The sequence below is a fragment of the Gracilibacillus sp. JCM 18860 genome, from assembly GCF_055395245.1.
The window spans coordinates 2,339,909-2,570,594 of the sequence record NZ_AP043868.1 but is presented as its reverse complement, the minus strand read 5'-3'; the positions used below and the strand labels follow the sequence as shown (position 1 = coordinate 2,570,594).

General features: G+C 37.4%; 226 protein-coding genes, 1 pseudogene and 2 riboswitches (2 of these 229 cut by a window edge). Of the genes and pseudogenes, 134 read left to right on the top strand and 93 right to left on the bottom strand.

Annotated features, from left to right (window positions below; translation table 11 throughout):
• Nucleotides 1–489: the 3' portion of a hypothetical protein gene (locus ACZ5R4_RS12965; RefSeq protein WP_054860789.1), read on the top strand. Its footprint begins 87 nt before the window's first position; only the last 489 of its 576 coding nucleotides appear in the window; the start codon falls outside the window, past its left edge; the stop codon is at nt 487–489.
• A gap of 44 nt (nt 490–533) precedes the next feature.
• On the opposite strand, the gene ACZ5R4_RS12960 is transcribed toward ACZ5R4_RS12965, so the two are convergent.
• The 8 genes from ACZ5R4_RS12960 to ACZ5R4_RS12925 form a co-directional block, all read right to left on the bottom strand.
• Nucleotides 534–776, bottom strand: coding sequence for a hypothetical protein (locus tag ACZ5R4_RS12960; protein ID WP_464367466.1), 243 nt, complete (start codon nt 774–776; stop codon nt 534–536).
• A 76-nt stretch (nt 777–852) separates the two neighbouring features.
• Complete coding sequence (locus ACZ5R4_RS12955; RefSeq protein ID WP_054860788.1) at nt 853–1,236, bottom strand: VOC family protein; 384 nt, start codon at nt 1,234–1,236, stop codon at nt 853–855.
• Between the two features lie 36 nt (nt 1,237–1,272).
• Nucleotides 1,273–1,551, bottom strand: coding sequence for an ArsR/SmtB family transcription factor (locus ACZ5R4_RS12950; protein ID WP_054789369.1), 279 nt, complete (start codon nt 1,549–1,551; stop codon nt 1,273–1,275).
• Nucleotides 1,552–1,824: 273 nt separating this feature from the next.
• Nucleotides 1,825–2,853, bottom strand: coding sequence for an SDR family oxidoreductase (locus tag ACZ5R4_RS12945; RefSeq protein WP_464367465.1), 1,029 nt, complete (start codon nt 2,851–2,853; stop codon nt 1,825–1,827).
• 123 nt (nt 2,854–2,976) lie between these two features.
• Nucleotides 2,977–3,786, bottom strand: coding sequence for a DUF899 family protein (locus tag ACZ5R4_RS12940; protein ID WP_054860786.1), 810 nt, complete (start codon nt 3,784–3,786; stop codon nt 2,977–2,979).
• 77 nt (nt 3,787–3,863) lie between these two features.
• Entirely contained in the window at nt 3,864–4,679 is an 816-nt protein-coding gene (locus ACZ5R4_RS12935; RefSeq protein ID WP_464367464.1) for a polysaccharide deacetylase family protein, read from the bottom strand.
• 153 nt (nt 4,680–4,832) lie between these two features.
• Entirely contained in the window at nt 4,833–5,564 is a 732-nt protein-coding gene (locus ACZ5R4_RS12930) for an N-acetylmuramoyl-L-alanine amidase family protein (protein WP_109983472.1), read from the bottom strand.
• 415 nt (nt 5,565–5,979) lie between these two features.
• Complete coding sequence (locus tag ACZ5R4_RS12925) at nt 5,980–6,819, bottom strand: helix-turn-helix transcriptional regulator (RefSeq protein WP_464367463.1); 840 nt, start codon at nt 6,817–6,819, stop codon at nt 5,980–5,982.
• Nucleotides 6,820–7,053: 234 nt separating this feature from the next.
• Here ACZ5R4_RS12925 and ACZ5R4_RS12920 point away from each other — a divergent pair, with 234 nt between their 5' ends.
• Entirely contained in the window at nt 7,054–7,860 is an 807-nt protein-coding gene (locus tag ACZ5R4_RS12920; RefSeq protein ID WP_464367462.1) for an SDR family NAD(P)-dependent oxidoreductase, read from the top strand.
• A gap of 255 nt (nt 7,861–8,115) precedes the next feature.
• Here ACZ5R4_RS12920 and ACZ5R4_RS12915 read toward each other — a convergent pair whose 3' ends face one another.
• From ACZ5R4_RS12915 to vanR, 5 genes are all read right to left on the bottom strand, one after another.
• The gene (locus ACZ5R4_RS12915) at nt 8,116–9,978 is read right to left on the bottom strand and encodes a sensor histidine kinase (protein WP_464367461.1); all 1,863 of its coding nucleotides are present in this window, start codon (nt 9,976–9,978) and stop codon (nt 8,116–8,118) included.
• On the bottom strand, nt 9,975–10,661 hold the full coding sequence (locus ACZ5R4_RS12910; RefSeq protein WP_054860783.1) for a response regulator: 687 nt from the start codon (nt 10,659–10,661) through the stop codon (nt 9,975–9,977). The genes ACZ5R4_RS12915 and ACZ5R4_RS12910 overlap by 4 nt, the downstream gene beginning before the upstream one ends.
• A gap of 161 nt (nt 10,662–10,822) precedes the next feature.
• The gene (locus tag ACZ5R4_RS12905; RefSeq protein WP_464368492.1) at nt 10,823–11,710 is read right to left on the bottom strand and encodes a lysostaphin resistance A-like protein; all 888 of its coding nucleotides are present in this window, start codon (nt 11,708–11,710) and stop codon (nt 10,823–10,825) included.
• A 566-nt stretch (nt 11,711–12,276) separates the two neighbouring features.
• Nucleotides 12,277–13,380 (bottom strand): sensor histidine kinase, encoded by a 1,104-nt coding sequence (locus tag ACZ5R4_RS12900; protein WP_464367460.1) that lies wholly within the window; start codon nt 13,378–13,380, stop codon nt 12,277–12,279.
• On the bottom strand, nt 13,373–14,080 hold the full coding sequence (gene vanR / locus ACZ5R4_RS12895) for a VanR-ABDEGLN family response regulator transcription factor (RefSeq protein ID WP_464367459.1): 708 nt from the start codon (nt 14,078–14,080) through the stop codon (nt 13,373–13,375). Before vanR ends, ACZ5R4_RS12900 begins: the two co-directional genes overlap by 8 nt.
• Nucleotides 14,081–14,587: 507 nt before the next feature.
• Here vanR and ACZ5R4_RS12890 point away from each other — a divergent pair.
• Both ACZ5R4_RS12890 and ACZ5R4_RS12885 read left to right on the top strand, forming a co-directional pair.
• On the top strand, nt 14,588–15,508 hold the full coding sequence (locus ACZ5R4_RS12890) for a D-alanyl-D-alanine carboxypeptidase family protein (RefSeq protein ID WP_464367458.1): 921 nt from the start codon (nt 14,588–14,590) through the stop codon (nt 15,506–15,508).
• A 21-nt stretch (nt 15,509–15,529) separates the two neighbouring features.
• Complete coding sequence (locus ACZ5R4_RS12885; RefSeq protein WP_464367457.1) at nt 15,530–17,320, top strand: hypothetical protein; 1,791 nt, start codon at nt 15,530–15,532, stop codon at nt 17,318–17,320.
• A 53-nt stretch (nt 17,321–17,373) separates the two neighbouring features.
• Here the strand turns inward: ACZ5R4_RS12885 and ACZ5R4_RS12880 are convergent, their stop codons facing one another.
• A complete protein-coding gene (locus ACZ5R4_RS12880) occupies nt 17,374–18,282 on the bottom strand; it encodes a site-specific integrase (protein ID WP_054860779.1) in 909 nt (302 codons plus the stop codon).
• Nucleotides 18,283–18,819: 537 nt separating this feature from the next.
• Between ACZ5R4_RS12880 and ACZ5R4_RS12875 the strand changes: the two genes are divergently transcribed.
• The 7 genes from ACZ5R4_RS12875 to ACZ5R4_RS12845 all read left to right on the top strand — a co-directional run bounded on the left by ACZ5R4_RS12875 (nt 18,820) and on the right by ACZ5R4_RS12845 (nt 22,915).
• Nucleotides 18,820–19,461 carry a sigma-70 family RNA polymerase sigma factor gene (locus ACZ5R4_RS12875; RefSeq protein WP_464367456.1) on the top strand — a complete coding sequence of 214 codons (642 nt, stop codon included), beginning with the start codon at nt 18,820–18,822 and terminating at the stop codon, nt 19,459–19,461.
• Nucleotides 19,451–19,609 carry a YvrJ family protein gene (locus ACZ5R4_RS12870; RefSeq protein ID WP_464367455.1) on the top strand — a complete coding sequence of 53 codons (159 nt, stop codon included), beginning with the start codon at nt 19,451–19,453 and terminating at the stop codon, nt 19,607–19,609. The genes ACZ5R4_RS12875 and ACZ5R4_RS12870 overlap by 11 nt, the downstream gene beginning before the upstream one ends.
• A 1-nt stretch (nt 19,610) precedes the next feature.
• Nucleotides 19,611–19,862 (top strand): helix-turn-helix domain-containing protein, encoded by a 252-nt coding sequence (locus tag ACZ5R4_RS12865; RefSeq protein ID WP_347835844.1) that lies wholly within the window; start codon nt 19,611–19,613, stop codon nt 19,860–19,862.
• A gap of 247 nt (nt 19,863–20,109) precedes the next feature.
• On the top strand, nt 20,110–20,547 hold the full coding sequence (locus tag ACZ5R4_RS12860; RefSeq protein WP_054860777.1) for a hypothetical protein: 438 nt from the start codon (nt 20,110–20,112) through the stop codon (nt 20,545–20,547).
• A 229-nt stretch (nt 20,548–20,776) separates the two neighbouring features.
• A complete protein-coding gene (locus ACZ5R4_RS12855) occupies nt 20,777–21,007 on the top strand; it encodes a hypothetical protein (protein WP_464367454.1) in 231 nt (76 codons plus the stop codon).
• An 83-nt stretch (nt 21,008–21,090) separates the two neighbouring features.
• Nucleotides 21,091–21,876 (top strand): N-acetylmuramoyl-L-alanine amidase, encoded by a 786-nt coding sequence (locus ACZ5R4_RS12850; RefSeq protein WP_464367453.1) that lies wholly within the window; start codon nt 21,091–21,093, stop codon nt 21,874–21,876.
• A 481-nt stretch (nt 21,877–22,357) separates the two neighbouring features.
• Nucleotides 22,358–22,915: a hypothetical protein gene (locus tag ACZ5R4_RS12845; protein ID WP_054860774.1), complete on the top strand. Its 558-nt coding sequence runs from the start codon at nt 22,358–22,360 to the stop codon at nt 22,913–22,915.
• 54 nt (nt 22,916–22,969) lie between these two features.
• Here the strand turns inward: ACZ5R4_RS12845 and ACZ5R4_RS12840 are convergent, their stop codons facing one another.
• Nucleotides 22,970–25,282: a glycoside hydrolase domain-containing protein gene (locus ACZ5R4_RS12840; RefSeq protein ID WP_464367452.1), complete on the bottom strand. Its 2,313-nt coding sequence runs from the start codon at nt 25,280–25,282 to the stop codon at nt 22,970–22,972.
• Nucleotides 25,283–25,618: 336 nt separating this feature from the next.
• On the opposite strand from ACZ5R4_RS12840, the gene ACZ5R4_RS12835 reads away from it, so the two are divergent.
• The 4 genes from ACZ5R4_RS12835 (at nt 25,619) to ACZ5R4_RS12820 (ending at nt 27,639) form a co-directional block, all read left to right on the top strand.
• Complete coding sequence (locus tag ACZ5R4_RS12835) at nt 25,619–26,167, top strand: hypothetical protein (RefSeq protein ID WP_464367451.1); 549 nt, start codon at nt 25,619–25,621, stop codon at nt 26,165–26,167.
• A 121-nt stretch (nt 26,168–26,288) separates the two neighbouring features.
• Nucleotides 26,289–26,732 carry a hypothetical protein gene (locus ACZ5R4_RS12830; RefSeq protein ID WP_054860771.1) on the top strand — a complete coding sequence of 148 codons (444 nt, stop codon included), beginning with the start codon at nt 26,289–26,291 and terminating at the stop codon, nt 26,730–26,732.
• A gap of 224 nt (nt 26,733–26,956) precedes the next feature.
• Nucleotides 26,957–27,079, top strand: coding sequence for a hypothetical protein (locus tag ACZ5R4_RS12825; protein WP_464367450.1), 123 nt, complete (start codon nt 26,957–26,959; stop codon nt 27,077–27,079).
• A gap of 257 nt (nt 27,080–27,336) precedes the next feature.
• Complete coding sequence (locus ACZ5R4_RS12820; protein ID WP_464367449.1) at nt 27,337–27,639, top strand: hypothetical protein; 303 nt, start codon at nt 27,337–27,339, stop codon at nt 27,637–27,639.
• 459 nt (nt 27,640–28,098) lie between these two features.
• Here ACZ5R4_RS12820 and ACZ5R4_RS12815 read toward each other — a convergent pair whose 3' ends face one another.
• From ACZ5R4_RS12815 to ACZ5R4_RS12790, 6 genes are all read right to left on the bottom strand, one after another.
• The gene (locus tag ACZ5R4_RS12815) at nt 28,099–29,166 is read right to left on the bottom strand and encodes a hypothetical protein (protein WP_464367448.1); all 1,068 of its coding nucleotides are present in this window, start codon (nt 29,164–29,166) and stop codon (nt 28,099–28,101) included.
• Nucleotides 29,167–29,227: 61 nt separating this feature from the next.
• Nucleotides 29,228–29,401 carry a hypothetical protein gene (locus ACZ5R4_RS12810; protein WP_347835836.1) on the bottom strand — a complete coding sequence of 58 codons (174 nt, stop codon included), beginning with the start codon at nt 29,399–29,401 and terminating at the stop codon, nt 29,228–29,230.
• Nucleotides 29,402–29,690: 289 nt separating this feature from the next.
• Nucleotides 29,691–29,981 (bottom strand): hypothetical protein, encoded by a 291-nt coding sequence (locus ACZ5R4_RS12805; RefSeq protein ID WP_464367447.1) that lies wholly within the window; start codon nt 29,979–29,981, stop codon nt 29,691–29,693.
• A 25-nt stretch (nt 29,982–30,006) separates the two neighbouring features.
• Entirely contained in the window at nt 30,007–30,402 is a 396-nt protein-coding gene (locus ACZ5R4_RS12800) for a hypothetical protein (protein WP_464367446.1), read from the bottom strand.
• Nucleotides 30,403–30,406: 4 nt separating this feature from the next.
• Nucleotides 30,407–30,628: a helix-turn-helix domain-containing protein gene (locus ACZ5R4_RS12795; RefSeq protein WP_054860765.1), complete on the bottom strand. Its 222-nt coding sequence runs from the start codon at nt 30,626–30,628 to the stop codon at nt 30,407–30,409.
• A 377-nt stretch (nt 30,629–31,005) separates the two neighbouring features.
• Nucleotides 31,006–31,248, bottom strand: coding sequence for an integrase core domain-containing protein (locus ACZ5R4_RS12790; RefSeq protein WP_277680218.1), 243 nt, complete (start codon nt 31,246–31,248; stop codon nt 31,006–31,008).
• A 583-nt stretch (nt 31,249–31,831) separates the two neighbouring features.
• On the opposite strand from ACZ5R4_RS12790, the gene bla reads away from it, so the two are divergent.
• Together bla and ACZ5R4_RS12780 are read left to right on the top strand one after the other, a co-directional pair.
• Entirely contained in the window at nt 31,832–32,761 is a 930-nt protein-coding gene (bla, locus tag ACZ5R4_RS12785; protein ID WP_464367445.1) for a class A beta-lactamase, read from the top strand.
• A gap of 283 nt (nt 32,762–33,044) precedes the next feature.
• Nucleotides 33,045–33,500: a helix-turn-helix domain-containing protein gene (locus ACZ5R4_RS12780; RefSeq protein WP_464367444.1), complete on the top strand. Its 456-nt coding sequence runs from the start codon at nt 33,045–33,047 to the stop codon at nt 33,498–33,500.
• A gap of 30 nt (nt 33,501–33,530) precedes the next feature.
• On the opposite strand, the gene ACZ5R4_RS12775 is transcribed toward ACZ5R4_RS12780, so the two are convergent.
• From ACZ5R4_RS12775 to ACZ5R4_RS12755, 5 genes are all read right to left on the bottom strand, one after another.
• A complete protein-coding gene (locus ACZ5R4_RS12775; protein ID WP_054860764.1) occupies nt 33,531–33,917 on the bottom strand; it encodes a GntR family transcriptional regulator in 387 nt (128 codons plus the stop codon).
• Nucleotides 33,917–34,570, bottom strand: a complete 654-nt coding sequence (locus ACZ5R4_RS12770; protein WP_464367443.1) for an ABC-2 transporter permease — start codon at nt 34,568–34,570, stop codon at nt 33,917–33,919. The genes ACZ5R4_RS12775 and ACZ5R4_RS12770 overlap by 1 nt, the downstream gene beginning before the upstream one ends.
• Nucleotides 34,563–35,417, bottom strand: coding sequence for an ABC transporter ATP-binding protein (locus ACZ5R4_RS12765; protein ID WP_464367442.1), 855 nt, complete (start codon nt 35,415–35,417; stop codon nt 34,563–34,565). The genes ACZ5R4_RS12770 and ACZ5R4_RS12765 overlap by 8 nt, the downstream gene beginning before the upstream one ends.
• Before the next feature lie 145 nt (nt 35,418–35,562).
• On the bottom strand, nt 35,563–36,348 hold the full coding sequence (locus tag ACZ5R4_RS12760) for a MerR family transcriptional regulator (protein WP_464367441.1): 786 nt from the start codon (nt 36,346–36,348) through the stop codon (nt 35,563–35,565).
• A gap of 116 nt (nt 36,349–36,464) precedes the next feature.
• Nucleotides 36,465–36,941 (bottom strand): DinB family protein, encoded by a 477-nt coding sequence (locus tag ACZ5R4_RS12755; RefSeq protein ID WP_464367440.1) that lies wholly within the window; start codon nt 36,939–36,941, stop codon nt 36,465–36,467.
• Nucleotides 36,942–37,157: 216 nt separating this feature from the next.
• On the opposite strand from ACZ5R4_RS12755, the gene ACZ5R4_RS12750 reads away from it, so the two are divergent.
• Nucleotides 37,158–37,808 carry a hypothetical protein gene (locus ACZ5R4_RS12750; protein ID WP_464367439.1) on the top strand — a complete coding sequence of 217 codons (651 nt, stop codon included), beginning with the start codon at nt 37,158–37,160 and terminating at the stop codon, nt 37,806–37,808.
• 115 nt (nt 37,809–37,923) lie between these two features.
• Here ACZ5R4_RS12750 and ACZ5R4_RS12745 read toward each other — a convergent pair whose 3' ends face one another.
• From ACZ5R4_RS12745 to ACZ5R4_RS12735, 3 genes are all read right to left on the bottom strand, one after another.
• On the bottom strand, nt 37,924–38,712 hold the full coding sequence (locus ACZ5R4_RS12745; protein WP_464367438.1) for an alpha/beta fold hydrolase: 789 nt from the start codon (nt 38,710–38,712) through the stop codon (nt 37,924–37,926).
• A 62-nt stretch (nt 38,713–38,774) separates the two neighbouring features.
• Nucleotides 38,775–39,233, bottom strand: coding sequence for an SRPBCC family protein (locus ACZ5R4_RS12740; RefSeq protein WP_464367437.1), 459 nt, complete (start codon nt 39,231–39,233; stop codon nt 38,775–38,777).
• Nucleotides 39,226–39,582 (bottom strand): ArsR/SmtB family transcription factor, encoded by a 357-nt coding sequence (locus ACZ5R4_RS12735; protein WP_347835822.1) that lies wholly within the window; start codon nt 39,580–39,582, stop codon nt 39,226–39,228. The genes ACZ5R4_RS12740 and ACZ5R4_RS12735 overlap by 8 nt, the downstream gene beginning before the upstream one ends.
• A gap of 268 nt (nt 39,583–39,850) precedes the next feature.
• On the opposite strand from ACZ5R4_RS12735, the gene ACZ5R4_RS12730 reads away from it, so the two are divergent.
• Both ACZ5R4_RS12730 and ACZ5R4_RS12725 read left to right on the top strand, forming a co-directional pair.
• Nucleotides 39,851–46,921: a SpaA isopeptide-forming pilin-related protein gene (locus ACZ5R4_RS12730; RefSeq protein WP_464367436.1), complete on the top strand. Its 7,071-nt coding sequence runs from the start codon at nt 39,851–39,853 to the stop codon at nt 46,919–46,921.
• A gap of 256 nt (nt 46,922–47,177) precedes the next feature.
• Nucleotides 47,178–47,774, top strand: a complete 597-nt coding sequence (locus ACZ5R4_RS12725; protein ID WP_464367435.1) for a hypothetical protein — start codon at nt 47,178–47,180, stop codon at nt 47,772–47,774.
• Between the two features lie 74 nt (nt 47,775–47,848).
• On the opposite strand, the gene ACZ5R4_RS12720 is transcribed toward ACZ5R4_RS12725, so the two are convergent.
• The 4 genes from ACZ5R4_RS12720 to ACZ5R4_RS12705 all read right to left on the bottom strand — a co-directional run bounded on the left by ACZ5R4_RS12720 (nt 47,849) and on the right by ACZ5R4_RS12705 (nt 50,892).
• Entirely contained in the window at nt 47,849–48,568 is a 720-nt protein-coding gene (locus ACZ5R4_RS12720) for a tubby C-terminal domain-like protein (RefSeq protein WP_464367434.1), read from the bottom strand.
• Nucleotides 48,569–48,665: 97 nt separating this feature from the next.
• Nucleotides 48,666–49,445 carry an AraC family ligand binding domain-containing protein gene (locus tag ACZ5R4_RS12715; RefSeq protein ID WP_464367433.1) on the bottom strand — a complete coding sequence of 260 codons (780 nt, stop codon included), beginning with the start codon at nt 49,443–49,445 and terminating at the stop codon, nt 48,666–48,668.
• A gap of 11 nt (nt 49,446–49,456) precedes the next feature.
• Complete coding sequence (locus tag ACZ5R4_RS12710) at nt 49,457–50,032, bottom strand: LysE family translocator (protein ID WP_277680094.1); 576 nt, start codon at nt 50,030–50,032, stop codon at nt 49,457–49,459.
• 77 nt (nt 50,033–50,109) lie between these two features.
• A complete protein-coding gene (locus ACZ5R4_RS12705) occupies nt 50,110–50,892 on the bottom strand; it encodes a PhzF family phenazine biosynthesis protein (protein ID WP_464367432.1) in 783 nt (260 codons plus the stop codon).
• 106 nt (nt 50,893–50,998) lie between these two features.
• Here ACZ5R4_RS12705 and pdxR (ACZ5R4_RS12700) point away from each other — a divergent pair, with 106 nt between their 5' ends.
• Nucleotides 50,999–52,477: a MocR-like pyridoxine biosynthesis transcription factor PdxR gene (pdxR, locus tag ACZ5R4_RS12700; protein ID WP_464367431.1), complete on the top strand. Its 1,479-nt coding sequence runs from the start codon at nt 50,999–51,001 to the stop codon at nt 52,475–52,477.
• Nucleotides 52,478–52,522: 45 nt separating this feature from the next.
• On the opposite strand, the gene ACZ5R4_RS12695 is transcribed toward pdxR (ACZ5R4_RS12700), so the two are convergent.
• The 3 genes from ACZ5R4_RS12695 to ACZ5R4_RS12685 all read right to left on the bottom strand — a co-directional run bounded on the left by ACZ5R4_RS12695 (nt 52,523) and on the right by ACZ5R4_RS12685 (nt 54,827).
• The gene (locus ACZ5R4_RS12695) at nt 52,523–53,362 is read right to left on the bottom strand and encodes a Cof-type HAD-IIB family hydrolase (protein WP_464367430.1); all 840 of its coding nucleotides are present in this window, start codon (nt 53,360–53,362) and stop codon (nt 52,523–52,525) included.
• Between the two features lie 87 nt (nt 53,363–53,449).
• Nucleotides 53,450–54,442 (bottom strand): L-glyceraldehyde 3-phosphate reductase, encoded by a 993-nt coding sequence (gene mgrA, locus ACZ5R4_RS12690; protein WP_277680090.1) that lies wholly within the window; start codon nt 54,440–54,442, stop codon nt 53,450–53,452.
• Between the two features lie 25 nt (nt 54,443–54,467).
• Nucleotides 54,468–54,827: a Lin0512 family protein gene (locus tag ACZ5R4_RS12685; RefSeq protein WP_054861303.1), complete on the bottom strand. Its 360-nt coding sequence runs from the start codon at nt 54,825–54,827 to the stop codon at nt 54,468–54,470.
• 163 nt (nt 54,828–54,990) lie between these two features.
• On the opposite strand from ACZ5R4_RS12685, the gene rlmH reads away from it, so the two are divergent.
• On the top strand, nt 54,991–55,470 hold the full coding sequence (gene rlmH / locus ACZ5R4_RS12680) for a 23S rRNA (pseudouridine(1915)-N(3))-methyltransferase RlmH (protein WP_464367429.1): 480 nt from the start codon (nt 54,991–54,993) through the stop codon (nt 55,468–55,470).
• Between the two features lie 1,509 nt (nt 55,471–56,979).
• Nucleotides 56,980–57,219 (top strand): DNA adenine methylase, encoded by a 240-nt coding sequence (locus ACZ5R4_RS12675; RefSeq protein ID WP_054861304.1) that lies wholly within the window; start codon nt 56,980–56,982, stop codon nt 57,217–57,219.
• 585 nt (nt 57,220–57,804) lie between these two features.
• Here the strand turns inward: ACZ5R4_RS12675 and ACZ5R4_RS12670 are convergent.
• Nucleotides 57,805–59,493, bottom strand: a complete 1,689-nt coding sequence (locus ACZ5R4_RS12670; RefSeq protein WP_464367428.1) for a DUF262 domain-containing protein — start codon at nt 59,491–59,493, stop codon at nt 57,805–57,807.
• A gap of 331 nt (nt 59,494–59,824) precedes the next feature.
• On the opposite strand from ACZ5R4_RS12670, the gene ACZ5R4_RS12665 reads away from it, so the two are divergent.
• Nucleotides 59,825–61,753 (top strand): Dam family site-specific DNA-(adenine-N6)-methyltransferase, encoded by a 1,929-nt coding sequence (locus ACZ5R4_RS12665; protein WP_464367427.1) that lies wholly within the window; start codon nt 59,825–59,827, stop codon nt 61,751–61,753.
• Between the two features lie 17 nt (nt 61,754–61,770).
• Entirely contained in the window at nt 61,771–63,435 is a 1,665-nt protein-coding gene (locus ACZ5R4_RS12660) for an AlwI family type II restriction endonuclease (RefSeq protein ID WP_464367426.1), read from the top strand.
• 137 nt (nt 63,436–63,572) lie between these two features.
• Here ACZ5R4_RS12660 and ACZ5R4_RS12655 read toward each other — a convergent pair whose 3' ends face one another.
• Nucleotides 63,573–63,767, bottom strand: coding sequence for a helix-turn-helix domain-containing protein (locus tag ACZ5R4_RS12655; protein WP_347836451.1), 195 nt, complete (start codon nt 63,765–63,767; stop codon nt 63,573–63,575).
• A gap of 457 nt (nt 63,768–64,224) precedes the next feature.
• Here ACZ5R4_RS12655 and ACZ5R4_RS12650 point away from each other — a divergent pair, with 457 nt between their 5' ends.
• The 6 genes from ACZ5R4_RS12650 (at nt 64,225) to ACZ5R4_RS12625 (ending at nt 68,365) form a co-directional block, all read left to right on the top strand.
• Nucleotides 64,225–65,169: a GIY-YIG nuclease family protein gene (locus ACZ5R4_RS12650; protein ID WP_464367425.1), complete on the top strand. Its 945-nt coding sequence runs from the start codon at nt 64,225–64,227 to the stop codon at nt 65,167–65,169.
• A gap of 672 nt (nt 65,170–65,841) precedes the next feature.
• On the top strand, nt 65,842–66,792 hold the full coding sequence (locus ACZ5R4_RS12645) for a reverse transcriptase domain-containing protein (protein ID WP_347836455.1): 951 nt from the start codon (nt 65,842–65,844) through the stop codon (nt 66,790–66,792).
• A gap of 245 nt (nt 66,793–67,037) precedes the next feature.
• Nucleotides 67,038–67,355, top strand: a complete 318-nt coding sequence (locus ACZ5R4_RS12640) for a hypothetical protein (RefSeq protein WP_464367424.1) — start codon at nt 67,038–67,040, stop codon at nt 67,353–67,355.
• A gap of 38 nt (nt 67,356–67,393) precedes the next feature.
• Nucleotides 67,394–67,645, top strand: a complete 252-nt coding sequence (locus ACZ5R4_RS12635; protein ID WP_054861310.1) for a hypothetical protein — start codon at nt 67,394–67,396, stop codon at nt 67,643–67,645.
• 20 nt (nt 67,646–67,665) lie between these two features.
• Nucleotides 67,666–67,872, top strand: a complete 207-nt coding sequence (locus ACZ5R4_RS12630) for an HD domain-containing protein (RefSeq protein WP_054861311.1) — start codon at nt 67,666–67,668, stop codon at nt 67,870–67,872.
• Between the two features lie 358 nt (nt 67,873–68,230).
• Nucleotides 68,231–68,365, top strand: a complete 135-nt coding sequence (locus ACZ5R4_RS12625) for a hypothetical protein (protein WP_464367423.1) — start codon at nt 68,231–68,233, stop codon at nt 68,363–68,365.
• A gap of 678 nt (nt 68,366–69,043) precedes the next feature.
• On the opposite strand, the gene ACZ5R4_RS12620 is transcribed toward ACZ5R4_RS12625, so the two are convergent.
• Entirely contained in the window at nt 69,044–69,493 is a 450-nt protein-coding gene (locus ACZ5R4_RS12620) for a competence protein ComK (protein WP_464367422.1), read from the bottom strand.
• A complete protein-coding gene (locus tag ACZ5R4_RS12615) occupies nt 69,483–69,773 on the bottom strand; it encodes a helix-turn-helix transcriptional regulator (RefSeq protein WP_464367421.1) in 291 nt (96 codons plus the stop codon). Before ACZ5R4_RS12615 ends, ACZ5R4_RS12620 begins: the two co-directional genes overlap by 11 nt.
• A 422-nt stretch (nt 69,774–70,195) precedes the next feature.
• Here ACZ5R4_RS12615 and ACZ5R4_RS12610 point away from each other — a divergent pair, with 422 nt between their 5' ends.
• The 6 genes from ACZ5R4_RS12610 to ACZ5R4_RS12585 all read left to right on the top strand — a co-directional run bounded on the left by ACZ5R4_RS12610 (nt 70,196) and on the right by ACZ5R4_RS12585 (nt 78,219).
• Entirely contained in the window at nt 70,196–71,632 is a 1,437-nt protein-coding gene (locus ACZ5R4_RS12610) for an ABC transporter substrate-binding protein (RefSeq protein ID WP_464367420.1), read from the top strand.
• 71 nt (nt 71,633–71,703) lie between these two features.
• Nucleotides 71,704–72,645, top strand: a complete 942-nt coding sequence (locus ACZ5R4_RS12605; protein ID WP_464367419.1) for a carbohydrate ABC transporter permease — start codon at nt 71,704–71,706, stop codon at nt 72,643–72,645.
• A complete protein-coding gene (locus ACZ5R4_RS12600) occupies nt 72,642–73,457 on the top strand; it encodes an ABC transporter permease subunit (RefSeq protein WP_054861316.1) in 816 nt (271 codons plus the stop codon). The genes ACZ5R4_RS12605 and ACZ5R4_RS12600 overlap by 4 nt, the downstream gene beginning before the upstream one ends.
• 31 nt (nt 73,458–73,488) lie before the next feature.
• A complete protein-coding gene (locus tag ACZ5R4_RS12595) occupies nt 73,489–74,496 on the top strand; it encodes a zinc-dependent alcohol dehydrogenase family protein (RefSeq protein ID WP_464367418.1) in 1,008 nt (335 codons plus the stop codon).
• A 169-nt stretch (nt 74,497–74,665) separates the two neighbouring features.
• A complete protein-coding gene (locus ACZ5R4_RS12590) occupies nt 74,666–76,807 on the top strand; it encodes a BglG family transcription antiterminator (RefSeq protein WP_464367417.1) in 2,142 nt (713 codons plus the stop codon).
• Entirely contained in the window at nt 76,804–78,219 is a 1,416-nt protein-coding gene (locus ACZ5R4_RS12585; RefSeq protein WP_464367416.1) for a PTS transporter subunit EIIC, read from the top strand. Before ACZ5R4_RS12590 ends, ACZ5R4_RS12585 begins: the two co-directional genes overlap by 4 nt.
• A 126-nt stretch (nt 78,220–78,345) precedes the next feature.
• Here the strand turns inward: ACZ5R4_RS12585 and ACZ5R4_RS12580 are convergent, their stop codons facing one another.
• Complete coding sequence (locus ACZ5R4_RS12580) at nt 78,346–79,791, bottom strand: aminotransferase-like domain-containing protein (RefSeq protein WP_464367415.1); 1,446 nt, start codon at nt 79,789–79,791, stop codon at nt 78,346–78,348.
• 131 nt (nt 79,792–79,922) lie between these two features.
• Between ACZ5R4_RS12580 and ACZ5R4_RS12575 the strand changes: the two genes are divergently transcribed.
• The 3 genes from ACZ5R4_RS12575 (at nt 79,923) to ACZ5R4_RS12565 (ending at nt 82,557) form a co-directional block, all read left to right on the top strand.
• Nucleotides 79,923–80,543: a LysE/ArgO family amino acid transporter gene (locus ACZ5R4_RS12575; protein WP_464368491.1), complete on the top strand. Its 621-nt coding sequence runs from the start codon at nt 79,923–79,925 to the stop codon at nt 80,541–80,543.
• 333 nt (nt 80,544–80,876) lie between these two features.
• On the top strand, nt 80,877–82,325 hold the full coding sequence (locus ACZ5R4_RS12570; RefSeq protein ID WP_464367414.1) for a carbon starvation CstA family protein: 1,449 nt from the start codon (nt 80,877–80,879) through the stop codon (nt 82,323–82,325).
• A gap of 109 nt (nt 82,326–82,434) precedes the next feature.
• A complete protein-coding gene (locus ACZ5R4_RS12565) occupies nt 82,435–82,557 on the top strand; it encodes a hypothetical protein (protein ID WP_464367413.1) in 123 nt (40 codons plus the stop codon).
• A 252-nt stretch (nt 82,558–82,809) separates the two neighbouring features.
• Here the strand turns inward: ACZ5R4_RS12565 and ACZ5R4_RS12560 are convergent, their stop codons facing one another.
• On the bottom strand, nt 82,810–84,006 hold the full coding sequence (locus tag ACZ5R4_RS12560) for an MFS transporter (protein WP_464367412.1): 1,197 nt from the start codon (nt 84,004–84,006) through the stop codon (nt 82,810–82,812).
• Between the two features lie 65 nt (nt 84,007–84,071).
• A riboswitch (purine riboswitch) is annotated at nt 84,072–84,170 on the bottom strand.
• Between the two features lie 276 nt (nt 84,171–84,446).
• Here ACZ5R4_RS12560 and iolG point away from each other — a divergent pair.
• The 17 genes from iolG (at nt 84,447) to ACZ5R4_RS12475 (ending at nt 103,197) form a co-directional block, all read left to right on the top strand.
• Complete coding sequence (gene iolG, locus ACZ5R4_RS12555) at nt 84,447–85,457, top strand: inositol 2-dehydrogenase (protein WP_464367411.1); 1,011 nt, start codon at nt 84,447–84,449, stop codon at nt 85,455–85,457.
• A gap of 15 nt (nt 85,458–85,472) precedes the next feature.
• Nucleotides 85,473–86,270 (top strand): 5-deoxy-glucuronate isomerase, encoded by a 798-nt coding sequence (iolB, locus tag ACZ5R4_RS12550; protein WP_464367410.1) that lies wholly within the window; start codon nt 85,473–85,475, stop codon nt 86,268–86,270.
• A 36-nt stretch (nt 86,271–86,306) separates the two neighbouring features.
• A complete protein-coding gene (iolC, locus tag ACZ5R4_RS12545; protein WP_054788776.1) occupies nt 86,307–87,299 on the top strand; it encodes a 5-dehydro-2-deoxygluconokinase in 993 nt (330 codons plus the stop codon).
• 13 nt (nt 87,300–87,312) lie between these two features.
• Nucleotides 87,313–88,152: a class II fructose-bisphosphate aldolase gene (locus tag ACZ5R4_RS12540; protein WP_464367409.1), complete on the top strand. Its 840-nt coding sequence runs from the start codon at nt 87,313–87,315 to the stop codon at nt 88,150–88,152.
• 21 nt (nt 88,153–88,173) lie between these two features.
• Complete coding sequence (locus tag ACZ5R4_RS12535) at nt 88,174–89,619, top strand: CoA-acylating methylmalonate-semialdehyde dehydrogenase (protein ID WP_464367408.1); 1,446 nt, start codon at nt 88,174–88,176, stop codon at nt 89,617–89,619.
• A gap of 36 nt (nt 89,620–89,655) precedes the next feature.
• Nucleotides 89,656–91,578, top strand: coding sequence for a 3D-(3,5/4)-trihydroxycyclohexane-1,2-dione acylhydrolase (decyclizing) (iolD, locus tag ACZ5R4_RS12530; RefSeq protein ID WP_464367407.1), 1,923 nt, complete (start codon nt 89,656–89,658; stop codon nt 91,576–91,578).
• An 11-nt stretch (nt 91,579–91,589) separates the two neighbouring features.
• Nucleotides 91,590–92,486, top strand: a complete 897-nt coding sequence (iolE, locus tag ACZ5R4_RS12525) for a myo-inosose-2 dehydratase (RefSeq protein ID WP_109983308.1) — start codon at nt 91,590–91,592, stop codon at nt 92,484–92,486.
• Nucleotides 92,487–92,596: 110 nt separating this feature from the next.
• Nucleotides 92,597–93,604, top strand: a complete 1,008-nt coding sequence (locus ACZ5R4_RS12520) for a LacI family DNA-binding transcriptional regulator (RefSeq protein ID WP_054861327.1) — start codon at nt 92,597–92,599, stop codon at nt 93,602–93,604.
• Nucleotides 93,605–93,889: 285 nt separating this feature from the next.
• Entirely contained in the window at nt 93,890–95,140 is a 1,251-nt protein-coding gene (locus ACZ5R4_RS12515; RefSeq protein ID WP_109983307.1) for an ABC transporter substrate-binding protein, read from the top strand.
• A 67-nt stretch (nt 95,141–95,207) separates the two neighbouring features.
• Nucleotides 95,208–96,077: a carbohydrate ABC transporter permease gene (locus ACZ5R4_RS12510; RefSeq protein ID WP_109983306.1), complete on the top strand. Its 870-nt coding sequence runs from the start codon at nt 95,208–95,210 to the stop codon at nt 96,075–96,077.
• A complete protein-coding gene (locus ACZ5R4_RS12505; protein WP_054861329.1) occupies nt 96,070–96,903 on the top strand; it encodes an ABC transporter permease subunit in 834 nt (277 codons plus the stop codon). Before ACZ5R4_RS12510 ends, ACZ5R4_RS12505 begins: the two co-directional genes overlap by 8 nt.
• Nucleotides 96,904–96,931: 28 nt before the next feature.
• A complete protein-coding gene (locus ACZ5R4_RS12500; RefSeq protein ID WP_464367406.1) occupies nt 96,932–98,644 on the top strand; it encodes a hypothetical protein in 1,713 nt (570 codons plus the stop codon).
• A gap of 635 nt (nt 98,645–99,279) precedes the next feature.
• On the top strand, nt 99,280–100,701 hold the full coding sequence (locus ACZ5R4_RS12495) for a sensor histidine kinase (protein WP_464367405.1): 1,422 nt from the start codon (nt 99,280–99,282) through the stop codon (nt 100,699–100,701).
• Nucleotides 100,694–101,383, top strand: coding sequence for a response regulator transcription factor (locus ACZ5R4_RS12490; protein ID WP_464367404.1), 690 nt, complete (start codon nt 100,694–100,696; stop codon nt 101,381–101,383). Before ACZ5R4_RS12495 ends, ACZ5R4_RS12490 begins: the two co-directional genes overlap by 8 nt.
• Before the next feature lie 144 nt (nt 101,384–101,527).
• Nucleotides 101,528–102,037, top strand: a complete 510-nt coding sequence (locus ACZ5R4_RS12485) for a hypothetical protein (RefSeq protein WP_464367403.1) — start codon at nt 101,528–101,530, stop codon at nt 102,035–102,037.
• Nucleotides 102,038–102,149: 112 nt separating this feature from the next.
• Nucleotides 102,150–102,374, top strand: a complete 225-nt coding sequence (locus ACZ5R4_RS12480) for an SHOCT domain-containing protein (protein ID WP_054861333.1) — start codon at nt 102,150–102,152, stop codon at nt 102,372–102,374.
• Nucleotides 102,375–102,528: 154 nt separating this feature from the next.
• Nucleotides 102,529–103,197, top strand: a complete 669-nt coding sequence (locus tag ACZ5R4_RS12475; protein ID WP_464367402.1) for a DUF2306 domain-containing protein — start codon at nt 102,529–102,531, stop codon at nt 103,195–103,197.
• Nucleotides 103,198–103,314: 117 nt separating this feature from the next.
• Here ACZ5R4_RS12475 and ACZ5R4_RS12470 read toward each other — a convergent pair whose 3' ends face one another.
• Both ACZ5R4_RS12470 and ACZ5R4_RS12465 read right to left on the bottom strand, forming a co-directional pair.
• Entirely contained in the window at nt 103,315–104,340 is a 1,026-nt protein-coding gene (locus ACZ5R4_RS12470; RefSeq protein WP_464367401.1) for a sensor histidine kinase, read from the bottom strand.
• On the bottom strand, nt 104,337–105,008 hold the full coding sequence (locus tag ACZ5R4_RS12465; RefSeq protein WP_277679045.1) for a response regulator transcription factor: 672 nt from the start codon (nt 105,006–105,008) through the stop codon (nt 104,337–104,339). The genes ACZ5R4_RS12470 and ACZ5R4_RS12465 overlap by 4 nt, the downstream gene beginning before the upstream one ends.
• Before the next feature lie 176 nt (nt 105,009–105,184).
• Between ACZ5R4_RS12465 and ACZ5R4_RS12460 the strand changes: the two genes are divergently transcribed.
• Both ACZ5R4_RS12460 and ACZ5R4_RS12455 read left to right on the top strand, forming a co-directional pair.
• A complete protein-coding gene (locus ACZ5R4_RS12460; protein ID WP_054788780.1) occupies nt 105,185–105,952 on the top strand; it encodes an ATP-binding cassette domain-containing protein in 768 nt (255 codons plus the stop codon).
• Nucleotides 105,939–107,864, top strand: a complete 1,926-nt coding sequence (locus ACZ5R4_RS12455; protein WP_464367400.1) for an ABC transporter permease — start codon at nt 105,939–105,941, stop codon at nt 107,862–107,864. Before ACZ5R4_RS12460 ends, ACZ5R4_RS12455 begins: the two co-directional genes overlap by 14 nt.
• 313 nt (nt 107,865–108,177) lie before the next feature.
• Here ACZ5R4_RS12455 and ACZ5R4_RS12450 read toward each other — a convergent pair whose 3' ends face one another.
• Nucleotides 108,178–109,353: an MFS transporter gene (locus tag ACZ5R4_RS12450; RefSeq protein ID WP_464367399.1), complete on the bottom strand. Its 1,176-nt coding sequence runs from the start codon at nt 109,351–109,353 to the stop codon at nt 108,178–108,180.
• A 126-nt stretch (nt 109,354–109,479) separates the two neighbouring features.
• On the opposite strand from ACZ5R4_RS12450, the gene ACZ5R4_RS12445 reads away from it, so the two are divergent.
• Nucleotides 109,480–110,352: a LysR substrate-binding domain-containing protein gene (locus tag ACZ5R4_RS12445; protein ID WP_054859974.1), complete on the top strand. Its 873-nt coding sequence runs from the start codon at nt 109,480–109,482 to the stop codon at nt 110,350–110,352.
• Nucleotides 110,353–111,405: 1,053 nt separating this feature from the next.
• On the opposite strand, the pseudogene ACZ5R4_RS12440 reads toward ACZ5R4_RS12445, so the two are convergent.
• Nucleotides 111,406–111,774, bottom strand: a pseudogene (locus ACZ5R4_RS12440) (recombinase family protein).
• 389 nt (nt 111,775–112,163) lie between these two features.
• Here ACZ5R4_RS12440 and ACZ5R4_RS12435 point away from each other — a divergent pair.
• The 4 genes from ACZ5R4_RS12435 to ACZ5R4_RS12420 all read left to right on the top strand — a co-directional run bounded on the left by ACZ5R4_RS12435 (nt 112,164) and on the right by ACZ5R4_RS12420 (nt 115,243).
• Nucleotides 112,164–112,880 (top strand): phospholipase D-like domain-containing protein, encoded by a 717-nt coding sequence (locus tag ACZ5R4_RS12435; RefSeq protein WP_347834790.1) that lies wholly within the window; start codon nt 112,164–112,166, stop codon nt 112,878–112,880.
• A gap of 117 nt (nt 112,881–112,997) precedes the next feature.
• Complete coding sequence (locus tag ACZ5R4_RS12430; protein ID WP_464367398.1) at nt 112,998–113,447, top strand: GNAT family N-acetyltransferase; 450 nt, start codon at nt 112,998–113,000, stop codon at nt 113,445–113,447.
• A 212-nt stretch (nt 113,448–113,659) separates the two neighbouring features.
• A complete protein-coding gene (locus tag ACZ5R4_RS12425; RefSeq protein ID WP_464367397.1) occupies nt 113,660–114,256 on the top strand; it encodes a histidine phosphatase family protein in 597 nt (198 codons plus the stop codon).
• 279 nt (nt 114,257–114,535) lie between these two features.
• The gene (locus tag ACZ5R4_RS12420) at nt 114,536–115,243 is read left to right on the top strand and encodes a DNA alkylation repair protein (protein WP_464367396.1); all 708 of its coding nucleotides are present in this window, start codon (nt 114,536–114,538) and stop codon (nt 115,241–115,243) included.
• A gap of 288 nt (nt 115,244–115,531) precedes the next feature.
• Here ACZ5R4_RS12420 and ACZ5R4_RS12415 read toward each other — a convergent pair whose 3' ends face one another.
• The 5 genes from ACZ5R4_RS12415 to ACZ5R4_RS12395 all read right to left on the bottom strand — a co-directional run bounded on the left by ACZ5R4_RS12415 (nt 115,532) and on the right by ACZ5R4_RS12395 (nt 121,578).
• The gene (locus ACZ5R4_RS12415) at nt 115,532–117,094 is read right to left on the bottom strand and encodes a carboxylesterase family protein (protein WP_464367395.1); all 1,563 of its coding nucleotides are present in this window, start codon (nt 117,092–117,094) and stop codon (nt 115,532–115,534) included.
• 595 nt (nt 117,095–117,689) lie between these two features.
• On the bottom strand, nt 117,690–118,946 hold the full coding sequence (gene codA, locus ACZ5R4_RS12410; protein WP_054859979.1) for a cytosine deaminase: 1,257 nt from the start codon (nt 118,944–118,946) through the stop codon (nt 117,690–117,692).
• A 3-nt stretch (nt 118,947–118,949) separates the two neighbouring features.
• Nucleotides 118,950–120,203, bottom strand: a complete 1,254-nt coding sequence (gene codB, locus ACZ5R4_RS12405) for a cytosine permease (protein WP_464367394.1) — start codon at nt 120,201–120,203, stop codon at nt 118,950–118,952.
• Between the two features lie 408 nt (nt 120,204–120,611).
• Entirely contained in the window at nt 120,612–121,076 is a 465-nt protein-coding gene (locus ACZ5R4_RS12400; RefSeq protein ID WP_109983299.1) for a phage tail protein, read from the bottom strand.
• A gap of 22 nt (nt 121,077–121,098) precedes the next feature.
• Complete coding sequence (locus tag ACZ5R4_RS12395; protein ID WP_054859980.1) at nt 121,099–121,578, bottom strand: GyrI-like domain-containing protein; 480 nt, start codon at nt 121,576–121,578, stop codon at nt 121,099–121,101.
• Nucleotides 121,579–121,686: 108 nt separating this feature from the next.
• Between ACZ5R4_RS12395 and ACZ5R4_RS12390 the strand changes: the two genes are divergently transcribed.
• Together ACZ5R4_RS12390 and ACZ5R4_RS12385 are read left to right on the top strand one after the other, a co-directional pair.
• On the top strand, nt 121,687–122,652 hold the full coding sequence (locus ACZ5R4_RS12390; RefSeq protein ID WP_464367393.1) for a helix-turn-helix transcriptional regulator: 966 nt from the start codon (nt 121,687–121,689) through the stop codon (nt 122,650–122,652).
• A 30-nt stretch (nt 122,653–122,682) separates the two neighbouring features.
• Nucleotides 122,683–122,832 carry a hypothetical protein gene (locus ACZ5R4_RS12385; RefSeq protein WP_464367392.1) on the top strand — a complete coding sequence of 50 codons (150 nt, stop codon included), beginning with the start codon at nt 122,683–122,685 and terminating at the stop codon, nt 122,830–122,832.
• 274 nt (nt 122,833–123,106) lie between these two features.
• Here ACZ5R4_RS12385 and ACZ5R4_RS12380 read toward each other — a convergent pair whose 3' ends face one another.
• Nucleotides 123,107–124,030 carry a DMT family transporter gene (locus ACZ5R4_RS12380; protein WP_277680111.1) on the bottom strand — a complete coding sequence of 308 codons (924 nt, stop codon included), beginning with the start codon at nt 124,028–124,030 and terminating at the stop codon, nt 123,107–123,109.
• Nucleotides 124,031–124,171: 141 nt separating this feature from the next.
• On the opposite strand from ACZ5R4_RS12380, the gene pdxR (ACZ5R4_RS12375) reads away from it, so the two are divergent.
• Nucleotides 124,172–125,587, top strand: a complete 1,416-nt coding sequence (pdxR, locus tag ACZ5R4_RS12375; RefSeq protein ID WP_109983294.1) for a MocR-like pyridoxine biosynthesis transcription factor PdxR — start codon at nt 124,172–124,174, stop codon at nt 125,585–125,587.
• An 85-nt stretch (nt 125,588–125,672) separates the two neighbouring features.
• On the opposite strand, the gene ACZ5R4_RS12370 is transcribed toward pdxR (ACZ5R4_RS12375), so the two are convergent.
• Complete coding sequence (locus ACZ5R4_RS12370; protein WP_054789292.1) at nt 125,673–126,272, bottom strand: hypothetical protein; 600 nt, start codon at nt 126,270–126,272, stop codon at nt 125,673–125,675.
• A 20-nt stretch (nt 126,273–126,292) separates the two neighbouring features.
• Nucleotides 126,293–126,889: a TetR/AcrR family transcriptional regulator gene (locus tag ACZ5R4_RS12365; RefSeq protein ID WP_109983293.1), complete on the bottom strand. Its 597-nt coding sequence runs from the start codon at nt 126,887–126,889 to the stop codon at nt 126,293–126,295.
• A 172-nt stretch (nt 126,890–127,061) separates the two neighbouring features.
• Between ACZ5R4_RS12365 and ACZ5R4_RS12360 the strand changes: the two genes are divergently transcribed.
• On the top strand, nt 127,062–127,631 hold the full coding sequence (locus ACZ5R4_RS12360; RefSeq protein ID WP_054859985.1) for a hypothetical protein: 570 nt from the start codon (nt 127,062–127,064) through the stop codon (nt 127,629–127,631).
• 237 nt (nt 127,632–127,868) lie between these two features.
• Nucleotides 127,869–128,852: a DUF3231 family protein gene (locus tag ACZ5R4_RS12355; protein ID WP_109983292.1), complete on the top strand. Its 984-nt coding sequence runs from the start codon at nt 127,869–127,871 to the stop codon at nt 128,850–128,852.
• 60 nt (nt 128,853–128,912) lie between these two features.
• On the opposite strand, the gene ACZ5R4_RS12350 is transcribed toward ACZ5R4_RS12355, so the two are convergent.
• Nucleotides 128,913–129,764, bottom strand: a complete 852-nt coding sequence (locus tag ACZ5R4_RS12350) for an aldo/keto reductase (RefSeq protein WP_464367391.1) — start codon at nt 129,762–129,764, stop codon at nt 128,913–128,915.
• A 170-nt stretch (nt 129,765–129,934) separates the two neighbouring features.
• Between ACZ5R4_RS12350 and ACZ5R4_RS12345 the strand changes: the two genes are divergently transcribed.
• Complete coding sequence (locus ACZ5R4_RS12345; protein WP_054859986.1) at nt 129,935–130,348, top strand: MerR family transcriptional regulator; 414 nt, start codon at nt 129,935–129,937, stop codon at nt 130,346–130,348.
• A 160-nt stretch (nt 130,349–130,508) separates the two neighbouring features.
• Here ACZ5R4_RS12345 and ACZ5R4_RS12340 read toward each other — a convergent pair whose 3' ends face one another.
• Nucleotides 130,509–132,134 carry a type 2 periplasmic-binding domain-containing protein gene (locus ACZ5R4_RS12340; RefSeq protein ID WP_464367390.1) on the bottom strand — a complete coding sequence of 542 codons (1,626 nt, stop codon included), beginning with the start codon at nt 132,132–132,134 and terminating at the stop codon, nt 130,509–130,511.
• A 67-nt stretch (nt 132,135–132,201) separates the two neighbouring features.
• Entirely contained in the window at nt 132,202–132,396 is a 195-nt protein-coding gene (locus ACZ5R4_RS12335; protein ID WP_054859987.1) for a hypothetical protein, read from the bottom strand.
• Nucleotides 132,397–132,964: 568 nt separating this feature from the next.
• Between ACZ5R4_RS12335 and ACZ5R4_RS12330 the strand changes: the two genes are divergently transcribed.
• Nucleotides 132,965–133,528 (top strand): dihydrofolate reductase family protein, encoded by a 564-nt coding sequence (locus tag ACZ5R4_RS12330; RefSeq protein WP_464367389.1) that lies wholly within the window; start codon nt 132,965–132,967, stop codon nt 133,526–133,528.
• 344 nt (nt 133,529–133,872) lie between these two features.
• Here the strand turns inward: ACZ5R4_RS12330 and ACZ5R4_RS12325 are convergent, their stop codons facing one another.
• A complete protein-coding gene (locus ACZ5R4_RS12325; protein ID WP_464367388.1) occupies nt 133,873–134,754 on the bottom strand; it encodes an AraC family transcriptional regulator in 882 nt (293 codons plus the stop codon).
• A 178-nt stretch (nt 134,755–134,932) separates the two neighbouring features.
• Here ACZ5R4_RS12325 and ACZ5R4_RS12320 point away from each other — a divergent pair, with 178 nt between their 5' ends.
• The 3 genes from ACZ5R4_RS12320 to ACZ5R4_RS12310 all read left to right on the top strand — a co-directional run bounded on the left by ACZ5R4_RS12320 (nt 134,933) and on the right by ACZ5R4_RS12310 (nt 137,767).
• Nucleotides 134,933–135,208: an Atu4866 domain-containing protein gene (locus tag ACZ5R4_RS12320; protein WP_277679949.1), complete on the top strand. Its 276-nt coding sequence runs from the start codon at nt 134,933–134,935 to the stop codon at nt 135,206–135,208.
• On the top strand, nt 135,208–135,939 hold the full coding sequence (locus tag ACZ5R4_RS12315) for an SDR family oxidoreductase (protein WP_464367387.1): 732 nt from the start codon (nt 135,208–135,210) through the stop codon (nt 135,937–135,939). Before ACZ5R4_RS12320 ends, ACZ5R4_RS12315 begins: the two co-directional genes overlap by 1 nt.
• A gap of 310 nt (nt 135,940–136,249) precedes the next feature.
• Nucleotides 136,250–137,767 (top strand): bifunctional metallophosphatase/5'-nucleotidase, encoded by a 1,518-nt coding sequence (locus ACZ5R4_RS12310; protein ID WP_464367386.1) that lies wholly within the window; start codon nt 136,250–136,252, stop codon nt 137,765–137,767.
• A 180-nt stretch (nt 137,768–137,947) separates the two neighbouring features.
• On the opposite strand, the gene ACZ5R4_RS12305 is transcribed toward ACZ5R4_RS12310, so the two are convergent.
• Nucleotides 137,948–139,108 carry an MFS transporter gene (locus ACZ5R4_RS12305; RefSeq protein ID WP_109983286.1) on the bottom strand — a complete coding sequence of 387 codons (1,161 nt, stop codon included), beginning with the start codon at nt 139,106–139,108 and terminating at the stop codon, nt 137,948–137,950.
• Between the two features lie 82 nt (nt 139,109–139,190).
• On the opposite strand from ACZ5R4_RS12305, the gene yeiL reads away from it, so the two are divergent.
• From yeiL to ACZ5R4_RS12275, 6 genes are all read left to right on the top strand, one after another.
• Complete coding sequence (gene yeiL / locus ACZ5R4_RS12300) at nt 139,191–139,859, top strand: transcriptional regulator YeiL (RefSeq protein ID WP_464367385.1); 669 nt, start codon at nt 139,191–139,193, stop codon at nt 139,857–139,859.
• Nucleotides 139,860–140,119: 260 nt separating this feature from the next.
• A complete protein-coding gene (locus tag ACZ5R4_RS12295; protein ID WP_464367384.1) occupies nt 140,120–142,171 on the top strand; it encodes a choice-of-anchor J domain-containing protein in 2,052 nt (683 codons plus the stop codon).
• Nucleotides 142,172–142,650: 479 nt separating this feature from the next.
• Complete coding sequence (locus ACZ5R4_RS12290; RefSeq protein ID WP_054859995.1) at nt 142,651–143,388, top strand: MerR family transcriptional regulator; 738 nt, start codon at nt 142,651–142,653, stop codon at nt 143,386–143,388.
• Nucleotides 143,385–144,320, top strand: coding sequence for an ABC transporter ATP-binding protein (locus ACZ5R4_RS12285; RefSeq protein WP_464367383.1), 936 nt, complete (start codon nt 143,385–143,387; stop codon nt 144,318–144,320). The genes ACZ5R4_RS12290 and ACZ5R4_RS12285 overlap by 4 nt, the downstream gene beginning before the upstream one ends.
• Entirely contained in the window at nt 144,320–145,051 is a 732-nt protein-coding gene (locus tag ACZ5R4_RS12280; protein ID WP_109983282.1) for an ABC transporter permease, read from the top strand. Before ACZ5R4_RS12285 ends, ACZ5R4_RS12280 begins: the two co-directional genes overlap by 1 nt.
• Nucleotides 145,052–145,578: 527 nt before the next feature.
• Complete coding sequence (locus ACZ5R4_RS12275; RefSeq protein WP_054859996.1) at nt 145,579–146,586, top strand: DUF3231 family protein; 1,008 nt, start codon at nt 145,579–145,581, stop codon at nt 146,584–146,586.
• Between the two features lie 296 nt (nt 146,587–146,882).
• On the opposite strand, the gene ACZ5R4_RS12270 is transcribed toward ACZ5R4_RS12275, so the two are convergent.
• Nucleotides 146,883–147,599 carry an AraC family transcriptional regulator gene (locus ACZ5R4_RS12270; protein ID WP_245902247.1) on the bottom strand — a complete coding sequence of 239 codons (717 nt, stop codon included), beginning with the start codon at nt 147,597–147,599 and terminating at the stop codon, nt 146,883–146,885.
• Nucleotides 147,600–147,836: 237 nt separating this feature from the next.
• Between ACZ5R4_RS12270 and ACZ5R4_RS12265 the strand changes: the two genes are divergently transcribed.
• The 4 genes from ACZ5R4_RS12265 to ACZ5R4_RS12250 all read left to right on the top strand — a co-directional run bounded on the left by ACZ5R4_RS12265 (nt 147,837) and on the right by ACZ5R4_RS12250 (nt 152,021).
• Nucleotides 147,837–149,378, top strand: coding sequence for an MGH1-like glycoside hydrolase domain-containing protein (locus ACZ5R4_RS12265; protein ID WP_464367382.1), 1,542 nt, complete (start codon nt 147,837–147,839; stop codon nt 149,376–149,378).
• 379 nt (nt 149,379–149,757) lie between these two features.
• Nucleotides 149,758–150,558, top strand: a complete 801-nt coding sequence (locus ACZ5R4_RS12260) for a basic amino acid ABC transporter substrate-binding protein (RefSeq protein ID WP_109983279.1) — start codon at nt 149,758–149,760, stop codon at nt 150,556–150,558.
• Between the two features lie 81 nt (nt 150,559–150,639).
• Entirely contained in the window at nt 150,640–151,296 is a 657-nt protein-coding gene (locus tag ACZ5R4_RS12255) for an amino acid ABC transporter permease (protein WP_054789022.1), read from the top strand.
• Nucleotides 151,297–151,298: 2 nt separating this feature from the next.
• Nucleotides 151,299–152,021, top strand: coding sequence for an amino acid ABC transporter ATP-binding protein (locus ACZ5R4_RS12250; RefSeq protein ID WP_109983466.1), 723 nt, complete (start codon nt 151,299–151,301; stop codon nt 152,019–152,021).
• 47 nt (nt 152,022–152,068) lie between these two features.
• Here the strand turns inward: ACZ5R4_RS12250 and ACZ5R4_RS12245 are convergent, their stop codons facing one another.
• The 3 genes from ACZ5R4_RS12245 to ACZ5R4_RS12235 form a co-directional block, all read right to left on the bottom strand.
• Complete coding sequence (locus tag ACZ5R4_RS12245; RefSeq protein ID WP_109983278.1) at nt 152,069–153,538, bottom strand: glycoside hydrolase family 1 protein; 1,470 nt, start codon at nt 153,536–153,538, stop codon at nt 152,069–152,071.
• Nucleotides 153,539–153,596: 58 nt separating this feature from the next.
• Entirely contained in the window at nt 153,597–155,516 is a 1,920-nt protein-coding gene (locus ACZ5R4_RS12240; protein WP_464367381.1) for a beta-glucoside-specific PTS transporter subunit IIABC, read from the bottom strand.
• A gap of 147 nt (nt 155,517–155,663) precedes the next feature.
• Nucleotides 155,664–156,518 (bottom strand): PRD domain-containing protein, encoded by an 855-nt coding sequence (locus tag ACZ5R4_RS12235; RefSeq protein WP_109983276.1) that lies wholly within the window; start codon nt 156,516–156,518, stop codon nt 155,664–155,666.
• Nucleotides 156,519–156,797: 279 nt separating this feature from the next.
• Between ACZ5R4_RS12235 and ACZ5R4_RS12230 the strand changes: the two genes are divergently transcribed.
• The 3 genes from ACZ5R4_RS12230 to ACZ5R4_RS12220 all read left to right on the top strand — a co-directional run bounded on the left by ACZ5R4_RS12230 (nt 156,798) and on the right by ACZ5R4_RS12220 (nt 159,741).
• On the top strand, nt 156,798–157,283 hold the full coding sequence (locus ACZ5R4_RS12230) for a DUF2798 domain-containing protein (RefSeq protein ID WP_109983275.1): 486 nt from the start codon (nt 156,798–156,800) through the stop codon (nt 157,281–157,283).
• Between the two features lie 181 nt (nt 157,284–157,464).
• On the top strand, nt 157,465–158,877 hold the full coding sequence (locus ACZ5R4_RS12225; protein WP_109983274.1) for a Glu/Leu/Phe/Val family dehydrogenase: 1,413 nt from the start codon (nt 157,465–157,467) through the stop codon (nt 158,875–158,877).
• A 342-nt stretch (nt 158,878–159,219) separates the two neighbouring features.
• Entirely contained in the window at nt 159,220–159,741 is a 522-nt protein-coding gene (locus tag ACZ5R4_RS12220) for a tetratricopeptide repeat protein (protein WP_054860004.1), read from the top strand.
• Between the two features lie 135 nt (nt 159,742–159,876).
• Here the strand turns inward: ACZ5R4_RS12220 and ACZ5R4_RS12215 are convergent, their stop codons facing one another.
• Genes ACZ5R4_RS12215 through ACZ5R4_RS12200 form a run of 4 tightly spaced genes read right to left on the bottom strand, consistent with a single transcriptional unit; the run spans nt 159,877 to nt 162,272 of the window.
• The gene (locus tag ACZ5R4_RS12215; RefSeq protein WP_054860005.1) at nt 159,877–160,119 is read right to left on the bottom strand and encodes a hypothetical protein; all 243 of its coding nucleotides are present in this window, start codon (nt 160,117–160,119) and stop codon (nt 159,877–159,879) included.
• A 45-nt stretch (nt 160,120–160,164) separates the two neighbouring features.
• The gene (locus ACZ5R4_RS12210) at nt 160,165–160,839 is read right to left on the bottom strand and encodes a hypothetical protein (protein WP_464367380.1); all 675 of its coding nucleotides are present in this window, start codon (nt 160,837–160,839) and stop codon (nt 160,165–160,167) included.
• Between the two features lie 32 nt (nt 160,840–160,871).
• Entirely contained in the window at nt 160,872–161,357 is a 486-nt protein-coding gene (locus tag ACZ5R4_RS12205; protein WP_464367379.1) for a hypothetical protein, read from the bottom strand.
• A 6-nt stretch (nt 161,358–161,363) separates the two neighbouring features.
• Nucleotides 161,364–162,272 (bottom strand): DUF4915 domain-containing protein, encoded by a 909-nt coding sequence (locus tag ACZ5R4_RS12200; RefSeq protein ID WP_109983272.1) that lies wholly within the window; start codon nt 162,270–162,272, stop codon nt 161,364–161,366.
• 306 nt (nt 162,273–162,578) lie between these two features.
• Between ACZ5R4_RS12200 and ACZ5R4_RS12195 the strand changes: the two genes are divergently transcribed.
• The 4 genes from ACZ5R4_RS12195 to ACZ5R4_RS12180 are packed head-to-tail and all read left to right on the top strand — an operon-like array spanning nt 162,579 to nt 166,676.
• A complete protein-coding gene (locus tag ACZ5R4_RS12195) occupies nt 162,579–163,925 on the top strand; it encodes a phenylacetate--CoA ligase family protein (RefSeq protein WP_464367378.1) in 1,347 nt (448 codons plus the stop codon).
• A gap of 30 nt (nt 163,926–163,955) precedes the next feature.
• Nucleotides 163,956–165,185 (top strand): phenylacetate--CoA ligase family protein, encoded by a 1,230-nt coding sequence (locus ACZ5R4_RS12190; protein ID WP_277678851.1) that lies wholly within the window; start codon nt 163,956–163,958, stop codon nt 165,183–165,185.
• Between the two features lie 38 nt (nt 165,186–165,223).
• Nucleotides 165,224–166,045 (top strand): bifunctional 3-deoxy-7-phosphoheptulonate synthase/chorismate mutase, encoded by an 822-nt coding sequence (locus tag ACZ5R4_RS12185; protein ID WP_464367377.1) that lies wholly within the window; start codon nt 165,224–165,226, stop codon nt 166,043–166,045.
• The gene (locus ACZ5R4_RS12180; protein WP_464367376.1) at nt 165,993–166,676 is read left to right on the top strand and encodes a 4-hydroxybenzoate synthetase; all 684 of its coding nucleotides are present in this window, start codon (nt 165,993–165,995) and stop codon (nt 166,674–166,676) included. Before ACZ5R4_RS12185 ends, ACZ5R4_RS12180 begins: the two co-directional genes overlap by 53 nt.
• Nucleotides 166,677–166,751: 75 nt before the next feature.
• Here the strand turns inward: ACZ5R4_RS12180 and ACZ5R4_RS12175 are convergent, their stop codons facing one another.
• Nucleotides 166,752–167,036 (bottom strand): hypothetical protein, encoded by a 285-nt coding sequence (locus ACZ5R4_RS12175; RefSeq protein WP_054860011.1) that lies wholly within the window; start codon nt 167,034–167,036, stop codon nt 166,752–166,754.
• 23 nt (nt 167,037–167,059) lie between these two features.
• The gene (locus ACZ5R4_RS12170) at nt 167,060–167,260 is read right to left on the bottom strand and encodes a hypothetical protein (RefSeq protein ID WP_109983268.1); all 201 of its coding nucleotides are present in this window, start codon (nt 167,258–167,260) and stop codon (nt 167,060–167,062) included.
• Nucleotides 167,261–167,447: 187 nt separating this feature from the next.
• Between ACZ5R4_RS12170 and ACZ5R4_RS12165 the strand changes: the two genes are divergently transcribed.
• Together ACZ5R4_RS12165 and ACZ5R4_RS12160 are read left to right on the top strand one after the other, a co-directional pair.
• Entirely contained in the window at nt 167,448–168,104 is a 657-nt protein-coding gene (locus ACZ5R4_RS12165) for a hypothetical protein (protein WP_054860012.1), read from the top strand.
• A gap of 21 nt (nt 168,105–168,125) precedes the next feature.
• Nucleotides 168,126–168,935, top strand: coding sequence for a CPBP family intramembrane glutamic endopeptidase (locus ACZ5R4_RS12160; RefSeq protein ID WP_277678850.1), 810 nt, complete (start codon nt 168,126–168,128; stop codon nt 168,933–168,935).
• A 45-nt stretch (nt 168,936–168,980) separates the two neighbouring features.
• Here the strand turns inward: ACZ5R4_RS12160 and ACZ5R4_RS12155 are convergent, their stop codons facing one another.
• The 3 genes from ACZ5R4_RS12155 to ACZ5R4_RS12145 all read right to left on the bottom strand — a co-directional run bounded on the left by ACZ5R4_RS12155 (nt 168,981) and on the right by ACZ5R4_RS12145 (nt 171,905).
• Entirely contained in the window at nt 168,981–169,391 is a 411-nt protein-coding gene (locus tag ACZ5R4_RS12155; protein ID WP_464367375.1) for a VOC family protein, read from the bottom strand.
• A gap of 426 nt (nt 169,392–169,817) precedes the next feature.
• A complete protein-coding gene (locus ACZ5R4_RS12150) occupies nt 169,818–170,831 on the bottom strand; it encodes a DUF3231 family protein (protein WP_464367374.1) in 1,014 nt (337 codons plus the stop codon).
• Between the two features lie 63 nt (nt 170,832–170,894).
• Nucleotides 170,895–171,905 (bottom strand): DUF3231 family protein, encoded by a 1,011-nt coding sequence (locus ACZ5R4_RS12145; RefSeq protein WP_464367373.1) that lies wholly within the window; start codon nt 171,903–171,905, stop codon nt 170,895–170,897.
• Nucleotides 171,906–172,373: 468 nt separating this feature from the next.
• On the opposite strand from ACZ5R4_RS12145, the gene ACZ5R4_RS12140 reads away from it, so the two are divergent.
• Nucleotides 172,374–172,973 carry a TetR family transcriptional regulator gene (locus ACZ5R4_RS12140; protein ID WP_054860018.1) on the top strand — a complete coding sequence of 200 codons (600 nt, stop codon included), beginning with the start codon at nt 172,374–172,376 and terminating at the stop codon, nt 172,971–172,973.
• Between the two features lie 22 nt (nt 172,974–172,995).
• Here ACZ5R4_RS12140 and ACZ5R4_RS12135 read toward each other — a convergent pair whose 3' ends face one another.
• From ACZ5R4_RS12135 to ACZ5R4_RS12115, 5 genes are all read right to left on the bottom strand, one after another.
• The gene (locus tag ACZ5R4_RS12135) at nt 172,996–173,355 is read right to left on the bottom strand and encodes an MmcQ/YjbR family DNA-binding protein (RefSeq protein ID WP_109983261.1); all 360 of its coding nucleotides are present in this window, start codon (nt 173,353–173,355) and stop codon (nt 172,996–172,998) included.
• A 14-nt stretch (nt 173,356–173,369) separates the two neighbouring features.
• Complete coding sequence (locus tag ACZ5R4_RS12130) at nt 173,370–174,218, bottom strand: helix-turn-helix domain-containing protein (protein WP_464367372.1); 849 nt, start codon at nt 174,216–174,218, stop codon at nt 173,370–173,372.
• 70 nt (nt 174,219–174,288) lie between these two features.
• Nucleotides 174,289–174,651, bottom strand: coding sequence for a DoxX family protein (locus ACZ5R4_RS12125; protein ID WP_054860021.1), 363 nt, complete (start codon nt 174,649–174,651; stop codon nt 174,289–174,291).
• A gap of 63 nt (nt 174,652–174,714) precedes the next feature.
• Complete coding sequence (locus ACZ5R4_RS12120; protein WP_054860022.1) at nt 174,715–174,996, bottom strand: hypothetical protein; 282 nt, start codon at nt 174,994–174,996, stop codon at nt 174,715–174,717.
• The gene (locus ACZ5R4_RS12115; protein ID WP_464367371.1) at nt 174,996–175,661 is read right to left on the bottom strand and encodes a hypothetical protein; all 666 of its coding nucleotides are present in this window, start codon (nt 175,659–175,661) and stop codon (nt 174,996–174,998) included. The genes ACZ5R4_RS12120 and ACZ5R4_RS12115 overlap by 1 nt, the downstream gene beginning before the upstream one ends.
• A 241-nt stretch (nt 175,662–175,902) precedes the next feature.
• On the opposite strand from ACZ5R4_RS12115, the gene ACZ5R4_RS12110 reads away from it, so the two are divergent.
• The 6 genes from ACZ5R4_RS12110 (at nt 175,903) to ACZ5R4_RS12085 (ending at nt 179,695) form a co-directional block, all read left to right on the top strand.
• Nucleotides 175,903–176,616: a class I SAM-dependent methyltransferase gene (locus ACZ5R4_RS12110; protein ID WP_109983258.1), complete on the top strand. Its 714-nt coding sequence runs from the start codon at nt 175,903–175,905 to the stop codon at nt 176,614–176,616.
• 31 nt (nt 176,617–176,647) lie between these two features.
• Nucleotides 176,648–177,013 (top strand): nuclear transport factor 2 family protein, encoded by a 366-nt coding sequence (locus ACZ5R4_RS12105; protein ID WP_464367370.1) that lies wholly within the window; start codon nt 176,648–176,650, stop codon nt 177,011–177,013.
• Nucleotides 177,014–177,056: 43 nt separating this feature from the next.
• The gene (locus ACZ5R4_RS12100; protein WP_464367369.1) at nt 177,057–177,560 is read left to right on the top strand and encodes an N-acetyltransferase family protein; all 504 of its coding nucleotides are present in this window, start codon (nt 177,057–177,059) and stop codon (nt 177,558–177,560) included.
• Between the two features lie 126 nt (nt 177,561–177,686).
• Nucleotides 177,687–178,091, top strand: coding sequence for a hypothetical protein (locus tag ACZ5R4_RS12095; RefSeq protein WP_347834858.1), 405 nt, complete (start codon nt 177,687–177,689; stop codon nt 178,089–178,091).
• A gap of 375 nt (nt 178,092–178,466) precedes the next feature.
• The gene (locus tag ACZ5R4_RS12090; protein WP_464367368.1) at nt 178,467–179,222 is read left to right on the top strand and encodes a class I SAM-dependent methyltransferase; all 756 of its coding nucleotides are present in this window, start codon (nt 178,467–178,469) and stop codon (nt 179,220–179,222) included.
• 80 nt (nt 179,223–179,302) lie between these two features.
• On the top strand, nt 179,303–179,695 hold the full coding sequence (locus ACZ5R4_RS12085) for a VOC family protein (protein ID WP_464367367.1): 393 nt from the start codon (nt 179,303–179,305) through the stop codon (nt 179,693–179,695).
• 233 nt (nt 179,696–179,928) lie between these two features.
• Here ACZ5R4_RS12085 and ACZ5R4_RS12080 read toward each other — a convergent pair whose 3' ends face one another.
• Nucleotides 179,929–180,585 (bottom strand): pyridoxine/pyridoxamine 5'-phosphate oxidase, encoded by a 657-nt coding sequence (locus ACZ5R4_RS12080; protein ID WP_464367366.1) that lies wholly within the window; start codon nt 180,583–180,585, stop codon nt 179,929–179,931.
• Nucleotides 180,586–180,719: 134 nt separating this feature from the next.
• Between ACZ5R4_RS12080 and ACZ5R4_RS12075 the strand changes: the two genes are divergently transcribed.
• The 4 genes from ACZ5R4_RS12075 (at nt 180,720) to ACZ5R4_RS12060 (ending at nt 183,808) form a co-directional block, all read left to right on the top strand.
• Nucleotides 180,720–181,595, top strand: a complete 876-nt coding sequence (locus ACZ5R4_RS12075) for a LysR family transcriptional regulator (protein WP_464367365.1) — start codon at nt 180,720–180,722, stop codon at nt 181,593–181,595.
• Between the two features lie 302 nt (nt 181,596–181,897).
• Nucleotides 181,898–182,377 (top strand): GyrI-like domain-containing protein, encoded by a 480-nt coding sequence (locus ACZ5R4_RS12070; RefSeq protein ID WP_464367364.1) that lies wholly within the window; start codon nt 181,898–181,900, stop codon nt 182,375–182,377.
• Nucleotides 182,378–182,746: 369 nt separating this feature from the next.
• Nucleotides 182,747–183,175, top strand: a complete 429-nt coding sequence (locus ACZ5R4_RS12065) for an NUDIX hydrolase (protein WP_464367363.1) — start codon at nt 182,747–182,749, stop codon at nt 183,173–183,175.
• Between the two features lie 93 nt (nt 183,176–183,268).
• Complete coding sequence (locus ACZ5R4_RS12060; RefSeq protein ID WP_109983249.1) at nt 183,269–183,808, top strand: GNAT family N-acetyltransferase; 540 nt, start codon at nt 183,269–183,271, stop codon at nt 183,806–183,808.
• A 638-nt stretch (nt 183,809–184,446) separates the two neighbouring features.
• Here the strand turns inward: ACZ5R4_RS12060 and ACZ5R4_RS12055 are convergent.
• The 4 genes from ACZ5R4_RS12055 to ACZ5R4_RS12040 all read right to left on the bottom strand — a co-directional run bounded on the left by ACZ5R4_RS12055 (nt 184,447) and on the right by ACZ5R4_RS12040 (nt 188,069).
• Nucleotides 184,447–184,848, bottom strand: a complete 402-nt coding sequence (locus ACZ5R4_RS12055) for a MarR family transcriptional regulator (RefSeq protein WP_054860032.1) — start codon at nt 184,846–184,848, stop codon at nt 184,447–184,449.
• Between the two features lie 68 nt (nt 184,849–184,916).
• On the bottom strand, nt 184,917–185,684 hold the full coding sequence (locus ACZ5R4_RS12050) for a YibE/F family protein (protein ID WP_464367362.1): 768 nt from the start codon (nt 185,682–185,684) through the stop codon (nt 184,917–184,919).
• Nucleotides 185,681–186,772 carry a YibE/F family protein gene (locus tag ACZ5R4_RS12045; protein ID WP_464367361.1) on the bottom strand — a complete coding sequence of 364 codons (1,092 nt, stop codon included), beginning with the start codon at nt 186,770–186,772 and terminating at the stop codon, nt 185,681–185,683. Before ACZ5R4_RS12045 ends, ACZ5R4_RS12050 begins: the two co-directional genes overlap by 4 nt.
• Nucleotides 186,773–186,878: 106 nt before the next feature.
• Nucleotides 186,879–188,069 carry a coenzyme F420-0:L-glutamate ligase gene (locus ACZ5R4_RS12040; RefSeq protein WP_054788150.1) on the bottom strand — a complete coding sequence of 397 codons (1,191 nt, stop codon included), beginning with the start codon at nt 188,067–188,069 and terminating at the stop codon, nt 186,879–186,881.
• Nucleotides 188,070–188,188: 119 nt separating this feature from the next.
• Here ACZ5R4_RS12040 and ACZ5R4_RS12035 point away from each other — a divergent pair, with 119 nt between their 5' ends.
• Entirely contained in the window at nt 188,189–189,070 is an 882-nt protein-coding gene (locus tag ACZ5R4_RS12035) for a LysR family transcriptional regulator (protein WP_464367360.1), read from the top strand.
• Between the two features lie 259 nt (nt 189,071–189,329).
• Here the strand turns inward: ACZ5R4_RS12035 and ACZ5R4_RS12030 are convergent, their stop codons facing one another.
• Nucleotides 189,330–189,926 (bottom strand): esterase/lipase family protein, encoded by a 597-nt coding sequence (locus tag ACZ5R4_RS12030; protein ID WP_277679400.1) that lies wholly within the window; start codon nt 189,924–189,926, stop codon nt 189,330–189,332.
• 303 nt (nt 189,927–190,229) lie between these two features.
• Between ACZ5R4_RS12030 and ACZ5R4_RS12025 the strand changes: the two genes are divergently transcribed.
• From ACZ5R4_RS12025 to ACZ5R4_RS12015, 3 genes are all read left to right on the top strand, one after another.
• The gene (locus ACZ5R4_RS12025) at nt 190,230–190,811 is read left to right on the top strand and encodes a biotin transporter BioY (RefSeq protein WP_054788149.1); all 582 of its coding nucleotides are present in this window, start codon (nt 190,230–190,232) and stop codon (nt 190,809–190,811) included.
• A 93-nt stretch (nt 190,812–190,904) separates the two neighbouring features.
• Nucleotides 190,905–192,386: an AMP-binding protein gene (locus ACZ5R4_RS12020; RefSeq protein ID WP_464367359.1), complete on the top strand. Its 1,482-nt coding sequence runs from the start codon at nt 190,905–190,907 to the stop codon at nt 192,384–192,386.
• Complete coding sequence (locus tag ACZ5R4_RS12015) at nt 192,364–193,458, top strand: acetyl-CoA C-acyltransferase (protein WP_277679402.1); 1,095 nt, start codon at nt 192,364–192,366, stop codon at nt 193,456–193,458. The genes ACZ5R4_RS12020 and ACZ5R4_RS12015 overlap by 23 nt, the downstream gene beginning before the upstream one ends.
• A 4-nt stretch (nt 193,459–193,462) precedes the next feature.
• On the opposite strand, the gene ACZ5R4_RS12010 is transcribed toward ACZ5R4_RS12015, so the two are convergent.
• Nucleotides 193,463–194,245: an alpha/beta fold hydrolase gene (locus ACZ5R4_RS12010; protein ID WP_464367358.1), complete on the bottom strand. Its 783-nt coding sequence runs from the start codon at nt 194,243–194,245 to the stop codon at nt 193,463–193,465.
• A gap of 181 nt (nt 194,246–194,426) precedes the next feature.
• Between ACZ5R4_RS12010 and ACZ5R4_RS12005 the strand changes: the two genes are divergently transcribed.
• The 4 genes from ACZ5R4_RS12005 (at nt 194,427) to queE (ending at nt 198,234) form a co-directional block, all read left to right on the top strand.
• On the top strand, nt 194,427–195,767 hold the full coding sequence (locus tag ACZ5R4_RS12005; protein WP_464367357.1) for an MATE family efflux transporter: 1,341 nt from the start codon (nt 194,427–194,429) through the stop codon (nt 195,765–195,767).
• A 24-nt stretch (nt 195,768–195,791) separates the two neighbouring features.
• Nucleotides 195,792–196,613: a MerR family transcriptional regulator gene (locus ACZ5R4_RS12000; protein ID WP_109983239.1), complete on the top strand. Its 822-nt coding sequence runs from the start codon at nt 195,792–195,794 to the stop codon at nt 196,611–196,613.
• A 411-nt stretch (nt 196,614–197,024) separates the two neighbouring features.
• Nucleotides 197,025–197,510: a 6-carboxytetrahydropterin synthase QueD gene (gene queD / locus ACZ5R4_RS11995; protein ID WP_054860038.1), complete on the top strand. Its 486-nt coding sequence runs from the start codon at nt 197,025–197,027 to the stop codon at nt 197,508–197,510.
• A complete protein-coding gene (queE, locus tag ACZ5R4_RS11990; RefSeq protein ID WP_109983238.1) occupies nt 197,503–198,234 on the top strand; it encodes a 7-carboxy-7-deazaguanine synthase QueE in 732 nt (243 codons plus the stop codon). Before queD ends, queE begins: the two co-directional genes overlap by 8 nt.
• Before the next feature lie 16 nt (nt 198,235–198,250).
• On the opposite strand, the gene ACZ5R4_RS11985 is transcribed toward queE, so the two are convergent.
• Complete coding sequence (locus tag ACZ5R4_RS11985; protein ID WP_054860040.1) at nt 198,251–198,811, bottom strand: hypothetical protein; 561 nt, start codon at nt 198,809–198,811, stop codon at nt 198,251–198,253.
• A 152-nt stretch (nt 198,812–198,963) separates the two neighbouring features.
• Between ACZ5R4_RS11985 and ACZ5R4_RS11980 the strand changes: the two genes are divergently transcribed.
• The 9 genes from ACZ5R4_RS11980 to ACZ5R4_RS11940 all read left to right on the top strand — a co-directional run bounded on the left by ACZ5R4_RS11980 (nt 198,964) and on the right by ACZ5R4_RS11940 (nt 210,422).
• Complete coding sequence (locus ACZ5R4_RS11980) at nt 198,964–199,422, top strand: MarR family winged helix-turn-helix transcriptional regulator (RefSeq protein ID WP_109983237.1); 459 nt, start codon at nt 198,964–198,966, stop codon at nt 199,420–199,422.
• A 123-nt stretch (nt 199,423–199,545) separates the two neighbouring features.
• Nucleotides 199,546–199,962 (top strand): Rrf2 family transcriptional regulator, encoded by a 417-nt coding sequence (locus ACZ5R4_RS11975; RefSeq protein ID WP_109983236.1) that lies wholly within the window; start codon nt 199,546–199,548, stop codon nt 199,960–199,962.
• 146 nt (nt 199,963–200,108) lie between these two features.
• Complete coding sequence (locus tag ACZ5R4_RS11970; RefSeq protein ID WP_277679408.1) at nt 200,109–201,008, top strand: NAD(P)/FAD-dependent oxidoreductase; 900 nt, start codon at nt 200,109–200,111, stop codon at nt 201,006–201,008.
• Between the two features lie 20 nt (nt 201,009–201,028).
• Nucleotides 201,029–201,592, top strand: a complete 564-nt coding sequence (locus ACZ5R4_RS11965) for a class I SAM-dependent methyltransferase (RefSeq protein ID WP_054860042.1) — start codon at nt 201,029–201,031, stop codon at nt 201,590–201,592.
• A 278-nt stretch (nt 201,593–201,870) separates the two neighbouring features.
• Nucleotides 201,871–202,815 (top strand): L-lactate dehydrogenase, encoded by a 945-nt coding sequence (locus ACZ5R4_RS11960; RefSeq protein ID WP_464367356.1) that lies wholly within the window; start codon nt 201,871–201,873, stop codon nt 202,813–202,815.
• 23 nt (nt 202,816–202,838) lie between these two features.
• The gene (locus ACZ5R4_RS11955; protein ID WP_464367355.1) at nt 202,839–204,065 is read left to right on the top strand and encodes an MFS transporter; all 1,227 of its coding nucleotides are present in this window, start codon (nt 202,839–202,841) and stop codon (nt 204,063–204,065) included.
• A 303-nt stretch (nt 204,066–204,368) separates the two neighbouring features.
• The gene (locus ACZ5R4_RS11950; RefSeq protein WP_464367354.1) at nt 204,369–207,551 is read left to right on the top strand and encodes a pectinesterase family protein; all 3,183 of its coding nucleotides are present in this window, start codon (nt 204,369–204,371) and stop codon (nt 207,549–207,551) included.
• Nucleotides 207,552–207,867: 316 nt separating this feature from the next.
• Nucleotides 207,868–209,799: a fructose-1,6-bisphosphatase gene (locus ACZ5R4_RS11945; protein ID WP_109983231.1), complete on the top strand. Its 1,932-nt coding sequence runs from the start codon at nt 207,868–207,870 to the stop codon at nt 209,797–209,799.
• 77 nt (nt 209,800–209,876) lie between these two features.
• Nucleotides 209,877–210,422 carry a DUF488 domain-containing protein gene (locus ACZ5R4_RS11940; RefSeq protein ID WP_464367353.1) on the top strand — a complete coding sequence of 182 codons (546 nt, stop codon included), beginning with the start codon at nt 209,877–209,879 and terminating at the stop codon, nt 210,420–210,422.
• 40 nt (nt 210,423–210,462) lie between these two features.
• On the opposite strand, the gene ACZ5R4_RS11935 is transcribed toward ACZ5R4_RS11940, so the two are convergent.
• Nucleotides 210,463–211,044: a thioredoxin family protein gene (locus ACZ5R4_RS11935; protein WP_464367352.1), complete on the bottom strand. Its 582-nt coding sequence runs from the start codon at nt 211,042–211,044 to the stop codon at nt 210,463–210,465.
• 198 nt (nt 211,045–211,242) lie between these two features.
• Here ACZ5R4_RS11935 and ACZ5R4_RS11930 point away from each other — a divergent pair, with 198 nt between their 5' ends.
• Complete coding sequence (locus ACZ5R4_RS11930; protein ID WP_464367351.1) at nt 211,243–212,187, top strand: NADP-dependent oxidoreductase; 945 nt, start codon at nt 211,243–211,245, stop codon at nt 212,185–212,187.
• 74 nt (nt 212,188–212,261) lie between these two features.
• On the opposite strand, the gene ACZ5R4_RS11925 is transcribed toward ACZ5R4_RS11930, so the two are convergent.
• Genes ACZ5R4_RS11925 through ACZ5R4_RS11910 form a run of 4 tightly spaced genes read right to left on the bottom strand, consistent with a single transcriptional unit; the run spans nt 212,262 to nt 214,537 of the window.
• Nucleotides 212,262–212,879, bottom strand: a complete 618-nt coding sequence (locus tag ACZ5R4_RS11925) for a DUF2306 domain-containing protein (RefSeq protein ID WP_464367350.1) — start codon at nt 212,877–212,879, stop codon at nt 212,262–212,264.
• Nucleotides 212,880–212,901: 22 nt separating this feature from the next.
• Nucleotides 212,902–213,336: a hypothetical protein gene (locus ACZ5R4_RS11920; RefSeq protein ID WP_054860049.1), complete on the bottom strand. Its 435-nt coding sequence runs from the start codon at nt 213,334–213,336 to the stop codon at nt 212,902–212,904.
• A gap of 13 nt (nt 213,337–213,349) precedes the next feature.
• A complete protein-coding gene (locus tag ACZ5R4_RS11915) occupies nt 213,350–214,330 on the bottom strand; it encodes a DJ-1/PfpI family protein (protein WP_464367349.1) in 981 nt (326 codons plus the stop codon).
• Between the two features lie 18 nt (nt 214,331–214,348).
• The gene (locus tag ACZ5R4_RS11910) at nt 214,349–214,537 is read right to left on the bottom strand and encodes an SHOCT domain-containing protein (RefSeq protein WP_464367348.1); all 189 of its coding nucleotides are present in this window, start codon (nt 214,535–214,537) and stop codon (nt 214,349–214,351) included.
• 177 nt (nt 214,538–214,714) lie between these two features.
• On the opposite strand from ACZ5R4_RS11910, the gene ACZ5R4_RS11905 reads away from it, so the two are divergent.
• The 6 genes from ACZ5R4_RS11905 to ACZ5R4_RS11880 all read left to right on the top strand — a co-directional run bounded on the left by ACZ5R4_RS11905 (nt 214,715) and on the right by ACZ5R4_RS11880 (nt 221,769).
• Nucleotides 214,715–215,401: a response regulator transcription factor gene (locus tag ACZ5R4_RS11905; RefSeq protein ID WP_109983461.1), complete on the top strand. Its 687-nt coding sequence runs from the start codon at nt 214,715–214,717 to the stop codon at nt 215,399–215,401.
• A gap of 1 nt (nt 215,402) precedes the next feature.
• Complete coding sequence (locus tag ACZ5R4_RS11900; protein ID WP_464367347.1) at nt 215,403–216,719, top strand: sensor histidine kinase; 1,317 nt, start codon at nt 215,403–215,405, stop codon at nt 216,717–216,719.
• Nucleotides 216,720–217,153: 434 nt separating this feature from the next.
• A complete protein-coding gene (locus tag ACZ5R4_RS11895) occupies nt 217,154–218,314 on the top strand; it encodes a ParM/StbA family protein (RefSeq protein WP_109983225.1) in 1,161 nt (386 codons plus the stop codon).
• A 9-nt stretch (nt 218,315–218,323) separates the two neighbouring features.
• Nucleotides 218,324–218,908, top strand: a complete 585-nt coding sequence (locus ACZ5R4_RS11890; protein WP_054788137.1) for a hypothetical protein — start codon at nt 218,324–218,326, stop codon at nt 218,906–218,908.
• A 222-nt stretch (nt 218,909–219,130) separates the two neighbouring features.
• Complete coding sequence (locus tag ACZ5R4_RS11885) at nt 219,131–220,309, top strand: glycerate kinase family protein (RefSeq protein ID WP_277679327.1); 1,179 nt, start codon at nt 219,131–219,133, stop codon at nt 220,307–220,309.
• A complete protein-coding gene (locus ACZ5R4_RS11880; protein WP_464367346.1) occupies nt 220,306–221,769 on the top strand; it encodes an SLC13 family permease in 1,464 nt (487 codons plus the stop codon). The genes ACZ5R4_RS11885 and ACZ5R4_RS11880 overlap by 4 nt, the downstream gene beginning before the upstream one ends.
• 62 nt (nt 221,770–221,831) lie before the next feature.
• On the opposite strand, the gene ACZ5R4_RS11875 is transcribed toward ACZ5R4_RS11880, so the two are convergent.
• Both ACZ5R4_RS11875 and ACZ5R4_RS11870 read right to left on the bottom strand, forming a co-directional pair.
• Nucleotides 221,832–223,082: an oligosaccharide MFS transporter gene (locus ACZ5R4_RS11875; RefSeq protein ID WP_109983222.1), complete on the bottom strand. Its 1,251-nt coding sequence runs from the start codon at nt 223,080–223,082 to the stop codon at nt 221,832–221,834.
• A 16-nt stretch (nt 223,083–223,098) separates the two neighbouring features.
• On the bottom strand, nt 223,099–224,085 hold the full coding sequence (locus ACZ5R4_RS11870) for a glycoside hydrolase family 43 protein (RefSeq protein WP_277679325.1): 987 nt from the start codon (nt 224,083–224,085) through the stop codon (nt 223,099–223,101).
• Between the two features lie 414 nt (nt 224,086–224,499).
• Here ACZ5R4_RS11870 and ACZ5R4_RS11865 point away from each other — a divergent pair, with 414 nt between their 5' ends.
• From ACZ5R4_RS11865 to ACZ5R4_RS11840, 6 genes are all read left to right on the top strand, one after another.
• Complete coding sequence (locus ACZ5R4_RS11865; RefSeq protein WP_464367345.1) at nt 224,500–225,249, top strand: SDR family NAD(P)-dependent oxidoreductase; 750 nt, start codon at nt 224,500–224,502, stop codon at nt 225,247–225,249.
• A gap of 16 nt (nt 225,250–225,265) precedes the next feature.
• The gene (locus ACZ5R4_RS11860; protein WP_464367344.1) at nt 225,266–226,000 is read left to right on the top strand and encodes an SDR family NAD(P)-dependent oxidoreductase; all 735 of its coding nucleotides are present in this window, start codon (nt 225,266–225,268) and stop codon (nt 225,998–226,000) included.
• Nucleotides 226,001–226,122: 122 nt separating this feature from the next.
• Nucleotides 226,123–226,169, top strand: a riboswitch (PreQ1 riboswitch).
• 253 nt (nt 226,170–226,422) lie between these two features.
• On the top strand, nt 226,423–226,923 hold the full coding sequence (gene queF, locus ACZ5R4_RS11855) for a preQ(1) synthase (protein ID WP_109983218.1): 501 nt from the start codon (nt 226,423–226,425) through the stop codon (nt 226,921–226,923).
• Nucleotides 226,924–226,935: 12 nt separating this feature from the next.
• Nucleotides 226,936–227,601, top strand: coding sequence for a 7-cyano-7-deazaguanine synthase QueC (gene queC, locus ACZ5R4_RS11850; RefSeq protein WP_109983217.1), 666 nt, complete (start codon nt 226,936–226,938; stop codon nt 227,599–227,601).
• A gap of 1 nt (nt 227,602) precedes the next feature.
• On the top strand, nt 227,603–228,145 hold the full coding sequence (locus ACZ5R4_RS11845; protein WP_054788132.1) for a VUT family protein: 543 nt from the start codon (nt 227,603–227,605) through the stop codon (nt 228,143–228,145).
• A gap of 88 nt (nt 228,146–228,233) precedes the next feature.
• Complete coding sequence (locus ACZ5R4_RS11840; protein WP_109983215.1) at nt 228,234–228,746, top strand: acyl-CoA thioesterase; 513 nt, start codon at nt 228,234–228,236, stop codon at nt 228,744–228,746.
• A gap of 197 nt (nt 228,747–228,943) precedes the next feature.
• Here the strand turns inward: ACZ5R4_RS11840 and ACZ5R4_RS11835 are convergent, their stop codons facing one another.
• On the bottom strand, nt 228,944–230,686 hold the 3' end of the coding sequence (locus tag ACZ5R4_RS11835) for an endo-1,4-beta-xylanase (protein ID WP_464367343.1). Its footprint extends 1,890 nt past the window's final position; 1,743 of the gene's 3,633 nt are visible here — the last part of the coding sequence; its start codon lies beyond the right edge, outside the window; its stop codon occupies nt 228,944–228,946.

Below are 230,686 nucleotides of genomic sequence, written 5' to 3'. Positions count from 1 at the left end.
AATCATGTTTCCATTGCCTTTGATGATCAATTAGAGGAAATCTATAGCTTTGGTCGCAAAAAGCCAACCAATCCTTTTATTGGAGGATTTATTCGAGAAAGGTTGAAGGAAGGGCTATTTAAACGAGCGAAATGTGTAATCTATAGCTGTCGTGTTTCTGAGCAGGAATATAAGCAGATGCGCGCCAAAGTGAAAAAGATCGAACGTGAGAAAGAAAAGTATCGATACAATTTGATCGGTCTACTTGCGATCATTCTCCACTTTGATCTAAATCGAAAAAATGCTTTCTTTTGCTCCCAATTTGTCGCAACGATATTGAATGAGAAGAAAGGGCTACTAATGAAACCACCAAGCTTAACAACACCGAGGGATTTAATGAACATAGACGAATTCAATTTTGTTTATCAAGGGATGCTTCACACATATCCAGTCCCGGAGGAATTAGTGACCATGCATTTAGAGAGAATTTCGGAGAGATTGGTGGGATAGCGATCAAAATGCTTGGATCATCCAAGCATTTTGATTATGAATCCTTATTTAGCATTTGGAATGATATGTTTATTAAAAAATATAGCTAATCCCAGCATAAAGCTAATAAGTCCAAAACCAAAAGTGAAATTTGTGATACTCCAAATATACGGTGGTGTTAAATCTTTAACCGTTTGTATTTGGTGTACATTACCATCAATTGATAAAAAAATAAGAACCTTTTCAAGTCCACTTAACCCCATAAGTAAAATCCCTGAAAAAATAAAAACTATGCCAAGGTTCTTCATTGTTTCCTCCCTATTTAATTTGTAATAACCCCATCCTAACAATAGGACAGGGTATACTTAAAGCGCTTATCTTAAGTTACTTCTGTATTAGTTGAATAAGATTGCCACAGGTATCATCCAATACAGCTATGATCATCTCACCCATTTTGGTTGGTTCCATAGTAAACTTAACGTTTATTTCCTTTAAACGCTCATACTCTTTGTAAATATCTGCAACACCAAACATGGTTGCAGGGATGCCGTCCTCAAATATCCTCTTTTGATACTCTTTTGCTGCAGGGTGATCATTAGGCTCGAGTAAAACCTCTGGACCGTTTTGATCATCTGGAGACACTACCGTCATCCACCTATATTCTCCGGCAGGCTCGTCTTCTTTTTTTACAAATCCTAATTTTTCCGTATAAAACGCCAATGCCTTGTACTGATCATTTACGAATAAACTTGTTACAATGATTTTCATCCTATTGTTACCTCCTATAAAATTAGATCGTTGGGATTAATCTATCCATCCTTTAAGCAAATATTTAAGTGGTTCGTTGTTGAATAGAAGTACTCGATATTTCCCCTTTCTTTTTGATTTTATGAGTCCAGCACCTTCCAATACAGATAGGTGTTTAGCTATCGCCTGTCGTGAAATGGAAAGGTCGTGCTTCATAATGAGACGTGCGGTAAGTTCATACAACGTAAGTTCGTTTCGTTCAGATAGTTCGTCTAATATAAGACGTCGGGTCGAATCACCAAGTGCTTTGAATATAGCGTCCTTATTCCCTTTCATAAAACGATTATATGCAACCATGTAGTTGCTTGTAAAGTAACAAAACTGAAAAGTTGCCTATAATTCGAATCTAAAGACGAAGAGTAAGCAATGATGATATTAAGCGTGAAACGCAAGGTCAAGAGGAATTGTCAGGTGTTTACAAGAGGTTTCGGAAAGGTTGGTGGGATAACGAATAACGTAACAAAATAACCCTTCTTATGCGTAACAGCAATGAAGGGTTATTTCGTTTATATAGCCTTAACATCTTAAAGTTATATTTTCATTTTTCTCTTATCGAAGCCAAGCCTCTAGTAGCTCCTGCTCCTTTTCTAGAGATATTCCCCCTTTCTGTACAGTATACTTACTTTCCTTTATCCATTGATACACATCATGAATGGTTTCTTCAAGAGGTCGGAAGGAAAGACCTGCATTAACCGCTTTTTCTATATTGATCAAAAAAGTACCTTTCCACGGTTCTTTCTCGCCCTCTAAAGGAAAGTGTTCAGGAGCCCATAAAGGCATTTCCGTCCATGGTTGAACTTGATGGTCTAATAAAAACGATTCATCTGCCCAGATAAATTCGGTCTCGTTGTTTGTAACCATTTTACAGGTATTCAATAGCTCTTTTATAGTCAACTCATTCCTCGGGCCAGTGACATTAAACGTACCTGCTTTTCTGTTTTCCGCCATATCGAACACCCATGTGGCTAAATCTTTTACGTCTATCAATTGCACCGGTCGATCTGAACGCCCTGGCACTAATACTCGACCCCCATGCGCTACACGCTGAATCCAGTAGGGAAGACGATCCGTATAGTCATACGGCCCAACTAGTAAGCCTGCTCTTATTTGCAAAACACGTCCTGGCCATTGCTTCTCTGCTTCTTTTTCACAAAGTACCTTCAGCGCACCGTAGTACTCGTAAGGAGAGATTTTGCCATTCTCAATTTCTTTCATTTTATCAGTGGTCGGCATTTTGGATGTTAAAGGGTACGCTTCTGTAATATGGGGTGGGATCCAGTCTTTATAAGCTGAGATGCTCGAAATATAGGTATATTGCTCGATGGAATCTCCAAGTACAGAAGCGATGTTTTTAATTTGATGAGGGGCAAATCCGCATGTGTCCATGACAACATCCCATTTCCGCTTCTTAAGAACGGATACATCACTGTCTCTATTACCGATTAGCTGCTCGACCTCAGGAAACGCTTCTTTATGGTTTCCACGATTAAATAAGGTAATTTCATGCCCTCTTTTTAATGCTTCCTCGACTAATGCTTTACCTAAAAAACGAGTACCCCCTAATATAAGAATCTTCATAGCTCTCCTCCATTCCAGTTAAACTACTATTCATCTTATAAAACGTTTTTTCTTCGTGAATAGTTACGGGAAGTAGGGAAAAATTTTTAAGAGAGATTGCTTTTGGTTGTTGAACTATACAGTTTAAAGATTGTCCTTTTTCGAATGGCAACAAGAATTCGTCTCAACAGTGTCTTCATATTCATCATGTCGTCGTAGCCATGTCTTGCCATTGCCGTCACTACGTCCTGGTGGCAGCTCCCAGTCCTCCTGTCTACCTAACGCTGTCAGGTCAAGGTAGTTGAACATGCCAATCAGTATATCTGTCCCACGGGCGTAGGTCGTATAGGTGTGGAAAATTCTATCGCCATCGCGTAGAAAGGAACTAACTCCCGGCACTTCCATTGACTGCCCTGAATCCACAGGTACCCCTTGCTGAACAAGCTCGTTCTTGTCCAGATAGTTATATTCTATTGGAGCGACGGATTCATCCAGTGTCACGTGAAAATCATAGTTAAAGTTGCTATCATAGGATGAGTACCAAGGGATGTTCCAGCCCATGCGTTCCTTGTAGCGTTGCAGCTTGGGAAGTGGGGCACGGGAGATGAGTGCTAGTGATGTGTTACGTGCATAAAGGTGGGCGAGATGACCGATGTTGTCGGCAGCCAACGAGCAAGCCGGACAGCCCGCTTCCCACTCAGGATCGAACATGAAGTGATGCACGATAAGCTGAGGGCGTCTTTCAAATAGATCAAGCAAACGGGCCTTGCCATTTGGCCCATCCAAGACATAGTCCTTATCCAACTCTACCATTGGGAGGCGACGACGTTCAGCACTTAGTGCATCACGCGCCTTCGTGAATTCCTTCTCTTTAGCGAGCAATTCCTTACGCGCCTCCAGCCATTCGTCACGTGATACGATATTTGGTAGCTGCAGATGATTTTGCGTTTTCATCTTATCTACTCCCTTCTTGTTTTATTCACCATACCACAAATGACGGTTTTAGACTTCTCTTCGATTGCTTATTTTTCTCACTTTTGTGTAGATAGTCGGTGACAACGTTGATAACAATTAAAGTTATATGGTTGTATATCTTCTTCGATTTTTCTAGCCTGAAATCCATGTTCTGATAGATAGGTTAATAGAATAGACAAATGGTCGGCTGTATTTTGTTTATCATGCATCAGAATTATAGGTGTTACTCCGGCTTTATCTAACTTTTCTATTTGTCCAATCACCGAATCTACATATTCTTCATCAGATAAAGACCAATCACTGCTGTCTACATTCCAATCCCACACTTTAAATCCATTGCTGTCTAAAACCTTCCGAAATGATTCCGTTAAATACGGAACACTACCATATGGTGTTCGAATCAGATTGGACTGGACCCCAGTTATATGTTGAAGTGTCTTCTGAGCGGTGGTCATTTCTTCCAGGGCAGCTTGTTCTGATTGATAAAAATGGTAGATGTCATGGGTCACACCATGTAACCCGACAGCATGACCTTCCTCTACGATTTGTTCAACGACTTCTGGTGATTCCTTCATGGAAGGTTCTAGCATGAAAAAGGTCGCCGTAGCATGAAATTGGTGTAAAGCAGCTAAAATCTCAGATGTTGCAGCAGTAGGGCCGTCATCAAAGGTTAAGTAGACAGTCTTTTTAGTATTTTCTTGTGAATGGTTAGATTTTAAGGATGTTTGATTATCAGATTCTGCTTTTTTGTTAGGAGTTGTAATCGCAGAATTATTTATCCTTGATTCCCTTCGATCACCATCAAAATCACTTTGACAGGCATAAAGAATAACCAAACAGGCAAGGAAAATAAATAGTATAGGCTTTTTCATGGTAAGACCTCGATTCTCTTTGTTTTTGTGCTTGTTGAAAGATTAATATAATGAACGAAAAAAGCGATAAATCTGAAATGGAATTAAACTAAAAATGAAAAAGTAAAAGCCATCCTTTTTGTGGGATGGCCTATCAGAAAACTTTAGATATTGCTAAGAAATCCATTCCAAAATGCCTTGTTCTTCTGATTTTTCTCTATATTCTTTAATCCCTTTAACTATGGAAGTGGCAACACGTGATTGAAATTCGTCAGTCCACATTTTGGATTCTTCCTGAGGATTCGTCATATAGCCTACTTCTATTAAAGCAGCTGGCATATTCGTATCTTTTACAACAAATAGTTCTTCCTTTTTAATCCCTCTATCTCTAAATTCAGTGGCTTCCACTACATGCTTCTGTATGATCTGAGCCAATTGGCGGGAATGTTTATGATAATAAAACGTTTCTGTTCCCGAGACAGTGGAATCGGAAAAAGTGTTACCATGAATAGATAGAAATACATCCGCATCTTGCTTGTTGGCATATTTCGGTCTGTCTCGACTTTCTTGTGAAAGAAAACTATCATCGGTTCTTGTCATTAAAACTTCTATTTGTGGCTCGTCCTCCAACAGCTTTTGCACCTTTTTGGACAAGCTTAAAGTGAAATTCTTTTCATACTGGCCACTAGCACCTGTTGCCCCGTTATCCTTACCACCATGTCCAGGATCAATGACAACCTTAAAAGCGGTATCACTACTTTTAGTGTTTTCCTTGTCCTTGTTAGGAGTAGCACTATCCTTGTGTTGATTGTCAGGATTGCTCGCGCAGGCTGATACGATTAGCAGTGGAAAAAGAACCAATAGGATAAGCCATATTTTTGTTTTTCTATTAATTTGTCGTAACATCATCGTAAATCTTTCCTCTCTTTTTTGTTCTATTTAAAAATTAATAGAGAGAGGTGAAGATTAGGTGCAGATCATAACAATATCAAATAAAAATTTTGAAATAGGCAAGATCTGTGAGCGTTTGTCCGTTCTCAGGATATATGTTATTTAGGGAATTTGCGGAATAGCAATTATAAGAGTTTTGCTAATAGTAATATGGGATACGGATAAACGTGGTGGAAATACAAAGAAACATCGGGATTGTTCCCGATGCTTCTTTGTAAATTTATAATATGGAGAAAAGAAATTAAAGGATAATGAATTGGTTAGATACAAGGGAAAAAACTAGAAAGATACTTTTTAGATGAGGTTATCACTTCTCGTCTTTTTAGGGTGGTACTTCTGTAATAGAATGAAATTGTCCGCAACTCGCTCCCTATGTCCTTAGTAGACATGACAATCTCTCCTCGGTGCCTGACCCATGTACTGGAACGTAGAAACACCAGTGCAGGTTTGGGTCGTTATCGACAACAGAAGCAGAGTGAACGACAAACTCCATCTCCTGCCCGTCCGGAAGACGAAATAAAGCAGTTGCGACCCGTTTTTGCTTGATTTCATAAAATTCAAAGAAATGAACAAACTCCTTACTTTTTTGCCTCAACCGTTCAATTCGTTCCATATATAATGGTTTATCTTTAAAATGGTGTAAGTTTGCCCGCAACATCGCAGTGCTGTATCTGGCGTATTCTTCCCAATTGACCAATCTTTGGCGGTATTCCGAATTACAAAACATAATGTTCATCATATACCGTTCGCTTTCTGGCAGGCTACCGAAATCAGCTATAATCAGTTCAGCCGCCTTATTCCAAGCGATTACATCCGTACCCTCGCCTGTCACGAAAGAAGGATAATGTAATTGATCGACGGTTGTTTGCAAAAAATCGGTGTCGGGTTTTCTACTATCTACTTCAACACCTGCACTTGCTGGATCTACATTGGCTAGATCAAACAGATGCTTCTGTTCGTCATCATCTAACATCAACGCGTTGCTAATATTCAGCAACACTTCTGGTGAAGGATTTACCCCCCTGCCTTGCTCTAGCCAAGAATAATAAGTCACACTTAAATTAGCGAGATATGAGACCTCTTCTCTTCGAAGCCCTGGGGTGCGTCTTCGACCTTGAAGTGGTTTTATCCCTACATCAGCAGGCTGTAAACGTTCTCTACGTGATTTAATGAATTCACCCAAGGTGGATGAGAAACGATTGGTTGTCATACATGTCACCTCCAATTTATGAGAAGTATAGACATCGCAATGAAACATATGAATCTAAAACACTTTGTTAAAAATTATTATAATCTCTTTTGAAGTTTATTACCACAAAAGCGAGGATAATGGGGTGGAAGCTATTAGTCTTATTAATAGTATAAACATGATGTGGCTGTCAACCTCTAATGTTGATACGATAAAGATAATCCGTGACTTAGAAGGTAGTAGGAGGTTTTTATCTTGAAAAAGTATGAATATAGAAATAAGTTAGCTGTAATCACTGGCGCTTCATCCGGAATTGGGAAGGTATATGCACAACAACTAGCGTCACGAGGTTGTCATGTAGTACTAGTAGCACGATCCAAGGATAAACTGGAAGCAATCGCTAGAGAAATCAACCGCCAATACGGCGTGCAAGCTTATGCGTTGACCTACGATTTGTCTGAAGCGGACGCCCCGCGTTTACTGGCTGATCAAATTTCCGAACTTGGATTGTCGGTTGATATTCTCATCAATAATGCAGGATTTGGAACTTACGGGCGTTTCGAGGAAATAAACTCAGAGCGCGAGCAGGAAGAAATTATGCTGAATACGGCTGCCCTAGTAGACCTTGTACATCGTTTTCTGCCCAATATGTTGGAGCGTAAGGATGGAGTAATCGTTAACGTGGCTTCGATGGCGGCATTTATGCCTGTTGCTTATTCGGCTGTTTATGGAGCTACCAAAGCCTTTGTATTATCCTTCTCTGAGGCTCTTTGGGCGGAAGTACGTGAACGAGGAATACGAGTACTCGCACTGTGCCCTGGTGCAACAGATACGGGTTTTTTCGATGTAGTTGGAAGCAAAGACTTGGCTGCTGGGTCAAAGCTCTCGACCCCGGAAAAGGTTGTACAGGTTGGATTTCGCGGAATTGATCAAGGACGCAATTATAGTGTCGATGGACGAATGAATTACTTTATGGCTCAAATGCTCCGATTGTTTAGTAGGCGTAGGGTAGCCCTGATTATGGAAAGAATGGTAACACCTAAAAACATTAATAATGGGTAAGTGTATGTGTGTTTTTACAATACTTTTCCATTCAAAAATAATTACAACGGGCGCTTAAAATAGCTATTAAATCAAGCATTGGTGATTATTAAGATGTGAAAGCACCATCATTCATTCAAATAAAGGATCGCATTATAACACGTGTATAAGTAAAATTGGCTGGTTTATATTCATTCAATGCCGAACTCGAACCAGCCAATTAGCTGCATAAGAAAAACGCTCACTTTGTGGGGGCATCACTCGGACAAGCTCTTTTCATTCTTTTTTATCTAAATAGAAGAAAAACATCACACCATCTTCTGTATTGGATACACCGTACTCTGCACCATGTAGCTCTAAAATGTTCTTTGAAATAGCAAGCCCTAATCCTGTTCCACCCTGCGCACGATTGCGAGATGTATCTCCACGATAAAAACGATCCCATATTTTATCTAACTGCTCCTGTGCGATAGGAGCCCCGTTATTTTCTACACATACTTTTACGCGCCCATTGTCTTCGATCGTTGAAATAAAAATATGTTGATTATCTGGGGTGTGACGAATGGCATTGGTAATAAAGTTCGTTAAAACTTGCTCTATTCGATTTTGATTGGCAAATACCTTATTATTGGAACGGTGTTGATGGACATGTAATTGTTTGTTCTCAATCTCTAAAGCTAATTGCTCACAAATATATGCAATGCTCTCGTCAATAGGAAAGACATCCATTTCCATTTTATACGTACCAGATTCGAATTTTGCTAATTCAAGCATATCTACGATAAGCAAATCCATTTTATCGACTTCTTTTTTCAATGCATGAAAATAATAATCTTTTTTATCACTGGCGACACCGTCTTCGATTATGGAGATACAGCTCTTCATAATGCTTAAAGGTGTCTTTAATTCATGGGAGACTCCGGAAATAAATTCTTTTCGTATGCTTTCGAGTTGTTTTTCTTTCTCTATATCCTGTTGCAATTGATCAATGTAAGAATGCAGCTTAGTAGAAAGTGTATTAATATTATTGGATAGTGTCCCAATCTCATCCTTAGATCGAATCGGTATGCTCTCTGAAAAATCTAAGCTTGCTATCTTGTTTGTCGTATCATTTATTTGTAACAATGGTTTGGCTATTTTTTTGGAATAATAAAAGGATGCTAGGACAATAAGAAGTAGCACAAATAGAACGAGGTAAAGATAATAATCCTCCAGCATTTGAACAGCTTCATCAACCGGCTGTAATGACGTCATCGCAAAAATATAACTAGTGTCGCCAGTCGTATCGGTGATAGGTCTGATAAAGAGCTTGTATTGAATATTATTTTCCTCATAATCCATTGTTTGAGCATGGCTAATGTCAATTTTATCTAATAGTAATTTAACTTGAAATTGTTTTATTTTTTCTATAAACAGACGATTGGTATAAATAGTGGAGCCAACTGGTAATTGTAAATCCGTAATTCGTCCTTTTAAAAATATCTGTGAGCTTTCTACTGGAGAAGGTTCTGTTTCCGGTTTTTGGTCCAATAACTCTTCTGCTGGTAATTGTGATTTTTTAATGTTTCTCGTTGAGCTCTCTTCTGGAACAGGTTCTATTTCCGTTCTTTGACCATATAACTCCTCGGACAGAAGCCTATTCTCCAATACAACATTTCTGTTCTTTCCTGTTAAGATCGCAGGAACGACGGTATTATCTATGATTATTCCATCAATGAAAATATCCTCTACTTGTTCTAAATTGAATTTTAACCTATCTAGCTCTTCTAAATCAATAAAGCTATACAATGGGACGTGGATGGTACGATTAGAGAAATTCTCATATTCGGAGGAATCTAAATCTATTTCTACAGAGAAGTCGTTGGCGTATTTAATATTCCCCACACTATCTAATGTGGTAATCCATGTCGTATGCTCTTGTTGAAAACCCTGCTCTAGCTGTTTGATTGCTTGGACGTCTCCTTCAGCCTTTAAGTACTCTTTCTCAAAAGATTCAATACTCGTATTTATTTCCTCTACCTTTTGGCTAGCATAGTATTGCTTAAAGAATATCGTTTGTCCAATATACATAATGACCAAAATCAGCATACATAATAATGTTGTCAGCATAAATAGTTTTAATACAATTCCTATCCTCATGCTGTGCCCTCAAATTTGTAACCAGCTCGAATAACCGTTACAATACTATTTGCTTTATGACCTAATTTATGACGTAAATTACGAATATGACTGTTGATGGTGCGATCATCCCCCGCAAATTCGTATCCCCAAATCTTCATGATTAGTTGCTCTCTCGTTATAATAACTCCCTGGTTTTGCATTAAATAGGCTAATATTTCAAACTCTGTGTATGTCAAGCTTATCTGTTCCTCGTTTACTGTCACGGTACGTGTAGGGAAATGAACATGAATACCATTAATCATTAAATGGTATTCACTTGGTAACTTACCATCCTGAGCATATCGACTTTGGATTAATCGCTTTACTCTTGCTAATAAAATGGGCGGACTGTATGGCTTTGTCACATAATCATCTGCTCCTAACTCAAATCCAAGTAACGTATCATCTTCATCCGAACGAGCTGTCAACATAATAATAGGCACATTAGATGTTTTGCGAACTCGTTTGCAGACAGACCATCCATCCAACTCTGGTAGCATAATATCCAGGATGATTAAATGTATTTCCTTTTCTTCAAATATCGCCAAAGCCTCGTTTCCGTCTACTGCTTCTAATACGTTATATCCTTCATCCATTAAGTAATCTTTCACGATTTCCCGTAAAATGTCTTCATCTTCTACAATTAATATATTTTTTTGCATTTTTCACCCTCACAATGCCGAATAGGTTAGAGTTAATGATAGCTTATCATAACGATGTAAAGATGAGGTGAAGATTTTCGTGATAAACCCTCTATTATATGTTGACAATATATTTTATCCAAAAACAAAAGAAATATAGATTATTGGCAGGGCTCCTAAATTTAACGGAATAAAATCTCCATGAGTTGCAGTGGGTGTGCATTCATGAATCCATGGACAATAATCAATACCCACACTCTGCGGAAACGAGCCCACAGGTAACCAAGGAATAGACCTATGACACCATGGTTCACCATGACCGTAGCTATATCCACATCCCAATGACCAGAGCTGTGTACTGCAATATGCCAGCTCGCCCATAAGAGCGATGTAGCAAGAATCGCCGGCCAAGTACCTAGTAATAATTCTAAGCGTGTTTGCAACCATATCCTATAAAAAAGCTCTTCCAGTACACTATTAATCAGAAACCCTACAAGTAAAGCGGAGATTAAAATTGTTGGATCCACTTCTGTTGAATCAAATGGGGTGGAGAATACAAAAAAGAAGTGGAAGTAACCCCATATTATGATGACTGTAAGCGGTGTGAGCCAATACCATCTACTTTTTATGGGTTTTACAGTTTTAGGGTGCTCTTTCCTGCGGTTGCCTTGATCAAACAAAAGAAGGATGAATGGAATGAACAATAAAAGGAATATTTTAGATATCATATATAACCATTGGAACGCCATTCCTTCCAAGCTTGTGATGAGAAGACTAATCGTGAAGAGGGAGCCACTCAAGAATAAGACAACACCTTGTAGCTTGATGTGCCTTTGTTCAGACGATTGAAGAGGGAGATAATTTTTATGATGAAACGGTAAGAAATGAATAAGGAGTATACCAATAATAGCAGGTATCCACCTGTTCCAAAAAGGCATCGTTCCTTCATGATCCCCACTGTAACGAATGTTAGTCTCTCCAATTCCTATAAGCCAAAGTGAGGAGAGCAAAATGACTAAAATGCTTATTCCGCCAATTAGCTTCCCCGCTTTTGGATAATAACTTATCATAATTAACCAACCTCTCCTCCATTGATTGCAAATCATTTTGGCTCCTGTTGCTACCTTTATAGAGTTACGTTTCACTTTACCTAAAGTTTCACGAACTATATTACTTCACATACTGGTCTGTTTTTTCCAGAGAAAGCAACATTTCCTTTATGGTTATGACTCAGTGAAAGATTATTAAATAATAGCTCCCGTTATGTAGTGAATGTAATTAGCCATTAGTCTAACAAAAATATTAATGAAGGGTGCTGATAAAGATGGTATACACAGCAACTTATTTTTTCGTAGATACTATTTAAATTGATGGTTGGAACACAGGTAGAGGTATTATATTAAAAGATAATGCAACTGTTCGAGATTACCTTAACAGCGATTTGGATTATGGTCCTGACTTCTTCAAGTTCAGAGCATAGCAATTATCGTTTAGATACTGAAAATCGGGCATTCGTTTACAAATAGAAAAACACTTTCTAGCTTGTCAGGTATATCATACCAAGCTAGAAAGTGTTCTTCTTACGTATTTTATAAAAGGAAACAAATGATTTTCTCTTTACTTTCTTACAAAATTCTTACGAAAGGGTTGGAAGATAAATGATAAATACAACTTTGTCATCTGAGCTCGAAACAGAAATGGTTCCCTGATGGAGTTCCACAATTTCCTTTGCAATAGCAAGTCCTAGTCCAGCACCGCCTGTATTGGTTCCCCGTGAGGAATCTAAGCGGTAAAATTGCTCAAAAATACGGTTTACTTTTTCTTCAGGGATGGTATATCCTTCATTTTCGAACCGAATGCTAATGCCCTTGCTTTCCTCTTTAATTTCAATTGTGATAGTACTATCTGGGAAACTATAGCTGACTGCATTTCGGATAATATTATCAAACACACGCTCCATTTTACCTACATCACATTTTATATCAAGCTTGTCAGGAGAGATGAGCTGAAATGCTAGTTTTTTTTCATTAAGCAGTGGTTGAAACTCAAAGGTTAATTGCTCAAACATTCTAATGACATTCACTTGACTTAGCTCAAGCGTTAATTTGCTTAAGTTAAAACGAGTGATTTCAAAAAATTCATTAATTAAATCTTCTAAACGAATTGCTTTATCTAATGAAATGGACGTGTATTTTTGGCGTAGCTCGTTTGAGATCTCCTGTTCATCATTAAGCAGGGTTAAATAGCCAATAACTGAGGTGAGTGGTGTTTTTAAATCATGGGCAAGATAGACGATTAAGTCATTTTTCCTTTGCTCTGCTTCCTTTGCTAACCTATCATTCTTAATCGAGCTTTGTTTAATTTGATTCATTTGCTCCTCCACCTGTTTAAGTTCTCGCGGTAATCTAATGAGATCCTCATTCGAGGAAGCCAATTCATTACTTGCTTCTATAATGGTATCAAAATAATAAATAATTCTTTTCCAACTGATTAACACAATGATGATAAACCCGACAATCCAACAAAAAGAAAGAAACAAAATACGATTCTCATTAATCGGACTGAGCAGAACATCATATACAAAATTGTCAGCATACCAGGTGAACATGGATAGCACGAATTCTACGAATAAAAAAGTTAACACTAAGCCGACTGTGAACAAAACCACCATTAAAAAGAATTTATAAATGATGGCTCTTTTTAAGTCTTTTCCTGAATAGCTTGAATTTTGATTATTCAATGGTGTAGCCAACTCCCCACACTGTTTTAATAAATTTTGGATTTCTAGCCTTCTCGTTCATTTTTTCTCGTAAACGGCCAATATGGGCCATCACCGTGTTATTGTTATCTAAGTAATTTTCTCCCCAAACGGCTTCGAATAGCTCTTCAGATGAAACGACCTTTCCTTTGTTTTCACATAAGTACCATAAAATAGAAAATTCAAGAGGTGTGAGGGGCAGTTCTTTGCCGTATAGGAAACATTTATGATTGACTTTGTTGATGTACAATCCTGCAAAATCATACATTTCTGGATTGGCCGACTCTATGTTTTCGTTTGCTTCTGTATGGTTATATCGCTTGTACCTTCTTAATTGAGCTTTTACCCGGGCGACCATTTCCAATGGGTTAAAAGGCTTCGTAATGTAATCATCTGCACCAAGAGTTAGGCCAGTAATTTTATCGATATCCTCTATTTTTGCGGTGAGCATGATAACAGGGTAATGATAGTTTTCTCTAATACGCTGACAGAGCGTAAAACCATCTATTTCTGGCAACATAATATCTAGTAAAGCTAAATCAAAAGCAGTAGTTTGGATACATTTTAATGCATCCCTTCCGTTAGAGTATCTTTGTACGCTAAAGCCTTCATTAGTAAGGTATACTTCAATTAAATTTGCAATTTCCGTTTCATCCTCTACAACCAAAACATTTGTTGGCATTCTCTCACCCTTCATTGTTCATTTTATATAAATTTTCATTGGTATATTCGAGACTGGACATGGAGTTCTGGCAGGTAGTATTACTGCCCATTTTCACTAACATGAGCAGGGGGGAATTCCCTTCCACAGCCTCGTACTATTAGCGAGTTCATCACCTATTGAAGTATTGCCAATTTCCTATTAAAACTTATCTAAGTAAGGTTCATGAGATTATACTAGCATTACCAATTAATTATAGTCAACAACCTGAGAAACTAATAATTTCCTTTGACTAAATGCGTGATTAACTGCCCTTTTCCTGCCGCATTGCCAAGTACTTCGTAAGAATTTCGTAAGAATTTATTAATAAAATCTTATAGGTTCCTTGAAGAAAAACAAAAGAACAAAACTCTTTGTTTTAGTACGATTGAAGTATACAAGCAATGATTTTTAATTGAAAATAGTAGGAAAATAAATTATTTGTTATAAATAATTAAGTGAATTAAGTTAGTGAAAGGAAGAGCCGATATGAGAAGGTTTTTAGCGATTGTAAAAATATTACTGATCATTACTGTTGTAGTGTTCGTAATATTTAGAGTGGGAGATAAAGCGAACCTAAATGTAAAGAAGGATTTCCCCTTTTTTAGTACAGAAGAATACGCCAGTCAATATATTTATGTGTTTGATAGAGAAACAGGAGATGTGATTTATGAAAAGAATCCGCAATCTAAGACATATCCTGCATCGCTCACAAAGATCATGACAACGATGGTAGCACTTGAGCATATTGACGACTTATCTACAATTGCTCCTATAGATACAGAAACACAAAGTGAAATGTTTGCAAACAATGCTTCGATGGCGGGTTTTAATGCTGGGGAATCAGTAACATATCGAGACCTGTTATATGGCACGATGTTACCCTCTGGTGCCGAAGCAGCTAACTCTCTAGCTATTCATGTGGCAGGAAGTGTGGAAGGTTTTGTTCAAATGATGAATGACAAAGCTGTTGAACTAGGATTGAATAGCACACATTTTACTAATCCAGAAGGTCTCCATAATAAAGATCAGTATACGACAGCTTCTGACATGGGCAAGCTTTTAGATTATGCATTAAATAATGAACATTTTAAAGCGATTTTTACGAAAGAGACATTTCTAACAACGTCAACTACACACCATCCTGATGGAATTCTGTTAAAATCCACTGTTCTTACGTCCCTTAATAAAGATGAGCAAAATGGCTTTGAAATTATTGGTGGAAAGTCAGGTACAATGGATGAAGCTGGACAATGCTGGGCAACACTTGGGTTGGTAGATGGCCGTGAATATATAAGTATCGTCATGGGAGCTCCTTTAGAAGACATTAGTCATCCAGATAATAAGCAAATAGCGGATACGCTGAAGCTGTATACAAAAATTAAGTCTATTCGAGGCAAGATGAAATAACGTGGCACAGAGGTGTGGTAAATGGATACAGAAGGTATTGGCGTACATGCACTAAAACAAAACTTATTTTTTAATCCTTTACTCAAAGCATACGAACTCAACGAAAATGATAAAACCCCCTGTTGGGATGGGGAGATTTTTGTTTATCGCGAATTAGGGAAAAATAATACCTATAAGAAATCAAATTTAGAGGGTAAAGTTCCTATCCAAGTAAAAGGTGAAGAAGTGCGAAATTTACAAGGGGATACGATTAAATATCGACTTCATAAAGATGATCTAAAAAATTATTATAAAGATGGTGGGGTCATTTTTTTTGTGGTGGAATTTACAGACCCTGTGAATACAAAAATTTACTATGCTTCTTTATTACCGTTTGACTTAAAACAAATTTTAAAAGAAATGGGTACTCAAAAAAGTATTAATCATACATTTACCTATTTGCCTACAACAGGTCAACATTTAACTGCGCTATGTCGATTCTTTTTAATACATAGTAGGATGCAATCGCAAAATGTGATGGCTAAAGATATAATTTTCAATGAAAACGATCCTGGTCGTTTTCGTTTTGTTATTCCTTCCAATATAGATTCTCAAGATGCTTTTTTAAACTATGATGCTTATTTGTATCAACAGGTGGATTTTACCATAGGAGATACTACAACCTCTATTGATATACCCGTTCAAAAAGGAAAGATAACTAGTTTAGTTAAAGAAGTTGGTGTTACGGTAGGTATCAACAATAAAGTGGTTTACACAGATGTTTCGCGAGAGATAAGAAAAGATAGGGAGTTAATAAAGTTTGGACGAAGTTTTCGGATGGAAGTAGTAGAGATGGATGGTGTACACCTACAAGTGAAAATACATTTTAAGGAACGGGGTACCTTTAAAGAAAGATTAAAAGATTGTCAGTTTATGCTTCGCATCTCCAAACGAAAAGAGATAGAAGTTAGTGGACATGTTTTGGAGTTGAATCATAACCATTCTTCATTAGTCAAAAAATTACCAGCGCATATAGATTCACTGAAAGAAACAATCCAAGTCTTTGAAAAACTAAACGTTTCGTTTGATGTACCTAGGGAAGAATTATCCAAAGATGATGATCGTGATATTGAACTATTAAAACAAATATTTTTAAAAAATAATTACATTGGTATTCGTGTGAAGCAAACCGGTTTTATCAAAATACGTATTGCCGATAAAAATATATTGTTGTTTGCCTTTTACAAGAATCAAAAAGAAGTTATCATCATAAATGGATGTGATTGGAAGTCATTAACTAAACAAGTCGAATTCCTTGCTCAAAATGAAGATGGCGGGGGAGAGAAAGCTATTATAAGTCCTTATACATGTAATAAAGTGAATGATCTATTTTCGATGGCGAATTTCCACTTAGACGATGTAAAAAGTTCTTATCTTTCCATTGACTACTATTCAGAAATGTCAAAAATAAATACGACCAATCATTTATTAGAATTTGTTACTTATTATGATCAACAAACGAATAAAAATAAGGATATTTTACGTATGGTTGAGGAAGTTTTTCGACATATTCGATCCTATGATAATAGCAACGAGTTCGATTTCATAAATCATATGCAAGTGGTGAAGCGACTTCGTTCGTTTTCTTCGGAAGAAAAAAAAGAAATTCTACAGAGAAAAAATAATACAGATGATGTATTTACACTGTGTGGTTATTTTCTCTTGATGGGGAATGAAATGGAATTTAGTTTCCATTTTGATCAATTAACCGATGAGGAAAAAGAAATATTTAAGACCTTTCCTATCTATCATCTAAGGAAAACGCCATCCTAAAGAAGGGATGGCGTTTTCTAATTGCATTATGGACTTTTAATATATTGAATGTTCTAATTGTAACGCTGTAGATATTGTTTATATCGTCGTAATGAAAAGGGGTGCGTTAAATGAAAATATCGTTGAATATCTTCATCCCTTTGTCCGCTCAATAAATGATCCAGGATACAACTATTTCTCAAATGCTTGGCAGAGATTTTTCTAAGGCCCGCCAGCTGTACCTCGTCTTTAATCATTTCTTGTATACTCCTAGCAGATAACCGTTTGGGTTGATTGTTTTCATAATCGTATTGATAGTCTTTGCTTCGATTGTTAAAAGAAACAAATAATGGTTCGTCAGATTTCCATTTTGGTCGTATTTGTGGATCGATCGATTGGTAATATTCACGAATATATTGGATGGGTTTTCCTGATAACTGATAGATGATTTGTTGGTCATCCACTTCAAATTCCATAATAGATTGCGCAAGGTTTACCATATGCATATTGATAGATGATATTTCTTTAGGACGAAGTCCTTTATATCGAATGAGTTGCACAATGGCCATATTCCGATGAATGAGTGTATCTCTTGCAGAAGATTGGATCGGTCGCTGCATGGATTGGAGTAATGTATTCATTTCCTTAATAGATATGAAATCACTAGTTTGTAAAGGTGAAGTGCGGTAGGTTTCTGTATGTTTAATTGATTGGTCAATTTGAATATGATGAAAGTTCAAGAATCCATGGATGACATATAGATGTCGCTTGATCGTTGCATCATGAAATTTTTTTTTCTTTAGGTACTCCGCATAAGATGCGATTTGGGTAGTGTCTATATGAAAAAGATCTTCCACTGTAGATGAATCAAACCACGAAATGAATTGCTGGAGATCAGATCTATATTGTTTAATCGTTCCAGGTTTTTTTTCATTATGTTCTATGTTTAGTAAATAGCGATCGATATAAGAAGCATAGTTCATTATATGCAACACCTTTCAAATTTTACGCACCCTACTTCTTTATTATCTTACTACAACTATTATTCCATGAAAAGTGCATAAATGTTTATAGGTGTTTCGTTTCAGAAAGGTTCTAATTAAATTAGGATGCGTAAAAATTTTATATTATTCATCCATATATCTAGTAAACAGCCATGTGAATTTTTTTAAAAAAAAGGTTGTAAACGATCAGCGCTATACTACTTTATATTATATAGTGATAGGGGGGGAGAGCAACTTAATGTGAAGTTAGAATAGCTCAAGAGTTCTTCTTAAAATGTTTAGATAAAAGCAGCACCAAAGAAAATAGGAGTTACCTGCAGAATGCCGTACGGGTCTATACAAAACCATCCAATAATATTAAGAACTTTTGCTTAGGGAATTTCCATAATAAACCATAATATGATAAACTAATAAGTAACAATGCGTGATAATTACCTATTTAAAATTCCATTTCATCTATTTGAACTGGTATTTTTTATACACGAGAATGAGAACATACATTCTGTTATTAGGAGGGTGGGGTTAGAAATTAACTTTGTAAACAACCATGAAAATGATAGTAATAAAAAATTACAGCGATTTGTAGAAGAAAACAAGTCATTGCTGGAACATAAAGTTGTTCAGAATTTCTTGAAAAATGAAGCCCATCAACAATTATTGATAGATGCCATTTGTAATCCGACTAAAGAAAATCACGAGTTGCTTGATTTATCATTCAAAAAACATCATTTTAATGCTAGGTTTACGGCATATATCTCTACAACCCTCTATTTTTATGCTCTCAATTATGATAAAAATCTACGAAAAGATAATGAACGCTATACCTTAACGTTGGATCAACCAATTAAGAATAGTGAAGGGGATACATTGAAAGAGTTACTAGAAGATCCCACGGCTCAAGTTTCCCTAGAAAATATTATTGATAGTAACTGTATCGAGGATTACGTAGAATGTTCTGTTTTATCTGAAGCGGTTACAAAATTGTCTAAAAAACAAAAAGAAGTGATTGATTTATATTATGTTGGAGGTTTTTCAGAAAAAGATATTGGTGTGTTGTTAAATAAGACGCAGCAAGTTGTTTCCAAATTACACCGAAGAGCTTTGCTAAATATCTATAACTATATGCAGGAAAAAGGAGGGTTTGATTATGGTTGTTGAAATGCCCCAATGGATCTTGGTTTTAAGTAATTTTGGTTTTCCTATTGCTATTACCATTTATCTTTTTACTCGTTTCGAGAAAAAACTGGAAAATTTAGAAGAAGTAATCATTCGATTATCTGAAGCTATAAAGGGAGGGACGAAGTGAATTGAGTAATACTACTAATACTACACTTTATGAATTGGCAAAGAAATCTCAAGATAATGTGATGTATATCGAACGAATTATTGAAATGTTTGATCCTAAAATTCAACGTTCATTATTGCAAACAACCTATCCCAAAAGAGAAGATTTATATCAAGAATTAAGATTAAAATTAATCGATATCATTTTGAATTATGATGTGGATGCAACTCCTGGTTTTTGGGACTTGCAAAAAAATTTACAAGATAGTGTGTAATTATTTGCGAAGTTCATGGACTCTTTGTCACTAGCACCATCTGGCTAATTAGCAGATGGTTTTTTTGTAACATTTAGAAGGTAATACTTCAACCGTATGAAGATTGAGCATTGGGGCACATCTACCACTCTCCATGCGAATTTAACGCTCTGTTATAAAAATAGAATTTTAGAAACCTGGGTTGTTTTTTAGTAACTGTTTTTTTCTTTATGAAATAGATTGCAACCTATATAGAAGGAGGAATTGTATGTATATTGATTGCAGTAGAAGTGAAAGAAAGAAAATTATTAAAATTATAGAAAAACATCTTAAAAATTACAACAGTTATAAAGTAGCAATCCTTAATATAAAAGAACAGCTTGAACGTATTAGAAATCGTAATGTCTTAGAAAAGGAAGAGAAAACACTCTCTTACAGACGAGATAAGTATAAAACCTTAGAAAACAATCTGATGGAATTTGAGTTATTAGTAGAATCTATTGATAGATCGTTAGAGGATTTATCAGAAACAGAAGTTGACTTTATTCGTTTTAGATACTTTATGAAATGGTCTATTGATAAAAGCGCTATGAATCTTGGATATAGTGCTAAAGCGATATTTTCTATGAGAAATCAAATTATGGATAGATTGATGATTAGTTTAAGTTCAATAATCCAAATAGAAGAGGCTATGCAATGTAAATAATAGGATATCAGCCAGAATGTATGTTGATAGTCATTTTGTTAATACCTCTACAAGGCTTTCACCCCTTTGTTCTACCAACTACATGTTTAGTGGAATAAACCTCTTATGAAAACAGTTTACATGGTTAGTTTTTTCTTCATTATGTAATAAATTTATTTGGGTTTTTTGAAAACTTCGATACAGATAAAAAATTATAGAATTAAATTATAAATTATTTGGAGGTAGAAATATGATTACAAAACAACATGCAGTAAATTACATTGAAAGTCAATATGCTGGTAGTTTTTTTCACACTCGTTACGATCATACATTAGAAGATGGTCGCTATATGATTCAAGTGTATGAAGTAAATAGCGAAGGGTTTACCGTTACTTATGATTGGTTTTATGTAGATCCTACTACAGGGGATTATACGTCAATGTATGGACATGTGGGTACAATCCCGCAACCGCAAGGTTGATAATCAAAACTATCTGGTGGGTTTATCCTTCTGCGGATTCTATAACTAAACTAAGTTTTTGGGTAAAGAGGGGAGGTTAAATAATGATAAGGATATTTCATGATGCAGGGCACGGAGGAAAAGATCCAGGCGCTACTGGAAATGGGCTAAAGGAAAAAGATCTTACTTTAAAGCTCTCACAATACTTCGGAGAAATCTTACGAACGGAGTATAGTAATGTCATAGAAAAAGCATCCCGTGTAGACGATCGCTTTTTAAATCTAGCCACGCGTTCTAATATGGCAAATGAATGGGGTGCCGATTATATCATTTCGTTCCATGTCAATAGTGCTAACGGAAAAGCGCGAGGATTTGAATCTTTTATTTATAATGGGTCTACACCTAACACTACAGAAAATTATCGCACGATCATTCATGATGAAATTATGAAGGTTAATAATCTTTTTGATAGAGGGAAGAAAAAGGCGAATTTTCATATGGTGAGAGAAACTAGAATGGATGCGGTCTTGACTGAAAATGGCTTTATTGATAATTCACATGATGCTCATTTGTTAAAAGATAACGATTATTTATATGAAGTGGCTAAAGCTCATGCTAGAGGAATAGCCAAAATATTCTCCCTAAATCCAAAGGGAAAACCGGAGCCCTCTACAGGTAATAAGAAGTATGAAGTGATTGGTGGAACTTTTTCTAGTAAAGAAAATGCTCTAAGGCAAGCGGAGAAAGTTAGAAAAGTAGGAGTGGAAAGCTATGTAAAAAAACGTGGCGATTATTATGAAGTAATTGTTGGAACGTTCACTCATTATGAAGGCGCAAAAACGCGTTCACGTCATATAGAGGATAAAGGAATAGAGACATATATAAAATAATTCATCTAAAAATTTGCAGATCTTTGATCTGCTTTTTTAGTGAAAAGAGATAGTGGTGGTTTAATCAACGATAGAATAGGAATATGTAAAGTAATGTGTTGTAAAAATTGGAATTTATTTTATAATAGATGTATAAATTATAAATAATTTATGGATAAGAAAAGGATAGAGCCTGTCGCTGACGTAAAAAAGAAGAAGTGTAACTAATTTAATAAAAACAATCAGTTCCACATTATTGATAATAAGTGCTAACATGATTTTTGCCATTGTGTCTTAGTAGTTTTATTATTTACATACCTATTTATGGAATTTTTAGAGTTTCTTGATCTCCTAAGACAACTAAGAGGAGATGTATATACATAAAAGGAGTACCGACTAATATTAATTATTCAAAATATACTTGAAAGTAATGGTAATTCGATGTTGGATATGAGGTTTTGAAGGAGAGGAAGAAAATTTTGAAGGGAGTAAGACAATTATTATGACTAATTATAATAGTGATATCCAACCAAATATAAAAAATAAAGTTTTAAACATACCTGTTATTGTATTCATTTTAACGGTACTCTTAAAAGTCATTATGTTTATTTTAAATGGTAGTGATATTTTTTTTATAAGACAAAAAGAACTAGATATATTTTTGACGATACTGATGCTTATTATGGCAATAATATCCATGAAATATTTTTTCAAAGATAAGGTAATAAAAATTACCTTTGCTACTTTAATTGGTTTAATATTAATTTATTCCTTGTTTCGCTGGTTGTTGTTATACAGTGATATTAATTATATTTCATTCTCATCACCTGATGGAGAAATAGGATTTCAAGTTGAAGAAACAGGACATGCTAAAATATTCCAAACTCATGGGTTATTTAAAGTTCATAAAGCAAATATAAGGACAAATAACGGATATAAAACATTTACTAATGATACTTATAGCTTAGAGTGGAAAGAACCTAACACTTTAATTATTTCCTATAAAATATACTATGCGGATAACGTGAGAGATGAAATTTCTATAAAATATGATAATTAAATCTTTTGAATCGATAGTAATAAGTGGAGATTATTAAATCTCCACTTATTTGATTTACTCTTTGGCTCCTTCTCTCTCTATAACATCTCTGAAGGCTCTTGCTACTTCCTCACCTTCTTCTTCCGTGTAATATGCCACATCGAATGCATCTTTAAATAGTGCTCTTGCTTGAGCTACTAATAAATCATTTGAATTTAGGATCGCTGTTGCTTGGTCTTGTAAATAATCATAGCTTTGCTCTTCGTTATTCATGAAAAATCTACTTTGTAAGAACTTAGTAAACCGCCAATTATAGTCTCCTAAATAACCGTAATAATTTCTAATTAGTTGGTTCAATGGCTCAGTGTTATTTAAAAGTTGAACCCCAATATTGACAGCATCAATATCTACAATTAAATCTTTTAAATTAAAAGTTGAAACGCTTGGGTTTCGATGTCCAATAAGGTCATAGGCTGCGTCATATACCGTATCATAATTACTCGCTTCTACCGAATCGCCTGCAACTGTCAAAAGGTCACCGCCCCAACCTGCAAAGTCAGAAATAAAAGAATTCGACCCCCAGATAAATAGTATACTATTCAATGTCGCTGCAAAATGAGGTGTGTCTAATCGAGTTTCAAAAGTTACATCAAATGGATTTATGATTTCTGGTGAATTCAATTGATCATTAACTTTATCGATAAATTCTGAGTCAAGGATTCCAGCAGTAGTTGCCCATAAAAAACCATTGTAATTTTTATGTCGTAGGTAGTGACAAAGTAGTTTGTTAGCATCTGCTTGATCATTACCCGAATGATTCAAGGCAATATCATAGATAGCATCAATTTGATCAAAGAATAAGTTGTTAATAGATTCATCATAATCAGCAGGAGAAACTGATGATGCTCCTTCGTCTCTACCAGATTTAATGTTGTTATCAATATTGATATAACCTACACCAGAACCTATTGATATAGTGGAGATTTGATCAAACGCCCAATTGTCAGGAAGAGGATATCCTAGATTGCCACTAAAGCCGGTGGACATTCCACTAACAAAACTAGTAGTAGCTAATCCTTGATCAGATACTGTAATCCCGACACTCCTTGGACCATAAACACCTATTTGATAAAAACCACCTAGACTATGCATTGTCGCATTTATCCCTTGAAAATAAGGAACAACATTGTCAGTAATTTGATAACCATAAGCATCAAAATCTACAGCGAAATATATAGTTGTGTTATAGTGAAAACCATATTTTCTAGCAGCATCATAAGCTGCTTCTGCATCCGACTTTCCCTGATTATAGGTGAAGTAGGATGCACTATCTCCAATAGTTTGGAAAATTGGAAATACCGTTAAGCCTGCATTAAAGATAGTTGCCAATTCGCCAGGTTGAATTTTTTTATTCAAACCACCTTCCACATTAACTAGATATCTTCCTACCGTTTCATACCCTTCATCGACAAGTGTTTGTGCTCTGGCTGGAGTGATTTCCGTTATACAGTCACAAGCTGTTCCTCGTCTAGTAGGGTCTCCTGTACTAATTAAGGCGGATAGCCAAGTTTGTTTTCCTGCGATTCCATCAACAGTAAGAGCAGTAAATTCTTGAAAATTCATTACGGTTTGCTTAGTGCTATTGCCGTATACCCCATCAAATGCGCCAACATCATAACCATTAAAATAAAGCGCATATTGGAATAACTTTACAAATGTACCGCTACTTCCGACACTTAAAGTTGGGAGTAACGCTCTGGTACTAGGGCCAACGGTCCCCGTTTGTAGTTCTGGGGCGATACCTTCTTCAGTCTGAATACCATAGATTAAAGCCTTATTCGTATTTCTTTGATAGTGTCCATCGCAGGGACAAACGCCAGCTGTTTGGTAATAATGGTAGTTTAAATCCCTTTGTATGCTTTGAATTTTTGTATCACCATTTCCTGTGAGTCTATAGGCATCCATAACCAAAAACGCCTTAAATATATAATCATAAACTTTTCCGTCTCTAATAGGTAATCCAGCATCTGTTTGTAAATCAATAACAGCTTGTTGTGTGACCTCAGTAAAGACACCATCGAATGAACCAGGGTCATAGCCTTTACAGTAACAAGCTCCCTGGAAAATCTTAACGATTCTTTTTCCTTTGTTGTCGGTTGGTGCATTACCTAATTCAAGTTCCCCATAATTTCTGTATGCACGTGATGTACCTTGTCCGAAATTATCGGCTGGTTGTGAAATACCTAGTTCAATTTGTAGAGCTCTTGTTAAAGCGTATACGGTTGACCATCCAGTTTTACCGTTTTCTGGAGCTGAATTGAAACCATATTTCCCTTCATACGTCGTATTCACCCATAGCTGAACTTCTAACACTCTTGGATCTGCCATATCATTTCCTCCTCATCAGATTTTTTACATATTCATCTTAACGTGATTAAGAAGGCCAAAAATGAAGTAATTATCCACAAAAAATCCTCATAATATTCCTTTTTCGTAACTTGGTTGTAGAAAAATCTATATTTTGCTGGGTTAATTCGGTTCATTATATAAAAATGACTAAACGCTAGAGGAGAATCCATAGTCAAATGAGAAGGGTGTTACGGACAACCATCTTTGGTTCGAATCATAAATACAATAAAAGTTTGCAGTGAAGGTTGTTTTTTTGTAATGTACTAATTCTTTATAGGATAGATGTGCATCAAAATTAAATAAGGAGGAAACACAATGACGTATAATATTAAGATCAACACTTATGGTTCAAATATTCCGGTTTGGGATAAGGATGCGCCTTCAAGTCAAAGAAAACGAATAGGAACTTTATACCCAAAGGAACTTTTTAATTTGCTGTATTTTGAAGGGGATAAATATGTTAAAGCATATCGAATTCATTTCTATTCTCCAAGCGGACCAAGATTCGGAACTATTTATTTAAATCCTGAACAAGGTAGTGTATTAAATGCATATTCAAGTACTTTTGGGGACGAAGTATATGATTTGGGAATAACGTTTAATGTGCGACGTCAATGTCGTGTTTTTAAAGGAACCAGCGTCGTTAGATATCTTTATGCAGGTGATAAAGTAGTTTGTAGTAATTCAAATTCACAGGGTGGAGAAACACATCCTTATCGATTACGAATTACAGGATATATAAAGAACGGAACCTATTATAGTTCTGTTAGACAGCATGGAACAAGTCATTTATGGTGTGACACCGACTATGAGATAGGTTATTCTATGTATAATCAAGCGACCACCTATGCTACAGGTTGGTAAGAAATAAATAAAATGTTGAAATAAGATACAAAAAAAAACGGAGACTTCCGTTTTTTTTTTGGTTGAATCTATTCTACGTGAATAATATAATATGGTATATGAAATAGATTGGAGTTTTCACATGAGGAAATTAAAAACTTTATTTATAGTTTCTGCTTTATTAGCTATATTTTTTACTGTAATAGTAAGTATAGTTATTGTTACTGATACGGATGAGAAACAAAAAGCACAAGGGAATCAAGAAGATTCACTACAGAATCAGTTATCACCTGAAAAGGAAGGCCAGAAAGTTAAAGAAAAAAATAAAACAAATGATAAGATAGAAGTTGATCTTGAAAAAATTGGCTTAGATAAAGAAGTAAACCCCTTCCCTAATGATTCCTTTCCACATGCTGGTTTATCAGACGAAAGATTTGAAGAATATTTAACACTCATGGAAAATGATGATAAGGAAATAACGAAAGAACGTTTAGAGTGGCTAATAGAAGGATTAGATTTTGTGGGTGAAGAATCTCGTCCTGGATTTAAAGAACGAATCAATAGCTTAGAGGATAAAGTCCAATAATAAGGACTTTATTTTTTTATGTTAAGGCGGATTTATTGCGTCTTGTGTATGGTGAGAGATCGTCAATTAGTAAGATGATTATTTCGGACCCCTCCTCCAATCAAATCCTAGATATTGTTAAATTAAAATTTTACGCATCCAATTTTTAATCTATTTTTCTATAACTCTCAGACTGGGAAAAGAGTAAATATGTATAGATACATCTTTCCTATGACATTGTAACGATGTTAAGTAATAATTGGTATTACCAATTTATTCTCCAAGGTAAAGTTACAGGGGTGTGTGTGAAGCTGCGAAATGAAGGTGTGGTGGAAGAAGATAATGTTCTTCGATTTGCTAAAGACTAAACATTTCCTTTTTTCCCGCATTTGTTAGTGTGGTTCGAGGATACCATTAAATAACAAAAGGTATTTTCCGCCAAATGTAAAGTTTATCAATTAGTTATATTCATGATTATGTAAACATAATATGTAATACATTTTATCTCGAACACCTTAATAGAAATAAATGGAAACATTATTTATATGGGTAATATTCCCATTTTTTATCCCTATAAAATAGGTTGTGATAATGCTATCATATAACAATAAAGGTGGAGATAATATTGCAAGATGAGAAAAAGTATTCCTGGTTGAGCTATACATCCTATGGATTAGGAATTTTATCTATCGTCATAACTCTTTCTTTTTTTTCCTCCCTAATACCTAGGGTCTTAATGCTAACAGCTTTGTGTTTACTAGTAATTAGCGTTTCTATTTCTATAATAATTGGAATAGTAGCTTTATGTAAAAAAAACGAAAAAAAATCATTAGCTATTATAGGTATAATTTTAGGATTCTTAACTGGAAGCTCCTTATTCTTATTTATTGGTTTTTTTTGGTTTATAACACCTGTTCATCCAAACTGAAAAACGGGAATACAAGGCTTTTCGTATTTACAAAATAAAATTCCGACAGCTTTATTAATTATCTACCAAACACCTGACCTCATAACGGAATATATCTCTAGTTTTCCCCGAACATTTTCCAGACTGTTGATCAGAAAAAACCTCCTTTCTTCGGACGATCGCCGAGGAGAGGGGGAAGAGGGATTTCCAATCACATAATGTATCGGGCTGCGAAGCATGTCGAGCAGCCAAGTTTCACCATATATCAAATTTTATTGCGAATCATATGTTCATGTGATATGGAACGATAAGCTTACACCGTGCGAACAATTTTGACCACACATGATATAATACATAAGAATACTCATTCCGTATGTATTCCATTCATATCACATAGCATTGCATTTTCACCGTATAGCAAATCAATCAGAAAAAAGAATACCCATACTGTATCGCACAGCATGGATTTATTTTATGCAATCATTCAATCACTTTGAATTCAATTTTAGATCCATAATCAAGCAATATCTCTTTATTGCCTAGATTGTCTTCTAAGTGCAAGGCGAGCACTTCGTATTCCCCTAGCGGCGCGTTCATAGGTAAATCTCTGTTATACTCAAAGGTTTTTCCATTGAATATTGCACGTGCGCCATAAGCTACGTTTGTCTCTTTATGTCTGACATCTACATATATGGATTTAACACCACTCTCATCCGCTGCTTCGATATCGATATGCACTTGTTCTCCTTGTTTGTACTGCGATTTTTCTACCCATATATCTTTTAGAATTGGCGCTTCGTTGTCTGTAGATCCACCTTCGACATGAAATGTGGCATCTACATCAAATACATATAATCTATTTCCGGAATTATCGTCAATATATAGATGTCTAACACCATAGTCCCCATCCAAAGCAGTTTCAGGTAGTTGAAAACGGATCTCTTGATATCCATCTACTTCTGTGGAATATCCAAAAAATCTATATTGTTCTGATTCCGTGTGTTGGATCGTGGCGAAAATATAATCGATTCCACTGTGTTCATCTGTCGCATCCATTCTTAGTATGACTTCGTCTCCTGGTCCATATTGTTCTTTATCAAAAAAAGCGTTGTGAAATATCGGCTTTTCTATGTCGGTGGGCGCCCCAATAAGTTCAAAGCTGATACCTATATTATGCGTAAATGAATTAACTCCTGCAGAATCGGTTAAGGTTACTGCATTTAACACATATTTACCTGGTGGTGCTTCTGATGGTAGGTTTATCTCCACTTTTGTTTCACTTTGAGAATCTGCAGATTTCAGATTATAGAATTCTCGACCTGTTTCCTCATGTTCAATTCGAGCAAATATACTATCTATTTCACTTTCCCCTGATTCCGTGTAAATATTTACTGTGACCGGCTCACCTGATTCAAATGTATCTTTCGCAAAATCGGCACTAAGGAATACTGGTTTTTTGTATTCACTCGCACTTATCCCATTTGATGTTAGGAAAAACATGCAAAGAATGAGAGTGAGTGCTCCTATTAATTTGTTTCTTGTCTTCATGAGAAAAACCCTCCAAATAATTTTTTGATAGTCTTTATATCGGTCCATCCAATCAGTATGTTTACTCATCGTCATTAATGTTTAAAACATTATATATCTTTTGCTTGACGTGCTGCTCAATGGGTTCATAGTGGTTTTGAATTTCCATCACAAGCTTCCTGTAATCTTCTTCTGAAATTTCAGAAATTATATGACAGTCTTTAAGAAAAGCAATCTGATCATCGATTTCCCGCATAATCCAAGCCGTTTCGATGGGGTTCTTACTTTCGACTTCTTCTGGGATCGCACAGTAATCCTATATGTGAATACCGCTCTCAGCTACCCAACCCATTTCCGCTTCAAATGTGTTTTGTTCATCCACTTCTAAAACCGCGACGTTTATCGGCATAGGTTTCACTCCTTTACTTTTTTATTTGCTTCAAGTAATAAATCGGGTTGCATTCGCAACCTTGGTTATATCAAAAAGAAAAGAACCGACAGACGGTTCTTTTGGTTCTAACACTATTAATTTTTTTATCTCTACATTAGGGTCCAAATATAAGTGTTCCTCCCATGATATAGATAAAAGGAAGTAAAAACATAAAAATGTTCGACAAGATTCCATATAAACCTAGCTTATTTCTCATGTTTAAGTAACCAACAAAGCCAAAAAGGACACCAAATGGTGCAACAAAGGCAGGTAAAATGATAGGTATTCCTTGAATGAATTGTCTCAGTGGAATGACATCCACAAAGGTATTTACGAACAACAAGAGTAAACTACCTGAGATAGTTAATGATAGTATACTAAACGCCTTAAAAATTATATTTGCCATTTTATCCATTATCTTCACCTCATTTTTACTTATTAAAGATTAAATAAAATTTGATTCCATAATATACGACATAGTTTAATCCTATTAAAATAGTTATATATTCAACAGGATCTAAAGAAATAAATGGAAAATTCATTATAATCAAAATAAAAACGAATAAAAAAACCATGTTAATAATGAAAGTCACAAATCCAGCTTTATGAGCATGATTCTTGGATCGTTCGTCCACATCATCAATTTCTTCCTTCACTCTTTTACCTTTTAAAGAAAGGATTAAATCATAACCAAAGGAAATAAATTGAAAAAAGCTAAGAGCTATAAATATCATGTACGCAGAATTAGGAACAATAGGCTTATAACTACTAGTTGCAAAAAGAGCAAATAGTAGAAATAAACAAAACTTCAATAAGATTCTATACAAAAAGTTAATCTTCATCTTGATCCTCTCCAATCCAAAAAATATCCTCCACTTTACAATTTAAGGTCCGCGCTAAATGTAACGCTATTCCTATAGAAGGTTCATATCTCCCCTTTTCGATAGATATGATGGTTAACCTTGTAACTCCTACTTCCTCCGCTAATTGCTTTTGAGTGTATTCCATTTTCTTCCTTAACTCTTTAACCCCGTTATTTACATTTTTTTTCAATTATGTCACCCGCTTTTTCTTACTAATGTCCTGATCAAAGTGATGTTTCAACTCAAGACTTCCCTTGTATTCATGGTCATTGGTGTGGTGCTCCTTTTTGTAGTGGTCCTGAGGCACCAGCAACACCTGTAGATGCATGTTGTAAGGCACACGATTTATGTTATGGAGACAGTGGATATTTTGACTGTGAGTGTGATTCTCAATTGCAATATTGCCTTCTACCATATGTCCAAGCAGGAAGTGAATATGCAATAATTGTCTTTGAATGGTTTAATCTTCAACCATGTAGTTAGAAGCTACTTTTTTTAAAACAGAAAACAAAAAAATCGTGGAATGCTAGACTGACATAACGATTTGAGACAACAATAAACACCTTCTTAGGCTGCCATCCCCCTAAACTCTAGAGGTGATTGGTAGCCTAACTTTTCTTGAATACGCTCTTCATTGTAATGCTTTATATATACGTTTACACGACTTATTACTTCTTGAAGTGGTAATGAATTATGTTTTACGAATTGAAATTCTTCTGATTTAATATTGGAATGGAAAGATTCAATTACTGCATTATCCCAACAGTTTCCTCTCCTAGACATACTACTAATCAAGTTTTCTTCCTTCACTAAATGTTGGAATGCAAAAGATGTGTAGACACTTCCTTGATCAGAATGGATGACAATCCCTTTTGGATTTTCTCTAGTTTTAAGTGCTACTTTTAGTGTGTGTGTTTACGACTAAATCTGTCTGTTGATGATCGTATAGTTTATAAGCACAATAGCCACTACATTTTTCTGGTGCTCTCGCAATGCCATTTCTTCATTCATTTCTGGAAATGTCAGATTCTGGCCATTGTATGTCCGAGGACGGATAGATTCTCATACGTTCTGTATTCAACAGTTTTTCTTCACTGATGCCGGAAATTGTTTCTACCCATCGACTGATTCACCAAAAGGAATTTTTCTTGTTCCTTGGTGATAGCTATGATTAGCTCGTTCACATAAATTTTGAACAAATTTATATGGCACATCACTCTCCACTTTCACAGGAAAATACTTCAAGATTGTTTTGGCTTGACATTTTATAGACTACAAATGTAATAGTATACTACAGATGTAGTCCGTAGGGTAATAAGGTATAAAATGCTTATGGTTGGTGACTGAAGAAACAAATAAGAGAGATTCAATCTAATAGAGAGAGGGTATCCATATGAGAAAAACTAGCCCACACAAAATCGGCATGCTTCTTTTTATAATGTCCATCACATTGCTGTTACTAACAATGCTAACTGCATGTGTAAATACAGACAATAAGACCGGTGCATCATCTGAAAAAGAGAATACATCAAAAGAAACGATAAATAAGAATGAAGAGTTTACACAGCTTGAAAATGAATTTAATGCCCAGCTTGGTGTCTATGCAATGGATACAGGGACGAATCAAACAATCGAATACCGACCACAAGAACGTTTTGCTTATTCATCCACCTTCAAACCATTGGCTGCAGCAATCTTGCTTGAGCAAAATAACATAGAAGATCTGGAGAAAAGCGTTACGTATACCGAAGATGATTTGGTTACTTATTCTCCGGTTACTGAGAAACATGTAGATACCGGAATGACGCTGTTAGAAATCAGTGAAGCGGCCATCCGAAAAAGTGACAACACTGCAGGGAATCTCCTGCTTGATGCTCTTGGGGGTCCTGAAAAATTTGAGCAAGCCTTACGTGACATTGGTGATGACGTTACCCAGCCCGAACGATACGAAACGGAATTGAATGAATTTATACCGGGGAATAAGCGTGATACAAGCACACCGAAAGCTATGGCCACCAATCTGAAAAAGGTCGCCATTGATGACTTTCTTTCAGATGATAAGCGGGAATTACTTATTGACTGGTTGAAAGGGAATGCAACAGGAGATGCACTGATACGTGCAGGCGCACCAGAAGAATGGATAGTTGGAGATAAAAGTGGTGCAGGCAGCTACGGAACACGAAATGACATTGCCGTTGTATGGCCACCGAACAGAGAACCAATCGTCATGGCAATTATGTCTCGGCGTGATACAGAGAATGCAGAATATGATGATGCGCTGATTGCAAAAGCTGCCGAAATCACACTGAACGCTTTAAAATAAAAAAATCGGGATAACACATGTTTTTGCATATCTTTCCATGGCGATAATGAACTCAAGTGGTGAAATGGAAGGGTTTTAACAATCTATATCTTCTCAGCCAAACTTGAAAAAAGATAAAATGAGATTACAATAAAGATATCTCATAATCGGGCCAGAATGCCTTAACAGCAAGGAAATTCAAGAGAGGTAACCAGAGGTTGCGCCTTGATGCGCGTATAACGATCTTTACTTTAACGACTCACTCCTATCATACTGGGATTGAAAGAGAAAGGGAGAGGATAACATGTTTTTTGGCGAAAAGTTGAAAAGAGAAAGAGAGAAAAGAGGTTGGTCACAAGTTGATCTCGCTGAAAAAATACATGTTAGTCGCCAATCCGTTTCAAAATGGGAAACGGGTAGGAACTATCCCAGTATCGAAGTGATTATCGATTTAAGTGATTTATTCGGTATCACCATCGATGAATTATTAAGGAGTGATGAAGAATTGAAGGAAAAAGTAATTCAAGATAGTAAGCAATTGGCGCACCCAAAATGGAAGGCATTTTTTGATGGGTTATTTTTACTAGGAGTGTTTTTATTAGTCCTCAAATTAATGATCTTAGGTTTATATCATTTTTTTGGTGCAACTATTATGATTCCAGATGGTCTGCCGAGGATCATATCTAACTTTTTGCCTTTAGCTTTAATGGTCATTGGTGGCATCGGTTCAGATAGCATGAAAAAGAAATATATGGAATAAGGTAGCCCTTAAAGAATTTCTCCGGGTAGATCATCTACCCGGAGAAAAAGATTCATCGATTTCTTTTAACAGCTTAATAATTTCATCCATAGTCAGCCCAAAGGATTTATAGTAGGACACATCTTTCCTCATTTGCTTCCTAATCATGTCATTGCGTTTTTGAAGCTTATCATCGGAGGATAGTTCGGAGACAAAACACCCTTTACCAGTTATCGTATAAATCAAACCACTTCGTTCGAGCTCTTCCCAAGCTTTTTTTATGGTAATAATACTAACACGTAGTTCTTTGGCGGCTTGTCGTATTGGAGGCAAGTTATAGCCTTGGTCAATCTCACCCATAAGAATTTGGGCGCTAATTTGTTCGAAGAGTTGCTGATAAATTGGTTTTTCAGATGTGTTTGAAATATCTATTTTCATTAAATATCCACTTTCTCAAATCGTTTAATGGCTATATTGTAGGATACAATAGTGAATACGGCAAATATGGCAATTCCTACAAGTAGAATCATTAGTTGAAGCATCGTATGATCAGCACCAGCACCATTAAACATATCATATACGAAAGAATTCTGGATTGCCAACCATTGCACACCTATAGAAAATAGTAAAGTAGCCACAACAGATGCTATCATCGCAGCACCATATTTATACGCCGTTTTGTAAAACATTGGTATAAAAATAATGTTGAAGATTCCAAGCATCACAAAACAGACTCCCCAAAAGCCCATATGTGGAGCGAAAAAAAGGTAGTCCACATTCGGGTATAAGTGAATCGTGAACAAACCAAAGATCATGGCAACCCCAATATGCAATAATTCCAAGATAACCATAACGATTACCCTTGCCTTCACCTTGTCTTTTTTGGATACAGGCAATGTCATGGTAAGCATCAGATCATTCTGTGCTTTAAATTGACCAAAAATATTCGGTACCGATATCCAAAAAAAATACTGAGGAACTAATAAATAAATCCAACCGGGAATAAGCATTAAGGCACCTAATAAAAAAGGCATTGCCAGAAACCAAGGATTGATACCTAATTTAAAGTCCTTCATCACTAAATTATACATATATATCCTCCCTTTTCGCGAAGAAAATCATAATTTCCTCCAAGGTCGGTACGGTTGCTTTGATATCGGAGGACGGGTCGAAATCCCTGAGGTGGATCAATCCTGTAAAGCCGAATGAATTGATTTTGTAGGAAATCAGCTTTTCTTTTACTTGGCTTAGCTGGCTTTCGTTACCGTTCAACAGGCGATAGGACTCCTTAAATTCTTCTTTTTCCATGCTTTGAATGATTTGGCCATCTTCGATAAACGTAATAAAATCGGCGCACTTTTCCAAGTCAGATGTGATATGGGTAGAGAAAAGAATACTGATCTCTCCATCTACTACGAGTTCTTGAAAAATATCCAACAGATTGTCTCTAGCAACCGGATCCAGTCCGCTTGTCGGTTCGTCAAGGATGAGAAGCTTCGCGCCATGGGACAGGGCAAGAGATAAGCTGTATTTTATTTTCATTCCCTCCGACAATTCGATAATTTTCTTGTTCTCGTCTAACTTGAATTTCCTCAAACAGTTGCGATAGGTCACCTCATCCCAATTCTTATAGAACTTCTTAATCCTATTGGTCAATGTCTTGATTTTGCTTCTCGTATAGAAATTCATGCCACCAACGGCGACCCCGATGTCCTGTTTCAATTCTAGCTCATGTTCGACCATATTCTTACCTAGAATATGTATTTCTCCACTATCGAGATGAATCATATTCAAGATCGATTTTATAGTGGTTGTTTTTCCTGCACCATTGGCACCGATAAAGCCCATAATATAACCCTTTTCCAGCTGAAAGGATACATCCTTTAAATGAAAATCTGGATACTTTTTGTTTAAGTCCTTCACTTCTAAAGCAATCATATGGCATCCCCTTTGTGTATATCGTATATGCACAATGTAACAAATGTGGGGATGGTTGTCAATAAATTTATAACCCTAAAATTGCGAAGTGGGCGCTATCCTTTATACGAATAAGCGCCCACTTCTTAAAAATATTAGGTTAACGTTAGGATCTATCATGCTGACTAAGGTTTATCTTCCTGCTAATCAGTTCATCCATAACCTTCTCCATAAACTTTTCCTCTTCTTTAGTAAAAGCACTAGGAAATAAATAAGGATGAAGCTCTTCGAAAGAACCATCATTATTCGCGAGCTGCTTCTTTGCTTCATCGTCTAGATGGGGCTCGACTAAAGGCTTCATCATCGACACCATGGCTTCTGTGTGTTCAAGCACCTCAGGATCACTCGGTTTTCTTCCTTCTCGAATGAATCGCTTCATTTGACTATTCCATGTGGCCATTTCCTTATCTGATTCAAGCTGGACAATGTACGAGTGTAGCTTATTATACACCGAGTCGCCCGCATGCTCATTTATCCAGCGGTTTCGTTCCTCTTCATTTTTTAAGGCGTGAATGAGTACGAGTAGGGAATCAGGATCGACGGATTCTGGCCCGGAAACAGTGCCTTGAACACGGGAAATGGTTTGTAAAACCGTTTCAATCTGTTTTCGTTTTTCTTCCAGCATCCTCGCCTGATGGTCCAGTATCTTCGAAAAATCCTGCTCAGGTTGCTTAAGATATTCGGAAATTTCCTCCAGTGACAAATCCAAAAATTTTAGCATTAATATTTTTTGAAGCTCTGCAATGGAATGGTTGTTATACTTCCGATGTCCATGTTCTGTGTACTCAGAAGGCTTCAACAGCCCAATCTGATCATAGTGACGCAGTGTACGTTCCGTGATTCCTGTTAGTTTTGCAAATTCTCCAATAGAGTATTTTTTCTCCATTGTCATTTGTCCTCACTTCCTTTCCTTTTGAACTATATCACTTGACGTTACGTCAATAGCAAGGACATTTTGAGATTTTATGTTATTGTCTAGAAATGAGCGCCTAATAACAAGGCAACTTATTAATCAAATAATCCTCTTCCAATTAAATTTGCAGTCACCGGCTCCTTCCCCAATTCACGCGACCATACCGATAATTGACCAATGTGATGGATTTCGTGAGCAATGACATGACGCATAATCTCTCCATACTTAAAGTTAATCGTCTCTCCACTAGAATTCGTTTCTGAAAGTGTCTGAGATTCTATTTCGCTTGTCCAAGATATAACAAAAGGTTTCACTTCCTTGTGGCAAAGTTTTGAAAATTCCCTCACTCTTGCTAGGCTGGCATAGGCTTCAAAAGGTGGCTCCTCGGGCTCTGGTTCACCTTTTAGACCTAAAATCCAACTGTACTCCACATCCACAATGTGAAACAAAGTGTAAAGGATAATGCCAACTCCTCCTGTTCGTTTCTTTAATAATTCTTCTTCAGGAACATCCTCACACCATGTAAACCAATCCTCACGAACTTGCCAGTTATATTGAAACAGTTTTAACATCACGACGTCCTCCTTATCATAATTTCGTATCTATACTTCTTCTTCAAAAAGCTTTAAATTCCTTTTTATTCAATATTAATTAGAGTGTTTTCCATGCCTCTCGAAAAGAAACTATTACAACGAGGTTGCCATTAATGTATAAATAAGGGATAATTTAGTAAATAGAATGGGGCGTTCTTTTGAAGAAGAGTCGTATAAAGCGGAAGGGGGATTAAATTGATTAAAAACAAATCCATGTTTTATATTTCACTCGTTTTTCTGTTCATTGCTATCCTATTAAATTTTCCTTTCCCACATTCCTATCCATTTGGGGAAGTAATTTTTATGACATGGAATATACCTGTTAGATTCGCTAATGGGCTTCATACTGTAGGAATTTTTTCTTTAGCTTTACTAATTATAGGTCTATTTTTGTTGGTGAACTCACTAAAGAAATATCGTGGCAGAATCGGATTCCTTGTTTTTTTGCTATTTATTTTTGTTCCGGGGTTTATGGTTAGTTTCTATCAAGAGAACTTTGCAACAGGGATATATGCCGTTTCCTACGCGGCTGAAGAAAGTGAGTGTAGCTTTGAAATGAAAAGCGGGGAAACTGTACATGGAGAATGTGAGCTATCCTTTATAAACTATAGCAATCATGAGGTTCCATTTACGGTTGAATTTAATGAAGACGATGATCCACCAATGTTCTCCCTTATGAATAACAATGCCCCTTATAAGATAAAGCTTGGCGCGAAAGAAACGAAACAAATAAGGATAGAAACTGATATGGATGTATCAGATATTCCATACTATATGGAAGGTGAGGTGAGTGGCGTAGATATTATTATAAGATCAAAAGGGAAGCAAAGAAATTTAGGCATTTAATCTCTGATATTATCTGGAGGTAAAGAGCAAGCCGAACGCCAAGCTTGCTCATCGGGAGTGGCTTGAAATGATGTAATGCACGACGCCCCTCCGTTTATCAGGAGAAGTCATTCGTTTAGTCTCCAATGAAAAAACTTTTTAAGCTCGGAGCAAGCACCTCCGGATCGACGTCATGTGTTTGTCCTTCCAGTGTGGACCGGCTACCTAATGGCAAAGCCTTTGTAAGTGTATCCGCTGCTTCGTGCATAAATGCGGGACTATTGCCACCATCTAGCACGAGGGTAGGAATTTTGACAGCCTCTGCATCTGCAACGGGGACCGAGCTATCACCCATAATGGCGTTATCGTATGCAAGCGTAGGTGCCAAAGCCTCCGACGTTGACCACATTGGTGACTGACGCATACCAGCGATCGCCTCGGACGGTACGCCAACCTTTTTCATGAAGAGTTCTACAGCGTCAACCCGTCGATCAGCCGAAAGTAATTCGTTAAGCGAGTTAGTGTAAGCTTCCGATTCCTTGCGGGCATCGTCTCCGAACGTAAAGGGTGGTTCATACAACGCCAGCTTTTGAATGTTATGTCCAAGGGCCACAGCTGTTTTTAGTGCCAATACCGCTCCAGACGAAATACCATACATAAACACGGAACTACCAGTCTTTTCAATAATTGCTTTTATATCCTCTATTTCTCGTTCAATCGCATATGGCTGTGTGTCACCGCTCTCACCTCGACCGCGACGGTCATACGTATAGACGGTAAACCACCTGGACAACTGTGATGCGAGCGGGCCCATTGGACCTGATGAGCTATAGCACATTGCCCCATCTACGAGAATTAGAGATGGCCCAGCTCCAATTTTGTTATAAGCAATGCGTGTTCCATCTTTTGAAATTACATTCTTCATAATTTTTCTCCTTTTGATTATTTTTTATAATTAGTCACAGGGGAAGGGCCTGATCCTAAATATTAAAGGACAATTTCGGGCAGTATCCTTTCGGTTTCGAGTAAGCTCTTCAAGTTACTCATTATAGCAGGCCATCCATTATTGATTCCTATAAATCCTTCGCCCTCATCTTTAAACGCACCTTCCGAAAGATATTCGTGTTTAAGTGTTAATTTCACACTCGACCCCATTTGCTTCAGTTCAAAAGTCACCTTCGGCATGACTTGGTACTCTGTTGCATCTTGCACACATTTTAGCGTGTAAGAAAGGAGGTGATACGGATTGCTCTTTATTACGATTCCTTGGTCTGTGATTTCTCTATTTTTGTCCAGAAAGGTAACAGCTGAGCCTTCTTCCCAATCAGATTGCAGTTCTTTACCAAACCAATATTGTTTGGTGAATTCACTACTAGTTAAAGCTTTCCATAGTTTTTCGGGTGTTGTCCGGATATAAGTCGCATAGACAAATGTAGAATTATTCACGGTTCTCTTCCTCCAAGCTATTTTTTAATTCATTCAATGATACGATGCGATGATGTTCGAATTTTTTAACCCATCGTCCATAAATTTCGCCAATAGGAGCAGTATTCAAGTAATGAAGTTTACTTCTTCCTTGCCACTCAACAATGATAAGGTTCGCCTCCTCTAATATGGTTAAGTGCTTTGTAACTGATTGGCGGGTCATATCCAAATGCCCGCATAGCTCGTTTAGCGTCTGCCCGTTCTTTTCGAAAAGCTGATCAAGCAGTTTTCTTCGATTGGTGTCAGCAAGCGCTTTAAATATCTTGTCCATCTCATCCATCTTTTCCATAATTTTATTATATGCAACCATATGACTGCATGTCAATACTAATTTTCTACAAGCCCAATCGAAGTATAGTTACACAAATACAACCGAAAGTAATGTTAGTACAATCTTTTACAGCGAGACCGAAGATGATTGTTTTTATGACTTACTTTATTTGGGTATTATAAATGATTAATTTGAAATAAGACTAAATACTTACTGATAAGAGATTTGTCAAAAATCATAGAAATATCGCTTCACTTTTTCTTTTTAGATGATAAAATGAGGATATATATACTAAAGGAGGAAAATTATGAAAAAGAATCTATCAGTCTTGTTGATTGTTTTAATGATGTTCTCTCAATTATCGTTTTCGAATTCGACCATTTTTGCAGAGAATAATACGAATCATAAAGAGGAAATTAACATCATTCTGGAAAAGGGCGCATCATTACAAGAAAGCATTATTAATGTAAGTTCCGAAAGTATATATGACAGCTTGAAAATTTCGTTACCTAATGATACGCGTCTGAATGTAGAAAAAACAAAAGCTTTAACAGAAGCAGACATGGCTCTATCCTACCATTCTGATTCTCATACAGTATTGTTAAAACCTGAAACACAACAACCATTATCTATTAAACTAGTACTAAATGATGTATTAGAAGAAAATAGGATAATGGTGGAAGGATATACAAATAATGAATTAGTAGCAAGTGAGGACTTTACTTTTTCAGTAGAGAAAGAAGCTAGTGAAAATTCAGCTAATGACTCCAATGACTCAACTTCTAAGGATACCTCTACCAATAATTCATTAGAAAAAAACGGTCAGAACACCTCGAGTAATACAAAGAATGAGAGTACAGATGATGCCAGCTCCAATGAACCTAACACGAAAGAAACCGATAATACAAAATTAACGGAGAGTAACGTTCTCAATGACAATATTTTCACTCCTTTCTCAGGTAATTTGAATGTTGATATTGATCTTTCACCAAGGAATGCCACCATTCTATCAGGTGATACCGCTGTATACGACCTTAACCTGAAATTTACTGGTTCAAGAACTGAATATACAGATGCTGAAATTGTTATTGATCTGCCTATTACAGCATTCACAAACTTTAATCAAAATGTAAGCGATTTAACGATTGATGGTGTAGTGCCAACATATGATACATCTACTCAACAATTAGTCTATTCATTTGATTCCATCGACACAGGGCGTTCTTATGAGCGCTTAGTGAAAATCAATACTGAGAATGGCGTTTCGCCAAACGGTTATGAACTAACTGCACAAGCTACCTTCAAAGCTAACGAACAGCTTCCTGTGTCTGATGATGCAATGGTTTCTATTGAAGCGTCTAGTTCAGCTAGTGTCTCCAAACAGTTCCTAAGTGTTGAAGGAGAAGGCAACAACATTCCAACACCTGGATCGAAAACCTTATGGGAGATCAAGTTAGACATACCCAAAAAAGAAAAAGGCCAAATGTTTTTAAAAGAAGGATCTCAACTGATCATTAAAGATCTACTTCCACATGGTTTGTCTTATGATTCAATGGAGTCGGGTCCAAGCCCAACACAGAATGGAGATGAATTAATATGGCAAATTGATGCACCTACGATTGATGACCAATCTACTACTGATACTTCCTTGTTTTCCCAGACACTTCAAGTGTGGTTAACTGTAGATCAAGGAACAGCAGGTACCACACAGAACAATCAAGTAGAGGCTGAGACCACATATATTGATGATTCGAACAGTACTGTTTCTGGTCAGCATCAAGTAGAAATTGTAGATTCAGAAACTGCAAATGGCGATATAGAAGGTACTTGGTATGTCCCTGTACATCTTGGACCATCAAACGGCAAAGGTGGTATTGCGCCAAATAGTAATAAAAATCCTAATCCGATTGTATATGATGATGCTTTATTAGGATTTAGTCATGGAATCGCCCCTTTGTCGGAGAGTGAGTCAGGAGATTTTCAAGGATATACCACTATTTACAGGATAGATCCTCATTTAACATTAGATAAACTTTCTACTCCAGGAGGATTTGTGTATAGACCAAATTCAAACTATCCGGCCGGAGTTCCATTAGACGAAGAACCACGATTTAATATTGTGGCATTTGTAAATGGAGAAGAACAACTACTTGTAGAAAACGCGGATCAAGGAAAAACCTATACAAGAATAGATCTAGGTTTAGCGGAATCCGATCGTGTTGACTATATTAAGTATGATTTTACGTATGCTCCATCTGGAATGCTGAATGCTGGTCGACCTAATTATTATTTCTCCGTAGAAGAAGGCTATACTGGCGAGGTTGTAAATACCTTTAATGTGTATGGGGTTGATGCAAATGGAAATTCTTTTAACTATCGATATCATCAAAATGATAGGGATACAATAGCAGGACCTCGTAGCGCTACTATTGCACCAAAACCTGATGATGAACCACCTATCGCATATGTGGGTGTGAGTTTAATGGAGCAAAATGGTGGAGAAGTTGTTAGCGGAAGTAATCGAATGGAAGTAAAGTTAACGAATTCTACTAGTTCAACATTAGCAATGCAGGAACAACTTGAGACAGTTGTTTTGATGCCACCGGGAGTAACCGTGAATGATAATCCTAACCCAGAGTATATCGATAAAGATGATCGGTCGTCTCAAAGTTCCTCTTCAGCAGCTGGGGGCGCTTATGACATACTAAGTGATAACTATAATGATAGTGGTCGTCAACTTGTTCGTATTAGGTGGAATGATCGAATATTGCGACCTGGAAACGATTTAGCAGCACAATTAGATGTTACTATCTCTGAAAACACACCTAATCATCTTTTATTTCAAGTATATGGTTTTTCTGGCGATGAACAGCTTGCAGTGCCTGAAGGACAGGGAAGTTCTATTAAGGATACTACGCTTGAGACAGATACAGAGGACTTAAACGAGAATAGTACAGTAGACGAACCAAGGCTGAAATCTGGAAATAGTTATTATATGAGTGGAGAGTACCAAATTGAATCAGAAAAGCTAGTGAAGGGCGAACTGGATGAAGATTATTCAACCTTCGGTCAAACTGTACCTGGTGGTAACATAGACTATCAATTAACATTTACAAATGTAAGTGGTAAAGATATTTCATCTATGACGTTGATGGACGTTTTACCTTCTGTTGGGGATTTGGGTATAACTGACAATGTAGATCGTGGCAGTCAATTCACCCCCACTTTAACTGGCGAAATAACGATTCCTAGCTCTTGGACAGATAGAGTGGATGTATTGTATAGTATAGCGAAAAATCCAAAACGAGATGATCTGACAAGAAATACAGACTATCCAGACACAACGGAACAGCTTAACAATCCTCCAGATGCACAAGATCCAAACTGGATGGAAGCTAGTGAGGTTAGTGATTGGTCAAGTATCCATTCCTTTAAAATTCAATCAAAAACGGATACAGATTGGCTTGAAGGAGAAAGTATAACGATTTCCTTTTCCATGGTAGCTCCAACTGCACAAGAAGTGTCGGAAGATATTTTAAATGGGAATATAGAACCGACGTCACGTGCAGCATGGAACTCCTTTGCTATAGCTACAGATAATGGACAACCTGTTGAGCCATTACGAGTTGGTGTCTATATGAATTATACTAATTCCGTATCACTTTTAAAAAGAGCAGAGGACGGTACAGAATTAGAAGGTGCAGAGTTTAAACTTCTAGATAGTGCAGGAAATGAAATAGAAACAGGTTTAGTTACGGATAAGAATGGTGAAATAATTGTAGAAGATCTACTGTTAGGAGAGTATGAGTTTATAGAAACAAAAGCTCCAACCGGGTATCAATTAGATAGTACACCTATTTCTTTTAGTGTGGAGGCTTCGCAACAAGAGCAAATTGAGGTGGTTGCAGAGAATACGCCGGTCCCTGGTTCCGTAACCTTGACAAAAGTAGGAGAGGAAGGGGAAGCATTAGAAGGTGCAGAGTTTACGTTATTAAATGAGGCCGGTGAAGAGCTTCAAACAGGGTTAACTACAGATGAAAACGGCACACTGCTGATCGAAGAGCTTAAGCCAGGCAAATATCAACTAGTAGAGACCAAGGCACCATTTGGGCATGAATTAGATGAAACACCTATCGCCTTTGAAATCGTCTTTAATCAAACGGAAACTCTACAGCTGATGATGGAAAACGAACAATCCACTGGAGCTGTAGAATTGACGAAGACAGGGGAAGATGGAAAAGCATTAGAAGGCGTCCAGTTTGAGTTACAGGATGAGGAAGGCAGTACACTTCAAGAAAATTTAGTAACGGATGCGGATGGAAAATTGGTCGTGCAGAAGTTGAAGCCAGGGAACTATCAATTCATAGAAACAAGCACACTCCCAGGCTATGACATAGACACTACTCCTATTCCTTTTGAGATTGCACTCGGACAAACGGAAGCGACAGAGGTTAGTTTTGAAAATCCTTTAACACCTGGTTCCGTAACCTTAACAAAAGTAGGAGAGGAAGGGGAAGCATTAGAAGGTGCGGAGTTTACGTTACTAAATGAGGCCGGTGAAGAGCTTCAAACAGGGCTAACTACAGATGAAAACGGCACACTGCTGATCGAAGAGCTGAAGCCGGGCAAATATCAACTAGTAGAGACCAAGGCACCATTTGGGCATGAATTAGATGAAACACCTATCGCCTTTGAAATCGTCTTTAATCAAACGGAAACTCTACAGCTGATGATGGAAAACGAACAATCCACTGGAGCTGTAGAATTGACGAAGACAGGGGAAGATGGAAAAGCATTAGAAGGCGTCCAGTTTGAGTTACAGGATGAGGAAGGCAGTACAATTCAAGAAAATTTAGTAACGGATGCGGATGGAAAATTGGTCGTGCAGAAGTTGAAGCCAGGGAACTATCAATTCATAGAAACAAGCACACTCCCAGGCTATGACATAGACACTACTCCTATTCCTTTTGAGATTGCACTCGGACAAACGGAAGCGACAGAGGTTAGTTTTGAAAATCCTTTAACACCTGGTTCCGTAACCTTAACAAAAGTAGGAGAGGAAGGGGAAGCATTAGAAGGTGCAGAGTTTACGTTACTAAATGAGGCCGGTGAAGAGCTTCAAACAGGGCTCACTACAGATGAAAACGGCACACTGCTGATCGAAGAACTGAAGCCGGGCAAATATCAACTGGTAGAGACGAAAGCACCATTCGGCTATCAATTAGATGAAACACCTATCGCCTTTGAAATCGTCTTTGATCAACAGGAAACATTACAACTTACAATGGAAAACAACTATATTCCAAGTACGTTCGAATTAACAAAACTTGGAGAATATGGGCAATTATTAGAGGGTGTCGTATTTGAATTACAGGATAGCGAAGGCAAAACCCTTCAAGAAGGTTTAACGACAGATGGGCAAGGAAAGCTAACGATTGATGATCTTGATCCTGGTAGTTACCAGCTAGTCGAAACAGAGACAATCCCAGGATATGATTTGGATTCGACACCGATTGCTTTTGACATTGGATTAGGCCAGACAGAGGTTTCAGAAGCTAGTTTTGAAAATCCTTTAACTCCGGGTTCTGTAGAATTAAGAAAAGTAGGAGAAGAAGGAGAAGCATTAGAAGGTGCGGAGTTTACGTTATTCAACGAGGCAGATGAAGAATTGCAAACAGGTTTGATCACGGATAAGGACGGTAAGCTACTTATCGAAAATTTAAAGCCAGGCAATTATCAACTGATAGAGACGAAGGCACCATTCGGCTATCAATTAGATGGAACACCTATCGCCTTTGAAATCGTCTTTAATCAACAAGATACCTTACAGCTGACGATGGAAAACGAACAATCCACTGGAACTGTAGAATTGACAAAGACGGGGGAAGACGGAAAGGCATTAGAAGGCGTTCAGTTTGAGTTGCAGGATGAGGAAGGCAATACCTTGCAAACAGGACTGGAGACCAATTCTAGTGGTAAGCTTTTGGTTAGTAATCTGAAACCTGGGTATTACCAATTTGTGGAGAGTAAAAGTTTACCCGGTTATGATTTAAATATGGATCCTATTGAGTTTGAAATTACCTTCGGTCAAACAGAAGTTACAGAAGTGAATGCGGTGAATCCACTGTCTACCGGTGCAGTTGAACTAACCAAAGTAGGAGATGCAGGTAATGGTTTAGCTGGAGCAACGTTTGAGTTGCAAAATGAACAAGGAGAAACGCTGCGAAATGATCTTGCTACAGATGAAAGTGGAAAGTTAGTAATCGAAGATTTGAAACCAGGATTTTATCAACTAATAGAAAATGAGGCACCTTTCGGTTATGAGCTAGATAGTACACCGATTCCATTTGAAATTGATTTTAATCAAGAAGAAATACTAAGCCTAACAGTGGAGAACATTATGTCTACTGGTTCGGTTGAATTAACAAAAATAGATGAAGAGACTGGAGAAACATTAGCAGGTGCTGTCTTTGAACTTCAACAAGAAGGAAAGGTGCTGCAGGAAGACTTGAAGACAGATGAAAATGGAAAACTTTTTGTAGAGAACTTAAAGCCAGGTACCTATCAATTTGTCGAGACGGATGCTCCTCATGGATATCAGATAGACAGAGCACCTATAACATTTACGATTGATTTAGGGCAAAGTGAGACCTTAGCTATCACTACCGATAATGCTATTGTAAAAGGGGATTTTGAGTTAACTAAGGTTGATTTTGACAATCAAGCATTACCTTTAGCGGGAGTGAAGTTTGAATTGCAAGATGCAGAAGGTCATACAGTAAGAGAGAATCTTATAACAGGAGAAGATGGTAAGCTATTGATCAAGGATTTACGCCCAGGCGAATATTTGCTGAAAGAAATAGGGCCATTAAAAGGTTATCTCGCACATGCACCAGTATCATTCACGATTGATAGAGGCCAATTAGAAGCAAAGAAAATAAAAATAACGAATACACAAATTCGTTCTGGTGTAGAACTTTTGAAGGTAGACAGTAAGGATAAGGAAAGTACACTACAAGGTGCCGAATTCATGCTTAAAAATGAGAAAGGCCAAGTTGTCGCTCAAAATCTTATTACAGATGAAAATGGTATGATTATAGTGGATCATTTAAAGCCTGGAGTGTATTACTTTACAGAAACAAAAGCCCCTGCAGGCTATGTGTTAGATAATTCACCAATTAAATTTACTATTGAATTAGGCCAAGCTGATCGAACGAAAGTAGAAGTGCTAAATCAAATAAAAGAAAATGGTGAAGGAACTAATCAAGCAAGCTTACCTGCAACTGCAACAAATATATTTAATTATATGTTATTTGGTGGCATTTTGGTGATTGGGGGAATTATCACTTTCGTGTTCTATCGCCGTAGAAGACAATAATTTTAATGGATATCATTAAAAAATAAACCAACACCATGGAAAGCAGATCAAAGCACCTCTTCTATCAGATAAACGATGGAAGAGGTGTTTTTAAAATTGAGCTTAGAAGTTACTATTCATTCATAGTTAGAAGGAATGTAATGAGTTATACAGACCCAATAGAATTAGTTTATTCCAATGTGAGGAGGGAATAATTACTATATACAAAAGGAGTGAACATAGGATGTCTAAAAAAAAGATTGTTATATTATGGATAATGCTATTTATAATTTTTATGCTTGTAGCCTGCCAAAAGCAGCAGACTGATGCCAATTCAGAACAGTCTACTCTGGCCAGTCAAGATAGTTCAGACGATCAAACAGATGAAAATAATGAAACCACAGATGGTGACGATGGCAGTAGCAGTAGCAATGAAAAAGGAACTCAGAAGATTCAGGAAACGGTCTATTCCTCTGAGGTTGAGGCAAGGGCTACATTAGATGCTTATCGCAAAGTTGATCAAACCAATACAGATCTAGGACATGGTATTAAAGCATTTACCGAAGGCGCAGCAGGGCATGCTTACACTTCTTGGACTGAGGGTAACTGGTATATCGAAGTAGACTTTCCATCAAACCCAGCATATACCATCGAAAATTATGAGGACGGAAAGGATTTGTCCGAGGAAGTTGTTAACTATTTGGAAGAACATTATCTCCCAGCCCCGGATAAAAGAGGTACAATCGAGATCAATGGATTTAAAGAGCATCCAGAAACTATCATTAAATGGCAGGAAGGTAGCAACGTTTATAAAATTGACAAGAAAACATCTAAACCTTTAGATGTTCTTCAGTTAGCTGTAAATTCAGATTAATAGAATTTTCTTGGTATAATCAAGGTTATATAATTTTGCGACTAGGATAATTGATTACTAATCGTATTCTTGAGTCATTGCCCAAATTGATAGTTAAACAAAATATAAACCATAAACAGCATTTGTGCTTCCTTTACATGGGAATCATTTACTGTTAGCTCGTAAATAGACCCACTTACTCGTTCACCTCTCGCAATCTTAGAATCTCTAACGATAATTTCTGTTACAGACCTTATGCTTAATGATTGGTAGTGATATGTATTTCCTTTATATTCTAAATAAAGGCTTTCCTTTAATTTCCCCATGTTCTTCAGAGAGTAATCTGTTTTAACAGTACCGATCACTTCATTATTAAGATAAATAATCCATTCATTGTTTCGACGAATCCTTGTTTCATTTTTTCCTTTAAAAACTATTTCCTCCCCGTTGGATAAGGAAAAGGTAAGGTTGAGATACCATAAACCTGGGTTATTCATGATATCTGCAACGACGCGTTTCCACCATCTGTTATAAAAACGCTGGTATGTTCCAATTAGCTTTTTTCCGTGATACATCTTCTTTTTAGTAGTGGAAACACGATCCCCTAATCGTGTGACAAGATCTCTTTCACCCATTCTCGGTTCGTAATTACGATCTTTATTGTACTGCCACTTCATGATGAAATATACGAGGATAGAAGCAATGGGAAATAGAAGTAATAGGAATAGTTGATCTAGCTCAAACTCGCCAATAATAATAAAGCGAAGAGAAAGTCCAATAAATCCAAAAATAAATAGTATGAGTAAATTACTCAAAAAATACATCCTTTCTATTTGGCAATTGATGGAATGACTTCGAGTCCACTCTACTATATATTTACGAACATTCCCAATGAAAGTTTCAGTCCTTGAATCAATTCATATGCGAAATATACTCCAATGCTGTGGTCCCATAAACACTCTTAAAATGTTTATTTAAATGGGCTAAATCAACAAAGCCACATTCCGCAACAGCTGTATAAATATCACGATGTTCTTCGATTAATGCCTTGGCGCGCTCCACCTTACAGTTAAGAAAGTATTGATAAGGGGAAATACCGGTATGGGATTTGAACAATCTAATAAACTGGAATTTCGATAGCCCAAGCTCTTTACATAATTCATCAAGCTTTAGCACATTTTCAATGTTGGCATGAAGCATTTCCTTTGATTTTCGTATCAGCACATTATCTTTTTTCGTATCTGCAGCAAGGTTATTTCGCATCATAAGACTATCTGTCAAAGATAGGAACCATTCACTACATAACGCCTCATCTTTTTCATTTAAAATCGCATGAGATAGACGCAGTATTTTTTGTTGGATATTCACATCATACACAACAGGGGTGGAAAAATGAATCAAATCCTTCTTTTCCGTTGCTTCAAAGAGTAATTCGGGATCAATGTATAGCATAACGTAGTCCAGCCCTGTTTCATCATGGGCCATACCATCATGTGCCTGTTCTGGATTAAATAGCATCACACCATTTTGATAGGACAATTGCAAGCTACCGTCCATGTTAAAGTGTTGAATACCACGTAAGGTAACCCCCATCGCATATTCCTTATGGGAATGTTTTTTATAGGAAAATTCAGAAATGCTTGCTGACAATGCCGTAATACCAGCAGCTTTTTTATAAATAAATTTGTCCAAATCAATCACCTCTACATCCAGATCATCACTGCAGAATAAGCTAAAAATAATGCCATCACTACATTCACTATTTTACTATGTTTCTGTAAAAACGTCCTGAAGATGGAACCGAAGAGCAGCCATGTTATAAATGCCAAAAATCCAATAATCGTGATTACGATAACACCAATGGTTAGCGCAGATGGCGCTTGTGTGTACGGTAGAATAAAGCTAGGGATGACCGTCATACAAAAAAGTAGCACCTTCGGATTTAAAAACTGCATCAGGAAGCCTGATAGAAAGGTGCCGGTATCGTGTACCTTTCGGTTGGAGGCATCTGATTGATAGATTTGATAGGCAAGATAGAGCATATAAAGTGTTCCAATGACCTGCATGAAAATTAAAATCTTAGGAATGACCGTAACAAGTAATGTATTTAGCATCGCAGAGAGACCGAGTAGTAAACCAAAGGCAATCGTAGCCCCGTAAGTATATCTCAGTGCTTTTTTCGTCCCTGATTGATGAACGGTCGATAATATCACAATATTCGTAGGTCCAGGGGTAAAGGTCACAATAAAACAATATGTTAAAAAAGATAGGATATTCATAAGGATAACTCCCTTCCGTGTTTCTTCTGTTATTTTACAGTGAAAGAGGGAAGGGGTTATAGTATATTATTGCAGAATTAAATCTCAATAGTTAATTCGGCTTCTGAATATAACACTGCTCTTCCAGCAATTTTCACTCGAGTATCCTCGTATTTACAATATAGCGTCCCACCTCTATCTGATATTTGTCTCGCCACCATTTCCTTTTTCCCTAGTCTATTCGACCAAAGCGGAATTAAACTACAATGTAAAGAACCTGTTACGGGGTCTTCCTTTACCTTTAGCTTAGGAAAAAAACCTCGAGAAACAAAATCATAGTCTCTCCCTTTCGCTGTTACACAAACCCCCAATCCATCTGGTAATGCTTCTAATTTGGCAAAGTCAGGACTTATGTTTCTCACTTCTTCCTCCGAATCTAATACGAAAATAAGATCTCTATTTAAGAATGCTTCTTTTGGCACGATTCCCAGAGCATGGATCATTTCTTCAGAAACCTCCATCTCTTCGGAAGGAACAGCAGGAAAGTCCAATTCATATAAATTATCTTGTTGATTTACAATTAACTCCCCACTGATTGTGCGAAACTTCACTTGATTGGATTTCCTTTCATGATTATTTAATAATATAAATGCTGTTGCTAATGTAGCATGACCACAAAGATTAATTTCTGCTCCAGGTGTAAACCATCTCAGTCCATAATGTGTTCCTTCCTTTACGGCAAATGCTGTTTCTGAGAGGTTATTCTCCATCGCTATTTTCTGCATGAGCTCATCCGAAATCCAATCCCTCATGATACAGATGCCTGCTGGATTTCCTTTAAATACCTTTTCTGCAAAAGCATCTACTACGAAATATTTCATTTCATTCCCTCCAGTGTTATACTATTTTTAATCATTTGCAGTTATTTTACATCTACAAAGGTATAACACTCAATGGCAGAGTATAACACTTAAAGGAGATAAACTCATGCACATAGAAATACAACGTAATGCTGTCATGTCCATTACGAATCAAATATATCATTCTGTTCTCGATCAAATACGTTCTGATTTCTTAGAAGAAGGATCGCCTCTACCATCTGTTCGCAAGCTCTCAAAACAGCTTGGTGTAAGCTTAGTTACAGTAGTGAAAGCCTATCAAAAGCTAGAACAGGATGGATTTATCACATCTGTTCAAGGGAAGGGAACTTTTATAAAAAAGACAAAAAAGGAAGTGGTAGAAGGGAAGAAAGGGAGCAGTTCATACGATTGGCAACTGTCAGTAGAAGATTATTTACCAAGGTCTCAATTTGCTCGCTTTCATCAAGTACCAGAGAAAATCCATCTTTCCTCTTCTATGATCGATCCTGGACTTTTACCTAATCGATACTTAGAACAGGAAATTCATCGCATGCTTTCTAAAAATCCAAGGGTTCTATCGAAATATGGGGAGATCCAAGGTGATAAGGCACTTAGGCAGGCAATGGTGGAGTATTTACAGAAAATGAACTTGTCGACAGATCCGGAAAATATTTTAGTGACAAGTGGTTCACAGCAAGGAATTGACCTCATTGCTCGTACTTTTGTTGGCCCAGGTGATGTAGTAGTGATGGAAGCTCCAACTTATCCAGGAGCTATTGATGTGTTTCGCGGTAGAGGTGCTACCATTCTAACTGTTCCAGTTGATAGTGAAGGAATGAGGGTGGATTTACTGCACCATTTGTGTGATAAATATAAACCAAAAATCATTTATACTGTTCCTACATTTCATAACCCTACTGGGGCCGTAATGCCGACTAAGCGTCGTAGAGAGATTCTTGAAATTGCCGAAAGTACGCAGAGCTTAGTCATTGAGGATGATCCTTGCAGTGAAATCTATTTTGAAAGAAAGCCTCCAGCAGCCATGAAAAGCCTTGATAAAGAAGGACATGTCATTTACTTAAAAGGCTTAAGTAAAATATTAGCACCGGGTTGTAGAATAGGAATTTTAGCAGCCTCTGGTTCTATATTCAAACGTTTATTAGCTGCGAAAGCTAACACCGACTTAGGAAGTCCCTTATTAACGCAGAAAGCCATCATTCCATTTATTACTTCCAAAAGAATGATGGATCATTTAAAAAAATTAAGAATAGCTTTAAAAATTAGGCGGGATCTTGTTCTGGATATTTTGTCACAACACGCACCTGAAGAAGTTTCTTGGTTCCTACCAAAAGGAGGATTAAATATATGGCTCACTCTCCCTTCTTGGATGGACACCAATCACTTCTTAGTCGAAACAAAAAAAGAACAAATCACTTTTTTACCGGGAGTAGCTTGTTATCCAGCAGACCAAGAGAATCATCATTTGCGGTTGAGCTTTTCTTATATGAATGAACAACCATTAACACAAGGAGTAACCACCATTTGTCATCTCCTGCAATCAGCTGTTTATTTGAAGAACAAACAAGGTAGCTCTCCTCACTTTTGAAAAGAAAAGCCCTTTGGATAACGCTTATCCAAAGGGTTCCATTATTTAGTCTATTAACCCATATTTCAAAAAGCTATTCCAGATCCCAGCCTCATCATGTGTATCGGTCACATCATCTGCTGCTTGCTTTAAGGCTTCCTTGGCATTGCCCATCGCAATTCCGTGCTGTACGTATTCGATCATTTCTAAATCATTCATCCCATCTCCATAGGCAAAGGTATCTTTCTTATCTATGTTTAGATGCTCCAGCAATTTGGCGATGGCTGTAGCTTTATGAATTCCTGGAATCGAGAGCTCACCACTATTTTCTCCAAATAAAGGAACTGTACTACGAATGACGGTAAATGTTGAAGCAAATTCCTGCTCGATTCGCTCAAACGGGAGATCAGATGCTAAGAAGGAAATCTTGTTAATATCCTCTCTGATTAAATCCTGATCATCGATTAAAGTATCATGAAATGGTTGTAGTCCTTTTTCGACTTCTTCCTTTGCCGCGGGCCTTTCCTTGACATAATCCTCGATAATCGAATGAAGGTGCTGCTTACAGTTTTTGCTCGCAAATAGACCACCATTGGACTCTAAATAAAAGTCGACGCCATGTTCATCAAAGAACGCTACAAGCTGCCGTACATCCTCAGCCTTGACATTCTCATGGAAAATAACCTCTTGATTCACTTCCATATATCCACCAGCTGCCCCAATGATCCCATCAAAGCCAACTTCTAATATGTCGTCAAATAGCTCTGCCTTCGAGCGACCTGTACAGATAAATACGAGATGCCCATTTTCTCTTGCCTTCTTTACCGCAAGCCTTGCTGATTCTGGAATCACGCCATTATCATTTACGAGTGTTCCGTCTATGTCCATAAAAATAACCTTTGTCATATTCCCACCTGCTAACTTTTTGTCTATTCTTGATCGATTAGAAAAAATGAAACAAACACCTCGATCCAGTGAGGTGTCTGATCTCTTTTATATTAACACATCATCAATTACTTTTAACTCTTCCTCTGTAAAGGTTAAGTTCTGTAATGCCTTCACATTTTCCTCGATTTGACTGACACGACTTGCACCGATTAATGCCGAGACAACCGTTTTCTCCTGCAATACCCAGGCTAGTGCCATTTGGGCAAGTGATTGTCCACGCGATAGGGCCAAATCATTGAGGCGTTTAATTTTTTGTAGTACATCAGAGGATATATCCTTTGAATTGAGGAAAGGAATATATTCTTTTGCCGCTCGTGAATCCTTAGGAATGCCATTTAAATATTTATTGGTTAAAAGTCCTTGTGCTAATGGTACATAGGCAATACAGCCAACACCATGCTCCTCGAGTACATCTGTTAATCCTGATTCAATCGATCGATCTAGCATTGAATAAGCGGCTTGATGTATAATAAATGGTGTCTTTTGTTGTTCGAGAATTTCCACTGCTTGTTTGGTTTGTTCTGCATTATAGTTGGAGATTCCGACATATAAGGCTTTTCCTTGTCGGACAATGTGATCGAGCGCGGCCATTGTTTCTTCAAGGGGTGTTTCCGGATCTGGTCGGTGGTGATAAAAGATATCGACATAATCAAGACCCATTCTCTGTAAGCTTTGATCTAGGCTAGAGATTAAGTATTTCCGTGATCCCCAGTCTCCATACGGACCATCCCACATTCGATAGCCAGCCTTGGTCGAAATAATCATCTCATCCCGATAGGCAGAGAAGGTTTCCTTCAAAATTCGCCCAAAATTACGCTCCGCTATACCTGGTGGTGGACCATAATTGTTCGCAAGGTCAAAATGGGTAATTCCTAAATCAAATGCCTTCATCAGCATTCTACGCTGATTAGCAATCGCATCCTCGCCACCGAAATTATTCCACAAGCCAAACGAAATAGCCGGTAGCTTAATTCCAGACCTCCCACAACGATTGTATGTCATTTCATGATAACGCCTTACCTTCGCGATATACTGCATCGACATTCCTCCCTGAAAAATTTTTCTAATAGCCTACTTCTACGGCGGCATTGACAATATACATCAGATCATTCTTGTCCTCTTTATCCTCTAAGACAATACCTGAAGTTGTCGCCATTCCTCCATCGATTACTTCGACCGTAACTGTACCATAAGGAATCTCTGCTTTGACTTTCTCGATGTCGACTTTCTCCTTGTCCATTGGTACAGCCAATCGGACATTGACCTTCATATTATGTAGATCCTGTTCTGGTAAGTAATCCTTAATCCCTGGCATCGAATTATAATGAATGGCGTTTTCTACCGCCCGTAAGCAAGCTTTCGTCACATTCTGACCATGGACATCAATTCCTGTCCCTGTTTCAATAAAAATGATTTTCTCCATGTAATCGCCTCCAGTTACAAATGGAGTGCATCGTTTTCGTTATGACTCCTACTTATAAGATTAAGGTAAAAGTGGGGGAAAAGCAATTTGCGTGATTCGTGTATGGGATGGGAATTTGCTACAATAGCAATATGAATGTTAACGGAAGGGAAGTTATTAGCAAGTGAAAATAACGATCATAGCGGTTGGAAAATTAAAGGAGAAATATTTAAAACAGGGTATACAAGAGTATATGAAGCGATTAAGCGCATATGCCAATATGGAAATAATCGAAGTCCGCGACGAAAAAGCCCCAGAAAACATGAGTAAAGCAGAGCAAGAGGAAGTCAAACGCAAAGAAGGCGAGAAAATATTGTCGAAAATTCCCCGAGATGCGTATATTATTTCCCTGGAAATAAAGGGCCAAATGATCACCTCCGAGAAATTTGCCGAAAAATTGGAGCAGCTTATGATTCATGGGAAGAGTAAAATTGTGTTTGTTATTGGTGGATCCCTTGGGTTGAGTGAGGAAGTTAGGCAGCAAAGTGATTATGCATTGTCTTTTTCCAAGATGACGTTCCCGCATCAGTTGATGAGACTGGTTTTGGTGGAGCAGGTTTATCGGGGGTTTCGGATTTTGAAGGGGGAACCTTATCATAAGTAGCTATTGGCTTTCTTGATATAATTCGAAGAACACTTGGGTGTGGTTTTTTAGTTGGAAATCCTTTTAAGTGCATAACATTAGTAGTGATTACTTTTAGCAATAATTGTAGGTGGATAGTTATTTTACAGAATAGTAATATCTACGCAGAACAACTACTATGTTGAAGTGGCTTTTGGATTTACATCATATCCAGCTAGATAGCAATAAACAATTTTTAGTTATTTATGAACCGGTATAATAGTGGCTATGCTATAGAATTTCAAGAACCTACTGATAGATCTGGAAAATTGACTATAGAGGTTAGGTGATTAATTGATATTTAGGATGGTTCATTAATAACCGAAGATAATGGAAAAATCAAAATAGAATTAGACGCAGATGGTTGGGAGCAATCCAATCTTCTATTAGTCATCAATAATTAGTCCCACAGATGGCTAGAGCGTTAACTAACAAAACTACCACTAGCAAATCTTCACATAGTTTTATATGATGCGGAGGCTAGTAAAGGATGAAGACTTTAATTTTCCTAGTCAAATTAAAAGTTATCTTGAGATTTATTAATTTAACATATATGTATTATTTTACTTGTTCCTGAGTTTAATTAGGTGCTGCTGTACAGAAGTTTTTTGATACAAAAAATATAGAGATTTAAAATTAACCAAAAAGAAAATAGACGAAGTATAACAGCGAAATTGTAAAATTTAACTTTTTAGAGAGAGGAAAATACATGAGTAATTTTAAAATTACTTATAAAGACGTTTTTATTGAAAAAATTTAGTGATCTAAACCTACCATAAAATGGGCCGGAGATAAGACTCAACTACTTGAAGTACTTATAGAAACAGTTCCAAAAAATATAAAGAATACATTGAGCTTTTTTGGAGGGGGTGCTTTATTCTTTTCACTTTCACCAGAAAATGCTATTGTAGCAGCCAGAAAAGAAGGATTAGCCTTTAATGGGTTTTACAAAAGTGAATAAGAAGGGCTAATTGTAATAACAAAAATCCTGAAATATGTAATAAGGATGTTTAAGAGCAGCAGTTATACTATTGCAAAAAAACTAAAACTCTCCATGGTGACTATATATACAAGGTCTACGTGAGTATGCTCGGGCTGGTTATTTTATTTCTCTAGAACCGCAATATTTACCTATAAGTAAGTACTTAAATTTAAACGTTACACAAAGGCCAACTTTACGAGGAAGATCATCTAGAATTTAGCATTAGTAGTCAAAACATTATATTGAACTAGGGAGTTACGCCCTTTTAACAAATTCAAACCATTCTTTAGTACATGAATTATACAGTGAAATTAATATTAGTGTTCATTAAACCAAAACGAAATATAAACAGTAAAGGAAGAAAAAGAACTGGTTAAAATGTCCTCGTAAAGGTATATCCTAAATCAAACATAAAGGTTGTACCTGATGAAATAAAGCTCTCCCCTCTAAATGGAAAAGCACCCAAGCAATTGGTTTATGAGGAGTAAATCAAACTTACTTAAACGCATATGGGAGTAGCATTACAATTCGAACTTGATGTTGCTGGTATCTTCTCGGGTAGTGGTATTGTCTCAATTAGGTTTAAAGCGCAAGGTAAGGAAGTATATAGTAATGATTATATAGGACTTTCATCTATCTTTACTAAGACTTTAGTCGAGAATAATCAATACAAATTAACTGAAAATGATTTAGACTTGATTTTAACCATGGATGTAGAAATTGATAATTACGTTCCAATAAAATTTTAAAGGACTTTACTCTATAGATGAGGACAATAATTTATTAAACATTTGAGATCTACAATTCCAAAATGAGATAATAAAAATAAACAAGCATTAGCATGTCGGCATTTATTAGAACATTTTTAAAAAGAGGCCCAGAGGCCTTTTACCTAAACAGGTTTAGATAAATATAATGATGATAGTAGAGATTTAAGATTATCATTAAAAGAATATTTTAAAGAAGCTGTAAATATCTATAATGAACCTGTTTTTGGTAACGGTAAAGAAAATAAATCACGCCATGAGCTCATGAAGCTTATGAACGTTTTCTATAAAAAACAGGATAGTATTTAGGTAGTGTCTTATTCTTCTAACTCTTTACATACAAAATCTGAGGTGTTGGATTGTTGGGATATAAAGAAAATGTAGAAGTAGTTTCAATATTCTTTCGATTACCAAGCTAGTAGCGTAGGGTAGAATAAAGATGAGGTGAAGAATATTTGTTTGTTGGGTACTAAAATTTTTTAATAATAAAAACAGCGGTGCTTAGAGCTACTCTTCTTAGCGACGCTGTTTTTATAGAGGAAAGAATGCTAGAAATAGGGTTTACTATTAACTAATGCTCCAAATTGTTGAAGCTAACTTAGATAAAGCATCCTGGCGTAATTCAATTTGCTTAACACCCCATGAATCATAGTTTAATATATCTTGAGTAACTTTAAATTCGGAATTCTTATAATAATTTTTTGTTTTATCAATATAACTTTTATTTGAAGCTCTTTGGTTTAAACTTCGACTCAATAGAGTTAAATTGCCAATTCTATCAACATATTCTTCATACATATCACTATCATTATCTGTAGCTTTTACCCACCAATCATTCGGTTTTTTTGGCATAATATGCTCAACATGGATTTCCTTGGAATTAGTTGATACTACTCTTTCACCTGTTCCTAATGAGTTATCTATTTTTTCTAGTATATATTTTTGAATCTTCTGTTTAGAAATCACAGAATTTGCAAATTCCTTTGAGAATTCTGTATCAGAAGGTTGACGTTTTTTTAACATATCCAAAACATCTTGGACTCCATTATCCCCATTGTCACGGAGTACTTTAGTTACATTGCCAAATATTTTTTCAACTTCACTGGGACTATAACCACAAATAGTAGTAAATTTAAAGACAAACTTTTCGCATGCATCAGCAATTGTTTTCAAATTACTGTTGCTAAGTTTTAATTTCCCTATCAAAATTAAGGAATAAGCTGTTTTATAATTCAATGTATTAATATTTTGTAAACTTTTCACTAATTCATTATCTGACCAGTAACTTAAAGTAGGGTTTTTAATGTTTACATAAATATCAGCACTGGCATTTAACTCTTCAACAAAATTTCTTACAGATACATTTCTTTTTTGTAAATATCTTTTAATTTTTTCATATAATTTTTTATCTGTAACTCTCTCATATTTTGCAAGCCAGTAATGTCTTAAAAATGTGGTTATATTATCTTGATTAAGGGTATTTGTAAGCTCTGTCCAACTTCTCTGAACTGTAGATACTTCAGTTTTGTTCACTTTAGAAAATAAGTGATTCTTTAGTAAATCCGCTGTAGATAGATCCATACCACGATCGTTGAGAGTCTCGAAGATTATATATGCATCAGTATCACTATTAACACTTATACTAATAATTAAGAAACTTTTGGTAAGTAACTCTACTAATTCTAAAATACTATTTAAGTCATTATCATTATCTATTAGGTAATTTTCTACATAAGTTTTTATTTCTAGGTGGGCATTCCAAATTAAATCGTTAGAGGCTCTTCTTCTATTATTAGAGATTTTGCTAAAATCATCTTGTCCTTTTCTACTATCATTATCAATTGGTAATTGTATAAATTCTTGAAAGAATTCTAGATTTATTTCGGATAACGTTAAACGAAATTTATCTTTTCCCCATATGTTTCTCTCTGCAATATAATTCTGATGTATATTAAAAGCCGATTCTTTGTTATTATTTATAATAAGTAAATCTCTAATTGCTGATAAAAATATTGTAATTGTAGTTAACCTTTGTTGGCCATCTATCACTTGCAATAAATCTTTGTTTTCTTCATTAATAACAATCGAACCCATAAAGTATTCTGAGTGGCCCTCTTCTTTTACCATCATTAAATCGTCCCAAAACTGCCTAATTTGATCACTTTTCCATGAATAACCACGTTGGTAAAATGGGATTTCATATATGTATGTAAAAACTTCTTTAACTGTTCTTTTGTGTGCATCAAATGTATTCATAGTGTCCCTCCTATAGTGAGATAGGTTTAGTTTCTTTTACCTATGATAAAATAATAAAATTAATAAAGCAATAAAAATATTGAAGGCTCTAACGTAAAAGTGATGGTTAAGGAGTCCGTCTTTTAAAGCAGCTGTGGGTCAAGCATTAGAAAATCGATTTCATTTTTGTCTGTATATCTATTGGGCTTTAGAAAGAGTACGAAGGTGTTGGTTTTAGTGTTTTTAATTTGGCTAGAGAATAAGCGTTGAAATTTAGTGCGAATAATGGTATGTTTTCTGTTTTTGTAGTAGAATAAAAATATAATTAGTCAAGGTCGAAAGGTGAATAGAAATGACCTATAACCCTAGTAATAATTTAGAGTTTGATTTTAGTAATACAGAAATTGAAAAAATAGAAGCTCCAAAGCCTATATTAAAATGGGCAGGTGGGAAAACACAGCTTTTAAATGTATTGGAAGATGCTAGACCAAAAAGGTTCAATAAATATATCGAACCTTTTTTTGGTGGTGGAGCACTGTTTTATTCATTACAACCATCAAATGCAGTAATTGCAGATAGTAATGAAGAGTTAATTAATTTGTATAGAGTTGTTTCTAGTGAGGTGGAGGCATTAATTGAACGGTTAAAACTAATGCCTAATGATAAGGCCTTTTTTTTATCAACACGTAAAATAGATATTGCAAAACTTTCACCAGTAGAAAGAGCTGCTAGAACGATTTATCTAAACAAAACATGCTTCAATGGCTTATATAGAGTAAATAAGCAAGGGGAGTTTAATGTTCCCTTTGGCAATTATAAAAACCCAAAAATATGTGATGAATCAAGGCTTAGATCGGCTAGTAAGGTATTAAAAAATGCAAATATACTTAATGGTGACTATAAACAAGTTTTAAGAGATTATGCAGAACCTGGCGACTTTGTTTTCTTAGACCCACCGTATTTACCAATTAGTGAGTACTCCGATTTTAAACGTTATACCAAAGAGCAATTTTATGAAGAAGATCATAGGGAGTTAGCTGATGAAGTAAAAAGATTACATGAGTTAGGCTGTTATGTTCTATTAACTAATTCTAACCATCCTTTAGTTCATGAATTGTATAGCGACTTTGAAATAAGTGTCCATCAAACAAAAAGAAATATTAGTAGTAAAGGAAATAAGCGTAACGGTGAAGACGTATTAGTTAAAGTCGAGCCAAAGAAAAATATTGTTGTTGTTCCAGATAAAGTACAACTTTCATCTCAAGTTGAAAAATATCCTAGCACCCGTTTTATGGGGAGCAAGGGAAATTTATTAAGGCATATTTGGGGAGTAGCATCCCAGTTTGAATTTAATAGTGTAGCAGATATATTCTCTGGAAGTGGCATTGTTTCATATATGTTTAAAGCCCAAGGGAAAGAAGTATTTAGTAATGATTACATGGCATTCTCTTCCACGTTTACAAAGGCTTTAGTAGAAAATAATCAAACTGTACTAATAGACAAAGACTTAAATAAATTATTTAATGTAGAAATAAAATTAGATGATTTTGTATCTGAAACTTTTAAAGGAATATATTTTAATGATGAGGATAATGCTTTTATTGACCAATTAAGAATGGCAATACCATTATTAAAAAATAAGTATAAGCAAGCTTTGGCTATGTCTTCGTTGATAAGAGCATGTATGAAAAGAAGACCCAGAGGTATTTTTACTTATACAGGATTAGATAGGTATAATGATGGTAGAAGAGATTTACAATTAACTTTAAAAGAACACTTCTTAGAAGCAGTAAAATTATATAATAATGCAGTTTTTGATAATGGAAAACAAAACAAGTCACGTCATGGAGATGCTATGACCAGTAGACGTAAGGCTGATTTAGTATATATTGACCCACCTTATTATAGTCCTTATTCAGATAATGAGTATGTTCGTAGGTATCATTTTGTAGAAGGACTAGCCAAGGATTGGAAAGGTGTAGAGATTCAAGAAAATACTAAAACGAAAAAGTTCAAAAGTTATCCGACACCATTTAATTCCAGGAACGGTGCCCATGATGCTTTTGATAAGCTTTTCAAGAAACACAAAGATAGCATTTTAATAGTATCATATTCTTCTAATTCCTTACCAACTAAATCGGAAATGCTTGAAATACTATCCAAGTATAAGCAGAACGTTGATGTGGTATCGGTTAACCATAAATACTCGTTTGGTAATCAAAGAGAAAAGGTTGGAAAAAATAAAAATGATGTAGAAGAATATTTATTTGTTGGTTATTAGGGAGTGGAGGATTTAATATGCCTTGGTTAATTGCTGATAATGGAGTAAGAAACCCAAAACGCTTGAAAGATGGTTTGGAAGTTCTTGTGAATTCACAGTTTCATGGTGATTTTAGCAAACATAATGAAGAAGGGATGGCGCTTTTACTCGATCGTAAAGGTGTCATTTCCATACAAACGAATAGTGACAACACTGTTGCTAGGAAATGGAGAGTAAACCTAATCAGATTAGGGTTTATAGACCCAGACACACATATTGTAACCGAAAATGGAAGAAGGTTAATTAATTCTTCATCGCTTCCTGAACAGGAAGAGTGTTTTTTACGTGCTTTATTAGTCCATCAGCTACCATCATCGATACACCCATTACCTGATGGAGATATAGATCAGCCTTTTAATCCATTGCGTATTGTCCTAGAAGTGATAAGTGAATTAAAAAGACGTGGAGAAACTGCTTCAATAACTAAGAATGAGATGGCATCAATAATAATAGTTCACTACAGTATGGACAATATTACTCAATTAGTAGACGAAATAGTAAGTTATAGAAATAAAAGGAATAAAAGTAATATGAAGAAGAAGTTTGATAGAGAGTATAGAGAACGAGCAGCGAGTTTTGAGGGTAGGGTAAATGCAAGCAGTTTAAATTCCTATGCAGATGTAAACATGCGTTACTTAAAGCTTACAGGTCTTTTCGTAGAAGAAGGTATATCTAAACTCAGTATAGCGAAACATAAAGAAACCATTGTTTCACAAATATTAACCACCGAATATCAATCAGTACAAGCAAATAAATATCCATCTACAATAGCTAAAGGTGCATCCTTACCTACTGACAATGAAAATGAAGCTATTAAGGTTATAAAAAGTTTATATCAACTATTACTTCAAAATGGTGAAGATGTTAAGCCGTTACCTAACTTGTTTGAGTTATCTGTTAAAGATTTATCACAGTTACGAATTAAATTAGAAAACCAATGGATAAATACGTTAGAAAAAAAGTATGCAGAAGATCAGGTTAATCAATGGAAAGATATACTTGATTATATGAAAGAACTTCAAAAACCAAATAAAATAGGAAAAAGAGGATCATTAATTCCTAGTGGAGAAGGGCCAGCTTATCTTGAATGGACTATTTGGAGAGCATTTTTAGCGATTAATTCTCTACAAAATTATCCATGGGAAGCAAGAAAATTTACTGTTGATAGGAGCTTTAAACCAGTAAGGCATGCAGCGGGTGGAGATGCCGACATGATTTTTGAGTTTGAAGACTTTGTTTTTGTGGTTGAAGTAACTTTAACAAGTTCTTCAAGACAAGAAGCGGCAGAAGGAGAACCAGTTAGAAGGCACGTTGCAAAGTATGTAGATGATTATGAACTAAAAGGTAAGCGAGTTTATGGGTTATTTATAGCTAATAATATAAATACTAATACTGCTGAAACTTTTAGAATAGGTGTTTGGTATAGAAATGATGATTCTCAACTTTCTGTCCAAATAGTACCTATTACGTTGGAGGATTTTTCAAATCTATTTGAAAAAATATTTAGCGCCCATAAAGGTAGAGAGGCAAGGTTTATTTTAAAACAGCTTTTTAATGATTTACTGTCATTTAGTAATCATAGGGCACCTGATTGGAAAAAACATATGAGTAATGAAATACAAAGAAAAATTCGGGCGATATAATAAAGTTTAGCTTATAAAGCTAGACTTTATTTATATTCTTAAAAATTTCTATTAAAATATTTTTAACCATTATAAGGTCTTTATCATTTTATTTTTCTAATAACATTATTAATTAATCTTTCCTTATCGTCTGAATTTTATGATTCAAAATTGAAGAATTCAGAAATATCAGTATCCAAAGCGTCTGCTATTTTGAACAAGTTTACTACAGAAATATTTCTTTCTCCTCGCTCTAAACCACCAATATATGTATAGTGAAAACCAGACATTTCACCTAATTGTTCCTGAGATAAGGACTTTGATTTTCTTATATCTCTTATCCGATTACCCACTAATTCTAATATATGTGGCGTATTAAACACCTCATAAAAAGTGTAGTCAATAAACTAAAAACAAGTAACATGCTAAAAGGTATTATTTTTTAATAAAATAAGTATGAAAGATGGTGTAATTTGTTTTGAATTCGGCTATTTTCCTAAAAGAGGTGTAAATAATGAGCAAAAAGTAGCGGTGACAGAATAACTGTATCTAAAGCGTGATTAATATTAACACCTTAATATTAGGATATCCAGGGTTTTCATTACTATAATAGTATTAGTAATAAATTCTCTAATTTTTATATTATCTATTTCATTCGTCCCTATTTTACTTGTTTATCACTTTCAAAACTCAATTCTGCTTTAGAAGTAACCTGAGCATCTTCCATTAAAACAAATGTTACAATTCTCCAAACTGTTAAACAATATTTGTAAAAAATTATTATTGTCTAGATATAATTAGTAATTAGTTATGAATCTACATAATCATACTGTTAATGTGTTATCATTGAACTATATTTTAGGTCATGATATTTATGTTAACAAGTTAGAGGTGAGTAAGTTGGTTAATAATGCTAAAACTATACAAATTTTTTTACCTAATGGAAATCCTAGAGGTGTAAAAATTGCTGAAGTTACAAACAGAACTGTTCAAGCTATTTTAATACCCCGGAATGAATTGAATGATGCTAAAAGTAGAGAAGAAATTACAAACGTAGGCTTATACTTTTTATTTGGTAAGGATGAAGAAAAAGCAAAGCCCCAAATATATATAGGTGAAGCAGAAGATTGCTATGAAAGAATAAAGCAACATAATAAAAATAAAGATTTCTGGGACGCAGCAATTGTAATTGTAACTAATAATAAACAGAACCAATTTACAAAAACAGATGTAAAATTTTTGGAGAATTACTCCTATGAGATGTGTAAAAAAGTAAATCGTTTTACTTTGGATCAGACGGTCCCAACAAAATCCTTTGTCCCAGAATGGAGGCAAGCAGATTTATTTGATTTATTCAAAACTATAAAATTACTGTTAGGTACTTTGGGATATCCGGTATTTGATAATTTACGTAATAAACATAAAAATTTTGAAGTTAAGGATGAAATGCTTTATTGTAAAAATAAAGAAATAGAAGCACGGGGTGAATATAATGAAGAGGGTTTTGTAGTGTTTAAGGGATCACAAATGGCATTAGATTTAAGAAACAGCTATAAAAAAGGGGAAAGCTTACGTCAAAAATTAATTAATGAAGGAATTGTTATTAAAAAAGAAAAATATTATGTCTTTGTGAATGACTATCTCTTTAGTTCTCCATCAGCTGCAGCAGGTACTGTAAAAGGAACATCTTCAAATGGGTGGATTGATTGGAAAAATGAGAATGAAATAACTCTAGATGAGTTAAAAAGACAATAAGAAAATTTTTATATCACTTATAGGTAAGTCTAAATTTATTTTTACTTGTTTGATTACGGGAGAATTGGAAAATCAGTTTTTAATGTTCCATATTCCTATATAGGGTATCAGCAATATGTAATGTAAAAAGGCAAGCGAGTGGTCTCTGCATTTTTACAAATACTGTGCCGTTACTTTTGAAAAAGTAGATACTAAAGATATGTATGTTTTGTTGCAGGTACATGAAGAAGTATTTCATCATTATACTGTCCGTTATTATGATGAATAGGAAGTATTTTTTAACTTGGCCACCGAATAATTCAGGGACGCTACTTATCTGTATAATCGTTAAGTGTTAAAATGATTCAAAAGTTGCTTATGTATTTAATTTTGGTGAGCATTATATAAATTATGAAGTATATGGAGAATTAGGGTTTTAACAAAACGAAATTATTCCAAGATAAACATATATAACAAAATTCTTTGAATTTATGTAGTTGTTTGGTAAAATATAACTAACGTCATTAGGTGGCTAACGGAGGCTATATGAACTAATTTAGTTTTAAGTTAGTAAAGGAGAGAAACTCTTCTTACATGAATTTCTCGAGAGGTTGAGCTTATTTTTACTTATAGTTTCCGTGCATTGCCTCTCCTTAAGGAGAGGCTTTTGTTTTATCTAGGGGGAGTGATTTTATGTTAAAAGAAGATTTGGTAGAAGCTATATATAATGTGGCTAGGAGAAAAGCTGCACAACATGAAGACTACCACAACTTCCTAGAATTTGAGTATCAGAGAAATAAAAGAAGGGTAGAAAATATACCTCCGAAGGTTGTTAAAAGACCCGAGCATTGGGAAGTTGATAAAAAGCATAACCCATTTTATGTATTAAAGCATTATAAAAAAATAGGTCATTCAATATTTAATAAACTTACTAAAAATGAATACGAGCCTTTTGATCCATATATAAGATATGTTGATAAAAAAAGCTCTAAGAAGAAGAGACCAGTTTATATTTTTCAAATACCTGATGAAGCAGTTTCCAATTATTTTTATAGTAGATTACTAAATAAAAATAACCATAGGTTTAGCTCGTTTTCCTATGCTTATCGGAATGATAGAAATGTTCATTATGCAATTAAAGATATAGGTTTAGACATAAAGGCAAGCTCGCGTATGTTTATTGCTGAGTTCGATTTTAAAGATTTCTTTGGGTCAATAAAACATGATTATTTAATAGAACAGTTCAGTGAAAACGGATTCTTGATAAGTGATTTTGAAAGAGAAGTTATTTTTTCATTTTTAAACAAGATGGAAAATGGAAAAGGTTTACCTCAAGGAACCTCATTATCTCTATTTTTAGCAAACCTTGCATGTTGGAAATTAGATAAAAGGCTAGAGAAAGAAGGTTTAAGATTTGCTAGATACGCAGACGATACATTTATTTGGTCAGATAGTTATAATAAAATAAGCAAATCACTTGAATATATAAATGAATTTTCTAAAGAAGCTGGAGTAGAAATAAATTTATCTAAATCTGATGGTATTAGTACACTTTCTAAAAAAGGTATGCGCTCAGAATTATTTTCTGATAAACAATATGTGGAATTTCTAGGTTATAAATTATCTAGTGATAATATAATATAAGTATGAAGCCGTCCTCAGAAAATAAAATAAAGAAGCAGCTTAGTTATATTCTCTATAAGAATCTAATACAACCAATAAACGCTAGTGGCCCATTAAGGTCTGTAAATATACCGAGTAATAATGAAGATTTTGATTTTGTGACAGCTATAATGCAGATAAGACGGTACCTCTATGGTAACTTGAATGAGAGAATGTTAAGAAACTATTTAAATGGTTCAAACAAACGATTAAAGTTTAAGGGAATAATGAGTTTTTATCCTTTATTGGATGATGTGGAACAATTAAAACAACTTGATAATTGGTTAATATCTACTATATTAAATGCCTTGAAAAAGAGAAATAAATTACTTGCAAAAAGGGGACTTGATCGTTCTAATCAGTTTCCGTTTAATATGAACGGTCACTCACTTTTAGTTGAGTGTAAAAAAAGACGTATTAAAGGAAAAAAGGGTCTTATGGAAATACCAAGTTTTCTGAGAATTTATAATGCTATAAAGGAAAATGTAGTGACAATAGGTATTGAAGGGACAATGAATCCCAAATCAAACAACTATGATTACTAAAATTGTATTATTTTATATTGAAGATACGGAGGAAAATATTGAAAATAATTCGTGATCCTATTCATAATGTAATTCAATTTGATAAAGAAGAAGACAAATTGCTACTGAATTTAATTGATTCAAGAGAATTTCAAAGGTTAAGGCAAATTAAACAGTTAGGTTTATCAGCATTTACATATCCAGGTGCAGAGCATACACATTCAGCTCATTCTTTAGGTGTAACTCATCTAATGAAAAGATTCATTGAAAAACTGTGTAGTTTAAAAGGGAGTAGTTTCAAAAGCATATAAAAGAACTCAAACAAAACAGAATGCTAGCATTAACAGCAGCTTTATTACATGATATAGGTCATGGGCCATTATCCCGTGCTCTAGAAAAAGCAACAGGGATAAGACATGGAAAGTGGACAATGGCAATAGTTGAAGGGGACGCGGAAGTAAATAAAATATTAAGAGATCATGGAATGGAACCAAGGGAAGTAGTTGAAGTTATTCAAAGAATAAGTCAAAGGCTGTAGTAAAGTTATTATCTAGTCAACTAGATCTAGATACAGATAGAATAGATTATCTAATAAGAGACTCTAAAATGACAGGTGCCGGCTATGGGACCTTTGACCTTGAATGGTGGTTGGGCCTTATACCACTTTACTGTTCATCATAGAAGCAGCATTTACTCCAATTCCAAAAGGACTTAATGTTGAGGGGGCCTATTGAAATCTAAATAGTAAAAATACCAATAACGAGGTCCCCAAGGATCTAAATACATTAATATCGACTAGAATTACTTCGACCACAGCTTCTTATATGTCCATATCTAGTGAACAGAATGCCATAAAAAGAAAGATGAATGAAATTGATAATGATTTAAATGATTTCGTGACTAAGGAAAATATTAAAAGATTAATATTTGAAGAAAAATCACTGCAAAAAATTATGGAAGAAGATGAATATACTTATTTAACAAAAGAACGGTTGGAGCCCCATTTCTACCAGTTAAAAAAGTATCGGTAAACAAATGTTTGAAATGATGGACAGGGTGAAAGAATTAGCTAATTTATTCACTGATATTATAGAACTATTTGACGTTATTAAATATCCTGAAAGAGAAGAATGGTATAAAATTTAAGAAGTATCTAAAAGCAATCAACGAGTGTTTTGGATAGTCTACATAGATTTGATATTCCTTCGCTTAACCCATGTAAATTTGCTACTCCTAATACAGATTATAAGGATAAAAAAAGGAACTTGGTAGGTTGATAGACGAAAACACAATTCTTGAACTTCATAAGAAAGCACAAATGGCTTGCTTAGTAACTATGGAATACCAGTTAGGGTATGGAGTAGTATTGAGGTACTTACTTATGCTTTAATTGTTGGAATTATTTATCCTAGCACCCTGCTAACTTATCCCAGTAATACATTTAATGATATTCAAAGAAAATAGTTTTTGCTGAGCTTGTTTTTTAGCCAATTATTACTCCCATTCTTATACTTAGGCTTTGCAACGTACAAACTGACTCAATTAGATAATTTCAAAAGTTTCAATAGATTCATTGAGACTGATCCAGATTTATAGTGTTAAAAAGGAGAGGTTTAGTGCCCCCTATTGTCATTTTATCTATCCAACGAGACCGTGAACCTTACCATAAATACAACTATATTAATTTTGAGTTATAATATATTCTCACCCTACATCAACTGCTCTATTAACACCTTAACCATCCCGGTTCGGTCATATTGTTTTTGAACCGTGTAATACGACATCTCAATCTTCACTGTTTCACCATTAATAAAGGTGATTGTGGAAAGTTGTTCTCTATTTTCTACATGTTTAATAGCGTGGAAAAATAACCAAATACAATCAAACGATGTAGCAGATTGTGTAGGAAAAGAATAGATTTTTTGGGTGGGTTGTATGGGAACGGGGATTTTCTGCCTAAAGTCTAAATGATGTTGTACAGATGCTTTCCGCCCTTGATAGCTAGATCCGTGATGTAAACAATTTTCTTTGATAATATCAAATGGTTTTTCTTCACTAGTGACGGTTTGATGATATTCAAGTATGGAAGATTGATACATCACATCATACAAGGGGAAAATGGCCATTGTATCTGGTGTAATTCGATAATTACTCCTCATCTACTTCACCAGATCTTTTCTTATATGCTAAAAGTTCTCTTTCGTAATTTTCAAAAAGGGTATCTAGAGAGCAATTTAGTGCTTTCGTTATTTTAGCTATCGTAAGAAATGAGGTTTGAGGGTATTTACCACGTTCAATTTTGCCATAGTGTCTTTCATCAATCCCAGCAAGTCTGCCGACATATTCTTGCGTCCATTTTGGATCCTCTGTTTTTAAATTCTCTCGAAATTGTCTGATGCAATAACCAAGTATTTTTCCCTCAATATTATCGTGATACACCACAGTTATACCCCTCATCATCCCTTTTCATCTATTATCATGGAAATGATTTTTGGTTAACACGTGGAGTATCACGTATTGGGAAGGTAGGAGCTTAACTCTTACTTGTTCTGCAATAGCTCCTTTTTCACAGGCTATGCTTCTAATAAAACAAGAGTGATGGATTTAAATTTTTACTTAAATAGATGGGGAATGCTTCATTCTCAAAGTGCTGTTAGCTGATAACAAATAGGAGAAAACACGTCAACTCTGTGCCTTTAAACTTAGCAAAGAAAGACCGCGAATCTGTTATAAAGGAAGTGGATTAAATTTTGTCACCAACTAATTGTGACAAATATATGGCAAGTTACATGACAAAGGTAATAGGTAATTTGCTATGATTAAAAATGTAAGCGCGCTCAAAAAATTAAGGAGGGAAATTGATGAAGAAATTTTGGGGTCTACTATTTGTCATGGTCATTATGCCAACATTGATTTTAGCAGGATGTAATACGAGTTCTCCTAATAATGCAACAGGACCATCAGGTAGTCCAAGTACCGGAACGGAAGATTCAAATGGGGGAACTGATTCCGAATCGGAAACTGGGTCAGATGGTGATACACTTACTGTTGCAACAGTAAATAATCCAGATATGAAAATTATGCAGAGAATGACAGAGGAGTTTTTTGAAAAGGAGACTGGAATTAACGTAGAATTTGTTGTTTTACCTGAAAATGACCTTCGTAAAAAGGTAACAGAAGATGTGGCCCTTGGAGCAGGACTATTTGACATTGTCACAATAAGTACTTACGATACACCAATTTGGGCGGAAAATGGATGGATTGAACCATTAACTCCGATGTTCGAAAAATTAGATGCGGAGGAATTAGAGGCATATGCCATGGAAGATGTGTTCCAAGTACTAAGAGATGCACTTTCGTATGAGGATACGCAATACGCCTTACCATTCTATGGTGAAAGTAGTATGCTTTACTACAATAAAACAATCTTTGAAGAGCTTGGACTAGAAATGCCATTAGAGCCTACATGGGAAGAAATTGGAGAGCTAGCCAGGACGATCAAGGAGGGAACTGGAAAGCCTGGTATTACGTTAAGAGGTTTACCTGGTTGGGGTGAAGTAATGGCACCTTTAACAACGGTTATCAATGCGTTCGGAGGTTCTTGGTATGACATGGATTGGAATGCACAATTAAACAGTGAAAAAACGGTAGAGGCAGTTCAATTCTATGCTGACTTAATTCAAGATGCCGGACAGCCTGGAGCAATTAATACAGGGTTTACGGAAGCGCTAACATTAATGTCTACAGGAGAAACTGCTATGTGGTACGATGCGACTGTTGCAGCAGGTTTCTTAAACAACCCTGATGACTCTCAAGTTGTAGGTGAAATCGGATATGCATTTGCACCTAAAATGGAAAAAGAACAAACAGGATGGCTTTATGCATGGTCACTTGCAATAGAATCTGCGAGTAAAAACAAGGATGCTGCTTTTGAATTTATCAAATGGGCAACAAGTAAAGAGTATATTGAGTTAGTTGGTGAAAATGAAGGCTGGGTTGTTGCTCCATCAGGAACACGGACATCAACTTATGAAAATCCAAACTATCAAGAAGCGGCACCATTTGCTGAAATGGTATTAGACGCAATTGAAAGAGTAGATTACGAACAGCCAACAGTTGATCCAGTTCCGTATGAAGGGGTGCAATATGTGGTTATTCCTGAATTCCAAGAGCTAGGGACAGAAGTAAGCCAGCATATCGCATCTGCCATTGCGGGAGATGTCACAGTAGAAGAAGCAATGAATGAAGCGCAGAAGCTAGCAGAAGCAGTGGCTGAGGAAGGCGGTTATAAAGAGTAGGGCAGTATAGTAGAAGGGGATTGAAGGATCCTCTTCTTACTATCCTAAATGTAAGCTGAGGAGAGTGAATGATGAATCAAAATGAGGCTGTTCAACAAAAATTAAAACCAAGAAGGGTATCTAAGCAGAAAAGAAAAGCCCTAAATAACCCTCCAGTGAAAAGGTTATTACTACCAACGGTCATCTATCTTATCATTGCAACCCAAATTCCGTTTATTGTTACCATTTATTATAGCTTTCAAGAATGGAACCTAATGAGGCCTGATAAAGGCGTCACCTTTACTTGGTTTACAAATTTCATTAAAGCTTTAAGTACACCTTCTTTTTATGAAGTTGCAATGAACACGTTAATTTTAACGATATCGGTACTAATGATTTGTTTTGTATGCGGCTTACTACTAGCGCTATTAATGAATCGAAACTTCGTAGGCAAAGGAATTGTTAGAACCATGTTTATATCCCCGTTTTTCATCATGCCTACTGTTTCAGGTATTATTTGGAAGACGATGGTCTATAACCCAAGCTTTGGATTTTCCTCTTATTTCGCTGATTTATTTGGAGTAGAACCATTTGATTGGTTTACGCAAAATCCATTGATGGCAGTTATTTTTATTATTTCATGGATGTGGATTCCGTTTTTTATGCTGATACTGCTTGCAGGTTTGCAGTCATTACCGATCGAATTAATCGAAGCGGCACAATTAGATGGAGCAAATCGGTTGCAACAATTTTTTAATGTAACGATCCCACATCTTGTACGATATATCGAAGTAGTAGTTTTACTTGGATTAATGTTTATCCTACAAGTATTTGGTGAAATTTATGTAACCACTTCCGGTGGTCCAGGATTTGCATCTACGAACCTATCCTTCTTAGTGTACCGTACAGGCTTCCAAAGTTGGGATGTTGGTGGAGCTTCAGCAATTGGGGTAATTACCGTTATTTTAACCATCGTTATGATGATGTTAATGTTTAAAGTCTTACGACGAATGTTTAAGGAGGAACAAGCATGAAAAAACTTACGTCAGGTGGATTGACTTTTCTTACCTACCTCTTCGCGTTCTTGTTCTTCTTTCCGATATTATGGGTTCTCATTACAGGGTTTAAAAGTGAAGGAGAAGCAGTCATTATCCCACCAACTATTGCTTTTAAACCAACATTAGAAAACTATCAGGTGATTTTGGATTTAGGTGTAGTTGGTTATTTCTTAAACTCGGTCACTGCTACTTTAGTATCCACATTGATTGCCTTATTAATTGGTGTGCCAGCAGCATATGCCCTGACCATGTATCGTGTAAAAAAGAGAGACGATATTTTGTTCTGGATTATCTCTACTCGTTTTTTGCCTATAGCGGGTGTAATTATCCCACTATATCTCATTTTTAAAAATATGAATTTATTAGATTCTTTGACAGGTTTAATTATTCTATATGCTGGGATGAATATTCCTTTAATTATCTGGATGATGCGTTCTTTCTTTAATGATGTATCCTATGAAATTATCGAAGCAGCTCAAATTGATGGTGCTACAGGAGCTCAAAGTTTTTTTCAGATTGTTTTACCATTAGTAAGACCAGGGCTTGTTTCTACTGCGCTATTATCCATGGTATTTGCGTGGAATGAGTTTTTCTTCGCAGTTACCTTGAGTTACCATAAAGCAGCTACATTGCCTGTATATATGGCATCTTTCATGACACAAGAAGGATTATTCTGGGCAAGTATGTCAGCAGCAGCTACTATTGCCATTCTACCTGTTTTAATTTTAGGTTGGTTGACACAGAAACAACTTGTTAGAGGGTTAACGATGGGTGCGGTAAAAGGATAAAAGTATTAACATAAAAATGGAGGTAATCGTTATGAAAGCATTAGTTATTGAAAAACCAAATCATGTCGTCATTAAGGAGGTTCCATATCCTAAACCAGGGCCAAATGATGTGACCATCCGTGTGAAAAACGTAGGGATTTGCGGAACAGATATCCATATATTTTTAGGTGAGTTTATTTCACCATATCCTATTATTCCGGGGCATGAGTTCTCAGGTGTAGTGGAGGAAGTGGGGGCAAATGTAACAGAATATCAAGTAGGTGATCGAGTAACGGCAGATCCTTCCTTATTTTGTGGTCATTGTGAATTTTGTTTAACGAATAGGGGTAATCAGTGTGAGAATTGGGGAGCGCTTGGGAATACAATTGATGGTAGTATGGCGGAATTTGTAAAGGTTCCAAGTAGCAATGTAGTCCGAATTCCTGATACTATGACATTCGCGGAAGCTGCCTTTATTGAACCAATGGCTTGTGTCGTCCATGGTATGAATCGATTACAGCTTCAAGTCGGTGATCGGGTGCTAATGTTTGGTGCAGGGGCAATGGGACAACAACTTATTCAATCCGTGAAAATGGCCGGAGCATCCGAGTTAGTAGTGGTTGATATTTCTCCAGATAAACTGGAAATGGCTCTAAAATGGGGAGCTACCAAGGTGGTTACAAGTGATAAAGTAAATGACGAATTATCAGATGAGTATTATCCGAATGGATTTGATGTCGTCATTGATGCTACTGGTATTCCTAAAGTAATTGAACAAGCATTCGGATTCTTAGGCAAAACGGCTAAATACTTGCAATTCGGCGTGACACCAATAGGGTCAACTGTACCACTAGACCCTTTTCGTTTATATAATAAAGATTGGACATTAATTGGTTCCATGGCTATTAATCATACCTTTTATCCAGCTTTTCATTGGGTTAAGGAAGGTCGAATACAATTAAACCATTTAATCTCAAAGGAAATTTCGCTAGAAGAAACAGTAGATTATTTGAAGGGACCAAGAGATCCGAACAATCTTAAAGTTCAAATCAAAATATAATATTTAAAAAATGCGCATTCGCTCATTCTTTAGCTAATGAGTTCATTTCTCTTATACTATAGACTATTGCATTGTAATTTTATATTCACTGTAAACGTACGAAAAGCCACAATATTTCTGTGGCTTTTCATCATATTATTCTCTAAAAAGGCGTTTAGGAGGGCTTCAAATGCAGCAATCGATGATGCTTAATTCTAGACAACGAGAGTTGTTGAGAGTGTTATTAAGTATGGATAAACCCATTTCCTATAAAGAATTATCCGAAATCTTTAAGTTAAGCATACGAACGATTCAAAGAGAAATGAAAGCGTTACATTCCTATTTCGATGCTTATAATTTGAAACTAGTCAAAAGAATGGGAAAAGGAATTGAATTAAATGGAGAGTTACAAGATAAACAAAGGTTAAATCAAGCATTAGAACAGGTGAAAATTTTAAACGCCTACTCACAAAGTGAACGTCAAGAAGGAATTATTTATGATTTATTGCTTGCGAAAGAACCTATTAAACAATATACGTTAAGTAAGAAATATGATGTAGCGGAATTAACGATTAGTAATGATCTGGAGAAAATAAGCAAATGGTTAGAAAAGGATACGGTAGAAATAGTAAAAACTCCAGGAATTGGAGTGTACATAAACGGAACGGAACAACAACGCAGAACAATCTTATCTCGTTTGCTTCATCGAGATATTACCTTTGAGGATTGGATAGAACTATTTCAAGGGAAAAAAGGGGAAGATAGATTGAATGGGAAGTTAGGGTTAGTCATTCGTAATCGCTTATTAAAATTTGTTCAGACTGACAAAATTCTAGATATTGACCGTGTTTTACAAAACGCACTTCTTGAACATCCTCATATCGTTCTAACAGATCGAAATTATGTTAACCTTATTGTCCATGTTATTCTTGCATTGGAGAGAATCCAAAGTGGTGAAGTGATAGAGGAGGACACTACCATAGCAAGTGATGACTGGCATGATCCAGAGATATATTCATTAGCAGTATTAATAGTAGAAGGATTAGAAAAATTGACATCTCTAAGGATTCCAAGAATAGAGATAAACTATATTGCGCTTCATTTAGCAGGAACGAGAATCGATTATCAGAAGAAGCCGTTTGAAGATGATAATCAAGAGTTTACATGGATTGAACTAACTAAAAGTTTTATACGTGCGATAGAACATCATCTAGATGAAAGTCTAATAGAAGATAAGATTCTATTTGAGGGGTTACTCTCACATTTTGCACCTGCATTTAACCGGTTAAAGCATGGGCTTCAAATTCATAATCCAATGCAAGATAAAATAATGGAGATGTATCCCGAAATATATCAAGCTTGTCAGAAGGCATGTGAATTATTAGCTAAAAAAACAGGTTATAATATCCCAGAAGAAGAAGTAGGTTATTTAGCCATGCATATCGGAGCATCCCAACTGAGAAAACATGAGCAAATCAGGCAATCCTATCGATGTATTGTTGTTTGTACAAGTGGTGTAGGGTCCTCTACGTATTTAGCAACAAGAATTCGAACAGAAATGCCTAATCTTAGTGTAGAAGCGGTATTATCATTAAAAGAACTTGAAGAGTGGTTAGAGAAGGATGAAAATTTTGATATTGTCATTTCGACTGTAAATGTTCCTTTTTTACAAGAGGAAAAAATCGTGATTGTTACCCCTTTTTTAAAGAAAGAGGATATTAAAGATATTGAACATGCACTAATAGAAATTGACAAGCATCAATTGGTTTTGAAAAGTGAAGAACAGACCTCACGGCAACCTTCACCAATACTTCCATTAGCGAAGTATGGCGAAGCACTACTCCAAATCTTAAAGAACTTTGTTATGTTTCAAGAAGTGAGATTAATGGAAAAAATGATCGATCAAATGGCTAGCTTATTAGTAAGTCATCAGGTTGTACGCGATATTAAAAAAATAGCAGTTGATTTAGAAAAAAGAGAAGAACAAGGTGGCTTCGTGCTAGGAAACCTGGCCATGATGCACGCTAAAACGGAAGGGGTTAATGAAATAATTGTCGCGATTTATCGCACGGAAGAACCAATATTATGGGAAAACGATAACGAAGAATTGTGTAGGATAAACGTAATATTAATGTTAGCTGTACCTGTTGAGGCGCCAAAGGAACATAAGGAGATGATAAGCGAAATTACGGCAATGTTAGTGGATGATCAGTTTGTTAACACCATTATGAATGGATCGCAAGAATCAGTGGGACATTCACTGAAGGATATTTTATTAACTGCCTATGAATTAAAAATAACTGCATCTATAAAGGAGTTACAAAGACAATGAAGAAATTAGCACAAATATTGAGTGCTATGGTATACCAAAACATTGTTATTATTATAGTTGTTGGAGTAATTCGTGAGTTATTTGGAAATTATGGCTGGTGGTATAATCAAGAAATATTGAATATCGTAAATCCTGCTTACCACATTTTATTACCAATATTAATAAGTCACACTGGCGGGCGAATTATTGGTGGTCAAAGAGGAGCTGTGGTTGCCTCCATTGTTACATTTGGTTTGACTCTTTCCAGTACAGTTCCAGCGATAATGGGGGCAATGATAATTGGTCCACTAACTGGTTGGATTATAAAAAAGTTAGATCAAATGATTAAGAAAAAGCTCCCTGGTGTTGGATATGAACTGCTTATCAGTAATGTCTTGGCATCAGTAGTTGCCATTGCCCTTACTTTAATTAGTTATCATTATATTGGCGAGATCTTATCTGTTGGAGTGGAACGAACAACTGACATATTAGCATCTATTATTAATTCTCATTGGCTTCCTTTAGCTGCAGTTATTATAGAGCCAGCTAAGGTAGTATTTTTAAATAATATTATAAATTTCGGTTTCCTATCACCTCTAGGCATACAACAAGCTAATGAGCTAGGTAAGTCTATTTTATTCTTGTTAGAGGCGAATCCTGGACCAGGGTTAGGGGTTCTCCTTGCTTATTGGATGAAAACAAAGGGGGAGCAAAGGAAGGGAGCGAAATTAGCTACATATATCCACTTTTTAGGTGGTATACATGAAGTTTATTTTCCTTACGTATTGAAGAATCCTCGACTAATTATTTCGCTAGCCTTAGGTGGAATGGCTGGAATCTATGTTTTTCAATGGTTTAAAGTAGGGCTTGTTGCTGTATCCTCTCCTGGAAGTATTTTTCTATTTGTCGGGTTAGCTCCTAGAAGTGATATGCTTTATGTCGTATTAGCAGTTTTAATTTCTGCACTTATTTCTTTTGGTTTAAGTTTAATTCTAATAAAAAGCGTATCTAACTCACCTACTGTTTCCGAAAATGAGAATACAATTATTGAATTCTACCAAATAGATAAAGAAGATGTATTAAACGAGACTAAGCAAAATGAAGACATTCATTCGATTAAATCAGTGGAAGGCAGGAACCCCTTTAATGACAAAAAGATAAAAACTATTTATTTCGTTTGTGAAGCAGGTATTGGATCCAGTGCCATGGGGGCTTCCATGCTAAGAAAAAAACTAGAACAAACTAGTCATCACATTACTGTTGAGAATGCCTCGATTGACGAAATTCCTGCGTATGCAGATTTAGTTATTTGTCATCAAAAGCTGTTACAAACTGTTCAAAAGGAGTTTCCTAAAAAGTCGATCTATCCACTGCCTACTTTTACTGACATGAAGGAATATGATTATCTAGTTAATAAGTTGATAGGGACATAGGGACAGGTCCCTTGTCCCTTTTTCGTTGAGATATTTTCTCCATATAATTATAACTTAAGCTAAAATCATTTGGAATAAAAGCAGAAGGCGGTTATTAGCTGAGTAAGACATCAAAAGTAATCCTGTTTATAAAACCCCCTTAATCAATCGAGCCAACCCAACCAATCCTTCCTCTAACTCCCCCAATGAAGCATAAGAATACGACAACCGAAGATGCTTATAGTCACTCTTATCATACACAATCCCTGGATTTAATAAGATATGCTCTTTCAGTGCTAGTCCAAACAGCTTCTTCGTGGAAATATCTATTTCTAGCTTGAGCCATATATAAAAGCCACCTTCTGGAATACTCCAAGTAGCGATCTCCGAAAAATACGCTTTTAAAAGTTGAATGGTAAAATCCCTTCTATACATTAATTCTGCTTTTATTTCTTTTAGGTAATCCGTGTATAATCCACTAGAAAGCCACTTCTCTACAGCATATTGGGATAAGGAACTGGAGCCATAATCTGTTTGCATTTTGATATCAGCTAAGCGATCTATCACAGGTTCAGGTCCTACAATCCACCCTACTCGTAGACCGGGACTTAGTGTCTTTGATACGCTACCAATATATAAAACATTTCCTTGTGTATCATCTGCTTTTAAAGGCTTTGGTGGAGGGTTTTCAAACCATAAGTCACCATAAACATCATCCTCAATAATAGGCAAAGATATATTTTGGCAGACCTTTAAGAGATTCGCGCGCCTTTCTTCCGTCATTAGGGTACCTGTTGGATTGTGGAAGTTAGGAATGGTGTACAGTAAAGCAGCGTGATGTTGTCGCTTTAATCGTTCAATTTCCTTTATTTTGATCCCTTCTTGATCCATTGGTACGCCAAATAAATGCATTCCGGCAGATTGGAAAACATGAACAGAGTTTAAATAGGACGGTGTTTCATGAAGGATGGTGGAGCCCCTTTCTAATAGTCCCATAGAAATTAATTGGAGTGCTTGGAGTCCTCCAGATACAATTAAAATCGATTCCGGAGATGCTAAGACTCCTTTTGTTTTCAAATATTCACTAATCGTATTACGAAGAGATAATAGCCCTTTTGGTTCCACATATCCAAGTGATAGGTTCTCATGACCTGTTCGTAATATCTCCCTCATTTTATCATTGGGTAATAAGCTTGGAGACAGTTCGCCAGTTCCTAGTCTAATGAACGATGGATCTGCTTCTGCTCGATTAATTTCTTGGATAATATCGATATTTGGCTTATAGATGCCGGAAGAAACATAGCTTTTCCAATCAGGAGGAGGTGTTGAAGTAAGTAAGCTCCACGTATTATTGATAACCCTCGTTCCATCCCCTACTTTGGTTTCTAATAAACCGTCTGCAATCAAACCTTCTAGAGCATACACGACAGTGCTCCGATTTACCTGGAATTGTTTCGCCATTTCCCTTTGGGTGGGGATTTTCGTTCCTACGGTCCATTCCCCATGCATTATTTTCTGCTTTAAGTAATGATAAATTTGTAAATGTAGTGGCTCGGAAGAATCTTTTAGTGGCTTCCATTGCATTTCATTCATAAGGGACCCCTCTATCTTATTTGTACTTTCTTTCTATACTATCAAATTGGTTGGGTCAATTACCATCCAATTGGTTGAAGACATCTTAATACATAGGAAGTATGCTAGAAGAAAAGTTGGGGGATGAAAAAATGCAGGCACTTATTCATGGAATCATTTTGGCTTTTGGGCTCATCTTACCATTAGGAGTCCAAAATGTATTTATTTTTAACCAAGGGGCAACACATAAGAAATTCATAGATGCTTTTCCTGCTATCATTACGGCGGGGATTTGTGATACCATCCTTATCTTTCTGGCTGTAAGAGGGATATCAGTCGTGGTATTTAATGTGGAGTGGCTATCTACTTTATTATTTTTAGTTGGATGTCTCTTTTTAATCTATATGGGATTTGTGATGTGGAGAAGTAGTCCAGAAGCAACGAACACGGAAGAGCAACACCCTTTTTCTAAAAAGCGACAGGTTACTTTTGCTGCTTCGGTATCTATATTTAATCCACATGCTATTCTAGACACGGTCGGTGTGATTGGGACTAGCTCTCTCGCTTACACAGGTCATGAAAAGCTACTCTTTACAGTTGCATGTATAGTCGTTTCTTGGATTTGGTTTTTCCTATTAGCAATTTTAGGTAGCAAGATTGGGAAGCTTGGAAACAGTGGAATGCTGTTAAAGCGAGTGAATCAAATTTCAGCAATGATTATTTGGGGGATGGCTGTCTATTTAGCGTATAATTTTTATTTGTTTTTTGATTAATTTTTATTCGAAATATAGTTCGTTCTCTATAGATTTAATAACTTCTTAGAATATCCCGAAGAGCAGTCACAAAGTTGTACTTTTTGAAACGCTCCTCTAGTTGTTTCATCCATTGGATAAAATGGGTTTTTATAAGAAAAAGGATGGAGACACCCCCATCCCTTTCATTTGTCTTCATTAAAATAAGAACTACCTTTAAATTTGATACCCAGAACTGCACCACAAGTAAAGGAGATTCGGAAAAAGTATCTGAAAATTTCGAAATAACATTGCTTTTTCCTCCTATACTATATTATTATAATACTACTTTTCAAATAAAGGGAGGGTTCAGCGGTGGTTACTTTTATAGCATCTATTGTATTGTTAATTGTTGGCTACATTGTTTACGGGAAGGTGGTTGAACGAATTTTTGGCATTAATGACCAGAATGCAACACCTGCCTATACAAACAACGATGGTCTTGATTATATGCCAATGAGTTGGTGGAAAGCGAGTTTGATTCAGCTATTAAATATCGCTGGAACCGGCCCGATATTTGGTGCAATAATGGGCGCACTATATGGTCCAGTCGCATTTATATGGATTGTTATTGGTTGTATTTTTGCTGGGACGGTACATGATTACTTTTCAGGGATGATATCGCTTAGGCATAATGGAGCTCAATTTCCGACACTTGTCGGTAAATATTTGGGCGGTAAAATGAAATTCTTTACGACGATTGTTTCAATTATTTTAATGGTGTTGGTAGCAGCAGCTTTTACGGCAGCGCCTGCCCAGTTATTAACACAAATAACACCACTTAACACGACGACTTGGTTGGTGATCATTTTCGCGTATCTTATACTTGCGGCGATTCTACCAATTAATAAAATAATCGGAAGAGTCTATCCTATATTTGGAGCTATCTTAATTTTTATGGCTGTATCAATCGGTATTGGAATGTTCTTCTTTTTTGATCATCCCATTCCAAATTTAACATTAAGCAATTTACACCCTGGGGAAATGCCTATTTGGCCATTGTTAATGGTAACCATATCTTGTGGAGCGATTTCTGGATTTCATAGTACACAAAGTCCAATTTTAGCTCGAACTTTAAGAAAAGAAAGTGAAGGTAGAAAAGTATTTTATGGAGCAATGATTGGTGAAGGCATTATTGCTATGGTTTGGGCAGCAGCAGGGATGACCTTTTTTGGTAGTACGGGTGCATTACAATCAGCACTTACAGCAGGAGGTCCAGCGGGAGTGGTTAATGAAATCAGTATAATCACGTTAGGTGCATTTGGCGGATTCATCGCCATTTTAGGTATTGTTGTTCTCCCAATTACCACGGGTGATACGGCATTACGTTCTTCCAGAATGATGTTGGCGGAAATGTTAACCCAACTGACGAATAAAGATTTTAATGGGAAAAAGAAATTAGCTTTACTTACCATACCTGTGACTGGTGCAACACTATATCTAATGACGATTGATTATAGCTTCCTCTGGCGTTATGTTGGGGGCTCGAATCAGATTGTTGCTGCGGTGATGTTGTGGACAGCAACCATGTATTTAGTAAAAAATAACAAGTTTCATTGGATCTGCAGTATTCCCGCTTTGTTCATGACAGCGGTAGTAAGTACGTATTTCTTCTATGCACCAGAAGGCTTTAACCTAGACTATGGTATTTCTCTGGTTTTAGGAATGGTTATTTGGTTGGCTGTACTTGCTTGGTTTGTATCGCAACTTATTAAACATAAAAGAGCTAGCAATCGTGAAGATTCGCAGTTAAGAATAGGATAGTGAGGAGGATTGCTAACCTCATGTAGAAAAACGCTATGTTGAAAAAGAGGGAATATTTGAGGATGGCCGTCAAAATAAAGTAATAACAGCTTCTACAGAGGAAGCTACCATGAAATCGACCGAGCAAAATTTAAATCGTCTTAACACAGGTCATTTAGATATGGTCTTCGTTCATGATGTTTCCCTTGATCCCCATAGAGATGAATGGATTACAAAATTTGATGAAGTTTGAAATGGCGCCTTTCGTATCTTAAGCCCCCTTCGTGAAGAGGGGGTGATCAAATCATGGGAGTTGGGGTCAATACAACCGAACCTATGGAACTAGTGATGGATCTGGAAGAAGCTCAGCTTAATGTCGGCTTATCTGCCACTCAATCCACGCTTTTACAGCATGAGCATGCCTTAGAGCGCATGCTGCCAAAAGCTGAGGAAAAAGGTGTAGGAAGTCCATTTTCTAGGCTGTCTTCTACTATTTTCGCTTCGGTTAATCATTCATTTGATTTTGCAAAGCTATGGTCGCACGATTATTTTCTCTTGCAGTCGTTTTCCTTGTTAAAGAAAAAACAGCACACCCTAAAGATACGATGATAAGAACCCCACCTAACCAAGACGTATGAGCTACAGTACCAGTTTGACTTAACACAATACCCCCAAAACCTGATCCAATCGAAATACCTACTTGCAAGGCTGAATTATTAAAGCTTTGTTGAATATCCGATGTAGCAGGATCAGTTTGAATCAAATAGCTTTGTTGTGGAGGAGCTAAACTCCAGCTTAACGCAGCCCAAATCATCATAATTGGTATAAATACAATAAGCGAAAAAGTAGTGAATGGTAAGAGGAATAACACGACAGCAAAAGAAAAAATAACGACAATGATACTTTTTTGAGCTCCCATCGAATCGGAAAGAGCCCCTCCGAATGCTCCACCACTTACCGCTGCAATTCCAAATAATAGATAACAGATACTGATCCAACTTGAATTTAGCTGAAGTTCCGTTTCTAAAAATGGAGTGAAGTACGCATAAAGTGTGTAATGTCCTGCTAGCATAAACATCGTCGCAAGATGTGCACTACCTATTTTAAAACTACTTACTGCTTTTAATTGCTGTGAAAGTGGAACGGTGTTTTCTCCAGATAATCGCTCCAAAAAGATCGAAATCAGTACAAAGGAACCGATAGATAAAATAGCTATCCCGAGAAAAATAACACGCCAACCAAATTTATCGGAAATCAGAATTCCCAGTGGCACGCCCATGACAAGCGAGGAACTAATGCCCATATAAATGAGGCCTAGAGCCTTTGCTCGGTGTGCTGGTGAAACAACTTTTGCAGCTATCGTTAAGGACAGTACCACGATAAGTGCTGTACTCATTGCGGTGATAATTCTTGCAATCATCATAAAGGTAAAATTCGGACTGAAATAGGTCATGATATTACCAATGAAGAAAACAGATAGAGATAGGAGATATAATTTCTTTCGCTCCATTTTGCTAGTTAAGACTAATAGCACAGGACCGGATACAGCATAAATAAGTGCAAAAATCGTGATGAGTTGTCCTGCTGAGCTTAAGGAGATATTTAAATCATCTGCAATAGTTGGAAGGATGCCACCAATAATTAATTCAACTAGTCCAACTGCAACAGTGGATAATGCTAGTATAAAAACTTTCACATTCATATTTTGTTTTACGTCCTTTCTAGTAAAAATTTTTTAGGAAATATAAAAAAATCCTGATTACAGAAAACGAATCATTCATTTTCTGTAATCAGGATTTTACGGTTCCTGGTAGAGACCCTCACGCCATATTCTGAGGTTATACAGGTATTATTCATTTATAAGCGAGCACTTTTAATAGTCTACTAGCTATTGTATAATTTTTCAAGTAGTAAAACTTAGTTGCAACACTACTTTTAACCAATAGAAGTGTTAATTATCCATAAAAAATAATTTCATAACTGTTGACTACACCTCCATAAAATATTATGATGTTATTAGTTAAGCGCTTTCCCTAAAAAGAGCATATCAAACAAAAAGCAATTCCATTTATTTTTTTCTTAAAAAGTTAAGCGTTTTCTTTTTTTAAAATGTTGGTCATCTTGATTAAAGGAGTATATGCTATGGCGGATATGACAGTAGGAATTATTGGTGCCGGGAGAATTGGACAATTACATGCCGAATATATCATGAGTATGTCCTCCATTGAGTTGAAAGGTATTTGTGATATTGAAATCGACCATTTGAAAGGGTCCATGATGGAGAAGCATGTTCCGGTGATAACAACAGACCCATCTATCCTTATAGAGGATGAAGAAATGGATGCAATATTTATCTGTTCCTCTACAGATACACATTGCTACTATATCGAAAAGTGTGCACAAGCAGGAAAGCATATTTTTTGTGAGAAGCCTATTAGCTTTAGTCTAGAAGAAACAAAGGCAGCTTTGCAAAAGGTGAAGGAAGCAGGTGTTCATTTACAAATCGGCTTCAATAGGAGATTTGATACACATTTCAGCAAGGTATATGAAGCTGTATCAGCAGGGAAGATTGGCAAGCCTCATATTATTAAAATTACCTCACGAGATCCAGAACCTCCGAGCGAGGCGTATATACAATCATCTGGCGGTATGTTTATCGATATGACGATCCATGATTTTGATATGATCAGGTATTTATCTTCCAATGAAGTCGAGTCTGTATCTGTCGTTGCTGCTAATTTGGTTGATCCATGTTTTCAGAAGTATGATGATGTCGATACGGCGATTATTACCCTGACATTTGAGGATGGGTCGATCGGGGTTATCGATAATAGTCGGCGAGCGGTATATGGGTATGATCAACGGATCGAAGTATTTGGCGAAAAAGGTGTCGTAATGGCGGATAATGAGCGGGAATCAAATGTTCAGATTGCAACAAAGGAGTCGGTGACGTTGGATCACCCCAAGTATTTCTTTTTAGATAGGTATAAACAGGCTTTTTATCGGGAGATTCAAGCTTTCGCTAGAGCGATTATCGATCAAACACCAGTAAGCTGTACAGGGGAGGATGGACTAGAAGCGCAAAGGCTAGCAATTGCGACAAGGCTGGCATGGAAGGAAAATCGTACAGTCCTACTGAGTGAAATTGAATAGAGGGAGGAATGCGTGATGGCTTCATTATTACAAAAGCCTCATCCGAAAGATCATGAAGGTAATATTATTCGAGTCAGTCCTGAATCTGCTGGATGGAAGTATGTAGGCTTTGAAGTGTATCAGCTCTCATCAGGGGAGATTTTGAGAAAGGATACGAATGAAAATGAGGTGTGTATCGTACTTCTTAGTGGAAAGGCCGATGTGCAAACAAAGGATCAAACTTTTGAGAATATAGGGGAAAGAATGAGTATTTTTGAAAAAATTCCTCCATATTCTGTTTATGTGCCGAATCAGGATCAATTTATGATTGAAGCAAAAACAAAGCTTGAGGTTGCTGTATGTTTAGCGCCAGGGAAGTCCCATTACAAAGCAAGGCTAATCGAACCGAAGGATGTTGATCAAGAGGAGCGCGGTTCAGGGAAAATGAGTAGGAGGATTCATCATATTTTACCTGAACAAAAAGAGGCGGATAGCTTACTCGTAGTGGAGGTTTTTACACCTGATGGGAATACCTCGAGCTATCCACCACATAAGCACGATCAGAACAATCTACCAGAAGAATCTTATTTAGAGGAAACGTATTATCATCGTGTGAATCCGTCACAGGGGTTTGTGTTTCAACGGGTCTATAATGATGACAGAAGCTTGGATGAGACAATGAGTGTGGAAAATCGTGATGTCGTCCTCGTGCCAGAAGGTTATCACCCTGTATCATCTGTACCTGGCTATGAGTCGTATTATTTAAATGTGATGGCAGGTCCAGTGCGAACATGGAAGTTTCATAATGACAAGGATCATGAGTGGTTATTTTAGACTTAGGTTAAGCGCTTTACAAAAAGGAGGATAAGGATGTATCACTTAGACTTTCGATCAGATCGCTCCATGGATTTAGTCGGGATTGGCAGGCTTTGTATTGATTTAAATGCCGATCAATTTAATCGACCAATGGAAGAAACGACGTCGTTTACGAAGTATGTCGGTGGCTCACCAGCGAATATAGCGATTGGAGCAGCTCGGCTTGGATTAAAGAGTGGATTTATTGGAAAAGTGTCTGATGATCAGATGGGCCGCTTTATTCAGCAATACTTGAAGGAAAACAATCTTGATGTAAGTGGTCTATCCGTTGATGATACGGGTGCTGTCACAGGGCTTGCTTTTACCGAAATAAAAAGTCCGGAAGAATGTAGTATCTTAATGTATCGAGATAATGTCGCTGATCTTAAGCTAGACACTTCGAATGTATCAGAGGAGTATATTCGCCAAACGAAAGCGTTATTAATATCAGGGACAGCCTTGGCTGCAAGTCCTTCTCGGGAAGCGGTCTTTCTCGCATTAGATTATGCGAAAAAGCATGGAGTAGTCATCTTCTTCGATTTAGATTATCGCGCGTATACTTGGAATAATGAGCAGGAAACAGCGATTTATTATAATCTCGTAGCGGAAAAATGTGATGTGATCATTGGTACTCGAGAAGAGTTTGATATGATGGAGCAATTTGAGAGCTTTCGTCAAGATGATCATCAAACAGCACAAAAATGGTTCCACTATGCTGCCGAAATTGTGGTGATCAAGCATGGCGAAGCAGGATCGATCGCCTATACAAAGGAAGGGAAATCAGAGCGAAGTGGTATTTTCAAAACAAAGGTATTAAAAACCTTTGGAGCAGGAGATGCCTATGCGTCGTCTTTTATCTACGGATTAATGAATGGCTGGGAGTTAAATCGAGCCATGGAGTTCGGAAGTGCTTCTGCCTCGATTGTTATTTCTAAGCATAGCTGTTCAGAGGCGATGCCAACTGTCGAAGAAATTGAAACCTTTTTAAAAACAAGCAGAAAAGAATGAGAGTGGATGAACGATGCTAGTAACCTTAAATGAGCTATTAGATCAGGCTTTAGCAAAAAAATGTGCAATTCCTGCCTTTAATGTATTCGGCTATGAGGATGCGAAAGCAGTAATCGATGCGGCGGAGGAGCTTCGTGCACCTGTGATTTTGGCAACAAACAAAGTCGCGATACATCATATGCCGATTGACGTAATCGGAGCCATGCTTGGGAAAATGGCGAAAAAAGCAAGTGTGCCTGTAGTGGTGCACCTCGATCATGGGCAGGATTATGAGACAGTGGCAAAGGCAATAGCAGCAGGCTATAGCTCTGTCATGTATGATGGATCTGCCTTACCATTTGAGGAAAATGTCAAGAATACAAAGGATGTAGTAAAGCTAGGTCATGGATTTGGCGTTTCTGTAGAAGGAGAAATCGGATCGGTAGGATATAGTGATGTGGCACAGAACCATGGTCGGTTAACAGATCCTCAAGAGGCAAAGGAATTTGCGGAAAGAACAGGGGTAGACGCATTAGCTGTCGCGGTCGGAACGACACATCGAATGGAGACACAATCGGCTTCTGTGGATTATCCGTTGATTGAAACGATTCAAGGGCTTGTTCGTCAACCACTAGTCATGCATGGTTCGACTGGCTTACCCGATAAAGCTTTACGACAAATTAGTCAAATGCATTTTTGCAAAGTAAACATTGGGACAGCGATTCGGATGCGTTTTGGACATAGTCTGCGCAAAGCTATGCAGGAAAAGCCGGATGTGTTTGATCGGCTTGAGCTAATAAAAGAACCAATGCGAGAAGTGAAAGAGGAAGCGATAAATAAGATGAAATTGTTACAGGCAAACCTTATGAATTAACAGGAAAGGGTGAAGGGTCCCATGACTAGATTACAAAATTTTATTGGTGGAGAATGGGTCGATATAGAGAGTCATCAAGAAGAGGTTGTCTATAATCCCGCAACAGGAGAAGAATTAGCACGTGTCCCATTATCGACAAAGGAAGATCTAGATAGGGCGGTGAATGCAGCCAAAGAAGCATTTGCCTCATGGAAGGAAGTAGCTGTACCGAAACGCGCGAGAATTCTGTTTAAGTACCAGCAATTATTAGTCGAGCATTGGGATGAGCTAGCAGAAATCATTACAAAAGAGAATGGAAAAAATTTAAAGGAAGCACATGGGGAAATGCTTCGTGCCATTGAATGTGTAGAATTTGCTTCCGGTGCACCTACTTTAATGATGGGGTCACAGCTTCCATCGATTGCGACAGGACTAGAATCAGGCGTTTATCGCTATCCGATCGGCGTGGTTGGTGGAATTACGCCATTTAATTTCCCTGGAATGGTACCTTGCTGGATGTTTCCGTTGGCGATTGTAGCAGGAAATACGTTTATTTTAAAGCCATCAGAAAAAACACCACTCCTCGCCAATCGTTTGGCTGAACTGTTTACAGAAGCAGGACTGCCAAAAGGGGTGTTAAATATTGTGCATGGTGCGCATGATGTCGTAAATGGCTTATTGGATCATCAGGATGTGAAGGCGATTTCCTTTGTAGGATCACAGCCTGTAGCGGAATATGTCTATAAAAGAGGGACACAGAATCTGAAACGAGTGCAAGCACTAGCGGGAGCTAAAAATCATTCGATTGTTTTACAGGATGCCCATTTAGATAATGCAGTAACCCAAATTCTAAATGCATCCTTTGGTTCAGCTGGAGAGAGATGCATGGCATGTTCTGTAGTGGCCGTAGAAGAAGAGATTGCTGATGACTTTATCGACTTATTAGTGAAGAAGGCGAATGAAATTACGATTGGTAGTGGGCTTGACGAGAATGTCTTCTTAGGACCTGTGATTCGTGACGAGCATAAAAAACGGACATTGCAATATATCGAAACAGGGCTAGAAGAAGGCGCCCAATTGATCCGTGATGGTAGAACGGACCAAAAGAGTCAAGCGAAAGGGTATTTTGTTGGACCGACGATCTTTGACCAGGTTACGAGTAAAATGAAAATTTGGCAGGATGAAATTTTTGCACCAGTCTTGTCGATTGCACGAGTCAAGAATCTGGAGGAGGCGATCGAGCTTACAAATCAATCCAAATTTGCGAATGGAGCTTGTTTATTTACCAATCATGGTGGAAGGGTTCGAGAATTTCGCGAAAAAATCGATGCTGGTATGCTAGGGGTCAATATCGGGGTGCCTGCACCGATGGCGTTCTTTCCTTTCTCAGGCTGGAAGGATTCCTTTTATGGGGATTTGCATGCGAATGGAAAAGATGGATTAGAATTTTACACACGTAAGAAAGTAGTCACCAAACGCTGGGTATAGAAATAGTCTTCTGATTAAATCAAATGGGGTGATCGGATGAAATTAACCACTTCACAAGCACTAATGAAGTTTCTTAATCAGCAATATATCGAAATAGATGGCCGTAAGCAAAAATTATTTAAAGGGATATTCACTATTTTTGGACATGGAAATGTATTGGGGATTGGTCAAGCGTTGGAAGAAGATAGTGGGGATTTAGAAGTATATCAAGGGAGAAGTGAGCAAGGGATGGCCCATGCTGCGGCCGCCTTTGCTAAGCAAACGGGCCATCAGCAGCTAATGGCATGCACGACATCTGTTGGCCCAGGATCTGCGAATATGGTGACAGCAGCGGCCACCGCAACGGCAAACAATATTCCCATATTATTAATTCCTGGGGACACATTCGCCTCTAGACAGCCAGACCCTGTTCTACAGCAGATTGAACAACCACACGATTCGACGATCTCGACAAATGATGCCTTTAAGCCAGTGAGTAAATATTGGGATCGAATCACAAGACCAGAACAGCTAATGACAGCACTAATTCAAGCGATGAGGGTACTAACAAGGCAAGCCGACACAGGTGCTGTAACGATCGCTATCCCACAGGATGTGCAAGCAGAAGCCTATGATTTTCCTGCGTATTTTTTCGATAAAAGGGTGCATCGTTTTGATAAGAGAAAACCGGATGATCGTGCATTAGATCGTGTGGTTGAATTAATCACTAACAAGAAAAAACCGCTGATCATATGTGGTGGCGGTGTTCGGTATAGTGATGCTGGCAAAGAGCTAGCCAAGTTCACCGAGAAATATCAGATCCCATTTGCGGAGACACAAGCAGGTAAAAGTGCGGTGATTAGCGATCATCCAATGAATTTAGGTGGTATCGGGGTAACGGGCAATTTTGCTGCCAATCAGATCGCGAAGGAAGCAGACGTCATCATCGGCATTGGTACAAGGTTTACAGATTTCACGACATCCTCCAAGCACTTGTTTCAGCATCAAGACGTCGAATTTGTGACGATCAATAATTCAGCCTATCATGCATCGAAATTAGATGCTCACCCATTAGTAGCGGATGCAAAAGTGGCTATTGAACAGCTTGATCAGCAACTAGCCCATCGTCAATACCAAACAGAATACAGTGACGAAATTAGCAAAATAAAACGAGCATGGCAGCAGGAAGTCGAGCGTTTATCATCGATTCAATATGTGAAGGGCTTGAAGCCAGAGGTGGAGGGACATCTGGACGAGGAATTAGCGGAATACGAAAAGGCTTTAAATACGTCACTTACCCAGACACAGGCGATTGGGGTTATTCAACAGCATATTGCCGATGATGCAATTATTGTTGGTTCATCAGGTAGTCTTCCAGGGGACCTTCAACGAATGTGGATCAACCGTAAGCCAAATACGTATCATCTAGAATATGGCTATTCCTGTATGGGCTATGAAATTTCCGGATCATTAGGAGTGAAATTGGCTTCCCCTGACCAGGAGGTATATGCAATGGTGGGGGATGGTAGCTATTTAATGCTCCATTCCGAATTAATTACAAGTGTTCAAGAAGGACAGAAAATCAATGTATTACTGTTTGATAATGCAGGATTTGGCTGTATTAATAATTTACAAATGGATCATGGAATGGGTAGCTTTGGCACAGAGTTTCGCAAACGAGATCATCAAACAAAGCAGCTGACAGGCGAAATCATGGCGATCTCTTATGCCCAAAGTGCGGCTGCATATGGGGTGAAAACCTATACGGCAACAAATGCCCAGGAGCTAGTCGAAGCATTAGAGGATGCGAAACATCAATCTATTTCCACCTTGATAGATATAAAGGTTTTACCAAAGACAATGACACATGGATATGATGCTTGGTGGAATGTAGGTGTGGCGGAAGTGGCTAAAAAACCAGTGATTGAGCAAGCAGCAAAAGAACGGCAAGTGAATCTAGCAGCTGCAAGAAAATATTAAGGGGGGAGAAGATGTTTCGTAAAGAAGATATCCAATTAGGGATTGCACCGATTGGCTGGACCAATGATGATATGCCAGAATTAGGTGGGGACATCCCATTTGAGCAATGTATTAGTGAAATGGCATTAGCAGGCTTTACTGGTACAGAGATAGGCAATAAATATCCGAGGAATATCGATGAGCTAAAGCAGGCATTGCAGCTGAGGGGACTTCAGATTGCTAGTGCATGGTTTAGCGCCTATTTAACGACAAAGCCATATGAGGAGACGGAAGCGGCCTTTATTCAGCATCGGGATTTCCTCCATGCCATGGGAGCTGAGGTGATCGTGGTATCGGAGCAGGGTAAAAGCATTCAAGGGGAGATGGATACTCCGTTGTTTGAAAAGAAGCCAAAATTCAGCGATCAAGAATGGCAGACACTAGCACAAGGGTTAAATCGATTAGGAGAGCTAGCACAGCAAAAAGGATTGAATTTGGTCTATCATCATCATATGGGGACAGGTGTACAGACGGCAGACGAAATAGATCAGCTAATGAATCTCACAGATGAGAATCTAGTCTATCTATTATTTGATACTGGTCATCTCTATTTCTCTGGTGACGATCCGCTCTATATTCTAAAAAAGTATCTTGACCGTATTAAGCATGTCCATTTAAAGGACGTAAGAGCCGATATTGCCAAACAGGTTCGAAATGGACAGCAAAGCTTTTTACAAGCAGTGAAGCAAGGCGTATTTACCGTTCCAGGAGATGGTGCCTATGATTTTCTACCAGCATTTGAGATATTAGCAAAATCCAGCTATAAAGGCTGGCTCTTAGTGGAGGCAGAACAAGATCCTATCAAGGCAAATCCACTTCAATATGCTCTAATCGCAAGAAATTATATACGAGATAAAGCAGGTATTTAAAACGATAAATAGTTTGAACTATAATTACAATATTATTTTGTCGATCAAATATGATAAGATAATATTGTAATTTTATTTAAGTCATAGGTTAATAGAAGTTGGTGAGATGATTGAAGGTTACCATTTATGATGTGGCCGAAAAAGCAGGCGTTTCTATCGCAACAGTATCGAAGGTAATTAATAATACGGGTAATATGCGAGAATCCACAAGGCAAAAGGTCATGAGGGTAATGGAGGAACTGAATTATTATCCGAGTGTGATGGCTTCTGCTTTAACGGGAAAGAAGACACAAACACTCGGTTTATTAGTACCAGATATATCAAACCCTTTCTTCTCGGAAATGGCGAGGACCATAGAAGACAGTGCACATGAACAAGGTATGAGTGTGATCATGTGCAGTACGGATGAGGATGAAGAAAAAGAAAAAAAATATTTAGAATTGCTACGAAGAAAACAGGTAGACGGATTTATCATCGCCTCCTCCTTTCGTGAAAAAAAGCTATTAGAGGGTATCAAGAGTGCAGGGATTCCAATGGTGATGTTAACGCAAAATTCAGGTACATTAGGAGTTACCTCGATATCTGTCGATGATTTCACTGGTGGCTATGAAGCTACCTCTCATTTACTGTCATTAGGTCATGAGAATATTGTCATTATTACCGAACCAAGGCTAAGCAGTAAAATGAGGTTGTACGGGTTTAGAGAGGCCTATGAGACTTATGGCTTTTCCTATAAAGAAGAGCTCGTAATGGAAACAGTCGCCTCGATGGAGAATGGCAAGCAATGCTTCCAGGAAATTTTTCAGAAAAAAAAGCGTCCTACGGCTGTGTTTGCTTGTAATGATTTAATAGCGATTGGTGTCATTCAAGGGGCTAGAGAGCATGGATTGAACATACCAGAGGATCTTTCCATTGTTGGTTTCGATAATACGATTCTTGCAACGACAACTGTTCCTTCCCTAACAACTGTTGCCCAGCCGATCAAGGAGATGGGAAAAAAGGTGGTGGATGTGATTGTCGATCATATTCAACATGGCGAAAAGAACGCAGAGCGGATTTTGTTTAAGCCAACATTAATTGCAAGAGATACCACAGGGAAACCGCATAAAAATGGATAAATTTAGATTAAACGCTTAACTTAATATGCAGAAAAAGTTAGAAGAACAATGCGAATGGCATTGTTCTTTTTTCTGTTATAGCATAGATGATAGATTAGAAACCCAATATTAGCAAGCTTTTAAGGAAAAAAATAAAAAAACTCTTGTATTATTCTATCATAGTTGTTACAATACAATTTAAGAAAGCGCTTAACTAAAACAAGGTTATTAGGGAAAAGTACTATTTTTTTACACGATAAGGAAAGCCCTTACAATTAAACGATTTTTAAAAAGGAGAGGTTATGTGTGAAGAGAGCATTTTTATTGGTCATCGTATTCCTAACGACTTTTTTGGCAGCCTGTTCAGAGTCAGGATCTAGTGGTGATGGTGGGTCAGAATCAAGTGACAAAATGCAATTTTATGTTTCAGGCGATACGGTAGAAGGCTCTGCCTTAACAAAAATGTCCGAGAAGTATACAGAAGAAACAGGAGTAGAAATTGAAGTAGTAGATGTTCCTTATGATGATATGGTCACGAAGATTACGAATATGATGCGTGCAGAAGAACCTCCAGCACTTGCTCGTGTGACAGGATTTAACCCTGCCTGGCAAGGAAAGCTCATGGATTTAACAGAGATTGCAGAGAAAAATAATGTCATGGTCGATATGGGAATTTCGGTTGACGATCAATTAGTCGCACCACCATTAGATCTTACTGCTGTTGGGATGTTTATTAATAAGTCATTGTTTGAAGAAGCGGGAGTAGCTTATCCAACAACAGAAGAAGAGATTTGGACATGGGAAGAATTTATTGATGCAATTCATTCCGTCGTGGAAGCCACCGATGCCCAATATGGCATGGTAATGGATAATTCCGAGCATCGATTAAATGCCTTTTTATACCAGCATGGAAGTAAAGGGTTTTATCAAGAGGGTGATGAATATACCACAAATGATGAAACAAAGGATGCACTAAAAAGATTTATCGATTGGAATGATAATACGATCATGCCGAAAGCGGTTTGGACAGCAGGCGAAGATGCGTCGTCCATGTTCAAGAGTGGTCGAGTAGCCGCATATATGTCAGGCTCTTGGCAAATCACGGACTTTGCATCGAATATTAAAGATTTTGAATGGGAATCCGTTTATATGCCGTACGAAGATGTAAGGGCTACCAACCTAGGTGGTAACTATTTAGTTGGGTTTGAAGGATCTGGTCAAGAAGAGCAAGCAAAAGAATTTATTGATTGGTTATATCAAAAGGAAAACTATGAACAGTTAGCGACATATGGTGGTTACTTACCTGTAACAGAGGATGCAGAAGTGGATTATGAATTAGCTCCAGAAGCCTATGAAATCTATCAAAAAGAGATTGCGGCATCTGATCCGATTGCAAGTCAGCAACGGAATGAATTAGTGAAAAAACAATTGGTATCACAAAGAAGCCTAGGTAGTGTTCTAGCAGAAGAAATGATTACCACATTAAATGGTGAACAGAGCCTAGATGAGGCGATAGAAAATGTAAAAAACCAAATGACAGATGCTTATGTAGAGTGATCGAAGGAATAGCGACCATTGTAGATGGTCGTTATTCCTTCACAAGTACGAAAGGGGGGCGAACTCCATGAAGGATACGAATAAAAAATGGGCGTTTTTATTTATCGCTGCAAACCTCGTGTTGTTTTTAATCTTTTTTGCATGGCCAGCTATTTTAGGCGTCTATTATTCTTTAACCGAATACAACGGGAATGTAGCCACATTTATCGGGTTGGATAATTATATCAATCTATTTCAAGATTCTAGCTTTTATAAGGCTTTATCAAGAACATTTATCTACACGGCATTAGGTGTTCCGTTAGTCTATGTCACCTCCTTATTTGTATCGGTGATGCTTACAAGCAAGCATACGAAGGGTAAAAATGTCGCTAAGATTATTTTCTTCTTTCCATGGTTAGTTTCTCCGATTGTCGTAGGGGTGCTTTGGAGATGGATGTTTGGGGAGAGCTTTGGTTTTGTTAATTTTATCATTCAATTGATTGGCGGAGACCCGGTTCCGTGGTCATCCAATGGTAATTTTGCCTTCATCGTTGTTTTATTTGCAACGGCATGGGGAGGTACCGCTTTTAATATGCTGATATTTATAGGGGCGATTATTAGTATCCCTCAATCGTTATATGAAGCGGCAGATGTGGATGGGGGTTCAGGATGGCAAAAATTCTGGCATATTACGCTTCCTTCCATTCGATCAACCTCTTTCTTAGTCATTTTATTAGCTGTCTTTAATTTGATGAAGGAGTTCCCGATGGTTCAATCCTTAACAAATGGCGGACCAGGAACGGACACGACGTTTATTGTGCAATATATCTATGAAACAGGCTTTGACCAAATGAGGGTAGGATATGCAAGTGCCGCATCGATGGTGTTATTTGTGATCCTGTTAGTTTTCTCATTAATCCAATTTAAATTTGCGAAAGGGGGAAGGGTAGATGAATAGTAAATTAACCGATAGATTTTCTACCGTCATGTTGACTACGGCACTGTTTATCGTTGCTTTAATGTACCTTTTCCCTATTCTTTGGCTACTATTAAGTTCCCTAAAACCAGGAAGTGAATTGTTTTCGTATCCTCTATCTATTATTCCGGAAAATCCAACCTTTGATGGTTTTGTATATTCATGGTCTACGATGGAGTTTATTAAATATTTTTGGAACACCTTAGTCGTAGCGATTATTACCACTGTATTAACGGTCATTGCAAGTGCAACGTGTGGATATGCCTTAGCGAAATACCATTATAAGTGGTTAAATGTCTTTTTGATCTGTATGCTCGCGACAACGATGCTACCAACAGAGGTTATCATGACTCCTACCTTCTCTGTTATCCTAGATCTCGGTCTATATGATAGCTTATCTGGGTTAATTATTCCTTCGATCAATACGGCGACAGGTATATTCATGTTTCGGCAGTACTTCATGACAGTACCAAATGATTTAATCGAATCAGCAAGGATTGATGGAGCGAATGAGGGTAGAATCTTTTTCGGATTAATGCTACCAATCGCAAAGCCTGTCGTGATCACATTAGCGATATTCTCGTTTCAATGGCGATGGAATGATTATATTTGGCCACTCATTGTACTAAGTGACCCTAATAAATATACGGTACAAATCGCATTACGTAGCTTAATTGGAGCAGATAATATTGATTGGGTGCTACTGCTTTCATCCTCTATCATCTCACTTGTTCCAATGATTCTCATTTTTATTGTATTCCAGCGTTATATCATGGATACAGGCGCTACATCCGGACTCAAAGGATAGAATAGGGATATCTGCGGGAGGTAAGGTAATGAAATGGTATCACCAAATAGTCGAGAAAAATGATGACATAACGGAAAGTCAATTAGAACATCAAGTGATGGATAAAAATAGTAAATACTTTGGCGGAATTACGAATCAAGCTACTGGGATTCCAAGTCCTAGTCATACGGGTACGTGTAGTGTAATAGGAAGTTGGGTATGCTCCTATGTGAATGCAGATGCTGAATACTATCATTCCCATGAACTAGCAGAGAGAATGGAATTGGCATTAGATTATATGTTAACCCAGCAGCACGAGGATGGGACGATATCACCAGGCTGGACAAATTACCATTCCCCACCAGATACGGCATTTATCATAACAGGTTTTGCCCAAATATATTGGTTACTACAAAAAGATGGTTCTAGATTGGCTGAAAAAGTAAACTTATTTCTTAAAAGAACGATCCCAGCAATGTTAACAGGTGGTTGTCATACGCCTAACCATCGATGGGTGTTAACCTCTGCGCTTTCCCATCTTTACACCATTTTCGAGGACCCCGCCTTAAAGGAAAGGGCGGAGCAATGGCTACAGGAAGGCATGGATATAACGAAAGACGGGGAATGGACAGAGCGCAGTAACGGAATCTACAATTCTGTCAGTAATATATGTCTATATCACACGGCATCATTGTTGGGCAAACCAGCATTATTCCAATATATTAGAGAAAACCTTGATATGATGAAGTTTCTTGTGCATCCAGATGGAGAGGTTGTAACAGATTACTCTGGCAGACAGGATTTAGGGAACCGATATGATCTAACCCCATATCATTTAATCTATCATTTAATGGCATACAAGGATGATAACCCGCAATATATGGCGATGGCTGAATTAGCATTAGATCGATTGAGTGAAGTAGGACCTGTCAATAACCATCTCATGCTCGGGTATTTGTCGTTTCCTTTTTTGCAAGAGGAGAAGGTGGAGAAAGCAGAGCTACCAAAGGAGTACGAGATTTTCATTAATGAGAATTATCCGGTGAAGGAAAGCCTGGATAAAATGGATGAGGTGGGTCACCATTCGAAAATAGTCCATAGTAGTATGCACCGATCATTCGGTGCCCAAACCGTAAGATATCGAAAGCAAAATAGAAGTGCAACTATTATGGGAATGAATCCATCGATTTTTTCTTTGTATAATGGAAAGGCAAAATTATTAGGAACACAAATCTATACAAGCTTTTCGCCAGGTGTGGTTGAATTTGATGCTATTCATAGGATAGAAGGTGGTTACCGGTTATCCACTACTTTAGAGAAGGGCTATACAGGACCACTGCCAAGCTCGTACACGAATCAGGAAGGGGAAAGAAGCACATGGTACTTACTTCCTCATCAATTAAGGCCACCGACCCATACACAATTCCTCCAAATAAGTGTAGATATCTTGAAGGAAGAAAATAATTGGACGATAGCTTTACAAACTGATCCGTTAGAGGATGTTTTTATACAGGTTGTCTTTATTTTTAATCAGGAGGCAATGATTCGTTCGGATGGTGTTAGTGAAATTGATAAGAATAATCACCTCTGGAAGGATGGGCAGCTAAATATCCGTATGGGCAATGATCGCATGTCCATTTCACTGGGAGCATATGAGCATTGGCAAAAGTCTTTAGGTAGCATGAAAAGTAGTGAGAACATTCAAGAGTATCGGGTGAATGTCCTTTCTCCTGTGAATAAACGGTTTTTGATAACTATTTAAAAGATGAATTATAGGTTAAGCAGCTAGTATTCCTAATGAGAAATGGAGGTGAAGACAATGGACGCTCCTTCAAGGTCGTATCCATTGTCTTCATTGTGCTTAATTAAATAATTTGAACTGAACGAGTCGGGGGGATATTAATCTTCCCTCTTTTTTGATTTCTTTGTACTTTTCTTTCCTATGATCTTCCCAAATAAGTATTCTGAATGAAAACAATGAACCTTCATTAACTTCTACTCAGTATGAGAAAAGTATTATCGGATTAAGATTATATCCATTGGTCTGATTATCCAGAGTCTATTAGATAGCTTTAATGATTATGTGAGCAGGTGGATCGCTTGCATTGTTAATTCATTCCAAGTTATAAAGGGGTTAAAGAAATCCGAGAAATTGGATTCGATAGATGATTTTTAACATATAAGGGAGAAACTCCAGGTAATCTATCATAAATTTAGTACGAATATGACATAATTGAGAAAATAGGTTAACGTATGATGCAGAGCTTCATAATCATCATCCTTCATTGTTAGCATTCCCTCTGCAGAATTAACTACGGAAACATATCATTTCTTTAGATTCTCTTTATAATTTACGTTTATGATAAAAGCGTAAAATTATTTTCAAAGGAGTTTATTATGACAATCCGTAAACGGCTTTTTATCTCGAATACTGCGATGATATTAGTTCCACTAGCCATTATTATTCTAATAATCCTATTAATTAATATTGTGATAGGAGGTCATCAAAAAAGCTGGGGTCCACCACAAGCACAGAATAATGAATTGTTTCAACAACTAATGAGAACGGCATCTCTTGAGGATGATAAACTACTTGATAAGCAATATTTGGCTTCATTACTGCAACGAAAGGAAAGTGAGGAAATAAAATTCGCTGTACGCAAGGGACAAGATCTCCTGTATGGCAGCATGGATTTTTCCAAGGAATTGCCTCCCTTTGGTCGAGAAGGCTATGATCAAGTAGCTTGGCTTGATGGTAATTCATTTGCGATTCGACAACATGATTTTTACTTTGAGGATGGGAGTGAAGGTTCGATATTCCTTTTGGAAAGTGGAGATACCTTTATCCGATATGCCCGAACTTTCTTTCCTTTCATATTAATTAGTTTAATCTTCCTTTTGGTGTTATCCAATGTCCTGCTTTCCTATTTTACATCTAAAAGTATATTGCGACCTATCAATCAGTTATCTGAAGCATCATCAAAAATTAAACAAGATGATTTCGATTTTAGTATTCAGCCAACAAGTAAAGATGAATTGGGAAAATTAGTCCAATCATTTGATGAAATGCGCCAACAACTAAAAGAATCGAAGGCATTAAGGGATCAGTATGAAAATAATCGCAAGGAACTCTTAGCGAATATCTCGCATGACTTAAAAACACCGATGACTTCTATCATTGGTTATGTCGAAGGGATTCAAGTGGGTGTAGCAAATACACCTGAAAAACAAAAACGTTATTTGAACACAATCTATACAAAAGCAAAATATATGAATCGACTAATTAATGAACTGTTTCTTTATTCTAAATTAGATTTGAACAGATTACCATTTTATTTTGAAAATGTTCCAGTTAAGGAATTCATTCAAGATTATCTAGAGGAGGTGGAAAATGACCTAATAGAGAAGGGTGTTCAGTTGTCTTTTGATGCCAATCATATTCATACAAAAGTTCGGCTAGACCGGGATAAGATGGTTCGAGTTTTAGAAAATATTATTAACAATAGTATTAAATACTCCGTGAAACAGTCGTTAAGAATAAATGTCGCTCTGAAGGATCAAGGGCCTAACATGGAAGTGATCATTAAAGATAACGGTCCTGGTGTAAGTGAAGAAGAGCTGAAAAGCATATTTAATCGTTTTTATCAGAGTGAACCTTCTAGACGTCAAGGAGGAAGTGGACTTGGACTTGCTATCGCAGCTCAAATTATTGAAGCGCATGGTGGGCATATTTGGGCAGAAAATGTTCCTAGCGGTGGATTACGTATTCATTTTTCAATAAGGAAATCTAATATAGAATCAGGTGGTAACCATGAGTAAAAAGATATTAATTGTCGAGGATGATCCAAGTATAGCGGAACTAGAGAAAGATTTTCTGGAGATAGAAAATTTTACAGTCGACATTGTATCGGATGGAAAAGATGTATTTGAAACAGTTAAAAATGATCCTTATGATTTACTATTATTAGATGTCATGCTCCCATCAATCGATGGCTTTGCATTATGCAAGAAAATACGCCAAGAATCTAACATCCCCATTTTGATGGTGACAGCCAAATATGAGGATACGGACAAAATACGAGGATTCGGATTAGGGGCGGATGATTTTATTGTGAAACCATTTAGCCCAACCGAATTAGTAGCACGGGTAAAGGCACATTTATCACGATATGACAGATTAGTTCAGTCTGATCAACCAAAGGATGTGATTCGTATTCAAGGATTACACATCAATGCTTCCTCCAGACAAGTTTTTATTGATGGGAAAGAAGTTGAATTAACAACAAAAGAATTCGATTTGTTGACATTATTAGCATCACATCCTAATCAAGTATTTTCTAAAGAACATCTCTTTGAAAGAATATGGGGATTAGATGCGCTTGGTGATTATGCAACTGTAACAGTCCACATTAAAAATATTCGTGAAAAAATCGAAACAGATACCCATAACCCACAATACATCTTGACCGTTTGGGGATCTGGCTATCGGTTTAAAGGATAAAGATAACCACTTTCGATTATGTTGAAAGTGGTTTTCTATATAGTAGAATTCACCTAATTTCTTTAGAAAATCTTTATCATTCATTAAGAAACTTTTTATAGCTTACTGTTACATTAAACAATAAGAATATCAGGAGGTGACAGGTTGAAGATATCTATGACAACAAAGAGGTGGTTGGTAACGATTCATATTCTTTTTGGGGCAATTATGTTCGGCAATACAATTACATTTATCGTGTTGAACATTGCGGCTACAAAAGCGCCAGACATCGACCTAATGCAAAAATATTATGACATCATGTATTTACTTTCTATAACGACGGTCCGAGGATCCACTTTCGCGACAATTATCACCGGTATTCTATTATCCATTTTAACTAAATGGGGTCTATTTAAATTTTACTGGATTATTGCTAAAGAAATTTTATCAGTCATTCTTCTCGGTCTTAATATTTGGGGAATGTACGTTTGGACTAATCGCGCCTTAGACCTAGCACGAATAAATGATATCCAGCCTACAAACCTTTCACATGTACAGATTGACATTTGGATTGGGATAGTGATTCAACTAATTTCGCTTATTTTAATCTATGTTTTATCTGTCTTTAAACCACGGGGGAAATTAAAAAATAAAAGAGGAGTGAATGTGGGATGATGACAACAGTTTAGTGCCTTATGTACGAATCTTTCGAGCCTTGTTTGATAGATAGTTTTATGGTTGGTGCCGTCGCCTTTTTCATGAAAAAATAAAAGAGGAGTGGATTTATATGCATGGATTTTATTTTCATCCATTTGGTTTATTAATGTTTTTATTATTAGTAGGATTGTTAATTGCCGGCATAGTCTCTTGTAAAAGAAAACGTGATAAATATGATTATCGTTTAGAGAATGCCTTGATGATTCTGGACAGCCGTCTTGCAAAAGGCGAGATTTCGATTGATGAATACAACGACATTTTATCCACATTAAATAATGATAAAAAAGGCTTGTAATAACAGTGAAATGGTCGATGAGAAAGGATGAAAAGGGAGGATAGAAATGTTTTGGGGGTATCCCGTCTAGGCGAGTGAATCGTTATGGTGGATTTTTTTTGAACAGATAATTAAGTAGTAGGAAAATTAAAGTGGTAGTGAGTGAGGGATATTTGTGAAAAATCGAAAAAGCTGGTGGTTGCTCGTTATTGTAAGTTTTGGGGTCATTATTCCCTTTGTTGCCCCTTATTTGTTATTTGATTTGGATAATAGTCGTATTGCAGAGACGACTGCTTCTAAGCCATTCATTTTACTATTCGTTCATATTTTGTTTGCATTATTCGCACTTATTACAGGTTTTCTTCAGTTTATCGACCAACTACGTAAAAACAAACCAAAAATCCATCGATATATTGGGAGGCTATATGTTGTTAATGTGCTGGTTAGTGGAATCTTTGCTTTTGTGCTTGTTTATTATATGGAGGATTTCTCAAAATCGGTCTCGTTTCTTGTATTAACCATTTTGTGGCTAGTGACGACTTTTATAGGGTACTATAAAGGTTTCAAAAGGGATTTTAATCAACACCGCCTATGGATGATTCGTAGCTTCGGAATAACGCTAGTTGCTGTAAGTGGTCGTCTATTCGTGCCGGTTTTACTCCTAACCTACTATTCTCTTAATGGGTTCACCCTACCAGGTGGAAGAGATAGGATGATTGAAGAGGTATTAAATGTGAATATTTGGTTAGGAGTTGTTTTAAACCTAGTGATTATGGAATGGATAATTCTAAAAAAAATAGCGATTGGAAATGATCTCAATAAGACTAACACTATAAAAATTTGAAAATGAACAAAGCACATGATCAGTTAAAAAAGTATTTATAAAAAGATTATGGAGAACTTATTTAAACTATCAACTTTAAAAAGAAATAAAACAAACTCCAATTTATCAATTTTTATTTTAAAACTGATAGTAATTTCGGATTTTAGGAAAATGAATCGTAAGTCTCGTGTATTCATGCATTTCTGATTCAACTGAAATTTTGTGGCCTAATTTATTCGCCAATTGTTTAGCAAGATATAAGCCCATTCCAGTGGATTTAGCATCATTTCTTCCAGTAACTCCGGTAAATCCTTTTTCAAATACACGATCGATATCTTCAGGCGCAATACCAATTCCGTTATCTTGAATAACAAGTCGTTTTTCCTTGCTGTCTTCTTCGAATAGAACAGTAATCGTGCCACCCTCATCGGTATACTTTAAAGCATTTGCCAACAGTTGATCAATAATGAACACAAACCACTTTTTATCACTTTGGACAAGCTGTTCTGTGTCATCCATTTCCAAATGAATCCCTTTATTAATAAATAGCTTGGCGTATTTTTTTACACTTTTTTTGATAAGTTGATTGGTATTCACCTCAGATATAAAATAGTCCTTAGAAAATGAATCAATCCGAGAGTAGTAAAGGGCTTGTTCAACGTAATCATCAATTTTATGGAGTTCATCCTCTAATTTATCGATTAGAAAATCTGTTGTCTTATTTTCACTGTTTTCCATTAATAGACGGCTTGCTGCTATCGGGATCTTCACTTCATGAATCCAAGACATAATAAACTCCTGTTGATCGCGTTTTTGATCATATAATGTTTCTAATTGGCTAGCATGCTGCTTATGTTTATTTTTTAATAAGTTTAAGATTAGCTTCTGCTCGTTATTCTGGGCCTCTGGCATCATGGCGATCGTCTCTTCCTGTCTACTTTCAATCAAGTCCTTGATTTCCTGGTAAAACTTCCTTCTATAGAAATATCCAATGGTAATGTACAGGCATGCAATAACTAAGCAGACAATGTTGGTATATACAATTTTGTTAAATGGATTTACTTGATGAAAACCGACAAACATGATCAGCGATATGAAGAACATGATGATCATGTAAAATAGTAGAAAATAACGTTTATCTTTTATATATTCTAAAAAACTCATTGGATGACATACCCCTCGCCTTTTTTGGTGGTAATATAATCCTCTTTACCAAATGCAGCTAATTTTTTGCGTAATCGATTAACGTTTACGGTTAAGGTATTGTCATCTACAAAGCTTTCATCTTTCCAAAGTGTCCGCATGATCTTTTTTCGATGGACGATGTTCCCTTTGTTTTGGATTAGGAGCTTTAAAATAATGAACTCTGTTTTCGTTAGTTCTGCCTTTTCATCTGCACAATACACATCCCAGCTCCTTAAATCCAAGACTATCCCATTATGCTCAAGTACGTGTGATTGTGTATCCGTATACGAATAGGATCTGCGTAGGAGAGCATTCACTTTGGCCATTAATACATCCATATCAAACGGTTTTTGAATAAAGTCATCGCCACCCATATTCATTGCCATAATCATGTCCATTGATGTGTTACGTGATGAAATAAAAATGATAGGTACCTTGGAAACCTCTCTAATTTGGTTACACCAGTAAAATCCATCAAATGAGGGAAGATTAATATCTAATAATAGAAGATTAGGCTTTTCCTTTAAAAATTCCTGTAATACCATATCAAATGCTTCTAATTTAACTACTTCCAATCCCCATTTTTCAATTGTTTCTCCTAGTAAATCTCTGATCATTGGTTCATCTTCTATGATCATAATTTTCATGGAACTCCACCCCAATCTTCCTTCCTTCTATCTAATACTAACGGAATTCATCCATTTTTGCATCGTAGTGACAAAATTGTAAGATTGACAGGAATAACTGTAAGATTAGATAACCAATCGTTATAGTAGAATAAATTTAAGATAAAAAAGGAAACTCTCAAAAGGAGGAGAAATAAATGAAAACAATAGTAGATGCAAAACGTGTGAAGAAGATATATGGAGCAAAGGGAAATGTATTTTCCGCATTGGATGAGATTGATTTAACAGTAAAACAAGGGGAATTTGTAGGAATTATGGGTCCTTCAGGTGCTGGAAAATCTACGCTCTTAAATATATTGGCAACCATTGATGAAGCAACATCTGGTGTTATTACCATTGACGGAACAAATATGATGAACATGGATGAGGAGCAGCTATCCTCCTTTAGGCGCGATAAACTAGGGTTTATTTTTCAGGATTATAACCTTTTAAATACTTTAACCATTAAAGAAAATATTGTCCTTCCACTCGCGTTAGCAAAAATGAACCCGATAGAATTAGAGAATAGAGTGATCACAGTCGCGAATAGATTCGGGATAAGCTCTATTTTAGATAAATACCCCTATCAGGTATCTGGCGGACAAAAACAGCGAACAGCAGCGGCTCGGGCAATTGTTACGAAGCCTAGTCTTATACTGGCAGATGAACCTACAGGTGCATTAGATTCCAAGTCGACAACAGAACTTTTAGAAAGTTTGAAAGAGCTCGTTGAAAATGATCAGGCTACGATTCTAATGGTCACACATGATGCGTACGCAGCGAGCTATTGTGGTCGTGTCCTATTTATTAAAGATGGGCAGCTTTTCACAGAACTAGTAAAAGGAAAGAAATCTCGCAAAGAATATTTCGACAAATTGCTGGATGTATTGTCTGCGCTCGGAGGTGGAGCAAATGACATTATTTAGTTTAGCCGGTAAAAATATGAAAGGGAATTATGGTAATTACCTCGTTTATTTTATTTCGCTTGTTTTCAGCATTGTGATTTATTATACGTTTGTTTCGTTACAGTATAGTGAGAAAATCCAAGACAGCATTGAGCTGTCTGATACGATGAGCTTTATGTTTATGGTATCATCTGTCGTACTCATTCTCTTTGTAGCTGTCTTTATTTTGTATTCGAATTCCTTTTTCACAAGACAAAGGAAAAAAGAAGTTGGCTTGTATTCCATGCTTGGACTACCTAAGAAGACGATTGGGAAAATGCTCTTCTATGAAAATTTAATAATGGGTTTCATCGCATTAGTAATTGGGATTTTGCTCGGAACATTATTATCTAACCTGTTTTCTATGATATTGGTTAATCTAATGGGGTCAGCTGCTGAAATAGACTTCGGTATATCCATTCAAGCAATTATGCAAACGGCTATTGTATTTATGGTAATCATCTTATTTACGTCCTTTCAAGGTTATCGTTTGATTTTTCGTTTTAAATTAATTGAACTATTCCATGCAGAGAAGCAAGGAGAACAGGAACCGAAGTCCTCTCTTGTTTCCACTATAATGGCAGTAATTTTGCTTGTAGGTAGCTACTTGCTCATATTAAGGCAATTCCCTGATGAGCTTACCATTGAATATTTAATGAAAAATTACGGAGTTGCACTAGTTGCGCTAATTATTGGAACCCATTTATTTTTCCACTCTGTGACAGTATTTTTATTAAAATTATCTAAACGAAATAAGTCACATTTATACAAAGGAACAAGGTTAATTGAGACATCCCAGCTGCTACATCGTATTAGAGGAAATGCTCGTACATTTACGGTCATCGCATTATTGAGTGCGGCAACCATTAGCTTCTTCGGTGTCACTTATAGTGGTTACTACAGTAATGAAAAAAATGCGGAAGAAATGGTGCCGTTCAGCTATGTACACTTATCCAAAGGACAGGAGTTTGATGCGAAAGTAAAAAATATTATAGTAAATGATAACGAACATCCGGTCAAAGCAGAGCTGGAAATTCCTATTATAGAAGTAACGGGAGAGCTTTTGTTTCCATTAGATTATGAATGGAATCCGGTGAAAGTTCTCTCTGCCTCTACTTTTAATGAAGTTTCGAAAGCCTTGGATAGAGAGCAAATGGTCACCTTATCAGGAAATCAAGCAGCAGTAATCCGACCAAGATTAACTGAATATACGGAGGAAACCTTTCTGAATAAAGAAATAGCATTAAATTTGCCACAGGGTAAACGAACCTTGGAAATTACTAATATGATAGTAGGCAGTGTTTTACCATTTAATTATCCAGATTTCTATGTCGTGGTTAGCAACGACACATTTGCTGAAGTTGTTAAGCAAAAGGAAGCTTTAATCTACAACGCTTACGAAGTGGAAGATGAAAAAACGACAGAAGCTACATCTAAAAAATTTGAAGAAATAGTTGGGCAAGATTTTCAAGTATCATCATCCTTTTACATGGACTATAAAGAAGGAAAAGAAGGGAACGCATTAATGCTTTTCATCTTGGGATTCCTAGGTCTTGTGTTCTTAGCGGCTACGGGGAGTATCATTTATTTTAAACAACTGACTGAAGCCAATGAAGCCAAGGATAATTATGAGATTCTGCGCAAGCTGGGTGTCAGTAAAAAAGATATTCGAAATTCCATCCGCAAGCAGACATTTTTTGTGTTCGGGTTGCCTTTATTACTAGGGATCTTGCACGGTAGTATTATCTTAAATTTTACTACCAACTTTATCTCAGATCTGATAGGTGCTAGTATTATTGTTCCCATCCTCACAGCCATGATCGCCTTTGTTATGATCTACCTAGGTTATTATGTGTTGACAGTTAATACCTACAATAAAATGGTGAATAAGTAAAAAGAATCGTCCTCTAATATAGGGTACGTTAGCCGAGCAGGCACTTAAATATTGTATATAAATGAGAGTGGGACAAAACTAAATAGAAAGAATGATAATCCGAACAATATTCTAACCTAGCGTAGTCAAAATACGGAGACTCCAGTGGGAACAGCACGAGCTGAAGATCCACTTTGCAAAGTGGTCTTCTTTGCAAAGTTAGCTGAGGCCGTGCCCACGGAAAGCGGAGTATTTTGACGGAGCGATTATGTGCAGAAATCTCAATGTTCGGATTTCCCCATGTTGATTACTCTTTTGTCCCAGGCTCATTCGATTATCTGTTTTGAGGTGACTGCCATATGAAATGCTTTTGTTTTATAAAAGTTACCCACGCAACGCACAGTCCTAGTAAAACAACGATGCTACTAATCCATGGATTGTAGACAGTTGCTCCTATGGAGTTGACAGTAATTCCGCCTAACCCAGCTCCTATCGCTAATCCAAGCTGTGCAATGGAGGAGCTTGCACTAAGCGCCAGATCCGAGGAACGAGGAGCTTGTTGAATAAAATACGTTTGTAATGCTGGTATGGTTATGTTGGCAGCGCCAATCCAAATCGCAGCAACTATTAAAGTGCCATAGATAGTTCCCGTAAATAGTGGCAATAGGATTAAAGCAATGACATGAAAGACTATACTGGAAATGATGGTTTTCACTGTTCCCCATTGATCTGCACCAATACCACCAACCTTTGTGCCAATCAATGCAAATGCCCCAAAAATGAGCATCGCCATACTAATAGCAGATGTATCCAAGTGAACAGTTTCCTGTAAAAAGGGCGCTAGGTAAGTATAGGCAGAGCCATATCCAGTGATTAAGAATAAGAAGATGAGTAATCCTCCTACAATTTTACGGTTCTTTAAAATAGAAAATTGTTCTTTAAGGGGGACAGGCGATCCCCCAGGTAGAGATGGAAGCAAACGGACAAGAGCGATCAAGATCAACAAACTGAGGATAGCTAATAAAGCAAAGACTAATTTCCAACCTAACCATTGACTGATCATAATACCTAAAGGTACGCCTAAAACGAGTGAGGTGCCGAATCCAATGGAAACTGTGCTAACGGCATTCCCCATTTTTTCGGGTGGAACCAATTTTGCAGCAACACTAGTCGCTACGACGATAAATACACCAGCACTTATTCCAAGTAAAACCCTTGATAGTAGAAGGGTTGTAAAATTTGGGCTCCAAGTAGATATCAAATTTCCGAGCATAAACAAACTAAGTGTTCCTAACAGAACTTTTTTTCGATCAAATCGTGAAGTGAGAGTAACTATAATCGGTGTACCAATAGCAAATGCTAAGGAAAATGCACTTACAAGTTGGCCGGCAAGTGCAATGGTAATATGAAAGTGGTCAGCAATCATATGAACAATGCCAGCGACGATCATCTCAGTGGTTCCAATTAAAAATGTGCCTAATGTTAATAGGTATATACTTAACTTGTTCATTATTTAAGTCCCCTTCGAAATATATTTCCTAACATAAGTTATATTCTACGCTTGATAATCAATAAATTAAAATATATATTTATATATATAAATATTCCTTTAAGTATATGAAAGGGGGTTTAGTTCATGGAATTGTTGCAGTTAAAATATTTTCAAAAAGTGGCTAGGATGGAGCATTTAAGTAAAGCGGCCGAAGAACTCCATATCGCTCAGCCTGCATTAAGTAAAACGATTGCTCGGCTAGAAAAGGATTTAGGAGTTCCACTTTTTGACCGCCAAAAGCGCCAAATTAAACTCAATTCGTTTGGTTATACCTTTCTGAAGCAAGTAGATATTGCGCTTTCCGCATTAGAAGAGGGAAAACGTCAAATTGAGGATCAAGCGGGGTTAGAAAGTAGGAGGGCTGTTTTATCCTCAACGGATCATAAGTGTGATGCAATATTAGTGAGCTCATTTTTATCCATCTTTCCCGAGACCAACTTACGCATTAAACAATCTCCTTCAGACGAGGAAAATTTGAAGCTTCTTCAAGATGGAGAGATTGACTTTTTTATCACTTCTGGACCTATAAACCAGAAGGGAATTGAAAAAATTCCTTTTCTTACTGAAGAAATATTTTTGGCTGTTCCACCCAATCATCAACTAGCTAAAAGAAGTGGTATACATTTGAGCGAAGTGGTGGATGAATCTTTCATAAATTTAAAAGCCACTGATCATTTTCGTGAGCTGACCAATCAATTTTGTATGGAAGCTGGTTTTGAACCTAATATTACTTGTGAAGTAGATGAACTTAGGGCGATTGATAGCTTTGTTCAAGCTGGAATTGGCATCGCTTTTATGACGAAAGACGCTATGGAAAAAGACTCTTCCACCATTTTGTTACCAATTGAGCAACCCATTTGTCAGCGTACATTTCATTTAGTATGGATAGAAAATCGCCATTTGTCTGAAGCAGCACGCTCATTTCGTGATTTTCTTATTGAGTATTATGCGGAATAAAGTTGTGTATGATAGATTCATTAGGAAGAAAATCAAGGTGACAGAAATCGTTATGGTGGGGGATTTAGCGGTGCAGGTTAGGCAAAATGTTTTTTTAAGGAAACTGGGGTTTTAATAGAGAAATGAAAAAATTCCTAATTTCATCGCAATTTTTTATAGAAGGAGAGGTTGTAGGTTGATTTATATGTATAAAATTAAATACTATCTACCATTTTTAAATAAACTGGATTTTTTTGGGTGTTATTGATTGCAAATAAAAAAGCTGTTGATTTTAATTAAACCAACAGCTGCTAAACCACATTATTTCTTAATTTTTTTGTAACTAACTTATATATGAGGAATATAATTAGAACTACTATCGAAGCTTTAATAGAATCTCGAAAAATGTTTAAAAAATAATCAGCATAGGGAGTTACCACGGGGGAATAAAATCCGTTAGTGTCTTGTACATTTTCTACTCTTTCTCTGATTAATAACAAAGTCAAAAAACAAACTATAAATGAATAAGTAAATACCTTAATGATGCTTTTTTCCAATTCGATCTCCCCCATTCTATCCATATATACTTCCGATTATTCGAATGAGTTAGTTTTAAGTATCAATTTCATTAGAAAGCACTTAACAAAGAACGTTTAAAAACAAGCAGAATTTATAAATAAATCTTATTTATATTTTCTCCCTATAATTACACATTGTCAAGTTATTCTCTGGCTGGGCCCCTGTGGAGTTATTTTATGCTTCTCTATTTATAAATAGAGTATAGGAAACATGTAAAATAAGGTGATTATATGAAAAAACGGAAAAAATACTTATTAGGTATTGTAGTTGTTTTATTATTAGTATCAGGTTCTTATTATTTTATCAAACGGTACCCCTATATAGCAAAAGAAATTCTTAAAACAATAAAGACTATCCCATATTCTCTCTTTCGTAACGACATTTTCCTTCAACATAATTGATGGCATTGTAACTCATGAATATTCCTCCCATCCTATTTGCTTAAGCAAACTGGAAAGCTTAAACTTTCTTTCTATAGTTAAATAGAGATTAATTTCATAAGCTTTTTCTTCTTTTGGCACGTATTAGTGTACTATTGGAGATCCCTGTTTTGTCTGTTACTTCCTTATATGAGTGATTTTCTAATAATTATAATGCGAGGTCTATTTGTGCTTTTTTATATTTCTTTAGTCTGCCTTCTCGAAAATCATCACGTTGCTTAGCTATAGCTTTTCCTTCTTGCGTGCGTCCCACAATCATATCTCTTTCAAATTCGGCAAAGGCACTCATCACATTTGTGACGACTAAGGTGTCTCCTTTTTTTAGTACCTGAAGCAATTCTTGAAAGGATGGTCGTTCTTTTTTCGTACCAGTAAACTTATCTTGATAAATTTTTTCACTGCCTTCTTTTTTAAGTTGCTGAATCTAACTTTCCAAATCTTGATGCAAGGTTGATACTCTGGCATATCCATATTTCATTTTTGTCTCTCCACCAATAGGGTATATTTTTTCTTTTTTTACTACTAATTCATCTTATAATATGAATATAAGTTATGACACCTTTGGATATGCTGATTTTATCACTTTATTAATAAGTATCAATACCTTAGAGTAATGAGTCATTCATAAATATGAATTGGTTAGAAAATTAAAAAAACAAATAGAAAGTTATGGTAGGATAAAAGAAGATCGTGAAGAAATGTACTTAAACTAACGGGCAGGATGGTTGAAGAACTAATTGGTGGTATATTATTGTTACAGGTTTGATGTTTAAGGGGGAAAAACGAATGAATGAGTAGCGATTTTTGAAAACAATGATTGAAACAGTAAAGCATGATGATGAGTATGACAAAAAGGATGAATTACTTGGTATTTTGAGAAATTCTATAATTACATATCGGAAAACAAGTCAATTTACACGTAAATCATATCAGTGTTGGGAGTATATAGACTTAAGAGTACCTGTACCTATGTTAAAAGTTGCAAGAAACTTGCAGGGCCAGTTTGAAAAGTTAGCATCAGATATATATATCGAAACGCCCGAATATGATTTTGGAGGACTAAATATAAAACCAAAGCCAGTAGAACTCGAAGTTGAAGAAAATATTGAACATGATGTTGTCTTTAATGAAATAAAAGATACAATCATCCAAGGTATCCGAAATGCAAAATATACAATTTGGATTGCTGTCGCTTGGTTTACTGATAATGAGATATTTGAGGAATTGGTATTACGTAAAAAAGCAGGTGTAAATGTACGTATCATTACTTCGAATGAAGATTCAAATAGATATTTGATGAGTAAATTAGAAAGTAATTTTGAGGTTAAGAAAGTACAATTGAGAGGTGAACGTTTGTCCAATAGACTTCATGATAAGTTTTGTATAATTGATTTGGAGTATGTAATGCATGGTTCATATAACTGGAGTAAAAATGCACGAAATAATGATGAAACTTGGGCAACTGCACTTGACAGGGATTTTGTAAGGAAATTTGCAGATGAATTCATAAGGTTATTTGTTAAAAACTAAAACACTCCCTTTATTCTAGTAAAGGGTGCTTATCTGGAACAAACAAAAAACGTTATTTTACTATTTGGCAGTAATGTTGGGTAATCAAGGGGGAGTGAAATGGAATACTCTATAAGATTGGCTAATGAAACAGACTTATCTGGTTTATGCAAAATTAGAAACAGTAAAGATTTATTTGCGAAATATTTAATGCAAAATGCGAAAAAGGAAGCATACTTAGCAATCGCTGAACAAGACTCGCTTATATTTGGCTTTGGAGTTCTTAAATTAAATGGTATCATTCTTCCTAAATTAAGTGACCTTTATGTAAAAGAAGATTATCGAGGTAATGGAATAGGTTCAGGATTAATATCGTATCGAGAAAAACTTGCAAAGGATTTGGGTTATTCTGAGATATTTGTAAGTGTTGACCCAATAGAAAATCCCAAAATGATAAAATTAATTGGTAAACACGAGTACGAACCAATTTCAGAACCGTATTTGAAAAAAGCCATTTTTTATAATGATGATGGTACTACTTATAACAAAACTTATACAAGAATTGATTTAAGGAAGTTGTTGAACTAACGGGAGCAATAGTTGAACAGTAGATCATAAGACATCGATGTTCTTATTTTTTGAGAAAATATGTTGGAATTTTATATTAATATTGAGGTGCAAGGCTTTTGTGCTAACGGAGCAGGATAGTGAAACAAATTCATTCACTAGTCACCAAAAATTAGAGGGTTGAATAAATACAAATCAATATATTAGGGGGGATTGTTATAGCTATTTACTTAGTGCGTCACGGCAAAGATGAGGATGGATTCCGTGGTGGTTGGAGTCAAAGAGGACTGATTGAAAAAGGAATACAGCAATCGAAAAAGTTAGGAAGTTATTTGAGGAGTAATAAGGATTTTAATATAAGTCGAATTATATCCAGTGATTTACGAAGAGCATTGGAGACATCTAGATATATTGCTGAAAGTCTTCAATTACCTATTGAAGAATCCAAATGCTGGCGAGAAACAAATAATGGTGTCTTAGCTGGAATGTCAAATGCCGAAGCGAATGAAAAGTATCCCGGATTGTACTTTAATAGTCTAAGAATGGATGAGAGATACCCTGGGGGAGAAAGTCCAATTGAAAACTTTGCTCGAATAAAGAAGGCTCTTGAAAGTGAATTCGCAAACCAAATTGAAGGTAATCACCAAGAAAATGTCATAATTGTAACTCACGGTGGGGTTATAAATATTATTTATCACATTCTGAAAGGAAAAGAATGGTCAAATAAAAACAAACCATTTCCAACATTGAGTACAAGCGTTCATAAAGTAGAATTCATTAAAGATAATTGGAAACTTACTCAAGAAAATTTAGTTAATCACCTACTTTAGTTTCTTCAACTAAAGGGATGCTTTAGTGAAAGAAGAAGTCGATTTATCAATTTGGAAATCGGCTTTATTTATGTCTTGAAAACTACAACAGTTCTACTTGGTGTCACAACTCTTGAGTTATGACACTGTTTTTTTAAACAAATTGTCCTTTTTCTTTATATGTTAATTCTATCTTTTTTACTTTTTTTCAATTATTAGGAAGTGATTTCCTAATAATTGTAGAAGTTAGAGATATATTATAATTTAAAAGTATACCATTGAAGGAAGGGATGACGAATATTGAATAATAATAAGGCTCTGGAATTTATAAAGGAATTGGAAAAGCATCGAAATGAACAAGATATAGTGAAAATGAAGCGTTTTTTTAAGAGCTCTGATCCTGAAACATTATGTATGGGACTTAATATGCGCACAGTTTTTCAGATTGCGAAAGAATTCATCGATATGCCCTTATCTGAGATTGAGAAGGTACTAGAAAGTCCTTATTATGAAGTTAGGATGGGGGCTGTTAGCATTATGGATTATCAGGCGAAGAAAAAGAAAATCTCTGAGGAGAAAAGAAAGTCCTTGTTTGACCTTTATCTTCGCAGACATGACCGTATCAATAATTGGGATTTTGTAGATCGATCAGCACCTGCTGTAATTGGTATGTATTTATTGGATAAACCAAAAGACATTCTATATACTTTAGCCCGGTCGAGTAATATGTGGGAGCGCAGAACGTCGATTGTCTGTACACATGCATTTATTAAAAAAGGAGAAATTGACCATACCTTTCAAATTGCTGAACTATTGCTCAATGATCCCGAAGAGCTTATTCAAAAGGCTGTAGGTAGCTGGATTCGAGAAGCCGGTAAGCAGGATGAACCAGCGTTGAAACGGTTTCTGAACGAACATGGATCTACTATGTCCAGAGTTACATTGAGATATGCCATTGAAAAGTTCGACAAGGAGACACGGAAATTTTATTTGTCCATGGGTAAGTGAACAAGGCTATATCAAAGCTAGTTATTTCTTTTTAAATTTTTGTAAAAATATTAATTTTTCAGATATATTTGGGTTTTCCTGATAAGAACCAACCTTACATTTATGAATTTTGTAATGAAGTAGGGCATTGATTTGCCTGTAGCATTACTAGCAATTACCCGAGCTTTTTGAAGATAATTTTCAAAAAATTTAACCTGGGTATAGTGATTAATAAGAGGAGTTACACTTGAAACATTGTCTCTCCTCTTTCTCTTCATAATTTTGCCCTTTTATCTTACATAACCCCCTCTATTTTAGCCAAAGACTTTCATTACCATAGTATTGATCTAATTTTCCACTAAACCACCGCCCATTTAATACTTCGCGAATTATCCGCTCTTTTGCTTGTTCTGGAATGGAGGTATCTTGATCCATTTCAGCTAGAATCTTGTCATAATCTAGTCGTTCTTCAGACATCTCAGCAATGACATTTTGTTTATCTGCTGTTAACACTAGATCAGATGGTCCTTCATTAGCAGACTTCCAAACCTTCCATTCTGTTAATCCTGTTCCATTTGGATCTCCACTATGAATAAAGTTAGCAATATATGCTTTAAACTGATCGCTTAATTTCTGGGCCCCTTCTAATTGGTAATCTTCCTGAAACATTGGGAGCATTGTCGTATTATTCGTATCAAGTAAAGGTACAAAAACACCATGGAAGGAACGATATTCTTTTAGCCCAGGTGTGATGGACTCCTCATCACCAAATGGAAGTTTTAATGTATAGATTGGCGCGTTATAGTGATCAATTAACCTTGTTGCAGATTCCTGTGTGTTAAATAAGCCATACAATAAACTGCCATATTTCAAAACAAATTCTAATTCTGCCTGTTTTTCTTCATCTGTATGTTCATTACCTTCTAAGCTCGTTGTAAAGTATGGATCTTCCATTGCAAACATAGAGAACTCCGAAGTACCGGTTGTCATTATGAGTGGCACTTCAATAAATGTAGTAGTATCGAATTGTTCTTTTGGAAGCACCACCCCATCACTATACAGATGTGGGAAGGTGCTCATTCTTATGGCGGCTCCGCTCATTAATTCACTAAGACGTTCTGCAGATAAGCTGTAGAGATACTCTTTTACCTCTTCATGACCTGTTTGTAACCATTTATATGCTTCTTCTTCTGTTTCCTTCTTACCATCTTCAACAACTAAAGGCGCTATTGCGTTTGCAAATACTTTTCGGCTATCTTCTGGATCGGCCATTGTCATTCCACCACTAAAGACCATTGCTTTATGGAATTTGTTTTCAAAAAGTGGTGATGTAAGCATTGTCATTACATTTCTTCCGCCAGCCGAAAAGCCTGCCACTGTTACATTAGCTGGGTCCCCACCAAAGCCTTCGATATTTTCATTGATCCAATCCAGTGACTTCGCTATATCAAGTAAGGTATAATTTCCGGAATCTTCTAACTTATTTCCAGTATTTAATGCCACTAGTGGATTAAAGCCTAATGGCCCTAGACGATAATTAATGGAAACATAGATCACATCTAAATCGTTTACAAAAGCTTCCCCAGTAATTTCATCTGATTGTCCTGTTTGGTTATTTCCGCCATGAATAAAGACAAGCACAGGCAGATTCTCTTTATCTGTCTTTGGACGGTAAATATCTAAATATAAACAATCCTCACTTCCAATTACGCCATCTGCTGAAGATTGAATGCAAACATCTCCAGGTTCTTTTGTGATAAAAGGTTGATCCAATGGTTCAAGATTTTGAGGCTCTTTCCATCTTAAATCTCCAACGGGTGGTTTTGCATATGGTATACCCTTCCACACGAGTGTGGCGCCTTTCTCATCCAAGTATTCTGGCACCTCCCTATACTTTTGCTTCCTGAACGGTTTCTTGTACATATGTAGAAACAACTTATGAACTGGTCTTATGCTTAAATGTGTACACTGTTTCTGACAGCTCATTTTCACTATACCATTACTGTGAAGATGATAATACTATGATTCTTTTCATACATTGTACCCCTTTTTCTTGTAAAAAAATAAATGACATCCTATTTGATACGAATCTGGACTAATGGGTAATAAAAAAACCTAAATCTATAGAAAGATCACGATTTAGGTTTTGTCTGCTAATTCAGTAAACATATTATACTTATATATAGGAAAGCGATTTCAATAGTCTTTGAGGTAGACATATCCATGGATATTAGTTGTTATTTGGTGTGATCTAGCGATGGCACTGGGTTTTCGGGTGGAGACAGTCTTTCATAACCATCCCCTTTATTGTTAGCATCTAAAGGGAAACTTTATCATTTCTTTAAACTCTTTTTATAAATATATGTTTATGATAAAAGCGTATAACCTATTTTCAAAGGAGTTTTTTAAAAACAAAACCAACAAAACCCGCCACCCATCCAGAGAGGCGAGTCCCACTTATTCCTATCTATCTCTCAAAATTCACATCCATCACATCATCCAAATAAACCGAAGTCTCTTTAGGCTTTGTTTCAGCTAGCTTCACCCCATTATGATAAGACGCTAATACTTCCGCTTGCTTGCGGATGGCGTCATAGCGATTGCTTGCATTTAAAATAATAAAGCTAGCGGGCTTGCCTACCTCAATACCGTACTTATCCTGAATGTTTAGTGTGATCGCACTATTTTCTGTAATAAAATCAAATGAATCCTTGATTTGATGATAACCCATTAATTGTGTCACATGGATTCCCATATGTAGCACTTGTAGCATATTCCCTGTTCCTAGTGGGTACCAAGGATCGAAAATATCATCATGACCAAAGCTTACATTAATTCCAGCTTCAGATAGTTCTTTCACACGTGTAATCCCGCGACGTTTTGGGTAATCATCGAAACGTCCTTGTAAATGAATATTTACAAGTGGATTTGCGACGAAATTCATATTCGATAATCGGAGAAGCTTCATTAGCTTCGAAACATATGCACCATTATAGGAATGCATGGCTGTTGTATGACTTGCTGTTACTTTATTACCAAGTCCACGTTTATACGATTCTGCTGCTACTACCTCAACAAAGCGGGATTGTTCATCATCAATTTCATCACAATGAATATCGACAAGACGATCATATTTTTCCGCTAAATCAAAAGCGATTTTCATTGATTCCACACCATCTTCGCGTGTGAATTCGAAATGCGGGATACCTCCAACAACATCTGCACCCATTTTTAAGGCTTCTTCGACTAACTTTGCACCATTCGGAAAGGCTAAATACCCATCTTGCGGGAATGCAACTAATTGAAGGTCAACATATTCCTTCATCTCTTCTTTTATTTCAAGCAATGCTTTTAATGCAGTTAGTGAAGGATCACATACATCTACATGTGTACGAATATGCTGAATCCCTTGGGCAATTTGCCATTTTATTGCTGTTGTGGCGCGTTTTTTCACATCTTCTATTGATAATGACTTTTTACGCTCTGCCCATGTTGCAATTCCTTCAAATAATGTTCCACTTTCATTCCACTTCGGCTCGCCCGCAGTTAATGTCGTGTCTAAATGAATATGTGGTTCAATAAAGGGTGCACTCACTAGTTTGCCTTTTACATCTAGTGCACCTTCTACTGGCTTCGCTTGTTCCAATTTTGAAAAAATGCCATTTTCGATATGAATATTCCAAAGTCCCTCACGTTTTGGTAATGCTGCATTTTGAATAATCATCTATTATGCTCCCTTTCCTACTTCCACCTTTTTTTCTGCACTTCTAACTTTTTCTGTAACTAAAGTTAATCCGACAAAAATAATGACTGCACTAATAATACCATTAAGTGGCGGGATGCCTGGTAGTAATTGTGCTGCTGCAAATCCCCCTACCCATGCAATAATTGCTGGCCAGCGGATGGCTTGAAATGTCATAGTTTCTAATGATTCGTAGTGGCCTTTTCTAATAATGAAATAGTCTGCTAATAAGATGGCACCAATTGGTGGTAATGCACCACCTAATAAAGTTAACCATCCAACAAAATTATTGTATAACCACATGGCAAAGATTGTCCCGATAATACCATTGAAAATAACTAATTTGCTTTTTTTGATCTTTGTAATGTTCGAAAAACCTAATCCGGATGCGTATAATGCATTATCATTGGTTGTCCAAATATTTAATCCAAGCACAATAATCGCTGGTATAATTAAGCCTTGTACAAACATAACTTCTGAAATATCACCAAATCCTGTTGAAATGGCACCAACTGCACCGAATAAGAACATTAACGAGTTACCAATAAAGAAAGCAATTAATGTCGTAATTACTGCGGTTTTCTTCGTTTTAGCAAAGCGTACGAAGTCTGGTGTTAAGGTACCAGCACTAGCAAATGAACCAACACAAATCGTTAACGCTGCAGCAAGACCCATCGTTGCTTCTGGTTGATAAGCAAATAACTCTGCCATGCCGCCCAATTCGTCAATCGCCATTCCTACAGAAATACTACCTAAAATCGTGATTGCTGGTACGGCGATAAAGCTCAAAATCGCCAATGCTTTCATTCCAAAGAAAGCAGATGCTGTCATTACAATACCTGATACAATGATTAATGGCAACATATCGATTCCAGTTACTTTGTTTACTGGTACAGCGAACATCGCTAAACCGACACCGAACCAACCTACTTGTGTTGCACCTAATAAGAAAGAAGCTAAATAAGATCCTTTTTCACCAAATGAGTATCTTGCAAGTAAATGTGTAGATAAACCTGTTTTTGCTGCGATATAGGCAAGTCCACTTGTGTAAATACCAAGAATTAAATTTCCTAATAACACCATCCAAATAAACTGTTGCATCGTTAATCCAAGACCTAATGTCCCTCCAGAAAGCATACTTGCTGAGAAAAAGGTTAGTCCTAACATTACAACAAACATTTTAAAAAACCCTGCTCGTTGAGATCGTGGTACAGCTTGTAATGAAAATTCTTTATCCATTCTAAATTCCTCCTTGTCTCGTTACTGGTACCGAGCCGAGCAGGTAATGTTCCAATAAAAAAAGCTTCCTGCCCGGCTGACAAGAAGCTTCCAGAATTAGATACAAATGTCCCATTACATTTGTATCCTATTTCGAAATCCGATGTCCTTGTCAGCCTCACGGGACTGAATTAAAGGTACCAATATTTAATTGGTGTTATTATCTCAGTATAGAATTGATTTGTCAATGTTATGAAATGGTACAAATGGATAATTAACCCTACCTATCCCTTTTATACTCCTATAATGGCATCATTTGCTATAGATCAAACCAAAAAAATAACAGCACCTCTAATCATAGAAAAGTGCTGTGTGTACAACCTATTATTTTTGTAGATGCCATGATGCAATTACCCCTTTTATCCTCCTCTAATATTCCCCTTTAATGACAAAGAACGACCCGCGTATCGTTCCAGCCAGCTTAGACTTTTGCCTCGCAAACTTGAATTTCCCTTCTAACTCCTCGGGAATCTCCATCCCTTCAGAGAGCTTAAACCCAACTGCTCGCTTCTTAGCGTTATCAACTGTGTACATAACGTTGACTGCAAGACCATCCTCATAAAAGACGTAAGTCATTTTGATATTCTCTACTTGGAAACGAGATGTTTCTAAAGGCTTAGCCACAAACTCGATATCTCGTTCCTCCTTCAAAATTCGATTGACATAATCCAGCGTATCCTGAGTCTCGCTGGCTTTCTCCACCGTAAATTCATGTTTATATTTGTTCATGAAGTAACGAGCTTCATTTGCGCGTAAACCAGCAAGCGCTTCTGCTACAGGGGAGGATTCTAATCCAACTGTTGATACATTTTTAAAATCAACGATATAGCTCATTTTTTTATCCACCTTTGTCATCTTATTTCCTCACAACAGGAATCCACATTTCGCCATAAACGATGCCATTTTTCTTCTCCATCTCAACCGTGGCATTTGGGCCACCAACATAAGCAAAATCTGATGCTCCTGGCAACACTTCACCAAAGGCAATCCCAGTAAGCGTTTGGCTTAATTCTTCTGCCGTATTTCCTTCCCCTTTAATCACTACATATTCTCCCTCAGGAAATTGGATCATCCTTGTTGCTTCCGGCAATGTTTGTTCCGATAGGACACCAGCATAGTACATCATTTTATTATTTACTGCTTCATTCACGGCAAAAATGTAGTCATTGGTGGCAACAGCCTTTAATGTATCAAGTCTGCCGTCTAGTTTAGCTGTCTCCCAAAAATCTTCCTTCTCCTTATTGATACCCGAATAATCTGTGTAGTCACTCTTAAGCTCTGTTCCGATACCTACAACCGTAAAACTGTTCTTTTCTTCCAACGTATAATTCGCCATATAAAAACCTTCCTTCTTTAAATTTTATCAAATGTCTTGTCATTTCATTTGATGAGTTTATAATAACCTTAAATCATGTCAAAAAATGATACTGTTTAGGAGGCCGAGATGAAAAAAGTGGAGCGAATTAATGTCATCATGCGATATATCAACAATCGTGGACATTTTACCATTTCTGAAATCATGCAAGAATTTAATATTTCTCGTTCGACAGCGATTCGGGATATTAGGGAAATTGAGGCAATGGGTATGCCACTTGTAGCGGAGGTTGGAAGGGATGGTGGATATTCTGTCATGAATAATTCTGTCCTACCAACTGTACGCTTTACCGATACGGAGATCAAAGCCCTTTTTATTGCCTTTATGGCGACAAGAAATCAACAGCTCCCTTACCTAAAAAGTCGCCAGTCCTTAGCCGAAAAACTACTTGGTCTCATCTCGGAAAATCAGCAGGATGACCTCGTTCTATTAAATCAAATTTTACTGTTTGAAGGGACCAACCCCCATAATCCAGATCTACTGGATTTGTCAGACTTACCCCATCCTATGTTAGAGCAACTCATCCAGAGCATTCTTTCAGATATCTATTTATGGATTACCGTTCAAGAGGAGAAGCTAATGAAGTCTTACCCAATTTACCTCTTGCACCTTTACCGGGAAAAGAGTATTTGGCTGATAGAAGGCTTTGATTTAGAGGAAGAAAAGAGACAGATTTTCTCTGTGGACAATCTCATCGATGTTAAGCCATACACGGAGAAAAAAAGAGTAGGGAAGAAAAAGATACAAGAGAAATTAAAAATGCAGGAAGAGGTAGCGAACCTTGTTGTGGAGCTTGGACCAAAAGCGATCGTTCAGTTTAAAAAATATCACCCTTTAAAGGCATCCATTTCTTATACGAATCCTTATCAGACGGAAGCTGTTTTGAGGATGTTTATTAATGTGAAGAATAGCGAAGAATTGACGGAAATGATCAACTGGTTACTATTTCTTGGAAGAGATATCAAGGTTAGGGAAATACCTGTGGAGGTTTTGGAGGGGGTGCGAGAGAGGTTGGATTTGTTTTGTAGAAAATAGTTCTTAGAGTATGATCGGCTAACCCCCTCTATGAGTATGTATGAGGGCCTTCGGGATGAAGGTCATGCAAGTGTTGCCACAGGACGTGGCGAGATAAACCCTTTATACCTCTTAAATACTTTCGGTACGTTCTTGATTGCATTACTTGCATTGATCGTTTCTCCGATCAATAGAAAATAGACCTCCCTATTTACCCAACAAGTAGCTAGGAGAGGTCTATCCCAAATTACAATAGCCGATCCCTCTGGGGGAATCGCTTATCTGTAACCCGTAGTACCAGCTACGGGTTATTTATTGCTATTGAAGTACCCTTGATAAAAGATAAAATTACTTTAGAAGTAGATAGTTTTGATTCACCTAACAGTTCAACATGGTTAATAGGTGATTTGAATAAACGAGAATAAGTGTCTACAGAAAGAATGCTTGGTTTGGGGAAACTCAAGCATTACAGTCTCTATTTGCTAGTACACGATCGATCAACAGACCTAGTAGAAGTAGGTTGGTTATTCTGTTTTTTTATATATGACAAAAATACTCCCACCAACGTGATAAACCCACCAATTATTGCATAAGTAGTTGGAAGTTCTCCAAGCCAGAGCCATGCTATAAGAAAAGCAATAACAGGAGTTAAATAAAGAGAACTTGTTGCTTCTGATGCACCTGTTTGTGAAGTAATATACGCTAGAGTAAAGTAAGGAATAACGGTTGGAAAAATTCCTAGATAAATAACTACTACTGTTATATCTATGGGAGCATCTATAATCGCATCTCCAAGGCCAGGAAAAAATATCATCATGAAAATAGTACCTGACCAAATCGTATACATGGTAAAGGTAACAAAGCCATATTTTTTTAGATAAGCATTTTGAAAAACAAAGTAAATACTTTCTGAAAGCGATGCAACTAAAATTAGGATAATTCCGATATTCAATGATAAATTTTCCGTTGCACCACCTAAAGAAATGAATGCCACGCCAGAAAACCCAATTAAGGAACCAATCCACCCTAAAATTCCTAACTTCTCACGAAAAAAGAGCAACGCCAACAAGGCTGTGAAAATAGGTGTTGTGGAAACTAATAAACTAGCAACCCCTGCATTAATTGTTTGTTCCCCATAATTTAACGCTGTCTGATAGACCGTAAATCCTAAAAAACCAAGTAATAAAATAATCGGTACATCTTTTAATTCTGGTAAACGAATTCCTTGAATAACCGCAACAAGAATTAAGGTTAATGATCCAATTAATAATCTCAAAAGGGACACATGTTCAGGTGAATAAGCGGTCAGTGCAGCTCTAATCCCAGGGAAGGCTGAGGCCCATAAAGTAATGGTAATCAAATGAGCAAAAGGAAGTTTTAAATTTAATGGATTTGTCATAATTACACCCCATTCCATATTTTTATCCAACCAGTCAAATCTAATTGTTCTCATCTTAATACGGCTTTGGTAAAATGTCTTCAACAGGCTAAATAGAAAAAACCCAACCAATTAGAGAGTGGTTAGGAAGAAGGAGTTCATATGCAAAAGCCAAAATATCAATTGATTGTTGATTTCATAAAAGACAAAATTTCTAAGGGCGAGTGGACAATAGGAAGTCGCATACCAAGTCAACGTCATCTAGCTAAAATGTTTGACGTCAATCGAAGTACCGTCATAACTGCACTAGAAGAACTAATGGCAGACGGACTGATAGAAGGGAAAGCAGGAATGGGGACTATTGTCACCAATAATACTTGGACTTTGATGGGGGAACAATCCTCAACCAATTGGAATGAAAAAGTCACTTTAGGCATTCATAAACCGAGTATTTCAACGGTACAGGAGATCAATGAAGCCGAATCTAATCATCATCTAATCCAATTAAGTAAAGGAGAATTATCACCAGAGATCTTCCCTTTAGAAGAAATGAGGTCGATATTACAAAAGGTTTCGAATCAAATGACCCCCTTTGGATACGAAGAACCAAAGGGGAATTTAAAGTTACGCCAAGCAATAAGTGATTATCTGAAAAATAGAGGAATAGATGTATCGCCATCATCCATTCTTGTAGTTTCAGGTGCACTTCAGGCCTTACATCTCATTTCAATAGGACTTTTACAAAGAGGATCAAGTGTATTTTTAGAAGTGCCATCTTACCTTTATTCGTTGACTGTTTTTCAATCTATGGGTATGGAGTTGAAGGGAATACCAATGGATAAGAAGGGAATTAAGGTAGACTCCATTTATCAGACGAAGGGAAAAGGAAAGAGTATTCTATATACCATTCCTACCTTTCATAATCCTACAGGCACGTTAATGCAGAAGAATAGAAGGGAGGAACTCCTAGAATACTGTAAAAGGGAACAACTTCCCATTATTGAAGATGATGTGTATCGTGATTTATGGATAGATACCATACCACCAGAGCCATTGAAATCAATGGATTATTATGGGAGTGTTTTATATATTGGTAGTTTGTCAAAAACGTTAAGTCCTGGTTTGCGAATTGGATGGGTAGTTGGCGCCGAATCAGTGATAAACCGATTAGCTGATTTAAAAATGCAATCAGATTATGGATCAAGTACGTTTTCTCAGCTTGTTGCAATGGAGTGGTTATCTAGTGGATTATATGATCAACATCTTGAAACAGTAAGAGAGCAGCTTAAAGTTCGAAGAAGAACCGCTTTAGAAGCTTTGAACAAACATTTAAGCTCTTATGCTACGTGGGAAGTCCCAACAGGGGGGTTCTTCATTTGGATTAAAATAAAACCTGCGTTTAAAGTGAAAAGGTTATTTGATAAAGCATTATCCAAAGGTCTTCTCCTTAATCCTGGTAGTATTTATGCAGAACAATCCGGGCAGTTTATACGATTATCCTTTGGGTTTGCTTCTATAAATGAAATTAAAGTAGGTATATTTCAGTTAAGTCAAATCATTAAGGATGTGGATGATTAAATGCTTCTTTTAAACACCGGTCCAAAACTGCTCCATTACGGATGCTTTTCTACAAGATATGAATGTTCCGTTTGATATCTTTTTATTAATGAGTATTGTTGTTGCGACTTCTCAGCCATTGATTGAATTCGGCCGGTGTGCGCACATTATTATCTAATACAGCAGTATAGATATCGAAGCTTTTTACTTCCTTCCCATACTCTCTTTGTTGGGCCCAAACGGTTTTAATGCTTAATATAGAAATAATCGCTTCAGATGTAAGACGATCAGGCATTGTCCGGATATGGTATAAATCTGGCTGTTTTTCTGGCTCGTCTATGAACCAAATATCTAGTTCCCATTTGTTTCCGATTCTGGATTCGTAAGTTATACCTAGAAAATAACCGTCAGGGTATGTTGGATCAATGTTCCAATTGCCAGTATCGTTGATAAATTTCAAGTCCCGGACTTGAGGATTCGACATCAATTTCAAAGCAATTCTGGAAATTGGATCGATGCTCAACTTAGAACAAACAACCGTAATATCAAGGTCTCTCCATGCCATTAAACCTAGTGCTGCACTTCCCACTTTTACTGGTGTTCCGGCTGTTAGCAGCAATTGCTTAAGGTGCATCTCATCAGCAATCTCATCAGCTTCAGCTTGTAGCTGTAGTTGACGAGCAAGCAATTTATCCGGTTTTATCATTTTTTACTCTCCTTTTTCTACTAAGACGATTCTCTTCCAGCTACCCCATAGAAGAACAGCTCCATCAATTGATCCATATTCCAAGTTGTCCGTTCTGGAGTCGACCCTTCCCAATATCGACACAGTTCTTTCTGGAACATCGTGAAATATTGCAGCATCATCTCCTCAGTTTGGCCCTTGTGGATATAGCCCTCTTGCTTTCCGATTCTGACAAACTTCTTGAAAAATTGTACGATTTTCCGTTCACTATAACTATTCATCATTTGCATTAACCCCTTCCGCTCGGGGGAGGGGGCATTCGGAAACTCTTCCCCTAAAATTGTCAGATTTTTAGCCTCCAATAGCATAATTTCTTTCGTCTTTTCAGGAAAAGACAATGCGGAATCCAGAATGTCCTCATACTGTGCCAACTGCTTGTCCATCCAATTGATCAGAGAATCGGTATATAGCTGTTCTTTAGTACCAAAGTAATTATATATCGTTGCAGGAGATACCTTTGCTTTATGCGCAATCTCATTGATGCTGACCTTCTGAAAGCCATACTTAAAAAATAATTCAATCGATGCGCTGAATATTTGCTTTATTTTTTGCTGTTTCCGTCGTTCGTAGCCGTCCATCATCTTTCACCTCATATGTAGTGTAAACAAAGTTTTAGATATTTTCAATAAAAACACTCTAAAACATTGAAAATTCGAATTCGTTTAGTTATAATGTTTTAGAGTAAAACGCTATATACAGTACATAACTATCATATCATGGGTTGTTCATTAATTCATAGGAGGTAAGGGAATGAGACAATTTCGAATTCCTTCTTATTTGCACGATGTATTTGGTGAAAAACAATCTGTTGGGTCCATTCTGACAATACTATTTTTTGGAGGAATCCTAACAGCTGCTTTATATTACAGATTTCCCGAAATGACGGACAATTTGCCGAAGTGGCGTATTGCCCTGGCATTGTTATTGATATTCGATGTTTTTGCCGGCTGTTTAGCAAATTTTACGATTTCAACTAGCAACTTTTATGCGGCTCGAAAGACAAATCGAATCGTATTTATAGCAATCCATTTCCATATCCTGCTAATAGCCTTTCTTCTCAATACCGATATTGGGTATTCACTGTGGATATGGGCTTACACAATTATTGGTGCATTTATCGTTACTACACTTAGCGGAAAGGATTCGCAATTATTCATAGCGGGCTTGCTTTTGTCGATTGCTCTTGGCTTCATACCTATGCTTCCAGGCATAACGCCTTACATGCTAATCATTAGTATATTGTTTTTAGTAAAGGTTATGTTTAGCTTTGCCGTTGATCATTATGGTAAAGCTAAATATATGAGCAATGAAGAAGCATGAATATATTTTATTAGGTGATGTCCATGACTATTAAGAGAGTTTTTTATGGTACTTTTTGTTGTATTGTCTTTCTTGCATGGATTAATTATCTGATTAATAGAAAACTCCCATCGGGTAACCTTATCTTATTTTTATAACTCAATACATTAAGCTGAGCGTATTTTTTGTATAATCACATTCAAAATGACAAATGCTATCTAGAGAAAAGCACGGATAAAATAGGGAGGATAAGAGTTAATGCCCGAAGAAACTAAAATGTCTGCCTCTGAACTCGGAGCTCTATGGATGACATATCATAAAAAAACCATGATTTTGCGTATATTGGAATATTTTATTGATAAATCTGATGATCAAAAAGCAACAGATCTCATGTCGGATTTATGGAATCAACTTCATTCCTTAACCTTAGAAATGGAAACCATGTTTAAAAATGAAGGCGCAGCAGTTCCAAATGGTTTCACTGAAAAGGATGTTCAATTAGAAGCGCCAAAATTATGGGATAACGGTTTTGATATTATGTTATGCCGAATATTAAAGGAAATAAGCGCAGGAATGTACGTATTACATTTGACGATGTCTTACCGTCAAGACATTATAAAACTGTACAGGGATATGTCGGAAGTAACAGAAACCTTTTATGGTCATTTCACTCAATACCTTCTTGACAAAAAACTTTATACTCGCCCGAACTACGTTAATATGCCAAAGTCAACGGATTATATAACAGATAAGAATTACTTAAAAGGAACCAATATTTTTGGGAAGAAGCGAACATTAAATACGGTTGAATACGGCTACCTATATCATGCAATGGAAACGAATATTGTTGGTATGCAACTTTTACAAGGTTTCACTCAAACTACCAAAGACGAAGAGGTAAAGAAATATTTTATGGAAGGAATCGCACTTACAAAGGAAATTATAAGGGAGACTTCCGACATCCTGCTTGAAAATAACATCCAACCGCCTGCCACACCAGGAGGAACCGTTACAAACTCAACAATGCCACCTTTCTCCGAAAAGCTGATGATGTTCTGTAATTACCTTTTAGATGGCCTTTCTCTTGGCGGAGGTGGGTTTAGTGTGGGCTTTAGTTTACGCAATGATTTGCAATACAAAAATATGATTTTCGCTAAAGACTTATTTCAATATCAACGTAAAGGGGTTAACCTCATGATGGCTAAAGGTTGGTTGGAAGAACCACCAAAAATGAATTTATAAGAAAAAGAAAAAAGGGATTAATCGTCGTGACGAGCAATCCCTTTTTAGCAGGAGGGAAATTTACAGATCGACTCTCAAAGTACCAAGCGACTTAGCGATTTCCGGATCGTGATAGTCTAAAAAAAGACTTTCACGCGTATCAAGGGTAGAAATTAATTCGAGATCGTCCTCGTTCAACTCAAAATCGAAAATGTCCATGTTCTCGATGATCCGTTCTTTGTGCACCGATTTTGGAATCGCAACAACCTTATGCTGAATTAGCCAGCGAAACACTACCTGTGCGACAGATTTGTTGTGTTTTTTTGCAATAGAGCTTAGCACTTCGTTACGGAATAGGTTGTTGCGACCTTCTGCGAATGGCCCCCATGATTGATGCTGCACTCCATGCTCTTTCATAAAAGCTGCACTCTCCATCTGCTGGTAGAATGGATGTGTTTCTATCTGGTTGATGGCGGGTACGACTTCGTTATGCACGATGAGATCCATCAGACGGTCTGGCAGAAAGTTACTGACACCGATCGCCATGATCTTGCCTTCCTTGTAAAGCTCTTCCATTGCTCGCCAAGCGCCATAATAGTCTCCGAACGGCTGGTGAATGAGATATAAGTCGAGATAGTCAAGCTGTAGCTTTTTCAACAATTTGGAGAAGGCCAGTTTAGCACTCTCATAGTCAGCATCCTGAACCCAAAGCTTGGTCGTGATGAACAGCTCCTCACGTGGCACACCGCTACGCTTGATTGCACGTCCGACCGCTTCCTCATTCAGGTAACCAGCTGCAGTGTCAATCAGGCGGTAGCCAGCCATTAGCGCTTCATATACCGCGTTCTCGCACTCCTCTGCATCTGGAATTTGATAGACTCCGAAGCCAATGATCGGCATTTTGACTCCATTGTTTAAAGTGACAGTTTTCATTGTCATCCCTCCTATTGTTTGTGATACGACAAACAGCAGAAAATCCCGGAAAATGAACACAACATAAGGGATTGCGCTTACAGCCGATTCACATTACAATAAGTTTACCGACTTCGTGTTACACGAAGTCAAGTCGTTTCAACCCATTTTTTTCTTGAGGAGGATGACACATGTATACGGTCAAAGAAGCCGCCCTAATAACGGGACTTACCGAGCACGCGGTGCGCTATTATACGGATAAAGGCTTGGTGCCAAGTGTGCAGCGCAATAAAAACAATATTCGGATGTTCGACGAAGAATCGATCAACTGGCTATATGGCGCCAAGTGCCTCAAACAGACAGGGATGCCAATTAAAGTGATTAAAATGTATGTCGACCTCTGCCTTGAAGGAGATTCTACAGTCCAAGAACGCTGTGCCCTAATGATGGAGTATAGAGAAGCCGCACTCACTCAGCTCGAAGATGCCAAACGTCGTGTGGATCATCTAGAACAGAAAGCTGCTCAATATCAGGCCATCTTGGAGCAACGCGCTCCAGACACGACTAATCCCGCTAACTGGCATAAAATTGAGAAACAAGTGTAGCAGTCAAAAAGCAACCATAGATGGCACTTTGAGACGTCGATGTATTTCTGTATGCCTCCACAAAAAATTGGCTAAATGGAGTCCTGTATTTTGTCTCCATTTAGCCAATTCGTTGCTTTAATAAAATTCGAACATTAAGGGTTGTTAGCACCCTTACCATTTAATCTTCGTTTAAATAATTATCATATGCTTCTTGATTAATTTCCACATATCTATCCACTCCGAGAGATTCTAGACCGTTCACATAGTCATCCCAATCATCCTCTAAGCTTAATTCACCTGTTATAAATTGGGTGGCACTTTGTTCGACATTATCTAAAATATTTGTTTCCAACGTGGAATATTCATCTTGAACTTCTTCAGGATACCATGCTGCCCAGAATGGAAAGGTTTCTTCTGGTTCCTTACCTTCATATAGATAGGTTGCTTCCTGAAGTCTTCGTTCATACCCCTCATCTGTATAGATATCCTCAGCTTGAACTTGTCCATCACGGAACTCTCTCGGTTGGTAATACTGTGCAGCGGCGGACCAGTTATTATTGGTAGGTTCTTCAGGATGCAACAATTTCACATTTGGTTCCACATCTTCATTAATTGCCACATCACTCTCTTCAGAAGTCACCCAATCTTCTCCTTCTACTCCTAGGTGAGCACGGACCATTCCGTCTATAGTAAACATATAATCCAATAGTTTAATAGCTTTGACTTGAGTCTTTTCACTCGCCTTATTCGTAATGGCAAAAGTAGCACCATTAGTTACTGGATAATTGTACGTAGCATATTGATGATTTGGACCCTGCAAAGGAGCAATAGGATTATAGGCATACTGATTTTCATTATCTACGAATTCCCATGGATGCTGAGCAGCAGCAGCACCTAAAATAACATTGTCAGCATTATTTCCCAACTGAATAAAAGCATCACGATTTTGTGTGAACGCACCAGAGTCAATGAGTCCTTCTTCATACAAGGAATGAATATATTCTAAGCCTTCTCGCCACTCTGGTGTATTAGCTGCAAAACTAACTTCCCCATTTTTAACGAGTAATCTAGTTTGTGCATCGTCATATACAAAACCATTCATTAAAATAGGAATGATAGAATGATTAGGTGAAGCTGCAGAACCACTGAGCGGTAGTTCATCTTGTTTCCCGTTTCCATTAGGATCCTGTTCCTTAAAGGCAGTTAATACCTCTTTCAGCTCCTCGTGAGTGGAAGGGATATCTAAATTTAATTTTTCTAACCAGTCAGTGTTTAACCACAACTTATTCGGCCAGGTACAATGAAAACATTCTTCTAATCCTGGGATGCCATAAATATTTCCGTCGGGAGCGGTAGCAATCTTACGAAAGGAGTCCCGTTCATCCAAAACCTTAGATAAATTGGGTGCGTGCTCCTCAATCAAATCATTTAAAGGAATTAATGCTCCTTGTTCTCCATACTTTAATAATTCACTAGGCTCAAATTTATCTACCCAATCGACTAAAAAAAACACATCTGGATAATCTCCGCTAGCTAATGAAATTTGTCTTTTCTCCTTGGCGGACGAAGAATCATAAGATGTTTTTTGAAACTCAAAATGGATGTCAAATTCATCTTCGGCGAATTCAGTGAAAGAATTGGTCTCTAAATCCATTTCCCCATTTTCTGCAATAAATACGGACATATTTGTGTAACCATCCGAATTTTCCACTTCCTCACTTGCTTCTTCACCTGAGTCACAGGCACTTACGATGATCATTAGGAACATAAATAGTAACAAAGCGCGAAAATGCTTCTGTTTCATTCTAATTTCCTCCCTTTAATTTATAAAAATAAATTCTTAAAATGCTTCCAACCAACCCAAGGATTTCCTAATATAATTGAACGACATTGTAGTCTTTAAAAGCAATGACCGCACCAAGCATAGGTACATATTTGAAAATGATGAAATACAATACAGGCAGTATCATTAGAATATATAATTGCCAGTGCCTTTGGAAACTTTTTATGGCAGGATGACGTTTTACTACCTTAATGTTTTTCGATTGATTGATAGACTGATCCATTTTTATGCCCTCTTTAAATAAGATTCTTTGATAGTTAACGCTTTCAAAATTAGCATGTATGTTTTACATAGCAAACAGACAATGGAGTTTATGAGGTACAATTTCAGAAATTTATTTTTATAGAAAAACGTACATTATTAATGAGAGAGTACATTTTAGGATTTAGTCCATCTACTTCTATTTAGCCTCTAGTTTTCTTCAACATTTTCTAAAGATTAAAGAAAGTAACGATATATTAATATTTATTTGTTAATATTTGTTTATTTAAATTACTGGAAATGCTGTTTATGTTATGGATTTTTAAGTTGTGTTAGAAAGTTAGAAGATTGCTATGGATGCTTTAGTTGATCATATGTCATTAAAGTAGGAAAACTAGAAGGAGGGTCGTTTTATCAAGCAGATTAGCCCAGAAATTCAAGAATTGACCATCGAATCCTTGGAGAACTTTCTAAAATCATAGCAATTTAAAAGAAATTTTTTGATCCAATACAATGTAAAATAAATATAACTTTTTTATCTGCTAGAGTTCGTACTGAAAATCAAAAATACTATATGGAAGGTGAGATGTATGGCAAAGTTGATCTACTCAATGCTCACTTCGCTGGATGGTTACACGGAGGACAAACATGGCAAATTTGGCTGGGGTGTTCCCGAAGATGAGGAGGTGCACTCTTACATTAACGAACTCACGTCGTCAGTCGGTATTTATCTCTACGGGCGGAAGATGTACGAGGTGATGGCTTATTGGGAGACGGCACACAGGATCCCTGACCAACCAGAGTTCGTACTAAACTGGGCACACCAATGGAAGGCTGCTGAGAAAATTGTCTACTCAAGTACCCTTACCGAGCCGCGTAGCGCAAGGACGTTGATCAAGCGGTACTTTGATCCTGAGGAGATCCAGAAGCTCAAGTCTGATGCGGAGTATGACATCACTGTTGATGGTCCTGAACTTGCTTCTCAGGCGATAAAGGCCGGTCTTGTTGACGAGTTCCAGATGATTATGTGCCCCGTGATTGTTGGGGGCGGTAAGCGATTTTTTCCAGCTGGTGTTAGGCAGGAACTGGAACTGATTGAGGATCGCCGGTTTGACAATGGCGTAGTCGTTCTACGGTATGCTGCTCGTAACTGATAAAGACGAAAAATTAAGAAGTTTGAACTTGTACTTAGTCTATTTCCTATCCTAATTTGTTTTTCATGATTTCAATTGTATTGCCTAAACCCACCGTCTGGTGTACTATTATCAGGTGGTTTTATTATTTTATTGTTTGGCATAGCTATTCTTATTTAATCCCGCTAAAAAACAGGAGAAAAGACCTGTTATGGAGATTAATACCTCTACATCAACTATCTTAGTCAACTTTCCTATGAAGCTTTTTCTATATGTAAAAACTACAGAGGGTACCACTGAGAAGACGATCCATTAATAGTTTTTAATGGAACTGGTTTCCTACATAAGAGACCTCCCAATTATACTTAAAAAAATTCGAGTATCCGTTTTAAGTCTCTCTTGGGGGACAACCCGAACTTTCTGCGGTATTCCCGGCTGAAATGAGACGGACTTTCATAACCTACTTGGAACGCAGCTTCGGCGGCTTCTAGATTTTCTGTTAAAAGTAGTCGACGTGCCTCTTGGAGCCGGATTTGTTTTTGATATTGGATCGGGCTCATGCCTGTAGCTTCCTTGAAATAATGATACAAGGATGAAGAACTCATTCTAGCTTCCTTCGCCAATTCCTCCACTTTCAATGGCTTTCTGTATTCATGGTTCAGCAGCTCAACCACCTTTGCAATTCGTTGATATTGACTGCCAACGAGCGCAAAATGCTTCAGGGTGCCATTCTGGTCATTCTGAAGAACTCGATATATGATCTCATGATGGATACTGGCCGCAAGTACTGGGATATCCTGTGGAGTCTCTAGCAATTTGATTAGTCGGATAACGGCTTCGAGGAGAGATTCGCTCTTTGGGTTGATTACCAGTCCTCGACCAGAGGAGTGTTTAGGAATTTCTTGATTCATGGATTGAATGACCTCGAACACTTGATTCATGTCAAGCTGTAGATTTACACATAAATAGGGCTTTTCAGATGTTGCCTTTATGACCTGCCCTGTTATTGGCAAATGAACGGAAGCTGTCAAATAATTTGCTGAATCATATTTATAGCTCTCTTCCCCAAGTATGACTACCTTCGAGCCTTGTGCCACTACACATAATGATGGCTCGTAAACAGAATAAATCGGTTCAGAAACCTGGGATGCACGTACAAGGTGCAAACCTGGAATAGCCGTTTCATGCGTACCATCATTTATAACAAACCTCTCCATTAACTCAGCTAATTCTTTGTCTCGTCTCATGGATTACTCCTCCAACTTTTCCTGTACATGTATCAAGGTATCTTGCTATTTATATTATAGCCTTTTGGAGGATTAGGCAATGATTGTGTATTTCTCAGCTACCTCCCTCTATTCGTATTGAATTAAAATCATTTGTGTTCGCACTATTCAATTGGAGAATCTGAAAGGAGATAGTGAAATGGCAAAAGAACATGTAAATTCGCATCCCTATGTCGGCATGTGGGTGACTTCAGATGGATACATTCGTCACGAGTTATTACCAAACGGAAGATACGATGAAGCTCGTGGGGACATCGAAAGTGCTTATCAGGGAAGCTATACTGTCAAAGGCAATCATATCGAGTATCAGGATGATACAGGCTTTACAGCCAATGGTGATTTTGTCAATGGAGTGCTGTACCATGCAGGTATGGTTCTATATCGGGAAGAACTTAGTGAAGGGAGAAATGAGTGATGTCTGGACTAAATGGAAAAGTTGTTGTTATTACAGGGGCAAGTAGTGGAATTGGTGAAGCAACTGCACGACTACTTGCAAAGAGAGGTGTTCATATTGTAATCGGAGCAAGACGTTTAGAAAAGTTAGAAGCTATAGCATCTGCTATTCGTACAGAAGGTGGTTCTGTGATCGTTCAACAGGTCGACGTGACAGACCTTGAACAGATGCAGGCAATCATAGATGTAGCCGAAAGCCACTTTGGAGGAATCGATGCAATAGTGAACAATGCTGGTGTGATGCCACTCTCTCCGATGGATGCCTTAAAAACAGAGGAATGGAACCAGATGATTGATGTCAATATTCGCGGTGTTCTTAATGGAATTGCAGCAGGTATACCTATTATGAAAAAACAAGGCTTTGGGCATTTCCTTAACTTAGCATCTATTGGTGCTTACGAGGTATCCCCGACAGCGGCTGTTTACTGTGCTACCAAGTTTGCCGTTCGGGCAATTACAGATGGATTACGGCAAGAGATGGCGGGGCAAGGCATTCGAGTGACTCTCGTAGCTCCAGGAGTAACAGAATCAGAATTAGCTGGGAGCATAACAGACAATGAGGCAAAAGAGCTCATGAAAGAATATCGGCGCATTGCTCTCCCAGCTTCGGCTATTGCCCATGCAATCGCCTATGCTATTGAGCAACCGACTAATGTCGATGTGAATGAAATGGTGATTAGACCAGTAGTTTAGATTGACTTAAAGAACAATTCAGTTATCTCCGGTACGGTGGCAAGGTCTATGAGACCTAATGGACCACCGAGCAAGGCAAATCGGTGGCACCGTCGCCTGCTGGGTTAGACTTTCTACGGTTGCCAGAAGTTCTGGGGGAATCGCCAGAGGGTTGACCGTAGACGCTCTGGCACTGCTCAAAGCCGATTAAACCTCTATTTTCCTTAAACGTTCTCTAAAGATTTAAGAAAATGTAACAATAAATTAAAATTCATTTGTTAAAATTTGCTGAAAGGAGATCTGAAATGTAAAAACTATAGGGAGGATACTAATGAAAAGACGACCCATTATTCTATTATTATTTGTAGTAATGATAACTGCTTTATTGACAGATGATGTAAATGCAAAAGCAGAAAGTAGTAATAGAAAAGCAACTATTCTATACTTTAATGATGCCCATGAGGTGAGTCCAGTTGTCAACGATTATGGAGATCGGGGTGGAGTGGCGAGGCTTAAAACAGCTATTGATCAGGTCCGAAAAGAGAATAAGCATACACTCGTAGCATTTGGTGGTGACTTAGGTGGAGGAACCTTATTTGGCGGTGTATATCAAGGGTTTCCGATGGTAGAAGCTTTCAATCGAATAGATATTGATATAGCCAATTTTGGACAGCATGATTTTGATTTCGGTTCTGAAGTGACGAAAGATTTAGTTAAGACATCAGCATTTCCGTGGATTTCTTCTAATTTAGTAGATCCAGAAGGAAACCCATTTGCCGACGTAGCCACCTATAAAATCTTTAATAAGCGGGGAATTAAAATTGGCATCATTGGACTTACGGATGATATGAATACAACAACAGTGGATGATCAAGTAAAACAGCAGGATATGATTCAGTCAGCAAAAAATGCTATTGCCAAGATGAAGAAAGCGAAAAAAGTCGATGTTATCATTGCCTTAACACAGGAAAGCCTGGAAAAAGACAAACAATTATTAGCAGCAGTTCCTGAAATAGACGCGGTCTTCACCGAAGAAAAGGCGGAAAATCAATCTTTTATCCATGAATGGAATGATCGATATATTTTTGCCCCAGAAGGCAATATTGGCTCAATTATCCAGTTGGATATTAGTAAAAAAGGAAAAAATATTCGCTTAACACCTAAAATCATTAAAGTCGATCACACGGTGCCGGAGGACCCGGAATTAAAGGCTTTTGCAGCTTACTATCAGGAAAAATTGGAAAAGGATTTAGGCCAACCCATTGCCCAAGTAGGAATACCACTCATCTATGGGGAAAACCATGAGTCAAGGTATCAAGAAACGAATATTGGTAATTTCATTGCGGATAGCTATCGTTCCTATTTCAAAGCAGACATTGGGCTAATGAATGGTGGTGGAATTCGTGCGAGCGTACCGGCAGGAAAATTTACATTGCGTGATGCTTATTCCATCCTTCCATTTCGGAATAAGGTGATTTTGGCTTCTGTTACAGGAGAAACGATTCGAACAGCTCTAGAACACGGAGTATCCAATGTAGAAAATCTGGGTGGCGGTTTTTTACAGGTTTCTGGAATCACCTATTCTTATGATCGGAGTAACCCGAAAGGAATGAGGGTTGATCATATTTTAGTAAATAACCAACCACTTGAGCTACAAAAAAATTATACAGTCGCAATGCCTCATTATATTTTTAATGGTGGAGATGGATTTACGATGTTCGATCCGAATACGCTAATGGTTGAAGAAACAAATGCTCGTACCGATGCGGAAGTGTTAATAGAGTACGCTAAAAATATAGGGGTCATCCATGAGACAATAGAAGGAAGGATTACGGTATTGGTAGACTAAGCTGTTTGCTTTCTATACAACATATATACTACCTGTGAGTAGTACCTTATTTAATGATTATGGAAACCCCAGGATATGCCAGGGGTTTCAGAAAGTTTTAGAGTGGTGACTTTTTTCCATTACACTCTTTAAATTATTATATATAGATTGGGATACCTTGACTTTCGAATAGTGCTACATCTAAATGTTCTTGCTATTTTCAAACCTTTTATATACAAGCGCCAGCAACATGGCAGGAATAGTACACAAAATCATCCCAATAAAGGATAGCTTCGGCTCGATCTCATACAAATATCCACCTAGAATCGTGAAAACAGCTGTGCTCCAGCTAAGGGCTAACGCGGAATAAACACCTTGTGCCTTTGGTATTTGTCGATGTGGAATGTTCTTAATTAAGTATTTCATAAAAGCATAATGTGCCATCGCGAACGATAATGCGTGCAATGTTTGGGCAATAGCGAATATGATTACATTCGGAAAGACAAAAACTAAAATCCACCGCGCAGATGAACCAATAGCTGAAATTGTCAGTAAGGCGCCAATCGAAAATTGATTAAATTTTTTATCGGCTATCGAGAAAAAGACAATTTCCGCAATTACGGCAATATTAATGATAAAACCAATCAAGTAGGTAGGTGCCTGAATCTCTTGTAAAAAAATATAGCCATAATTGTAATAAGTAGCATGTGATGCTTGTAATAAAATGACAATAACCAGAACTAGGCGGAAATGCTTGATACGGAATAATTGAAATAGCCCTTCTTTTTTAGGTTGGTCCATTGGTGGCTTTTCGGATAAAATCATCGGCGTTTGTACAAAACCAAGGCTTACAAATCCGATGACACCACATAATAGTGACCAAAAAATGATTTCGTCTCCATATAAGCCTGTAAAAATGGTGATAATCATGCCGATGGAGACAAAGCCAATTGATCCCCATTGTCGACTTCTGCCATAATGTTTTAATTGTTTACTCTGCACCAGAACACCAGCAACACTATCTAAGGCAGGCATTAATGTTGGGTAAAACAGGTGTAGGGCGCTAGTAGCGATTAATAAACTGGTAAACGAATTTGCCGGTATGTAACAGACAATCGCCACAAGTGTTCCGATCCCCATTATACTCAGTAGTCTTTTACTACTAACCCTTGCAGATAGATAAGGAAAGGCAAATAAAGTAGAAACTCCCCTGACTACCAATCCTAAGCTCATGATCAAGCTAGCTTCTGAGACGGAAATCCCTTTTGTATCAATCATCCAACCTGACCAGTAGGGTAGAAAAATCCCCCATGTCAAAAAGAAGCTAAAAAAATGTATACTCATCCAGCGTTGTGTGCTCATTTCATGTCCCCCTCATAGATTGCATGATAACATGGAGATAGAATGAAGTAATAGGAGATATCTCATATTTTGAGGTGAAGGTATGGAAATTTATAAAAATAAAAAGAAAAAGATCTATTTGGAAAAGAACTCTATTGCCCATTTATTTTCCTTTCCCGTGGAGGATTTTATCGAAGTCCGTGAGTATCAACGGAATGATTGGATTATTCAAGAAGGTAGGAGACCAGATTATCTCTTTTACGTTATCGAGGGAAAAGCAAAAATATATATAACCCATCAAAATGGCAAGGTATCGTTAATTAATTTCATTAATGCAAAGGAATATATCGGAGAAATGGAATTATTACATGATGTGTATTATACAAAAGGGATTCAAGCATCAACGAAGACGATTTGTTTTGCTATTCCTATTCATTACTATCGCAAACAATTGCTAGAAGACGCGAAATTTCTACGGGAATTATCCAAGTTTTTGAGTGTAAAGGCTTCTATCATGGCAGCTAAATATACTCAAAGTCTAGCATTCCCGCTAGAAAACAGACTTGCGGATTTTATTTTACAAACGGCTGATGGAGGAATCTATAAGGAGAAGCATGTGACAGTTTGTGATTATTTAGGTGTTTCCTATCGGCACTTATTACATGTGCTTACCCAATTTTGTGAGAAGGGATACTTAGAAAAGGAAGGCAGAAACTATCAAATTAAGCAGCATCAATCCTTGCACGAACTTGCTGGGGTATTGAAAAATTAGAGAGGAAAATCGACAAGTATCCCATTTGTAGGTTTTCTCCTTCGTCAAGTGTTCCTCCCATGCTAAAACGTCACAATCTCCCGCAGAGCTCACCAACAATAAAGCCCTAATTTCTTGATTCAATAGGTAAAATCCCTGCCGAAGAATATCAGATTTTCACGATAAAAAACCCTTTTACTAGCCTAGTTTTGACAAATTATTTACAAATCTAGTGATAGGATAATAGGTATTACCTATTGATAATAGAAAGGAGAACGACTATGGGAAAAACTAAAAAAGTATTATTCCTGCTATTTTTTCTTGCGCTAGTAGGAGGTCTATCATTCCCTACGATGGCAAGTGCAGAGGATGGGGATGGGGAGTATAACCCAGATCCAACTGCCAAAGAGATAGATGCAGAATTTCGCTCTGAGACAGTAGAAGAGGCTCTGAAGGAAGGAAAGGTAGATTTTAGTAGAGCTTTCATACAAGGTAAACAATCACAAACCCCTTCATCCGTCACACCTGATGATATTGGTGTTTCGAAGCCATGGGTGACGGTGAATAATGTAACAGGACAGTACGTCCTTACCTCTTTCACCCTAAAAGGTGTAGGCGAATATGGGGAGGTGTGGGTATCGAATGAACTGGCGTATCCGGAAGAAGATCCTAGAAATGAGGAAGAATTATCGGTTATTACCGATCAACAGGTTCAATATCTTTTAAATGAATTTGATGAAAAAATCTATGAACAAGAGGTGGAGTTCTTTGCCCCACCAGCTGAGCGAAAGGGAGATAACTCCATGTTCCCTGAATATCATCAGGACGATTCTGGGCGTGTGGTGATCTTAATCGATAATATTAAGGATGAGAATTATTATGACCCGAATTATCCGAGCTATATTGCAGGATATTTTTCTCCAGCTATCAGTGAATTTACCGATCGCAATGTCATGACGATTGATAGCTTTGATTGGGCAAGTCGGACAGGCCCTGATGCGGAACGCCCATTTTTATATGAAGGAACCTTTGCACATGAGTTCCAGCACCTATTACACCATGATAGTGATGGGGCCGAAGAAAACTTTATCAACGAAGGGCTAGCTGACTTTGCTCAATTTTTAGTAGGGTATGGTCATTCCGATTCACATGTCGACTTTTTCATGAATAATCTAAAAAACTCCTTAACCCAATGGGGGGATCAGTCCGATCTACAAATACTAGGTGACTACGGAGTTGCTTACCTTTTTCAGCTTTATCTGAATGAACAATTTGGATCAGAATTTCTTCAGAAGGAATTCAAGCATCCGGAACAAGGTATTGATAGTATTAATGCCGTTCTAGAAGAGATGGGAAGTAAGCGTGATTTTAAGGAAGTCTATCAAGATTTTATGATGGCATTAGTGATAGATGGAAAGTATCAAGGAGATAATAAGACCTACCAATTTCAATCCATAGACTTAGAACCTAATCTAGAAGCAGCAGCAGCGTTAGATAAGATCGCTCCAGCTTGGGGAACTGATATAAAATTTATTACACCGAATAAGAAGATTGATCATTTATATTTTAAAGGGATTGATTTCCTCAGTACTAACTGGGAGGCAGTCAGTGATCCAGATAAGGGTCAGGTCCTCTGGGGGAGTGAAGGGGACCAAGCCGATAATTTTCTTATAAAAGAGCTAGATCTCACTGGCGAAACCAATCCTGTTCTATCCTTTGAAACAAAATATGAAATCGAAGAAAATTGGGACTATGGCGTGGTTCAAGTCTCAACAGATAATGGACAATCATGGACTTCGTTGGCCAATGAACATACAAGTGGTGAGGTAGATGAAAATGGCTATCCAGCAATCAAAGAAAATGTTCCAGGTTTTACTGGAAGCTCAGGTGGCTGGACAACAGAAAGCTTCGACCTATCGGCATATGCTGGTCAAAAGGTTCATCTCGCATTCCGCTACATGACAGACTGGGCTCATAATGAAGAGGGCTGGTACTTAGCCAATTTAAAAATAAATGATAGATTAATAGATACAATGGAATCGACGGAGTCTTTCATGAGCCTAGAGCAAGTAACAGAGGAGTATGTGGATTATCAAGTGCAGTTTATCGGATTTAAGAAAGGGAAGGCAATAGGAAAAGCGAATCATGTGAAAGTCATTCAATTCCCAAATTTACTCAATATGAAGGAAAAGGATAAGATCGATCTGAAGGATATGTTAAAAAGCGCCCAATATTCTAAGATTTTAATGATGGTTACGTATGCACCTAAACCAGGTAAGGGTGGAAGTGCGGAGTATGATTATGAAGTAGTGATGAAGGGGAAAAGGAGATAGCTGATTCTCTTTTCATTGTGACCGGATGTATATAAATACAAAGGGTTGTGTGAATAAAAGCCGTTTGATGCTTGCAACACCTAACAGCTTAGTGCAATAGCCCTTTAAGGGAAATAACCACCTATTTGCTAACCGGCTTGGGTGGTTATTTTTTTAAAAAGAAATGGTGGTATAGCACAATTATTTTACTTCTAATTCGTACAGGTACATATTCCTTTCTTACTTTCATTCACATACTTATTTCTTTCAGCGAAGGATAAGATGATTAATGTTATTAAAGAGAAGATGCAAGTAATTATTACATTCCAATACGTATACTTTGTGGACAATTAAATTCCTCTTCCTTTTTTCCCGCATGCCTTCAACGAGCCGTTACCTACAGGTAAACGTAAATCTCTTTTTAAAATTTTTTCATTTAACTATTGAACAACACGTTACGTGCTGTTTTATACTATAGAAAATAAGGATGAGGTGAAGTAATGTACACGATTGGAAAACTCTCGAAAAATACAGGAGTTACTGTGAGGACATTGGATTATTATGATGAAATTGGTCTGATTAAACCTTCATCAAAAACGGAGGGAGGGCACCGCTTATACAGTGAGGATGACGTTATGCGGCTGGAACGAGTTTTAGCTTTAAAATATATGGGATTTTCTCTGGAGCAAATTAAAGATATTCTGGAAAATTCCACTTCGACCTGGCAAGAGTCGATCCAGCAGCAGCTGGAATTGGTTAAACGAGAACAGGAACGTCTGCAGGTCCTGGAGCAAGCACTGCTTGGTATCTCGTATTCCATTGAGATCGAGGGAGAAATTAACTGGAAAATTATTTTTAATATTATTCAGCTTTATCAACAGGATCCTGAAGATGCCTTACAGCAATATAAAGATTACTTGAATGATGATGAAATGAAAAAAATCATGGATATGAATGTGCAAAATATGAGTGAGGAGGACATAAGGACATGGATGAAGGTCATTCATGATATCAAAAATAATCTGAACATTGATCCGGCTTCAGAAAAGGCACAGCAGCTGGTGGAAAGCTGGTTAAACCAAGCAGAGAAAATGTATGGAAATGATGAAGAATTACTGGGAGATATGTGGGAAGCACTGCAAAATTTAAAGGAAGGCATTGCTTTTTACCCAATGAACAAAGATGTTATTCAATTCATTGAACGTGTTTTTATAGTAAAGGAGGAATTAAAAAAATGATCCTCGATATAAAAGGTGTTACGAAGATTTTTCGTAGTAAAGGAGAATCCAAAATTGTTGCCAATGACAACATCACATTTTCGATTAATGAAGGAGAAATATTTGGGCTTCTTGGACATAATGGTGCAGGAAAAACGACGTTGGTTAATCAAATATTAGGACTATTATCACCTGATCATGGTGACATTCATTTGCTGGGGGAATCAGTAATGCAATCATCTGCACGTGCCAGGTCCATTTGTTCCGTACAGCCGCAATCCCAAGTGTCATTGGGCTTACTTACTCCAAAGCAGGCAGTGACGCTGATAGGGAAAATGCGGATGGGTAAAAAGTTTGAACCAAAGCGGGTGGGGGCGCTATTTGAAGCGTTGGATATGGGGGCTTGGGCGAATACAGAAGGCGAAAAACTGTCAGGGGGAGTGCGAAGGCTGACAGCCTTTTGTATGGCGGTGATCGCCCCAGGTGAGTTAGTGATCCTTGATGAGCCAACCAATGATGTTGATCCGGTTCGCCGAAGTTACCTTTGGCAGGTAATACGGGACTTGACGAAAAACGGGAGCTCCGTTATTTTAGTAACGCACAATGTTCTCGAAGCAGAAAAGGCAGTGGATCGGGTGGCTATTATGGATAAAGGAAAAATAGTGACACAAGGGAATCCATCGGAAGTAAAAAGTTTAGTAGGAGACCGAATGCGAATAGAACTTAGTCTGGAAAAGGAATTTAAAAATATCGAGGTTCCTGGCTGGGCACTTTCCCCGCATCAAAACGGATCCCGTCTTATTTTCTCTTTAGACCCCTCAAAAGTATCATCCACGATTGATTGGGCAAAGAATCAGACAGATAAAGGACTTGTTATAGACTACTCCCTGTCTCCCACTACAATTGAGGATGTTTATATTGAATTAACATCTAAAAAGGGGGTAGTATCGTAATGAATATGGCCAGCCATTATCAGTATGTTTTTCAAATGCAGCTTCTTAGAAATGCAGGGTTTTTTATATTTATGGCTTTATTACAAATACTGATATCCATAGGGATTGTTATAGGATTTTCCTATCTTATACCAAACCCTGATACGGAAACGATTCTATTTTTAGCAACAGGAGCCCCAACGATTATTTTGATTATTGCAGGAATGGTTATCCTGCCTCAGCAAATTGGTACTGCAAAGACAGATGGATATATGGAGTACATGCGTACCTGGCCTGTGAGTCGCTCCGTTATCCTAGGGGCAGATACAACCATATGGTTATTGATTACCTTGCCGGGAATAATTGTTTCATCTATTGTTGCACACCTCATGTTCACTCCGGGATATGATATCTCTTGGACGGTAGTTCCGGCACTACTCATGATTGCATTAACTTCAATTGGTGTTGGATATGGATTTTCCTATCTGTTGTCACCTACATCCTCAATGGGTATTTCCCAGGTTGTTGTATTTGGAGCACTTATGTTTTCACCGGTAAATTTCCCAATGGATCGGCTGCCCGAATGGCTTCAGTCACTTCATGCAGTGTTACCAATTTATTCGATGGCAGAAGTGATGCGTGCTTCCCTAGCTGCATCTACCTTTGATGCAACGATGGGAAATTATATTAATTTAATGGTATGGTGCATTTTAGGATATGGTGGTGCTATATTTATTTTGAATCGGAAATAACGGTAAAAAAAGGAAAAAGGACTTGGAGGGAAGTCCTTTTTCTGTTTCTGTGCATTAGCATTGCTTATATAACAGTCTAATTTGTCCTGCTAATTTACAAAAGGCTGCTAAAAAAAGATAAGCATATAATAAAATACATACATTATTTAGATTATTGCTGGATTCTTCAAGCTATAATTTCAACTAAAATCGAGCATTTCCCTCGATCATATGAAGAAGCATTATTAAGAGTTCAGTGCCAAACTCCGTATTCATTAATTTTTTATGTGCATATCAATATAACGAACACGTTCAATAGTAAAGACTAAATTTTTTTGGCAAGGTTCTCTTTATCCATTATCTATGAGCACAACTATGCTAATTATATCTCTTACTGAACTAACCTGCTCGTAAGAAATACTTAATAATTATCTATAAAAATCTGGTCTAACTAAGAATTTGAAATTTAGAATCACTTATTTACATATTATTCTTTGTTCTGTAAAGGATATAAATAACAATCATCTTAAATCACCTTGGAGGTTTCTATGAGAAACAATAATATTAGACTTACTTCAACTGAAATTGGCGGCATGTGGACTACATATATGCAAGATAGTATGGCTGTTTGTTTTTTTAAATATTTTCAACATCATACAGAAGATAACGAAATTTTGACAATAGTTGAAGATGCATTAGTTACGTCACAAAATCACCTTAAACAAATTGAAAAAATATTTAATGAAGAAAACCTTCCAATTCCAAACGCTTTTACAGAAAATGATTACCATTTATCAACTCCACCATTATTTTATGATTTATTTTCACTTTCTTTTGTGTACGGTCTGAGTCGACTCGCAATGCCTACATATGGAAATATTGTTTCCACTGTGGCTCGTAAAGATATTGTTGAATTTTTCAGCAATTGTATGATTACTTCAAAAGACTTATATAACAAAACTCTAAAACTTATGCTTTCTAAAGGGATTTATGATAGACCCCCTAAAATTCCATATCCTAAAGAAGTTTCATTTGCTTCGGATAAATCATATTTAGGGAATTTTTTCGGAAGCAAAAGACCTTTAAATGTAGTAGAGTTAACCGAATTATTCTTTCAAATTGAACAAAACTATTTTGGTACTATTTTACTCACTGGTTTTCTACAAGTGGTAAAAGATAAAGAAATTAAACAGTATTTCAAGACGGGTAAAAAACTAGCAGAAAAACAAATTAATATTAGTATTGAAATTCTTCGAAAGGATGGTATGCAAGGCAATGTTCCCGTTAGTTTAGAAGTAACAGACTCCACTACTGCACCATTTTCTGATAAATTAATGCTTTATATTATTAACTCGTTGAACTCCAGTGGGATTAATTATCTAGGACATGCTCTTTCTACAACAATGAGAAAGGATTTAGGTACAAAATATTTCCGACTTCTACCTGAAATCTTAACGTATGCAGAAGAAGGACTTGAATTATTAATCGAACGTAACTGGTTTGAGCAGCCACCACAATCGTTAGACAGAGAAAAACTAATAAAACAAGAAAAATAATTTTTTTAAATTACTTTTAAATAATCACGCTTTAAAAAATTTAATATCAACATAAACTACATGAACTAGAATTTTTTGATTACAAAACCTCTACAACGAAACTGATTCTTTAAAAAAAGAGTTGATATAGGTTATCTGCTTTAATTATTTGAAGAGTACATATTGAGATTGTCATATAATGACTTGTAGAGTTTACATTTAAATTTTTCTTACTTTTCATACTGTTTACGGAACTGTAGTGGTGAGATTCCCTCTTGCTGCTTAAAGCAACTTGAAAAATACGGTGAGTATTGAAATCAGACATAATCTGCAATTCGAGTAATCGTCCAGTCTGTCTTGATCAAAAGAAGTTTGGCTTGGTCCAGTCTATATTGATGAAGGTAGGCCATTGGGGTACAGTGAAAAACCTCCCGCATACACCGGATAATATAATTTGAGTGAAAATGCAAAGCCTCTGATAAATCTCTATTACTTATTCGTGAACGATAGTGCCTTTTGATATATGCTTCCGTCATCTCTGCAAGCTGTATGGAAGGTGAAAGAACCTCTGTTTTTTGCTTATTCTCAATAATTTTCAGCAAATCGATGAACAATTGTTGTTCCTGCCAGAAAGCATGACTTCGATGTTCCGTAGATAGTCTAATTAAACGTTGGATTAAATCGTATACCTGCGTTGATTCAGTCATGTCTTCATATTTAGGTAGCATGATGTGATATGACTCTATTCTGCTCAACTTGCCCTTCCCTCTGAAATTTGAAACAGAGGAATGAGCGTCGTTCTCCTCCGGTCGGGCTGCTTCCTTAAAATGTAGCCAATAAAAACAAGTCTCATCATCACATGGATTTACTGCGTAATGATACTTATCCGGGCACAATATGAGCATTTGGCCAGGAGAAACCGCCCAGTTCTGATCTTCTTCCCCTATATAAAGTCTACCACTGACGACTACCAACAAATCGAAGACACCAATACGATTTCGATCAGGATGCTGTTCTCCCGGAAAGTAGGTCACTTTGCCACATTCCAAATAATAAGGCAACGGTGGTGAATAGATGGAAAGGTGTTTAGTTGCGCTGATTTAGACCATCCCTCTCTGCTTAAAATATATTAGTGTGAAATTTTATAATAATTAGGTTGGATTCACTTATATTTTCTATTTATTATAAACGTTATAATACTATTTTGTAAGGTTACTATTTTGATGTTTTTATTTTGATAGAACACTTAGAAAGGTAGAGATTGTATCATGTTGTTAACTCCAGAAACTTTTAAAAAACATTTCGAAACGTTTAACAGGCATGACGAAGAAACTGTTATCCAGCATGTTGATAATGCTACAGCCTGGGACTGGCTTCGTGATCAGATTCCTCTTTTTCATTGTCCTGATTCTTACTTAGAAGAGACTTATTATTTTCGCTGGTGGGTGTATCGAAAACATATTAAGCTAACTTCTGACGGATTCGTGATTACGGAGTTTCATCCCTCCGTATCTTGGGCAGGTAAGCATAACACGATCAACTGTGCTGTAGGACATCATTTAAATGAAGGTCGTTGGCTGCGAAACCGCCAAGACTTTTTAAAGGATTATATCTTGTTTTGGTTTAAAGGGAACGGAAATCTCCGCTCTTATAGCTGTTGGATAGCAGATGCTGTTTGGAATTATTGTAAAGTAGATGGTGACTTCCAGCTCGCAATTGATTTACTACCGGATATGATCGAGAACTATATAATGTGGGAGAAAAGTAATCGGAACGAAAGTGGCTTATTCTGGTCAATTGACGACCGCGATGCAATGGAGATTTCTATTAGCGGATCTGGTCTAAGACCAACTCTGAATGCCTATATGTATGCCGATGCAATGGCGATTGCCAACATTGCACGCCTAGCAGGAGATGATGAGTCGAACAAAAGGTTTAAGGAAAAGGCGAATCAGTTAAAACAGCTTGTCCAAAAGTATTTATGGGACGAGCATGCGCAGTTCTTCAAGGTCATCCCACTGAAAAACTCAAATGACATGGTCAAATATTGGGATTTCCAAAAGATGGACCCAGCTTATAACGTACGCGAGCTACTTGGATATATCCCTTGGGCTTTCCATCTTCCAGACTCTGGTTACGAACAAGCGTGGACGCAGTTATTAGATACTGAAGGTTTCTATGCTCCTTACGGGCCCACAACTGCAGAACAACGTCATTCTCGATTCATGTTTTCCTATGAGCACGAATGTCTATGGAATGGACCGTCTTGGCCATTCGCCACATCTCAGACGTTAACGGCAATGGCTAACGTATTAAATGATTATGAACAGCAAGTGATTCATAAAGAAGATTACTGGAACATACTAAGCACTTATGCGCAATGTCATTACCGTACAAATGCTGACGGCAAGTCGGTATCCTGGTTGGATGAAAATATTGATCCTTTTACAGGTGAATGGCTGTCCAGACGGATATTAGAGGAATGGGGTTGGCCAGAAAACAAAGGTGGCCGTGAACGTGGGAAGGACTATAACCATTCTACATTTAACGATCTAATCATTACCGGACTCATTGGGTTTCGTGTAAGAGAAGATGGTAGTTTTGAGGTGAATCCACTTGTTCCTAAAGAATGGGAATATTTCTGTTTAGACTGTTTGTATTCTCATGGCAAAGAAATCACTATCATTTATGACAAGCTCGGCCTTCAGTACAACATGGGAATAGGTTTAGCCGTTTATATTGACGGTATAAAGGTTGCATGCTCGGAGGAATTAGGTCGTCTTGTCGTTCTTAGCAATGTTAATAACATCTAATGAGCCACATTACCCAATAAGAATCCTCCCTCCAATGTGAAGAGGGCGGTTCTTTTATTTTAGTGCACATGAAGAATCTACTATGCACTAAAGAATGACGACTTTTTTATTCAACATTCCTATAATTCTACACAACCTTACTAAAGCTAAGTAAGGTTATTTTTCATTATTCTTGAAAATTCAATCTTAGAGGATATGACAGTATACCTAACTCTCTATAAGGATTTCTACATAATTAACGATATAAGTAACGATAGCTTAAAAAACATAAACATATCCTCACAAACCAATATTAATCTAATTTGGAAATAAGAGATTGGATCGATACAATAGATAAGGTTGCTTTTATTACATTATTTTGGGTAGGAGGATATACATAATGAATAAACAAAGGAAAAACACTTTTGTTCAAAAGGGTATATTGATCGTTTTAGTTGGTGTCATTGCCCTAGTCTTAGCAGGATGTGGAACAAGTGATACTACTAGTAACGCATCGGGTGAAACAAAAGAAGAAATCATCGTAGCAGCTGTTCAAGATTACCCACCATTTGAATATAAAGAAGATGGAAAATTAACAGGTTTTGATGTCGAATTAGTGGAAGCGATTGCAGATAAGGCGAATCTATCGGTTAAATGGAAAACGATGAAATTTGATGGAATTATTCCGGCACTTCAAGCTAATCAGGTAGACGCAGCTGTGTCGGCTATTGGAATAAGAGAGGATCGTTTAGAAGTGGTTCATTTCTCTGATCCCTATTTTGAATCTGGTTTATCCTTAATTACTTTAAAAGATAGTGCAGTTGAGGAAGAGGCAGATTTAGAGGGAAAAACAATCGTAGCCAAACAAGGAACGTCCAGTCTGAAGTTAGCGAATGAGCTTGCAGAAAAATATAATGCAAAAGTCACGAAGCTCCAGGATGATGCGACAATGTATATGGAATTAGAAAATGGTAATGCCGATGCGGTGATCAATGATTATCCTAGTGTTGCTTATAAAATCAACCAAGATGGAGGGGACTCCAAGCTTCGATTAGTTGGGGATAAGTATCCGAGTGAAGACTACGGAATTGCCATTTCAAAAGGTAGTGAAGAGCTAGTAGACAAAATCAATACTGGTCTTCAGGAGCTAAAGGATAGCGGTGAGTTTGACGAGCTTTATAGCAAGTATTTTGCTGAATAAGAAGTCACCGGAAAAATTTGATCCAACCAAAAGGTGTGGCGGCTTGTCACACCTTTTCTAAGAGAAAGAGGGATACCACGTATGATGGAATCGATAAATATAATTCTTGAGGGATTACCCACCTTGTTAAAAGGGATGGGGATGACAGTAGAAGTAACGGTTATATCACTTATTCTTGCCATGATTATCGGACTGATACTGGGTGTATTTAGTATTACGAAAAGTAAAGTCTTAAGAGCGATTGCCACTGCTTTTGTGGATATCATTCGCGGGACACCATTACTTGTGCAAATCTTATTTATTTACTTCGGTATACCCAGTGTAGTCGATATCAGTCTTACCGCATTTTCTGCAGGTGTGATCGCGATAACAGTTAATGCTACGGCCTATTTAGTCGAAATATTCCGTGCGGGAATTAATTCGATTGATAAAGGGCAAATGGAGGCAGGAAGAACAATCGGGCTTTCTTACGCCCAAACAATGAGGCTGATTATCTTGCCACAAGCTACACGGCGTATGATTCCGGCATTTGTTAATCAATTTATTGTCAGCATTAAGGATACCTCACTCCTTTCCGTGATCGGGTTGGCCGAACTAACTTTATCTGGACAGTCTATTTACGCGGTTAATTTTCGTGCATTCGAAATACTATTTGCGGTTGGTGTATTATATTTTGTTATTATTTATTCCTTAACCTTATTCTCTCGTTGGCTTGAAAGGAGATTAGATGTCGCATGAAAATGATTGAAATTCAAAATCTTAAAAAATCCTTTGGGGAGTTAGAGGTTCTAAAGGATATTAATATGAGTGTGGATGCACAAGAAGTAGTGTGTGTTATCGGCCCTTCTGGTTCAGGAAAGAGTACCTTATTACGTTGTATGAATCGATTAGAAGAACCTACAGCTGGGGATATTTTTATTGAGGGAGATAATCTGACTTCTTCTAAGACAAATATTAACGAGTTACGCCAGCGGATGGGAATGGTATTTCAACAATTTAATCTCTTCCCACACATGACCGTAATGGAAAACATTACGCTTGGACCGAAACGATTAAAGGGTAAATCTCCAGCAGAAGCAAAGGATTTAGGAATAAAGCTACTCACAAAAGTCGGATTAGTAGACAAGGCGGAGACCTATCCCGATAACTTGTCTGGCGGACAAAAGCAACGGATAGCAATGGCTCGTGCCCTAGCGATGGAACCTCACATTATGTTATTTGACGAGCCTACCTCCGCTCTCGATCCTGAAATGGTCGGAGAGGTCCTTCAGGTTATGAAGGATTTAGCGGAAGAAGGAATGACGATGATCATCGTGACACATGAAATGGGCTTTGCCAAGGAAGTCGCCGATCGTGTAATTTTTATGGATGAAGGCTTCATTGTAGAACAAGGAACGCCTGATGAATTATTTAACCATCCACAAAACGCGAGAACCCAAGCATTTTTGTCAAAAGTATTATAGCAAAGGAGAAGTGCGCTACCTCAAAAGGTAACGCACTTGATCACTTCTTATAATTCTTCCCCATTCGTAGCAATCACTTGCTTATACCAATCAAAAGAATCCTTCTTGGAACGGTTTAATGTTCCATTTCCGTCATCGTCTTGGTCGACATAGATAAATCCATAACGCTTCGACATTTCTGATGTGGACATACTGATTAAGTCGATTGGCCCCCAAGCTGTATAACCCATTAGGTCCACGCCATCTTTGACAGCTTCCTTCATTTGCTCGATATGTTTTCTTAAATAGTCGATTCGGTAGTCATCATGGATGGATCCATCTTCGTCGACTTTATCAAAGGCACCAAGTCCATTTTCCACAATGAATAATGGCAGGTTATAGCGGTTGTGGAAATCACGAAGCGCTACACGAAGCCCTTTAGGATCGATTTGCCAGCCCCAATCTGAGGTTTCGAGGTATTCATTTTTGACCGCACCTTTAATCATATTCCCTGCTACCTCGTCATGCTCCCCTTGAGTAGCTACCGTCATCGACATGTAATAGCTGAAGGAAATGAAATCTACGGGATATTGCTTCAAAATTTTATCATCGCCGATTTCTTTTTCAATCGTGATGTTATTTTCCGCAAAGTAGCGATTCATGTAGCTAGGGTATTCGCCTTTTGCATGAACATCCGTAAAGAAAAGGTTGAGATCATTCTGATGCTGTGCTTCCAAGATATCATCTGGATTATTCGTATGGGGATATGTCTGCATACGTGCAAGCATACAACCAACTTGTACATCAGGAATAATCTCATGAGCCAATTTCGTAGCGAGTGAACTTGCCACGAATTGATGATGTGCCGCTTGATAGGCAATTTGTTCTTTTGTTTTATCAGGGACTTTATCCACTAATATTCCGCCACCAGTGTATGGGCTATGTGTGATCACATTGATTTCATTAAAGGTCAACCAGTATTTCACTTTATCTTTATAACGAGTGAAGACTGTTTCGGCATACTTTGTAAAGAAACCAATCACGCGACGGTCATACCAGCCATTGTATTTACGAGATAGTTCAAGTGGTGTTTCATAGTGTGATAATGTCACCAATGGCTCGATATCATATTTTTTTAGTTCATCGAAGACATTATCGTAAAATTGTAGTCCTGCTTCATTCGGTTCTGCATCATCTCCATTTGGAAAAATACGTGCCCAGTTGATGGAGAGACGGAATACTTTGAAGCCGAGCTCTGCAAATAGCGCGATATCCTCTTTGTAACGGTGATAGAAGTCGATGCCGTCCCTTTTCGGGTAGCGGTCGTTTACTTTACCTGCTAAGACATCTTCAATATAGTCTGCGGTCACATCCATGGAGAAATTGTGGATGCCTCGCTCTTCTTTCGGAATATACTTTACCATATCGGCTGTGGAAAGGCCTTTTCCATCCTCATTATAGGCTCCCTCTACTTGATTGGCAGCTGTAGCACCACCCCATAAAAATTCAGGCTTGAAACCTTTGATTGCTTTTGTCATGAAATGTCACTCCTTTTATATAATTGGAGAGCACGCAAAACATGCCCCCCATTGTTCCTTATTTGACAAGGGATAATAAATGTTCTCCTTCGAAAATAGGACCATCTGCATTAATTGGTAAAACATCCAAGTACTCAGCTGTGTTGGTTACGACAATCATCGTCACGGTTTCGATCTCTTTTTGGCGGATTGCTTCACGGTCGAATTCTACTAATGGTTGTCCGACCTCGACGCGATCGCCTTCTTTAATCAATCCGTTAAAATGCTCTCCTTTTAAGGAAACTGTATCGATTCCTATGTGAATAAGAATTTCCTCGCCATGATCCCCTTTAAGCCCGATCGCATGCTGCGACTCTGGGAAAACCATGATTGTACCCGCAATTGGTGCAACTACTCGATCTTCTTCTGGCTCAATTGCAATTCCTTTTCCCATAATTTCTTGTGAAAAGGTCTGGTCAGATACTTCCGCTAGTGGCACAATGGTCCCTTTTAAGGGAGATTGAACCATGATTTCTTTTCCAGTTGCTTCTGTTGTAGTTTCTTTTGCTTTGGCTACCTCTTCCTTAGGCTGTGTACTTGCTGTAGTATCTTCTTCTATATCCTTAAAGCGGAAGATGAGTACTAGAATAAATGGTAGTACAATAGCAAGAGCAAATAGGACAATCGATACGATGAGACTTGCTGATTCTCCAGCTGGATCTGCGAAGACTGGTAGGGCAAAGATACCGATAATACCACTCATTGTATATGCCTTTAATCCGTACCATCCTGCGATAGCACCGAGAATACCTGCGGAGACTAAGGCTAAAACGAATGGTTTCTTCAGCTTCATGTTCACCCCGTACATCGCTGGTTCGGTAATACCGATAGCTGCAGAGATACCACTAGATAGACCAAGCTGCTTCATTTGTCTGTTTTTCGAAATGACAGCAACCCCTAATGCTGCACCAGCCTGGGCTGCGTTACTAATAAGCATCATCGGCATGACCATATTGTCATAGCCTAAGGTCGCTAAGCTTGTAATCGCAATTGGTGCAAAGGCATAGTGCATTCCTGTCATAATAATCAATGGCATAAATCCTGCAAGTAATAGACCTGCAAATAAGCCAGAGAATTCGAATAACCAGTTGAAAATGTCAGAGACAAAGTTACCAATGTTCGTTCCTAATGGTCCAATCAGCCATAGGGATAGTGGAAGAACAATTAAAAAGGCAATCATTGGTGCGAACATTAGCTGAATCGCAGACGGAATGACTTTTTTTACGAGATCATAGACGTATTTTAATAAAATGACACTTAAAATAACTGGAATAACACTTGTATCATAATTTAATAGAGGAATATTAATAATTCCTAGCCCTAAGAAATCTAGTGTATCAGGACCGCCACCTTCTATTGCATTAAATGCTTCGATTAAGCTTGGATACATTAAGGTACCTGCAACAATCAGTGCGAGGTATTCATTTGTACGCATTTTTCTTGCAGTGGAAACCGCAAGGAAGAACGGTAGAAAGTAAAATACACTATCTCCAATGGCGTTTAATACCATGTACGTATCGCTTTCCGTTGTCAGCCAACCGACCGTTGTAAATAATGCTAGAAACCCTTTTAATAGACCTGCTCCTGCAAGTGCTGGTAGGATCGGGGTGAAAATGCCAGATATAAAATCCATCACTAAGGAAACAACACTTTGTTTCTGCCCGGATTTTTCCCCGTCCCCACTTCCAGCGCCTCCGACTAATGGTTCTACCTCGGCAAATACATCGGATACATGATTTCCAATAATGACCTGGAACTGATCTCCGGAAAATTGTGCACCCATTACGCCGTTAATTTTTTTAATTTCCTCAATTTCTACTTTGTCTTTGTCATTTAGGTTAAAGCGAAGCCGTGTGACACAATGCCATGCTTGATTTACATTTTTCGCTCCGCCGATTTTTTCGACCACCTGTTGTGCGGTCTCTTTATGTGAAGCCATTGTTTTTCCTCCTTATGTTAGTTATTTTTTAGGTTTTGTTTGCTAGCAAAAAAAATACCCAAATAGGACAAGTGCTTGGTGCACTTAACCTAATTGGGTAATGCCTAATTGATCATTTCTGATCACAAGTAACAATCCTCATTGTTGCTATTCACTTTTTTGGCGGTTTGTGACGCGCCAGATATGCAAGGTTAAATATAGTTTTTCATTGGTTGAGACTGTCCAGCCATATTTTTGCTTTAATAGTGCTGCGATCTTTTCCACAGCCTGATATGCTTTTTCATATTTGGTTTTGACAACTTCTAAAAGTGTCTGGTCCATTTCCTCACTATCAACAGGATCTTGCTTGTACTGTCGGATGAAGAAATAACGCAGATGTGTAATAAAACGTGTATAGTTTAATGATTCTTCATCAAGCTTAAGTTGAAAATGGTACTGCACAATTTCTATGATGCGGTTAATCACTTCCGTCATTTTCAATGTTTCTTCGATTTGCGTTTTTTTAGACTGTTGTCCATTGACGAAGTGATAGGTTAAGAATGTTTCCTCGCTTTTAGGAAGAAGTACATCAAGACGGTCAAATACAAGACGTATGGCATCCTTTGCCGCTTTGTATTCTTTTGGATATAAATTTTTCACTTCCCAACGAGTCGTATCGGCATAGTCAATACTCTCATGTGCTCGTTTGACCGCAAAATTCAAATGGTCAGCAAGTGTTAAATAGATATTATGATTAAAGGTAACCCCTAATTGGGATTCCGTTTGCTTAATGATCTCAACGGATACATCTAAAACCTCAGAATCCATATCTTTTAATACTTGTAGTAAGGGTTTTCGCGTTGGTGATTGCTCTGCTACAAACTTTCGTCTGATGCTAGAATCATCAATTGGATCCCCTTTCTTTTTTTGAAAGCCGACCCCCGTACCCATTACAATCCACTCAAGCCCAGAGGAATCTTCTACTAAAGCCACATTGTTATTAAAGGCTTTAATATATTTCAAAGGTCATTCCCCCATCTTCTAAAACGCATTCTTATCATACGGAAGTGTATTTGGAACATGGTGATGCCTGATCGAATCAGTAACAATCCATCATAATGATATATTAATGGATAAAATGTACCATGCTTCAGGATAAATGTCAAATAAGGGTGGTAGTGAGAAAATGGTAGGAAGAGTGGATGAATAGACGAAGAAAGAAAGTTCACAAAATGTTCACTTATGAGAAAAGTTGGTTCTTGTTATACTGATGATCTGTTTGATTTAGAAAGGATGGGAACTATGCCAACAAATAAAAAAGAAAGTATCATCTTCGGTCTTATGATGTGCTTTGGGATGGTCGCTGTAATGTCTACCTACAATCTCCTCATAAGTGGGAATATCCAACATTTAACCTTACAAAATATAGTTATCGAAGTCGTTTTAGGATTTATCATCGCATTATTTTTAGATTTTTTTATTGTCGGACCATTTGCTAAGAAAATAACATTAAAGCTACCTTTTGCTCATTCCAGCAAACTATTATTTGTTCTTTGTATGTCTACATTGATGATTTTGGGTATGGTATTTTTTATGTCTATGTTTGGTTTCCTCATGTCCTATTTTGGCCAAGGTTTAGAGGGAAGAAGTATGATTAGTGCTTATGGAACTATTTTTATTCGAAATGTTGTCCTGGCACTTCCATTGCAGCTATTAGTAATGGGACCAGCTGTACGATTTATCTTTTCGAAGTATTTTCAAAAGAGAGGGGTAGAGTTGTCTAGCTAGGGGAAGTAGAAAGAGAGATAATCTGATTTTCCCTTTTTCAAGGAAAAATGTATTAGGTTGATGTTATAATGGAGCTAACTTTTGAACTTCCAGCTAAGCCTTTTTATTTCGATGAAATACGCCATGATGGTGTTTTCAAATAAATTCCTATATCAAACATTCTTAGGAAGGAGAGAGTTGAATGGCGACATTAGATACCCAAGAAACGATTCGTCAGTCGATTGATCATCTTTATCAAAAGAAGGATTATCTTCCGGAATTAACAGAGGAAGAGCGTGTGAAGAGGTTTGAGTCTGCTAAGGAGGTTTTGACAACTACGGATAAAGTCATCAAGGGTTACCTTCGTGTCAGAAGAGATAACAGTCAAATTGTACGGATCCCCGCATATCGTGTTCAGCATAATAATATTGCTGGTTTTTACAAAGGGGGCATCCGTTTCCACGAGGCCGTTCAAGAAGAGGAAGTAGAAAATTTAGCGGTATTGATGACATTAAAGAATGCACTTCATCGTCTGCCTTTTGGTGGTGCGAAAGGTGGGGTAGTCATTGATCCGAATTCATTTTCGGATCGTGAATTATTTAGAGTTTCTCAAAAATATGTGCAACGCTTTGCCAATGATTTAGGCCCGACACATGACATTCCGGCACCAGATATGGGAACGAATGAACGCGTCATGGATTGGATGGTAGGGGAATACAAAACGATTCATCCCGGTCAAAATTATCAAGGCTCCTTTACTGGGAAAAGTATTATCAATGGTGGTGCGAGAGGACGTAGAGAGGCGACGGGAAAAGGTACATATTTTAGCTATTGGTGGCTTGTGGAGAAATGTGCGCGTCAGTATGAAAATCGTGTGGAAGCTATCCAGAGTGATGTTGGAAGGGAGCAGATGCAATACCTTCAGTCCCTTTATGGAAAAAGTGATCGTGGGGAGTCGATTTCCTTTGCAGTACAGGGCTTTGGTAATGTTGGTGGAGTGGCTGCATTAGAAGCTTATAAATCAAGTGATCTTCATCATCGTGTGGTTTCTGTTAGTGATGAGGGTGTCATGCTCTATCATGAGAAAGGGTTGGATATTCCTCGATTAGTTGAATTTGCTCGGGTGCATAATCATTTACCGAAAACAGAACAGCAGCTACAGGATGCGGGAGTAGAAGCAGAATTACACAATCGTGATGATATTTTGACCATCGATGTAGATGTATTATTATTAGCTGCACTTGAGGACCAGATTACTTTAAACAATGTAACAGATGTTCAAGCAAGAATTCTCATTGAAGGTGCCAATGCACCTATATCTGGAGAAGCAGATCAAGTGTTGAAAAAGTCAGGCCGAATCGTTATTCCTGACATTCTAGCCAATGCTGGTGGTGTGATTGTTTCCTATCTAGAATGGAAACAGGGACGGATTATTGAACGGTATTCAGAAAAAGCGGTTTTTGGTGAGATGTATCAGCATATGGAAGAAAGCATGCGCGAGGTTTTTGACAGCTACTTTCAAGGAGAAGATTTGAAAAGCATCCGAGACATATGCTATATCAACTCTGTGCAGAGATTATTTACCCTGCTATATCGACATGGGAAATTATATTAGAGAAATAATAACAGAACAGCTCGGCAATTGCCGGGTTTTCTTTTCGTTATATAGAGAGCTCTTATTGTGGCGCGCGAGATGGTCAGGATAGAATAGCTGTATCTAGGCGAAGTCCTCTCACAATCGCGAGATAACCAAGATATATTGTTTTGTCTAGGCGAAGCCCCCTCAAATCGCGAGATGACCAAGATAAACATCTAATAAAAAAATCCTCCTCTTCATACGACATTAGCCGATACTATACATTAAATTAAACATATACTTATAATGTATATGTTTATGTTGAGCAAAAAGGCAACCGTATGAGTTAGAGAAATTGTTCGAAGAGGCAGGGGTAGAAGTATGCGAGATAATAAAAATTTATTGCGTGACTTATTTCGTCGTGGATACAATGCATTTAAAATAAAGGACTACGAAAAAGCATATGAATTGTTCGCAGAGGCAGTTGCACTTGATCCTCAAAGTGCACAAGCGCATGCATGGCTTGCGGCTGTTTATGGACGTCAAATTGATGAAGCATGGAGTTTGGCGGATAAAATGGATCTTTTTCAAAAAATGGAACAGAAGATTACGATTGCTCTTGAAAAGGACCCGACATTGCCACTAGCTAGAAGGATGAATGGTTCTAAACTATTAAATGCACCAGATATGCTTGGAGGAGATCCTGCTGAAGCCGCTAAAGAATTCCGTTACTGTATCGAGCAAGGAATGAATGATGGAGAAATATGGGCATCCCTTGCTAAGTGTTATCTTAAAGCGGCTGACTACAGAAAAGCAGAGGAAGCTGTAAAGGAAGCCCTAGCGATCGAGCCAGATAATGAAGAGGCATTGCAAGTATGGCAAGATGTTCAAGAAAAAAAGTAAAGCCATGAAGAAATCACCACAGCCATTGTAGCTATGGTGTTTTTTTATTGTTATTGGTTGTCTGTTTTTATACAGCACGAAATAACCACATGATGTGGTGGTGACTGCTTGACCAATTTTTCGTAGGTCAACTACCTACTGGGAGGAGTCTTTCTTTAATCCATTCGACAGCATTTCCTTTCCCGATGTCACCGCACCATTGCGTAAGGTAATCGCCATCTTTCTTAAGAACATTTTCAACGACTGATCTTCATCGGTTACGACATCATCCATTTCCGTTCTTATCCGAGTGACGCCTTTCATTAATGCATCGGTAACAATCGGCTCTGAATACTCTCTTGCTTCCTTTATGACTTTTTTTACTTTATCATTTGCCATTTATCGCCTCACCTCCCTTCTAGTACGCCCTTTTGCCTAAGTTGTTTACTGGGAATTGTCTGGGATTTGGTTCTGGGCTTCATTAACAATCCTTCTGAGTAAACTAGCAAACGGTCCTTCAGGCTCTGTTCTGGTCTCAACAGCAGGCTTCCCTTCCACTAGCTTTAATTTTGATAAAAGAAGGCGTTGAAAGGCTGGGTCTTGTGTTTCATTTTTCAGCTTTCGCCAGCATATACCAGCATCCTGATTACGGCCCATTCGATAGTAAACCTCACCTAATTCATAAATGAGCTGCCAATATGCTTTCGAATTAAGAAATCCTTTGCCACGCTCATGACTTTTGATCAAAAAAGTATAATCATCAATAGCTGTGTGCCCTCTGTTGAAATGCTTTTCCGGTAATTTATGGGCAGCCTTACCCCGTAATAAGCGGATCATGAAGTTTTGCGGGGAAAAAATTACCGCATCATCTAACAGCTTCAGTCCTGCCTTCGACCACCTTAATTTCTCTAGTGGATTGGTTTTGTCTCTAGCAATTAAAATCATGATGCTACCATGATAGGCATTTAATAGAGGGATGTTAGCATGGTTAGAACGCACCTGTTCGAGCGTTTGATGCAGAGCTTGCACAGCCTTTTCATCCCCATTTACGGCATCCTTGTATAGAGAATTAATTTGAGCATAAGCCGTCTTTATCTCTTCTTCACTTCTCATTGCCAATCGCTTCTCCTCCTTTCTTTAATATTCGATCGTTACTTGGAGTAGCGCTCTAGAACACGATCTGCTTCGTCAGGCTTCCCCATATTCTCGTAAGCTGTTCTTAAATCCCTTTTTAAATCTTTTACCTGGTTTTTTGTAAGATAGCTAGAGTCCTTCTGATAGTGATTTAGTAGAAAGGTGATATCCTCCACCGCTGTTTTCGAGCATTGGAAAAAAGATTCCGGTAGACGTAAGCAAACATTGGAGCGTAACATACGAATTTCCTTGTCTTTAGGATCCATTGAAATAGCTTGATTTAAGGCGTCTAATCCTTCTTGTGCCTTATCTGCCTTCTCAAGAGGCTGAGAGGCGTCTCTTCCCAAAAGTGCGAGAGTGCTACCATAATAGGCTTCAACTAGCGCATTATTAGAAGCAGAGTTACGTAGCTTTAAGAAAATATGATAGGCTAGCTTAACTGCCTTTTTATCTCCATCCACACCTTTCATAAAAAGCTTCTTTCCTTCTTCAAATTGCTTCATTCCCATTTACTCCTTTTTGAAAATATTTGAGCCAATGACCATTATTTGATAGACCTGTAGCGCTGGTAGTGGTATAAAGCGTGAAATTCTAAATTGAGGATCATAGACATAGATTCCTCCATCCAACGTACAATTCGAGAATTCGTGAGGAATACGTAAGATGTGTCTCATCCTACTTTGACCGATAAAGAGTGCCTTTTCTGTTATGCCTAGGCCACGAGTAAAGCCTGGAAGCTGGATCGGGGTACCACTTTCTACTACGGCACGAAAGGACATCGAGTCACAATAGGCTAATTCATTTTGATGCATCATTACTGAATGTGGCATATACAGGTCCTTTACGACGACATGATGCTCCGGAGTGAAACGAAGCTTACTGGTAGGATCAAAATCTGTTAAATCAATAGATATAATGGCACCGTTTTTCTTCATTGGCTGCATAAACCATTTGCCAAAGGGGGAAAACATCGAAACATACAATGTATGGCCATCTAACCAGATGTCATTGATATGATGGACGTCTTTATCATCTACATGAAATCGGATTTCACCTAATCGCTTTAGTGTTGCTGTATCATAGCATCCAATTGTATTGTTAGCCGTTTCTACCACTAGCACAACTTGATCATTCAACCTGACGATATCGTGGAAATCGAGCTTTGAATATTGTTTTTTCTGAATGACTTGGAACTTCTGGTCCATCACAATAAGCTCATTATTATCTGAAGCGACAAACAGCTGGTTATTTACTAGTGTCATGCCAGAACAGCTTCCGGTATAGAGTTTTTCCAGCCTGTTTTGTTCGAAATCTAGTAAAAATAGGCCACCCTGGTCAGATTCACTAGATGGACAGCTGACTAATAGACGTGTGTCAATATGTTGAAAATCTGGATCATTCTCCAATCTGTATAACAAACGGTACTACCTCCTCCTTAAAAAATAGTTTGTGCTAGATACGATATGTTGGGAACGATGAATCGTTTGGATGAAATACCTGATTTGGATTAATTGATATATTTGTCCGAGTCAAGTCTCTTCTTCTGTGCATTTAATATGGAGTATAGCAGTGATAGAAAACCAATGAGTATGTATGAAATCACTAAGGAAATTACCCTTAGACATTGGGTTGATTGTCATAGGGTATCTTTCTATGTATCTATGTGTTGGCTGTAAGTAGAGTGGAGATAAGCGTTAGAAAAGTAGACAGAATGGAGGAGAAAAATGGAGAATTTTCAAACACATAAGATGACGGTTTCTGTAGATAAACATTCATCCCATCTAGAGCAATTTAAAGATTTTTATAAAGAGCTAGATGATCAAGGGAAGACAATTGAAAACCTACCTCATGAAAAAATAGAGGAATATCAGCTCAAGGCTATCAATGCAACACTTGAGCATGTTTGGAACGAGAATGAATACTATCGTTCAAGGCTAGAAGAAGCGGGATTCACTGAACCTAAAATAGACCATTTGGAACAATTGGCAACCGTACCAATGCTGAAGAAGGACGCCATTCGGGGAGATAAAGAGAAAATCTTGTGTGTGGAACCAAAAGAAATAGGCCAAGTTCATCTTACGAGTGGTACATCTGGTAAACCCATTTATACGTCCTATACGTTGGCAGACCAATACGTATATGATTTGCTGCCAAAATACCTGGAGCTGTTCAAGGAAACAGAGGAAGATGTTGCGGCAATTGCACTTCCATATGAGTTTGCCCTACCAGGTCTTGGATTTCAACGATTATTCCAGTTTGCCTTCGGTACTGCGGTGCTTTCGTTAGGAAAAGGCGGTTACATGGCCCCAGTTGATAAGTCACTAGAATTAATGAAAGAATATCAAGCAACCGTGCTTACTACTACACCATCCTACGCCTCACTGCTTGCAGAAGAAAGCGAGAAGTACGGGATTGAGATCGGTAAGGATATTAAGCTCAAGAAAATTTGGCTGACAGGGGAAGGCTGTTCCTCTACCTTCCGTCAACGATTAGAAAAATGGTGGGGATGTGAGGTTTCGTTTTTCTATGGTTCCACCGAGTGTGGAGTAATCGGGGTAGAGTGTAGCAAGCATCAAGGATATCACGTGATGGAAGGCCATATTAAATTAGAAATTATTGATCCGGATTCTGGAGAAGTACTTCCTTATGGGCAAACAGGAGAGATTGTAGTCACAACCCTCTTACGTGAAGGAATGCCGATGGTGCGCTATCGATCCGGAGATCTAGGAAAATTACAAAAATCTCAATGTGATTGTGGAATTGCGCTGGATGTTCTCGAGCTCCGGGGAAGAATGGAGCACATGCTCCGCATAGGGGATGAGGATTATTCCCCATTTATGATCGAGCATTTCCTTATGGAGCTACCAGATGTAGGTTTATGGTACCACTTGAAGCTAAATAAAGGGGAATTAACGATCGAAGCGGAAAAATTCCGAACCGATCTAAGTGATAAAAAATTGGCGAAAAAGATACGAAAGCATATGAAAGATCGTATCGGGATCGATTGCAATGTCGTCATCAGAGATGATATACCTCGTACATTTGGTAAAGCGACGAGAGTATTTAATTAGACAAAGAATAAAAGAGAGAGGAGGTGGCATATGACCGACATGGAACAAGAGAGAGCACGGAAATTTCAGGAGATGTATAAACGAATTCAACCATCACCTCTGTATAAAAAGAAGCTAGCAGATAATCCCACAGGTGAGGTAGCGTTGGATCAGATCCAATCTCTTCCCTTAACTACAAAAAAGGATTTAAGAGAAGCAGGTATTTTTGGCCACCTTGCTGTCGGCAGAAAGGAAATTGCTCAATATCATGAATCAACAGGTACGACAGGAGTGCCCGCTGCCTCTTGGTTTACGAAAGAAGATATGCAGGTCGGTGGAAGACAACTAAAGGAGTGTGGGGTGCATTTGACAGCAGAGGATCTAGTGTTGATTCGCTTTCCCTACGCACTCGCACTCCCAGCTTTCTTAATGCAGCATGCAGCGTGGCAAACAGGGGCAGGGGTTGTTCCTGCTAGCGGACGAACAGTCGTTACACCTTATCCAAGAGTTTTAAGCTTGTTGAAGGATTTATCTGTTACCGTAATGGCGGGACTCCCGCGTGAGATGGAGCTGCTAGCCGAAGTGGCAAGACTAATAGGTGCCAATCCAAGTAAGGATTTTCCTGCTCTCCGTGCCATATGTGTGGCAGGTGAATTAATGGGGGATAATCGCAGACGGCATATCGAAAAGCTATGGAATGTGCCTGTATTTAATATGTATGGTTCCACTGAAACAGCTAATATTGCCACAATGTGTGAGTATGGCAACATGCATATTGTAGAAGAGGATTTTTTCGTAGAAGTACTAAATGAGGATGGGACAGATTCCGTAGCAAATGGAGAAAGGGGCTTTGCAACAATCACCACGTTATCGCATCAAGCATCTCCACTGTTACGTTATTTTAATGAGGATATTATATCTGTAGAACCAATTACCTGTAAATGTGGCCGCACCGGTGCGAAACTCGTTCATTATGGCAGGAGCAAGGAACGCATTTATTATCAAAATACTGTCCTAGATTCGAAGGATATTCAAGAAGCCGTATATTCATTGTCTCCTGCTCCGGATGCTTGGAAGGTCCTCGAGCAGGAAGCAGGATTACACGTTTTACTAGATTCTCATCATTCGGAGAATTGGGCAAAAGAGGAAATCTGTTCCTTCCTATCTTCTCAGCTTAAGGTGCCAGTCACGGTGGAAGTAACGGAAATGATGGATCGATCCGCTCTTATAGATAACACACCATCAACCAAGCCTGTCTATATTCAAAAACGAAATGATTAATGAATTATAGAGATCAATAGTTAGAAAGGGTGTTTACCTTGAGTTCTCAGTCAAAAAAGTCGCCACTTCTTGTAAGTCGTGACCATAAAAATGAGGATACCATCATTAAAGTGAAGCAAGCAGTTATTGGTGGTGACTCGCAAACACTTATTGCAGGACCTTGCTCGGTCGAATCAAAGGAGCAGCTAGAAACAGTTGGTTCCGCATTAAAAAAGGCGGGACTGACAGTGCTACGCGGGGGAGCGTTTAAACCGAGAACCTCTCCCTACAGTTTCCAAGGGCTTGGTGAAGATGGATTAAAGATAATGAAGGATGTTGCAGATGAAATGGGATTGGTGACGATTAGCGAAATTATGAGTCCTGATCAAATCGATGTTGCTTCTAAATATATCGACATCCTTCAAATAGGTGCTCGTAACATGCAGAATTTCGAATTGCTCAAAGCGGTTGGACAAACAAAAAAACCAGTGTTGCTAAAACGTGGCCTTTCCGCTACTTTAGAAGAGTTTATGCTAGCAGCAGAGTATCTTCTGCATCATGGAAATGACCAGGTAATGTTGATAGAACGTGGTATTCGTACCTTTGAGACGGCAACGCGCAATACGCTTGATATTTCTGCTGTTCCTATCTTAAAACAAGAAATCCACCTCCCTGTGCTAGTGGACGTCAGCCATTCGACTGGTCGAAAGGATATACTCCTACCTTGTGCAAAAGCAGCACTTGCTGCTGGGGCAGATGGAATAATGGTGGAAGTACACCCAGATCCAAAAAATGCTCTTTCAGACGGAAAGCAGCAGCTCACGATGGATGAGTTCCAAGCGTTCTGGGAAGGGGTTCGTGAATCCGGCTTGTACCAATAAAGAATGTTCTATTTCTGCCACTGATCCTGACACCATAGGTGACGGAGGTGAGAATATGGTAGACTCACAGTTTGAACGTAAGGCGTCCGACGTATTACAACGAATATTACTTGATCTACTTCTCGTGACGGATGGACGAACAACAGATTTGTTAGAGCTGATAATGAATGAGAAGGTGAGAGTGGAAGTGATTCGGCAAGAACAGATCACGGAAGACGCAAACATAATGGGTGAATTCTCAGGAGGGCCCTATTATGTAAGAGAGTCCGTCTTAATCGGTGAAAAGAGTGGCTTTGTCGTTTCACACAACATTGCCCTTATTTATTCAACGCATGTCCCCCCTGCTTTATTTGAAAACATTGCTCATCGGCAGCAAGGAATTGGTAAAGTGATGAGCTCACTTGGCATCCGTTCCCTTAGGGATGTTGCCGATTCCGGATTCATCATCGGAGAGGATGCAATAGATCTTTTTAAAAAGCCGATTAAGATCCGCTTTCCTGATCTACACCATCCCATACCTTACAAAAGGTACTTCATGTATTTTGGTCGTAAACCGGGGATTCAAATGCTTGAATATTACCATCCAGATCTCCTGGCACATCGTCTGCAGCAAGAGTTCAAGCAAGAATAAAGCGAAAGAGAATGACTGGCTCTTTAGGATGTGGGGCATCCTATTGTGTCAGTCCTTTACATAAGAGGAGTTTGCTTAATGACGTTTATTTTTATTAGACTTTTCTTTCATTGGATCGACTTCCTCTGCACCGAAATCGACCAATTGCTTTGCGGCAAATAATACACCTTTCTTAAAGGCCTCAAAGGATTTCCATACGATCTCTTCAAAGGGTTGATCACGATCTTCTACCGCTTTTTTGATGTCTTTCCCTGCAACGCTTGCGCCGTTCTTTACGGCTGTCTTATAGTTCTCGGTAAACATTCTAAATTTCATACGAATGAATCTTAGCATTTCTGTAAAAATTTTATTCTTCGACAATTTTATCGCCTCCTTAGGATACGTCAACGCTTGCGCACGATTCTTTTCGGGTTTTCGGAAGGGGGCTCTATTGTTTTGACGATTTCCTCCTCTTCTTCGTTCATCCACGATATAAGCAGTGCCACCATCACACCAACTACCAATACGAAAAACAACACACCACATAGGCTCATGCCTAGAATGAATAAGATTCGTTCACCGATTCTCATGCTATCTGTTTGCATTCTACTTCACCCTTGCTTTCTTAGACTAATTCAGTATATGTATACATACCCTAGATTTTCTAGGTAATAATCTATTATTCTATAAAATCCACTACAGTCTAAACAAGAATCATTTTATTTCATAAAATACATAGAGAGATAATCAACGAAATAAATGAATTCCAACTATAAAAGGAGGTTTTCAATCATGGATCAGAAGCAAGGGAAAACCCAATGTAATAAGAACGAGCAAGAAGGGCTTTTGACCGTTTCCAATCAGACAAATGACGAGGAATGGGATCAATTTATTCAACAAGAGATAGAGAAACAAACGACTTTGCTAGGAAAAGAAGACTCTAAAAAGGATTCCATACTTAATTCTATAGTTGAGAGAATTCCTGTAGAAAAGATGGTTAACTCTGCAACGGAGATGATTAAGGAAAAGGTAGAAGCGGAAATAAAGAGGAAAAAGAAAAAAAGGGAAGCGAACAAACAGGAAAAACCGTTGGAAACAGCAAAAGGTGAGGAAGTACAGGAACCGAAGAAAACCGTAGAACCAGCAAAAAGTGAGGAAGTACAGGAACCGAAGAAAACCGTAGAACCAGCAAAAAGTGAGGAAGTACAAGAACCGAAGAAAACTGTAGAATCAGTGAAAAGTGAGGAAGTGCAAGAGCCAAAGAAAAAAGTAAAACAAAGGAAAAGAAAGAAGACAAATTATCAACAAAAGACAGTAGATAAAATCATGAAATTAAAAAATGAGAAAAATAAACCAACAGAAGATACGCTACCGAAAGAGAAAAAGCAAGGCTATAAAAGTAGACGAAAGGAACGCAGAAGGGAATTATATAGAAGAATCTACGGCTAAGAAAAAGGAGCTATCCCATCAATGAATGATACACCTTTATTTCCAAACAGCACAGCGCGGTCTGTTTTATCCATGATCTTATTCGCGACACTTCTGATCTTCCTACAATTACACAACTATCTACTAATGATCGTTTGGGGAATAGGTGTAGGGTATAGCCTAATCAATAAAAAGATGAGACCCTTTATCGCGACAACACTCACCTTTGCTATTGGATTTTTTCTATATAGCTATGTAAATTCTTTATGGATCGCTGAAATAAATGCCCAGGAAATACGGATAATTTTTAATAGGCTGTCATTGCTTGTTCTCCTACTCCCATTCATAGTTTTATCTCTTATTGATAGACAGCGTTTCATGTATGGTTGGCTGAAGCCTCAATGGACGGAAGTCGTTCGAATACCATTTATATGGTATGGCTTCCGTCAAACAACCGTTAGTGTATTTCTCGTTGTTGCGATGATCATGAATTTTCTCATGTTTTTACCGTTTATTGTGCTCCATAGCGAGAAATTGGTTCAAGGTATTTGGGGTTTTCTGCTCCTTTTTTCTATCCTTAATGCATTGCTAGAGGAAATGATCTGGCGAGGTATTCTTCTTTATCGTTTTTCTACATTTTTTGGCAATCAATGGGCGGTATGGATAACGAGCATTGGATTTGGCCTACAGCATTATTCGTTAGGCTTCTCTTGGTGGGGCTGTCTGTTATTTAGCATCGGTGGCTATTTCTTTGGAGCTATTACGGTCCAATCGAAAAGTATCCTTCCAGCTGTAATCTGGCATATGCTATTCAATGCTATGATGGTCCTAAGTGGTATGATATTGGATTAGAAAAGAAGCGAGAGTGCACGGATAGTTTACTCTCGCTTGTTTGAATTATGCATTCCCTGATTGATCCATGTGGAATACTTCCCAAATATGCCCATCAAGATCCTGGAAACCGACCTGATACATATAGCCATAATCACGTGGCTCAGATGCATAGCTACCGCCAGCATCAATCGCCTTTTTAATGATGGCATCTACTTGTTCTCTGCTCTCAACCGCAAAGGACACTAAACACTCTGTTTGCTTTGTTGCATTCACGATTTCCTTATCGGTAAAATTTTGAAAATGTGCTTCTGTTAGTAGCATGGAGAAGGTGTTGTCATTGATGACCATAGAGGCAGCGTTTTCATCGGTGAACTGTGGATTAAACGAAAATCCAATTTGCTTGAAGAAGTTCATTGATTTTTCTAAGTCTTTAACAGGAAGGTTAATAAACGTCATGCTAGGGCTAAATGTCATTTTTTATCACTCCTTAAATTTTAATTTAACAAATGGTAAGTTAAAATAATGATAAAAGATAACTTACCTTATGTCAAGTAGTATTTAGTTAGACTAGGATTTGGCTCGTTTTATTTCTAGATTTATATACCGTTACAAAAACCCAAAATAAAAAATCCTAAAATATAGGATTTTTTGATCAAGCTCTGTTTTATATGTGATATTTGTTAGCATCCGACAAACACAGATAGAACATGAGCCATTGGTAGCTAGGCTGTTCAATGGCCATTTCTATATTACCCTGAAAACTAAAAATAATAATTTCTTAAAATTTCCCAGCACATTGATAAAAAGTTCTAATATAATCAATAAAGTCCCCTTTAAATATTTCCTATTGAGGAGTTGTCCCAATCCTAAAAGAGCGGTACTCCATAATTCATGATCTTTCTAATCCTTATTTCTTGCTAACTTGTCTCGATCAGCCGATTTCGGCGGGTGCTCCATCCAGCCGTTATCAATCATAATATTAGCCCCATCCTCGGCGTACTTTCCGATTTCAGAAGTTAGACGACCATAATGGGTCTGGATATCACGTCTTAAGGTTGTTGCCATACTTGTTCCGTAGTAACCCATTCCAATTGCAATCAAACCAGTCGTTAGGAACATCATCAGTTTGTCTGAAAATGGGGAAACAGTTGAATCTGTTACCTCCATATCCCATGACATTGGAACAGGTAAGTCATCTTCACGTAAAATGGAGCCAAATATTTCAACATGCTTCGCTGCAATTTCTTTACCTCTCACCATATATTGTCTCACCTTTTTTGAGCTAGCCACCTGGCTAAACCCTATTAGGGTTGATACACCTAATGCATTTCGCTGAATATTGTCATACAGATTCGTAACTTCTAAAGAAACTAATGGTCTACGATTACCAAACCATCCTGTAAGGAAACTTTGCTTATTCACAAATTCCACTTTATCTGGTGTTGGCAAATATGGTGGACGGATATAAAGTCCCTTATTTAATAATAAATCAGTCACCATCTTATGAAATTTTGTATATTCAGAAAGGCACTGAGAAAAGTACGTATGAATATCAGACCTTGCTGATAGTGCAACAGCCAGACTAAAAGAATTAATGCCTAATTTTCCCAACTGATGTAAATAGTATAGTATATAGCTATCTGAATATAATCGTGGAGCACCTACATTAACATCATTGTCGGTAAATCCTTGAGGAACAGGGTAGCTTTCATTATTAAAGAAGGCAGTTAGTTGTTCAATATGGGATTCTGATAGTTCTAAACCGTGTTGTACAAGGGCTTTAATATCCTGATCTTCAACGATTGATGAAAAATATTGAAAAAAACACTTTGAAATAGTGGCATTTTGATATGCTCCCCAAATTTGTGAAATTTCTGCTGCTGTTAACTTAATATTATTGTGTTGGGTGTCCAATATGATGACCTCCATTTTAATTGAAAATAGTTAATTTTGTGTAAAGCATCTTAACTTTATCATTCACTTTTTCTTCGCTAATTCATCACGATCACTTGCAATTGGGGGTTCCTCTAACCAGCCGTTATCAATAAGGATGTTCGCACCATCTTCCGAATATTTCAGAATTTCATGTATGAATCGATCATAGTGTGCTGTTAAATCACGCCTTAAACTAGTGGATATACTTGTACCGTAATATCCAATCCCCAATGCGATTAAGCCAGTGACGATAAATAACATTAAGCTGTCAGAGAATGGAGAGATTTTCGATTCTGTAACATAAGTATCTGAAGTCATTGGTACAGGAAGATTATCTTCCCGTAATATAGATCCGAATATCTCGTTATGCTTTGAGGCAATTTTTTTTCCTCGTATAAAGAATTGTCCAACCTTTTGTGATTTTGCTACTTGACTGAAACCAATCAAAGTAGCAGTCCCTAAATCATTACGTTGAAAATTAGCATAAAGATTAGTTATTTCCAATGATAGCAGTGGCCTTCTTTCACCAAACCAACCTGTAAGAAAATTTTGTTTCTTAACAAAATCTATTTTTACAGGATAGGGGATATATGGTGAGCGTACATAAAGCCCCTTCTCCAATAGAATTTTTTTAACCGTTGTGTCCATATCATTCACCTCGGCCAGACATTGCCCATAAAATTGGTCAATGTCTGAACGGACAGATAAAGACTTTGAAACGCTATACGCATTGAGTGATATCTGAGCCATCTGCTTCATGAACTGTAGCATATAATTGTCGGTAAACAAGCATGGAGCATTTACATTTAAATCTTGATCTTCTGAAAAGCCTTTTGGTAATGGGTAATTCTCTTTTGTGAAAATGGAAGTCAGTTTTTGGATATGAGTTTGAGATAACTGCAAGGCATGTTCTAAAATTGGACGAATATCCGCATCTTCAACGGTCTTCAAAAAATGCTTTAACACACATATAGAACCACTGTCATTTTGATAAGAAGCCCAAAGTTGGGAAAGTTCTGCAGAAGTTAGTTTTATGTTTTTTTCTGTTTCCACTGTTTTGACCTCCATTAAGTATTTAACTTTCCAATATTATTTGGACATATAGGATAAAATATTCATTTTTATTTTTTTAAATTTGCTATTATTGCTTACGTTTGGTATTAATGAATTAAAATTCCATTAACTCAGTAAGGGTAGGTGTGAATAGTTGATATGAAACGGGAAATTAAGATTTTCATTCTGTTTTCTATTGCTTATTTTGCTTTTTTGGTTATATTAGATTATATTCTTTCAGGCATGTTTAATTGGGGGAAAAATGCTATACGAGCAGTTTTTACTTTATTAATTGTAAAACTATTTATGTGGGGATTTAACTCGAATAATAAGAAATCCTAGTCGCTTTTCACTCTATTGAGTTTTCCTAATCATACATTTCTTTTCAGACTTAAGCATAGTTGACTTTTCACAAGTAGGTGATTATGATGGCATACATAAAGAGAAATTGGGTGGTGGATGACAACAATGGGTGAAATACGAAATGCGGAACGTACCCGAAAGAAAATATTGAAGGCTGCGAAGGAAGAGTTCTTCGAAAAGGGCTATAATGGTGCAAGAATCGAGTCGATTGCTAAAAGAGCGGGCGTGAAAAAGCAGCTTATTTATCATTATTTTAACGGAAAAGATGATCTGATTAACCAGATAATCGATCATTTCGTATCTGCAGTCCCTACAGGTAATTTAACCCTGCCGACAAAGCCTGAGGATATCGCGGCTTTCCGGTTAAAGGTGAATATCGATCATTTAAAAGATTTCCTGAAGTACACTGCTTGGGAGGCAGTGGAGAAGATGCCGAAGGATTCGAATGGGGATGAAACGAGAAAAAAGGTGCTACATTCCTATAATACGGACATGGTAAAAAAACAAGAGGAAGGACTAGTACCAAAAGAATTAGATCCTGCGCTTATTACCTTAATGATGTCTAGTCTTACTGTTTATCCGCTACTCTACGATAATGTCACCCAAATGATTACAGGACATACGCTAGAGGAACCAGAATTTCAGGAAAAGTGGGCAAAATTTCTTCAAGAAATAAGTGAAAGAATTTTTAGACAGGAGGAGTAAAGCTAGGGCGACTGTTATATAGTCACCCTGACTGGATCTCCTTCTGTTTTTTCTTTGGTAGTGATGGAAACACTAAGGAGTAAGATTCGTCAATAAGGTGTTGAATGAATTCAAATGTGATCTCTTGGTTCTCATAGCAGATGGAATTCCAATGGGTTTTGTTTAAGTAATATCCTGGATTAATTGCCTCATATTCAATTCGAAGTGTCTCGGACTTTTCAGGATCCCCTTTTAAGGAGATGATGGACCGCTTCTCTTTGTCCTTGCCAATTATTGCAAACATTTTTCCCCCGACTGTATAGTTCCAGGCATTCCAGTCCTTGATAAATTTCTCCTGGCAGCCTGTTTGTGCTTTGCAGTATTCTCTTAACCTTTCCTTCATACTATCACCCCTTTCTAGATTTTACACGGAAATTTATGTGCATCATTGTAAAAATCCGACATGTTTTCTTTAAAGGTGCTAGGGGTTAAGCCAATCATTTTGTGAAAGGTAGAGATCATGTGAGATTCATCAAAAAAACCTGAGGCATTGGTTAGCGAAGAGAGGGGGAGATCTTGCTTCCTTTTTAATCGATGAATCGTTTGATTGAACTGGACAATGGATGCATATTTTTTTACATTGATGCCTACATGCTGTTGAAAACTTCTCTGTAGCTGACGTTCACTAATATAGTGCTTGTGCGCAACCTCTTTTACTCGAACTGACCCTTCATGCTGTAGAATATATTCCATACTGGATAGAATAAGCGGATTTAAATTGGAATGGTGATCATGTAGCTGGAGGAATAAATGATTCATTCTGGAAGCAAATGAGCTTAAACAGGTGGTGGATCGTAAGGCTTCCATTATCCTCACCGAAAGCTTCTTGTTGATATCTTCAAGATTCACGACTTTGTCCCTTAATTCAGCAAGGTCCATGCCGGTAAATGCCCGTAAGCCGCCTGGTAAAAACTCTACAAAAAAATAAGTGCGGTCAGCCAAGCTATTTTCTACCTTTTTCACTTCTGTTGTTGGTCCCCAAAGCAAGCCCTGCATCCGGTCCTCGTAGCAAGTGAAGACGATACAGCCACTTGCGTCGGGAATAATAGACAAGGTTGTCGTTATAACACTGTGATAAGGATTTGGCTTCATATAAAAGACATAACAGGAGATATATCTTTGTAGCAATGGATGGGGAGATAGGAACAGCCTTTGCCTATTATCTAGCTTTTCTTTCACCTCTTGGATCAAATCAGCATTCATCATAACGGACCCTCTTTTTCTACTTGTATTCTAACTCTAATATAGTAAAATTTTGTGAGGATCACAACAAAAGCTAATATTCATTTTTCCAAAGAATGTAGAGAAGAATAAACATAACAATATCTAATCTCGCTTCAAAGAGAAAGGAAAAGACGCCAGTTGGTAGAATGGGTATTTTTGTAAGAATAATGGCGGTGACGATAATGATTAGTAATGGAATGGTGGCTCTTTTTACATAATAATTTGCTAATATTAAACCACCAGCTATTAATTCTGTTATTCCTACAATCCAGACGGTTATTTCCGGAAAAGGAATTCCAAAGCTTATAAACGCACTGGTAAAGTCAGCAATGGCTAGCTTCATAATGGCAGAGACAATAAAGACAAAACCAACCATATATCTAATCAGCTGATGAGAGGATAGTTTATTTGGCATAAAAGCCCTCCTTAACTAGTCGTTATTCTAAATATATGCTAGAAGGGAGACAAGCTATGCCAATTAATTTGCTAATTTCCCCATACAATATCGAATCGATTTTCCGATGTGATAAGAAGCAATGAAAAGAAGAATAGAAACACCTAATGACAAAGGGATGCTGAACATAATCGGAAGCTCCACACTTGGCCATATGCTCATTTTGATCTGCTCAAAGCCAAATGTTCGAAATAAACCAGCAAGAATAATAAGAATCGCACTGACTAAGAGTCCTGCATAAAGAACCGATAGCACTGGAATGGAGAGTAGTAACCAAAAGCGTACGAACCATCTTAGTACTATCACTATTTCTCCCTCCTTATGACTTGGTGAACTTCTGATTTTGGTGAAATCCGATAATCTTCTGTGTAATATAACGTGTGAATACTACAATTTTTATCGATGATGACAGTGTCTCCTTCCACGATATCTGCATGAGTGTAGGAAAGGTACAGCTGTTGCCCTTTTATATATTCGCAAAGGAGTCTTTTTTTCAATAAGGAGAGCGATTTTTGGTCCTTTGATATCTGTGCTTTTTCTGTGACCAATCGTTCGATTTTGCTTTCACTTGATAGCTTTAATAGACATTGCTTTGCATGGATTTCCTTTCCGTGAATCATGCCTATAGCGCTTAAATCCTCTGTCTTGAGCAAGTACTTGATGGTTAAATTCCCTGAACTGACTACAGATGTTATGTGGCCGGTATCTAGCTTTAAGCTTCCATTATTCAACAACTGCTTGGCTTGACAGCAGTCTTCTATGACACAAGCTCCCCAACTGTGTAGCTCCTCTACAGTAACCTGAGAGCGAAATAAACCATAACCATGGGTTGAAATGCGGTTTAAGTGAACAGCTGAAAGGATCGAAACAGACCCGCGTATTTTTAATACATCATACTCTTCTGGTAATTCGAGATTAGATCCACTTGTATAGGTTATGCTACGTAATTTGGCACTTCTCGCACTTTTCATCTACGGGCAATCTCCTTGTTTAATTAATATATATTTTAATAATTGAAATATATACTCATTAAAATATAGTTTATTTACTTTGTCAAGCGGGCTTTGATAACAGATATTTTAAGAGCTAATCAACATGGAGGTGAATTATATAATGGAAACATATAGTATAATTGAAGGGATACTTGTTTCGTTAGCGACGCTGGTTAGGGGGGGAAGAAGAGCAGCATAAAAAAATGAAGGAGGGAATGAAATGAGTAATACTACAAGAGACATTTATAATAAGTTAGCCTCTACCTATCAGAACGATATTGACGAGGGCAGTCCTTATAACGCTTATTATGAACGCCCAGCTATGATAGCAGCTTTGCCCTCTGCATTAAAGGGAAAAAGGGTGCTTGACGCTGGTTGTTCTGCTGGATGGTTTTCTTCGCAATTATGGCAACGTAAAGCGATAGTCACTGGTGTAGATATAAGTCCTGAAATGGTGAAGGCAGCGAATCGACGTTTGAGGGGGGAAGGGACATTTCTTTGTCACGATCTTCAAGAACCTGTTCCGTTTAAGGATGATTCCTTTGATGTGATTGTAAGCTCGCTCACGCTTCATTATCTAAAGGATTGGACTTCCACATTTCAAGAATTTAACCGTATTCTAAAAGCAGGCGGAACCTTTTTATTTTCCGTTCATCACCCATTTATGGACTTTACAAGATTTGATTGTGAGGATTACTTTAATACCCAATTATTATCAGATACCTGGAATAAACCTAATATTACAATTGATGTCAGCTTTTACAGAAGACCTCTAAATAGCATCGTAAATGAAACCATTCAAATTTTCGATCTCGATAAGTTGATTGAACCTAAACCACAAGAGAGAATGAAAATGGCAAATGAAGAATCTTATGACTATCTCATGACAAACCCTCACTTCCTTATAATAAAAGCTACATCAAAAAAGGTATGAACATTTTTGGTACCAAAGGAGTGTTGCAAAAATGACAATGGATAAAGATGCTCTTGGCAGAACGTTACTAGAATTGGAGCAAAGTCATTTAAAACAGGAAAATCGGACATCTAGTGAGTTTTTTGAAAAATTATTGGCAGATGACTTTTTTGAGTTCGGAAGTTCGGGGAAAGTCTTTTATAAAAAGGATTGTGTGGAAGCGGGAGGTGTTGGAGCTCGAGACTTGTCTCTTTACGATTTCGAAATTCATCCCTTATCTTCAGAGGCGGTGCTAACTACCTATCGAGTGAAAGACCTAACACAAAAAAAAGACACATTACGAAGCACCGTTTGGAAATTTATCGAAGGTAGGTGGCAAATATTCTTTCATCAGGGGACGATAGTCAAATCTACCTAAATGGGCTGTATACTTTAATACAATGGAAAAGAGGATAAGTAGGATGAATATTCGTGTATTAAATGAAGCTGATGCGCTTCTCTATCAAGAATTACGATTGAATGCTTTGAAGACCGATCCTGGGGCATTTGCTTCAACATATGAGAGAGAAGTGCAATTTTCAATCGAAACAGTCATAGACAGAGTAAAACCATTAAAGGACAAATTTGTTTTAGGCGCTTTTAATCAAAAAGGTTCATTATGTGGAATGGTTACTTTTGTACGAGAAGCTAATGAAAAAATGGCTCATAAAGGAAATGTTTTCGGTATGTATGTGGACGTAGTAGTCAGGAGACAAGGAATTGGAAAATCACTTCTTCTTGAACTTATAAAAACCGTAAAAAAGTGTGAGGGAGTAGAACAAATACATTTAACAGTTGTGTCTAATCATCAATCTGCCAAGAAACTATATGAATCGATCGGGTTTAAGGTCTATGGAACCGAGCGAAATGCAATAAAATTTAACGGGCAATACTATGATGAGGACTTAATGGTGTATTTTATATAAGTTATTTCAACTAGACGATCATCAAATGAGCGTCTCTTATCTTGGCATAAATCTAAAATGAAATAATGGAATATTATGCTAATATAGAGTGAGTGGACAACGGGCAGTTATGTTTAATAAGACAATATGAAATTTGTTTTATTGGGGGCTTTAATGTTGCTAAGGAAATTTTTAGGATCTGTTTTAACCACTTTGTTAACTGGATTATTTTTTAACTTTTATTTTGCAATAATGGATAACTACGATAAGTTTTTTGCTGCACTTGGTATTCTTCTTCTGGGTGCAGCTCCATTTATATTTTTTATTGGCTTGCCAGTATCTATCTTATCTGATTATGTAACAAAGAATTTATACGGCAAACAAAGATATAAAAAGGCACTGTTGATTCATCTTATTTTTGGTCTTATTGTTGGATTAGTTCTTTCTTTCTTTTTTGAACATCTATTTATTGTTGTAATAACATTAATAGCCGCATTTCTTTTCTGGTTAGTTGATGAAATTTTGAGAAAGACAATTAAGGAGAATAAATAATACTTGTTCAACAAACTGGTGCTTTAATTGAACAAGTATTTATTTTTGTTTGATTTAGGCAAGAAAAGGGTCCTAATCATTTTTGATGATCTTTTATAATTTTAATTGGGACAATATGTTAGAATTTAAGAGTTAACCCTTAGTTAACGGAGCAATTTAATGTAAAAACTTTTACACAGAAATGAAAGCGTTATCATATGAGTTTTCTTGTTTAAAAGATTATTTATTAGGGGGAGGAGAATGATGGGTTCAAGAATAATGCATTCCATTATTGGTGATAAAATCGCAGAAGCTTTATCCATGAGAAGGAATTCATAATAATGAAGAAGAATTAATACAAGTAGAAATGGAAAATAAAAGGAGATAGTCGTTTTTATGAAATCAATAGATAAATTCACAGACAAAGCGGAAGTATATGCAAAATATCGCCCCAGCTATCCCTCTGTATATATTGAATATTTAATTTCTGAAGCTGATTTAAATGAGAATTGTATGATAGCAGATATTGGCTCGGGGACTGGAATATTAAGTAGGCAGCTTCTTGATAAAGGATTTACTGTTATCGGGGTAGAACCAAATGATGATATGAGAACACTAGCGGAACAAACTTTAAAGCCTGATTCCCATTTTATTTCGGTTGATGCCGTGGCTGAAAAAACGACCTTAAATGATAGTAGTCTAGATTTAATAACAGTAGCACAGGCATTTCACTGGTTCGATATCGAGCAGTTTAGATTAGAATGTCAACGGATTTTGAAACAGGATGCGAACGTGAATCTTGTATGGAATAGTCGGGATGGTGCAAGTGATATAAACAAGGAAAGTGCTGATATTTGCCAAAGGTACTGCCCAAATTTTAAAGGTTTTAGTGGAGGTATAGAGGAAACTCCGATTCCATTTCAGGATTTCTTTAGAGATGGAAAGTATGATTTCAAAAATTTTCGAAATGACTTGCAACTAAATTTAATTGGATTTTTAGGCAGGTATTTATCGGCCTCCTATTCCCCAAAAAAGACTGATAAGGAGTATAATCCCTTTATTTCCGCATTATCTAATTTATTTGAAAAGTATAGCAACAATGGGAATATAGTCATTCCTAATATTACAAGAAGCTATTTGGGTCAAGTGTAATTGAGAATTCACTTGTGAGAAGGGACCTGTTTGATTGTAAATAATGTAATCAATTATTAAATAATTGGGAGGAATTATAAATGGGGAAAATCGTTGGATTTGAAATGAGTAGTCAGCAACCTGAAAAAGCAATAAAATTTTACTCTAAGGTATTTGGATGGGAATTTTCTGAACCAAACTGGGATTATTGGGGTGTATCTACAGATAAAGGCATAACAGACACGGGAATTAACGGTGGAATAAGTAAGGGTCCAAGTGATTATCCACACGGCACACGTATCCAAATAGAAGTTGATTCAATAGATGTTACTATTTCTAAGGCAAAGGAGAATGGTGCTCTAGTAGTTAGAGAAAAAATGGAGTTCAGTGATTTTTTTCTTGCCTATTTAGTTGATCCTACGGGAATTGGTTTTGGGAAAAAAATAGAAGCAGTTCTTCAATCTATTAATAATAAACCGAAGAAGTTATTTTAGAACTTCTATCTATTCAAGTAACGGCTTCCACTACTCTAGTATCCATTAATATTTTTAACTAAAGGCCGCAATCAGTGGAAATAGCTTTTGGGCAATGTTGGATTCTGTGTAGGAAATAACCTACTCTTCCAGTCTTTTATCATGCATAGAGCTAAAATGAATGGACGGAATTAATTGGACAGCCCCTAGTAAGTTGTCATTATAGCTTCCTTAAATTAAAAGGAATTTGTGAGTCAAGGCCACAGCAAACGATGTCCCCAATGTTCATCATTACGCTGATATTGTACCCTAACGTGTTTTCGCTCTGAATCCGCTTGCCAGAATTCAACTTCGTCTGCAGCGACTGAGTACAACTTCCAATTAGCGCTTACTGTATCAGGAGCTCCTTTTACAAGTTTCTTTGTTTTTGATAAAGCATCATCTAAAGTCTGGCGTTTTATTAATTCTTTACTCTGGTATTCGATTAAAGCGACTGCCCTAGCCTCATCCGATCTTTCCAAAAAATCCTTTGCACTCGCATCTGCTGACATTTCAGAAGTTACACCACGTATCCGAACCTGTCTGCCAATTTCCGACCAATAAAAAGTTAAGGCAACATTTGGGTTTCGTTTCAGTTGCTCCCCTTTTCTACTTGTGGCCGATGTTGCAAAATACCATCTATTACGGCTCACATCCTTTAGGATCAATACTCTGGCGTCAGGAGCACCCTTCTCGTTAACAGTGGATAATGTCATCGCATGAGGTTCATGAACCCCTTCCTCAATGGCGATGTTCAACCATTCTATGAATAAGTCTGACGGGTATTCGGGCAAATTTTTTGGATAAAATTTTGGAAAAGGGCCGACTAATGATTTTAAGTCTCTTAATAAATCCTTTGTTATCTTCTTCATCCTACTCCCACCTTTACGAATAGTAGCCTCTTATTCTAAAATAAAGGAAATCATTCAATAAATCTAATATATATTTTTTGTTTAATCATCAATATTATTTATGAATGGAGTGGGTCAAGATGAATCTCCATGCGTTGCGTATATTCACGCAAGTAGCTAAATTCGGTAGTGTTACACGTGCAGCAGAGAGTCTCTTAATTAGTCAGCCTGCTGTGACAGCTCAGCTCCGCAAATTAGAACAGGAATTGGGAATGAAGCTGATTACCTCGAGTGGACGATCCATTCAATTAACGGAGACAGGTGAATTACTTGCTAATCATTCAAAACGCCTCTTCGCTCTGGAGGCAGAAATCGAAACAAAGATGGCTGATTATTCCACTGGAAAACGAGGAAGTTTGCGTATATGTTCAACCCAATTACCTGCAAGCACAGTCCTACCACGTTGGATTGTGAAATTTAAGCAAAAATACCCTTTAGTAGATGTTCAAGTGTATAAAGGAAACACGGATTGGACTTTTGAACGACTACTGGACTATTCTGTAGATGTGGCCTTTGTTTATAGTGAACAGAAGGGAGAAGGGGTTAAATCGCACACTTTACTTGACGATGAGCTTATTTTTATTGTGCCGAGTGAACATCGATTAGCAGGAAAAGAAGTTACACTTGAGGAGCTTATGAACGAACCTTTTATTTTACGTGAAAAAGGAAGTGCTACAAGAAGAAGTGTCATAAATTTGTGTGAAGCAGCTAACCTCGAAATGCCGAAATCCTTTATCCAAATGGAGGGACTGAGAGAATCTGTTGAAGCTGTCAAAGCTGGCTACGGAGCTGCACTAGTTTCTGCACTTGCAGTGGATAATGACCTGTACAACGGTAAGCTTGGAAGAGTTTTTGTTAAAAATCTTTTTATTAAGCATCCGATAAGACTTTGTACGAGAAGTGATGAAGAATATTTAACAACCACCACTAACTTTATTTCACTGATAAAAGATGAACTAGCAAATACCTGATCAATAATTATAGCTGAATCAATTTCTTGTTAGATCATTATATAGGAAAAAGCCTCTATACTAAAAAAAGCCCCTAATACAAGAAATCAAATTAATATTAATAATATTTTATGATAAATAAACTGTGAATGAGGAGACAATTAACCATGAATATACACGCTGCTTTTTACGATAGGGAGGTACTATCGGAAGTGACGTTAGGATGGCATATTCAGAAGAATTTGAACCTATTACAAAACCAATTAAGTGATCATTAAGTGAAATAAAATTGAAGGGGTTGGGAACAGAAAATGGAGATAAGAATGGAGAAAAAAGGCCTTTTTACGATTGCTGGAGTGTCCGTTTCGACCACATTAGAAGATACCAAAACAAATTCGACTATTCCAAAATTAATGAATGATTTTTTTGAAAACAGGGTAAGTGAATTGGCGGGGATAATGTGTGGAAAAGGTGGTTTTGGAATGTTTATTGATCCACCTAATTACAATCCCACAACTGATGAATTTCAATGGATCGCTGGGGTAGAAGTAAATAGTCACGGGGAACTTCCCGAAGATTTTGTACGAAAGACAATACCTGCACATACTTATGCTGTAATTACCTACACGGGTCATGTGGCTGGACTCGGAGAAGCGTACAACCATTTTTATCAAACATGGCTACCAAACTCAAGCTATGAACTAGCAGATTCGTTTGGTTTTGAATATACCGATGAAAGTTTCAAAGGTCCTAATGCCACCGACAATGTTGTTGAACTTTATTTCCCTGTAAAGAAAAAATAAACAAGGGGTTAGGGTTCATTGTATGTGAAGAAGCAATTAGATATAGATCCGTAATGCCATCATATATAAACTTGTACGTGATATTGATTTTTACAATTACTTCTTACACTAAAGCAATAAATTTTAACTGACATAATAGAATGGAGTCACGAGGATGATAGTCGAACTTGGGCTGCAGCTTCATTAAAACATTTTATTGAAGGTTGGATAACCGATAAGATTAGTATTTAGTTGAATTGAAAAAATAGAGTTTGAAAAAAACTATACTTAAGCAAACGAAGTCGAATATTATGTGTCGAATAATATGTTAACGTTATAAGATAATTAGAAAATTATTCAACATTACTGGTTGAAAAAGGAGGGATTTTGTTGGATAAAAGAGAACCAATTATTACACCACCAAAACACATTGTTTCAGCTGCAACAATTGTACTCAATGATGATAAGGAAATTCTATTAATCAAAGGACCCAAGAGGGGATGGGAAATGCCAGGTGGACAAGTGGAGGAAGGCGAGTCTTTAAGAGAGGCTGCAATAAGGGAAACTAAAGAGGAGTCAGGTATTGATATTGCAGATTTAAGGTTTTGTGGAATTTTTCAGAATGTAAAAAAATCGATTTGTAATACATTATTTTTAGCTAAGCCAGTAGGAGGGAAATTAACAACCTCATCAGAAAGTTTGGAAGTTGGATTTTACCCGATTGAACAAGTATTAGAAATGGTGACTGCAGGAAATTTTAGGCAAAGAATTGAATACTGTCTGGATGAAAATAGTCACCCATTCTATAAGGAGTTTTAACATTTCTAGATCCTGATATACAACCAGCCAAAGAACATAGATGATAAGAGGAGCAAGTTCTCCTCTACTTTTTTAGAATGCAAGGAGGCATTTATGGAGATTAAATTAAGATATTTTAAACGATCAGATTTTCAACAATTAATTAATTGGGTGGAGAACCCGCAATTCTTGCTCCAATGGGGAGGTCCTAATTTTAACTTCCCCTTAACGGAACAACAATTGGAGAATTACCTCAAAGATGCAAACAAGGAAAGTTCGCATGCTTTAATTTGTAGTGTGATAAATACGGAAACAGGGTCTGTTATAGGCCATATCTCATTGGGGAACATTGACAGAAACAACAAGTCGGCAAGGGTAGGAAAAGTGTTAGTTGGTGACAAAAATGGAAGAGGTAGAGGAATCGGTGTACGAATGATGAAAGAAATTCTTAGAGTTGCATTTGATGAACTTCATTTACATAGAGTTAGCCTCGGTGTTTTTGATTTTAATACTTCAGCAATCGCTTGCTATGAAAAGGCTGGATTTAAAAAAGAAGGGTTATTAAGAGAAATCAGAAAAATAGGTGACGAGTACTGGAGTTTGTGGGAAATGAGCATTTTAGAAGATGAATGGCAGGTAATGAACAAGGGTTAACACATTTCAAGAAAAATACGAAATGTAATCATGTTGAAAGTCATCAATGCTACTAAAAACTATGTCGAAATTCTCTATTTAGATTTCTAACATGTTATAATAGATTTATTGATAGATCGACTTCATATGAGGGGTGGCGCAACTGTAATACCTTCTTTGAACTATGTTCAAGAAGGGAGGTGACGCCTGTGACAGTTTTCGAAAGCCTAGTGCTTTGCATATCTTTTGCATCACTTGTTGTGGCTATACTGTCGTTTTCACATAAAAAATAACCCCTCATATGCCTGGTAGCTATTAGGGGTTATTTCCACTCTTAATGCGCCGCCCCTCTTATCGGGGTTCGGTCTATTGTAACCGTAGACGTTGGAGCGTCTGCGGTTTTTCATAGTATATGATTTTCTAAATATATTATACCCGATTATAGGGTTTTTAACAAATGTCTTATATACTATGAATAGTGTTCAACGTTTTGTTACTTCATTGACTATCCCTTTAACTTAAACAGTTATATACTTTCTATGGAGGTAATATTAAACACTTATACTAAGCTCACATGTAATGAATCTTTACATACAAGGAACAGAGGTGAAGGAATGCCAGCTACAGCAATAGTATTACTTTTACTACTATACCATTCCTTAAAACACACTACTCAATAAATGATTCACTTCTAACAGCACCTTCTTTATCTCCGCCAATTCCTCTTGAGGAAATTTCAAGAATAGCTCGTGAACCTTTGCTTCACCATCTTCTGTTAGCATCATCTTGACAACGCGTCTATCTTCGTTTTCTCTGACTCGTTGGATGAGCTGAAGCTTTTCTAATTTATCGCAAATAGAAGTAACTGCTCCGGGGGTAACCCCTAAAAACTCTGCAATTTCGAAGGCCTTCATCCCATTATTAATTTTCATTTGGATCAGGAGAATGAGTGGAGTTTGGGCTAGTGATTCACCTTCACATAGCATGTCAGCAAAACGTCGAGATTTCTGTTGGATTGCGAGCATTTCTCTCATGATAACTTCTATATTATTTTCGGGCATTTTATCACAACCTACGTTTTTTCAAGATATGTTAAGTATATAACGAAAACAGCCTACTGCCAATATTGTTACTCCTTTGAATGCTTGAAGGAGACGAGATGATAGGCAGTGATCGCTGCAGCAATAGGAATCACTAATGCTACTCCGATGCCTGCTGTAAGAATCGTGATCATCTCCTCACTAAACACTTTGGAATTGACGATTTCTCCCATGGAGTAGGACAAGTCCTTGAACCAAATAATTAGCCCCATATATCCACCGAAAAAGGCAAAGAACAAGGTGTTACTACTTGTCCCAAGAATATCTCTGCCAATCCGGATTCCCGACATAAAAAGGTCTTTTCTTGTAATATCAGGGTTTTGCTGGTGGATTTCTCGCATTGGCGAAGTGATGGAAATGGCCGTATCGACAATCGCTCCAATGGTACTCATAATAATAACGGAAGTAGCAACCTTAACAAAATCAATTCCGATACGTGATGAAAAAATCGTCAAGGAATCCGATTCCTCTTCGCTAAACCCATAAATCATCGATTTTTCTGTTATGAAAAAAATAAAGGTTAGTAATAACAAGCTTGTTATAATCGTCGCCAGAAAAGCCATTTTTGTTTTACTATTGATCTCATTGATATAGAATAAGCTGATTGCACTAATGATTCCACAGGCAACTAATGTAAGTAAAATAGGGTTCGCATTAGGATCATTCATCATTAGGACAGTTGCAATGACGACGGCAAAGTTTAATAACAATGCGATAAAGGATTTGATCCCTTTTTTCCCACCAACAACCGCCATCAGAATAAATAAAATTGTTGCTAATAGAATTAATACATTCATAGCTTCGCCTGCTTTCTTTTAATAAAGAAAATCGAAATATAAAGCGTAATCGGAATCGTTAATACGATCCCAATCCCTCCAGCTAGCGCGCGAGCTAGTTCCACAGATAGGTTCATGGATAAGGTGAACCCGAGTGGAGATGCATTCTTGAAATACAACAGTAATGCTGGGATGGTTCCACTGACATAGGCAAAGAACAAAATGTTCGTCATCGTGCCCATGATATCTTTTCCAATCTCAAGACCGGATTTTTTTAATATACTTAGCCTAATCTCGTTATTCTTTTCGAATAATTCAAAGATAGAGGAAGACATGGTGATTGCCACATCCATAACTGCCCCTAATGAACCAATTAACAATCCACCCATAAAGATGATTTGCGGGTTTCTTGTGAGAAAAGCCATCTCTTCATAGCGAATACCTTGCTCCTTCGTTACTAATAATGCGACATAGGCAATTAATAGAGAGGCAAAAGTACTAAGCAATGTCGCTATAATCGCGGTATAGGTTTTTTCGTTCAGTCCACTAGCCATGATTAAGGAAAGGACAGTAAAGAGAATAATACTTATTCCACAAATGATCAGTAGGCTATTATCAGAATTGCGGATATAAATATCTAGTGCTACCGATAAAATAACGGCATTCACTGCAAGGCTGACAACAGATAATGCACCTTGCTTTTTACCGACAAGGAGCAGGATGATAATGAATAGCCATGCAACTAATACGAGATATTTATCCCTTTTTATGTCACCAACAGAGCTACCATCCTTTGCTAGAAAAAACTCCGTTCCTTCTTTTAGTTGGAAATGGGTGGCCTGTGATCCCGAATATTGATTTTCTAGCTCTATCGTCTTCCCTTTATCTTCCCCGTTTTGGATAACCGCCGTAATTTTTTGGGTAACGAGATAGTCTTTATTTTCATAGTTGTCGGTTATTTCTATACGGTCTGTCTCGATTGTTTCGGTTACTTTAAGTATCGTCCGTTCATAGAAATCATGGTTATGATAGACGAATACCATGGAACCAATAAAGCCAAAGAAGACAAGTAAATAGAGAAGGTATTTCTTCTGGAAGCCTTTATTCATAACATTCAACTCCAACACTTAGATTCTATTATGATATCATGATTCGCTTCTTGGCTAAAACGAAAAGAGATCCCTCTTCTTACGAGGCATCTCTTTTTACTAGCATTTATTTTGTATAATTATCAAAATATCCTTGAATATAAACGATTGGCGTTCCTTTGTCCCCACTACCTGAGGTCAAATCGGATAACGAACCAATCAAATCTGTTAATTTCCTAGGAGTAGTGCCCTGTGCTTCCATCGCGCCTACGAGATCTTCATTCTTGTTCTCGATATATTCTGAGATAGCTTGCTTTAACGCATCTCCCTTAAGGTCTGCGAAGTTGTTGTCCGCAAGGTATTTTAGCTTGACTTCATTTGGTGTCCCGTCTAATCCTTTAGTGTATGCTGGTGATACAACCGGATCAGCAAGCTCCCAAATTTTACCGACAGGATCCTTGAATGCCCCATCGCCGTATACCATGACCTCGATCGTTTTCCCTGTTTCATTTTTGATTTTGGCTTGAATGCCATCTACTATAGGCTGACAGTTATTCGGAAATAGTTTCACACTTTCCTCTGTTGCTTTATTGGAGCCTAAGAGGCCATACTCTGTATTAAAGCCACTGCCATTAATCGATTTTGCAAGGATATCATCAAGACCATATACGTTCTGTGCACCATTATCTGTTAGAATGCGTTTTGTTCGAGAGCGTGAGTGGATATCACAGGTTAATACGTTCTTCGTATAGTCTAGGATTGTTTTCGGATTGTTGGAGAAAATTACTTTACATGTTGCTTTTTCGGCTTCGATTAGGCTTTTGTAATAGTCAATATAATCAACACCAGTAAATGGATGCTTCTTATGACCAAAGTGTTTGCGAAATTCTTCTTCTGTTAAGACGTCAGTCCATGGGTTAATTCCTTTTTCATCTAATTCATCGAGGTCTACAAGATGGTTACCTACTTCATCAGATGGGTAGCTCAGCATCAAGACAACATTTTTAGCTCCTCTTGCAATGCCTCTTAAGCAATTCGCAAATCGATTACGACTAAGAATAGGAAAAATAACCCCAACGGTTTCCTCTTGGAATTTTTCTCTGACATCTGTTGCGATATCGTCAATTGTCGCATAGTTCCCTTGCGCACGAGCTACGATAGACTCTGTGATTGTTACAATGTCTCGATTTTCTATCGAGATCCCTTCAGCTTCTGCGGAATGTAATACGGTATTCACGACAATATCCTCGATGTTATCTCCTTTATGAATAATGGGTCCACGAAGACCACGTACAACTGTTCCAAGTGTTCTTTCCAATCTAATCTCTCCTCTAAGTGTTCAAATATTTTCTATTTGTTCATCCCTATGCTACTATACCTTGTGAAGCGATATTAGTAAAATTAAGATTAATAATAGATGGTATAAGGAGAAGTTATATGATTGGCAAATTGGATTTATATCGTATTTTTCATGTGGTAAGTCGTAACAAAAGCTTTTCTAAAGCAGCAGAGGAACTATATATGACACAGTCTGCCGTTAGTCAGTCGATTTCAAAGCTCGAAAAGGAATTAGATATAAAGCTGTTTAACAGAACGTCTAAGGGTGTAGTCTTAACGAGTGAAGGAGAGCTGTTACATGACCATGTGGACTCAGCGTTATCAATGATTCATGTCGCTGAGGATAAGATGCTAGAATTTAAAACATTGAAAACAGGGGAGCTACGGATTGGAGTGGGAGATACGATTTCTCGTTATTTTTTACTGCCCTATTTGGAGGATTTCCATGCAAGGTATCCAGGCATTAAATTAAATATCATTAATGGTACGACAACAGAGATTTGTAGCTTTATTAAATCAGGTAAGGCAGATGTTGGCATTTGTAATTTGCCAATCCAGGATGAGCAGCTTCAAGTGATGCCATGTAAGGGGATTCAGGATATCTTCGTTTGTGGAGAGAAATACAAAAAAATTACGGAAAAACCAATTAGCTTAGAGTTTTTAATGAGATTGCCTTTAATCTTTTTAGAGAAGAAGTCCAATTCGCGTATGTATATCGAGCATTTTTTTGAAAAAAGGGGTTATCAGGTATCCCCTGTATTTGAACTAGGGTCCTATGATCTCGTCTTGGAATTCACTAAAATTAACCTCGGCATTTCCTGTGTCATTAAGGAATTTTCCAATGATTATTTAGAAAGAGGCGATCTGTATGAGGTGATGCTGGAGGAGCAAATCCCGAAAAGGAGTATTGGTATTTGCTATTTAAAGAATGTCCCCTTATCACGTGCGGCGAGGAAGTTTGTGGAGAGTGTTAATCGTTAAAGGAAGTGGCTGGGACAAAAGAGTAATAAATTAGGGAAAATTCGAACATTGAGATTTCTGCACTATAACCACCACCGTCAAAATACTCCGCTTTCCGTGCGCACGGCGATCTGCTAACTTTGCAAAGAAAACCACTTTACAAAGTGGATCTTCAGCTCGTGCTGTTCCTACTGGAGTCTCCGTATTATGACTACGCTAGGTCAGAATATTGTTCGGATTGTCATTCTATCTATTTAGTTTTGTCCCACTGTCTTTTCGTTTACTCCCCCAACGCCGCCTTCAAATGCTGATTAACCTGATAACTATTTAATAATCCAATATGAGAGACGCCATAAACCGCAATATTCTCTGCTCCTGATAGAATAGAAAGATATGGTCGAACAATTAAATCATTGGTGGAATAGATCGATGTAGTGTCAATCCCGCTCGGGGCAAAGCTTGTTGTGAGTCGATTTGCACCACCTAATGTGACTAGCTTGTCTACCTTGGAGTCGCCACCTTTATGTAAGATGTAATATAAACTGTTGGCTCCTCCCATGCTATGACCGACTAAGTTAACCTTATCACTACCTGTTTCATTTCGAACATTATCAACAAAATTTCTAATGGCAGCGGAATTAAGTTCTTGATTTCCTTGCTTGCTTGGAAGGTCAATGCCATAAAGGTTATCACTATCCCAGCCTTGTGTTCTTAAATAGCGTTTGATAAGGGCAAAATTCGTATCGGAACCACCTAAGCCATGAACGAATACAACCGGGGTATCTGTTGCGGCTTCGACTTTAGAAGCTTGTCCAAATGTCGAAATGGTAAGGATAAATGCAATACTAACGAATAATACAGATAAAAATTTTTTCATCATTTTCTCCTCCTATAAAATGAAATTTCGATCCATTTTTGCTCATTCAAACTGATTGTTTTCTTATTACAATTACCCCCTTCATTACCAAAAATAACCTATAAATCTATCATAATAAGAAGTGGAACAAAATGTCAAAGAATAGTAGAAAAATGATGAATGAAGCCTAGCTAATTAGTAAAATAGCCCTTATAAAAACAGAAGTAATATGTCAACCTTTTATAACAAAAGGTTGACATATTTAACTTGATTGCTTAAGATAAAACCGAAAAGAATACATCAGAATAGTTAGGAGATTAACAAGTGAAAATTAAAGAAATTACCTTAGTAGCAGTGTTTGCTGCCGTAATGGGAGCTATGGGGCTAGTTCCGCCGATTACACTCTCTTTCACACCCGTTCCGATTACCTTACAAACACTAGGTGTCCTACTTTCAGGAGGAATATTAGGTGCTAGATTAGGAGCGATGAGCCAGCTGGTCTTTTTATGCATGGTAGCTGTAGGAATGCCACTACTATCTGGAGGACGAGGGGGACTAAGTGTATTTGCCGGGCCAAGTGTTGGTTATATCCTTTCATGGCCAATTACAGCTTGGTGTATTGGATATCTATTATCACACTTTCGAACGATGAAATTACAATATGTGCTATGGATCAATCTCACAGTGGGGATTCTTCTCATCTACTTAGTAGGAACTCCGATTCAAGCATACATGATGGACATACCTGTATTAAAGGCAGTAAATCTAAGCTTAGTATTTATACCGGGAGATGTGATAAAAGCCATTTTTGCTTCCGTTTTGGTATACAGACTAAGAAAACATCCAGCACTATCTCACTTTGCTCAAAAAGCTAACACAGGTTTCCAATCGAAGAAGGCACTCTGATGTTAAAGTATGTTAGGCTAGTTTTAGAATAAAGAAAGACATAGTAGTAAAATAAAATATGTGAATTCGATTTTTTTTAGTAGGTGATCCGTTATGGGAAATATTACAGCAACTTATTCAACTTTCGCCACATTAACTCCAGAAAAAGTTGCGATACATACGAAAAATCAACAGATCCGTTATCAAAAATGGGATGTAATGGTCAATCAAACAGCAAACTGGCTAAACTCCTTACCAACAGTTAATAAAACGCTAGGAATTCTCCTTCCAAACGGAATTCCATTTCTACAATTATTCGCAGGAGCAGCTAGAGCAGGATGGGTTGTCGTTCCTTATGATAGGAAATGGAATCTGAGGGAATTAGATAATAAAGTGAAGCTTTCTAGACCTTCTGTTATAGTGACAACGAAAGAGGAATACGCGCAGTCAAATCATATGAAAGCTAATGTAAGAATAGTGGATGAAATTTTACAGGAAATTTCTCTATTTAGCTCGGAATTTCACGAAGTAGAAGGAAATCCTCTTTTTTATATTGGTTTTACTTCTGGTACAACTGGGAATCCAAAAGCATTTGTTCGTGCCCATGATTCATGGGTGGCAAGCTTTGATTGTTCTCGCTTTGATTTCGAGTTAGAAGATACAGACAACGTGCTTATTCCTGGTTCTTTTATCCATTCTCATTTTTTATATGGAGCAATCAGTACATTGTATTTAGGTGGAACCGTTTATTTGTTAGAAAAATTTACACCGACTGAGGGAATGTTATGGCTAGAAACACACCCGATTACAGCCTTGTATGTGGTTCCGACAATGGTTGATGCCTTCTTAAAAGTAGGAATTCCCATAGATAAACCTCTAAAAGTCATTTCATCTGGTGCGAAGTGGTCGGAAAAATCGAAGAAGGCTATTCGTCAGCTTCTAATGGATGTGAAGATATATGAGTTCTATGGAGCTGGAGAGATGAGCTTTGTTACGGTTCTTGCTGATAGAGATGGGAGACGGAAGGTAGGAACTGTTGGCAGACCTTGCCGTGGTGTGGAGGTACAAATAAGACGTTCCAATCAAGAATTAGCACAACCAAATGAGACTGGAAAAATATATGTCAAAAGTAAACTGCTAATCGACGGATATTTTGAACAACCAGAAGGACCTATTCACACCATTCAAGATGAACAAGGATGGGCAACTGTTGATGATATCGGGTATTTTGACGAGGATGGCTTTCTATATATTGCTGGGCGGGAGCATAATATGATTTTATATGGAAGTATCAATATTTTCCCGGAAGAAATAGAAAAAGTGCTATCCTTGCATCCAGATGTAGAGGAGGTTGCGGTGATGGGAATAGCTAATGATTACTGGGGTCAGATGGTTGCTGCTGTAGTGAAAGGAAAGAGCAGCTCGCTTGAATTAAAAAGATTTTGTAAGAAGCATTTATCCTCTTACAAAATCCCGCGTAAGTGGTTTTTTCGATCCGAAATGCCGTATACCACCAGTGGTAAAATCGCTCGTGCGAAATTGAGGAAACAAATAGAAAGCGAGTTGACCTGTAATGAATCGAGCGGTAATCGTTAATGCGAAACGAACTCCTATCGGAAAAAAGGGAGGGCTTTTGCAAAGTGTGGAGCCTCATGAACTTGTTGCTCCTATTCTCCAACATTTATCAAGTGGCATAGAAGGAAAGATCGATGATGTTATTTTAGGAAATGTGGTTGGACCAGGAGGAAATGTAGCTAGGCTTGCAGCACTGGAAGCAGAACTTCCGCTCACTATACCTGGTGTCACCATTGATCGCCAATGTAGTGCAGGACTAGAAGCGATTCGTATGGCAAGTTATTTTGTTCAGGGTGGTGCTGGCCAATGTTATATCGCTGGGGGTGTGGAAAGTACGAGTACTTCTCCATTTCCATCTAGGGCAAGATTTTCACCTGACAAAATAGGTGATCCCGAAATGGGGATTGCGGCAGAATATGTCGCAGAGAAATATTCTGTTTCTAAAAAGCTTCAGGATGAGTATGCCTTATTAAGCTATAACCGTAGCTGGGAGGCCTTTGAACAAGGGTATTTAAAAGACGAGTTACTTCCAATTGAAGGAAAAAGTCAAGATGAGGAGCTTTTGAAGAAAAGAAAAATGAAGGTTCTTCTCCAAAGGGCACAACCGATATTCAAAAAGAATGGAACAGTGACAGTAGCCAATAGCTGTGGAATCCATGATGGGGCTTCCGCTGTACTGGTCATGGAGGAGACCATGGCATTAAACCATGGCTTCCAACCTATTTTTCGATTTGTAGATAGTGAGGTAACTAGTATTGATCCTCATTATCCGGGTGCAGCTCCAATCCCAGCCATTCAAACCTTATTAGCTCGGAATGGGTTAACGATTGCGGAGATAGATTTGATCGAGATAAATGAAGCTTTTTCTTCTAAGATAGTTGCTTGTGCTAAAGAGCTTTCCATTCCTTATGAAAAGCTAAATGTGCTCGGTGGTGCGTTAACATTAGGACATCCTTATGGTGCCTCGGGAAGTATGATGATTACAAGACTTTTTTACGAGGTGCAGAGAAGAGCGGATATTCAATATGTGTTAGCAGCCATGGGAAGTGGTGGTGGTATCGGTAGTGCTATTTTATTCAAAGTAGTAGCTTGAATTTTCACGAAAGAATTTCTAGCAATAGATGATTAAACTTGTCACGCTCCTCCCAGAAGCCACCATGTCCACTATAATAGAACGGAATAAGCTGGGAATGTTTTATTTTCTCGTGAAGCTCCTGTGCTTGTGTAAAAGGAATCACTTGATCATGTACACCATGAATAATGATAGTAGGGGTATTTATGGCCGAAAGATCAGCGGCAACGTTTTCGTCTCTCAATAAAATAATGACAGATGCAGTAGACCAGCTCGCTGCCTGTAATCCTAATTGTTTAAACCATTCAGCAAAAGAATGGGTGATATATTGAAAGAAGAATTCATTCGTTATCCCTTGTAGCATGTTTGGACGATCATTGTATGTCTCCTTGAGAAGTTTGTCTGCAGTTTCAGCGGTAAAGCCTGTTGGAGCTGCTGCATCTACAAGGATGAGGTTAGATACACCCTTGCCATTATACCTAGACATATATCTAATTGCTATTGCTCCACCAGTAGAATGCCCAACAAGTACGAAATCATCGAGTTGAAGAGCATCTATTACCATGCGAATATCATCAGCAAGACGATTATAAGTATAGCCACTAATAGGCTTATCTGATTTTCCAAATCCCCTCCAATCAATTCCGATACAGCGATAACCCATGGCAGGCAGCACATTATATTGATATTCAAACTGTTTATGATTTAATGGCCAACCATGGATAAATACAATGGTTTTCCTACCATTTGGATTTATATCCTCGACATATAAATTTACCCCTTGTTCGACAGGAATATAGTAACCCATGAAAATTCCTCCCCTTAGTTAATCACCTTAGAATATTCAATAAGGTAGACATAGGTGAATATCTACTTTTAGCATTCAGAACATAAAGCACAATCTATCCTCTAAACTCTGCCCTTGACTATGGTGTCACTCCATACTTTAGGATATTCTATATCGCTTTAAAATATAGGAGATGACATACATGGTAGCAAGAGAATTAAATAAACCATACACACTGAAATCACTATTAGGATACGCTGCTCCTACAATTGCGGTAATGTTATTTGTTTCTATCTATACGATGGTTGATGGTATTTTTGTTGCAAGATATGTAAATGCAACAGCGTTGTCCGCAATTAATATTTTCCTACCGATTTATACAGTGATATTTGCCATTGCTTTAATGATTGGTACTGGAGGAAGTGCGATTATCGCTAAGAAAATGGGGGAAAACAAATATGAGGAAGCAAGGAGTAACTTTACCTTTATTGTACTATGTGGGATTTTCATTGGTCTACTAATCTCGGTTTTGGGATTAATATTTATTAGGCCATTGTTAGAATTTCTTGGAGCTGGATCAAGTGAACAGCTTTTTGAATATACGTTAACCTATGGGAAAATAATATTACTATTCAGTCCGTTTCTTATTGTACAGATGATGTTTGAAAACTTTTTTGTCACATCAGGAAAGCCAAAATTAAGTTTGGTCATTACCCTATTTGGTGGGATAGTCAATATTGTTTTAGATTACTTTTTTATTGTAATCTTAGACATGGAGATCAAAGGAGCTGCTATTGCAACGGTTATTGGAATAGTTATTCCATCATCTATAGGGATTGCGTACTTTATTTTATCGAAAAATAGAGGGTTATATTTTGTTAAGCCACGGATCGATGGTAAGGTTTTTCTGAACACTTGTCTTAATGGTTCATCTGAGATGGTAACGAATCTTTCTTCTTCTGTTGTAACGTTAGCTTTTAATCTTCTCATGCTACATTATATAGGAGTAGATGGAGTTGCTGCTGTAACAATAATGCTATACTTGATGATGTTTCTTACTCCAGTTTTCATGGGGTACTCAGTTGGAATAGCACCTATTATTAGCTATAAATATGGAAGCCAGCAAATTAATCAGTTACAATTTATAGTCAAGAAAAGCTTGTTTATTATCGGCATAAGCTCGTTTGCCATAGTTGGACTTTCCTATGTATTAGGACCAGTACTCATTGAGGTTATGGTTGGTAAAGGAAGTAATGTATATTCTATCGCAATAGATGGCTTTCGCATCTTTTGCATCAGTTTTTTATTTATGGGCTTGAATATTTTTACATCGATGTTATTTACGGCACTTTCGAATGGGAAAATATCAGCAATTATATCATTTCTAAGAACATTAGTATTTGTTCTAATTGGTTTACTGTTGCTCCCCTTAATCTTTGGGGTTAAGGGCATCTGGATAGCCATCCCATTAGCTGAATCTCTATCAATAATAGTTTGCATCTACTTTTTAATAAGAAAGAGAAAAGTGTATGATTACTTTTAAGAATTAAGAGAGGACAAGCGTTTTATGGACACAAATCCACAAATTCATTTAACGACTGGGCAGTTTGCGAAATTAATGAATGTAAGTAAGGATACTTTATTTTATTACGATAAAATTGGGATATTTTCACCAGAAATTATTACTTCAAACGGCTATCGGTATTATTCTGTTTATCAATCGGATGTTTTTAATGTAATTTCTACACTTAAAGAATTAGATATGCCACTGAAGGATATTAAAACATACCTTAATAACCGCTCCCCAGAAAAACTGATTCATTTACTGGAAGAGGAAGAGAAGGCACTTACGGTGAAAATTAATCAACTCGAAAAAATGAAGAAATTAGTAGTAGAAAAAATAAATATTACACAAGATGCAAGAGAAGTAAATACTTCCGAAATTACGATAGAATATAAAGAAATGGATGAATATATTGTTGTAACGGATTCAAAACCATTAACTAATGAAAAAAATATCTATGACTCTATACAGCGTCACTATAAGTATTTAGAAGAATTAAACATTTTAACATCCGTAACTGAGGGATGGATGATACATGTAAAGAATATTCTGAATGGAGAAAATGTTAAGTATGACTATCTTTATTCGAAAGTAGACCATTCTAATCATGCTAATTATAAAAAGGAAAAAGGACATTATTTGACCGCCTATCATGCTCAAGGATATACAAGGATTGAGCAAACCTATAATAAATTAGTAAAATATGCGAAAGATAATGATCTAGTCTTGAAAGGCTATTTTTATGAAGATATAATACTAGACGAGCTATCTGTAAAAGGATTTGATAAATATTTAATAAAACTTTCTGTGCAGGTACTTGAGTAATGTTATCAAATGGTAATAGGTAAGTATTTATTTACCTAGCCTTATACCATTATGAATAAATATGTTTGAGAATCATAAAATACCTCATTATTCAAGTAGGAAGCGGATCAGTTACTTATTACCGGGATTGGTTCGGTGAAAGAAAACACTAAAATTATTATTAATTCAAATAAAGCGGGCTAAAATACTTGGGGCAGTGATGAAAGTATTATCATTGCCCTTTATCTTTCATTCGAGTCTTCAACTACTTTAAGTCCTCACCATATCCCTCCCTTTAGTATAAATACATATTTATACTAAAATACCAATAAATATTCCGTGATTAGACTCCCGTGTTACAAGCATCTGAGAAATTTGATAAGATCATAGTGATCATTATTTTAAGCATAAGTAGAAGAAGGTGTAATAAACATGTCAGAACATCAAGAATTTAGAGTAGTAGAAGGTTTGCAGAAATATGAACGAGATATTTCCTATCATGAATTAAAATATCACCATAAGCGAGTTCTTGTCAGTAAAGAATTCACATTTGATGCCTCTCATCATCTCCATGCATATGAAGGGAAATGTAAGAACCTTCATGGGCACACCTATAAAGTGATCTTTGGTATTAGCGGATTTGTGAATGATATCGGAATTGTCATCGATTTTGGAGATATCAAGAAAATCTGGAAGAACGAGATAGAGATCCATTTAGATCACAGATACCTCAACGAAACCTTGCCAAAAATGAATACGACAGCAGAAAATATGGTCGTATGGTTATATGAAAAAATGGAGGAATCTATCAAATGTAAGGAATACGCTCTGTCCGAAGTTAGAGTGGAATTCGTCCGACTCTATGAAACTCCAACAAGTTATGCCGAAGTGAAAAGGGAGTGGATGGAGCATGAGTAAGATCCCTGTTTTAGAGATATTTGGCCCAACGATTCAAGGAGAGGGGATGGTCGTCGGAAGAAAGACGATGTTTGTTAGGACAGCTGGTTGTGACTACCAATGTTCCTGGTGTGACTCTGCCTTCACATGGGATGGCTCGGCTAAAGAGGAAATTCGCCAAATGACGGCTGATGAGATAATGGATGGGCTCCATCAGATTGGCAAGGATTGCTTTGATCATGTAACGATTTCAGGGGGGAACCCTGCACTTCTTGCTTCCATTGGTGAATTAGTAGCATTATTGAATCAGAAAGGGATAGAAATAGCTTTAGAAACCCAAGGGTCTAGATGGCAGGATTGGATGAAGGATATTGATGATTTAACGATTTCCCCTAAGCCGCCAAGCTCTGGTATGAAGACAAATTTTGAAATACTAGACCAAATCATTGAAAAACTAACCAATTCACAAAAATCCACTGGCTTATTAAGCTTAAAAATCGTAATCTTTGAGGAGGACGATTTTGAATATGCCATAGGTATTCATGAAAGATATAGAAATATACCCTTATTCCTTCAAGTAGGAAATGATGATACGATGTGTCAAAGTGATCAACAATTGGCTTTGATGCTATTAGAAAAATATGAGTGGTTAATAAATAAAACGACGTCTTCGTCCAAATTGAATAATGTACGTGTATTGCCTCAACTACATACTTTGGTTTGGGGAAACAAGAGAGGTTACTAGAGTGATAGGCTCTGCATTAGATTGCAGGGCCACTCCTAATCGGTTTAACTCCGCACATTTTAAGGATATAAACCATCGCTAAAGGAATAACACTCATATTTTTTAAAAAGAATAAATAGGCATCATGTGCGTGGCTATACTCATAAGCTTGTAAGCCGATCATTCCCATTAAAGGATCTAAGGTTTGGTTAACTATTAGGCTAATTAGAAAATTACCTAATCCAAATAATAAAACAACAAAAACAATGATTTGAGCGATAAATCTATAGGGCCAATTTCTTTTCACTTGAATAGTGCAGATTTCTACAAGGTTATCCCAGAAGCTTCTTTGCCTTAACCGTCGGAAGCTACTTTTTGACATAAGTCTAATCATCAATAGGATAAGGACAACTCGTGTTAATTCCACAATGATTTCTAACCAAATAGGTGTTTGGTCATTCCACATTTGATAAGTGCGGAATAATGCCGGTATGAGGGAGAGCGATAGTAGGGATAAATGACTGTAGAAGAATTGGAGAGATAATAAAAATGTTTTCAGCCCAGTTTTTCCATAGCGCCAAATCGTCGAAAGCTCCATCGAACCACTCCTTTTTATTTGTTAAGACTTTGCATAATTGATATCTTTCTATTTAATCGTATATAATCTTATTTAGACTAGATTGCCGAATATCTCTAAAATAAAGCATCTCTAATTTAGAGATAATTAAATCATAATGGGGAGTAGGTAAAATGTCAACAGTAAATCATCATTCGGAACAACAGGATTCTATGCATTTAGGAAAAGAGTTCAGTTTGGCTTTAATTATGTTTCACCAAACTGCAGCAGAAAAAGTCGGCTTAAATTTAACAGACTATAAAGTTTTAGGTTTAATACCATCAGAAGGAATGACTGCCGGTGAGATAGCTTCGAAAACTGGCTTATCAACAGGAATGGTAACAACCGTTGTCGACCGACTTGCAAGGAAAGGTTTTGTTTTTAGAGAAAGGCCTACAGAGGATCGAAGAAAAGTTATCATTAAAGCAAATGTCAAAAAAGTAGGTTCAGAATTAGGAGCGGTTTTTCAATCATTTGGACAGGAAATGGGGAAAGTGGTTGCTAATTACAGCCCGGAAGAGATAAAAGTGATTAATGATTATATCGAGAAAAGTATGGAAGTTTTTAAACAAGAGATAGAGAAAATGAAGTAAAAATTAGTGTGGTTGTTTATGCAATGGTAAGATAAACAAATTGTTTGCCTTTTATTTGATGTTTCTTTATAATCTATTACAGACATTAAAGGTCTATAATAGATTTTTATAGGAGAATGCGTGATGAAATATTCAAGAGCAACAAATTATGCGTTACACACCATGGTATATTTGACGTTAACCGAGAAGAGGGAGTCCGTTGGAGTAGAGCAATTGGCTAAAATCCAAAACCTTTCCCCAACCTACCTCTCTAAGATATTAACGAAGCTTGTCAAAGCAGGTCTGATTGAATCAACCCCAGGTGTTAAGGGAGGATACCGTATTGTAAGAAACTATCAGGAAATTTCCTTCCTTGATGTGATCTATGCGATAGAAGGGAAAACCACCTTATTTAGCTGTTCATTGGATCATGAGGAACAAAGAAATGAAGATTGCCTCATTGAAAGGGAAATGATTAATGCAGAGAAAAAGATGAAAGATCAATTAGACAAGACGTATATTATCAATATTGCGAAAAAAATGGAAGAGACAAGCAAATAAAAAAGGTGATGCATCATCACTATCCCCTTATCAATACGCTAACCATTAGTGGGGAGAATGCAACACTCCACTGATGGCAATCTCCCTTTAATCCAATTATAGATATTAAGAGTCTTTAATGTATTTTATTTAAGGAGGTAATAGAAATGCTGTATGATTGTATCATTATTGGTGGTGGCCCAGCTGGTTTAAATGCTGCGTTAGTTTTAGGAAGAGCAAGAAAGAAGGTTATCTTATTTGATGAGGACAAGCCTAGAAATGCTGTCACAAATGAATCTCATGGTTTTATAACAAGAGATGGAATCAAGCCTTCAGAATTTAAACAATTGGCAGTACAGGATTTAAAGAAATACCCCAACATATCTATTCATAAAGAGCGAGTGAAGGATATGAAGAAGGAGGGTCTGTCTTTTCAAATTCAAACAGATAACGGGCAATCCTTTTACGCAAGAAAGGTAATTTTGTCGACAGGACTTAGAGATGGCATGCCAAATATAGAAGGTATTCACCATTTTTATGGAAAGAGCGTCTTCACCTGTCCATTTTGTGATGGTTGGGAATTAAGAGATCGCCCATTAGTAGTCATTTCAGAAGACGAACGAATCTTTCATTATACGAAAATGATCTTCAATTGGAGTAAGGATTTGGTTGTTTGTACAAACGGAAAAAATCACTTTACTGATGAACAAAGACAATTATTAGCAAAAAATGAGATAAAAGTGATAGAGGATGGAATTAAGAGTTTACAAGGAGAAAATGGACAGCTGCAAAGGGTTATCTTTCAAAATGGGCAAGAAATCGAAAGAGAAGGGGGCTTTGTTGCAACAAGGCTCGAGCAAGCATCAACATTAGGACAGACGATAGGTTGTGAGATCAATGAGATGGGTGGCATCCAAACAGATAAGGTCGGACGCACGAACATAGAAGGAGTCTATGCATGTGGTGACCTATCTTTACAAGCGCCTCCTCAACTAATTACTGCTGCTGCTCAGGGCAGTATAGCGGCAAGTACGATAGTGGGAGACCTTGTAAATGAGGATTTTTAAAGAAAAGGGAGGAAGACAGGATGGAAGGAAAAAAGCATTTTATGAAAAAGGTTGAATTTCTCGAAAATCCGGAAAAAAGAGGAGGTATATTGCCAGAAGAGCTTTTAGATATGCTACCTATTCAACAAACTGATACTTTTTTAGACCTTGGTGCAGGGACAGGATATTTGACAATTCCAGCAGCTAAGAGGGTAAAAGGGTCTGTGTTTGCACTGGATATAGATGACCAAATGCTAGCATTGATCCATTCCAAAGCAAAAAAAGAGCATCTCACCAACATTCAAACAATTAATAGCCGAATCGAAGATATTTCATTACCAAGCCATTCTATTGATTTCTCGATAGCTTCTTTAGTACTTCATGAAATTGAGCCATTATCTGAATCACTTCAGCAAATTAAGCGAGTGCTTAAATCAGGTGGATATTTTGTCTGTGTAGAATTCGAAAAAAAGGACAGCCCTGCTCCTCATCATCCGAGAATTTCCTCCACCATGATGGAAGAAAAAATACGAAATACTGGACTCGAAGTAATAGAAAGATATCCGAAAGAAGAAATCTACATTATCGTTGCGCAAAAGCCTTAACATGAAAGAGAGGGTAGAGCTATCCTCTCTTTATTATTTATTGTGAATATAATCACAATAAATGTTAATTATATTCCTACTATCACATCACTTAAAACACGATAAATGTAAGTGTTTACTAATAAAATGCTTATAATCAAAAAAACAAAGTTCACAAATTTCTCACAAATATTGTGAAATATTTCACAAATAACATGTTATACTAATGTTGTAGAAAATAATTCATTTTTGGCCATTATGATCATGATAGAAGATTTGACTGAAGGGAGAAATTCATTATGTTTAACGAAAAAATCAATCGTGTCGTCTTAATTGGTGCTGGAGCAGTAGGCTGTAGCTATGCTTATTCAATGATTAATCAAGGGGTAGCGGAGGAGTTAGTTCTTATTGATGTTAATGAAGCAAAAGCAGAAGGGGAAGTAAGAGACCTCAATCATGGCATGGCCTTCTCTCCTTCTCCATTAAAGGTTTGGAATGGGAGCTATAAGGATTGCAAGGATGCCGATCTCGTTGTGATCACGGCAGGCTTAGCCCAAAAGCCAGGGGAAACTCGCCTGCAATTAGTCGAAAAAAACACGAGGATTTTTAAGAAAATCGTCCAAAATGTCATGGGAAATGGATTTGATGGGATCTTTCTAGTCGCCACAAATCCTGTGGATATTTTAACTTACGTCACGTGGAAGGAATCTGGACTTTCTAAAGAGCGGGTCATCGGATCTGGAACCGTACTAGATTCTGCTCGTCTTCGCTTCAGTCTTGGAGAGTATTTCAATGTTGATACGAGAAATGTTCATGCCTATATTATTGGTGAACATGGAGATACAGAATTACCAGTATGGAGCAGTGCCATGATAGGTGCTGAAAGATTAGAAACAATGATTGCAAGGAGAGAGGAAAATCAAGCTTGCTTAGACGAAATCTTTACGAATGTACGTGATGCGGCATATCACATTATTGAACGAAAAGGAGCCACGAACTACGGGATCGGGATGTCCCTTATGCGCATCACCAAAGCGATTTTGCACAATGAGAATTCTATCTTAACTGTATCTGCTTATCTAGACGGAGAATACGGTCAAAAGGATGTATATATAGGTGTCCCTGCTGTTATTAATCGAAGTGGGATTCGAGAAGTGATGGAGATTGAGCTAAGCGATAAGGAAAGAGAACAATTGGAGCACTCTACAGCTGTATTAAAGGAGACCATCGCACCACTAGAATAGTAAAAAGTTAGAAGGGTGAAGAAATGAAAATGAAGAAAAATGCCCGAAATGGTTATTTTATGATGGCTGTATTATGGCTAGCCTATGTGACATTTGCAATGAATTGGGTAGCGGGGTCTTCTTTAACCCCGCAAATTACCCAAACTTTTTTTAATGGCCCAGTTGATCCGCTGATAGCTGAGTTAGTCAATTATTCCATCACAACCGCTCGTGTTTTTGCCAATATATTAGCAGCTGTCGTCTTAATGAAATTAGGTCCAAAAAAAGCTGCAGGCATAGCGATTGCTTTGTTGACGATGGGGCTTGTTGCTATTTATTTGCCAAACTATTGGGCTTATACCATTGCTAGAATGATAATGGCTGTAGGTGGATCCATGGTTATCATTTATATGAATCCAGTAGTAGCACACTATATTACTAACCCGAAAACAAAGCTCCGTATCAATGCAGCAAATACGGTTGCTTATAATGCGGGTGCCTTTATCGTGGCGATGTTATTTACTCTATTTTCCAATCAAATGATTGCGAATTGGCGCCTTACACTTACCTTTTTTGCCTCACTAACACTCGTATTTTTTATTGGTTGGCTAATCAAGGCAGAAAACTTTGAAACAAAAGAGGCATTCCAAGGCGACAGCTATGGATATAAAGATGCACTGAAGGATAGTTTTATTTGGCGTTATGGCTTAGCCTTTGCTGCGTTTTTAACCTTATATGTTTCCTCTCTTGTAAGCTTTAAAACGATTTTTGATCAATATACATTATTAAATGGCTCTCTTACGAACCTATTAATCTCTGGTTTTGGAATAATGGGGACATTTGCTGGAATCCGAATTGGAAATAAAGATATCGAGAGAAAACCGGTGCTTGCTATTTGTGGAGTTGTCATGGTTGGTGCATTCGGCTTGGCATTAATGCTAGCGAATAGTGTACCAGTACTAGCCTATATCTTAATTGCTGGATCCGGGTTTGCGATGTATATTCAGTATCCAATTTTTTTAAACCTTCCCCATGAATTAGCGGGGGTGACGCCACAGAAATTAACGATTATGTTCGGTCTGTTTTGGGCATTAGCCTATGCAGGACAGACAATTGCTACGATTATTTGGAGCTTTCTTTTAGGCCATGCGGGCTACGCACCTGCTATGATTTTCTTTATCGCGGTAGCTAGTCTTTATATTGTTTTAGTGGCTACCTTCCCAGAAACGAAGAAAAAGGTAGAGGTACTAGCCATGGAAAAAGCAGTGTAGTGCCAAGGATGATGGGTGCCCACCCTATTTCGCGCTGAGCACCCAATTTACCGTCTTGAACTCACATTTCATTTTGTGAGCTTACATAATATTGGGCTGAGCTCACCATTTAATAACAGGACCGCACAATATAAGAATAGGATATCACAATAATGTTACCACCACATATCCCTCTCACCTGTCTAATAAAAATGTAATCGTTATCACTGTAATAGCCTAAAAAATGTAATGTTCCCCTTGTTAAAATGAGGATTAGGAGGTGGCATATTAACCTAAAGCCCCCCTAGAAATGGAGGAATATAGATGAAAAAAATTTGGTTATGTCTTTTGGTTTTTGTATTAGTACTATCCTCTATACCATTTACAGCATGGGCAACCCCATCACAAGACCCACCTTTTATCGATGATCACTTTGAAGACCTAGATTTGAATAAAGCACCAGAGGATTATCAGATTGGACCAGACCCACAAAATGATATAAATAACGTGATGGTCGCGGAGGTGCCGCCAACCTCAATCGGCAATGATTCCAAGAAGGCAATGAAGCTACATGATGAAGGTGGGACAAATGTGACAGCACAGAAAGTTTTTCAGCAACAAAATGGTACGATAATTACAGAATTTGATTTTATGCAGCCAAGGATGGCAGGGACCTCCAAGTTTTTTCAACTAAAAAATGCTGAAGGGAATAAAACAGCTCTATCCTTAGAATTACGAAAGCCGGCTGGTGAAGAGGAGTATACCTTTGTTTATTCCGATAATGGTGCCTATGTAAAATTAACCGATCCCCCTATAGATCATCAGTGGTATCATTTCAAAATTATCGCTAATACCGTTACGTCAACAATAGATATATACATAGATGGGGAGCTTGTAGCAGGGGAGGTTGCTTTTTTAGATGACTTTTCAGAAGACGGGATTGCGCGGATTGCTTCTGCAACTCCTGGCAGTGGGGGAGGCCATCTTTATTTTGACAATATAAAAGTGTACCCTGCTCCCACCACTGCACCCGAAGGATTGAGAGCTATTAGTGGTAATGAGAAAGTACAGCTGTTTTGGGAGGTAAGTGATGGTGCGCTTTCCTATAATGTAAAACGGCGGGAAGTAAGTGAAGAGGCCTTTGTGACCATTGCATCCAATATTAACGATACAACGTACGTTGATACCGAACTTGTCAATGGGACAACCTATTATTATGTGGTTACGAGTAATGGGGAAAAGGGAGAGAGTGAATTTTCAGAAGAAATCGAGGTTACACCTACAGATACACCAGAGTTACCTGGGACTCCAGAAAATATAACAAGTGTGGCTAGAGACACCCAAGTCAATCTTCAGTGGGAGCCTGTCGAAAATGCCAATTCGTATGTTCTAAGGCGGGCAACTAAGCCTAGTGGTCCTTATCAAGTGATTAATGAGAAAATTACGAAAACAAGTTATACAGACACAGGCTTAGTCAATGGTAGGACGTATTATTATGTTCTATCTGCCAAACACATTGGTGGGGAAAGCCTCCCTTCCGAAGAATTAGCCGTTACTCCAATCAATTCCCTATCAATGCCTGTAGATGTAACAGCAAAAGAAAAGGATCGTAGCGTGGCATTGAGCTGGGAAGCAGTAGAAGGTGCTACAGTATATGAGGTGAAACGGAAAGATAGTGATCAGGGTACTTTTCAATTGCTGAAAACGGTGAAGGGTACCACCTATGAAGATAAGGAATTAGTTAATGGTAAACCTTATTATTATGTCATCACTGCGAAAAATAAAGCAACACAAAGCCTAGAGAGTCAAGCGATTGCAGTAAAACCAAAAGCAGATGATGGGAAACCTAACATGCCAAAGCAAGTAAATATCCATAATATCGGAGATGGGGAGCTTCAATTGAATTGGCAGGCAGTAGAAAATGCGGATTATTATATCGTAAAGCGTCGTGACGCCTCTGATCAACCATATACCATTGTGGGTGAGGAACTGACAGAGCCAGTTTTCACAGACAAATCTTTACAAAATGGCAAGGAGTATGATTATGTCATTCATGCGGTGAATGAATCTGGGATTGGTTATTCCTCGATTCAAGTGAAGGGAACAGCGGCCGAAGTTATCAAGGTAGCAAAGGATGGCTCTGGTGACTATCAGACCGTTCAGGCAGCGATTGATGCCGTACCAGATCACAATCGATCACGTATCGTCATCCAAATTGGAGCAGGTGTTTATCGCGAAAAGATTAAGATTCCTAACAAAAAGACGAATATTAGCTTAATTGGTCAAGGTAATGGACCAGAGGATACCATATTAATTTATGATGACAATGCGAAAACAATCGGACCAGATGGCGAGGAAATTGGTACCTCAGATAGTTATAGTGTATTAGTACAAGCCGATGACTTTATCGCAGAAAATCTAACAATAGAAAATGATTCAGGAAATGATACGGCCCAAGCAGTCGCCCTGTCAGCAAGGGGGGACCGTCAGATTTATCGAAATGTCCGATTAATAGGATGGCAGGACACCTTATTGGCAACAGACGATGTCAGACAATATTACGTCGATAGTTATATTTCAGGCGATGTCGATTTTATTTTCGGTGACGCCACTGCCGTGTTTGATCATTCTATCATCCATAGTCGCGATGCTGGTTATGTCACAGCAGCTTCTACGAAGAAGACGAACATTGGCTATGTTTTCTATAACAGTAAATTAACCGCAGAGGAAGGCATGATTGATAGTGTCGAATTAGGTAGACCTTGGCGTCCTTATTCAAATGTTGTTTATATCCAGACATGGATGGGTGAGCATATTAAACCACACGGGTGGAATAACTGGGGTAATAGCGAGAATGAATCAACAGCAAGATATGGTGAGTTCGCTAACAGTGGTCCTAGTGGAGAGGCGATGGAGCGTTATTCATGGACGAAACAGCTGACATTAGAGGAAGCTATGGCATATATGCCTGAAAAGGTGCTAGCAGGGGATGATAACTGGAACCCAGTGGAAAAAGAGATTCTTCTCGATAGTAATGCGATACTCTCTAGCCTAACATTAGATGGAAAATCCCTAGAAAACTTTGATCCAAACCAAAAAGAGTATGTCGTGACATTACCTGCAAATGAAGATCTACCAGCTATTGCCGCAGAAGCCATGAGTGAAAAGAGTATTGTCACTATTTCGCAAGAAGGAACAGAAGCAAAGATAGAAGTTACCGCAGAGGATGGACTGAAACAAATCTATCACATTCAGTTTGTTACCGCTGATGACTTTGGCATAGTCTTGGAAGAATTAATTTCATCAGGAGAGATAAGACACCCATTAGCCAAGCAGCTAACCAATGCCTACAAGCTATATCAGTATCATGATGAAAAAGGAGCAGAGCAACAGGCGACAAAATTTCTTCAAAAATTCAAAGCACAAATGGAGAAAAAGCCAGCTCTAATCTCTGATCAAGCCTATCAAACGTTAAAGCAAATCATTCTCAAGTTAATCCAAAAATAAAGAAACATTCACGGAGCCAGTTTAATCTAGCTCCGTGTTCTTATAGGAACTAACCCCACAATCTAATCACCTGAATCCGCAATACCTCTAAATGATGACACCTCATCCTCTATATAACTCACCTTCCTTCACTCGACTACACCATTACTAATAGAATACATAAAATAGAATTAAACACACATTAAATAGACGAATAACCTACAATTACATTAAATATGATGCACTTTTTAAAAATAAATCTAGATATATGTTGCATTTATTGTTACAATATAACATAAATTGTACAAGATAAGTGCTGAAGGGAGTTCGAATCACATTGCATGCAAAATATTTAGATCTATTAGCGGAAAAATACGACTGTGAGGAAAAAGTCGTTACGGAAATTATAAATTTAGAAGCAATTCTTGATTTGCCGAAGGGAACAGAACATTTTGTTAGTGACCTCCATGGAGAGTTTCATGCCTTTCAACATGTGCTCAGAAACGGTTCAGGTAAAGTCAAAGAGAAGATTCATGATATTTTCAAAGGCACGATGACAGAACAACAAATTAACGATTTCGCCACATTAGTTTATTACCCAGAAGCAAAACTAAAACAAATCCGAAACACCTTTTCAAATGAGGTGGAGCTAAATGCGTGGTATCAACAAACGATTTATGACATGATCACACTTCTTCCGTATGCTTCATCCAAATATACGAGATCAAAGCTGCGAAAAGCATTGCCAGAGCAATTTGTTTATGTGATCGAGGAATTATTATATAAATCTGATAAATATTCTAATAAAAAAACATACTATGAAAAAATTATGCAACAGATTATTACCCTTAGACAGTCAGAAAAATTGATTATCGGCTTAGCGTATACCATTCAGCGACTCATTGTGGATCACCTACATGTTGTAGGAGATATTTATGATCGTGGCCCAGACCCTGATAAAATCATGGATACATTGATTAACTACCACTCCTTAGATATCCAATGGGGAAACCATGACGTACTTTGGCTAGGCGCATATGCTGGATCGAAGGTATGTCTGGCAAATATTATTCGTATTTGTGCTCGCTATGATAATCTCGACATTATTGAAGATGCTTATGGCATTAATCTTCGCCCACTCCTTAATTTAGCGGAGAAATATTACGAGGACAATCCAGCATTTCGTCCAAAGGAGCATAAAGATAAGCCATTGTCTGAGCATGAAGCTTTACAGATCACAAAAATTCACCAAGCGATGGCGATGATTCAATTTAAACTAGAGAGCCCGATTATCAAACGTCGACCCTTTTTTAATATGGAGGATCGTTTAGTACTGGAGAAAATTGATTATAAAAAAAAGGAAATCACGATCTATGGGAAGACATATCCACTAGAAAATACATGCTTTCGGACGATTAATCCAGCTAATCCGGCACAATTGCTACCGGAAGAAGAAGAGGTGATCGATAAGTTATTAGTCTCTGTTCAACATTCTGAGAAATTAGCCCGCCATATGAAGTTTTTAATGAAAAAAGGTAGTCTTTATCTGAGATATAATGGAAACCTACTAATCCATGGCTGTATTCCAGTTAATGAGGACGGGGAAATGGAACAGATGGAGATCGAAGGAGAGGTATATAAAGGTCGGGCCTTATTAGATCAATTTGAAGAATATTTGCGTTATGCCTTTACTCATCGTGGCCTATCCGATGATTTAGCGACAGATATGGTTTGGTATTTATGGACAGGGGAGTATTCGTCTTTATTTGGGAAGCGGGCAATGACGACCTTCGAGCGTTATTTTATAAAGGATAAAGCTTCCCATAAGGAGGATAAAAACCCCTATTATTATTTGCGAGAAAGTGAAGAGATTTGCCGTAAAATGCTAGAAGAGTTTGAACTCGATCCTGATCAAGGGCATATCATCAATGGACATACACCAGTAAAAGAAATTGAAGGGGAGAACCCGATCAAGGCAAATGGCAAAATGATCGTAATTGATGGCGGCTTTTCGAAGGCCTATCAATCGACAACGGGCATTGCAGGATACACGCTTTTATACAATTCATTTGGCATGCAGCTCGTAGCACACCAGCAGTTTAATTCAAAGGAAGAAGTAATCCAAAATGGAGCCGACGTCCTTTCGGTGAAGCGTGTAGTGGATAAGGAGCTAGAGCGAAAAAAGGTCCGTGAAACAAATGTAGGCAAGGAATTACAAGAAGAGATCGGTCGCTTAAAACAATTAATGGAATATCGCTATATGCAATAAAAATGGGGAGCGCTAATCGCTCTCCTTTTTAAATGGTGAAGAAAACGGGTATAGGGGGATAGAAAGGAGTCTCACCAATGGATATTTATACGATTGGTCATTCCACACACACAAGGGAGCATTTTCTCGAAATGCTTGGTGAAGCGAATATTGAATTTGTGGCAGATGTCCGCGCCATTCCTGCTAGTCGTAAGCACCCTCAGTACACAAAGGATAACATGAGAAAATGGCTACAGAATGCCGGAATAGACTATCATCATTTTCCGTTGCTTGGTGGAAGACGGTCTCGATCAGGAATAATAGGAGAAAGCCTCAATGCAGGTTGGCGAAATCAATCTCTTCATCATTATGCTGATTATACATTAGGTGATGAATTCAAACGAGGTTTAACGCAACTTCTACGAACGGCAAAAAAGTGTCAGCTTGCTTATCTATGCTCGGAAAGACATCCAGCCCGATGTCACCGATTAATAATTAGTAACTGTTTGCAGGCAAATGGCTGGAATGTGTATCATCTGATGGATAATTCAAATGGTCGAACAGAAATCATAGCACATGAACTTGGCAGATGGGGAGCAAATCCAATCATAGAAGAGGATGGAACAGTCGTCTATCCAAAATAGAACCAGATACCCTCTATCAAGGTACCTGGTGAATGAAAATCTAGACTAGATCACAGGCCTCTCTTGGCATCCAATGAGCATCTTTTCCATCCCATTTCACATTACAGCCTAAAGGATTGGTTAACGGGGTTGTAATACGTTTACCAGCTAAGTGCTCACTAAGCACATTTTCTAAATCATTCACGGTCGCCTTTTCTGACTGTCGCGGGTTGTCGAGACCTCTTCCTGTGTAGATCAATTCTCGGTTTTGATTAAACACGAAAAAGTGTGGAGTTCTTAATGCTCCATATGCTTTTGCGATTTCTTGTGTGGAATCATGTAAGTAGATCCAAGGGAATTGATTTTCCTCCATGCGCTTCACCATGTCTTCAAAGGAATCATCAGGATTGGTGTTTGCACTATTGGAGTTAATGGCAACAAAGGATACACCATTTTTTGCAAATTTCTCCGCTGTTGCCCTTGTCACTTCATCTGATCCGATTACAAATGGACAATGATTACATGTGAAGAAGACAACTAAAACCTGAGCATCATGAAAATCTGACAAGCTGTATGATCTCCCGTTTGTGGCAGGAAGCTTGAAATCTGGTGCCTTTTGCCCTAATTCTAACGTAAATGCCATTAAAAATCCCCTCCCATTGTACTGTATATGAAAAATATACCAGATTATCAGAAAAGGAACAATAGCTTATGTTGGGGCTCATGAATCCAATTACATTGGCCATACTAACATTAATAAGCCGATTATTTGTTTTTTATAACGACAGGTTTGATAATAGTATTTGCAAGACTTGAATGTAATGAGAAGGAGTGGATGGGGTTGAAAACAAAAGCGGTGATCATAAAACAATATGGTAGTAAAGAGGTGCTAGAGGAAGGTTCCATAGACTTACCTGAGCTAGGAAATCATCAAGTGCTAGTTCGAGAAAAGGCCACTTCCATTAACCCGATAGACTGGAAGCTTCGAGAAGGTTATCTGAAGCAAATGTTTGATTGGGAATTCCCGATTATTCTTGGTTGGGATGTCGCTGGAATCATCGAAGCGGTTGGATCTGAGGTAACAGAATGGAAGGTGGGGGATGAGGTATTTGCTCGTCCTGACACGACGCGTTTTGGAACCTATGCCGAGCATACCATTGTCGATGAACATTTGTTAGCTAAAAAGCCTGCTAATGTTTCCTTTGAGGATGCTGCAGCAGTTCCATTAGCTGGTTTAACTGCTTACCAAGGTTTATTTGATCATGGTTCCTTACAAAAAGGAGAAAAAGTGTTAATCCATGCTGGGGCTGGTGGTGTCGGTACCTATGCGATTCAATTAGCAAAGGATGCTGGTGCTTATGTTTACACAACAGCGAGTGAAAAAAATCATGAGCTGCTAAAATCTTTAGGAGCGGATGAAGTAATTGATTACCGAAAAACAGATTTTCAAACTGTTTTAAAGGATATAGATTTGGTACTAGATACGATGGGTGGAGAAGTACAGCATAACAGCTTTGAGGTTCTTAAAGAGGGAAGCGGACGTTTAATTTCCGTTTTAAATGAACCAGATCAAGACAAGGCAAAGCAAAAGAATGTTACGGCAAAAAGTATTTGGCTTCAGCCTGACGGTCAACAGCTTAGTATCCTAGCTAAATTATTAGAGGAAAACCGGATGAAAAGTGTTGTTGGCAGTACATTCCCACTCTCCCAAAAAGGGCTATATGATGCACACGCCTTGAGTGAAACCCATCATGCCGTTGGTAAAATCGTAATTACGATTGATTAACAGTCTTATAAGAAATAAGCTCTATCATTCAAGGTAGAGCTTATTTCATGATTAGCTATTTTTACAAAGGAAAACTAGGAGCTAAACACTTTCTTTCTAATGATTATTTCAGCGATAGCTAGGTTGAGCACCCAGCATAGCCAGACCGCAATTGTATATGAAAGGCTATAAGGAAGGTTAAGTGCGTTATGCGAAATTGCTACCAAAATATAGATGGTTATATTGGCAAATGAAAGAAAGAAACTTCGAAGTATCCATTGCCTATGTAAATTGATTTTCTTCCTTCTAATCGCCACATATCCAAGGATAGTTATTCCGAGCCATAATGTATTTAAAATAAGAAAGCCTAGCGTACTTGGCCACCCCCCTGTTGCAAAAAAACTAACATAGACACCTGGTAGGAAATTGAAAAGAATAGATAAAACATAGATTCGACCATTCCAGCGATGGAAACGGATTGATTGTATCCGAATTTGTTTGATCACTCCTAGTGGCCCAGTCAAAAGCGAAATAATCGCAAGAATAATATGGATACGAATCATGATTATCCATAAGGATTCATTCGATAGTATTTGATCCTTCCTGGCAATAAACTTTACAAATTGAGGGTCTACAATAAAATTCTTTGATAATGTATGAAATATCCACATGAGTGGAATAAGGAGAATCAGTATTCGAATAGATTTGTTCATAAGCAAGCTTCCTCCATAAAAGTTAGAAAAATAGGTGACGATTTGTCATCAAAAATAATGCAGCAACAATGGTTAAAAAGGTCAACCAACTATAGCAGATTAGTGGAGTTCGATATGTCAATAAAAGCTTCTCAGGCTGTTTAGTAAGAATAACCTTTTTTAGCTTAGCATGTATTATTCCTATCATGGCACCAATAAGGACAAGTAGTAGGATGGATGTCACAACCCATATGACAGACGGGTAGGGTGGATACCCTATAACCATCCAGCCACCAGTTAGGAGCAAAAAGGCTAAAGCATAATGTCCAACTCGAGTGAAGGCGAGAGTGGTTTTTAATCCGATTCTTAATTCATTGCCTGTAAGAGTATATAGCCACCTCAATATTATTGGAAGGCAAAGAAAGCTACCGAGGAGTAAGGCGCTAAGTACATGAGCAAATATTAAAAGTAAATACATGACGACCGTCCTCTCACAAACGATGTCCTGCTAATTTAGATGAGGGAAGCATACCGGCCTTTGCTTCCCCATGCATCTCATGACCATTGACTGAAACAGTACATTTTAGTGTAAGACGCATTGGCTTCGTTACTTTCATAGACCATCTTAATTGACTTCCATCCAACACAAGATTATCTAAGATGATCGAATCCCCTCCTTGTGTTGCTTTACCTGCTAGTTGTCCTTCTTTCATATATAGATTAAATAATACAGATTGGTTACCTACTGGGGTTGCAATCGTGGTATCCCATTTTCCAATAAAACGCTTTATTTCATTAAGCTGGATAGTCGTATCGATTACTTTTTCAGATTCTACTTGCTTACTTTCTTTAAGTTTTTCTCCTTCTTTTTTCCAAACTGTGCCTCTACGTTCATATTCAAACAATTGTTCTACAGCGAGTGCAATTTGTGGCCCTAGCTCTCGTTCCACAAGGTACAAAGCCACATCTAATCCTGATGTAACTCCACCTCCAGTTACTAAGTCGCCATCGTCTACGACACGAGCTTTTACGGCAATCGTGTTTGTTGCGGTTAAAAGATCCATTCCCATATGATGTGTAACGGCATGGCGACCCTCTAATAAACCATTCATGGATAAAATAAGTGAACCACCACAAACGGTAGTAATCAAAATATCTGGTGTCATCAACGCTTTTTTCAGAAGGCTGCTTAAATCTGTGTCAGCTGCTTTCTTTAATCTAGCAGGAATTTCATCCATTGTTCCGGAAGCTCCAGGAATAAGGATAAGTCCTTTGCGCGTTAAATCAAGCTTACTACTCGCTTGAAGGGTGATCTGATTTGATCCACTTAATACTGTACGCTCTCCTTCAGCAGATACAAGCTGTAGGTCAATGTCCTTTTTGGAGAACATGGCAGCAGCTTCAAACACTTCGAATGGTGCAATTACATCGAGTAAATCAAATCCATCAAATAATACAATTTGAATATTCATCGTCTTCCCTCCCGAATATTACTTTTTAATGAGATTTATCAGTCTTTGATACTCTGCTTCTTCCAATTGCCCTTTAGCTAACCGCTTTTTAAGTTCTAAGGTAGTATTTTGGTCAGTACGATAACGTTTTTGAATTTCAAAAACTCGAATAGCTACAAAACAGAAAAGCGTAAGACAGAATAAAAAACCATATGGAAAGAAATCCATTGAATAACCTCCTTTAGTTAATGATCATCTGAACCACATGGAAAGAATAACAATAAAATGTCTCAAATGAGGGTACAAAAATATCACAAAATCATCACAATACAACCTACTGAATTTGTTGCTTATTGCAAAAATGATAAACTTAAGATAAATGAAGTGGAGAGGGTAGGAACGATGATGGAGAAATTAGATACCGTTCTGGTCGTAGATGATGATGAAAGTATTGTGGCGCTATTAAGAGACTTTTTGGAGAATGCGTCCTTTTATGTGAAAACTGCTTTTAACACCGACGAGGCATTAGCTGTGTTTCATCAGAGTGTTGTTGATTGTATGATCCTTGATATCATGATGCCAGGTCAGAGTGGTTTTGATTTATGTAGGGAGATCCGGGAACAAAGTAATATCCCTATTCTTTTCCTAAGTGCTCGAAGTGACGATGTGGACAAAATTCGCGGCTTGGCACTTGGTGGGGATGATTATATAGTCAAAACAGCTTCGCCAGGGGAGATTGTTGCAAGGGTGAAGGCGGTTTTACGGCGATCTGGCTATAGAAAGGAACAGAAAAAGAAGGTTTTATCATATGGGTCGCTTCATTTGGATATGGCCTCGAGAGAAGTATTACTGGATGGTGAGAATATCATGCTCACACCTAAGGAATATGAGTTACTAAAATTATTTGCCGAACATCCCAATTACGTTTTTACTTATGATCAATTACTTGAAAAATTTTGGGACGGGGTCGGTGATAAACATACAGTTCGTGTTCATCTAAGCCGTCTTCGTGAGAAGATAGAGCTTGATCCAAATGATCCAAAATTCATTGTCAATGTATGGGGTGTTGGCTATCGATTTAAAGGAGAATAAAATGAAAACTATTCGTATTCGAAAGTTTACCATGCTAAGCTTATTCCTCATTCTTTTATTGCCATGGATATTTTATGTAGCTGCCAACTTTTTGGAAACAAAGTCGTTCAATATTAGTGGGGATGAAGCTAATCAAAAAGATATAGAGACAGTCGTTCAACAGATTGAGAAAAACTCAGGAAATTGGACAGATTCCGCTTGGCAAAACCAAATAAGCCAACAATTAGAAAAGATAAATATGGATGTGGTGATTCTATCTCCGTCCGATCAAGAAATTTTCCAAACAGATGATGAGGAGGTTTCAAAATTTAGGGTGAAAGAACATTTTTCAATTCTACAGGACGGAAAACTGCTCGGAAGGGTAGTGATATATCAATCAAATTCGAGAGTGATTCCTTTGATCGCAGCATTTGTAGGATTAATGCTTTCTTTTTTTATAGTTGGATTTGAAATGCGAAGATTTATTCTCAAACCGCTTGAGGAAATGAGCGTTAGTGCTCGAGAAATTGCGAATGGAGATTTGGATGTCAAGTTGCCATCGTCCCATATCACGGAAATAGCTGAGGTGAATGAAGGGTTTAAAGTGATGGTAGGCGGTCTTAAGGAAGCTTTCCAGAAGCAAGTGGAACTGGAAGAAGAGCGTCGTTTTGTAGTTGCTGCTGTTGCACATGATTTACGAACACCGTTATTCGCTTTAAGAGGTTATTTGGATGGATTGGAGCAAGGGATTGCGGATTCCCCAGCGAAAATGGCGGAATACCTGTCGGTTTGTAAAGAAAAATCAGCACAATTGGGTCGACTGGTAGAGGAACTTTTCACCTATACAAAGGCGGAATATTTAAACATTGAGCTTCAAAAAATAAAGGTTGACCTAGCCAGTATAGTACAGAGGTCGATTGGTAGTTTGGAAACACAAGCTGAAAGAAAGTTCATTTCTATAAGAGCTGGGGGTTTTGATGAGAATTGTCTGGTTATGGCAGATATACACTCATTAGAGCGTGTGCTAAATAACTTATTAGATAATGCGGTCAGATATACTCCTGAACACGGTAAGATAATGATCGATTGTTATAAGTGTAAAAATAAAGCTTTCTTTACTATCCGGGATACAGGAGCGGGGTTTACTTCTGAGGAGCTACAACGTGTGTTTGAACCTCTTTATCGTGGGGAAGCATCGAGAAATCGTTCAACAGGTGGAATAGGATTAGGATTATCGATATGTAAGAGATTGATGAAAAGACACGGAGGTGATCTGCTTGCAGATAATCATCCAGACGGAGGAGCAATCTTAAAAGGGTGGCTACCTTTAGTTAACTAATGTACATCTTTTCATTGCACTAAACTCCCAAAAGCCTCACATTTCTTCAAATTTCGAGATGATCAATCCCTTATTGTTGGATGTCATGCTTTTGGTAAAAAAAATAATTCTAGTTTTATGGAAATACATATTTTTTTAGGTAAAGAAACATTGCGTAAACATTACAGTACACAAGATTACAAAAATGTTTACGTGTACACATTTAACGTATACATGTTTACAAAAGTGTGTACATGTTGTAATATAAGGAAGTGTACACAAGTGTAAACAACATAAACATTTTCGTATACAAGTGAAGTCTTTCGTGGAAAGATTACAATTATCTTTCTTTTTTACGAAAACCATTGAAGGAATACAGATAATAAAATATTCTTTTTTTAAGGCTTTATTTTTAGAAAGAAGTCTAAAAGCAAATGATGAGAGGATGGATACATATGAGTCAATCAAGAATAGCAGCAATTGATGTAGGAAATGATTCGGTTAAAGCAATATTTGGAGAAATGGAAAGGGAAATTAACATTCCAAATATTGTTGCCATCGATACAGAAGACCGTCCAGTAATCGGAATTGAAGAGTTAGATCAGAAAGATCCTCTAGAAGGGTTGCACATTCGTATACACTCACCGGCATTAAAAGAGAATAACACTATTTATCGTGTTGGTCATTTGGCAACAAAGGCAGGAAATTCAACAGAACTAGATCCTGGTAGCAGCAAATCACAGGAAGACCAAACATTAGTCATGTTATTTACTACCATTGCTTTAGATGCAGTAGAGGCGTTTAAGTCGAATACCAATCAAGTTGTTGATGCAAATTATACATTAGGAACAGGATTACCACTTCGAGAAGTGAAGGAAGGAAAAGATGCAGGCTATCGTTCCAAGCTGATAGGTTCCGTTCACCAGATCGAATTTCTAGTGACACCACAGCATCAAGGTAAGAAAGTAAACATCAAGTTTGATGAAGCAAAAGTATATCCGGAAGGGTTCGCTGCGTTTATTAACCTAGTGATGGATGAGGACTTGAAGATTATTAATAAGAAATTAATAGATAAGCAAATTCTTATTCAAGATATTGGCGGTTTATCTACCGATATTGCGGTGATTAGAAACAGAACTGTAGATGACGATAAAGCGCAAGGCTTTAACTTAGGAGTATCTGAATCACTGGAAACCATTCGTGAGGAAATTTTTACAAAGCATGGGGTCGAATTAGACAGTCGACGAGATGTCGTGGATATTATTACGAGAAAAAATGACCGAAATCACATCATGGTAAAAGGAAGTCGGACAAGCGTCCATGATATTACAGATAGAATTCTCTTAGAATTGGCAAAGAAACAATACCGTCTTTTACGAAATGTATGGCAAAAAAATTCACAAACCGAAATCTGTTATTTTGTCGGTGGTGGATCAAATGTCATTAAGGAATACTTAAAAACCTTAAACAACAATCTAGACGGCTACAATATCGAATTTTTTGAGGATGAAAAAGAAAGTATTTGGATGATGGCGAATGCTTACTATAAGCTGATTGCCGAATTTTTAAAGAAATCTAATAAAAAGGAACAGAAAAAAGCCTCTGCTCAATCATAAGGTGATAACATGAATAAAAATAATGAAATCAAAAGGGGTCAGACGATATCCTTTCGTATCCCTTCTGAAACTCCTGATTATATTTTAAAAGAATTACAGCATTTAAAGGAAAAAGAAAGACGGAATTTTTCGAGTAAAATAGCTGAGTTTGTCCTGAAGGGTGTAAATGAAGGGACATCGAAGGAACAAGAAACGATCACCATTCCACTTCCGAAACGCCTAACGAAGGCGCAACGTAATTGGATTAAGCATGAGCATTCCGAGGCATTGCTAGGAAGTATCATGTATCATCTGTTAAATGACCCAGTTCGCTCTACATCCCTACTCGCCTCCATGAATAGTAATGCTACAAATATTGATGAGGCATTATACTTACAGGAAGAGATGCTAGAAGAGTCTGAGCAACAAGAGCCAGAGCTTGAGAACGAGACAACTCGAACAAAAGTAAATCACAAAGAGCTTGACGATGATCTAGATGCGATTGATTGGAATGAAGCATTAAGCCAAACTCGTGATTCAGAAGAAGCAGAGGAGCCGGAAGAGGAAGACCTTGATGATCTCTTAGGAGACTTTTTAAGTAAGATGAATAAATGATTTATGCTAGAAAGCTTTTGAACGTTCGCTAATATGATTAGCGGACTTTTTTATGCGTTTGGAAAGTATAGAATTTTTGTAAGAAGTAATGCGACATAGCGAAAATTTTGAACAATTCTCATCTAAAACTAATGAACTTTTCATAATACTCTCATTCTTCTCTCATTTTTCAAAACTATAATCAATTTGAAATAAAAAAGATAAAGTGGGAGGCTATCAAGTATGAAGATTGTTATTATACCGTCAGGGTTCAAGGAGTGCTTGAGTTCAGAGGGGGTTGCTAAAGCCATGAATAACGGGATACAAAGGTTTGATCCGAATGTAGAAACAATGGTGATTCCCATGATTGATGGTGGGGAAGGATTTGCTCATACGATTATAAAGCTAAAAGAGGGGGAACTGATTTACCGAGAAGTAATTGGTCCGATTGGTGAAAAGGTTCGGAGCCATTTCGGAATATTTCAGGAAAATGGAAAAAAGACAGCAGTAATAGAAATGGCTGCTGTGGCTGGTCTAACGCTTATTCCTAGAAATAAGAGAAACCCTTTAAAAACAACTACGTTTGGTGTGGGACAATTAATAAAGTCTGCTTTAGATTTGGGTGTAGACGATATTTTGATCGGTTGTGGTGATTCAGGGACATCGGATGGAGGAGCGGGTATGGCAGAAGCCCTTGGAGTTCGTTTCCTAGATAAATATCATCAAGCATTAAATATTGGTGGTGGGGGAGACTTACATTCCATTGAAAATATCAATATCTCAGGCATAGATCCGCGGCTTTCTAAGGTAAAAATCGATGTGGCATGTAACTGGTATAACATTCTTTGTGGGCCAAGAGGCGTAGCGCGTGTGTTTGCTCCCCAAAAAGGAGCGAACCCTGAAGAGGCTGAGCAATTGGCGCATAATTTAGAGTATTATGCTCAATTAATTTTACAGCAAATGGAGGTGGATGTAAGAACAACGCCAGGTGGAGGGGCATCGGGAGGCTTAGGAGCAGGTCTAATGGCATTTACTGGTGCTACATTACATCCCCGTTTTGACATTATCATGCAATATATACAATTAGAAGAACATATCAAAAATGCAGATTTAGTATTAACCGCTGAGGGCTGTTTGGATTATCAAACACCGAATGGGAAAATACCAGCAGAAGTGGCACGGATTGCAGGAAATTTAGGAGTTCCTGTTATTGCCATTACGGGAACGATTGGGGAAGGAGCAAGCATCAATTATACGAATGGTATTCATGCATATACGAGTATTATTCAAAGTCCAACTTCTCTAGAAATAGCAATGAAAGATGCTTCAAGGTTAATCGCTGATAGTGCCGAGGCTGCTGTGAGGCAAATTCGCATCGGCTATCAAATGGCAAAACGTAAATATAAGCGAGAGATAATATGAATGCTACTACCAGAATTGAAAGAAGAAAATCTACTTCTTATCAGATATTCAAAAAAACTCTTTTAGCGATGCCTAACTATTCCTATATTCTCTTAAGCTTATTTATAGTAGTATGCTTTGCGATCTTCTTTACTAGTTCTTTAGATTACAAAGGCAAGGTAGCGCTGATTGTTTTTGTGATAGCGATGATCTTATGGATTGCGACAAAGCTTCCTGCGGGTTATGTAGCGCTTGGAGCCATACTATCGATTATTCTTTTAAAAGGAGCAGACGCTAGTCTCTTATATGATTCTTTTTCATTAGAGATTGTTTGGCTGATGATAGGGGCTTTCATCATCGGGGAGGTGATAAAGGTTTCTGGTTTAGCAAATAGAATAATCACTAATATTATGAAGAACTCTGCTACTTCCAATAGTGTTTTATTTCATGTGCTGATAGCTTTACTTCCATTATCTATTTTCATTCCTTCTACATCGGGGAGGGCGGCGATAACATTGCCTGTTGTAAAGGAATTAGCTCCTTTCATTCAAGACGATAAACATAAACAAGTCCTTGCGATGTTTGTGCCGACTATCATTCTTATGACAACTTCAGCAACCCTTATCGGAGCTGGTTCCCATCTAATTGGTGTGGAGATATTAGAGAAAACAACTGGTGAAACGATTACTTATTTAAATTGGCTCATTTGGGGAGTGCCATTTGCTATATTTATTAGTTTTGTCAGTTATTTAGCTGTGAGACTTTTATGGATGAGAGGAAAGTCTACCCCTCTACTTTCCATAACAAAGAAACATTCTATTTTTACAAAAAATGAAAAAATAACACAAAAAGAAAAGAAGGCTTTAATTTTTATCGGGACACTATTCCTTCTATGGGTGACAGAGGGCATTCACGGACATGATATCGGTTTTATTACAATCATGGGAGCATTAGTGTTTATGTCACCTAAATTTGGTCTTCTATCATGGAAACAAGGGGTAAAATCCGTATCATGGAATTTGATCTTATTTGTATCGGCAGCAACAGCATTAGGAATAAATCTTGTGGAAACAGGAGTTGTAGACTGGATTGAATCCTCTATTTTTCAATTCGTGACAAGTTTTTCTAACTTTTCTGTTTGGGGAATGCTTTGTTTTATCTTACTTGTTTCCATTACTAGTCATTTGTATATTACTTCCCATACCACAAGAGCAATTGTTTTAGTTCCTGGGCTATTGATGCTTGGTACCTCGTTTGGTTTCAATGGAATCGCTGTTTTATTCTTGAGTTTAGTAGGGATGAATTATTGTTTAACCTTTCCGGTAAGTTCGAAAGCTTTGCTTGTTTATTTTGAAGAGGAAAAAATCAGTTATAAAGCAAAAGACTTAATGAGGTTAAGTTTCCTATTAATGCCGATATATTTTATTAGTATACTACTATTTTATTACACCTATTGGGATTGGACAGGTTTGACCTTATAATAATGAAAACGGAACTGCCATATAGACAGCTCCGTTTTCATCAAGATTTCTTCATTTTGTCTCTAAGCAGCAGCAGCGCTTTTATTTTTTGTATAATATCTTTCACTTCTCATAATTAACGCCCCTACTACAACAAATGCCATAATAATGATTGCCATCACCACATATCCATTCTGGAATCCGATTGATCCATAAAGAGTACCCATTACGTAGGAGAAGATCGTAATTCCAACTTGTTTTGCGAAATTAAATCCAAGCATGTAGACGGTGGCTGATAGGCGAACATCAAATACGCCAGTGATATATTTCATAATCGAAACTAGCATTAAAGGCATTTCGATTGCTGCTAGTAATCTCCAGAATGCTAACATCCATACCTCTGTCAAATAAGCAGAACCAAGAACACGGACAAATAAAACGATTCCTGCTAGAATTAGTCCATTTTTAGCCCCGATTTTATTAATAAACCATGGAGCGAGAATCATAAAGCCTGCTTCCAAGAATACTTGTACAGAAGCAATACGGCTAAAGACAAGCTCTCCTCGAGATGCATCATCAAAGAAGCTAGCAAAATAGTTCGGGAATTGCTGATCAAAAACATCAAACATTGTCGCGATCCCGATCATCATGATACAGAATCCCCAGAAGCTTCTATTCTTAAATACATTCAAAATATTTTCCTTCGTAACCGGTGATTCCTCTTCTTCTACCTCTGGTGCATGAACCTTTTCTTTTTCTTCCTTTTTCACACGAAGTGCCCATAATAGCACACCAAGAATGACTGCAGATACGGTACACGCCCAAAAAATACTGTATGGATTTCGAACAAACATGATACCACCGATAAATGCAGCAGTACCACCTGCTAGTGAACCGAATAAACGAACATGTCCATATTCGTAGTTACTGGCACGGGTTGACCGTTCGATGTAGGCTTCGACAACACCGACACCGCCATTTAAACATAAACTTAAGTATGCCCCACCAACAATGGCGCCAAAGATTGCGTTCATTTCTAGTAGTGGAAGAAAAGCAAATTGAACAAATGGTCCGATAAATAAAAGGCATAAAACAACAAAACCGAATAAATATTTTTTAAGACCTAATTTATCTTGGATAAGACCATAGATAGGTTCCAAAATAAGTGCAGTCACGGCCATAGCAGAGAACACTAGACCTGCGACGCTAGTGCTGAGGTTCGCTGTTTTGTCTAACCAAAATGGTAAAAAGGCAAATATTAATGCCCAGATCATGAAATAAAAGTAATACATCCCGCCAAAGTTCCAGAACTTTAACTGTTTTATGTTTTTCATTGCTGACTACTCCTTCTTATTTTAAGACTTCTGGTGTTTGTGGTGTCCATCTATCATCGGGAACAGGCTCTCCGAAGATAGGATTCCCTTGTTCATCCCATTCTATCTTTTGAGCTCTTGCTTGACGATTCGGTTCATAAAGTGGATCACCAACTAAATCGGTATAATTTCTTGCATGGTAAACTAAGATGGTTTCGGCGCCATCTTCAGATTCTGTAAAAGAATTGTGTCCAGGTCCGTATTGACTATTCTCTGGACAGCTTTGGAAGACTGGTTCCTGGCTTTTCGTCCATGAATTCGGATTCAATAAATCGTCATCTGCATTGGCAGTAAGTAATCCCATGCAATAATCAACACCAGTTGCACTTCCGGAATATGTGATAAAAACCTTTCCATTCTTGATCAAAACAGCTGGTCCTTCATTCACCCAAAAGCCTTTGATTTCCCAAGAAAGTTCCGGTTTTGTAAGCATGATAGGTTCTGTTTTTAATGTCCAAGGATTTTCCATCTTTGCAATATACAAATTGGAATGCCCTTTAATCTCTAAATCCTGCTGGGCCCATACATAATAGAGCTCGTCCTTGTGGTGGAAAATAGTTGCATCTAATGCAAAGGTAGACATGCCTGTCTCGACTTCCCCTTTTTCGACCCAGTTTCCTTCCATTGGGTTATCTGATGCGTTTTCAAGAACGTACATTCTGTGGTTGAATGTATCATCATCAATGTTCGTGTCTGGAGCAGCAGCGAAATAAATATACCATTTGCCGTTTGCTCGATGAATTTCAGGTGCCCAGATTAATTCACTTAATGGACCGCTTTCATGCTTCCACCAAACAGCCACTTCCTTCGCGTCATGTAGTTCATTAAGCGTTTTCGCTCTTCTTAATACAATTCGGTCATAAAGTGGATGAGATCCTGTGAAATAATAATAGCCATCTGAGTGCTTATAAACGAAAGGATCAGCACGCTGTAAAACAATTGGATTCAATATTTTCTCACACATATTTAAACACCCCTAAGTAATGAAATTAGAAAGATTTGAAATAGTAAAACCTTTTCATAATGAACAATATCTTTCTATATAAGTAATTTTGTAAGTAATAGTTTGTGCAATGAAAAGGATAACACTTATACGTATAAGTGTCAATTAATTTTTTCAATAAGTAATTTGTATCTTATATCTAGTTAAATAAAGAATTATATATTGTTAATGTGGTGTGGCTTATCAGCTCTGGAGTGGATGATTCGTACAACTATTTGAAAGCGTTTTACAATATGTTCGTATAAGAAGGGAAGAAATCATTAGTCTTTTATATTTAGATGTAAAATAATTTGATGTTAAAATATTTAATGTTAAAATAAATAAAGAATTACTCAACTATAAGATGTTGCAATGATAAGAAAGGGAGTGCTTATATTGAGACTGGAAGGCAAAGTTGGAATCATAACAGGCGGTGCTTCTGGGATTGGCCGAGGAATCGCTCTTGCTATGGCAAAAGAAGGTGCACATATTGCAATAGTTGATATTAATGAAGAAAAAGGCAATCAAACCCTGAAGGACATATCGCAATATAAAAAGGGTATGCTATTTATTAGAGATATTTCGAAGAAAGCAAACATCCATCCAATCATTAATGAGGTTATCGATAAATTCGGAAAGCTAGATATTCTTGTGAATAATGCACACGCTTCTAAGCAGGCTTCTTTTGTCGAAACAACGATGGAAATGATGGAGCTGTCCTTTGGTACAGGCTTTTATCCAACCTTCCATTTTATGAAGGCTGCATACCCGGATTTGAAGAAATCGAAGGGGAAAGTGATTAACTTTGCATCAGGTGCAGGAATCTCTGGTCAGCCAACCCAAACATCCTATGCTGCGGCAAAGGAGGCAATCCGTGCGATCACTAGAGTGGCTGCAAACGAATGGGGGCCAGAAGGAATTAATGTCAATCTTATTTCACCGATTGCTTTAACGGAAGGGGTAGAGGCTTGGAGTGAGAATCATCCAAAGCTATATGAACAAATGGTCAACAATATCCCGCTTCGTCGCTTAGGCCAACCAGAAGAGGATATCGGACGAACTGCTGTGTTTTTAGCAAGTGATGATTCCCATTATATTACCGGCCAAACCATTATGGTCGATGGAGGCTCTATCAAAATTTATTAATCGAGGAGGAAAAGAAATGGGACGTTTAGACAATAAAATTGCAATAGTAACAGGTGGTGCATCAGGTATTGGTGAACAAATCGTGGATCTTTTTAGTCAGGAAGGAGCAACTGTTATTGCAGCAGATATCAATAAAGCTGCATTAGAGAAGGCGAACAACAAGGACAATGTAGTTGGAATGAAATTGAATGTTGCATCAGATGAGGAATGGGCGCAAGTTGCTAAAGAAATTAAGGAACGCTACGGCATTATTGATATTTTAGTAAATAATGCCGGGATCTCTTCGGAGAAAGCATTCAAGGATATCGATTTAGAGGATTGGCAAAAAATGCTCGCAATCAATGGATTTGGCCCATTTGCTGGGATTAAACATATCGCACCATACATGTCGGAACAAAAGCAAGGCTCCATTGTAAATATTTCTTCGTATACTGCTCAAATCGGCCAAGGCTTTAACCATTACTCTGCTTCTAAGGGTGCTGTACGGGCACTATCCAGAGCAGCTGCTACCCAGTTTGGCAGAAGTGGAGTTCGTGTAAACGCCCTTTTTCCAGGGATTATCGATACACCAATGACTCAAGGCTTATCTGAATCAAGAGAATTATTAAACCAATTAATACAAGCCACCCCACTACAACGATTAGGAAAGCCAGACGATATCGCAAAAGCCGCCTTATTCCTAGCTTCAGATGATTCATCTTATATTACAGGTGCAGAAATTGTAATTGATGGAGGCTTTTCTGCTCAATAGAATAAGCTAAAACCAGTCACGAGAGAGGTGGCTGGCTTTAGATGTTGGTTTAGTTAATTCTAGCTTACCACATTGACAACCCTCGTCATCTCCTATATTATAGTTAAGAAAAGAATACTCGAACGGAAGAGGTTCATAGCTGAAACCCTCTATAAAAAACTATGGATGTTACGAGAATGCCATGTCCATATTAGGATGTGGCTTTTTTGTACGTTAGGAAAAAATAAAATTTTTGCAAGAAGTAATGCCATGAAGCGGAAATTTTGAAGTCCAAAGTAGTAAAAAAGCTAACGCATCTGCTAAAAGGGAGCGAATGCGAGGTTTTCTAGTACGTTAGGGCGAGTGCCTAATATCCGAAGTGAAAATAGTTTAGCTATGAACTTTCTTGTCATGTTTGGGAGCAGGTACAAGGAGGTTTTTTTATGTCTGGAAGAAGTCATGAACAAGGATTACAAGACCTAAAGCAATTAGGGAATCAAGATACACAATATACGGATGATTATGCCCCTGAGGTGTTAGAAGCAGTGGATAATCTACATTCTGATCGCGATTATTTTGTAAAATTTAATTGTCCAGAATTCACGAGCCTATGTCCGATTACAGGTCAGCCTGATTTTGCGACAATGTATATTTCTTATATACCAAATCAGAAGATAGTTGAGAGCAAATCGCTGAAGTTATATTTGTTTAGCTTTCGAAATCATGGGGATTTTCACGAGGACTGTGTCAATATTATCATGAATGATTTAATTCAATTACTAGATCCTCGTTATATAGAGGTTTGGGGTAAATTTACTCCGCGTGGTGGTATATCGATTGATCCATGGTGTAATTATGGAAAGCCAGGGACGAAATATGAGGAAATGGCAACACATCGCCTAATCAATCATGATTTAAATCCTGAAAAAATTGATAATCGTTAAAGGGGATTGCATATGAAGCAGGATAAAGCAATTGTTGTTTTTAGTGGTGGTCAGGATAGTACGACTTGTTTGTTTTGGGCCAAGGACCGTTTCAAAGAGGTAGAAGCGGTAACCTTTGATTATGGTCAGAGACACGCTCTGGAAATTGAGTGTGCAAAGGAAATTGCAGAAGAGCTTGGAATCAAGCATCATATTTTAGACATGTCCCTTCTTAATCAGCTAGCACCAAATGCATTGACTCGTGAGAGCATGGAAGTAGCAGAAGGGGAGGAGGGGGAGCTCCCATCCACCTTTGTGCCAGGAAGAAATTTGCTTTTTTTATCCTTTGCGGGTGTGTTGGCGAGTCAAGTAGGAGCAAAGCATCTCGTGACAGGTGTCTGTGAAACGGATTTTAGTGGTTATCCAGATTGCCGTGATGTTTTTATCAAATCATTAAACGTTACGTTAAACCTTTCCATGGACGATAATTTTGTTATTCATACGCCATTGATGTGGCTCGATAAGGCGGAAACGTGGGAGCTTGCAGATCAACATGGTGCACTGTCGTTCGTTCGGGAGAAAACATTGACATGCTACAACGGAATAAAAGCAGACGGATGTGGGGAATGTCCAGCATGTAAGCTTCGTAACAAAGGGTTGGAGCAATACTTAGAAGCGAAGAAAACGGAGGAATTATAGTATGTTAAGAGTGTTTCTATATTTACTTTCTATTGTAACGGCAAATGTCGTCACAGCGGCATTGATGCCATTGCAATTTGGTATTTTTATTATTCCAATGGGAACCTTGTTCATCGGAGCAACTTTTATTTTTCGTGACCTGGTTCAAAACAAGTATGGAAGAGGGAAGACTTATTTATTTATTCTGACCGCATTAATATTATCTGCTATCGTTTCAGCATTGCTAGGTGATTCATTAATGATTGTCGCGGCATCTGCACTTTCATTTATTATCTCAGAAACAGCAGATACTGAGATTTATACGCGATTGAAGTTACCGATCGCCTGGCGCGTGTTTTACAGTGGAATAGTCGGTGGCTTTTTCGATTCTGTTGTATTTGTCCTAGTTGGACTAAGCCCACTTGGAGCTGGAATGCTTCCTTGGGAGGCTGTGCCAGCAGCGATCCTTGGACAAATCATCGCCAAAACAATCATTCAGATGATTGGTGCGATCATATTGAATCAAGTATATATAGTGAAACAAAAAGATATGGTAGCAGAGTAAAGTAGGAGAGTTGTCCGATAAGGATGACTCTTTTTTCATGAAATTGGGGTAAACTAAATATACTGTTATAATAAGATGAGGTGATGGAATGGAAAAATCTTTTGTACGAGAATCATTAGCAATTAAGGTATGTCATGTATTCATTTCCGATACGAATAATCATGGAACACTTTTTGGTGGCAAACTAATGAGTTATATTGATGACATTGCATCCGTTTCCGCGATGAGGCATTCAAGAAAACCTGTTGTTACAGCGTCTACTGACTCAGTTGATTTTCTAGCACCTATAAGCACTGAAGAGTCAGTATGTTTAGAGTCCTTCGTCACATGGGCAGGAACTAGCTCGATGGAGGTTTTTGTCAAAGTGATAGCCGAAAACCTTTTAACAGCCGAGCGAACCATTGCGGCAACAGCTTTTTTAACTTTTGTAGCCGTTGGGGAAGATGGGAAACCAGTTCCAGTCCCAGGCGTTATACCAGAAACAGAAGAAGAAAAATACTTACACCGAACAGCAGAACAACGTGTCGAAGCAAGGAAACAAAGAAAAGCATCAAGTAAGGAATTAGCACAGTATATGGATAAAAGTAAGCTGTGGGAGTAGTTGCAAAAAAGTAGGAGCAACTTGCAAAAAAATTCGCTCAGCTGCAAAAAAGTGGGAGCAAGTTGCAAAAATATTCACGCAGACGCAAAAAAGCGGAAGCAACTTGCAAAAAAAATCCACGCAGCTGCAAAAAAGCAAGACCCACTTGCAAAAATCAAAATCACAGCCTCCCTCGTTACGACGGAGGCTGTGAATAATTAAATCTCTCTCTTCCTCTTTCTCTTAAACAAGAAAGTACTTGCTCCTATCAGTAGTAAAATCAATCCACCTAATAAAAAGTTGAACGTACTAGTCGAGGTATCTGGTAATTCCTTCTCTTCCTTAGCGTCAACCATCGTTTCCATATCTTCTTCAAATACGGTAAATGTGCTAAAGTGATCGATTTTTGCTGTCACGTTGCCATTCTTATATTCTCCGCCTACTACTTCCCATTTCTCTAATTGTGGATTTAAATAGAAGATTTTTAGAGAATTTGAGTGTTCGGCCACGGCTTTGTTGACAACAAAGGAAACTATGATATTAGAATCAAATTCACTTATTTCCTTGTCGCCTTGAATGATGTTGAAATCATAGACGGCACTTAAGGCATCTTCTATTTGTTCTAATTTTTGGAGAATAATGTCCACAGCTTGATTGCCGTTTGTAAAAATGGATGCAGGTATTTGAAGGGTGACGTCCTTCTTTTTTATCATGATTAACGCATGAAGTTGCTTTAACAGCTTCACTTGCTCCTCTGTTAAAAAAATGGCTATCGAAGAGCTATGTTCGCTTAAATCAATAATTAATTCACCATTATATGCTAATTGGTCGAAAATGGCATCATTCACCGTGGCCTGATTATCCTCTACCTTTGGTTTGGTTATAACAGTGGTTTCAAGCTCCGGTTTTTCCTGACCTGGATTTTTCGGAGTTGGTTCATCATCCGGCTTTTCGATGTCTGGTTCCTCAGGGGTTTCCACACCTTTCAGAGTTAATTCACCAAAAACTGATGTATCCTGATAGCTTGTGCCTGTGGTGTCATTCCAAGTTGCGATACTTTGGCGCGCACCTTCATTTCCATCATTAATTTGGACATCGAATCCAATTTTTGTTTCATTTACTGGTGTGATTGTTTTAAAAGGAATCTTAACCTCAACGATATAACCATCATGCGTTTGGTTTGTTGCAGACTTAACCCCTTCGGCAATACTTCCAGGATTAAAAGATGCTTCGTTGTCAAAATTAACTCGGTATTGCCCGTCATCCACTTCGTAATAAGAAGTCTTCCCATTGTTCTCATCGACAAAGACTTCAATGGAATCCTGCTCCCAGGCATTTTCACTTGTTTTATCAAGTGCAGAATCCTTTACTTCTACTAGTACATATAAATTTTCCTTATCCCAGAGTGCTTTTGCAGTACCATTTGCCCCTTGCCATGCCATTTGATACCGATTCACCTGAAGCTCGGCTGCATTGCTCCATGAATCATCAACTGTACCATCGATCTTTGGAGCCCCGAATGCTGCGGTGCCTTGATTTGCTTCTTTTTCCTCTGGCTCATGCTCAGCGAGGAATTTTTCTGGATCGATGACGGCATAATAGGCTGGTTTTGCTTGTAAATTTTTATCAAACAATAATGGGCTTTGTTCTGCTCTCCAGCTTGTAGCATCATTCAATCCCCAGAAGGTAACACGAGAAATATGCTCCTTGTGTTCCTTATAGAGCTTAAACAGCTGGGCATATAAATAGCCCTGCGCATTTGCCTGTCCCTCCGTAAGTTCATTATTAGTACCAGCTGTAATGTCTAGCTCAGTCACCCCGACTTCTACACCGAGAGAAATAAATTTCTCTAAAGAACGTCGGACATTTTCAGGGTTTGTATTCAAATTATAGTGTGCCTGCATGCCAATGCCATCAATCAATAGCTCTCCGTTATTTTCTGCTCCATAGTTTTCGTTAAT

Bases quoted from the DNA above. Each gene is read 5' to 3' on its own strand.
- ACZ5R4_RS12960 (WP_464367466.1), bottom strand. From the start codon at position 776: ATGAAGAACCTTGGCATAGTTTTTATTTTTTCAGGGATTTTACTTATG.
- ACZ5R4_RS12955 (WP_054860788.1), bottom strand. From the start codon at position 1,236: ATGAAAATCATTGTAACAAGTTTATTCGTAAATGATCAGTACAAGGCA.
- ACZ5R4_RS12950 (WP_054789369.1), bottom strand. From the start codon at position 1,551: ATGAAAGGGAATAAGGACGCTATATTCAAAGCACTTGGTGATTCGACC.
- ACZ5R4_RS12945 (WP_464367465.1), bottom strand. From the start codon at position 2,853: ATGAAGATTCTTATATTAGGGGGTACTCGTTTTTTAGGTAAAGCATTA.
- ACZ5R4_RS12940 (WP_054860786.1), bottom strand. From the start codon at position 3,786: ATGAAAACGCAAAATCATCTGCAGCTACCAAATATCGTATCACGTGAC.
- ACZ5R4_RS12935 (WP_464367464.1), bottom strand. From the start codon at position 4,679: ATGAAAAAGCCTATACTATTTATTTTCCTTGCCTGTTTGGTTATTCTT.
- ACZ5R4_RS12930 (WP_109983472.1), bottom strand. From the start codon at position 5,564: ATGTTACGACAAATTAATAGAAAAACAAAAATATGGCTTATCCTATTG.
- ACZ5R4_RS12925 (WP_464367463.1), bottom strand. From the start codon at position 6,819: ATGACAACCAATCGTTTCTCATCCACCTTGGGTGAATTCATTAAATCA.
- ACZ5R4_RS12915 (WP_464367461.1), bottom strand. From the start codon at position 9,978: ATGAGGATAGGAATTGTATTAAAACTATTTATGCTGACAACATTATTA.
- ACZ5R4_RS12910 (WP_054860783.1), bottom strand. From the start codon at position 10,661: ATGCAAAAAAATATATTAATTGTAGAAGATGAAGACATTTTACGGGAA.
- ACZ5R4_RS12905 (WP_464368492.1), bottom strand. From the start codon at position 11,710: ATGATAAGTTATTATCCAAAAGCGGGGAAGCTAATTGGCGGAATAAGC.
- vanR (WP_464367459.1), bottom strand. From the start codon at position 14,080: ATGCCAACAAATGTTTTGGTTGTAGAGGATGAAACGGAAATTGCAAAT.
- ACZ5R4_RS12890 (WP_464367458.1), top strand. From the start codon at position 14,588: ATGAGAAGGTTTTTAGCGATTGTAAAAATATTACTGATCATTACTGTT.
- ACZ5R4_RS12885 (WP_464367457.1), top strand. From the start codon at position 15,530: ATGGATACAGAAGGTATTGGCGTACATGCACTAAAACAAAACTTATTT.
- ACZ5R4_RS12880 (WP_054860779.1), bottom strand. From the start codon at position 18,282: ATGAACTATGCTTCTTATATCGATCGCTATTTACTAAACATAGAACAT.
- ACZ5R4_RS12870 (WP_464367455.1), top strand. From the start codon at position 19,451: ATGGTTGTTGAAATGCCCCAATGGATCTTGGTTTTAAGTAATTTTGGT.
- ACZ5R4_RS12860 (WP_054860777.1), top strand. From the start codon at position 20,110: ATGTATATTGATTGCAGTAGAAGTGAAAGAAAGAAAATTATTAAAATT.
- ACZ5R4_RS12855 (WP_464367454.1), top strand. From the start codon at position 20,777: ATGATTACAAAACAACATGCAGTAAATTACATTGAAAGTCAATATGCT.
- ACZ5R4_RS12850 (WP_464367453.1), top strand. From the start codon at position 21,091: ATGATAAGGATATTTCATGATGCAGGGCACGGAGGAAAAGATCCAGGC.
- ACZ5R4_RS12845 (WP_054860774.1), top strand. From the start codon at position 22,358: ATGACTAATTATAATAGTGATATCCAACCAAATATAAAAAATAAAGTT.
- ACZ5R4_RS12840 (WP_464367452.1), bottom strand. From the start codon at position 25,282: ATGGCAGATCCAAGAGTGTTAGAAGTTCAGCTATGGGTGAATACGACG.
- ACZ5R4_RS12835 (WP_464367451.1), top strand. From the start codon at position 25,619: ATGACGTATAATATTAAGATCAACACTTATGGTTCAAATATTCCGGTT.
- ACZ5R4_RS12830 (WP_054860771.1), top strand. From the start codon at position 26,289: ATGAGGAAATTAAAAACTTTATTTATAGTTTCTGCTTTATTAGCTATA.
- ACZ5R4_RS12825 (WP_464367450.1), top strand. From the start codon at position 26,957: ATGTTAAGTAATAATTGGTATTACCAATTTATTCTCCAAGGTAAAGTT.
- ACZ5R4_RS12815 (WP_464367448.1), bottom strand. From the start codon at position 29,166: ATGAAGACAAGAAACAAATTAATAGGAGCACTCACTCTCATTCTTTGC.
- ACZ5R4_RS12810 (WP_347835836.1), bottom strand. From the start codon at position 29,401: ATGCGGGAAATCGATGATCAGATTGCTTTTCTTAAAGACTGTCATATA.
- ACZ5R4_RS12805 (WP_464367447.1), bottom strand. From the start codon at position 29,981: ATGGCAAATATAATTTTTAAGGCGTTTAGTATACTATCATTAACTATC.
- bla (WP_464367445.1), top strand. From the start codon at position 31,832: ATGAGAAAAACTAGCCCACACAAAATCGGCATGCTTCTTTTTATAATG.
- ACZ5R4_RS12780 (WP_464367444.1), top strand. From the start codon at position 33,045: ATGTTTTTTGGCGAAAAGTTGAAAAGAGAAAGAGAGAAAAGAGGTTGG.
- ACZ5R4_RS12775 (WP_054860764.1), bottom strand. From the start codon at position 33,917: ATGAAAATAGATATTTCAAACACATCTGAAAAACCAATTTATCAGCAA.
- ACZ5R4_RS12770 (WP_464367443.1), bottom strand. From the start codon at position 34,570: ATGTATAATTTAGTGATGAAGGACTTTAAATTAGGTATCAATCCTTGG.
- ACZ5R4_RS12765 (WP_464367442.1), bottom strand. From the start codon at position 35,417: ATGATTGCTTTAGAAGTGAAGGACTTAAACAAAAAGTATCCAGATTTT.
- ACZ5R4_RS12760 (WP_464367441.1), bottom strand. From the start codon at position 36,348: ATGACAATGGAGAAAAAATACTCTATTGGAGAATTTGCAAAACTAACA.
- ACZ5R4_RS12755 (WP_464367440.1), bottom strand. From the start codon at position 36,941: ATGTTAAAACTGTTTCAATATAACTGGCAAGTTCGTGAGGATTGGTTT.
- ACZ5R4_RS12745 (WP_464367438.1), bottom strand. From the start codon at position 38,712: ATGAAGAATGTAATTTCAAAAGATGGAACACGCATTGCTTATAACAAA.
- ACZ5R4_RS12735 (WP_347835822.1), bottom strand. From the start codon at position 39,582: ATGGTTGCATATAATAAAATTATGGAAAAGATGGATGAGATGGACAAG.
- ACZ5R4_RS12730 (WP_464367436.1), top strand. From the start codon at position 39,851: ATGAAAAAGAATCTATCAGTCTTGTTGATTGTTTTAATGATGTTCTCT.
- ACZ5R4_RS12725 (WP_464367435.1), top strand. From the start codon at position 47,178: ATGCTATTTATAATTTTTATGCTTGTAGCCTGCCAAAAGCAGCAGACT.
- ACZ5R4_RS12710 (WP_277680094.1), bottom strand. From the start codon at position 50,032: ATGAATATCCTATCTTTTTTAACATATTGTTTTATTGTGACCTTTACC.
- ACZ5R4_RS12705 (WP_464367432.1), bottom strand. From the start codon at position 50,892: ATGAAATATTTCGTAGTAGATGCTTTTGCAGAAAAGGTATTTAAAGGA.
- pdxR (WP_464367431.1), top strand. From the start codon at position 50,999: ATGCACATAGAAATACAACGTAATGCTGTCATGTCCATTACGAATCAA.
- ACZ5R4_RS12695 (WP_464367430.1), bottom strand. From the start codon at position 53,362: ATGACAAAGGTTATTTTTATGGACATAGACGGAACACTCGTAAATGAT.
- mgrA (WP_277680090.1), bottom strand. From the start codon at position 54,442: ATGCAGTATATCGCGAAGGTAAGGCGTTATCATGAAATGACATACAAT.
- ACZ5R4_RS12685 (WP_054861303.1), bottom strand. From the start codon at position 54,827: ATGGAGAAAATCATTTTTATTGAAACAGGGACAGGAATTGATGTCCAT.
- ACZ5R4_RS12675 (WP_054861304.1), top strand. From the start codon at position 56,980: ATGGGAGTAGCATTACAATTCGAACTTGATGTTGCTGGTATCTTCTCG.
- ACZ5R4_RS12670 (WP_464367428.1), bottom strand. From the start codon at position 59,493: ATGAATACATTTGATGCACACAAAAGAACAGTTAAAGAAGTTTTTACA.
- ACZ5R4_RS12665 (WP_464367427.1), top strand. From the start codon at position 59,825: ATGACCTATAACCCTAGTAATAATTTAGAGTTTGATTTTAGTAATACA.
- ACZ5R4_RS12660 (WP_464367426.1), top strand. From the start codon at position 61,771: ATGCCTTGGTTAATTGCTGATAATGGAGTAAGAAACCCAAAACGCTTG.
- ACZ5R4_RS12650 (WP_464367425.1), top strand. From the start codon at position 64,225: ATGAATCTACATAATCATACTGTTAATGTGTTATCATTGAACTATATT.
- ACZ5R4_RS12645 (WP_347836455.1), top strand. From the start codon at position 65,842: ATGTTAAAAGAAGATTTGGTAGAAGCTATATATAATGTGGCTAGGAGA.
- ACZ5R4_RS12640 (WP_464367424.1), top strand. From the start codon at position 67,038: ATGAGTTTTTATCCTTTATTGGATGATGTGGAACAATTAAAACAACTT.
- ACZ5R4_RS12630 (WP_054861311.1), top strand. From the start codon at position 67,666: ATGCTAGCATTAACAGCAGCTTTATTACATGATATAGGTCATGGGCCA.
- ACZ5R4_RS12620 (WP_464367422.1), bottom strand. From the start codon at position 69,493: ATGAGGAGTAATTATCGAATTACACCAGATACAATGGCCATTTTCCCC.
- ACZ5R4_RS12610 (WP_464367420.1), top strand. From the start codon at position 70,196: ATGAAGAAATTTTGGGGTCTACTATTTGTCATGGTCATTATGCCAACA.
- ACZ5R4_RS12605 (WP_464367419.1), top strand. From the start codon at position 71,704: ATGAATCAAAATGAGGCTGTTCAACAAAAATTAAAACCAAGAAGGGTA.
- ACZ5R4_RS12600 (WP_054861316.1), top strand. From the start codon at position 72,642: ATGAAAAAACTTACGTCAGGTGGATTGACTTTTCTTACCTACCTCTTC.
- ACZ5R4_RS12595 (WP_464367418.1), top strand. From the start codon at position 73,489: ATGAAAGCATTAGTTATTGAAAAACCAAATCATGTCGTCATTAAGGAG.
- ACZ5R4_RS12590 (WP_464367417.1), top strand. From the start codon at position 74,666: ATGCAGCAATCGATGATGCTTAATTCTAGACAACGAGAGTTGTTGAGA.
- ACZ5R4_RS12585 (WP_464367416.1), top strand. From the start codon at position 76,804: ATGAAGAAATTAGCACAAATATTGAGTGCTATGGTATACCAAAACATT.
- ACZ5R4_RS12580 (WP_464367415.1), bottom strand. From the start codon at position 79,791: ATGAATGAAATGCAATGGAAGCCACTAAAAGATTCTTCCGAGCCACTA.
- ACZ5R4_RS12575 (WP_464368491.1), top strand. From the start codon at position 79,923: ATGCAGGCACTTATTCATGGAATCATTTTGGCTTTTGGGCTCATCTTA.
- ACZ5R4_RS12565 (WP_464367413.1), top strand. From the start codon at position 82,435: ATGAAATCGACCGAGCAAAATTTAAATCGTCTTAACACAGGTCATTTA.
- ACZ5R4_RS12560 (WP_464367412.1), bottom strand. From the start codon at position 84,006: ATGAATGTGAAAGTTTTTATACTAGCATTATCCACTGTTGCAGTTGGA.
- iolG (WP_464367411.1), top strand. From the start codon at position 84,447: ATGGCGGATATGACAGTAGGAATTATTGGTGCCGGGAGAATTGGACAA.
- iolB (WP_464367410.1), top strand. From the start codon at position 85,473: ATGGCTTCATTATTACAAAAGCCTCATCCGAAAGATCATGAAGGTAAT.
- iolC (WP_054788776.1), top strand. From the start codon at position 86,307: ATGTATCACTTAGACTTTCGATCAGATCGCTCCATGGATTTAGTCGGG.
- ACZ5R4_RS12540 (WP_464367409.1), top strand. From the start codon at position 87,313: ATGCTAGTAACCTTAAATGAGCTATTAGATCAGGCTTTAGCAAAAAAA.
- ACZ5R4_RS12535 (WP_464367408.1), top strand. From the start codon at position 88,174: ATGACTAGATTACAAAATTTTATTGGTGGAGAATGGGTCGATATAGAG.
- iolD (WP_464367407.1), top strand. From the start codon at position 89,656: ATGAAATTAACCACTTCACAAGCACTAATGAAGTTTCTTAATCAGCAA.
- iolE (WP_109983308.1), top strand. From the start codon at position 91,590: ATGTTTCGTAAAGAAGATATCCAATTAGGGATTGCACCGATTGGCTGG.
- ACZ5R4_RS12510 (WP_109983306.1), top strand. From the start codon at position 95,208: ATGAAGGATACGAATAAAAAATGGGCGTTTTTATTTATCGCTGCAAAC.
- ACZ5R4_RS12505 (WP_054861329.1), top strand. From the start codon at position 96,070: ATGAATAGTAAATTAACCGATAGATTTTCTACCGTCATGTTGACTACG.
- ACZ5R4_RS12500 (WP_464367406.1), top strand. From the start codon at position 96,932: ATGAAATGGTATCACCAAATAGTCGAGAAAAATGATGACATAACGGAA.
- ACZ5R4_RS12495 (WP_464367405.1), top strand. From the start codon at position 99,280: ATGACAATCCGTAAACGGCTTTTTATCTCGAATACTGCGATGATATTA.
- ACZ5R4_RS12490 (WP_464367404.1), top strand. From the start codon at position 100,694: ATGAGTAAAAAGATATTAATTGTCGAGGATGATCCAAGTATAGCGGAA.
- ACZ5R4_RS12480 (WP_054861333.1), top strand. From the start codon at position 102,150: ATGCATGGATTTTATTTTCATCCATTTGGTTTATTAATGTTTTTATTA.
- ACZ5R4_RS12470 (WP_464367401.1), bottom strand. From the start codon at position 104,340: ATGAGTTTTTTAGAATATATAAAAGATAAACGTTATTTTCTACTATTT.
- ACZ5R4_RS12465 (WP_277679045.1), bottom strand. From the start codon at position 105,008: ATGAAAATTATGATCATAGAAGATGAACCAATGATCAGAGATTTACTA.
- ACZ5R4_RS12460 (WP_054788780.1), top strand. From the start codon at position 105,185: ATGAAAACAATAGTAGATGCAAAACGTGTGAAGAAGATATATGGAGCA.
- ACZ5R4_RS12455 (WP_464367400.1), top strand. From the start codon at position 105,939: ATGACATTATTTAGTTTAGCCGGTAAAAATATGAAAGGGAATTATGGT.
- ACZ5R4_RS12450 (WP_464367399.1), bottom strand. From the start codon at position 109,353: ATGAACAAGTTAAGTATATACCTATTAACATTAGGCACATTTTTAATT.
- ACZ5R4_RS12445 (WP_054859974.1), top strand. From the start codon at position 109,480: ATGGAATTGTTGCAGTTAAAATATTTTCAAAAAGTGGCTAGGATGGAG.
- ACZ5R4_RS12435 (WP_347834790.1), top strand. From the start codon at position 112,164: ATGATTGAAACAGTAAAGCATGATGATGAGTATGACAAAAAGGATGAA.
- codA (WP_054859979.1), bottom strand. From the start codon at position 118,946: ATGATTATTCAAAATGCAGCATTACCAAAACGTGAGGGACTTTGGAAT.
- codB (WP_464367394.1), bottom strand. From the start codon at position 120,203: ATGGATAAAGAATTTTCATTACAAGCTGTACCACGATCTCAACGAGCA.
- ACZ5R4_RS12400 (WP_109983299.1), bottom strand. From the start codon at position 121,076: ATGAGCTATATCGTTGATTTTAAAAATGTATCAACAGTTGGATTAGAA.
- ACZ5R4_RS12395 (WP_054859980.1), bottom strand. From the start codon at position 121,578: ATGGCGAATTATACGTTGGAAGAAAAGAACAGTTTTACGGTTGTAGGT.
- ACZ5R4_RS12390 (WP_464367393.1), top strand. From the start codon at position 121,687: ATGAAAAAAGTGGAGCGAATTAATGTCATCATGCGATATATCAACAAT.
- ACZ5R4_RS12385 (WP_464367392.1), top strand. From the start codon at position 122,683: ATGAGTATGTATGAGGGCCTTCGGGATGAAGGTCATGCAAGTGTTGCC.
- ACZ5R4_RS12380 (WP_277680111.1), bottom strand. From the start codon at position 124,030: ATGACAAATCCATTAAATTTAAAACTTCCTTTTGCTCATTTGATTACC.
- pdxR (WP_109983294.1), top strand. From the start codon at position 124,172: ATGCAAAAGCCAAAATATCAATTGATTGTTGATTTCATAAAAGACAAA.
- ACZ5R4_RS12370 (WP_054789292.1), bottom strand. From the start codon at position 126,272: ATGATAAAACCGGATAAATTGCTTGCTCGTCAACTACAGCTACAAGCT.
- ACZ5R4_RS12365 (WP_109983293.1), bottom strand. From the start codon at position 126,889: ATGGACGGCTACGAACGACGGAAACAGCAAAAAATAAAGCAAATATTC.
- ACZ5R4_RS12360 (WP_054859985.1), top strand. From the start codon at position 127,062: ATGAGACAATTTCGAATTCCTTCTTATTTGCACGATGTATTTGGTGAA.
- ACZ5R4_RS12355 (WP_109983292.1), top strand. From the start codon at position 127,869: ATGCCCGAAGAAACTAAAATGTCTGCCTCTGAACTCGGAGCTCTATGG.
- ACZ5R4_RS12350 (WP_464367391.1), bottom strand. From the start codon at position 129,764: ATGAAAACTGTCACTTTAAACAATGGAGTCAAAATGCCGATCATTGGC.
- ACZ5R4_RS12345 (WP_054859986.1), top strand. From the start codon at position 129,935: ATGTATACGGTCAAAGAAGCCGCCCTAATAACGGGACTTACCGAGCAC.
- ACZ5R4_RS12340 (WP_464367390.1), bottom strand. From the start codon at position 132,134: ATGAAACAGAAGCATTTTCGCGCTTTGTTACTATTTATGTTCCTAATG.
- ACZ5R4_RS12335 (WP_054859987.1), bottom strand. From the start codon at position 132,396: ATGGATCAGTCTATCAATCAATCGAAAAACATTAAGGTAGTAAAACGT.
- ACZ5R4_RS12330 (WP_464367389.1), top strand. From the start codon at position 132,965: ATGGCAAAGTTGATCTACTCAATGCTCACTTCGCTGGATGGTTACACG.
- ACZ5R4_RS12325 (WP_464367388.1), bottom strand. From the start codon at position 134,754: ATGAGACGAGACAAAGAATTAGCTGAGTTAATGGAGAGGTTTGTTATA.
- ACZ5R4_RS12320 (WP_277679949.1), top strand. From the start codon at position 134,933: ATGGCAAAAGAACATGTAAATTCGCATCCCTATGTCGGCATGTGGGTG.
- ACZ5R4_RS12315 (WP_464367387.1), top strand. From the start codon at position 135,208: ATGTCTGGACTAAATGGAAAAGTTGTTGTTATTACAGGGGCAAGTAGT.
- ACZ5R4_RS12310 (WP_464367386.1), top strand. From the start codon at position 136,250: ATGAAAAGACGACCCATTATTCTATTATTATTTGTAGTAATGATAACT.
- ACZ5R4_RS12305 (WP_109983286.1), bottom strand. From the start codon at position 139,108: ATGAGCACACAACGCTGGATGAGTATACATTTTTTTAGCTTCTTTTTG.
- yeiL (WP_464367385.1), top strand. From the start codon at position 139,191: ATGGAAATTTATAAAAATAAAAAGAAAAAGATCTATTTGGAAAAGAAC.
- ACZ5R4_RS12295 (WP_464367384.1), top strand. From the start codon at position 140,120: ATGGGAAAAACTAAAAAAGTATTATTCCTGCTATTTTTTCTTGCGCTA.
- ACZ5R4_RS12290 (WP_054859995.1), top strand. From the start codon at position 142,651: ATGTACACGATTGGAAAACTCTCGAAAAATACAGGAGTTACTGTGAGG.
- ACZ5R4_RS12285 (WP_464367383.1), top strand. From the start codon at position 143,385: ATGATCCTCGATATAAAAGGTGTTACGAAGATTTTTCGTAGTAAAGGA.
- ACZ5R4_RS12280 (WP_109983282.1), top strand. From the start codon at position 144,320: ATGAATATGGCCAGCCATTATCAGTATGTTTTTCAAATGCAGCTTCTT.
- ACZ5R4_RS12275 (WP_054859996.1), top strand. From the start codon at position 145,579: ATGAGAAACAATAATATTAGACTTACTTCAACTGAAATTGGCGGCATG.
- ACZ5R4_RS12260 (WP_109983279.1), top strand. From the start codon at position 149,758: ATGAATAAACAAAGGAAAAACACTTTTGTTCAAAAGGGTATATTGATC.
- ACZ5R4_RS12255 (WP_054789022.1), top strand. From the start codon at position 150,640: ATGATGGAATCGATAAATATAATTCTTGAGGGATTACCCACCTTGTTA.
- ACZ5R4_RS12250 (WP_109983466.1), top strand. From the start codon at position 151,299: ATGATTGAAATTCAAAATCTTAAAAAATCCTTTGGGGAGTTAGAGGTT.
- ACZ5R4_RS12245 (WP_109983278.1), bottom strand. From the start codon at position 153,538: ATGACAAAAGCAATCAAAGGTTTCAAGCCTGAATTTTTATGGGGTGGT.
- ACZ5R4_RS12240 (WP_464367381.1), bottom strand. From the start codon at position 155,516: ATGGCTTCACATAAAGAGACCGCACAACAGGTGGTCGAAAAAATCGGC.
- ACZ5R4_RS12230 (WP_109983275.1), top strand. From the start codon at position 156,798: ATGCCAACAAATAAAAAAGAAAGTATCATCTTCGGTCTTATGATGTGC.
- ACZ5R4_RS12225 (WP_109983274.1), top strand. From the start codon at position 157,465: ATGGCGACATTAGATACCCAAGAAACGATTCGTCAGTCGATTGATCAT.
- ACZ5R4_RS12220 (WP_054860004.1), top strand. From the start codon at position 159,220: ATGCGAGATAATAAAAATTTATTGCGTGACTTATTTCGTCGTGGATAC.
- ACZ5R4_RS12215 (WP_054860005.1), bottom strand. From the start codon at position 160,119: ATGGCAAATGATAAAGTAAAAAAAGTCATAAAGGAAGCAAGAGAGTAT.
- ACZ5R4_RS12205 (WP_464367379.1), bottom strand. From the start codon at position 161,357: ATGAAGCAATTTGAAGAAGGAAAGAAGCTTTTTATGAAAGGTGTGGAT.
- ACZ5R4_RS12195 (WP_464367378.1), top strand. From the start codon at position 162,579: ATGGAGAATTTTCAAACACATAAGATGACGGTTTCTGTAGATAAACAT.
- ACZ5R4_RS12190 (WP_277678851.1), top strand. From the start codon at position 163,956: ATGACCGACATGGAACAAGAGAGAGCACGGAAATTTCAGGAGATGTAT.
- ACZ5R4_RS12180 (WP_464367376.1), top strand. From the start codon at position 165,993: ATGAGTTCCAAGCGTTCTGGGAAGGGGTTCGTGAATCCGGCTTGTACC.
- ACZ5R4_RS12170 (WP_109983268.1), bottom strand. From the start codon at position 167,260: ATGCAAACAGATAGCATGAGAATCGGTGAACGAATCTTATTCATTCTA.
- ACZ5R4_RS12165 (WP_054860012.1), top strand. From the start codon at position 167,448: ATGGATCAGAAGCAAGGGAAAACCCAATGTAATAAGAACGAGCAAGAA.
- ACZ5R4_RS12160 (WP_277678850.1), top strand. From the start codon at position 168,126: ATGAATGATACACCTTTATTTCCAAACAGCACAGCGCGGTCTGTTTTA.
- ACZ5R4_RS12155 (WP_464367375.1), bottom strand. From the start codon at position 169,391: ATGACATTTAGCCCTAGCATGACGTTTATTAACCTTCCTGTTAAAGAC.
- ACZ5R4_RS12140 (WP_054860018.1), top strand. From the start codon at position 172,374: ATGGGTGAAATACGAAATGCGGAACGTACCCGAAAGAAAATATTGAAG.
- ACZ5R4_RS12135 (WP_109983261.1), bottom strand. From the start codon at position 173,355: ATGAAGGAAAGGTTAAGAGAATACTGCAAAGCACAAACAGGCTGCCAG.
- ACZ5R4_RS12130 (WP_464367372.1), bottom strand. From the start codon at position 174,218: ATGATGAATGCTGATTTGATCCAAGAGGTGAAAGAAAAGCTAGATAAT.
- ACZ5R4_RS12125 (WP_054860021.1), bottom strand. From the start codon at position 174,651: ATGCCAAATAAACTATCCTCTCATCAGCTGATTAGATATATGGTTGGT.
- ACZ5R4_RS12115 (WP_464367371.1), bottom strand. From the start codon at position 175,661: ATGAAAAGTGCGAGAAGTGCCAAATTACGTAGCATAACCTATACAAGT.
- ACZ5R4_RS12110 (WP_109983258.1), top strand. From the start codon at position 175,903: ATGAGTAATACTACAAGAGACATTTATAATAAGTTAGCCTCTACCTAT.
- ACZ5R4_RS12105 (WP_464367370.1), top strand. From the start codon at position 176,648: ATGACAATGGATAAAGATGCTCTTGGCAGAACGTTACTAGAATTGGAG.
- ACZ5R4_RS12100 (WP_464367369.1), top strand. From the start codon at position 177,057: ATGAATATTCGTGTATTAAATGAAGCTGATGCGCTTCTCTATCAAGAA.
- ACZ5R4_RS12095 (WP_347834858.1), top strand. From the start codon at position 177,687: ATGAAATTTGTTTTATTGGGGGCTTTAATGTTGCTAAGGAAATTTTTA.
- ACZ5R4_RS12090 (WP_464367368.1), top strand. From the start codon at position 178,467: ATGAAATCAATAGATAAATTCACAGACAAAGCGGAAGTATATGCAAAA.
- ACZ5R4_RS12085 (WP_464367367.1), top strand. From the start codon at position 179,303: ATGGGGAAAATCGTTGGATTTGAAATGAGTAGTCAGCAACCTGAAAAA.
- ACZ5R4_RS12080 (WP_464367366.1), bottom strand. From the start codon at position 180,585: ATGAAGAAGATAACAAAGGATTTATTAAGAGACTTAAAATCATTAGTC.
- ACZ5R4_RS12070 (WP_464367364.1), top strand. From the start codon at position 181,898: ATGGAGAAAAAAGGCCTTTTTACGATTGCTGGAGTGTCCGTTTCGACC.
- ACZ5R4_RS12060 (WP_109983249.1), top strand. From the start codon at position 183,269: ATGGAGATTAAATTAAGATATTTTAAACGATCAGATTTTCAACAATTA.
- ACZ5R4_RS12055 (WP_054860032.1), bottom strand. From the start codon at position 184,848: ATGCCCGAAAATAATATAGAAGTTATCATGAGAGAAATGCTCGCAATC.
- ACZ5R4_RS12050 (WP_464367362.1), bottom strand. From the start codon at position 185,684: ATGAATGTATTAATTCTATTAGCAACAATTTTATTTATTCTGATGGCG.
- ACZ5R4_RS12045 (WP_464367361.1), bottom strand. From the start codon at position 186,772: ATGAATAAAGGCTTCCAGAAGAAATACCTTCTCTATTTACTTGTCTTC.
- ACZ5R4_RS12035 (WP_464367360.1), top strand. From the start codon at position 188,189: ATGATTGGCAAATTGGATTTATATCGTATTTTTCATGTGGTAAGTCGT.
- ACZ5R4_RS12030 (WP_277679400.1), bottom strand. From the start codon at position 189,926: ATGAAAAAATTTTTATCTGTATTATTCGTTAGTATTGCATTTATCCTT.
- ACZ5R4_RS12020 (WP_464367359.1), top strand. From the start codon at position 190,905: ATGGGAAATATTACAGCAACTTATTCAACTTTCGCCACATTAACTCCA.
- ACZ5R4_RS12015 (WP_277679402.1), top strand. From the start codon at position 192,364: ATGAATCGAGCGGTAATCGTTAATGCGAAACGAACTCCTATCGGAAAA.
- ACZ5R4_RS12010 (WP_464367358.1), bottom strand. From the start codon at position 194,245: ATGGGTTACTATATTCCTGTCGAACAAGGGGTAAATTTATATGTCGAG.
- ACZ5R4_RS12005 (WP_464367357.1), top strand. From the start codon at position 194,427: ATGGTAGCAAGAGAATTAAATAAACCATACACACTGAAATCACTATTA.
- ACZ5R4_RS12000 (WP_109983239.1), top strand. From the start codon at position 195,792: ATGGACACAAATCCACAAATTCATTTAACGACTGGGCAGTTTGCGAAA.
- queD (WP_054860038.1), top strand. From the start codon at position 197,025: ATGTCAGAACATCAAGAATTTAGAGTAGTAGAAGGTTTGCAGAAATAT.
- queE (WP_109983238.1), top strand. From the start codon at position 197,503: ATGAGTAAGATCCCTGTTTTAGAGATATTTGGCCCAACGATTCAAGGA.
- ACZ5R4_RS11985 (WP_054860040.1), bottom strand. From the start codon at position 198,811: ATGGAGCTTTCGACGATTTGGCGCTATGGAAAAACTGGGCTGAAAACA.
- ACZ5R4_RS11980 (WP_109983237.1), top strand. From the start codon at position 198,964: ATGTCAACAGTAAATCATCATTCGGAACAACAGGATTCTATGCATTTA.
- ACZ5R4_RS11975 (WP_109983236.1), top strand. From the start codon at position 199,546: ATGAAATATTCAAGAGCAACAAATTATGCGTTACACACCATGGTATAT.
- ACZ5R4_RS11970 (WP_277679408.1), top strand. From the start codon at position 200,109: ATGCTGTATGATTGTATCATTATTGGTGGTGGCCCAGCTGGTTTAAAT.
- ACZ5R4_RS11965 (WP_054860042.1), top strand. From the start codon at position 201,029: ATGGAAGGAAAAAAGCATTTTATGAAAAAGGTTGAATTTCTCGAAAAT.
- ACZ5R4_RS11960 (WP_464367356.1), top strand. From the start codon at position 201,871: ATGTTTAACGAAAAAATCAATCGTGTCGTCTTAATTGGTGCTGGAGCA.
- ACZ5R4_RS11955 (WP_464367355.1), top strand. From the start codon at position 202,839: ATGAAAATGAAGAAAAATGCCCGAAATGGTTATTTTATGATGGCTGTA.
- ACZ5R4_RS11950 (WP_464367354.1), top strand. From the start codon at position 204,369: ATGAAAAAAATTTGGTTATGTCTTTTGGTTTTTGTATTAGTACTATCC.
- ACZ5R4_RS11940 (WP_464367353.1), top strand. From the start codon at position 209,877: ATGGATATTTATACGATTGGTCATTCCACACACACAAGGGAGCATTTT.
- ACZ5R4_RS11935 (WP_464367352.1), bottom strand. From the start codon at position 211,044: ATGGCATTTACGTTAGAATTAGGGCAAAAGGCACCAGATTTCAAGCTT.
- ACZ5R4_RS11925 (WP_464367350.1), bottom strand. From the start codon at position 212,879: ATGAACAAATCTATTCGAATACTGATTCTCCTTATTCCACTCATGTGG.
- ACZ5R4_RS11920 (WP_054860049.1), bottom strand. From the start codon at position 213,336: ATGTATTTACTTTTAATATTTGCTCATGTACTTAGCGCCTTACTCCTC.
- ACZ5R4_RS11915 (WP_464367349.1), bottom strand. From the start codon at position 214,330: ATGAATATTCAAATTGTATTATTTGATGGATTTGATTTACTCGATGTA.
- ACZ5R4_RS11910 (WP_464367348.1), bottom strand. From the start codon at position 214,537: ATGGATTTCTTTCCATATGGTTTTTTATTCTGTCTTACGCTTTTCTGT.
- ACZ5R4_RS11905 (WP_109983461.1), top strand. From the start codon at position 214,715: ATGGAGAAATTAGATACCGTTCTGGTCGTAGATGATGATGAAAGTATT.
- ACZ5R4_RS11900 (WP_464367347.1), top strand. From the start codon at position 215,403: ATGAAAACTATTCGTATTCGAAAGTTTACCATGCTAAGCTTATTCCTC.
- ACZ5R4_RS11895 (WP_109983225.1), top strand. From the start codon at position 217,154: ATGAGTCAATCAAGAATAGCAGCAATTGATGTAGGAAATGATTCGGTT.
- ACZ5R4_RS11890 (WP_054788137.1), top strand. From the start codon at position 218,324: ATGAATAAAAATAATGAAATCAAAAGGGGTCAGACGATATCCTTTCGT.
- ACZ5R4_RS11885 (WP_277679327.1), top strand. From the start codon at position 219,131: ATGAAGATTGTTATTATACCGTCAGGGTTCAAGGAGTGCTTGAGTTCA.
- ACZ5R4_RS11880 (WP_464367346.1), top strand. From the start codon at position 220,306: ATGAATGCTACTACCAGAATTGAAAGAAGAAAATCTACTTCTTATCAG.
- ACZ5R4_RS11875 (WP_109983222.1), bottom strand. From the start codon at position 223,082: ATGAAAAACATAAAACAGTTAAAGTTCTGGAACTTTGGCGGGATGTAT.
- ACZ5R4_RS11870 (WP_277679325.1), bottom strand. From the start codon at position 224,085: ATGTGTGAGAAAATATTGAATCCAATTGTTTTACAGCGTGCTGATCCT.
- ACZ5R4_RS11860 (WP_464367344.1), top strand. From the start codon at position 225,266: ATGGGACGTTTAGACAATAAAATTGCAATAGTAACAGGTGGTGCATCA.
- queF (WP_109983218.1), top strand. From the start codon at position 226,423: ATGTCTGGAAGAAGTCATGAACAAGGATTACAAGACCTAAAGCAATTA.
- queC (WP_109983217.1), top strand. From the start codon at position 226,936: ATGAAGCAGGATAAAGCAATTGTTGTTTTTAGTGGTGGTCAGGATAGT.
- ACZ5R4_RS11845 (WP_054788132.1), top strand. From the start codon at position 227,603: ATGTTAAGAGTGTTTCTATATTTACTTTCTATTGTAACGGCAAATGTC.
- ACZ5R4_RS11840 (WP_109983215.1), top strand. From the start codon at position 228,234: ATGGAAAAATCTTTTGTACGAGAATCATTAGCAATTAAGGTATGTCAT.